The sequence below is a fragment of the Lysobacter sp. F6437 genome (genome assembly GCF_052547215.1).
This window is the reverse complement of the sequence record NZ_JBQWRB010000001.1, coordinates 288174-518859: the sequence shown is the minus strand read 5'-3', so window position 1 is coordinate 518859 and position 230686 is coordinate 288174. Positions and strand designations below refer to the sequence as shown.

General features: G+C 67.2%; 203 protein-coding genes, 3 tRNA genes, 1 other RNA gene and 2 pseudogenes (2 of these 209 only partly in view). 112 read left to right on the top strand and 97 right to left on the bottom strand.

Annotated elements, in window-relative coordinates; translation table 11 throughout:
- The 13 genes from rlmN to orn form a co-directional block, all read left to right on the top strand.
- A protein-coding gene (gene rlmN / locus ACT9F5_RS02280; protein WP_445118316.1) for a 23S rRNA (adenine(2503)-C(2))-methyltransferase RlmN crosses the window boundary here: on the top strand, window positions 1-782 show its 3' portion. Its footprint begins 472 nt before the window's first position; 782 of the gene's 1254 nt are visible here — the last part of the coding sequence; the start codon falls outside the window, past its left edge; the stop codon is at window positions 780-782.
- Window positions 783-837: 55 nt separating this feature from the next.
- Window positions 838-1617, top strand: coding sequence for a type IV pilus biogenesis/stability protein PilW (pilW, locus tag ACT9F5_RS02275; protein ID WP_445118315.1), 780 nt, complete (start codon window positions 838-840; stop codon window positions 1615-1617).
- The gene (locus ACT9F5_RS02270) at window positions 1614-2429 is read left to right on the top strand and encodes a RodZ domain-containing protein (protein WP_445118314.1); all 816 of its coding nucleotides are present in this window, start codon (window positions 1614-1616) and stop codon (window positions 2427-2429) included. Before pilW ends, ACT9F5_RS02270 begins: the two co-directional genes overlap by 4 nt.
- Window positions 2430-2556: 127 nt before the next feature.
- Window positions 2557-3186, top strand: a complete 630-nt coding sequence (locus ACT9F5_RS02265; protein WP_445118313.1) for a tetratricopeptide repeat protein — start codon at window positions 2557-2559, stop codon at window positions 3184-3186.
- On the top strand, window positions 3186-4385 hold the full coding sequence (bamB, locus tag ACT9F5_RS02260) for an outer membrane protein assembly factor BamB (protein WP_445118312.1): 1200 nt from the start codon (window positions 3186-3188) through the stop codon (window positions 4383-4385). Before ACT9F5_RS02265 ends, bamB begins: the two co-directional genes overlap by 1 nt.
- A 31-nt stretch (window positions 4386-4416) precedes the next feature.
- Entirely contained in the window at window positions 4417-5829 is a 1413-nt protein-coding gene (gene der / locus ACT9F5_RS02255) for a ribosome biogenesis GTPase Der (protein ID WP_445118311.1), read from the top strand.
- Between the two features lie 33 nt (window positions 5830-5862).
- On the top strand, window positions 5863-6993 hold the full coding sequence (gene moeB / locus ACT9F5_RS02250) for a molybdopterin-synthase adenylyltransferase MoeB (protein WP_445118310.1): 1131 nt from the start codon (window positions 5863-5865) through the stop codon (window positions 6991-6993).
- 49 nt (window positions 6994-7042) lie between these two features.
- Entirely contained in the window at window positions 7043-8065 is a 1023-nt protein-coding gene (locus ACT9F5_RS02245; RefSeq protein ID WP_445118309.1) for a DUF2272 domain-containing protein, read from the top strand.
- Window positions 8066-8109: 44 nt separating this feature from the next.
- The gene (folD, locus tag ACT9F5_RS02240; RefSeq protein WP_445118308.1) at window positions 8110-9000 is read left to right on the top strand and encodes a bifunctional methylenetetrahydrofolate dehydrogenase/methenyltetrahydrofolate cyclohydrolase FolD; all 891 of its coding nucleotides are present in this window, start codon (window positions 8110-8112) and stop codon (window positions 8998-9000) included.
- A 103-nt stretch (window positions 9001-9103) separates the two neighbouring features.
- Window positions 9104-10561, top strand: a complete 1458-nt coding sequence (guaB, locus tag ACT9F5_RS02235; protein WP_445118307.1) for an IMP dehydrogenase — start codon at window positions 9104-9106, stop codon at window positions 10559-10561.
- Between the two features lie 2 nt (window positions 10562-10563).
- Window positions 10564-12129 carry a glutamine-hydrolyzing GMP synthase gene (guaA, locus tag ACT9F5_RS02230; protein ID WP_445118306.1) on the top strand — a complete coding sequence of 522 codons (1566 nt, stop codon included), beginning with the start codon at window positions 10564-10566 and terminating at the stop codon, window positions 12127-12129.
- Window positions 12130-12141: 12 nt separating this feature from the next.
- Window positions 12142-12618 carry a tRNA adenosine(34) deaminase TadA gene (tadA, locus tag ACT9F5_RS02225; RefSeq protein WP_445118305.1) on the top strand — a complete coding sequence of 159 codons (477 nt, stop codon included), beginning with the start codon at window positions 12142-12144 and terminating at the stop codon, window positions 12616-12618.
- 40 nt (window positions 12619-12658) lie between these two features.
- Window positions 12659-13252: an oligoribonuclease gene (gene orn / locus ACT9F5_RS02220; RefSeq protein ID WP_445118304.1), complete on the top strand. Its 594-nt coding sequence runs from the start codon at window positions 12659-12661 to the stop codon at window positions 13250-13252.
- 32 nt (window positions 13253-13284) lie between these two features.
- Here the strand turns inward: orn and ACT9F5_RS02215 are convergent, their stop codons facing one another.
- Window positions 13285-14175 carry a mechanosensitive ion channel domain-containing protein gene (locus tag ACT9F5_RS02215; RefSeq protein WP_445118303.1) on the bottom strand — a complete coding sequence of 297 codons (891 nt, stop codon included), beginning with the start codon at window positions 14173-14175 and terminating at the stop codon, window positions 13285-13287.
- 116 nt (window positions 14176-14291) lie between these two features.
- A complete protein-coding gene (ppsA, locus tag ACT9F5_RS02210; RefSeq protein ID WP_445118302.1) occupies window positions 14292-16664 on the bottom strand; it encodes a phosphoenolpyruvate synthase in 2373 nt (790 codons plus the stop codon).
- A gap of 145 nt (window positions 16665-16809) precedes the next feature.
- On the opposite strand from ppsA, the gene ppsR reads away from it, so the two are divergent.
- The 4 genes from ppsR to ACT9F5_RS02190 all read left to right on the top strand — a co-directional run bounded on the left by ppsR (window position 16810) and on the right by ACT9F5_RS02190 (window position 18469).
- A complete protein-coding gene (ppsR, locus tag ACT9F5_RS02205) occupies window positions 16810-17631 on the top strand; it encodes a posphoenolpyruvate synthetase regulatory kinase/phosphorylase PpsR (protein WP_445118301.1) in 822 nt (273 codons plus the stop codon).
- Window positions 17632-17712: 81 nt separating this feature from the next.
- The gene (locus tag ACT9F5_RS02200) at window positions 17713-18207 is read left to right on the top strand and encodes a DUF1249 domain-containing protein (protein ID WP_445118300.1); all 495 of its coding nucleotides are present in this window, start codon (window positions 17713-17715) and stop codon (window positions 18205-18207) included.
- Window positions 18208-18251: 44 nt separating this feature from the next.
- Window positions 18252-18327 (top strand) — tRNA-Ala (locus ACT9F5_RS02195).
- A gap of 66 nt (window positions 18328-18393) precedes the next feature.
- Window positions 18394-18469 (top strand) — tRNA-Glu (locus tag ACT9F5_RS02190).
- A gap of 61 nt (window positions 18470-18530) precedes the next feature.
- Here the strand turns inward: ACT9F5_RS02190 and ACT9F5_RS02185 are convergent.
- The 4 genes from ACT9F5_RS02185 to ACT9F5_RS02170 form a co-directional block, all read right to left on the bottom strand.
- Window positions 18531-20006, bottom strand: coding sequence for an efflux transporter outer membrane subunit (locus tag ACT9F5_RS02185; protein ID WP_445118299.1), 1476 nt, complete (start codon window positions 20004-20006; stop codon window positions 18531-18533).
- Complete coding sequence (locus tag ACT9F5_RS02180) at window positions 19999-23166, bottom strand: multidrug efflux RND transporter permease subunit (RefSeq protein WP_445118298.1); 3168 nt, start codon at window positions 23164-23166, stop codon at window positions 19999-20001. Before ACT9F5_RS02180 ends, ACT9F5_RS02185 begins: the two co-directional genes overlap by 8 nt.
- A 150-nt stretch (window positions 23167-23316) precedes the next feature.
- The gene (locus ACT9F5_RS02175; protein WP_445119475.1) at window positions 23317-24504 is read right to left on the bottom strand and encodes an efflux RND transporter periplasmic adaptor subunit; all 1188 of its coding nucleotides are present in this window, start codon (window positions 24502-24504) and stop codon (window positions 23317-23319) included.
- 32 nt (window positions 24505-24536) lie between these two features.
- Entirely contained in the window at window positions 24537-25373 is an 837-nt protein-coding gene (locus ACT9F5_RS02170) for an SDR family NAD(P)-dependent oxidoreductase (protein ID WP_445118297.1), read from the bottom strand.
- Window positions 25374-25751: 378 nt separating this feature from the next.
- Here ACT9F5_RS02170 and ACT9F5_RS02165 point away from each other — a divergent pair, with 378 nt between their 5' ends.
- On the top strand, window positions 25752-26792 hold the full coding sequence (locus ACT9F5_RS02165; RefSeq protein ID WP_445118296.1) for a LysR substrate-binding domain-containing protein: 1041 nt from the start codon (window positions 25752-25754) through the stop codon (window positions 26790-26792).
- Window position 26793: 1 nt separating this feature from the next.
- On the opposite strand, the gene ACT9F5_RS02160 is transcribed toward ACT9F5_RS02165, so the two are convergent.
- Window positions 26794-27216, bottom strand: a complete 423-nt coding sequence (locus tag ACT9F5_RS02160) for a hypothetical protein (RefSeq protein WP_445118295.1) — start codon at window positions 27214-27216, stop codon at window positions 26794-26796.
- A gap of 114 nt (window positions 27217-27330) precedes the next feature.
- On the opposite strand from ACT9F5_RS02160, the gene ACT9F5_RS02155 reads away from it, so the two are divergent.
- The 4 genes from ACT9F5_RS02155 (at window position 27331) to ACT9F5_RS02140 (ending at window position 33054) form a co-directional block, all read left to right on the top strand.
- Window positions 27331-29181 (top strand): copper resistance system multicopper oxidase, encoded by a 1851-nt coding sequence (locus ACT9F5_RS02155; RefSeq protein ID WP_445118294.1) that lies wholly within the window; start codon window positions 27331-27333, stop codon window positions 29179-29181.
- The gene (locus tag ACT9F5_RS02150) at window positions 29178-30161 is read left to right on the top strand and encodes a copper resistance protein B (RefSeq protein ID WP_445118293.1); all 984 of its coding nucleotides are present in this window, start codon (window positions 29178-29180) and stop codon (window positions 30159-30161) included. The genes ACT9F5_RS02155 and ACT9F5_RS02150 overlap by 4 nt, the downstream gene beginning before the upstream one ends.
- A gap of 92 nt (window positions 30162-30253) precedes the next feature.
- A complete protein-coding gene (locus tag ACT9F5_RS02145; protein WP_445118292.1) occupies window positions 30254-30652 on the top strand; it encodes a MerR family transcriptional regulator in 399 nt (132 codons plus the stop codon).
- A complete protein-coding gene (locus tag ACT9F5_RS02140) occupies window positions 30649-33054 on the top strand; it encodes a heavy metal translocating P-type ATPase (RefSeq protein ID WP_445118291.1) in 2406 nt (801 codons plus the stop codon). The genes ACT9F5_RS02145 and ACT9F5_RS02140 overlap by 4 nt, the downstream gene beginning before the upstream one ends.
- Here ACT9F5_RS02140 and ACT9F5_RS02135 read toward each other — a convergent pair.
- Complete coding sequence (locus ACT9F5_RS02135) at window positions 33047-33358, bottom strand: DUF6122 family protein (protein ID WP_445119474.1); 312 nt, start codon at window positions 33356-33358, stop codon at window positions 33047-33049. The two genes, ACT9F5_RS02140 and ACT9F5_RS02135, sit on opposite strands and share 8 nt — an antisense overlap.
- 47 nt (window positions 33359-33405) lie before the next feature.
- On the opposite strand from ACT9F5_RS02135, the gene ACT9F5_RS02130 reads away from it, so the two are divergent.
- The 7 genes from ACT9F5_RS02130 to ACT9F5_RS02100 all read left to right on the top strand — a co-directional run bounded on the left by ACT9F5_RS02130 (window position 33406) and on the right by ACT9F5_RS02100 (window position 37149).
- Entirely contained in the window at window positions 33406-34104 is a 699-nt protein-coding gene (locus ACT9F5_RS02130; RefSeq protein ID WP_445118290.1) for a VC1465 family Xer recombination activation factor, read from the top strand.
- Window positions 34101-34421 carry an SEC-C metal-binding domain-containing protein gene (locus tag ACT9F5_RS02125; protein WP_445118288.1) on the top strand — a complete coding sequence of 107 codons (321 nt, stop codon included), beginning with the start codon at window positions 34101-34103 and terminating at the stop codon, window positions 34419-34421. Before ACT9F5_RS02130 ends, ACT9F5_RS02125 begins: the two co-directional genes overlap by 4 nt.
- Complete coding sequence (locus ACT9F5_RS02120; protein WP_445118287.1) at window positions 34418-34690, top strand: hypothetical protein; 273 nt, start codon at window positions 34418-34420, stop codon at window positions 34688-34690. The genes ACT9F5_RS02125 and ACT9F5_RS02120 overlap by 4 nt, the downstream gene beginning before the upstream one ends.
- Window positions 34691-34928: 238 nt before the next feature.
- Window positions 34929-35561, top strand: a complete 633-nt coding sequence (locus tag ACT9F5_RS02115) for a VC1465 family Xer recombination activation factor (protein WP_445118289.1) — start codon at window positions 34929-34931, stop codon at window positions 35559-35561.
- A complete protein-coding gene (locus tag ACT9F5_RS02110) occupies window positions 35558-35878 on the top strand; it encodes an SEC-C metal-binding domain-containing protein (RefSeq protein WP_445118288.1) in 321 nt (106 codons plus the stop codon). The genes ACT9F5_RS02115 and ACT9F5_RS02110 overlap by 4 nt, the downstream gene beginning before the upstream one ends.
- Window positions 35875-36147, top strand: coding sequence for a hypothetical protein (locus tag ACT9F5_RS02105; RefSeq protein WP_445118287.1), 273 nt, complete (start codon window positions 35875-35877; stop codon window positions 36145-36147). The genes ACT9F5_RS02110 and ACT9F5_RS02105 overlap by 4 nt, the downstream gene beginning before the upstream one ends.
- A 522-nt stretch (window positions 36148-36669) precedes the next feature.
- Window positions 36670-37149 carry a GNAT family N-acetyltransferase gene (locus tag ACT9F5_RS02100; RefSeq protein ID WP_445118286.1) on the top strand — a complete coding sequence of 160 codons (480 nt, stop codon included), beginning with the start codon at window positions 36670-36672 and terminating at the stop codon, window positions 37147-37149.
- On the opposite strand, the gene ligD is transcribed toward ACT9F5_RS02100, so the two are convergent.
- Window positions 37146-39659 (bottom strand): DNA ligase D, encoded by a 2514-nt coding sequence (gene ligD, locus ACT9F5_RS02095; protein ID WP_445118285.1) that lies wholly within the window; start codon window positions 39657-39659, stop codon window positions 37146-37148. The two genes, ACT9F5_RS02100 and ligD, sit on opposite strands and share 4 nt — an antisense overlap.
- Before the next feature lie 155 nt (window positions 39660-39814).
- Between ligD and ACT9F5_RS02090 the strand changes: the two genes are divergently transcribed.
- A complete protein-coding gene (locus tag ACT9F5_RS02090; RefSeq protein ID WP_445118284.1) occupies window positions 39815-40039 on the top strand; it encodes an HVA1 family protein in 225 nt (74 codons plus the stop codon).
- A gap of 12 nt (window positions 40040-40051) precedes the next feature.
- Window positions 40052-40621 carry an isochorismatase family protein gene (locus ACT9F5_RS02085; protein ID WP_445118283.1) on the top strand — a complete coding sequence of 190 codons (570 nt, stop codon included), beginning with the start codon at window positions 40052-40054 and terminating at the stop codon, window positions 40619-40621.
- A gap of 245 nt (window positions 40622-40866) precedes the next feature.
- Here ACT9F5_RS02085 and ACT9F5_RS02080 read toward each other — a convergent pair whose 3' ends face one another.
- Together ACT9F5_RS02080 and ACT9F5_RS02075 are read right to left on the bottom strand one after the other, a co-directional pair.
- Window positions 40867-41076: a hypothetical protein gene (locus tag ACT9F5_RS02080; RefSeq protein WP_445118282.1), complete on the bottom strand. Its 210-nt coding sequence runs from the start codon at window positions 41074-41076 to the stop codon at window positions 40867-40869.
- A gap of 41 nt (window positions 41077-41117) precedes the next feature.
- On the bottom strand, window positions 41118-41693 hold the full coding sequence (locus tag ACT9F5_RS02075) for a COG4315 family predicted lipoprotein (protein ID WP_445118281.1): 576 nt from the start codon (window positions 41691-41693) through the stop codon (window positions 41118-41120).
- A 165-nt stretch (window positions 41694-41858) separates the two neighbouring features.
- On the opposite strand from ACT9F5_RS02075, the gene ACT9F5_RS02070 reads away from it, so the two are divergent.
- The 4 genes from ACT9F5_RS02070 to ACT9F5_RS02055 all read left to right on the top strand — a co-directional run bounded on the left by ACT9F5_RS02070 (window position 41859) and on the right by ACT9F5_RS02055 (window position 48540).
- Window positions 41859-42161, top strand: coding sequence for a hypothetical protein (locus tag ACT9F5_RS02070; RefSeq protein WP_445118280.1), 303 nt, complete (start codon window positions 41859-41861; stop codon window positions 42159-42161).
- Between the two features lie 127 nt (window positions 42162-42288).
- Entirely contained in the window at window positions 42289-46677 is a 4389-nt protein-coding gene (locus tag ACT9F5_RS02065; RefSeq protein ID WP_445119473.1) for an Lhr family helicase, read from the top strand.
- A 100-nt stretch (window positions 46678-46777) separates the two neighbouring features.
- Complete coding sequence (locus ACT9F5_RS02060; protein ID WP_445118279.1) at window positions 46778-47065, top strand: hypothetical protein; 288 nt, start codon at window positions 46778-46780, stop codon at window positions 47063-47065.
- A gap of 137 nt (window positions 47066-47202) precedes the next feature.
- On the top strand, window positions 47203-48540 hold the full coding sequence (locus tag ACT9F5_RS02055; protein ID WP_445118278.1) for a M28 family peptidase: 1338 nt from the start codon (window positions 47203-47205) through the stop codon (window positions 48538-48540).
- A gap of 9 nt (window positions 48541-48549) precedes the next feature.
- Here the strand turns inward: ACT9F5_RS02055 and ACT9F5_RS02050 are convergent, their stop codons facing one another.
- From ACT9F5_RS02050 to ald, 11 genes are all read right to left on the bottom strand, one after another.
- The gene (locus ACT9F5_RS02050; RefSeq protein ID WP_445118277.1) at window positions 48550-49752 is read right to left on the bottom strand and encodes a hypothetical protein; all 1203 of its coding nucleotides are present in this window, start codon (window positions 49750-49752) and stop codon (window positions 48550-48552) included.
- Between the two features lie 142 nt (window positions 49753-49894).
- The gene (locus ACT9F5_RS02045) at window positions 49895-51277 is read right to left on the bottom strand and encodes an acetate kinase (RefSeq protein WP_445118276.1); all 1383 of its coding nucleotides are present in this window, start codon (window positions 51275-51277) and stop codon (window positions 49895-49897) included.
- 40 nt (window positions 51278-51317) lie between these two features.
- Complete coding sequence (locus ACT9F5_RS02040; RefSeq protein WP_445118275.1) at window positions 51318-51845, bottom strand: hypothetical protein; 528 nt, start codon at window positions 51843-51845, stop codon at window positions 51318-51320.
- Complete coding sequence (locus tag ACT9F5_RS02035; RefSeq protein ID WP_445118274.1) at window positions 51845-52540, bottom strand: cysteine peptidase family C39 domain-containing protein; 696 nt, start codon at window positions 52538-52540, stop codon at window positions 51845-51847. The genes ACT9F5_RS02040 and ACT9F5_RS02035 overlap by 1 nt, the downstream gene beginning before the upstream one ends.
- On the bottom strand, window positions 52540-52974 hold the full coding sequence (locus tag ACT9F5_RS02030; RefSeq protein ID WP_445118273.1) for a hypothetical protein: 435 nt from the start codon (window positions 52972-52974) through the stop codon (window positions 52540-52542). Before ACT9F5_RS02030 ends, ACT9F5_RS02035 begins: the two co-directional genes overlap by 1 nt.
- Window positions 52975-52992: 18 nt before the next feature.
- Window positions 52993-53901 carry a hypothetical protein gene (locus ACT9F5_RS02025; RefSeq protein WP_445118272.1) on the bottom strand — a complete coding sequence of 303 codons (909 nt, stop codon included), beginning with the start codon at window positions 53899-53901 and terminating at the stop codon, window positions 52993-52995.
- A gap of 363 nt (window positions 53902-54264) precedes the next feature.
- Window positions 54265-55536, bottom strand: coding sequence for an AAA family ATPase (locus tag ACT9F5_RS02020; RefSeq protein ID WP_445119472.1), 1272 nt, complete (start codon window positions 55534-55536; stop codon window positions 54265-54267).
- A gap of 189 nt (window positions 55537-55725) precedes the next feature.
- Complete coding sequence (locus ACT9F5_RS02015; RefSeq protein WP_445118271.1) at window positions 55726-56451, bottom strand: hypothetical protein; 726 nt, start codon at window positions 56449-56451, stop codon at window positions 55726-55728.
- Window positions 56452-56558: 107 nt separating this feature from the next.
- Entirely contained in the window at window positions 56559-57188 is a 630-nt protein-coding gene (lolA, locus tag ACT9F5_RS02010; RefSeq protein ID WP_445118270.1) for an outer membrane lipoprotein chaperone LolA, read from the bottom strand.
- Between the two features lie 96 nt (window positions 57189-57284).
- Complete coding sequence (locus ACT9F5_RS02005) at window positions 57285-59660, bottom strand: DNA translocase FtsK 4TM domain-containing protein (protein WP_445118269.1); 2376 nt, start codon at window positions 59658-59660, stop codon at window positions 57285-57287.
- 44 nt (window positions 59661-59704) lie between these two features.
- Entirely contained in the window at window positions 59705-60775 is a 1071-nt protein-coding gene (gene ald / locus ACT9F5_RS02000; RefSeq protein ID WP_445118268.1) for an alanine dehydrogenase, read from the bottom strand.
- 214 nt (window positions 60776-60989) lie between these two features.
- Here ald and trxB point away from each other — a divergent pair, with 214 nt between their 5' ends.
- From trxB to infA, 4 genes are all read left to right on the top strand, one after another.
- The gene (gene trxB / locus ACT9F5_RS01995) at window positions 60990-61943 is read left to right on the top strand and encodes a thioredoxin-disulfide reductase (protein WP_445118267.1); all 954 of its coding nucleotides are present in this window, start codon (window positions 60990-60992) and stop codon (window positions 61941-61943) included.
- Between the two features lie 41 nt (window positions 61944-61984).
- Window positions 61985-63178, top strand: coding sequence for a GNAT family N-acetyltransferase (locus ACT9F5_RS01990; protein WP_445118266.1), 1194 nt, complete (start codon window positions 61985-61987; stop codon window positions 63176-63178).
- On the top strand, window positions 63147-63881 hold the full coding sequence (gene aat / locus ACT9F5_RS01985) for a leucyl/phenylalanyl-tRNA--protein transferase (RefSeq protein ID WP_445118265.1): 735 nt from the start codon (window positions 63147-63149) through the stop codon (window positions 63879-63881). Before ACT9F5_RS01990 ends, aat begins: the two co-directional genes overlap by 32 nt.
- A gap of 116 nt (window positions 63882-63997) precedes the next feature.
- A complete protein-coding gene (gene infA / locus ACT9F5_RS01980) occupies window positions 63998-64216 on the top strand; it encodes a translation initiation factor IF-1 (RefSeq protein ID WP_445099743.1) in 219 nt (72 codons plus the stop codon).
- Window positions 64217-64287: 71 nt separating this feature from the next.
- On the opposite strand, the gene clpA is transcribed toward infA, so the two are convergent.
- Complete coding sequence (clpA, locus tag ACT9F5_RS01975) at window positions 64288-66567, bottom strand: ATP-dependent Clp protease ATP-binding subunit ClpA (protein WP_445118264.1); 2280 nt, start codon at window positions 66565-66567, stop codon at window positions 64288-64290.
- Window positions 66568-66706: 139 nt separating this feature from the next.
- Entirely contained in the window at window positions 66707-67027 is a 321-nt protein-coding gene (clpS, locus tag ACT9F5_RS01970; protein WP_445099745.1) for an ATP-dependent Clp protease adapter ClpS, read from the bottom strand.
- A gap of 86 nt (window positions 67028-67113) precedes the next feature.
- Here clpS and ACT9F5_RS01965 point away from each other — a divergent pair, with 86 nt between their 5' ends.
- The 5 genes from ACT9F5_RS01965 to ACT9F5_RS01945 all read left to right on the top strand — a co-directional run bounded on the left by ACT9F5_RS01965 (window position 67114) and on the right by ACT9F5_RS01945 (window position 72835).
- Window positions 67114-67593: an NUDIX domain-containing protein gene (locus ACT9F5_RS01965; RefSeq protein WP_445118263.1), complete on the top strand. Its 480-nt coding sequence runs from the start codon at window positions 67114-67116 to the stop codon at window positions 67591-67593.
- The gene (mnmA, locus tag ACT9F5_RS01960) at window positions 67590-68723 is read left to right on the top strand and encodes a tRNA 2-thiouridine(34) synthase MnmA (RefSeq protein ID WP_445118262.1); all 1134 of its coding nucleotides are present in this window, start codon (window positions 67590-67592) and stop codon (window positions 68721-68723) included. The genes ACT9F5_RS01965 and mnmA overlap by 4 nt, the downstream gene beginning before the upstream one ends.
- A 20-nt stretch (window positions 68724-68743) precedes the next feature.
- Window positions 68744-69343, top strand: coding sequence for a high frequency lysogenization protein HflD (hflD, locus tag ACT9F5_RS01955; protein ID WP_445119471.1), 600 nt, complete (start codon window positions 68744-68746; stop codon window positions 69341-69343).
- A 116-nt stretch (window positions 69344-69459) separates the two neighbouring features.
- Window positions 69460-72225, top strand: coding sequence for an aconitate hydratase AcnA (gene acnA / locus ACT9F5_RS01950; protein ID WP_445118261.1), 2766 nt, complete (start codon window positions 69460-69462; stop codon window positions 72223-72225).
- 160 nt (window positions 72226-72385) lie between these two features.
- Window positions 72386-72835 (top strand): DMT family transporter, encoded by a 450-nt coding sequence (locus tag ACT9F5_RS01945; RefSeq protein ID WP_445118260.1) that lies wholly within the window; start codon window positions 72386-72388, stop codon window positions 72833-72835.
- 25 nt (window positions 72836-72860) lie between these two features.
- On the opposite strand, the gene ACT9F5_RS01940 is transcribed toward ACT9F5_RS01945, so the two are convergent.
- Window positions 72861-73286 (bottom strand): nuclear transport factor 2 family protein, encoded by a 426-nt coding sequence (locus tag ACT9F5_RS01940; RefSeq protein ID WP_445119470.1) that lies wholly within the window; start codon window positions 73284-73286, stop codon window positions 72861-72863.
- A gap of 195 nt (window positions 73287-73481) precedes the next feature.
- Between ACT9F5_RS01940 and ACT9F5_RS01935 the strand changes: the two genes are divergently transcribed.
- Window positions 73482-75146, top strand: a complete 1665-nt coding sequence (locus ACT9F5_RS01935; RefSeq protein WP_445118259.1) for a long-chain fatty acid--CoA ligase — start codon at window positions 73482-73484, stop codon at window positions 75144-75146.
- Between the two features lie 154 nt (window positions 75147-75300).
- The gene (locus ACT9F5_RS01930; RefSeq protein WP_445118258.1) at window positions 75301-76164 is read left to right on the top strand and encodes a crotonase/enoyl-CoA hydratase family protein; all 864 of its coding nucleotides are present in this window, start codon (window positions 75301-75303) and stop codon (window positions 76162-76164) included.
- A 20-nt stretch (window positions 76165-76184) separates the two neighbouring features.
- On the opposite strand, the gene ACT9F5_RS01925 is transcribed toward ACT9F5_RS01930, so the two are convergent.
- From ACT9F5_RS01925 to hrcA, 15 genes are all read right to left on the bottom strand, one after another.
- Complete coding sequence (locus tag ACT9F5_RS01925) at window positions 76185-78371, bottom strand: ATP-binding protein (RefSeq protein ID WP_445118257.1); 2187 nt, start codon at window positions 78369-78371, stop codon at window positions 76185-76187.
- Between the two features lie 3 nt (window positions 78372-78374).
- Complete coding sequence (locus tag ACT9F5_RS01920; protein ID WP_445118256.1) at window positions 78375-79433, bottom strand: HD domain-containing phosphohydrolase; 1059 nt, start codon at window positions 79431-79433, stop codon at window positions 78375-78377.
- 93 nt (window positions 79434-79526) lie between these two features.
- Window positions 79527-81044, bottom strand: coding sequence for a lysine--tRNA ligase (lysS, locus tag ACT9F5_RS01915; RefSeq protein ID WP_445118255.1), 1518 nt, complete (start codon window positions 81042-81044; stop codon window positions 79527-79529).
- Between the two features lie 119 nt (window positions 81045-81163).
- Window positions 81164-82289, bottom strand: a protein-coding gene (gene prfB, locus ACT9F5_RS01910; protein ID WP_445118254.1) for a peptide chain release factor 2 whose coding sequence is annotated in 2 segments (ribosomal slippage) — window positions 81164-82213 and window positions 82215-82289 — 1125 coding nt in all. Because the reading frame shifts where the segments join, the coding sequence is not laid out codon by codon here.
- Between the two features lie 77 nt (window positions 82290-82366).
- On the bottom strand, window positions 82367-83203 hold the full coding sequence (locus ACT9F5_RS01905) for a CheR family methyltransferase (protein WP_445118253.1): 837 nt from the start codon (window positions 83201-83203) through the stop codon (window positions 82367-82369).
- A gap of 205 nt (window positions 83204-83408) precedes the next feature.
- A complete protein-coding gene (gene recJ, locus ACT9F5_RS01900) occupies window positions 83409-85124 on the bottom strand; it encodes a single-stranded-DNA-specific exonuclease RecJ (RefSeq protein ID WP_445118252.1) in 1716 nt (571 codons plus the stop codon).
- On the bottom strand, window positions 85121-86077 hold the full coding sequence (locus ACT9F5_RS01895; protein ID WP_445118251.1) for a phosphoglycerate mutase: 957 nt from the start codon (window positions 86075-86077) through the stop codon (window positions 85121-85123). Before ACT9F5_RS01895 ends, recJ begins: the two co-directional genes overlap by 4 nt.
- Window positions 86078-86082: 5 nt before the next feature.
- On the bottom strand, window positions 86083-86547 hold the full coding sequence (greA, locus tag ACT9F5_RS01890; RefSeq protein WP_445119469.1) for a transcription elongation factor GreA: 465 nt from the start codon (window positions 86545-86547) through the stop codon (window positions 86083-86085).
- A 218-nt stretch (window positions 86548-86765) separates the two neighbouring features.
- Window positions 86766-90017, bottom strand: coding sequence for a carbamoyl-phosphate synthase large subunit (gene carB, locus ACT9F5_RS01885; protein ID WP_445118250.1), 3252 nt, complete (start codon window positions 90015-90017; stop codon window positions 86766-86768).
- A 1-nt stretch (window position 90018) separates the two neighbouring features.
- A complete protein-coding gene (gene carA, locus ACT9F5_RS01880) occupies window positions 90019-91158 on the bottom strand; it encodes a glutamine-hydrolyzing carbamoyl-phosphate synthase small subunit (protein ID WP_445118249.1) in 1140 nt (379 codons plus the stop codon).
- Between the two features lie 178 nt (window positions 91159-91336).
- On the bottom strand, window positions 91337-92047 hold the full coding sequence (gene dapB, locus ACT9F5_RS01875; RefSeq protein ID WP_445118248.1) for a 4-hydroxy-tetrahydrodipicolinate reductase: 711 nt from the start codon (window positions 92045-92047) through the stop codon (window positions 91337-91339).
- A gap of 49 nt (window positions 92048-92096) precedes the next feature.
- Window positions 92097-93230 (bottom strand): molecular chaperone DnaJ, encoded by a 1134-nt coding sequence (gene dnaJ / locus ACT9F5_RS01870; RefSeq protein WP_445118247.1) that lies wholly within the window; start codon window positions 93228-93230, stop codon window positions 92097-92099.
- Between the two features lie 147 nt (window positions 93231-93377).
- The gene (dnaK, locus tag ACT9F5_RS01865) at window positions 93378-95297 is read right to left on the bottom strand and encodes a molecular chaperone DnaK (protein WP_445118246.1); all 1920 of its coding nucleotides are present in this window, start codon (window positions 95295-95297) and stop codon (window positions 93378-93380) included.
- A gap of 108 nt (window positions 95298-95405) precedes the next feature.
- Window positions 95406-95921 carry a nucleotide exchange factor GrpE gene (grpE, locus tag ACT9F5_RS01860; RefSeq protein WP_445118245.1) on the bottom strand — a complete coding sequence of 172 codons (516 nt, stop codon included), beginning with the start codon at window positions 95919-95921 and terminating at the stop codon, window positions 95406-95408.
- A gap of 111 nt (window positions 95922-96032) precedes the next feature.
- Window positions 96033-97151, bottom strand: a complete 1119-nt coding sequence (hrcA, locus tag ACT9F5_RS01855) for a heat-inducible transcriptional repressor HrcA (protein WP_445118244.1) — start codon at window positions 97149-97151, stop codon at window positions 96033-96035.
- 148 nt (window positions 97152-97299) lie between these two features.
- Between hrcA and recN the strand changes: the two genes are divergently transcribed.
- On the top strand, window positions 97300-98979 hold the full coding sequence (recN, locus tag ACT9F5_RS01850) for a DNA repair protein RecN (protein WP_445118243.1): 1680 nt from the start codon (window positions 97300-97302) through the stop codon (window positions 98977-98979).
- A 67-nt stretch (window positions 98980-99046) separates the two neighbouring features.
- On the opposite strand, the gene fur is transcribed toward recN, so the two are convergent.
- On the bottom strand, window positions 99047-99454 hold the full coding sequence (gene fur, locus ACT9F5_RS01845) for a ferric iron uptake transcriptional regulator (RefSeq protein WP_445118242.1): 408 nt from the start codon (window positions 99452-99454) through the stop codon (window positions 99047-99049).
- A 113-nt stretch (window positions 99455-99567) separates the two neighbouring features.
- Here fur and ACT9F5_RS01840 point away from each other — a divergent pair, with 113 nt between their 5' ends.
- Window positions 99568-99960, top strand: a complete 393-nt coding sequence (locus ACT9F5_RS01840) for an outer membrane protein assembly factor BamE domain-containing protein (protein ID WP_445118241.1) — start codon at window positions 99568-99570, stop codon at window positions 99958-99960.
- A gap of 19 nt (window positions 99961-99979) precedes the next feature.
- Here the strand turns inward: ACT9F5_RS01840 and ACT9F5_RS01835 are convergent, their stop codons facing one another.
- Both ACT9F5_RS01835 and ACT9F5_RS01830 read right to left on the bottom strand, forming a co-directional pair.
- On the bottom strand, window positions 99980-100237 hold the full coding sequence (locus tag ACT9F5_RS01835) for an RnfH family protein (protein WP_445118240.1): 258 nt from the start codon (window positions 100235-100237) through the stop codon (window positions 99980-99982).
- The gene (locus tag ACT9F5_RS01830) at window positions 100234-100665 is read right to left on the bottom strand and encodes an SRPBCC family protein (protein ID WP_445118239.1); all 432 of its coding nucleotides are present in this window, start codon (window positions 100663-100665) and stop codon (window positions 100234-100236) included. Before ACT9F5_RS01830 ends, ACT9F5_RS01835 begins: the two co-directional genes overlap by 4 nt.
- Window positions 100666-100748: 83 nt before the next feature.
- Between ACT9F5_RS01830 and smpB the strand changes: the two genes are divergently transcribed.
- Window positions 100749-101258 carry an SsrA-binding protein SmpB gene (gene smpB / locus ACT9F5_RS01825; protein WP_445118238.1) on the top strand — a complete coding sequence of 170 codons (510 nt, stop codon included), beginning with the start codon at window positions 100749-100751 and terminating at the stop codon, window positions 101256-101258.
- Between the two features lie 18 nt (window positions 101259-101276).
- Here the strand turns inward: smpB and ACT9F5_RS01820 are convergent, their stop codons facing one another.
- A complete protein-coding gene (locus ACT9F5_RS01820; RefSeq protein WP_445118237.1) occupies window positions 101277-103463 on the bottom strand; it encodes a CHASE domain-containing protein in 2187 nt (728 codons plus the stop codon).
- 129 nt (window positions 103464-103592) lie between these two features.
- Between ACT9F5_RS01820 and ssrA the strand changes: the two genes are divergently transcribed.
- The 3 genes from ssrA to ACT9F5_RS01805 all read left to right on the top strand — a co-directional run bounded on the left by ssrA (window position 103593) and on the right by ACT9F5_RS01805 (window position 104669).
- Window positions 103593-103946: a transfer-messenger RNA gene (ssrA, locus tag ACT9F5_RS01815) on the top strand.
- A 129-nt stretch (window positions 103947-104075) separates the two neighbouring features.
- On the top strand, window positions 104076-104390 hold the full coding sequence (locus ACT9F5_RS01810) for a hypothetical protein (RefSeq protein WP_445118236.1): 315 nt from the start codon (window positions 104076-104078) through the stop codon (window positions 104388-104390).
- A 78-nt stretch (window positions 104391-104468) separates the two neighbouring features.
- Window positions 104469-104669 carry a hypothetical protein gene (locus tag ACT9F5_RS01805; protein ID WP_445118235.1) on the top strand — a complete coding sequence of 67 codons (201 nt, stop codon included), beginning with the start codon at window positions 104469-104471 and terminating at the stop codon, window positions 104667-104669.
- On the opposite strand, the gene ACT9F5_RS01800 is transcribed toward ACT9F5_RS01805, so the two are convergent.
- From ACT9F5_RS01800 to ACT9F5_RS01790, 3 genes are read right to left on the bottom strand one after another with little or no spacing between them, the layout of a single operon-like run.
- The gene (locus ACT9F5_RS01800) at window positions 104666-105379 is read right to left on the bottom strand and encodes a histidine kinase dimerization/phospho-acceptor domain-containing protein (protein WP_445118234.1); all 714 of its coding nucleotides are present in this window, start codon (window positions 105377-105379) and stop codon (window positions 104666-104668) included. The two genes, ACT9F5_RS01805 and ACT9F5_RS01800, sit on opposite strands and share 4 nt — an antisense overlap.
- Window positions 105372-107111: a response regulator gene (locus ACT9F5_RS01795; protein ID WP_445118233.1), complete on the bottom strand. Its 1740-nt coding sequence runs from the start codon at window positions 107109-107111 to the stop codon at window positions 105372-105374. The genes ACT9F5_RS01800 and ACT9F5_RS01795 overlap by 8 nt, the downstream gene beginning before the upstream one ends.
- Entirely contained in the window at window positions 107096-112552 is a 5457-nt protein-coding gene (locus tag ACT9F5_RS01790; RefSeq protein ID WP_445118232.1) for a HAMP domain-containing protein, read from the bottom strand. The genes ACT9F5_RS01795 and ACT9F5_RS01790 overlap by 16 nt, the downstream gene beginning before the upstream one ends.
- A 167-nt stretch (window positions 112553-112719) precedes the next feature.
- Between ACT9F5_RS01790 and ACT9F5_RS01785 the strand changes: the two genes are divergently transcribed.
- Window positions 112720-113205, top strand: a complete 486-nt coding sequence (locus ACT9F5_RS01785) for an MgtC/SapB family protein (RefSeq protein WP_445118231.1) — start codon at window positions 112720-112722, stop codon at window positions 113203-113205.
- Window positions 113206-113285: 80 nt separating this feature from the next.
- Here ACT9F5_RS01785 and ACT9F5_RS01780 read toward each other — a convergent pair whose 3' ends face one another.
- From ACT9F5_RS01780 to ACT9F5_RS01745, 8 genes are all read right to left on the bottom strand, one after another.
- Window positions 113286-113996, bottom strand: a complete 711-nt coding sequence (locus ACT9F5_RS01780) for an OmpA family protein (protein ID WP_445118230.1) — start codon at window positions 113994-113996, stop codon at window positions 113286-113288.
- Between the two features lie 116 nt (window positions 113997-114112).
- Window positions 114113-115204 carry an alanine racemase gene (gene alr / locus ACT9F5_RS01775; protein WP_445118229.1) on the bottom strand — a complete coding sequence of 364 codons (1092 nt, stop codon included), beginning with the start codon at window positions 115202-115204 and terminating at the stop codon, window positions 114113-114115.
- 24 nt (window positions 115205-115228) lie between these two features.
- On the bottom strand, window positions 115229-115441 hold the full coding sequence (locus tag ACT9F5_RS01770) for a KTSC domain-containing protein (protein WP_445118228.1): 213 nt from the start codon (window positions 115439-115441) through the stop codon (window positions 115229-115231).
- Window positions 115442-115443: 2 nt separating this feature from the next.
- A complete protein-coding gene (locus ACT9F5_RS01765; RefSeq protein WP_445118227.1) occupies window positions 115444-116865 on the bottom strand; it encodes a replicative DNA helicase in 1422 nt (473 codons plus the stop codon).
- A 321-nt stretch (window positions 116866-117186) separates the two neighbouring features.
- On the bottom strand, window positions 117187-117639 hold the full coding sequence (rplI, locus tag ACT9F5_RS01760; protein WP_445118226.1) for a 50S ribosomal protein L9: 453 nt from the start codon (window positions 117637-117639) through the stop codon (window positions 117187-117189).
- A 70-nt stretch (window positions 117640-117709) separates the two neighbouring features.
- On the bottom strand, window positions 117710-117940 hold the full coding sequence (gene rpsR, locus ACT9F5_RS01755; protein ID WP_332617551.1) for a 30S ribosomal protein S18: 231 nt from the start codon (window positions 117938-117940) through the stop codon (window positions 117710-117712).
- 23 nt (window positions 117941-117963) lie between these two features.
- Window positions 117964-118419, bottom strand: a complete 456-nt coding sequence (rpsF, locus tag ACT9F5_RS01750; protein WP_445118225.1) for a 30S ribosomal protein S6 — start codon at window positions 118417-118419, stop codon at window positions 117964-117966.
- A 245-nt stretch (window positions 118420-118664) separates the two neighbouring features.
- Window positions 118665-119003 (bottom strand): iron-sulfur cluster assembly accessory protein, encoded by a 339-nt coding sequence (locus tag ACT9F5_RS01745; RefSeq protein WP_445118224.1) that lies wholly within the window; start codon window positions 119001-119003, stop codon window positions 118665-118667.
- Window positions 119004-119136: 133 nt separating this feature from the next.
- Between ACT9F5_RS01745 and asnS the strand changes: the two genes are divergently transcribed.
- From asnS to ACT9F5_RS01665, 16 genes are all read left to right on the top strand, one after another.
- Window positions 119137-120537 carry an asparagine--tRNA ligase gene (gene asnS, locus ACT9F5_RS01740; RefSeq protein WP_445118223.1) on the top strand — a complete coding sequence of 467 codons (1401 nt, stop codon included), beginning with the start codon at window positions 119137-119139 and terminating at the stop codon, window positions 120535-120537.
- Window positions 120538-120541: 4 nt separating this feature from the next.
- Complete coding sequence (locus ACT9F5_RS01735; protein WP_445118222.1) at window positions 120542-120844, top strand: hypothetical protein; 303 nt, start codon at window positions 120542-120544, stop codon at window positions 120842-120844.
- Entirely contained in the window at window positions 120844-121152 is a 309-nt protein-coding gene (locus tag ACT9F5_RS01730; protein WP_445118221.1) for a hypothetical protein, read from the top strand. The genes ACT9F5_RS01735 and ACT9F5_RS01730 overlap by 1 nt, the downstream gene beginning before the upstream one ends.
- A 28-nt stretch (window positions 121153-121180) precedes the next feature.
- Window positions 121181-121966 (top strand): SDR family oxidoreductase, encoded by a 786-nt coding sequence (locus tag ACT9F5_RS01725; protein ID WP_445118220.1) that lies wholly within the window; start codon window positions 121181-121183, stop codon window positions 121964-121966.
- 142 nt (window positions 121967-122108) lie between these two features.
- A complete protein-coding gene (locus tag ACT9F5_RS01720; RefSeq protein ID WP_445118219.1) occupies window positions 122109-123533 on the top strand; it encodes an aldehyde dehydrogenase family protein in 1425 nt (474 codons plus the stop codon).
- 6 nt (window positions 123534-123539) lie between these two features.
- Window positions 123540-124202: a carbonate dehydratase gene (gene can, locus ACT9F5_RS01715; RefSeq protein ID WP_445118218.1), complete on the top strand. Its 663-nt coding sequence runs from the start codon at window positions 123540-123542 to the stop codon at window positions 124200-124202.
- Between the two features lies 1 nt (window position 124203).
- Window positions 124204-124629, top strand: a complete 426-nt coding sequence (locus tag ACT9F5_RS01710) for a Rid family hydrolase (RefSeq protein ID WP_445118217.1) — start codon at window positions 124204-124206, stop codon at window positions 124627-124629.
- A gap of 3 nt (window positions 124630-124632) precedes the next feature.
- Window positions 124633-125163, top strand: a complete 531-nt coding sequence (locus tag ACT9F5_RS01705) for a 3-hydroxyanthranilate 3,4-dioxygenase (protein WP_445118216.1) — start codon at window positions 124633-124635, stop codon at window positions 125161-125163.
- Between the two features lie 22 nt (window positions 125164-125185).
- Window positions 125186-126211 carry an amidohydrolase family protein gene (locus ACT9F5_RS01700; protein WP_445118215.1) on the top strand — a complete coding sequence of 342 codons (1026 nt, stop codon included), beginning with the start codon at window positions 125186-125188 and terminating at the stop codon, window positions 126209-126211.
- Between the two features lie 34 nt (window positions 126212-126245).
- Complete coding sequence (kynU, locus tag ACT9F5_RS01695) at window positions 126246-127532, top strand: kynureninase (protein WP_445118214.1); 1287 nt, start codon at window positions 126246-126248, stop codon at window positions 127530-127532.
- Between the two features lie 14 nt (window positions 127533-127546).
- Entirely contained in the window at window positions 127547-128935 is a 1389-nt protein-coding gene (locus ACT9F5_RS01690; protein WP_445119468.1) for an FAD-dependent monooxygenase, read from the top strand.
- A 102-nt stretch (window positions 128936-129037) separates the two neighbouring features.
- Window positions 129038-130480, top strand: a complete 1443-nt coding sequence (gene sbcB / locus ACT9F5_RS01685; RefSeq protein WP_445118213.1) for an exodeoxyribonuclease I — start codon at window positions 129038-129040, stop codon at window positions 130478-130480.
- A 146-nt stretch (window positions 130481-130626) separates the two neighbouring features.
- A complete protein-coding gene (locus ACT9F5_RS01680) occupies window positions 130627-131313 on the top strand; it encodes a TIGR02453 family protein (RefSeq protein WP_445118212.1) in 687 nt (228 codons plus the stop codon).
- 163 nt (window positions 131314-131476) lie between these two features.
- A complete protein-coding gene (locus tag ACT9F5_RS01675) occupies window positions 131477-132337 on the top strand; it encodes a hypothetical protein (protein WP_445118211.1) in 861 nt (286 codons plus the stop codon).
- A gap of 8 nt (window positions 132338-132345) precedes the next feature.
- A complete protein-coding gene (locus ACT9F5_RS01670) occupies window positions 132346-133524 on the top strand; it encodes a DUF4785 domain-containing protein (protein ID WP_445118210.1) in 1179 nt (392 codons plus the stop codon).
- Window positions 133525-133634: 110 nt separating this feature from the next.
- Entirely contained in the window at window positions 133635-134192 is a 558-nt protein-coding gene (locus tag ACT9F5_RS01665; RefSeq protein WP_445118209.1) for a DUF2939 domain-containing protein, read from the top strand.
- A gap of 91 nt (window positions 134193-134283) precedes the next feature.
- On the opposite strand, the gene ACT9F5_RS01660 is transcribed toward ACT9F5_RS01665, so the two are convergent.
- The 3 genes from ACT9F5_RS01660 to ACT9F5_RS01650 all read right to left on the bottom strand — a co-directional run bounded on the left by ACT9F5_RS01660 (window position 134284) and on the right by ACT9F5_RS01650 (window position 141067).
- Entirely contained in the window at window positions 134284-135231 is a 948-nt protein-coding gene (locus ACT9F5_RS01660; RefSeq protein WP_445118208.1) for a 5'-nucleotidase, read from the bottom strand.
- Window positions 135232-135296: 65 nt separating this feature from the next.
- Window positions 135297-136070, bottom strand: coding sequence for an NAD kinase (locus ACT9F5_RS01655; RefSeq protein WP_445118207.1), 774 nt, complete (start codon window positions 136068-136070; stop codon window positions 135297-135299).
- A gap of 92 nt (window positions 136071-136162) precedes the next feature.
- Window positions 136163-141067, bottom strand: coding sequence for an NAD-glutamate dehydrogenase domain-containing protein (locus ACT9F5_RS01650; protein WP_445118206.1), 4905 nt, complete (start codon window positions 141065-141067; stop codon window positions 136163-136165).
- Here ACT9F5_RS01650 and ACT9F5_RS01645 point away from each other — a divergent pair.
- Window positions 141057-141197 (top strand): hypothetical protein, encoded by a 141-nt coding sequence (locus ACT9F5_RS01645; protein ID WP_445118205.1) that lies wholly within the window; start codon window positions 141057-141059, stop codon window positions 141195-141197. The two genes, ACT9F5_RS01650 and ACT9F5_RS01645, sit on opposite strands and share 11 nt — an antisense overlap.
- A 197-nt stretch (window positions 141198-141394) precedes the next feature.
- On the opposite strand, the gene ACT9F5_RS01640 is transcribed toward ACT9F5_RS01645, so the two are convergent.
- Window positions 141395-142579 carry an acyl-CoA dehydrogenase family protein gene (locus tag ACT9F5_RS01640; RefSeq protein WP_445119467.1) on the bottom strand — a complete coding sequence of 395 codons (1185 nt, stop codon included), beginning with the start codon at window positions 142577-142579 and terminating at the stop codon, window positions 141395-141397.
- 151 nt (window positions 142580-142730) lie between these two features.
- On the opposite strand from ACT9F5_RS01640, the gene ACT9F5_RS01635 reads away from it, so the two are divergent.
- The 3 genes from ACT9F5_RS01635 to metH are packed head-to-tail and all read left to right on the top strand — an operon-like array spanning window position 142731 to window position 147481.
- Window positions 142731-143678, top strand: a complete 948-nt coding sequence (locus tag ACT9F5_RS01635) for a metalloregulator ArsR/SmtB family transcription factor (RefSeq protein WP_445118204.1) — start codon at window positions 142731-142733, stop codon at window positions 143676-143678.
- A 24-nt stretch (window positions 143679-143702) separates the two neighbouring features.
- Complete coding sequence (locus ACT9F5_RS01630; protein WP_445118203.1) at window positions 143703-144800, top strand: homocysteine S-methyltransferase family protein; 1098 nt, start codon at window positions 143703-143705, stop codon at window positions 144798-144800.
- Window positions 144797-147481 carry a methionine synthase gene (metH, locus tag ACT9F5_RS01625; protein WP_445118202.1) on the top strand — a complete coding sequence of 895 codons (2685 nt, stop codon included), beginning with the start codon at window positions 144797-144799 and terminating at the stop codon, window positions 147479-147481. The genes ACT9F5_RS01630 and metH overlap by 4 nt, the downstream gene beginning before the upstream one ends.
- Window positions 147482-147604: 123 nt before the next feature.
- Here the strand turns inward: metH and ACT9F5_RS01620 are convergent, their stop codons facing one another.
- The 5 genes from ACT9F5_RS01620 to ACT9F5_RS01600 form a co-directional block, all read right to left on the bottom strand.
- On the bottom strand, window positions 147605-148279 hold the full coding sequence (locus ACT9F5_RS01620; RefSeq protein ID WP_445118201.1) for a DUF2058 family protein: 675 nt from the start codon (window positions 148277-148279) through the stop codon (window positions 147605-147607).
- 24 nt (window positions 148280-148303) lie between these two features.
- A complete protein-coding gene (locus ACT9F5_RS01615; protein WP_445118200.1) occupies window positions 148304-148534 on the bottom strand; it encodes a SlyX family protein in 231 nt (76 codons plus the stop codon).
- Between the two features lies 1 nt (window position 148535).
- Window positions 148536-149894, bottom strand: coding sequence for a nucleotide sugar dehydrogenase (locus ACT9F5_RS01610; protein WP_445118199.1), 1359 nt, complete (start codon window positions 149892-149894; stop codon window positions 148536-148538).
- A 28-nt stretch (window positions 149895-149922) separates the two neighbouring features.
- Window positions 149923-150726 carry an FKBP-type peptidyl-prolyl cis-trans isomerase gene (locus tag ACT9F5_RS01605; protein WP_445118198.1) on the bottom strand — a complete coding sequence of 268 codons (804 nt, stop codon included), beginning with the start codon at window positions 150724-150726 and terminating at the stop codon, window positions 149923-149925.
- Window positions 150727-150836: 110 nt separating this feature from the next.
- Window positions 150837-151778 carry an FKBP-type peptidyl-prolyl cis-trans isomerase N-terminal domain-containing protein gene (locus ACT9F5_RS01600; protein ID WP_445118197.1) on the bottom strand — a complete coding sequence of 314 codons (942 nt, stop codon included), beginning with the start codon at window positions 151776-151778 and terminating at the stop codon, window positions 150837-150839.
- Between the two features lie 188 nt (window positions 151779-151966).
- On the opposite strand from ACT9F5_RS01600, the gene ACT9F5_RS01595 reads away from it, so the two are divergent.
- The 6 genes from ACT9F5_RS01595 to ACT9F5_RS01570 all read left to right on the top strand — a co-directional run bounded on the left by ACT9F5_RS01595 (window position 151967) and on the right by ACT9F5_RS01570 (window position 156078).
- Window positions 151967-152254: a hypothetical protein gene (locus ACT9F5_RS01595; RefSeq protein WP_445118196.1), complete on the top strand. Its 288-nt coding sequence runs from the start codon at window positions 151967-151969 to the stop codon at window positions 152252-152254.
- A gap of 3 nt (window positions 152255-152257) precedes the next feature.
- The gene (locus ACT9F5_RS01590) at window positions 152258-152629 is read left to right on the top strand and encodes a GntR family transcriptional regulator (RefSeq protein WP_445100289.1); all 372 of its coding nucleotides are present in this window, start codon (window positions 152258-152260) and stop codon (window positions 152627-152629) included.
- Window positions 152629-153519: an ATP-binding cassette domain-containing protein gene (locus ACT9F5_RS01585; protein ID WP_445118195.1), complete on the top strand. Its 891-nt coding sequence runs from the start codon at window positions 152629-152631 to the stop codon at window positions 153517-153519. The genes ACT9F5_RS01590 and ACT9F5_RS01585 overlap by 1 nt, the downstream gene beginning before the upstream one ends.
- Window positions 153516-154562: a hypothetical protein gene (locus ACT9F5_RS01580; protein ID WP_445118194.1), complete on the top strand. Its 1047-nt coding sequence runs from the start codon at window positions 153516-153518 to the stop codon at window positions 154560-154562. Before ACT9F5_RS01585 ends, ACT9F5_RS01580 begins: the two co-directional genes overlap by 4 nt.
- A 91-nt stretch (window positions 154563-154653) precedes the next feature.
- Window positions 154654-155262, top strand: a complete 609-nt coding sequence (locus ACT9F5_RS01575; protein WP_445118193.1) for a DUF2884 family protein — start codon at window positions 154654-154656, stop codon at window positions 155260-155262.
- A gap of 45 nt (window positions 155263-155307) precedes the next feature.
- Window positions 155308-156078, top strand: a complete 771-nt coding sequence (locus tag ACT9F5_RS01570; protein WP_445118192.1) for a DUF4097 family beta strand repeat-containing protein — start codon at window positions 155308-155310, stop codon at window positions 156076-156078.
- Between the two features lie 5 nt (window positions 156079-156083).
- Here the strand turns inward: ACT9F5_RS01570 and ACT9F5_RS01565 are convergent, their stop codons facing one another.
- Window positions 156084-157478: an aspartate ammonia-lyase gene (locus ACT9F5_RS01565; protein WP_445118191.1), complete on the bottom strand. Its 1395-nt coding sequence runs from the start codon at window positions 157476-157478 to the stop codon at window positions 156084-156086.
- 231 nt (window positions 157479-157709) lie between these two features.
- Between ACT9F5_RS01565 and purB the strand changes: the two genes are divergently transcribed.
- The 10 genes from purB to ACT9F5_RS01515 all read left to right on the top strand — a co-directional run bounded on the left by purB (window position 157710) and on the right by ACT9F5_RS01515 (window position 170301).
- The gene (purB, locus tag ACT9F5_RS01560; protein WP_445118190.1) at window positions 157710-159086 is read left to right on the top strand and encodes an adenylosuccinate lyase; all 1377 of its coding nucleotides are present in this window, start codon (window positions 157710-157712) and stop codon (window positions 159084-159086) included.
- 15 nt (window positions 159087-159101) lie between these two features.
- Complete coding sequence (locus ACT9F5_RS01555; RefSeq protein WP_445118189.1) at window positions 159102-160346, top strand: JmjC domain-containing protein; 1245 nt, start codon at window positions 159102-159104, stop codon at window positions 160344-160346.
- Window positions 160343-161245, top strand: a complete 903-nt coding sequence (locus ACT9F5_RS01550; protein WP_445118188.1) for a GNAT family N-acetyltransferase — start codon at window positions 160343-160345, stop codon at window positions 161243-161245. Before ACT9F5_RS01555 ends, ACT9F5_RS01550 begins: the two co-directional genes overlap by 4 nt.
- 197 nt (window positions 161246-161442) lie before the next feature.
- Window positions 161443-164271, top strand: coding sequence for a 2-oxoglutarate dehydrogenase E1 component (locus tag ACT9F5_RS01545; RefSeq protein ID WP_445118187.1), 2829 nt, complete (start codon window positions 161443-161445; stop codon window positions 164269-164271).
- Window positions 164272-164347: 76 nt separating this feature from the next.
- Window positions 164348-165571 carry a dihydrolipoyllysine-residue succinyltransferase gene (sucB, locus tag ACT9F5_RS01540; protein ID WP_445118186.1) on the top strand — a complete coding sequence of 408 codons (1224 nt, stop codon included), beginning with the start codon at window positions 164348-164350 and terminating at the stop codon, window positions 165569-165571.
- Between the two features lie 59 nt (window positions 165572-165630).
- Window positions 165631-167073, top strand: coding sequence for a dihydrolipoyl dehydrogenase (lpdA, locus tag ACT9F5_RS01535; protein ID WP_445118185.1), 1443 nt, complete (start codon window positions 165631-165633; stop codon window positions 167071-167073).
- Window positions 167074-167156: 83 nt separating this feature from the next.
- A complete protein-coding gene (locus tag ACT9F5_RS01530) occupies window positions 167157-168254 on the top strand; it encodes a calcium:proton antiporter (protein ID WP_445118184.1) in 1098 nt (365 codons plus the stop codon).
- A complete protein-coding gene (locus ACT9F5_RS01525; protein WP_445118183.1) occupies window positions 168251-168844 on the top strand; it encodes a TIGR00730 family Rossman fold protein in 594 nt (197 codons plus the stop codon). The genes ACT9F5_RS01530 and ACT9F5_RS01525 overlap by 4 nt, the downstream gene beginning before the upstream one ends.
- Window positions 168841-169833 (top strand): acrylyl-CoA reductase family protein, encoded by a 993-nt coding sequence (locus tag ACT9F5_RS01520; RefSeq protein ID WP_445118182.1) that lies wholly within the window; start codon window positions 168841-168843, stop codon window positions 169831-169833. Before ACT9F5_RS01525 ends, ACT9F5_RS01520 begins: the two co-directional genes overlap by 4 nt.
- Before the next feature lie 102 nt (window positions 169834-169935).
- Window positions 169936-170301, top strand: coding sequence for a response regulator (locus tag ACT9F5_RS01515; RefSeq protein WP_332614447.1), 366 nt, complete (start codon window positions 169936-169938; stop codon window positions 170299-170301).
- 109 nt (window positions 170302-170410) lie between these two features.
- Here ACT9F5_RS01515 and ACT9F5_RS01510 read toward each other — a convergent pair whose 3' ends face one another.
- Window positions 170411-171328 carry a DnaJ C-terminal domain-containing protein gene (locus tag ACT9F5_RS01510; RefSeq protein ID WP_445118181.1) on the bottom strand — a complete coding sequence of 306 codons (918 nt, stop codon included), beginning with the start codon at window positions 171326-171328 and terminating at the stop codon, window positions 170411-170413.
- Between the two features lie 146 nt (window positions 171329-171474).
- Between ACT9F5_RS01510 and ACT9F5_RS01505 the strand changes: the two genes are divergently transcribed.
- The gene (locus tag ACT9F5_RS01505; protein WP_445118180.1) at window positions 171475-171957 is read left to right on the top strand and encodes a redoxin family protein; all 483 of its coding nucleotides are present in this window, start codon (window positions 171475-171477) and stop codon (window positions 171955-171957) included.
- 180 nt (window positions 171958-172137) lie between these two features.
- On the opposite strand, the gene gyrA is transcribed toward ACT9F5_RS01505, so the two are convergent.
- The 10 genes from gyrA to ACT9F5_RS01455 form a co-directional block, all read right to left on the bottom strand.
- A complete protein-coding gene (gene gyrA / locus ACT9F5_RS01500; RefSeq protein ID WP_445118179.1) occupies window positions 172138-174771 on the bottom strand; it encodes a DNA gyrase subunit A in 2634 nt (877 codons plus the stop codon).
- Window positions 174772-174988: 217 nt separating this feature from the next.
- Complete coding sequence (locus ACT9F5_RS01495; RefSeq protein WP_445118178.1) at window positions 174989-176446, bottom strand: hypothetical protein; 1458 nt, start codon at window positions 176444-176446, stop codon at window positions 174989-174991.
- A 2-nt stretch (window positions 176447-176448) separates the two neighbouring features.
- A complete protein-coding gene (locus ACT9F5_RS01490) occupies window positions 176449-177381 on the bottom strand; it encodes a glycosyltransferase (protein ID WP_445118177.1) in 933 nt (310 codons plus the stop codon).
- On the bottom strand, window positions 177378-178445 hold the full coding sequence (gene mtnA, locus ACT9F5_RS01485; RefSeq protein ID WP_445118176.1) for an S-methyl-5-thioribose-1-phosphate isomerase: 1068 nt from the start codon (window positions 178443-178445) through the stop codon (window positions 177378-177380). Before mtnA ends, ACT9F5_RS01490 begins: the two co-directional genes overlap by 4 nt.
- A gap of 193 nt (window positions 178446-178638) precedes the next feature.
- Window positions 178639-179634: an EF-P lysine aminoacylase EpmA gene (epmA, locus tag ACT9F5_RS01480; RefSeq protein ID WP_445118175.1), complete on the bottom strand. Its 996-nt coding sequence runs from the start codon at window positions 179632-179634 to the stop codon at window positions 178639-178641.
- A gap of 166 nt (window positions 179635-179800) precedes the next feature.
- Window positions 179801-182164: an NAD-dependent DNA ligase LigA gene (ligA, locus tag ACT9F5_RS01475; RefSeq protein WP_445118174.1), complete on the bottom strand. Its 2364-nt coding sequence runs from the start codon at window positions 182162-182164 to the stop codon at window positions 179801-179803.
- A 157-nt stretch (window positions 182165-182321) separates the two neighbouring features.
- Window positions 182322-183074 carry a cell division protein ZipA gene (zipA, locus tag ACT9F5_RS01470; protein ID WP_445118173.1) on the bottom strand — a complete coding sequence of 251 codons (753 nt, stop codon included), beginning with the start codon at window positions 183072-183074 and terminating at the stop codon, window positions 182322-182324.
- A 29-nt stretch (window positions 183075-183103) separates the two neighbouring features.
- Window positions 183104-186607: a chromosome segregation protein SMC gene (gene smc, locus ACT9F5_RS01465; protein ID WP_445118172.1), complete on the bottom strand. Its 3504-nt coding sequence runs from the start codon at window positions 186605-186607 to the stop codon at window positions 183104-183106.
- Between the two features lie 210 nt (window positions 186608-186817).
- A complete protein-coding gene (locus tag ACT9F5_RS01460; protein WP_445118171.1) occupies window positions 186818-189826 on the bottom strand; it encodes a TonB-dependent receptor domain-containing protein in 3009 nt (1002 codons plus the stop codon).
- A gap of 160 nt (window positions 189827-189986) precedes the next feature.
- Window positions 189987-190286 carry a YciI family protein gene (locus ACT9F5_RS01455; protein ID WP_445119466.1) on the bottom strand — a complete coding sequence of 100 codons (300 nt, stop codon included), beginning with the start codon at window positions 190284-190286 and terminating at the stop codon, window positions 189987-189989.
- Window positions 190287-190667: 381 nt separating this feature from the next.
- On the opposite strand from ACT9F5_RS01455, the gene ACT9F5_RS01450 reads away from it, so the two are divergent.
- From ACT9F5_RS01450 to ACT9F5_RS01440, 3 genes and pseudogenes are all read left to right on the top strand, one after another.
- Complete coding sequence (locus ACT9F5_RS01450) at window positions 190668-191672, top strand: segregation/condensation protein A (protein WP_445118170.1); 1005 nt, start codon at window positions 190668-190670, stop codon at window positions 191670-191672.
- Window positions 191673-191693: 21 nt separating this feature from the next.
- A pseudogene (gene scpB / locus ACT9F5_RS01445) lies at window positions 191694-192554 on the top strand (SMC-Scp complex subunit ScpB); the annotation flags it as partial.
- A 23-nt stretch (window positions 192555-192577) separates the two neighbouring features.
- A complete protein-coding gene (locus ACT9F5_RS01440) occupies window positions 192578-194152 on the top strand; it encodes a pseudouridine synthase (RefSeq protein WP_445118169.1) in 1575 nt (524 codons plus the stop codon).
- A gap of 38 nt (window positions 194153-194190) precedes the next feature.
- On the opposite strand, the gene yecR is transcribed toward ACT9F5_RS01440, so the two are convergent.
- Window positions 194191-194529: a YecR family lipoprotein gene (yecR, locus tag ACT9F5_RS01435; protein WP_445118168.1), complete on the bottom strand. Its 339-nt coding sequence runs from the start codon at window positions 194527-194529 to the stop codon at window positions 194191-194193.
- A 93-nt stretch (window positions 194530-194622) separates the two neighbouring features.
- Window positions 194623-196461, bottom strand: a complete 1839-nt coding sequence (locus ACT9F5_RS01430) for a 3-hydroxybutyrate oligomer hydrolase family protein (protein WP_445118167.1) — start codon at window positions 196459-196461, stop codon at window positions 194623-194625.
- 118 nt (window positions 196462-196579) lie between these two features.
- On the opposite strand from ACT9F5_RS01430, the gene ACT9F5_RS01425 reads away from it, so the two are divergent.
- Window positions 196580-197245, top strand: a complete 666-nt coding sequence (locus ACT9F5_RS01425) for a response regulator (RefSeq protein WP_445118166.1) — start codon at window positions 196580-196582, stop codon at window positions 197243-197245.
- Between the two features lie 109 nt (window positions 197246-197354).
- Here ACT9F5_RS01425 and ACT9F5_RS01420 read toward each other — a convergent pair whose 3' ends face one another.
- Together ACT9F5_RS01420 and ACT9F5_RS01415 are read right to left on the bottom strand one after the other, a co-directional pair.
- Window positions 197355-200699 (bottom strand): PAS-domain containing protein, encoded by a 3345-nt coding sequence (locus ACT9F5_RS01420; RefSeq protein ID WP_445118165.1) that lies wholly within the window; start codon window positions 200697-200699, stop codon window positions 197355-197357.
- A gap of 129 nt (window positions 200700-200828) precedes the next feature.
- A complete protein-coding gene (locus ACT9F5_RS01415) occupies window positions 200829-203069 on the bottom strand; it encodes a TonB-dependent receptor domain-containing protein (RefSeq protein WP_445118164.1) in 2241 nt (746 codons plus the stop codon).
- 187 nt (window positions 203070-203256) lie between these two features.
- On the opposite strand from ACT9F5_RS01415, the gene ACT9F5_RS01410 reads away from it, so the two are divergent.
- A complete protein-coding gene (locus tag ACT9F5_RS01410; RefSeq protein ID WP_445118163.1) occupies window positions 203257-204660 on the top strand; it encodes a GntP family permease in 1404 nt (467 codons plus the stop codon).
- 13 nt (window positions 204661-204673) lie between these two features.
- Here the strand turns inward: ACT9F5_RS01410 and ACT9F5_RS01405 are convergent, their stop codons facing one another.
- From ACT9F5_RS01405 to ACT9F5_RS01390, 4 genes are read right to left on the bottom strand one after another with little or no spacing between them, the layout of a single operon-like run.
- Entirely contained in the window at window positions 204674-205162 is a 489-nt protein-coding gene (locus ACT9F5_RS01405) for an arsinothricin resistance N-acetyltransferase ArsN1 family B (RefSeq protein ID WP_445118162.1), read from the bottom strand.
- Window positions 205159-206280 (bottom strand): ACR3 family arsenite efflux transporter, encoded by a 1122-nt coding sequence (arsB, locus tag ACT9F5_RS01400; protein WP_445118161.1) that lies wholly within the window; start codon window positions 206278-206280, stop codon window positions 205159-205161. Before arsB ends, ACT9F5_RS01405 begins: the two co-directional genes overlap by 4 nt.
- Window positions 206273-206785 (bottom strand): arsenate reductase/protein-tyrosine-phosphatase family protein, encoded by a 513-nt coding sequence (locus tag ACT9F5_RS01395; protein WP_445118160.1) that lies wholly within the window; start codon window positions 206783-206785, stop codon window positions 206273-206275. The genes arsB and ACT9F5_RS01395 overlap by 8 nt, the downstream gene beginning before the upstream one ends.
- Entirely contained in the window at window positions 206782-207114 is a 333-nt protein-coding gene (locus ACT9F5_RS01390; RefSeq protein ID WP_445118159.1) for a metalloregulator ArsR/SmtB family transcription factor, read from the bottom strand. The genes ACT9F5_RS01395 and ACT9F5_RS01390 overlap by 4 nt, the downstream gene beginning before the upstream one ends.
- A 43-nt stretch (window positions 207115-207157) precedes the next feature.
- Between ACT9F5_RS01390 and arsH the strand changes: the two genes are divergently transcribed.
- Window positions 207158-207880, top strand: coding sequence for an arsenical resistance protein ArsH (gene arsH, locus ACT9F5_RS01385; RefSeq protein WP_445119465.1), 723 nt, complete (start codon window positions 207158-207160; stop codon window positions 207878-207880).
- A 58-nt stretch (window positions 207881-207938) separates the two neighbouring features.
- On the opposite strand, the gene ACT9F5_RS01380 is transcribed toward arsH, so the two are convergent.
- From ACT9F5_RS01380 to ACT9F5_RS01360, 5 genes are all read right to left on the bottom strand, one after another.
- Window positions 207939-208550: a COG4315 family predicted lipoprotein gene (locus tag ACT9F5_RS01380; protein ID WP_445118158.1), complete on the bottom strand. Its 612-nt coding sequence runs from the start codon at window positions 208548-208550 to the stop codon at window positions 207939-207941.
- The gene (locus ACT9F5_RS01375) at window positions 208547-208885 is read right to left on the bottom strand and encodes a thioredoxin domain-containing protein (protein WP_445118157.1); all 339 of its coding nucleotides are present in this window, start codon (window positions 208883-208885) and stop codon (window positions 208547-208549) included. Before ACT9F5_RS01375 ends, ACT9F5_RS01380 begins: the two co-directional genes overlap by 4 nt.
- 126 nt (window positions 208886-209011) lie before the next feature.
- Window positions 209012-209809, bottom strand: coding sequence for an amidohydrolase (locus ACT9F5_RS01370; protein ID WP_445118156.1), 798 nt, complete (start codon window positions 209807-209809; stop codon window positions 209012-209014).
- Window positions 209810-209875: 66 nt separating this feature from the next.
- The gene (locus tag ACT9F5_RS01365; protein ID WP_445118155.1) at window positions 209876-211132 is read right to left on the bottom strand and encodes a serine hydrolase; all 1257 of its coding nucleotides are present in this window, start codon (window positions 211130-211132) and stop codon (window positions 209876-209878) included.
- Window positions 211133-211351: 219 nt separating this feature from the next.
- A complete protein-coding gene (locus ACT9F5_RS01360; RefSeq protein WP_445118154.1) occupies window positions 211352-212500 on the bottom strand; it encodes a methionine aminotransferase in 1149 nt (382 codons plus the stop codon).
- 116 nt (window positions 212501-212616) lie between these two features.
- On the opposite strand from ACT9F5_RS01360, the gene ACT9F5_RS01355 reads away from it, so the two are divergent.
- The 12 genes from ACT9F5_RS01355 (at window position 212617) to ACT9F5_RS01300 (ending at window position 221861) form a co-directional block, all read left to right on the top strand.
- The gene (locus tag ACT9F5_RS01355; protein WP_445118153.1) at window positions 212617-213114 is read left to right on the top strand and encodes a DUF3293 domain-containing protein; all 498 of its coding nucleotides are present in this window, start codon (window positions 212617-212619) and stop codon (window positions 213112-213114) included.
- A gap of 51 nt (window positions 213115-213165) precedes the next feature.
- A complete protein-coding gene (gene ccmA, locus ACT9F5_RS01350; protein WP_445118152.1) occupies window positions 213166-213825 on the top strand; it encodes a heme ABC exporter ATP-binding protein CcmA in 660 nt (219 codons plus the stop codon).
- Window positions 213826-213866: 41 nt separating this feature from the next.
- Complete coding sequence (ccmB, locus tag ACT9F5_RS01345) at window positions 213867-214511, top strand: heme exporter protein CcmB (protein WP_445119464.1); 645 nt, start codon at window positions 213867-213869, stop codon at window positions 214509-214511.
- Window positions 214512-214529: 18 nt separating this feature from the next.
- Complete coding sequence (gene ccmC, locus ACT9F5_RS01340) at window positions 214530-215288, top strand: heme ABC transporter permease CcmC (RefSeq protein ID WP_445118151.1); 759 nt, start codon at window positions 214530-214532, stop codon at window positions 215286-215288.
- Window positions 215285-215458, top strand: coding sequence for a heme exporter protein CcmD (ccmD, locus tag ACT9F5_RS01335; protein ID WP_445118150.1), 174 nt, complete (start codon window positions 215285-215287; stop codon window positions 215456-215458). The genes ccmC and ccmD overlap by 4 nt, the downstream gene beginning before the upstream one ends.
- Window positions 215455-215943: a cytochrome c maturation protein CcmE gene (gene ccmE / locus ACT9F5_RS01330; protein WP_445118149.1), complete on the top strand. Its 489-nt coding sequence runs from the start codon at window positions 215455-215457 to the stop codon at window positions 215941-215943. Before ccmD ends, ccmE begins: the two co-directional genes overlap by 4 nt.
- Before the next feature lie 75 nt (window positions 215944-216018).
- Window positions 216019-217950, top strand: coding sequence for a heme lyase CcmF/NrfE family subunit (locus ACT9F5_RS01325; protein ID WP_445118148.1), 1932 nt, complete (start codon window positions 216019-216021; stop codon window positions 217948-217950).
- A complete protein-coding gene (locus ACT9F5_RS01320; RefSeq protein WP_445118147.1) occupies window positions 217947-218513 on the top strand; it encodes a DsbE family thiol:disulfide interchange protein in 567 nt (188 codons plus the stop codon). The genes ACT9F5_RS01325 and ACT9F5_RS01320 overlap by 4 nt, the downstream gene beginning before the upstream one ends.
- A gap of 73 nt (window positions 218514-218586) precedes the next feature.
- On the top strand, window positions 218587-219012 hold the full coding sequence (locus tag ACT9F5_RS01315; protein ID WP_445119463.1) for a cytochrome c-type biogenesis protein CcmH: 426 nt from the start codon (window positions 218587-218589) through the stop codon (window positions 219010-219012).
- Window positions 219012-220016, top strand: a complete 1005-nt coding sequence (locus ACT9F5_RS01310) for a c-type cytochrome biogenesis protein CcmI/CycH (protein WP_445118146.1) — start codon at window positions 219012-219014, stop codon at window positions 220014-220016. Before ACT9F5_RS01315 ends, ACT9F5_RS01310 begins: the two co-directional genes overlap by 1 nt.
- Window positions 220017-220023: 7 nt before the next feature.
- A complete protein-coding gene (gene metX / locus ACT9F5_RS01305) occupies window positions 220024-221157 on the top strand; it encodes a homoserine O-acetyltransferase MetX (protein ID WP_445118145.1) in 1134 nt (377 codons plus the stop codon).
- A gap of 110 nt (window positions 221158-221267) precedes the next feature.
- Window positions 221268-221861 carry a cysteine dioxygenase gene (locus ACT9F5_RS01300; RefSeq protein ID WP_445118144.1) on the top strand — a complete coding sequence of 198 codons (594 nt, stop codon included), beginning with the start codon at window positions 221268-221270 and terminating at the stop codon, window positions 221859-221861.
- A 27-nt stretch (window positions 221862-221888) separates the two neighbouring features.
- Here ACT9F5_RS01300 and ACT9F5_RS01295 read toward each other — a convergent pair whose 3' ends face one another.
- Together ACT9F5_RS01295 and ACT9F5_RS01290 are read right to left on the bottom strand one after the other, a co-directional pair.
- A complete protein-coding gene (locus ACT9F5_RS01295) occupies window positions 221889-222185 on the bottom strand; it encodes a hypothetical protein (RefSeq protein ID WP_445118143.1) in 297 nt (98 codons plus the stop codon).
- Between the two features lie 162 nt (window positions 222186-222347).
- Window positions 222348-222434: transfer RNA gene (locus tag ACT9F5_RS01290), tRNA-Leu, on the bottom strand.
- Window positions 222435-222523: 89 nt separating this feature from the next.
- On the opposite strand from ACT9F5_RS01290, the gene ACT9F5_RS01285 reads away from it, so the two are divergent.
- Window positions 222524-223309, top strand: a complete 786-nt coding sequence (locus ACT9F5_RS01285; protein ID WP_445118142.1) for an NRDE family protein — start codon at window positions 222524-222526, stop codon at window positions 223307-223309.
- A gap of 172 nt (window positions 223310-223481) precedes the next feature.
- Here ACT9F5_RS01285 and ACT9F5_RS01280 read toward each other — a convergent pair whose 3' ends face one another.
- The 5 genes from ACT9F5_RS01280 to ACT9F5_RS01260 form a co-directional block, all read right to left on the bottom strand.
- Window positions 223482-223961, bottom strand: a complete 480-nt coding sequence (locus ACT9F5_RS01280) for a hypothetical protein (protein ID WP_445118141.1) — start codon at window positions 223959-223961, stop codon at window positions 223482-223484.
- A gap of 61 nt (window positions 223962-224022) precedes the next feature.
- Window positions 224023-224226, bottom strand: a complete 204-nt coding sequence (locus tag ACT9F5_RS01275) for a PspC domain-containing protein (RefSeq protein WP_445118140.1) — start codon at window positions 224224-224226, stop codon at window positions 224023-224025.
- A gap of 78 nt (window positions 224227-224304) precedes the next feature.
- A complete protein-coding gene (locus ACT9F5_RS01270; protein ID WP_445118139.1) occupies window positions 224305-225396 on the bottom strand; it encodes a class III poly(R)-hydroxyalkanoic acid synthase subunit PhaC in 1092 nt (363 codons plus the stop codon).
- A 1-nt stretch (window position 225397) separates the two neighbouring features.
- On the bottom strand, window positions 225398-226654 hold the full coding sequence (gene phaE / locus ACT9F5_RS01265) for a class III poly(R)-hydroxyalkanoic acid synthase subunit PhaE (RefSeq protein WP_445118138.1): 1257 nt from the start codon (window positions 226652-226654) through the stop codon (window positions 225398-225400).
- Between the two features lie 192 nt (window positions 226655-226846).
- The gene (locus ACT9F5_RS01260) at window positions 226847-227467 is read right to left on the bottom strand and encodes a CDP-alcohol phosphatidyltransferase family protein (protein WP_445118137.1); all 621 of its coding nucleotides are present in this window, start codon (window positions 227465-227467) and stop codon (window positions 226847-226849) included.
- A gap of 91 nt (window positions 227468-227558) precedes the next feature.
- Here ACT9F5_RS01260 and dinB point away from each other — a divergent pair, with 91 nt between their 5' ends.
- Window positions 227559-228668 carry a DNA polymerase IV gene (dinB, locus tag ACT9F5_RS01255; RefSeq protein WP_445118136.1) on the top strand — a complete coding sequence of 370 codons (1110 nt, stop codon included), beginning with the start codon at window positions 227559-227561 and terminating at the stop codon, window positions 228666-228668.
- 112 nt (window positions 228669-228780) lie between these two features.
- Here dinB and ACT9F5_RS01250 read toward each other — a convergent pair whose 3' ends face one another.
- Window positions 228781-229437, bottom strand: coding sequence for a UdgX family uracil-DNA binding protein (locus ACT9F5_RS01250; protein WP_445118135.1), 657 nt, complete (start codon window positions 229435-229437; stop codon window positions 228781-228783).
- Between the two features lie 222 nt (window positions 229438-229659).
- Here ACT9F5_RS01250 and lexA point away from each other — a divergent pair, with 222 nt between their 5' ends.
- Complete coding sequence (gene lexA / locus ACT9F5_RS01245; RefSeq protein WP_445118134.1) at window positions 229660-230349, top strand: transcriptional repressor LexA; 690 nt, start codon at window positions 229660-229662, stop codon at window positions 230347-230349.
- Window positions 230349-230686, top strand: a pseudogene (gene imuA, locus ACT9F5_RS01240) (translesion DNA synthesis-associated protein ImuA); its annotated part runs 262 nt beyond the window's last position; the annotation flags it as partial. The gene lexA and the pseudogene imuA, both read left to right, overlap by 1 nt.

The following is a 230686-nucleotide window of genomic DNA, read 5'->3' as shown; positions in this document are numbered from 1 at the left end:
GCTCGACCGCCACCCAGGGCTTCAACCGCAACCTGACCACCGCCGAGGTGATCGGCCAGGTCTGGATCGCCGCCCGCCAGCTCGGCAACCTGCCGCACCAGCAGCGCAAGCTGACCAACGTGGTGATGATGGGCATGGGCGAGCCGCTGATGAATTTCGACAACGTCGTGCGGGCCATGAGCATCATGCGCGACGACCTCGGCTACGGGCTGGCCAACAAGCGCGTGACGCTGTCGACCTCCGGCCTGGTGCCGCAGATCGACCAGCTCGGGCAGGCCAGCGACGTCTCGCTGGCGGTGTCGCTGCACGCGCCCAACGACGCGCTGCGCACCGAGCTGATCCCGCTCAACAGGAAGTACCCGATCGCCGAGCTGATGGCGGCCTGCCAGCGCTACGTCAAGCGCAAGCCGCGCTCTTCGATCACGTTCGAATACACCCTGATGAAGGGGGTCAACGACCAGCCGCAGCATGCCCGCGAACTGGCCCGCCTGATGCGCCAGTTCGATAACGCGGTGCAGATGAAGGACGCGGCCAAGGTCAACCTGATCCCGTTCAACCCGTTCCCGGGCACCCGCTTCGAACGTTCCGCCGAGACCGACATCCGCGCGTTCCAGAAGTTGTTGCAGGAGGCGCGGGTGCTGACCACCGTGCGGCGGACCCGCGGCGACGACATCGACGCGGCCTGCGGCCAGCTCAAGGGCCAGGTCGCGGACCGCACGCGCCGGCAGGCGGAATTCCGCAAGACACTCGAAGCGCAAGGGGGCAGGGATGCTGCCGCCTGAGTGCGGAATCGTTGTCCGGGGACGAGCCGGGGGGCTGCTGCTGGGATTGGCCGTGATGGCCATCGCGACGGGCTGCAATCGGCTGAGTTTCATCAAGCCCGATTACACGCGCAGCGACTTCCGCCGAACCGCGCCGGAACTGGACGTCGTCACCGACGACCGCAGCAAGGGCGCCGCGAACGCGCGCACCGCGGTCCAGCAGGGCCAGTTGGCCTATACCCGCGGTGACCTGGCGGGAGCACGGAAAGCGGCAGTGGAAGCCTTGGAGCGATCTCCGGAATTTGCCGCTGCGCATACGTTGCGCGCACTGGTTGCCGATGCCGAGGGCGAGGTCGAGGTAGCCGGGGACCACTATCGACGCGCTGTCGAACTGGCCCCGCAGGATGGCGGGGCGCTCAACAACTACGGGACCTGGCTGTGCGCCAACGGCCGTGAACAGGAGTCCCTGCAGTGGTTCGATCGCGCCCTGGCGGATCGCGGCTACCGCACCCCGGCGGCGGCGATGGCCAATGCCGGGGCCTGTGCCGTCAGGGCCGGGCAGGGCGGGTTGGCGGTAAAGTACCTGGACGCAGCGCTCGGGCTGGAGCCCCGGAACCCGGTCGCGCTGGCGGCCATGGCCGAGCATGAATTCCGTGCCGGTCGTGCATTCCATGCACGGGCGTTTTCGCAACGCCGGCTGGCGGCTGCCCCCGCAGATGCCCGTTCGCTGTTGCTTGCGTCACAAATCGAGGAAAAACTCGGCGACAAGGACGCTGCAGCCAGATACGTTCAAAGACTGAGGGCGGAGTTCCCTGATACATCGGGCTCCGGAGCAGGGGAAAACGGGAAACGATGATGCACCCGAACACAATCGCGCCCGAAGGCGTCGATAGCTTTGGCATTCGCCTCATGCAGGCGAGGCAACGCGCGGGGCTCTCCCAGGAAGAAGTCTCGGCGCGGCTGAAAATGCCGGTGCGCGTCATCCGCGCACTCGAATCCGATGACTGGGCCCGGATTGGCGCGCCGGTATTCGTGCGGGGCCAGTTGCGAAGTTATTCCCGCCTGCTGGGCATCGACCTGGACCTCGACCTGATCCGCACCGAGGTCGGGCCGGTCACTCCATCCGAACTGGTCAGCCACAGCCATACGCCGCGCTACCGCCGGATGTTCGAGCAGGTGACCCGTCGCGCGGTCTATATCGGGATCACGGCGATGATCGCGGTGCCGGTCTGGCTTGCGACCCAACCGCACCTGTCGAACGACCTGAGCGTGCAGTCTTTCGATCTGCAACGACCGGTGCCGGTTGAAGCCGACGGCACCACGCCATCCCCGGTGCGCAAGCCGGCGCAACGCAAACCGTTGATCGCGTCGATGGGCAGCATGCACGGTACGGCAGTGGATACGCCCGCCCTGTCGATCGAGTTCAACGACGAAAGCTGGGTGCAGGTCTTCGCGCCCGATGGAAGCAAGCTCGAACAGGGCCTGCTGGCCGAAGGCGAACGCCGCAGCTACGAGCAGGGCGAGGTAGGCCGGCTCGTGCTTGGCAACTCGTCCGCCGTCGAAGTCCGCCAGGACGGGGAGCCGGTCGACCTGGAGCCGTTCAGCCGCGCGAACGTGGCGCGCTTTACGCTATCCTCTGACGGCTCCCTCGCGCCGGTCGCCGACTGACCCGCGTCGCGGGTCCGCTGTTGCACGGCCGTATACCGGCCGTGCCGGCATTTCCACCGGCCCGCTCGCGGGCCAGTCCTCACCAATTGCCTCCGGCCCGCGGCCGGGGCGGGATGGCAGCTAGCGCATGGCAATCGACGATCCACTTGACGAACACGAACAAAGCGAACGCGTCCTTCTATGGCTTCGCGAGAACGGGGCCGGCCTGATTGGCGGCATCGTGCTCGGCCTTGCGGCGATCGGCGGCTGGAAATGGTGGCAGCAGCAGCAGTCCCAGCAGCAGCTCGCCAAGGCCGACCAGTACCAGGCCGCGCTCACTGCAATCGAGGCCGGTGACGGGCAGGGTGCCGCCAAGGTCGATGTGCTGGGCGAAGGCGTCTACGCCAACCTCGCTGCACTCGAGCTGGCCGCATCGCAGGTCGCCGTCCAGGACGACGCGGCCGCCATCGAGACCCTGCGCTCGATCAAGCCCGGCAACGCCGCCATCGCCGATATCGTCAACCAGCGGCTGGCCCGCCTGCTGATCGCCACCGACCAGGCCGAAGCCGCACTGGCGCTGGTCGACACGGTCGACACCCCGACCGCGCTGCAGGTCCGCGGTGACGCACATTACGCCCTGGGCCAGCCTGACAAGGCCCGCGAGGCCTACCAGCAGGCGCTGACCAGGCTCGACGTGGCTTCGCCCCAGCGCCGCGTGCTCGAACTCAAGCTCACGGAAGTCGGCGGGACCCCCACCAGCACCGAGGCACAGTCTTGATGAAGTCCGCACCGACACCCCGCGTTCCCGGCGCCACCCTGATCCGCACCGGAGCGATCGCGCTCTGCATCGCCTCGCTTGCCGGCTGCAGCACCATCAAGGGCTGGTTCGGCGGCAAGGACGACAAGAACACCGAGCCGGCCAAGCTGACCGACATCATCTCGACGGCAACGGTCAGCGAGATCTGGTCGGCCGACGCGGGCAAGGGTGAAGGCCTGCTGGGTGCGCGCCAGGGCCCGGTCGTCGCCGATGGCAGGGTCTACGCGGCCGCGGTCGAAGGCGGGGTCCACGCGTTTGACCTGCAGACCGGCCAGACGGTCTGGTCCCATGAAAGCGAGTTGCAGTTGAGCGGTGGCCCCGGCGCCGGCGATGGCCTGGTCGCGATCGGCAGCCTCGACGGTGACGTCATCGCGCTCGATGCCGCGACCGGTGCCGAGAAATGGCGCGCCAAGGTGGGCAACGAAATCATCGCGGCCCCAGCCATCGGCATGGGCATGGTGTTCGTGCGCTCCAACGACGGCCGGGTGACCGCGTTCGACGCCGCCAGCGGCGAGCGTCGCTGGTTCTGGAACCACGAGGTGCCGACCTTGTCGGTGCGTGGCAACGATGCCCCCGTGCTCGGCCCCGGCTTCCTGTTCGTCGGCAACGACGACGGCACCGTCAGCGCGCTGTCCGCCCAGGATGGCCGTCCGCTGTGGGACCAGGCGATCGCGCAGCAGGAAGGACGCACCGAGCTCGACCGCATGGCCGATGTGGACGGCTCCCCCGTTCTCGAGGACACCACCCTCTACGCCACCAGTTTCAAGGGCCAGACCATGGCCATCAACGCCCCGACCGGCCAGCCGATGTGGCTGAGCGAAAACGGCGGTCCCGGACAGGTGGCGGTCGCCCCCAGCGTGGTGGTGGTCACCGAGCCGGGCGATACCGTGTTCGGCCTGGACAAGGCCGGCGGCAGTGCGCTGTGGCAGCAGCCGGCACTGGCCCGCCGCAACCTCACCGCACCCGCCATCCATGGCAGCTACGCGGTCGTGGGCGACTACGACGGTTACCTGCACTGGCTCGACCTGGGCACCGGCGAGTTCGCCGCCCGCGCGCGTGCCGGCGGGGACGCACTGCGCGCCACCCCGGTGGTGGCGGACGGAATCCTGGTCGTGCAGGACATCGACGGCGAACTGAGCGCGTTCCGCCTCGGGCAATGAGTCCGATCCCCCCAAATTCCGGCTGAACCCCATGCTTCCGCTAGTCGCGCTCGTTGGTCGACCCAACGTAGGTAAATCAACGCTGTTCAACGCGCTCACGCGCAGCCGCGACGCCCTGGTCCACGACCAGCCCGGGGTCACCCGGGACCGCCACTACGGCGTATGCCGGCCGGAGGGCCAGCGTGCGTTCGCGGTGGTCGATACCGGCGGCATCGCCGGCGAGAGCGAGCATCTTGTCGAAGGCCTGCTCGGCGCGACCGCCCGCCAGGCACGTGCCGCGGCGGCCGAGGCCGACCTCGTGCTGTTCATCGTCGACGGCCGCGAAGGCGCGTCGGCGCTGGACGACGAGATCCTGGCCTGGCTGCGCAAGACCGCGCGGCCGACCCTGCTGGTGATCAACAAGACCGACGGCATCGACACCCAGGCCGCGCTCAACGACTTCGCCCGCTACGGCTTCAGCGAGGCCGTTGCGGTCTCATCGGCGCATCGCCAGGGCATCGACGAGCTGATCGACGAGGTCATCGGGCGGTTGCCGGACGAGGGCGCTTCGACCGAACTCGACGACGACCCCACGCGCATCCGCATCGCGTTCATCGGGCGCCCCAATGTCGGCAAGTCGACCCTGGTCAACCGGTTGCTGGGCGAGGAGCGGATGATCGCGTCCGACGTTCCCGGCACTACCCGCGACTCGGTCGCGATCGACATGGAGCGCGATGGTCGCCTGTACCGGTTGATCGACACCGCCGGCCTGCGTCGCAAGTCGCGGGTCGACGAGGCGGTCGAGAAGTTCTCGATCATCAAGACCCTGCACGCGATCGAACAATGCCAGGTCGCGGTGATCATGCTCGACGCCGGCGAAGGCGTGACCGACCAGGACGCCAGCGTCCTCGGCTACGCGCTGGACGCCGGTCGCGCGCTGGTGGTCGCGGTCAACAAGTGGGATGGGCAGAGCGATTACCAGCGACAGCAGGCCGAGGCATTGCTGTCGCGCAAGCTGGCGTTCGTCAATTGGGCCGAGGCGATACGGATCAGCGCGAAACACGGCTCCGGGCTGGGCGAACTGTTCAAGGCGATCCACCGCGCCCACGCCTCGGCGACGCACGAGTTCAGCACCAGCGAAGTCACCAAGGCGATGGAAATCGCCTACGAGACCAATCCGCCGCCGGTCGTGCGCGGTCACGTCGCGAAGTTGCGCTACGCCCATCCGGCAGCCAGCAACCCGCCGACCTTCGTGGTCCACGGCAACCGCCTGCGCACGCTCAGCGACACCTACAAACGCTATCTGGAGAACTTCTTCCGCAAGCGTTTCAAGCTGGTCGGCACCCCGATCCGCTTCGTCTTCAAGGAGGGGGCAAACCCCTACGAAGGCAAGAAGAACGTGCTCAGCGAGAAGCAGATCGCCAAGAAGCGCCGCCTGATCCGGCACGTCAAGCGCGGCAAGTAAACGCGGGTGCCGGCAACGGCGGATAATGGCCGCATGGCCATCGAAATCCTCGCCCCCGTCGACGCCCGTGAACGCCAACTCGCCGGCGCCATCCTGGTCGATGTCCGCGAATCGCACGAACGCGCCTTGGGCATGGCGGACGGCGCGATCGGGGTCGCGCGCGGCGAGCTCGAAACCGAGCCGACGACAACCTTGCCCGACCGCGATGCGGACGTCCTGCTGATCTGCGAGCTGGGCGGACGTTCGCTGAAAGCCGCCCAGGCGCTCCTCGACGCCGGTTACCGCCGGGTTGCCTCGGTCGACGGCGGGACCACGCGCTGGCGCGAACAACGGCTGCCACTCGCGCAGCCGACCGGCGACGTCGACCTCGACTTCCACGACCGCTACTCCCGCCACCTGCGACTCCCCGAAGTCGGCGAGGTCGGCCAGCGCAAGCTGCAGCGGGCGAGGGTGGCGATCGTCGGCGCCGGGGGGCTGGGCTCGCCGGCGGCGTATTACCTGGCGGCCGGCGGTGTCGGAACGTTGGTGCTCGCCGATGACGACCTGGTCGAGCGCAGCAACCTGCAACGACAGATCCTGCATACCGAGGCGCGGATCGGCGTGCCCAAGGTCGAGTCGGCCGCGACCGCGCTTTCGGCACTCAATCCGAAAATCGAGGTCCGGAACTTTCCGGAACGCATCGGCAGCGACAACGTCGAACGCCTGATTGCCGACGCCGACGTGGTGCTGGACGGTGCCGACAATTTCGCCGCGCGCTACCTGCTCAACGACGCCTGCGTGAAGCTCGGCAAGCCGCTGGTCTACGGCGCCGTGCTGCGTTTCACCGGCCAGGCCAGCGTCTTCGATGCGGGGCGCCATCGCGGTGCGGCCCCGTGCTACCGCTGCCTGTTCCCCGAACCACCGTCTGCGGAAGATGCGCCCAACTGCAGCGATGCCGGCGTGCTCGGCGTACTGCCCGGAGTGATCGGCATGTTGCAGGCGACCGAGGTGATCAAGCTGATCCTCGGCATCGGCGAGCCGCTGGCCGGCCGCCTGCTGCACTTCGACGCACTGGCGATGCGGTTCCGCGAAACCCGCGTGCAACCCGATCCCGCCTGCGTCGTCTGCGCGCCGGGCAAGCCATTTCCCGGTTACATCGACTACCAGCAGTTCTGCGCGGGCTGAGGCGCGCCAAAGGCGCGCCTGCACACCCCGGTCACGCCAGTCGCGGACGATGCGACAGGTACGCAGGACACGGGGAGGCAGGATGGCGGCTCATTGGCTGCGGCGGCTTCTGGAGATTTCGGCTCTGGTATCGATGCTGGTCCTGGCGTCGCCGATGGCGACGGCTGCCGCCTGCACCGGCGCCGATCCGTCCAGCACGACCACGCTCGGCGATCGCATTTCCGCGGTCGCCTGCCGCGAGAATTCGCTCTGGTATCGGCCCTTCATCAACCTGCAGGGCCAACTCGCGAGCACGACCGTCTCGGAAGCGGAAACCGGTCTTCTCCAGGACGGCGCCACGCCCGCCTGGAAGCGGGTCGCCGAGTACTGGCGCGGCAGCGGGCTGCTGTGGGGGATGAACTCGTTTCCCGGTGCCGCCGCATGCGCCCGTGCTTCCAATGCCGACTTCGGCTCGCCCGACTGCCGTGCCTTCCTGATCGACCGGCCCTGGTCGGCCGCGTTCGTGTCGTTCGTACTGGTGCGGGCGGGTGTGCCGGGCTTCAACCCGTCGGCGCGGCACATCGACTATGTCCGCGATGCCTACCTGCGCCCGGACAGCAGCCCCTTCCTGTTCGCCGACCCGGATGCCTCCGTGCCCACCTCCGGCGACCTGCTGTGCTACGCCCGCGGCGCGACGACGTTCGGTTTCGCGGGATTGCAGGCATGGATCGCGGCCAATCCCGACGCGGCACTCGCGATGCACTGCGAAATCGTGACCCGGGGTGACGATGCCCGGACGGCGGCCTATCTCATTGGCGGCAACGTACTGCAGAGCGTCACCCTGCGGATGCTCGCGTTGAACCGCAGCGGGCGGTTCTGGAGCCTGCCGCGCGGCAGCGACATCGGCTGCAACCCGGACAACCAGGCCGCCTGCAGCTTCAACCGGCACGACTGGGTTGTGCTGCTCAAGCTGAAACCGTCACTGCAGGCGGCGCCGGTCACGCCGATACCTGCGCAACCGGTCCATCAGGGCAAGTGTTGCATCCAGTGCGTCGTCGGCGCTGGCATACCCCGGTGTCCGGCCAGGCATTGAGCTTGCGATAATGGCGGCCAGATCGTCTCCAAGGCCACCGTTCCATGACCCATACCCCCGACACCCCGCAGCACGCTGCCCGCATCCTCGATGGCAAGCGCATCGCGGAGGATCTCCTTGACACCCTCAAGGCCCGGGTCGACGCGCGGCTGGCCCGGGGCAAGGCGCGTCCGGGGCTGGCGGTGGTGCTGGTGGGGCGGGACCCGGCCTCGGCGGTGTACGTGCGCAACAAGCGTCGCGCGGCCGAGAAGGTCGGCATCCGCGCCATCGATTTCGACCTGCCGGCCGAGACCACCGACGATGAGTTGCTGAGCCTGATCGATCGCCTCAACGCCGACCCGGACGTACACGGCATCCTGGTCCAGTTGCCGCTCCCCGACCGCCGCGACGCCTCCAGGCTGATCCACCGGATCTCGCCCGGCAAGGATGTCGACGGCTTCCACCCCGAGAACGTCGGCCACCTTGCGTTGCGCCAGTTCGGCCTGCGCCCGTGCACCCCACGCGGCATCACCACATTGCTGGCCTACACCGACCGGCCCGTGCGCGGCGCCAGTGCGACGATCGTCGGGGTTTCCAACCATGTCGGCCGGCCGATGGCACTGGAGTTGCTGATCGCCGGCTGCACCACCACCAGCTGCCACAAGTTCACCCCGCCCGAGGTGCTGGAGGCGGCCGTGCGCGGCGCGGACATCCTGGTGGTCGCGGTGGGTCGCCCGCGGCTGATTCCCGGCGAGTGGGTCAAGCCGGGCGCGGTGGTGATCGATGTCGGCATCAACCGGCTCGACGATGGCCGGCTGGTCGGTGACGTCGGTTTCGAGGCGGCCACCGAGCGGGCCAGCTGGATCACCCCGGTACCGGGCGGGGTCGGGCCGATGACCGTCGCGACCCTGATGGAGAACACGCTGGAAGCGGCCGAGGCGGCGGACCCGGCCTGAGCCCGCGCCGTCGGGGCGCTGTTCCGGTTTTCCGGCAACCGGCATCCGCTTGCGACCATCGAACGCGGTACAATGACGCGCTTCATCCTCCCCGGGCCGCCCCATGTTGCGCATCCAGGCTGAAGCGCTGACCTACGACGACGTATCGCTCGTTCCCGCGCATTCCACCGTCCTTCCCAAGGACGTCTCGCTCACCACCCGCGTCACCCGCGACCTGTCGATCCGCCTGCCACTGCTGTCGGCGGCGATGGACACCGTCAGCGAAGGACGACTGGCCATCGCTATGGCGCAGCTCGGTGGCATCAGCATCATCCACAAGAACATGAGCCTGGCGCAGCAGGCCGCGCACGTGGCGCAGGTCAAGACGTTCGAGGCCGGGGTGATCAAGTCGCCGTTCACGGTCAGCCCCGAGACCAGCATCGCCGACGTGCTTAAGCTGACCCGCGCGCGCAACATCTCCGGCGTGCCGGTGGTCGACGGCGGCCAGTTGGTCGGCATCGTCACCAGCCGCGACATGCGCTTCGAGACCAGGCACGACGATCCGGTCCGCCACATCATGACCCGCAAGGACCGGCTGGTCACGGTGAAGGAGGGCGCCAGCGACGAGGAAGTGCTCGGGCTGCTGCACAAGCACCGGATCGAGAAGGTGCTGGTGGTCAACGACGACTTCGAGCTGCGCGGCCTGATCACCGTCAAGGACATCCAGAAGAAGTCCGACAACCCCAACGCCGCCTACGACAGCAGCGAGCGGCTGCTGGTCGGCGCCGCGGTCGGCGTCGGTGGCGACACCGAGGCTCGCATCGAGGCGTTGGCCGCGGCCGGGGTCGACGTGGTCGTGGTCGACACCGCGCATGGCCACTCGCAGGGCGTGCTGGAGCGCGTGCGCTGGGTCAAGAAGAACTTCCAGCAGTTGCAGGTCATCGGCGGCAATATCGTCACCGGCGATGCCGCGCTGGCGTTGATGGACCACGGTGCGGATGCGGTCAAGGTCGGTGTCGGCCCGGGTTCGATCTGTACCACCCGCATCGTCGCCGGCGTCGGCGTGCCGCAGATCACCGCGATCGACATGGTCGCCGAGGCACTGCAGGATCGCATCCCGCTGATCGCCGATGGCGGCATCCGCTATTCCGGCGACATCGGCAAGGCGCTGGTCGCCGGCGCCTCGACGGTGATGGTCGGCGGCCTGTTCGCCGGCACCGAGGAGGCACCCGGCGAGGTCGAACTGTTCCAGGGCCGCAGCTACAAGAGCTATCGCGGCATGGGCAGCATCGGCGCGATGGAGCTGGGCTCCAAGGACCGCTACTTCCAGGATTCGTCCGACGCCGACAAGCTGGTGCCGGAAGGCATCGAAGGCCGCGTCCCGTATCGCGGCCCGCTCGGCGGCGTGGTCCACCAGTTGATGGGCGGCCTTCGCGCAACGATGGGTTATGTCGGCTGCACCACCATCGAGGACATGCGCCAGAAGCCACAGTTCGTCAAGGTGACCAGCGCCGGTTCGCGCGAGAGCCACGTCCATGACGTGCAGATCACCAAGGAACCGCCGAATTACCGGGCGGGCTGAGCATGACCGATATCCATTCCGACAAGATCCTGATCCTCGACTTCGGCGCGCAGTACACGCAGCTGATCGCCCGCCGCATCCGCGAGATCGGGGTGTATTGCGAGATCTGGGCCTGGGACCACGACCCGGCCGAGATCGCGAAGTACGGCGCGAAAGGCATCATCCTGTCGGGCGGGCCCGAATCGACCACGCTGGAAGGAGCGCCCCGCGCGCCGCAGGAAGTCTTCGACAGCGGCCTGCCGATCCTTGGCATCTGCTACGGCATGCAGACCCTGGCCGCGCAACTGGGCGGTACCACCGAGGCCGCCGACGCGCGCGAGTTCGGCCATGCAGAGGTCGAGCTGGTCGCGCATGACGCGCTGCTGGGCGGGCTCAGCGACCACGGCGGAACACCTCGCCTGAACGTCTGGATGAGCCACGGCGACCACGTCGCCACGGCGCCGCCGGGCTTCACCGTGACCGCCAGGACCGACCGCATCCCGGTCGCGGCGATGGCCAACGAGGGCAAGCGCTGGTACGGCGTGCAGTTCCATCCCGAGGTTACCCACACCCTGCAGGGCCAGACCCTGCTGCGCCGCTTCGTCACCGACATCTGCGGCTGCCAGACCCTGTGGACCGCGGCCCACATCATCGACGACCAGATCGCCCGCGTGCGCGAGCAGGTCGGCACTGATGAGGTCATCCTCGGCCTGTCCGGCGGTGTCGATTCGTCGGTCGTGGCGGCGCTGCTGCACAAGGCGATCGGCGAGCAGCTGACCTGCGTGTTCGTCGACACCGGCCTGCTGCGCTGGCAGGAAGGCGACCAGGTGATGGCGATGTTCGCCGAGCACATGGGCGTCAAGGTGATCCGCGTCGATGCGGCCGACCGCTACTTCAAGGCACTCGAGGGCGTCAGCGACCCGGAGGCCAAGCGCAAGATCATCGGCAACCTGTTCGTCGAGATCTTCGACGAGGAGGCCGGCAAGCTCGCCAATGCCAAGTGGCTGGCGCAGGGCACGATCTACCCCGACGTGATCGAGTCGGCCGGTAGCAAGACCGGCAAGGCCCATGTCATCAAGAGCCACCACAACGTCGGCGGCCTGCCCGAGCACATGAAGATGGGCCTGGTCGAACCGCTGCGCGAGCTGTTCAAGGACGAAGTGCGGCGCCTGGGCGTCGAGCTCGGCCTGCCGGCACCGATGGTCTACCGCCATCCCTTCCCCGGCCCTGGCCTGGGCGTGCGCATCCTTGGCGAGGTCAAGCGCGAGTACGCGGAGCTGCTGGCCAAGGCCGACCATATCTTCATCGACGAACTGCGCAAGGCTGATCTTTACGACAAGACCAGCCAGGCGTTCGCGGTGTTCCTGCCGGTCAAGTCGGTTGGCGTAGTTGGTGACGCGCGTGCCTACGAATGGGTGATCGCGCTGCGTGCGGTCGAGACCATCGACTTCATGACGGCGCACTGGGCGCACTTGCCGTACGAGTTCCTCGGCAAGGTGTCAAACAGGATTATCAATGAGTTACGTGGAATTTCTCGCGTTGTTTATGACATAAGCGGCAAGCCTCCCGCGACCATCGAGTGGGAGTAGGCGTTGGTCGACATGCCATCGCTTGCCGATGAGGAGTGGATGCGCCACGCGTTGGCGCTGGCCAGGCGTGCGGAGCACGAGGACGACGAGATACCGGTCGGCGCCGTACTTGTCTCGGTGGACGGCGAGGTCCTCGGCGAGGGCTGGAACCGCAACATCACCGAGCACGACCCGACCGCGCATGCCGAGATCGTTGCGATGCGCCAGGCCGGCCGCCGTATCGGCAACCACCGGCTGCTCGGCAGCACCCTGTACGTGACGCTGGAGCCTTGCGCGATGTGCGCCATGGCCATGATCCACGCCCGCGTGGCGCGGCTGGTGTTCGGCGCACCCGACCCCAAGACGGGCGCCGCCGGCAGCGTGTTCGACCTGCTCGCGGATCCGCGCCACAACCACCGGGTGGACGTGAGCGGCGGGCTGCTGGCGGAAGAGTCCGGCACTCGACTCACCAACTACTTCCGTCGCAAACGTGGCAAGCCACCCGTCTAGCTTCCGCTATCATGCAAAGACACGGAGAGGAAGGCAGGCGATGGGCGTGACAGCGGGCAACGCGAACAATGGCCATCATCGGCTGATCTGGATCGACCTGGAGATGACCGGGCTCGATACCGACAACGATTCCATCCTCGAGATCGCCACCGTCGTCACCGATCCCAATCTCGAAATCCTCGCCGAGGGACCGGAGCTGGCCATCCGTCATCCGTTGCAGCGGCTGGAGGCGATGGACGACTGGAACCGCAACCAGCATCGCAAGTCGGGCCTGTGGAACCGCGTGCTGGAGCAGGGCGTGTCGATGGAGGAGGCCGAGGAGCGCACTCTGGCGTTCCTGGCCGGCTGGGTTCCGGCCAATGCCTCGCCGATCTGTGGCAACTCGATATGCCAGGACCGGCGTTTCCTGCACCGGCAGATGCCGGCGCTGGAGAAGTACTTCCACTATCGCAACCTCGACGTCAGCACGCTCAAGGAACTGGCCCGGCGCTGGGCACCCGACGTGCTCGCCGGCGTCGGCAAGGAAGCCAGCCACACCGCCTTGAGCGACGTGCATGACTCGATCGCGGAACTGCGCCACTACCGCTACTTCATGGGCCGCCTGAGCGGCCTGCAGCCCCCCGAAGCTTCCTGAGCGAGCCTGCAGGACCGGTCCCGCGCCTCGGCTCAGTCGGATGACGCGGGCAACGCGGGCCTGGTCGGATCGATGATCCCGCCGTCGACGGCATGGTGGTACATGTGCACGTCGCGCTGCGGGTACGGGATGCTGATTCCGGCCGCGTCGAAGGCTTTCTTGATGCTTTCGTTGAGATGCACCTTCACCGCGAACCAGTCGGCGTTGCCCGTGTGGCAACGCACGCCGAGGTTGACCGCGTCCTGGGCGAGTTCGTAGACCACCACGTCGGCGGCCGGTTCGGCGAGCACCCGATCGTCCGCATTGATGATGTCCATGATGACCCTGCGCGCCTCGTCGATGTCGTCGTTGTAGCCGATGCCGATCACCAGCTCGACCCGGCGGCGAACGTCGGGCGTGGAGTTGATGATCGAGTCCGACGTCACCAGGCTGTTGGGCAGCACGATGGTCTGGTTGTCGGCGCCGCGCAGGCGGGTCTGGAAGATGCTGATCGACTCGACGGTGCCGCCTTCGCCATTGATGTTCACCACGTCGCCCACCCGGAACGGCTTCAGCGCCACCAGCATCACCCCGGAGGCGATGTTGGAAAGCGAGTCCTTCAACGCCAAGCCGATCGCCAGGCCCGCCGCACCGAGCACGGCGATCATGGAGGTCATCGGCACCCCGACCACCTGCAGTGCCGCCAGCACCAGTACCACGGTGAACACGACCGTCGCCACCTTGCGCAGGAACTGCAGCGCAGTGAAGTCGAGATCAGTGCGGCTCAGCCCGCGGTCGATGATTTTCACCAGCCAGGCGATCACATAACGCCCCACCAGAAACAGCAGCAGCGCCAAGGCGATGCGGATGCCGAGGCCAACCAGCGCCTCGGTCCATTCACCCGCGCGGGCGTAGTCGATCCAGCTCAGGCGGGGCTGCGGCATTCGGCTCTCCAGGTTCATGTTTGCTGGGGGATAAATGCGAAACCCCGCATGAGCGGGGCGTCGCGGGTTGTCATGTTGAATCCTGTCCGGTCCGACGTTATCGGGCCGTAACGATGTCAACCTGCCTTGGCTTTCGCCAGTCGCAGCCAGGTATCGACCACGGTGTCGGGATTGAGCGATACCGACTCGATGCCTTGCTCCATCAGCCACTCGGCGAGGTCCGGATGGTCGCTAGGGCCCTGTCCGCAGATGCCGACGTACTTGCCCTTGGCACGCGCGGTGCTGATCGCCATCGCCAGCAGCTTCTTGACCGCCGGGTCGCGCTCGTCGAACAGCGAGGCGACGATGCTCGAATCGCGATCCAGCCCGAGCGTGAGCTGGGTCAGGTCGTTGGAGCCGATCGAGAACCCGTCGAAGATCTCCAGGAATTCCTCGGCCAGCAGCGCGTTGGATGGGACCTCGCACATCATGATGATCTTCAGGCCGTCCTTGCCTTGCTCCAGACCGTTGGCGCGCAGCACCTCGACCACCTTGCGGCCTTCGTCCAGCGTGCGCACGAACGGGATCATCACCCAGCAGTTGGTCAGGCCCATCTGTTCACGCACCTTCAGTACCGCGCGGCACTCCAGCGCAAATGCCTCAGTGAAGCTCGGATCGACGTAGCGGCTGGCGCCACGGAAGCCGATCATCGGGTTCTCTTCATGCGGCTCGTAGGCGGCACCGCCGATCAGGTTGGCGTACTCGTTGGACTTGAAATCGCTGAGGCGCACGATCACCGGGTTCGGTGCCACCGACGCGGTGATCGTGGCGATGCCCTCGGCCAGCCGGTCGACATAGAAATCGACCGGATCGCCGTAGCCGGCAATGCGCTCGTCGATCTTCTTCTTGATCGCGGCGTCCTGGCGGTCGTACTCGAGCAATGCCTTCGGATGGATGCCGATGTGGCTGGCGATGATCATCTCCAGCCGTGCCAGGCCGACGCCCGCGTTGGGCAGCATCGCGAAGTCGAACGCGCGCTCGGGGTTGGCGACATTCATCATCACCTTGAGCGGCGCCGGCGGCATGTGCTCGAGGTCGGCGGTGTGGCGTTCGAAGGGCAGGGCACCGTCGTAGATGAAACCGGTATCGCCTTCGGCGCAGCTGATGGTGACGGTCTGGCCATCCTTGATGGTATCCAGCGCATTGCCGGTGCCGACGACAGCCGGCACGCCAAGCTCGCGCGCAATGATCGCGGCGTGGCAGGTGCGGCCACCGCGGTTGGTGACGATCGCGGCCGAGCGCTTCATCACCGGCTCCCAATCGGGGTCGGTCATGTCGGCGACCAACACGTCGCCGGGCTGCACCCGCGCCATGTCGTCGAGCGAACGCACCACGCGGGCGACGCCGCTGCCGATCTTCTGGCCGATCGAGCGGCCTTCGCAGATCACCGGGCCGCGCTCGCCGAGCTGGTAACGCTCGATCTGGGTGGCCTTGGTGCGCGACTTCACCGTCTCCGGGCGCGCCTGCACGATGAACAGTTTGCCGCTGACACCGTCCTTGGCCCACTCGATATCCATCGGGCGGCCGTAATGCTTTTCGATAACCAGCGCCTGCTTGGCCAGCTCGTGCACGTCTTCGTCGGAGATCGAGAAGGTGTTGCGCAGTTCGACCGGGGTGTCCTCGGTACGCACGCGCTCGCCGGGCTGGTCGGAATAGACCATGCGCAGCTGCTTGGCGCCGATCGAGCGGCGCAGGATCGCGTGCTTGCCCTCAAGCAGGGTAGCCTTGTTGACGTAGAACTCGTCCGGGTTGACCGCACCCTGCACGACCATCTCGCCGAGGCCGAAGCTCGAGGTGATGAACACCACGCCGCGGAAACCCGACTCGGTGTCGAGGGTGAACAGCACGCCGGAGGCGCCGACGTCGGAGCGGACCATCAGCTGCACGCCCGCCGACAGGAACACGTCCTCGTGCTTGAAACCGTGGTGCACGCGGTAGGCGATCGCGCGGTCGTTGTAGAGGCTGGCGAAGACTTCCTTGACCTTGACGACGACATCGTCCTCGCCGGTCACGTTGAGGAAGGTTTCCTGCTGGCCGGCGAACGACGCGTCGGGCAGGTCCTCGGCGGTCGCCGACGAGCGCACTGCGACCGCCACGTCACCGCCGCCATTCTCGGAGCAGAGCTGGCGGTAGGCGCTGCGGATGTCGCTGTCGAGCGCCGGCTGCAGCGGCGCATCGATCACCCACTGGCGGATCTGCGTGCCGGCCTGGGTCAACGCGCCGACATCCTCGACATCGAGGTCGGCCAGGCGGTCGAAGATCCGCTGGTGCAGGTCGTTGTGGGCGATGAAGTCCTTGAACGCCTCGGCCGTGGTGGCGTAGCCGCCGGGCACCGAAACCCCGAGGTTGGCGAGGTTGCCGATCATCTCGCCGAGCGACGAATTCTTGCCGCCCACGCGGGCCAGGTCGTCGAGGCGCAGCGCGTGCAGCCAGAGGATGTTCTCGTTCAAGACAGCCGATCTCCGTGGTTTGGGCGCGTCCAGGCACGCCAAGCGGCTATGATCGCTCCTGCGTCGGATGCATACAAGCTTGATTCGACGGGCTTTTTCCTGTTTGCGCACGTCCAGCGCGCATCTCCAACCAGCGGGGTCAGTGATGGCGGCAGCACGACCGGTTTTCTACGTTTCCGACGGCACCGGCATTACGGCCGAGACCATCGGCCACAGTCTCCTGACCCAGTTCACCGACAACCACTTCACCAGCGAGCGGATCTCCTTCGTCGACAGCATCGACCGTGCCCGCAGCGCCGCGGAACGTATCCGTACCGCCGGGGAACGCCACGGATTGAAGCCGGTGGTGATCAATTCCTGCATGGACAGCGACGTCAGCGAGGCCCTGGCCGAGAGCGGGGCGCTGATGCTCGACGTGTTCGCGCCGTTCATCGAGCCGCTGGAGCGCGAACTGGGCGAAAGCCGCCAGCGCCATGTCGGCCGTGCGCACGCGATCGTCGACTTCGACGCCTACCACCGCCGTATCAACGCGATGAACTACGCGCTGACCCACGACGACGGCGTGGCGGTCGATTACGAGGACGCGGACGTGATCCTGGTGGCGGTGTCGCGGGCAGGCAAGACCCCGACCTGCGTGTATCTGGCTTTGCATTATGGCGTGCGTGCGGCGAACTATCCGCTGACCGAAGAGGACCTCGAGCACGACCGCCTGCCAGAACGGTTGCGCCACTACCGCAACAAGCTGTTCGGGCTGAGCATCGACCCGGTCCGCCTGCAGCAGATCCGCCAGGAGCGCCGGCCGAATTCGCGTTACGCCGAGCTTGAAACCTGCCGTCGCGAGGTCGCCAAGGCCGAGGCCCTGTTCCGGGCCGAGCGCATCCCGACCCAGACCACGACCAATACCTCGATCGAGGAGATCTCGAGCAAGGTGATGTCGACGCTGGGGATCCACCGCGAGATGTTCTGAGGCGGGGAACCTCGAAAGTACGACCGCCCACCGGTCCCGTCAATGCTGCCGCGGTACAGCCACGGCGTGTAGCATCGAGCCATGAATTCGCTGGCTGCCCCCACCACCCGCATCCCCACGCTGAGCCGTTTCGGGTGGCTGATGGCGCTGTACACCGAGAACCACGAGCGGCTCGAACACATGTTCGCCCCGGCCCGGTTGGGGCAGGGCAGCTACGCGTCGAGTGTCGGCGACGGGCTCGACCTGCAGGTCGAAGTGATCGCACAGCACGCCTACACCACCGAGCTGCGTCTGACCTACGCCATGCCCGACCCGGTGACCGGCCAGCCGGACCCGTCGGCGTTCCTGCGCCAGTACCACGACGCCCGCCAGCTCGAAGCCACCCATTGCTACATCGGCCGCCGCTGGCAGGACGTGATCGGCATGTACCCCCCGCCGGCCGAGCTGGTCGGGCACCGCCTGCGCATGAACACCTTCCTCGGCAAATGGCTGCAATACCTGTCCGACCGTGGCCACGGCATGGCGACTTTGGTGCCGGATGAAAAAAAGTTCAGCAAACCTGCAAAGATCGCTTGACGATTTCGGGGCCCGTCCCTAAGCTTGTCGACTTTCCAGCCCGTGGGGCCATAGCTCAGCTGGGAGAGCGCCTGCATGGCATGCAGGAGGTCGGCGGTTCGATCCCGCCTGGCTCCACCATTTTCAAAGTGTTCTTCGATACTCGACCGAGTGAAAGCGGTCGGCCCAAGTGCGAAGTTCCACTGTGTCCCCATCGTCTAGAGGCCTAGGACACTGCCCTTTCACGGCGGCGACAGGGGTTCGAATCCCCTTGGGGACACCACTTTTTCATTGAGAAGGCCCGCCATTGGCGGGCCTTCTTTTTTGGTGTCGATCGGGTTTCTTCAGTTGGCGCTCGCTACGTCCTCCCGCAGCGGAATCCGGCTCGGCCAACCGCCGGCCATCGCCTTGTAGACAGCCACCGCGCTGGTTGCCGCCCGCGTCCGGACATCGGCCAGTGCGTCCTGCGCCTGCAGCCTGGTGCGCTCGGCATCGAGCACTTCCAGCAGGCTGGTGGCGCCGGCGTCATAGCGGACGTGGGCCAGCTCCGCGGCGCGGGCGCTGTCTTCGGCGGCCTGCTGCAGGTGCCGGTCCTCGGTGCGGGTGCGGGCGTAGCGGACCAGGGCGTTCTCGGTTTCCTCCAGCGCCAGCACCACGGTCTTCTGGTAGCTGGCGAGTTCGCCGGCGGCATCTGCGTCGGCAGCGGCGATGCGGGCGCGGACGCGGCCGATGTCGAGGAATGACCAGTCGATGCCCAATGCGATCAGGCTGGTTTCGCTGTCGCGCTCGAACAGGTTCGAGGCGTCGATCGCCTGGCTGCCGATCAGCCCGCCGAGGGTGAAGCGTGGGAACAGGTCGGCGGCGGCGACGCCGATGCGCGCGGTGCTCGCGTGCAGGCGTTGCTCGGCGGCGGCGATGTCGGGTCGACGGCGCAGCAGTTCACCCGGGGTGCCGGGATCTATCGGAGCGGGCAGGGCAGGGAGGTCCGCGGGTTGTTGCAGTCCGCCGACGAGGGCATCCGGCGTCTTGCCCGTCAGCACCGCGAGGCGGTGCATCATCACGGCGGCCTCGGCCTCCAGCGCAGGCACTCGGGCGAGGGTCGCCTGCAACTGGGCGCTGGCACGGGCGCGGTCGAATCCGGTCGCGCTGCCGGCATCGAGCCGGGCCTGGACGATGCGCAGGGTCTCGCGCTGGTTGTCGGCGTTCTCACGCGCGACGTCCAGGCGCTCCTGCAGACCGCGCAGGTCGATGTAGCTGCGTGCGACCTCGGCGACGATCGCGACCTGCAACGCGGCGAGGTCGGCCGCGGTGGCGGCGGCTTCGGCGCGTTGCGATTCGACCCCGCGGCGTACGCGACCGAACAGGTCGAGTTCCCACGCCATGTCGATGCCGGCCGAGTAGCTCTCGCCTTCGCGCTGCTCGCGCGACAGGCCGGGCGCCTGGTCGGCGCTGGCACGGCTGTCACTGCCTTCGGCGCTGGCTGTGACGGTTGGCAGGTAGTCGAAGCGCGAGCCGCGCAGCAGGGCGTTGGCGCGGTCGAAGCGGGTCAGGGCGATGCGCAGGTCGTAGTTCGCGACCAGTGCCTCGTCGACCAGCCGCGTCAGCATCGGATCGTCGAAGGCGTTCCAGAAGTCCGCATCGGGCTCGGGCTGGGGCGTGACCGCGACGGGGTTGGCCTCGTCGCGAACGAACTGCTCCGGCACCGACAGGGTGGGGCGTACGTGGTCGGGTCCGACCATGCAGGCGGCGAGGGCGATCGGCAGCAACGCGATCGCGAAGGTGCGCGAGACAGCTTGTGCCGCGGGGGTGAACTTACGCATGGGTGATCTCCTGCAGTTCGCTCTGGGCCTGCTTGCCGGCTCGTCGCGACACCAGCTTGCGCAGGGCGACGTAGAACACCGGGGTCAGGAACAGGCCGAACAGGGTGACGCCGAGCATGCCGGCGAAGACGGTGATGCCGGTGATGGAACGGACTTCCGCACCGGCGCCGGAAGAGAGGACCAGCGGGATCGTGCCGGCGATGAAGGCGATCGAGGTCATGACGATCGGGCGCAGGCGCAGCCGGCACGCTTCCAGTGCGGCTTCCACGATGCCCTTGCCCTGCATTTCCAGTTCACGTGCGAACTCGACTATCAGGATCGCGTTCTTGCACGCGAGCCCCATCAGCACCACCAGCCCGACCTGCACGAACACGTTGTTGTCGCCGGTCAGCCATACGCCCAGCAACGCGGACAGCATCACGATCGGCACGATCAGGATCACCGCCAGCGGCAGCGTCCAGCTCTCGTAGAGCGCGGCCAGCACCAGGAACGCCAGCAGCACGGCGAGCGGGAATACCACCAGTGCCGCGTTGCCCTGGGTGGACTGCTGGTAGCTCAGGTCGGTCCATTCGATCGTCATGCCCTGGGGCAGCACCTGCTGTGCCAGCTCCTCCAGCTTCTCCATCGCCTGCGCCGAAGACATCACGCGTGGATCGGCTTCGCCCATGAGGTCGGCCGCGGTGTGGCCGTTGTAGCGGATCACCGGGTCGGGACCGAAGGTCTCGCTCACCTTGACCATGCTGCCCACCGGGACCATTTCGCCCTGGACGTTGCGGGTACGCAGGTTGCCGATGTCCTCGACGCTGTCGCGGTACGAACCGTCCGCCTGCGCGATTACCTGCCAGGTGCGGCCGAACATGTTGAAGTCGTTGACGTAGGCCGAGCCCAGGTAGGTCTGCAGGGTGTCGAACAACTCGGTCAACGGCACGCCCTGCGCCTTGGCCTTGACCCGGTCGACCTCGACGTCGAGCTGCGGCACGTTGGCCTGGTAGCTGCTGTTGAGGTAGCCCAGCCCCGGCACCTGCGATCCGGCCGCCTGCATCCCCTGCACCGCGCTCTGCAGCGCGCCGTAGCCGAGATTCCCGCGGTCCTCGATGAACAGCGAATAGCCCGAACCGTTGCCAAGACCCTGGATCGGCGGCGGCATCAGCGCGAAGGCGAAGCCCTCCTGGATACCGGCGATCTTCGCGTTGAGCTCGTCGGTGATCTCCTTGGCGCTGCGGGTACGCTCGCCGAACGGTTCGAGGGTGATGAAGCTGACGCCGTAGTTGGGCGTGTTGATGAACTGCAACGGATTGAAGCCCGGGAACGCGACGTCGTTCTTCACGCCTTCGATGTCCAGCGCGAGCGCACCGATCTTCTTCAGGGCGTCGTCGGTGCGTTCGATTGAGGAGCCTTCCGGCATCTTGATGCCGGCGATGATGTAGCCCTTGTCCTGCACCGGGATGAATCCCTTCGGCACGATCTGGAACATCAGGCCCGTGACCAGCAGCAGGCCGGCATAGATCGCGAACACCGCGCCACGGCGGCCCAGCGCTCTGGATACGCCGCGCTCGTAGCGCTCGGAGCTCTTGCTGAAGAACCGGTTGAACGGACGGAAGACCCAACCGAACAGGCGGTCGATCAGCCGCGTCGGCCGGTCCTTCGGGGCGCCGTGCGGCTTGAGCAGGCGTGCAGCCAGCGCCGGCGACAGGGTCAGCGAATTGATCGCGGAAATCACCGTCGAGATCGCGATGGTCACCGCGAACTGCTTGTAGAACTCGCCGGTCACGCCGGACAGGAACGCCATCGGCACGAACACCGCGCACAGCACCAGCGCGATCGCGATGATCGGTCCGGACACTTCCCTCATCGCCAGGTGGGCGGCATGCAGCGGCGTCGCGCCTGCCTCGATGTGGCGCTCCACGTTTTCGACCACCACGATCGCGTCGTCGACCACGATGCCGATCGCCAGCACCAGCCCGAACAGGGTCAGGGTGTTGATCGAGAAGCCCAGCAGGTACAGCGCGGCGAAGGTGCCGACCACCGACACCGGCACCGCGATCAACGGGATGATCGAGGCGCGCCAGGTCTGCAGGAACAGGATCACCACCAGCACCACCAGCAGGGTGGCTTCCAGCAGCGTGGTCACCACCGACTTGATCGAATCGCGCACGAACACGGTGGTGTCGTAGATCGACTTGTACTCGATGCCCGGCGGGAAGCTCTCGGCCGCCTCGTCCATGCGACGGATGACTTCGTCGCGGATTTCCAGCGCATTGGCGCCCGGTGCCTGGAAGATGCCGATCGCGGCCGCGTTCTGACCGTCCAGGCGCGAGCGCATGCTGTAGTCGCCCGCGGCCAGTTCGATCCGGGCCACGTCGGACAGACGCACGACCGTGCCGTCGGCGCCGGTCTTGATCACCACATTACCGAACTCTTCTGCGGTCGACAGCCGGCCCTTGGCGTTGATCAGAGTGAGGAAGTCACTGCCATTGGGCATCGGCTCGGCGCCGAGCTGGCCCGCGGAGACCTGGATGTTCTGCTCGCGCACCGCGCGCACCACGTCGCCCGCCGTGAGCCCACGTGACGCGACCTTGTCCGGGTCCAGCCACAGCCGCATCGCGTAGTCGCCGCCGCCGAACGCCTGCGCGTCGCCGACGCCGGGAATGCTGGCCAGCCTGTCCTTCACGTGCAGGCGCAGGTAGTTGCGCAGGTACAGGGTGTCGTACTTGCCATCCGGCGAGGTCAAGTGGACGACCATCAGGAACACCGGCGACTGCTTCTGGGTGGTCACGCCCTGCCGGCGCACGTCCTCGGGCAGCCGCGCGAGCGCCTGGCTGACCCGGTTCTGCACGCGCACGGTCGCTTCGTCGGCGTCGACCTCGGGGCTGAAGGTCACGGTGGTCTGCAGCGAGCCGTCGGAGCTGGCGACCGACTTCATGTACATCAGGCCTTCGACGCCGCGGATGGATTCCTCCAGCGGCGTGGCGACGGTTTCGGCGATGACCTTCGGGTTGGCGCCCGGATACACCGTGCGGACCATGACGGACGGAGGCACCACCTCCGGGTATTCGCCGATCGGCAGCAGCGGGATCGAGATCAGGCCGGCGGCGAAGATCACGATCGACAGCACTGCGGCGAAGATCGGCCGGTCGATGAAGAACTTGGAGAAATCCATGGGGGAAAGTCCTGTTTCGGGGTTCTGTGGCGTCAGCCGCCCGTGGCTCCCGCGGTATGCGGGAACCTGGATGACTCATCGAGCGCCACGGTCGCTGCGTCGCCGCGTTGGCGGAGACGGCGGTTGTGGTGGATCAGGTCGACCGGTGCATCACTTCGACCCGGCCGTGGTGGCCACCCGCTCGCCCGGCTTGGCGGGGTCCGCGCCCATTGCCACGGTCTGCGGGTCGACGGGCATGCCCGGGAAGAACACCTTCTGCACGCCGTGCACGATCACCTTGTCCGTAGCTGCCAGTCCGGAGGTCACCACGCGCAGGCCTTCGGCCGTGTCGCCAAGCTTCACATCCTTGCGCACGGCCGTGTTGTCCTTGCCGAGCACGTAGACGTACTTGCGATCCTGGTCGGTCATGACCGCCTTGTCGTCGATCAGCAGCACCTCGGATTCGTTGCCGCCGGCCAGTTGCACGCGGGCGAACAGGCCGGGGGCGAACACCCGGTCCGGGTTGGGCAGTACCGCGCGCAGGCGGATCGTGCCGGTCGCGGGGTCGACCTGGTTGTTGACGAAGTCGACCGTGCCCTCGTGCGGGTAGCCGGACTCGTTGGCCAGGCCGACCCGCACCGGGTTGCTCGAATCCGCGCGGTCGCCGTTGCGGGCCAGCTCGCGGTAATGCAGCCAGGTCTGTTCGTCGCCCTCGAAGTACACGTGCACCGGGTCCAGCGAGACCACGCTGGTCAGCACCGTGGCATCGGCCTGGGCGAGGTTGCCGGCGGTGATCATCGCGCGGCCGGCGCGGCCGTCGATCGGCGAGCGTACTTCGGTGAACTGCAGGTCCAGCCGGGCACTGGCGACCGCGGCCTCGGCGGCGCGGACCGCGGCGTTGCCCTGGCTTGCGGCGGCCCGACGGGCCTCGGCTTCCTCGCGCGAGATCGCCTTGGCCTCGACCAGTGTCTGCGCCCGCGTGCTTTGCGCCTTGGCGAGCCCGGCCTCGCTGCGCGCGCGTTCGAGGTTGGCCTCGGCCTCGGCCAGCGCGGCCCTGTACGGGCGCGGGTCGATCACGAACAGCAGGTCGCCCTTGGCGACTTCCTCGCCTTCCTCGAAGGCGACCCGCTCGACGTAACCGCTGACCCGCGGGCGCAACGCGACCGACTTCACCGCCTCGATCCGGCCGGTGAACTCGTCCCAATGCTGCACGGGCTTTTCGACTACCTGGGCGACGCTGACCGCGGGCGCGGGCATTGCGCCACCCGGTGCGGCCTGGCTGCCGCACCCGGACAGACCCACGGTCAGCAGCACGGCGGCGATGGCGAAGGTGAGTTCGGGCAGGGCGCTGCGGGTGATGCGGCCGGCCTGTGATTTCTTGGTGGGGGAGGTCATGACGAAATATCCTTTTTGGAACCCGTGGAAGAAAAACGGCCCAGAAGCGCGCGGACGGCGACGAGGGAGGGGCAGCTGTCCGGTGGGGGAGGTGCGCTGTCCGGGCCAAAAGAAGTGGAGACGTCGTGGGGCGACGATGCGTGACCGGTCTGCGCCGGCGGCGCGTAACGCACCACCGGGATGTCCGGCGGCGGGCGTTCGATCAATGCGACCGCCTGCTGGCCGATCGCCAGTGCACTGGGCCAGCGGCTGCTGGCGTGTTTGCGGTTGTTGCCGGTGCAGGCCGGCATGTCGACGGTCAGCAGGTTCACCCGCACGTCCAGCGCACGGGCTTCGTCGTGCAGGACACGGGCCAGCATCCGCAGCGCGGCCGCACCGACCGAACGATGGCCGTAGCCGGCCCAGGGGTGTTCGCTGCCGGGGCCGCCGATCAGCAGGTAGTTGCCGCGACCGGCCTCGGCCAGCAGCGGCAGCAGGTGGCGGGCGGCCGCCAGGTGCGGCAGCAGGTCCTCGTCCAGCTTGCGGCGCAGGAACTCGGCGGGCTGGTCGAGCACCCGGCCTTTGCTGCCGCCACCGCACACCGAAGCGACGATGCCGGCGAACGGGCGGCGCAGATCGCGCAATCGTTCGGCGAGGGCGGCACCCTCGGCGTCGCTGGCCACCGAGCCCGGCACGGTGACGACATCGGCGTCGCCGTGTTCCCGTGCCAGTGTTGCCAGCGCATCCGTATGGCGCGCCACCGCGACCACCGGATGGCCGCGGTCGAGTGCGGCGCGCACCACGCCGCGGCCGACGCCGCCGGTGGCACCCAGGATTACCAGCGTCGCGCTCATTGTCCCGCCTTCGGGATTTTCTCTCCCGAAATTGACATGGAATACGTCATCAGCAATCGCGGAGACGAGTGCAGCGACCGGCCGCCTGCTTGCACGGGCAAGTATTTCGCAGCGTCCGTCGTGGGCAAGCGATTTGCCGCAGGGCCCGCCGTTGGCCCTTCCCAAGGCAGGTCAACGTCGAACGCGACGGCTGCACGTGCGGATTCGGCGGGAGTGATCTGGCTGTGGGAAGGGTGGTTCATCGGACGGCCTGCGGCGCTTCCTGTTCGGATGCGACACAGACTAGGGGTGACGTTGGCACTTGATTAGCCATCAGATCGGGGAATAATTGTCCCGACCGCGGGTCAATGCCGGCACGCGTCAAGAGGAGCCCCCCACATGGCCCGCGATCTCAACGACACCCTGATCTTCGTGAAGGTGATCGAGCACGGCAGCTTCATCGCCGCCGCCCGTTCGCTGCGACTGCCCAAGACCACCGTCAGCCGCAAGGTGCAGGAGCTGGAGTCCCGCCTCGGCGCGCAACTGCTGCATCGCACGACCCGAAAGCTTGGCCTGACCGAGGCCGGCAACATCTACTACGACCACTGCAGGCGCATCGCCAAGGACCTCGACGAGGCCGAGAACGCGGTCGGCCAGTTGCAGGGCGGCCCGCGCGGCTGGCTGCGCGTCACCGCACCGTACTCGCTGGGCATCGAACGCATCGCGCCGTTGCTCGGCGAGTTCCACGCCCGCCACCCGGAGGTCCGGGTGGAGATGCTGTTGAGCAACGAACCGCTGGACCTGATCGACAAGGAGATCGACGTCGCCCTGCGGGTCGGCAACCTGCCGGACTCCAACCTGGTCGCGCGGCGGCTGGCGGTGATGCGCACCCAGGTCTATGCAAGCCCCGCCTACATCGAGCGCCACGGCGAACCGCTGCATCCCGACGAGCTGCAGCATCACCGGACGCTGGGCATGCAGAAGATGCGTCGCAACGACCACTTCTTCTGGCCGTTGACCGATGGCAGCAACCTCGTCGAGTACCGGATCGACCCGATCATGGTTGCCAACGATCCCGCCGGCGTGCGTGGCGCGCTGCTCTGCGGCGAAGGGCTGATGCTGGCCAGCGACATCATGGTCAAGGCATTCGCCGAGAAGGGCTACATACGTCGGGTGCTGGCTGGCTGGACCGGTCCGGAGCTCGACCTCAGTGCGCTGTTCCCGCGTGGCCAGGTGACTTCGCCAAAGGTCCGCGCGTTCGTCGATTTCCTGGTCGAGCGGCTCAGCTTCGACTCCGACTTCATGCAGAACCTGTGCCCCAACCGCCCCTGCGACGAGGCCGCGCTTGCCGGTACACCGTCGGCCCAGCAGGCATGGGCGGCCAAGACTGCCTCAACGCGCGAGGAAGACCAGGAAGAAGAACAGGAAGTCGCCGCCTAGATCAGTGCGGCGACGCGGATTGGCCGGGGTCGGGCTGCACGCGCGGCCCGGCCATCTCGCCGTCCAGGCGGGCCTCGAACTGCTCAAGGCTCAGGCCCTGCATGCGCGCCTCCTCGTTGGCGGCGTCGCGCAAGGTGTCCGAGAATTTCAGCACGGCGGGTGTGCCGGCCCGCTCGTGCATCGCCGCGGCGCGTTTCAGCATGACCAGGATGGTGGCCGCACTGTCGGAGCCACCCACCATCTGGCCGTCCAGGCCGAGCACCCACTCGCCGTCCCGCCGGGCGATTCCGCCGAGGAGGGTGCCCTGGTGATCGCGCAATTCGGCATGGCCCTCGATCGGGGCGCTGTTGGAGATGGTCACGGTGCGTTCCCGGGATTTGCGCTTGCGGCTTGCGTCGCGCTTGGCTTTTGACTGGATCGACATGCGTGCCCCCGTTGGTCATCCACGACGGATTTCATCGACAATGGTAGTACGCGCCGCGCCGACGCGGCATGAACCAGGCAGCCTCCCGCGCCGCCGGATACTTTGGAGCATTGCATGCCATTCGACGCCTCCGGCCACGGTACCGCCGGACCCGCCAGTTCGCCACGCCGCCGGTTCGTGCAGGGGCTGGCCGCCGGTGGCGCGATCGCCGGGTTGGGACTGTGGCCGCAGCGGTCGTGGGCCGCGGGGACGGGCGCCCAGCCACAGGTGCTGTCCGGCACCCACTTCAATCTGGACATCGGCGAGACACCGATGAACTTCACAGGCCTGACCCGGCCGGCGATCACCGTCAACGGTTCGCTGCCGGCGCCGATCCTGCGCTGGCGCGAGGGTGACACGGTGACGCTCGACGTCGCCAACCGGCTGCCGGAAGGTTCGATCCATGGCCACCAGACCTCCATCCACTGGCACGGCATACTGCTGCCCGCGAACATGGATGGCGTCCCCGGCCTGAGCTTCGACGGTATCGACCGTGGCCAGGCCTACCGCTACCGGTTCCATCTCCGGCAAGGCGGCACGTACTGGTACCACAGCCATTCCGCGTTCCAGGAACAGGCCGGCCTGTACGGCGCGATCATCATCGATCCACTCGAACCCGAGCCGTTCGACTACGACCGCGACCACGTGGTGCTGCTGTCGGACTGGACCGACCTCGATCCGACCCTGTTGTTCGCGCGGCTGAAGAAGATGGCCGGCTATGACAACTACTACAAGCGCACGGTCGGCGACTTCTTCGATGATGTGAACCGACGGGGTCTGTCGGCAACGCTGAGTGATCGCAAGATGTGGGGTGAGATGCGGATGACGCCGACCGACCTGTCGGACGTCAATGCCAATACCTACACTTACCTCATGAACGGCCAGACCGGGCAGGGCAACTGGACCGGTCTGTTCCGCCCGGGCGAAAAGGTGCGGCTGCGCTTCATCAACGGCTCGTCGATGACCCATTTCGACGTGCGCATCCCCGGTTTGAAGATGACCGTGGTCGCCGCCGATGGCCAGTACGTACACCCGGTAACCGTCGACGAGTTCCGCATCGCAACCGCCGAGACCTTGGACGTGATCGTCGAACCGACGGGGCAGGATGCCTTCACCATTTTTGCGCAGGATCTCGGCCGGAGCGGCTTCGTCAGTGGCACGCTGGCAGTTCGCCAGGGCCTGCGTGCGCCGGTTCCAGCCGTGGACGCGCGCCCGATCCTGACCATGGACGACATGGGCCACGGAATGATGGGCGGGGCAGGGCACGACACGTCGGCGATGTCCGCGAGTGCGGCGCCCGCCATGGACCACAGCCAGCACGGCGCGGCGGCAATGGGCCACGCAACGATGGACCACGCCGCAATGGGCCATGCCGGAATGGATCATTCGTCCATGGCTGGAATGCAGTCGCATCCCGCCTCCGAAGCAGGCAATCCGCTCATGGATATGCAGACCATGATGCCGGCACCCAAGCTCGACGACCCCGGTATCGGCCTGCGCGACAACGGTCGCAAGGTGCTGACCTACGCCGACCTCAAAAGCACCTTTGCCGACCCCGATGGACGCGAGCCGGGACGCACCGTCGAGCTGCACCTGACCGGCCACATGGAAAAATTCGCGTGGTCGTTCAATGGCATCAAGTTCGGCGATGCCGAGCCGCTGCGGCTCAACTACGGCGAGCGCATCCGCATCGTGCTGGTCAACGACACCATGATGACCCACCCGATCCACCTGCACGGCATGTGGAGCGACCTGGAGGATGCAGACGGCAATTTCCAGGTGCGCAAGCACACCATCGACATGCCGCCGGGCACCCGCCGCAGCTATCGCGTGCGCGCCGATGCACTGGGCCGCTGGGCCTACCACTGCCACCTGCTGTACCACATGGAAGCCGGCATGTTCCGGGAAGTGCGGGTGGAAGAATGAAGCTCGCAACCATGGTTCCTACCGCATTGCATGGCCGGGTTCTTTGCCTGCCGATCGCACTCGCGCTGACCGCGGCGCCCGCGTTCGCGCAGGAGGTCGATCACGCGGCGATGGGGCATGCGCCGCCGCCCACGGAGGAGGTGGACCATGCAGCCATGGGCCACCACGAAACGCCCCCCACCGGGGAAGTTGATCACGCCGCAATGGGCCATGGCATGCCGGAACACCACGGCCACGTCATGGACACCGGACTACCCACAAACGCATCGCCGATCAATCCGATCCCATCGATTACCCAGGCCGACCGCGAGGCCGCATTTCCCGACGTTGCAGGCCATCAGGTCCACGACAACTCGGCCCACTCGTTCTGGTTGCTCGACCGGCTGGAAACCTGGGATGCGGACACCGGGACCGGGGCAGGGTGGGAGGCGATGGCTTGGGTCGGGACCGATATCGACCGTCTCTGGCTGCGCAGCGAAGGCGAGCGTGTCGATGGAACCACCGAGTCGGCCGACATCGAGGTGTTGTACGGCCGCGCGATCGCCCCGTGGTGGGACCTGGTCGCGGGCGTGCGACATGACTTCGGCGAAGGCCCGTCGAAAACCTTCGCCGCGATCGGCGTGCAGGGCTTGTCGCCGTACATGTTCGAAGTCGGTGCGACCGCGTATGTCGGCGAATCCGGACAGACCGCGGCCCGCCTCGAGGTCGAATACGAAACGCTGTTCACCAACCGCCTGATCCTGCAGTCGATGGCCGAGGCCGAGCTGCACGGCAAGGACGACGAACGCCGCGGCATCGGTTCGGGCCTGGGCACGGTCGAAGTCGGGTTACGGCTGCGCTATGAGGTGACCCGCCAGTTCGCGCCCTACATCGGCGTCGTCCACGAACGCGCCTACGGCAAGACCGCGGACTTGCGCCGGGCCGTCGGTGAAGACCCTGATGACAGCCGGATCGTGGCGGGGGTGCGCCTCTGGTTCTGAGGCGGCATCGGCCGGCGCTCGATGCTCACTCCGGCTTGACTCTGGACCAAGGTCCAGACTGCACACTGTCGCCGGACTTCAGGAGCACCGATATGCAGATCGGCCAACTTGCGCAGCGCGCCGGCGTCGCCATCGACACCGTGCGCTATTACGAACGCAACGGGATCCTGCCGGAACCCGAACGCCAGGCCTCCGGTTATCGCCGCTACGGCGAGGACGACGTGGCCCGCTTGAGCTTCGTCCGCCGCGCCAAGGCGCTGGGTTTCACCCTGGTCGAAATCCGCGACCTGCTGGCACTGTCCGGCCGCCGCGCTGATGACATGGCCGGGCTAAAGACCGCCGCGACCGAAAAGCTCGCCGATGTCGAGCACAAACTCGAGGAGCTGACCCGTATCCGCGACGGTCTGCACGCGCTGGTCGCGTCCTGTCCGGGACACGGTCCGCTGGACCGTTGCCCGATCCTCGCCGCGCTGGCGGAGGAGGGCGCATGAACACCCATGACCACAAGCACGTGCACGGACAGAAATCAGGCAGTCCGGACAAGGCCGCCCATGCCTGCTGCGCGGGCGGTGCGACGTCGGCCGCCACGACCGTCACCGATCCGGTCTGCGGCATGCAGGTCGACCCCGCGACCAGCAAGCACCAGGCGCGGCACGCGGGCGAGGACTACCACTTCTGCGCGGCGCGCTGCCGCGAGCGCTTCATCGCCGATCCGGACAAGTACCTGTCGCCGTCCGAACCCGACCCCGCGATGGCCGGCGCCACCTATATCTGCCCGATGCATCCTGAAGTAAGTCAGGTGGGCCCCGGCACCTGCCCGATCTGCGGCATGGCGCTGGAGCCGGACATGCCGAGCCTCGATGACGAGGAAAACCCGGAGTTGCGCGACTTCTCGCGGCGGTTCTGGTGGACGCTGCCGCTGACCCTTGGCGTATTCGTGCTGGCGATGTTCGGCCACTACCTGCCGGGCCTGTCGCCGACGGCACGCAGTTGGATCGAGTTCGTGTTGAGCACGCCCGTGGTGCTCTGGGCCGGCTGGCCCTTCCTGCAACGCTGCGTGGCGTCGATCCGCACCGGCAACCCCAACATGTTCACCCTGATCGGGATCGGCGTGACCGCCGCGTTCGGCTACAGCGTGGTCGCGACGGTCGCACCGGATGTGTTTCCCGAGTCGTTCCGCGAGATGGGGCGCGTCGGCGTGTACTTCGAGGCGGCGGCGGTGATCGTGTCGCTGACCTTGCTCGGGCAGTTGCTTGAACTGCGCGCGCGCAGCAGGACGGGTGCCGCGATCAAGGGCCTGCTGGGACTGGCGCCAAAGGAAGCGCGGCGCATCAACGACGACGGCAGCGAGGAGGACATCCCGCTGACCCACGTCCATGTCGGCAACCGCCTGCGCGTGCGGCCGGGCGAGAAGGTTCCGGTCGATGGCGAAGTCATCGAGGGGCGTTCCAGTGTCGACGAATCGATGCTCACCGGCGAACCGATTCCGGTCGAGAAGACCGTCGGCGCCAGCGTCATCGGCGCTACCCAGAACGGCACCGGTGCACTGGTGATCCGCGCCGGCAAGGTCGGTGCCGACACCGTGCTGTCGCAGATCGTGCAACTGGTCGCGCAGGCCCAGCGCTCGCGTGCACCGATGCAGCGGATGGCGGACAAGGTCGCGTTCTGGTTCGTGCTGGCGGTGCTTGCCTCGGCGGTCGCGACGTTCTTCGTGTGGGGCTTGTTCGGACCCGATCCGGCGTGGACGTTCGCAGTGCTCAATGCGGTGTCGGTGCTGATCATCGCCTGTCCGTGCGCGCTGGGCCTGGCTACGCCGATGTCGATCATGGTCGCCACCGGCCGCGCCGCCAACGCCGGCGTGCTGTTCCGCGATGCCGAGGCGATCGAACGCTTGCGCACCATCGACACACTCATCGTCGACAAGACCGGCACCCTGACCGAAGGACGCCCGGCGTTCCGCGAGGTTGTCGCGTTCGAGGGATTCGACGAGGAGCAGGTGCTGCAACTGGCGGCCGGCCTCGACCAGGGCAGCGAACATCCGCTGGCTGACGCGATCGTCGCCGAAGCTCGCAAGCGCAAGCTCGCCCTCGACCCGGCCGAAGACTTCGACTCGGTCACCGGCCTGGGCGTGCGCGGCAATGTCGCCGGACACCAACTCGCGCTGGGCAATACCGCGCTCATGCAGCAGGTCGACGCCGACATCGCACCGCACGCCGAAGTGGCCGAACGGTTGCGGGGGCAGGGCGCCAGCGCGATGTTCCTGGCGGTCGATGGGCGCGTCGTTGGCGTGATCGCCGTCGCCGACCCGATCAAGGAATCCGCCGCCTCGACCATCAAGGAACTGCAGGCCGCCGGCCTGCGCATTATCATGGCGACCGGCGACGGCCTGACCACGGCCCGCGCGGTGGCCGGCACGCTGGGCCTCGACGAGGTACATGGCGAAGTGCGCCCGCAGGACAAGGCCGAACTGGTGCAACGCCTCAAAGCCGAAGGCCGCCGCGTGGCCATGGCCGGCGATGGCATCAACGACGCACCGGCACTGGCCGCGGCCGATGTCGGCATCGCGATGGGTACCGGTACCGACGTCGCGATGTCCAGCGCACAGGTCACGCTGGTCAAGGGCGACCTGCGCGGCATCCGGCGTGCGCGGACGATTTCCGAGGCGACCGTCGCCAACATGAAACAGAATTTGTCGTTCGCGTTCCTCTACAACGCACTCGGCGTCCCGATTGCCGCGGGCGTGCTTTACCCGGTGTTCGGGTTGCTGCTGAGTCCGATGATCGCGGCGCTGGCAATGAGCCTGAGCTCGGTGTCGGTGGTAGGCAACGCGTTGAGGCTGGCGAAAGCACCGGTACGGGGATCGCCACCGGACACTGCGCAGGCGACTACATGAAGATGCAGTCGATGCCATCAAGCGCGATATGGATCAGCAGGCCGATCCCGAACAGACGCGTCCGTCGCGGGATGGCGAGCACGCCGTAGGCGACGATGGCCGGAGCGGTATGCAACGGATGGAAACCGATGCTGCAGCGTCCCGGCGCATAGACCGGGTCGGCCAGCAAATGATCGATGTCGATCACCCAGCCGGCCAACAGGATCAGCCACGCACGGAGCCGCCGCTGTGGATACCAGATGACCGCGACGAGCCCCGGCACAAGCACGTGCAGCAACAAGTGCACGGCGGCATGGGGCTGCAGCGAAGTCAGGGCGTCGGTCAGGGCTTGCACGGTGGGGTCGGGGGAATATGGAAGACGACATTTTCGCGGGCTGGTGCCCGTCTGTCTCTGAAGTATTTTACATAATATGCATTATGCGAAGTCCTGCGAGGATCGGAGCCAAGGGCAAGCGGCCCCGCCTCCAGCTCATCGGGCCGGGACAATTCCGGGAGCTGCGGCTCTCCTTCGGGTGGTCGGTTGAGCGTGTCGCGGAGCTGCTGAAGGTCACCGATCGAACGGTCCGCAACTGGGAGTCCGGCACGGCTCGATGCCCCTATGCGGCGTTCAAGCTGCTGCGGATCATCGGCGGCCGGAAGCTCCTGGGCGCTGCCTTCGGCGACGCCTACGTGGTCGACGACGTCCTGGTCACGACCGAGGGCCACAAGTTCGCTGCGGCGGATCTCGGCTGGTGGTCGCTGGTGGTTCGCCAGGCGCAGGCATGGCGTGAGCTGGTGGCCAAGGAGCATGGCCGCGAGGCGCTCCCGGCGACGACCTCGCTCGCCCGGCATTGCAAGGCGCCGACCGGCGTTGTAGGTTCGAAGCGTGCCCCTGCTGCGGGCTCTGGAGCCGTAAAGCACCAGAGTGATACCAGAGTGACACCACATGGGGGGACTTTTCCGCGCTCCCTGCCGTGGATAACCCCGCAAGACCGGACCTCGAGTCCGGTAGGCCCGGAGAGTAATACGGGCCAAAAGGCTGCGCAGAATCCGCGCAAGGTGGCCGCATGAACGCCCTGAATTTGCGGGTGGCCCCTGCCCTCAAGAGCGAAGCCAGCGCCTATGCCGAGAGCCTGGGGATTTCGTTCAATGCCCTGGTAGCCGTCGCGCTCCGCGACTACTTGGACGCCCGTAAAAGTCTAGGAAGCCAGCCGGCGCAGTCGGACAGTGTCGAGCAACAGCGAGCCACGCCGACCGCGCCGGCGCCTGCCAGCACTTCCGAGGCCGGCAGGAAGGTCGTGCAGCTGTCGGGCAAGGTGGGCAGGAACGAGCCCTGCCCCTGCGGCTCCGGCAAAAAGTGGAAGCAGTGCCACGGAGTTGCGGCATGAGCCCGGATCTGCGGCGGCGTGCACGCCTGGAGCGCCGACGTCGGCATTTCCGCTATGCGCTGTTGGGGGCGATCAGCTGGGCGCTTTTCCCGTTCCGACATCCGGTGATGTGGCTGTTGTGCCGGTACCTGAACATCTTCTTCGGGCTGTACTACGGCGGTCGGATCGATGCGGCGTTCCGGTTCGCTCGCCTGTGGCCATCGCAGGTGCCCGCTCTGGTCGACGCGCTTCGCAGCAACGGGCGCCCCGTCCCGGCGGTGGTGCTGTGAGCGCGGCCTGTGGGGTGCAGGGGCTTGCCCCTGCGGCTATGGCGCAGGGATGCGCCGCTCTTTCTTCAGCGGTCGGACCCGCGCCGAGGGCGGTTGCAGGCGGTGACATAACCTCTCCTGCTGACCCGCTTTTGCTTTGCCTGGCTGGGAAAGAATTTCCGGTTCGGCAGGATAATGGTAATAATCAAACGGCGACTGCCGGGGAGAAACTTTCGTGAATAAGCGAGGGGTATGCATTATGCGAAGTCCTGCGAGGATCGGAGCCAAGGGCAAGCGGCCCCGCCTCCAGCTCATCGGGCCGGGACAATTCCGGGAGCTGCGGCTCTCCTTCGGGTGGTCGGTTGAGCGTGTCGCGGAGCTGCTGAAGGTCACCGATCGAACGGTCCGCAACTGGGAGTCCGGCACGGCTCGATGCCCCTATGCGGCGTTCAAGCTGCTGCGGATCATCGGCGGCCGGAAGCTCCTGGGCGCTGCCTTCGGCGACGCCTACGTGGTCGACGACGTCCTGGTCACGACCGAGGGCCACAAGTTCGCTGCGGCGGATCTCGGCTGGTGGTCGCTGGTGGTTCGCCAGGCGCAGGCATGGCGTGAGCTGGTGGCCAAGGAGCATGGCCGCGAGGCGCTCCCGGCGACGACCTCGCTCGCCCGGCATTGCAAGGCGCCGACCGGCGTTGTAGGTTCGAAGCGTGCCCCTGCTGCGGGCTCTGGAGCCGTAAAGCACCAGAGTGATACCAGAGTGACACCACATGGGGGGACTTTTCCGCGCTCCCTGCCGTGGATAACCCCGCAAGACCGGACCTCGAGTCCGGTAGGCCCGGAGAGTAATACGGGCCAAAAGGCTGCGCAGAATCCGCGCAAGGTGGCCGCATGAACGCCCTGAATTTGCGGGTGGCCCCTGCCCTCAAGAGCGAAGCCAGCGCCTATGCCGAGAGCCTGGGGATTTCGTTCAATGCCCTGGTAGCCGTCGCGCTCCGCGACTACTTGGACGCCCGTAAAAGTCTAGGAAGCCAGCCGGCGCAGTCGGACAGTGTCGAGCAACAGCGAGCCACGCCGACCGCGCCGGCGCCTGCCAGCACTTCCGAGGCCGGCAGGAAGGTCGTGCAGCTGTCGGGCAAGGTGGGCAGGAACGAGCCCTGCCCCTGCGGCTCCGGCAAAAAGTGGAAGCAGTGCCACGGAGTTGCGGCATGAGCCCGGATCTGCGGCGGCGTGCACGCCTGGAGCGCCGACGTCGGCATTTCCGCTATGCGCTGTTGGGGGCGATCAGCTGGGCGCTTTTCCCGTTCCGACATCCGGTGATGTGGCTGTTGTGCCGGTACCTGAACATCTTCTTCGGGCTGTACTACGGCGGTCGGATCGATGCGGCGTTCCGGTTCGCTCGCCTGTGGCCATCGCAGGTGCCCGCTCTGGTCGACGCGCTTCGCAGCAACGGGCGCCCCGTCCCGGCGGTGGTGCTGTGAGCGCGGCCTGTGGGGTGCAGGGGCTTGCCCCTGCGGCTATGGCGCAGGGATGCGCCGCTCTTTCTTCAGCGGTCGGACCCGCGCCGAGGGCGGTTGCAGGCGGTGACATAACCTCTCCTGCTGACCCGCTTTTGCTTTGCCTGGCTGGGAAAGAATTTCCGGTTCGGCAGGATAATGGTAATAATCAAACGGCGACTGCCGGGGAGAAACTTTCGTGAATAAGCGAGGGGTATGCATTATGCGAAATTCACTATCAGGGCCATCTAGGAACGGATCGCACCACGCTTGTCGGATCGCTTGCTCTGGCGGCACACCGAATGTCCGCTGACTTACAGATCGCGGCAACGCTGGAAGTTGCCTTCACGGTCAACCAGTTGGTCCCACCCATTGGAGAGCCGTCGCATTCCGAGACCGGACATGCAGGCCAGGCCGTACTTCTTCGCTTTGGCGGTGCCGTAGCGTCGCTGATGGCTTGGCCGACGACCTATACTCGGCGCGCCAGTATCAGACGCGCTTTTGCCAATGAGCAAGTCCCTCGCAATCCACGAATTCAGCGACGCCCTCGCCTTCCATTTCCGGGATATCAATGCGGAATGGATCGAGGCCATGTTCCGCCTCGAAGCTACCGACCGCGACGTGCTGGACAATCCGCTCGCCCGGATCATCGAACCGGGCGGCGTCATCCTCTTCGTCGAAGCCGTCGGGCTGGGGATCGTTGGCACCTGCGCACTCCAGAAGACCGGCGCGAGCAGCTATGAGCTCACCAAGATGGGAGTACGCGAGTCAGCCCGCGGGATGAAGGTTGGAGAATTTCTGCTTGCAGCCGTGATTGAGCGCGCACTGTCGCTCGGGTCCGATCCGCTCTACCTGCTCACGAACGGCAAATGCGAAGCAGCCATTCACTTGTACGAAAAGCTTGGCTTTCGGCACGACGCAGAAATCCTGGCCCGGTACGGCAGCCGGTATGAACGCTGTGACGTGGCGATGCGCTACGGGACCTAGCCACCCGACCAGCGTGACAGGTCCTGTTTGACTCCATCGATCCCCTCCCACGGGTCCTTGCGCCGCCGCTTGAGCATCGCCGGAACGTTCTTCAGATCGTGGGCCTGGCCACTCTTGAGCGCACCCAGTTGTGACCACGACAGTGGCATCGACACCGGCGCGCCTTCGCGCGCGCGCAGCGAATACGACGCAACGCTGGTGGCGCCCCGGCTGTTGCGCAGGTAGTCGACGAATATCTTCCCGCGCCGCAATTTGAGCGTCGACACGGACAGGTAGCGGCTCGGCTCCGACTGCGCCATCGCATCGGCGAAACCATGTGCGAACGACTTGACGAGATCCCATTCGCAGCCAGGGTTGAGCGGCACCACGACGTGCAGGCCCTTGCCGCCGGTGGTGCGCAGGAACGAGGTCAGCTCGGCCTGGGCCAGCAGGTCGCGTACGTGTCGCGCGGCGCGCTTGACCTCACTCCACGGCACATCCGGGCCGGGATCGAGGTCGAACACCACCCGGTTGGCACGGTCGGGCTGTTCGGCGGTCGATCCCCAGGGATGGAATTCCAGCGCATTGAGTTGCACCAGTTCCATCACCCCTTCTGCATCGCGTACGACCAGGTAGTCGGCGTTGTTGCCGGCTTCCTCCTTCAGCTTGACCAGGTCGACGCGCGACAGCCCGGGCGTGTGGTGTTTCTGGAAGAAACACGCCTTGCCGGCGCCGTCCGGACAACGGATCACTGACAGCGGACGGTTGACGATTCCCGGCAGGAATTCGTCCATCACCTGCTCGTAGTAATCCGCCACGTCCTTCTTGGTGTAACCGCTATTCGGGAAGACCACCTTGGTCGGACTACTGATCTTCACAGCCGCAACAGGTTTGGCCGCCCTGCTCTTTCCGGTGCCGCGTTTCTGCCCATCGCGATCGCTGTCGACGAGGTCGCCAACGTCCTTGTCCAGGCGCAGCGCCTTGAGCGAGGCCTGCCGCAACACGCCCGAGCTGCCGGTGCCGCGGATGAACACCTCGACCACGAACATCGGGTCGAACCACAACGCGCCACGGACTTCGCGGGCGACCGCGTCGGACACCTCGACCGTCGGCTTGCTGCGTCCGGCCTTGCCGATGCGTTTGGTCAGGTCGCGAATCTGCTGGTCCGAGAACCCGGAGCCGATCCGGCCCGCATAGCGCCAACCATGTTTCGCATCGGGCCGCGCCAGCAGCAACGAACCGAAACCGACGCGGCTGCCCTTCCCCGGCGTGTAACCAACGACCGCGAACTCGTCGGAATCCAGCCGTTTGGTCTTGCGCCAGTCGTCGCCGCGACCCGGATGGTAGGCGTGGTCGCCGCGTTTGGAGATGATGCCTTCGAAGTGTTGCTCGTTGGCCAACTCGAAAGCCGCCTGTCCATCGGCGGGAATGTGCGAACTGAGGCCGAGGTGCGCGACCGGCGCCTCCAACAGCTCGGCCAGAAGCTCCTTGCGCTGTACCAGCGGGGCTTGGTCGATGGCCACGCCGTCGACATGCAGAAGGTCGAACACCATGTAGGTGAGCACGCCCTGCTTCTCACCCGAAAGCGTGGCCTGCAACAGGTTGAAGTCGGCGCGGGCGCCGGTGCCCGCGATCAACTCGCCGTCGAGCGCGGCACTGGTGAGCCCTAGTTGCTCGATGGCGGCGGCGATCTCGGGCACCTTGCCGGTCCACTCCAGTGCGTTGCGCGACCAGATGCGCACGTGTCCATCGACGATGGTGGTGACCAGCCGATAGCCATCCCACTTGAGTTCATGCAGCCACTGGTCACCCGCTGGTGGCTTGTCGTCGAGCTTGGCGAGCTGCGGAACGAAGGCGGCATCGGCGAGTGTTTCCTTGCGTGCACCATCGAGTTTCAGGGCGCGTTTCGCCCAGTCGATGCGGCGCCGTCGGCGGTTTGGTGCGACCTTCGCGACTTTCTTCTTGCTGGCCTTGCCCCGCCCTGCCCGCTTCGCATCGCTTTCCGGCGGCGGCGTTACGTCGACGAGCATGTCGTCGGCTTCCACGTTGCCCGCGTAGGCATCCTTGTCCTTGAACAGCAGCCATTGCGGTTGCCGCGCGGGCTTGCCCGAACGCACCAGGTGCCAAGCGCCCTTGAGTTTGTCGCCGAACAGTTCGAAGCGCAGGTGGCCCTTGACCAGTTGTTCCTCGGCGTTGTCGGCAGTCGCCCAGACGCCGCGGTCAAACAACGCCACGTGGCCGCCGCCGTAGTTGCCCTTGGGGATATCGCCCTCGAACCCGGCGTAATCCACCGGATGGTCCTCGACCTCGACAGCCATGCGCTTGACCGTCGGATCGAAGCTCGGTCCCTTCGGCACCGCCCATGACTTCAGCGCATCGCCGACCTGCAGGCGGAAGTCGTAATGGCGCCGACTGGCGTGGTGCAGTTGCACGACGAAGATGGCGCGCTCACCCGGTGGTAGCTTCTTGCCGGGTTCCGGCTCGCGGGTCTTGGCGAACTGTCGCTTGCGTCGGTACTCGGTCAGGCTCACGGGACGTCGAATTTGCCGATCACGGAATGTTGCGGTGATTAGGCCCGGACCGGCGTTATCCACGGATGATCGGGTGCGATTTCACGTGGTGTTAGCCAGGCCCATCCCACGATCAACCCGGAAGTGCTACCGCGCCGTCATCGAGGCAACCTGTCATGGCAAACACGTTCGAAGTGGGCGATCACGTCAGATGGAACTCCGAAGCCGGCCACGTCAGCGGCACCATCATCAAGGTCCACGAGCGCGACTTCGACTACAAGGGACATCGTCATCGCGCCAGCCCGGATGAGCCTCAATACGAGATCAAGAGCGACAAGACCGACCACATCGCCGCGCATCGTGGCGCGGTCTTGAAGAAGACGAAGGCCAAGGCCGACTAGCGGCCGACGACCATGCGCAGACAAGACAAGCGCACGATTCCGGGCGGCACCACGGCGCTGGTCATCGTCGACATGATCAATCCACTCGACTTCCCGGGCGGAGCGGCGATGCAGCCAGCAGCGTTGGCCGCGGCACGACGCATTGCCCGCCTCAAAGAACGGGTGAAGGCCAACGGCGGCTCCGTCGTTTATGCCAACGACAACTTCACCAAATGGCGGATGGGCTTCAGCGAGATAGTCGCGATCTGCGCCAACGACAGCCGCGGTGCCCAAATCGCCCAACTGCTCGCGCCGGAGCCGGACGATCATTTCGTGCTCAAGCCCAAGCACTCGGCATTCTTCGAGTCCCCGCTTGAAACGCTTCTAACCAAATTGCAGGCCCGTCGTCTGGTGATCACTGGCCTGGCCACCGACGGCTGCGTACTCGCCACCGCCATGGACGCGCACATGCGCGAGTACCGGATACACGTGCCCCGCGACTGCGTTGCCGCGACCAGCGAGGCACGCACCGATCGCGCACTGGAACTGATGAAGGTCGCCATGGACATCGACGTGCGCACGTCGCGCTACGTCCGCATGTAACGTGCAAAGACACCACGCCGGGAATGCTGTCGTTCGCCGTGGTGTAACCGATGGCGCGGAGCCGCCCTACCGACGATGGGCGGACTTCAGGAATTTAAGCAGTGACTGCTTCCATTGCCGTTCCCCGCGCGCGGTGGCCGCGGCACGAGCAAGGCGTCCATCGAGCCATCCTTCAAACACCACCGGGTCTATATAAGCCTTGCGACATACCGCCGGGGTATTTCGCAGTGTGGCAGCGACCTCCTTCACCACGCCGGTGGTATCGCCAGTTCGTGGATGCGTTGCCTGACGGACTCGGAGGCGACGCGCTCGCCACCTGCATCGACATAGGAAAATCCCCGGCCTGCCTTGCGACGGCGGATCCCCGGTTCGTCGTCATGGACGTAACGCAGGCCCGCCTCTTCGGCAATGGCCTGGCCTTCAGACTCCCGCGGGGAGGCCTCGTCTGTGTCCATTGCCGGTGTATCGGATTGCGCCTCGCGGTCGCTGTTTCGCGCTATTGCTGGACTGGCTCCAGTGCATCACCGCCGGGACCGATCAGGTGCCAGTGCCCCCACTGGTCCTCGACGCCATGGCCGGCGGTACGGCCTGCGCCGACGTCGGCGGCATAGCGGTACAGCGGATGCTGGTTGTAGGTCACCTGCACGGCGCCGTCCGCACGGGTGATGGTCGCCAGCATCCCACCCTGCAGCTCGGGGCCGGCGGTGGGGGCGACCTGGTCGACCAGCACCGGCGGCCACGCCTCGGTGCATGCATCGACGCAGCCACTGCCATCGGTGTCACCTTCCATGAAATACACCGCGCTGCCTGCGCTGTTGGTCAGGTACGGCCCCGGGCCGCCCGCGGTGGCGACCTGAATCTGGTTGGTGGCGACGGCGCCGGTCGTGTCGGCACCCACGCCGAGTTGCCCGGTGCCCTCCACCCGCGCCGCGGGATTGGCATCGGGCATGGCAACGGTATCGCCATCGACATCGCCCGGGGTCTGGTCGTCCGGTGGACCCGGTTCGCAGCCGGCGACAAGCGCCAGCGTGATCATCGCGCACAGGCCCAGCACAGCGTTGGGGTTTCGCATCATGGCTTCCTCGAAGGATCAACGGACCGATGGCCCATTGGTACGTGGCCGGCTGTTAATGCCGGGTCCTTGTTGCGTGCACCCGGCGTGACGTCCCGCCACTCACGCCATTTTTCGGTGCGGATTCCTAGATTCGGCTTTCCCCCACCAGACGAGGACGCCGCCATGGCGCAGTTGAACCAGCAGGAATACAACGACCATTTCCGCAACAGTTACGAGACCACGCCGTACTACCAGCAGGGTCGCAGCTGGAACGATTACGAGCCGGCCTACAAGTACGGCTACGACCAGTACGGTGCCAATTCCGGCCGTCGCTTCGAGGATGTCGAAAGTGACCTGGAACGCGGTTGGGAAACCACCAAGGCGAATTCACGGCTGGCGTGGAGCGAGGCCAAGGAAGCCGTCCGTGACGGCTGGCATCGACTTGAACGTGCAATGCCGGGCGACGCCGACCGCGACGGTCGTTGATTCCCGCCTGACGTGACGTCGAAGAAGGCCCCGCTCGGGGCCTTCTTTTTTTCTTCCTGCGCGGTGCGGCCCGCGTTCATCCGGACCACGGCAAGTCGTTGATAATACGGGGATGTCGCTGCCTGCAATGCCCCTGGACGGGTTCCATCCCGCCGTCGCCGGATGGTTCATCCGGACCTTCCCCGCCCCTACCGGGGCGCAGGAACTGGCGTGGCCGTCCATCCGCTCCGGCCGCCACACGCTTGTCGCCGCGCCGACGGGTTCTGGCAAGACCCTGACCGCATTCATGGCCGCGATCGACGGTCTGGTCCGCCAAGGCCTGCAGGCGGATGGCGAGTTGCCCGACGAGACCACCGTGGTCTACGTGTCGCCGCTGAAGGCGCTGTCCAACGACATCCATCTCAACCTCGAAGCGCCGCTGGCGGGGATACGTGCCGAACTGGCGCGCCTGGGCCTGCCCGATGTGGCGATCCGCACCGCGGTGCGCACCGGTGATACCTCGCAGGCCGAGCGCAACCGGATCTGGAAACAACCGCCGCACATCCTGGTGACCACACCGGAGTCGCTGTACGTGCTGCTTGGCTCCGCGTCCGGCCGACGCATGCTGGCGAGCACGCGCTCGGTGATCGTTGACGAAATCCATTCAGTCGCCGCATCCAAACGCGGCAGCCACCTGGCACTGACACTGGAGCGGCTGGAGGCGCTGTGCGGCCGCCGGCTGACGCGCATCGGGCTGTCGGCGACGCAGAAGCCAATCGACGAAGTCGCGCGGTTCCTGGTCGGCACGGCGGCGGTCGCCGCGGACGGCACGCCCGATTGCGAGATCGTCGACATCGGCTACACCCGTCAGCGTGACATCGCGCTGGAAGTGCCGCCGGTGCCGCTGCAGGCGGTGATGTCGAACGAACAATGGGAGCTGGTGTACACGCGCCTGGCGCAGATGGTGGAGCAGCACCGGACCACGCTGGTGTTCGTCAACACCCGGCGGATGGCCGAGCGCGCGGCGCGTCACCTGGCGGAGCGGCTGGGCAAGGACGTGGTTGCCGCGCATCACGGCAGCCTTGCCAAGGAGTTGCGGCTGGACGCCGAGCAGCGCCTCAAGCGCGGCGAACTGCGGGTGCTGGTGGCGACCGCGTCGCTGGAGCTCGGCATCGATATCGGCGACGTCGACCTGGTCTGCCAGCTTGGTTCGCCACGCTCGATTGCCGCCTTCCTGCAGCGTGTCGGTCGGTCCGGACATCATGTCGGTGGCGTGCCGAAAGGCCGGCTGTTCCCGCAGTCGCGCGACGACCTGGTCGAGTCCGCCGCCCTGCTCGACTGCGTGCGCCGGGGTGAACTCGACGCGCTGGAAATCCCGCGCGCGCCGCTGGACGTTCTTGCGCAGCAGGTCGTCGCCGAGGTCGGCGCGAACGAATGGGAGGAGGACGCGCTGTTCGATCTGGTGCGCCGCGCTTGGCCGTATGCACAGCTGCCACGCGAAGAGTTCGACGCCATCGTGCGGATGCTCGCCGACGGCTTCACCACCCGTCGCGGTCCGCGTGCCGGCTACCTGCACCGCGATGCCGTCCACCGTCGCGTGCGTGGCCGCAAGAACGCACGCATGACCGCGCTGATGTCGGGCGGGACCATTCCCGATACGGCCGACTACGCCGTGATCCTCGAACCGCAGGCGCTCCCGATCGGCAACGTCAACGAGGATTTCGCGGTCGAAAGCCTCGCCGGTGACGTGTTCCAGCTCGGCAACGCGAGCTACCGCATCCTGCGGGTGGAGGCCGGTCGTGTGCGGGTCGAGGATGCCCAGGGCGCGCCGCCGAGCATTCCGTTCTGGCTTGGCGAGGCGCCCGGCCGGACCGATGAACTGTCGGTCGGGGTCTCAAGGCTGCGGGAAGAAATCGCGGCCCGCCTGGCCGCGGTGCCGGCCGAAGGCCCGCAGGCGGAAGTTCCGATCGAAACGCGTCACCCCGCGGCGATGCAATGGTTGCTCGACGAGCTCGGGCTCGACGAGAACGCCGCGATCCAGTTGCTCGCCTACCTCGCCCATCAACACGCCGCGCTTGGCGTGCTGCCGACACGCCAGACGATCGCCATCGAGCGCTTCTTCGACGAGTCCGGCGGCACCCAGTTGGTGATCCATTCGCCGTACGGCAGCCGGCTCAACCGCGCCTGGGGCTTGGCACTGCGCAAGCGCTTCTGCCGCAAGTTCAATTTCGAGTTGCAGGCGGCTGCGACCGAGGACGCAATCGTGCTGTCGCTGTCGACCAGCCACAGCTTCCCGCTGATCGATGTGTCGCACTACCTGCATTCCAGCTCCGCGCGTGAGGTTCTAGTGCAGGCATTGCTCGACGCCCCATTGTTCACCGCACGCTGGCGCTGGAACGCCACCAATGCCCTCGCCCTGCCCCGCTTCAGTGGCGGCAAGCGGGTGGCGCCACAGCTGCAGCGCATGCGCAGCGAGGACCTGCTGGCCACGGTGTTCCCGGACCAGGTCGCCTGCGCCGAAAACCTCGTCGGCGAGCGCGAGGTCCCGGACCACCCGCTGGTCGCGCAGACGCTGCATGACTGCCTGCACGAGGCGATGGACGTCGCCGGCCTGGTGGGCTTGCTCGGACACATGGAAAACGGCGACGTCCAGGTCATCGCCCGTGACCTCACCGGCCCCTCGCCGTTCGCCGCCGAGGCACTCAACGCCAAGCCGTACGCGTTCCTCGACGATGCACCACTGGAGGAGCGCCGCACCCAGGCCGTGATGGCGCGACGTTATGCCGATGCCGAGAATGCCGACGACCTCGGCCGGCTCGATCCCGGTGCGATCGATGCCGTTCGCGCCGAGGCCTGGCCCGAAGCGCGTAATCCGGATGAAGTGCACGAGGCGTTGATGGGGCTGGGTTTCATCACCGCTGGCGAAGCGCGGAACAACGACGGCTGGCTGGCGTGGTTGGCCGGGTTGGCCGCCTCCGGCCGCGCCACGCTGGTGAGCATCGGCGAGGGGCTATGGGTCGCGGCCGAACGACTGCCGCAAGTGCAGGCACTCGCCCGCGCAAGCACGTCGCCCGTGATCCAGGTGCCGGAAGAGTTCGCGGTGATGTGGACACCCGAGGATGCGGCGGGCGAGCTGGTCCGCTCGCGCCTGACCGGCCTCGGCCCGACCACGATCGCCGACCTGGCCGCGAGCGGCGTGGCGGAGGCACCGGCCATTGAAGCCGCGTTGCTGCGCCTCGAAAGCGAGGGCTACGTCATGCGTGGCCGCTTCAGCGCTCCGGCCGGCGATGAGGAATGGTGCGAGCGGCACCTGCTGGCGCGCATCCACCGCTACACCATCGGCCGCTTGCGGCGCGAGATCGAGCCGGTGGAACCGCGGGACTTCATGCGGTTCCTGTTCGACTGGCAACGCGTGTCGAAGAGCACGCGCGTCAGTGGCCCGGAAGCGTTGGCGGGCGTGCTCGCACAACTGGAGGGTTTCGAAGCGCCCGCCGCCGCATGGGAGGGCGAATTGCTGCCGGCGCGCCTGACCGACTATTCCATTTCCTGGCTGGATGACCTGTGCACCACGGGCCGCATCACCTGGGCACGGCTGCGCGAAAGCAGCGCATCCAGCGCCGGCGGGCGTACGGGTCCGGTGCGGGCGACGCCCATCGTCCTGCTGCCACGGCGCCGGCTGGCGCTGTGGAGCTCGCTGCTCCGGGATCGCGGGCAGCCTGAAGCGCAGCCGAGTTCGCGCGCCAACCGCGTCGTCGAGTACCTCGACACCCACGGCGCATCGTTCTTCGACGACCTTGTCGAGGGCGCGCACCTGTTGCGCGTCGAACTGGAGGACGCGCTCGCCGAACTGGTCGCCCGTGGCCAACTGCATTGCGACAGTTTCGCCGGCCTGCGCGCGTTGCTGGTCCCGGCCTCGAAGCGACCTTCGGCAGTGTCGCGTCGCGGGCGGCGCGTGGCGCTGTTCGGAATCCAGGACGCCGGGCGGTGGACGCTGACCCGCCATCCGGACACCGGGCGTGCGAGCGGCAACGATCCGCAGGCGGTCGAACACGTCGCCCGCACCTTGCTGCAGCGTTATGGAGTGGTTTGCTGGCGCCTGCTGGAGCGCGAAGCCGGCTGGCTGCCCTCCTGGCGGGAGCTTCTGCGGGTCTATCACCGGCTGGAGGCGCGCGGCGAAATCCGCGGCGGCCGTTTCATCGCCGGCATTTCCGGTGAGCAGTTCGCGCTGCCGGAGGCGATCGGCGCCCTGCGCCAGGTCCGCAAACGGGCCCCCGATGGCGAATCCGTCAACCTGTCCGCATTGGATCCGCTGAACCTCGTGGGCAGCCTGCTGCCAGGGACGCGGGTGCCGCGCCAACTCGGCGGACGCGTGCTCTGGCGTGACGGCGTGCCGTTGGCCACGCTGGTGGCGGGGAAGGTGGAGTTCCTGGCTGTCGTGTCCGACGAGGAACAACGCAATGCGAGGTGCGCCCTGCTGCGCGAGCCGTATCCCGCCGCAACGATCGCGATGCCACCGGTCGACGCCGCGACCCCGTAGGCGTCGCAATCGACACTGCATCGACACGCCTCCACCCATTGTGCACAGGCGGCCCCGAGGGTGCCGCATCGCGAATCAATGGATTATGCAGGGAGGTCCCGTGAACATCAGAACCATTGCCATCCTGCCGGTGCTGCTCGTGGTGGGTGCCGGTTGCGACCGCAGGGATGCCGAACCGATCGAGCCGTCCGAAACCACGACCACGGTCGTCGACGACAGCGCTGCAACCACGCCCACATCGACCATTCCTTCCGCGACCGAGTCGTGCACCGGGCTGACCGGCGAAGCAGCGACCGATTGCCGGATGCGCACCGGCGACGACGCGCCGTCGACCATGCCGCCAGCGGATGCGGAACGGGAGAACGGCGGAGCGCCTCCGTCGGGTTGATCATGTTTGGCCGATCGCGGTTAGCTGTTGCGGGCGGCGGACCAACGTCCTTACTCTGGTTTCAACGCATTCCGGGGACGTTTGCCGTGCATCGATACCTGCTCGCCACAGCCGCCAGCCTCTGCTGTGCCTCCGCGATGGCTGCCACCATCGCGCCGCCACCCGCATCGGTTCCGCAGTTGCACGACATCGCAACCGCACCGTCCGCGGCGCGGATCGAGGCCGACATTCGCACCCTGGTGGGTTTCGGGACCCGACACACGTTGTCCGAAACGGAATCCGACACGCGTGGCATCGGCGCGGCGCGGCGCTGGATCAAGGCCGAGTTCGAACGGATCTCACGCGACTGCGGCGGTTGCCTGGAAGTGATGGTCGTCAGTGACACCGTCTCCGGCGAGGAGCGCATCCCCGACCCGGTCGAAGTGGTCAGCGTGATCGCGATCCAGCGTGGCGGCAGCGACCCGGACCGCTACGTCGTGATGAGCGGCGACATCGACTCGCGCGTCAGCGACGTCATGGATTACACCTCCGACTCGCCGGGCGCCAACGACAACGCCTCGGGCATCGCCGGCACGCTCGAAGCCGCACGGGTGCTGTCGAAGTACAGGTTCAATGGCTCCATCGTCTACGCCGCGCTTGCCGGCGAAGAACAGGGGCTGTTCGGCGGCAGGATCCTCGCCGAGTACGCCAAGGTGCACGGTTGGCGGATCGAGGCGCTGCTCAACAACGACATGATCGGCAACATCGAGGGTGTCAACGGTGTCATCGACAACACCACCGCCCGGGTGTTCTCGGAGGGAACGCGCGTCAACGAGACAGTGGAGGAAGCCCGCAAGCGCCGTTTCACCGGCGGCGAGGTCGACTCGCCGTCGCGCAACCTCGCCCGCTATATCGACCGCATGGCCGACCGGTACGTGCCGAACCTCGACGTGATGATGGTCTACCGGCTCGACCGCTTTGGCCGCGGCGGCCACCATCGGCCGTTCAACGACATCGGCGCGCCGGCGGTGCGGGTGATGGAAACCAACGAGAACTACAACCGCCAGCACCAGGACCTGCGCACCGAGGACGGCATCGTCTACGGCGACACCATCGACGGCGTCGACTTCGGTTACGGGGCCAAGCTGACCGCCCTCAACGCGGTCAGCCTGGCGGGCATGGCGTGGGCCCCTCCCCCGCCGGCGGACGTCGAGATCGAAGGCGCGGTCAGCCCCGACACCACCCTGCGCTGGATGCGTCCACCCGCGAGCCAGGCCCCCGACCTCGCTGGCTACCGCATCCACTGGCGACTCACCACCGAGCCGCAATGGAGCCGCAGCATCTACGTCGGCGACATCACCGAATACAAGCTGGAAAACGTCGTCATCGACAACTATTTCTTCGGTGTATCGGCGGTCGGGAAGAATGGCGCGGAGAGCCCGGTGGTGTTTCCGGGCGCGGCGGGGAGCTTTGGCGGGTACGCCGTCACGCCGTGACGCGGCGATCTACTCGAGCAGGCCGATTTCGCCCAATGCCGCGACAACGTCGTCGCGATGCCCTGCCCCGTCGAGCGGCCAGCCTGAAACCTTGGTGGTCAGCTCGCCATTCTTGAAGAAGTAGAACGTCGGTGTTTTCCAGTCGTCGATGGCGGGCCATTCGCGCGCATCGACCGCAAGGACCATCTCGACAGCCGGGTGCTCGCGGTTCCATTGCTGCAACAGCTCGATGTCCAAGCGGCCATCCTGCGGAGCCAACCAGTTGGCATGCTTCGCGAACACCGGGCCCAGTACTGGATCGGACTCGATGGTCTTCATCGCGTCTCGGGAATAACCGCAACCTAGATGCGCCGTCACGATAACCATCGCCGGTGCGCCGAGTTCGACAGCCTGGTGGACCAGTTGATATCGATCCTGGCTTACCCACCAAGCGGTGGGTCCTGCGTAGCTCATGGGAACGTTGTCAACAATCTTTGGTATCGCCGCAAGTTCCAATGATGGATGCGTCCGCGCCAACGCATCGGCCCGATCGAAATTTCGGGTTAATACCAGTGCTTCGTGCATCACACGATAGTGATCCTTCTGGACGAGGTTTCGCGTCTTCAACTCGGCCAGCAGACGATCCATATCGTCGAAATACTCTGGATCATTGGTTATGCCGATCACCATGTTCGCGGCACGAAACAGCAGGTCCAGGTCGGTATCGGAGACTTCGGCCAACGACAGGGGACCCGCACCGAACAGCCGCTCGTAGCCGTCGTGCATGGCCTGTTCGCGCACCGCATCGGTCAATCCGGAACCTGCATCTTCCGGCAAGCGCCGAAGCGCCCGCAGTTGGTCGAACTTCCGGCCGATCGCGGTGGGTTCCTGTGGCACTGGCCAGCGCGATGGGAGGTCGTTGCGATTCACCTCGCGCGCATCGCTCAACAATCCGGAGGATGCATGCAGATCGAACAACGCCAACACCTCACTGATTTCATCCGCCCTGAGTTCAGCCAGCAGGTCGGCGAATCCGTAACCGCCGATCCCTCTTTCAGTAAAGTGGATGTCCTCCAGGAAACGTCGTCGCCCCATCGGCGACAGGCGCGACAACGGCGATTCGGCAATCGGCGTCGCTTCGAGATATCGCTGCAAGTCAGCCCTGGACTGGATCGGCACGTAGGTTTCGTCCGACGGGTTTCCCGCCGCTGCCGTCCCCATCAACAGTGCCATCAAGGCCGTTGCCACTGCGCAACGAATGGTTCGCATTCGACGTCTCCCCAAGATTGTTGTGCCCGCATGCTGACCTGCACAGCCTGCCGCACGCAGATGGCCGCTGCAACGCACGGGTACGCGGGTTCGAACGGGCCGGAACCTAAAGCGTGATCGGCACGCGCGCCGTCAGCACGACGTCGGGCGTGTCCTCGGTGACGCCGACGCCAAGCGCGACGTTGAGGGTGTGGCGCTCGCTGAACCGGTAGGACGCGCCCAGCAGCAACGTTCCCAGCGTGATCCGCACCGCGCCGGGCGCGTCCTCGCCGTTCTGCTTGGTCCGGCCGATGATGGCGCTGTCGTAGCCGATGCTGATCGAGGCCTTTTCGTTGAGCGCCAGTCCCATGCCGAAGTTGAAACCCCAGATGTCGCCGGCCTCGACGTCGCCGATCGGCTCGGTGGCGGTCTGCGGGAACTCCGGCGGAGCACCGGTCAGCACCGTGCGGGAGACGTCGTGGCGCTCGAAGTTGTGCAGGTAGCTGACACTGCCGAAGAACACGACGGGGTCGGACGGGTAGAGCCAGGTAAGACCGGGCTGGATCGCCGTGAAGCCGCTGCCGGTCGGCAGCTCCAGCGGCAGGCCGGTGCCGGTGGCATTGGCCACGCAGCGGGTCACGCAGTCGGTGACGACCTCGAACGGGTCCTTGCCGGTGCGGCTCTTGTAGCGCAGCCATCCGACGTAGAACGGTTTGTCGGGACCGCCCTGGTTGAGCTGGTAACGCAGCGTCGCCTCGATATCACCCAGCCCGTGGCCACTGGAGTGGAACGCCTTGTCGACCGCGGTGCCGGTGAATATCTCCCGGCTGACGGTGTCGCTGCTGGCGTGGACATACGGCACCTTGGCTTCCAGTTCCATGCGGTTGCTCAGGCCCAAGCGCCCGGTCAGCACGGCGGTGCCGGTGGTGGTCTTGACCTGGCGCACGTCGATCAGCCCGATCAGGATCGCCGGGATGATGGTGTAGCCGACCAGCGCCACGCGGTTGCTCGACGAGTAGCCGTACTGCAACGTCGGCTCCAGCACGAACTTGCCGGGTGGAGTCAGCACGCCGGGCTGGTCGAAGATCTGTGCGATTTCGGGAGGCCGGAGGTCCTGTTCGGGTGCCCGGCCCACCGGCTGCTCGGGCGGGCCCTGGGGTGGCTGGTCAACCTGCGCGACGGGACGGGGGACCGGGACCGGCTGTTGAACGGGCGGTTGCGACGACGGCGTCCCGTCCTGCAGGCCGCGCCCGCGGGTCAGGCGCAGGCGCTCGTCGTTGATGGCCCGCTGCAGCCCGGCAACGCTCTGCTCCTGCGCGGCGATGTCATCGCGCAGGTGGTCCAGTTGCGTGGTCTGCAGGTCGAGCTGCCGTTGCAACTCGTCCAGCCGCGAGTCTGGCGATGCGCCCTCCCCGGCCTGCTGGGCATTGGCCTGCCCCGCGACCGCGAGCGACAGGCAGCTGGCAAATACCACCGACATCGTGGGCGCGCGTCGTGTCCGCATGTTCATCCGGCCGTTCCGTCCCTGCTGGCAATGGGAACCGCTGCGATCAAGGCGTGCCCACTGCGGACTGCAGGGCATCCTGCAATGCCGCCTGCGAGTTGAGCGCCTTGAACATCCCGAGCGTCCCGACGCCCACGTCGAGCGTGGTCAGCGTGCGGATGTCCTGGTTGTCGAGGCTGTTCTGGATCACCACGCCGTTGATCGCACCTGAAGGGACAAACGCATTCCCGTCGCCAACCTGGACGAGCATCCCCTGGCGCATCTCGGCCAACCCCTGTGCCTGCACCGGAGTCATCTTCGTGATGTCCGGGATGCTCAGCCGTGCGGTGGCGACCAGCTCGCCGTTGACGTAGACCACCCGTTCGATCCCGAACGAGATCGCCAGCCCGGACGGCAGCACGAACCCGCCGCGCATGCGTTCAAGGCGCTCCGTGCCGACCGCGATCCATTCCGGCCCCAGCGCGCTCGCGGGCGTCAGGATGTCGACGGGCTCACGGGCGGCACACGGCCAAGCCGCACCGGCCAGCACCATCGCAACGCCGATATGGGTGATCGCGGCGTGGGGGCGCGGCATCAGATATCCCCCGGGCCAAGCTTCGGGGCGATCGATTCATGCAATCCGCGCCGGCCGACACCCGACTGCACCGGCGCGGGCGGCGCGGTGCGCCAGTCACGGGCCTGGTTGAACTGCGCCACGGCACGCTGGTTGTGGACGACGAACAACACGCCGTTGTCCCAAAGCGCCTCGAAACGGGCGCGCGACATCGCCCGGGTGCCGCGTGCCGGATCGCCCAGCAGCACCCGGCCGTCGCGCAGGCCCTTCACCACCACGAAATGCCGGTAGCCGCGATCGTTGAGGAGCACGATCGCCGGCAACCCCTCCTCCAGCAGCTTGTCCAGCGGCAATTCGAAACCGTCGGCAATGAAGCCCTGCGACTCCATGTAACGCCGCATGTCGAGCAGCGAGAAACCTTCGGCCTGGATCTTGCGCTGGTCGCCGCTTCGATACATCTGTACGAACACGTCTTCCTCGGTGACCGGATAGCCGTACTGGAAGGTCAGCAGGGTCGCGGTCGCCGCCGATCCGCAACTGAAGTCGTACTGCTGCGGCACCGTGGTCTTGAATCGCGCCTCCTTGAGGCTGGTGACCTGCAGCCGGTAGCTGCCACCATGTGGCGCCTGCAGGTCCAGCGATGATGCGATCGATGCGAACGGCGTGAGCGCCATCGCCGCCCCGAGCACGACGCCGAAGATGGCCGCGCGCGACATCACGGTGTCGGCGTGAATTGCACGTTGACCACCATGCCGTTCTGGATCAGCACGTTGGAGCCGCTGTTCTGGATCACGGTATTGATGCCGGTGGCATTGCCGAATGCGCCACCGGCCAGCGTGTTGTCACCGCTGTTGATGTTCTCGGCATGGTTGCCTTCGACGACACCGTTTGAATCGACGTGGTTTTCTACGCTGTTTCCGCCGCGCAGCCGTGCGAGTCCGGCGGCATCGACCGTGGGCCCGAAGCCTTCGACGCGTTGGAAATCGTTCGATTGCAGCTCCGGTCCGGTCGCGGTCGCCATCACGGGCATTGCGAGTAAACCCGTCAACAGCAACCCGCTCGCACGACGGGGCACGACCGTATGTGGGCGCATGGTGCTCTCCTGGCTGCTTCGTGTTGCCACGCATCGATTCGCCGTGGCCGGGGCCACGGCGAATCGGAGGTACGGTTACTGGCCGACCGTCAGGTTGGCCTGCACCGTCACGCCCTGCTGGATGAGCGAGGCGAAGCCACTGTTCTGCGCAGTGACCATGATGCCCGCCGCGGCGTTGGCCGACCCGTCCATGTGGTTGGACATGTCGAAGGCGCCCGCGCTGTTGGCGACCGATCCACCGGAGCCGCCTGCGCCACCGGCTGCACCGGTTCCGGCGCCACCGGTTGCGGCACCACCGCTACCCGCGCCACCCATGCCGCCGGCGCCGCCGTTGGATGCGACCGCACCGCTGCTGCCACCCGCGGCGCTGCTGGAACCGCTCGTGCCGGATGCGGCACCGCTGGTTCCCGCGCCGCCAGTGGCGGACGAAGAACCGCTGGTTCCGTCACCTGCACGACGCTCATCGACATCGCCAGACGCCGAACCGGCGAAGCCGCCGACTGCCAGGCTGGCCGCACCCGCATCGCCACTGCTGCTGTCGCCGTCACCGCCGCGGCCGCTGTCGCCATTGGCGTTGCCGCCATCGCCGCCGCGTCCACCGTCACCGGCGCCACCGAGCGCGATACCGCCGAGGCCGGCACCGCCAGCCCCGCCGCCACCGCCATTGGCGTTGCCGGAGTTGTTGGCGACATTGCCGATGTCGCGGACGCGGATATCGGTCACCGCGCCACTGAGGACCGTCGTCGCGACGGCATTGCTGGTATTGAATGCGTCGAAGACGTTGGCTGTGGCCGAGCCGCCGTTGTTGGCGGCCGCGGTACCAAGTCCATCCGCGCGGGCGCGGCCGTCATTGTCGCGGTTGTTGCCTGTGCTCGAGTTGGAGGCGTCGATCGGGATGCTGGCGTTGACGAGGATATCGTCGCCGCCGTTGCCGTCACCGTTGGTTTGTTGCGCCCAGGCCTGGCCTGTCAGGCCAAGTGCCACGAGCGCTGCTGATGCAATCAGAGTCTTGCGAATGCGCATTGTCGTTCTCCTCAAGGATGCATGGCCCGGGTGCAAAAGGGGGAAACAGCGACACCCGACCGCAATGCAGGGAGAAGGCACGCAGGAGTGATGCCATCGACGCGCAATGACGGCGAACCCCCGCTATGGGGGGCTCGATGCAGGTGAATGGGGCTTGGCGGACTTCCACGCCGGAGCGCGTTGCGTCGGGACCGTTCCACTCCTGAAACAACCGGCCCTCTCTTGGCCCGTCGGCCGGGCTCCACAGGTACATAGCGTCGCAACGGCCACCGGTTCACCGGTGTTACACCGCGTATCAAAAACGATACAAACCTGCGGGTGGGCCTAGCCGCCGCCGGCTGCGTCGCGACGCGCCGCGCGTAGTCGATCGAGCTTTTCCTTGAGCTTGATTTCCAGCCCGCGCTCGACCGGCTGGTAGTAGACGCGCTCGCCCATCGCGTCCGGGAAGCCGGTCTGCCCGAGGGCGATCCCGCCCTCGGCATCGTGGTCGTACTGGTAGCCCTTGGCGTATCCGAGTTGCTTCATCAGCTTGGTCGGTGCATTGCGCAGGTGCAGCGGCACGTCCTGGGTTCCGTGTTCGCGGACGTCGCGCCGGGCGGCGTTGAATGCCACGTATGCGGCGTTTGATTTGGCCGTGCTGGCCAGGTAAATCGTCAGTTGTGCCAGCGCCAGTTCGCCCTCGGGGCTGCCGAGTCGATCGAAGGTATCCCAGGCCTCGATCGCCATCGCCTGCGCACGCGGGTCGGCCAGGCCGATGTCCTCGGTCGCCATCCGGGTCAGGCGACGGGCCAGGTAGCCGGGATCACAGCCGCCATCGAGCATGCGCGCCAGCCAGTACAGGGCGGCGTCGGGGTTGGAGCTGCGCACGGACTTGTGCAGCGCGGATATCTGGTCGTAGAACTGCTCGCCGCCCTTGTCGAAACGGCGGGTGCGGTCGGCCAGCACCTGGACCAGGGTCGCCTCGGTGATCCGGTTGTCCTCGCCGGTGGCAAGTTCGGCGGCGATCTCAAGCAGGGTCAGGCCACGCCGAACATCGCCATCGGCGGCACCGGCGATCTGTCGCAGCGCGTCGTCGGAAACGTCCAGCCCCTGCCCGCCCAGGCCCCGCTCCGTGTCGTCGAGCGCACGATGCAGGGCGAGCACGATGTCGTCGACCGACACGCCCTCCATCACGTGGACGCGGCAGCGCGAGAGCAAGGCGGAGTTGAGTTCGAACGACGGGTTCTCGGTGGTCGCCCCGACAAACAGGATGGTGCCGCGCTCGATGTGCGGCAGGAACGCGTCCTGCTGGGCCTTGTTGAAACGGTGCACCTCGTCGACGAACAGCACGGTGCGACGGCCCCCGGCAAATCGCTGCGCCGCCTCGGCGAGTACCACGCGCACCTCCGGCAGGCCGGACAACACCGCGGAAATCGCCTTGAACTCGGCATCGGCGTACTGCGCGAGCAACAGCGCGAGCGTGGTCTTGCCGCAGCCCGGCGGCCCCCACAGGATCATCGAATGGACATGGCCGGACTCGACCGCGCGACGCAGCGCGGACCCCGGCGCGAGCAGGCGGCGCTGGCCGACCATCTCGTCGACGTTGCGCGGGCGCATGCGTTCGGCCAGCGGGCGCAACGCCTCGTTGGCCGGGTCCGGGCCGATCAGGTCGGGGGTGTCTACGGGGGAAGTGGTACGGCGTGCCACGGCAGGCGGGTCATCGGTTCGGCGACCGGTACACGATAGCGAAAGGAAGCGCCTTGGGGTGCGGACACCGGGAAGAGCGGCGTGGCTACCCGCCCTTGGTCATCGGGCCGCTACCGCTGCATCCTCGGTGTCGGCCCAGTTCGACGTGGTGCCGAGCTCGTAATCGAGCCGCAACCACTCGCCGGTCTCGCGGTCGTAAAGCGCCTGCACCTGTGTCGGCGTCGTGCCTTCCGCCGCGAAATCCGCGGTGCCGGTCGCCTTGACCAGCGTGTAGCGCTTGCCGGCGTCGGCAGCGGTCACCCGGCTCACCACCAGTTGCACCGGCTGCTGGGCGAACTCGGCATCAAGCGCCTGGTCGGCACGCAGGCCCAGTTCCACGGCCAATGGCGCGTCCAGGGCGACTTCATGGGCATTTTCCGGGTCACCCAAGGTGATCGCCGGGTAGCTGACACTGGCGGTGCGGGTGTCATAGAGCACGTCGAACCGGAACGGGATCCAATTGGCATCACCGCCGATCTGCAGCCGCCCTTCGCCACTCACGGTGCGGTCGCGCACGCTCGCGGGCTGCACGGCCACCGCGTCGAGCTTCACCGCGACCTTGCGTTCTTCGAACTGGGTGGAGATCGCCCCGATCACCGATGCCGCGACCGCCGCATCCATGGCCTGGTCGGCCTCGATGCGTGACTCCGGCTGGCGATCCAGCGCATGGGCGTGGATCTCGATCGGCGTCCGGTCGTCCGCCACGACGGCGGTGGAAAACAGGCCGAGGCCCGCAATGACCGCGAGCACGACGGGCTGGTTGATGTGGCGTGGAATGTGGCGCATCGCGATTCCCGGTCTGGCACCGGTATCGGCGCCGCTGGGCGTAGTCTCGCGATTGCTCCGTCGACGAGCCGTGAGGCCAAGTCGTTGAAAATGAACGGTAGTCCTGTTCAGCCTTCGCCGATCACGTCGACACCCTTCGGCGGTGTGTACTTGAACGTGCCAGCCGCGAAATCCGGATTGCGCTTCCAGTTGCTGAACTCGATGCGGGTGTTCTGGCCGATGGTGTCCAACACTTCCATCTTCACCAGTTGCTCGCCGCGGAAGCCGAGCCGGGCGCTCTGGAAACTCGCCTCCTGGCCCTTCTTCGGCGTCAGGGTGAGCCACTCCAGGCCGTCGGCCTGCCCGGTTTCACGCACCAGGAACATGGTGTCGAGCTTTTCCGGTTCAATCAGTGCGGCCAGCGGGCTGCTCTGCTCCTGCACGCCCTGCGGACGCACCGTGACCTGCGCAAGATCGGGGTCGTAGATCCAGACCTTGTCGCCATCGGCGACGATCAGTTGCGGATACGGCTTGACGTACTCCCAACGGAACAAACGCGGGACCGACAACTGGACCTCGCCGCTGGATGTTTCCTTCAGTTTGCCCTGGCTGTTGTAGACCTTCTGGGTGAACTGGCCGTCGAGCCCTTCAAGCCCCTTGGTGAAGGCGTTGAGGCCGTCGCGTGCGCCGGCGAACGCGCTGCCGGCGATGCCCGCGCCCAGCAACAGTGCGGCGCTCCAGCGGATCATCTGCTTCATGAAAATGGATCTCCCGATCAGGTCTGGTCGCAGTGTGTGGGGGCGAAGCTGAATAGGTCCTCGACGTCGCAGGATCCGTTCAGTCGCCCGACCTTCTCAGTCCCGTGGTGGTGGCGGCGCCAGCACGCTGCGGTCGCCGTTGTGCTCCGGCGGGGTTACGACCCCGGCGGCCTCCATCGCTTCCACCAGTCGCGCGGCACGGTTGTAACCGATCTTGAGCCGGCGCTGCACGCCGGAGATCGACGCGCGCCGGGTCTCCGTAACCACCCGCACCGCCTCGTCATACAACGGGTCGGATTCGTCGCCGCTGCTGGCGGTCTCCGGCAGGCCGGTGGCGCCGACGACCACGCCGTCGCCCATCGTCTGCACGTCTTCCAGCACGCCTTCGATGTAGTCCGGGCGCCCGCCGATCTGCTTGAGGTGCTCGACCACGCGGTGGACCTCGTCATCCGACACGAACGCACCGTGCACGCGCTCCGGCATCGCCGTTCCCGGCGGCAGGTACAGCATGTCGCCGTTGCCGAGCAGCGCCTCGGCGCCGGACTGGTCGAGGATGGTGCGCGAGTCGATCTTGCTCGACACCTGGAACGCGATGCGGGTCGGGATGTTGGCCTTGATCAGGCCGGTGATGACGTCGACCGAGGGTCGCTGGGTCGCCAGGATCAGGTGGATGCCGGCCGCGCGCGCCTTCTGCGCCAGCCGCGCGATCAGCTCCTCCACCTTCTTGCCGACGATCATCATCATGTCGGCGAATTCGTCGATGAAGATGACGATGAACGGCAGCGGCTCCAGTTGCGGTGGCGCCTCGTCGATTTCGGGGTTGGGCTTGAACAGCGGGTCGAGCATCGGTTGCCCGGCCTCGGCCGCGTCGCGCACCTTCTTGTTGAAGCCGGCCAGGTTGCGCACCCCGACCGTCGACATCAGCTTGTAGCGCCGCTCCATCTCGGCCACGCACCAGCGCAGGCCATTGGCGGCCTCCTTCATGTCGGTCACGACCGGCGCCAGCAGGTGCGGGATGCCTTCGTAGACGCTCAACTCCAGCATCTTCGGGTCGATCATCAGCATCCGCAGTTCCTTCGCGGACGCCTTGTACAGCAGGCTCAGCACCATCGCGTTGACCGCGACCGACTTGCCCGAACCGGTGGTGCCGGCGACCAGCAGGTGCGGCATACGTGCAAGGTCGGCGACGGTTGGCCGGCCCGAGATGTCCTTGCCCAGCGCAAGCGTCAGCGGGCTGTTGGACTTGTCGTACTCCTTCGAACGCAGCAGTTCCGACAGGTAGATCATCTCGCGTTGCGTATTGGGCGTTTCCAGCCCGATCACCGACTTGCCCGGGATCACGTCGACCACGCGCACCGACTTCACCGACAGGCCGCGGGCGATGTCCTTGTCGAGCGAACTGATCTGGCTGACCTTGACGCCGGGGGCCGGCTGCACCTCGAACCGCGTGATCACCGGACCCGGATAGGCGCCGACCACCTCGGCCTCGATGCGGAAGTCCTTGAGCTTGAACTCGATCTGCCGCGACAGCGTTTCCAGCGTCTCGGCGCTGTAACCCTTGGGCTGCGGCTTGGGGTCGTCGAGCAACGCCAGTGGCGGGATGCCGGTGCCGTCGCCGACGTGGAACAGCGGGATCTGCTGCTCGCGCTTGGCCCGGTCGCTCTTCTCGACCGCGGCCGGGGCCGGCGGTTCGATCTTGACCGGTGCGCGCCTGGCGCGCAGTTCGGTGTCGACCTTGCGCACCTCCTCGCGTTCCTCGCGCAACGCCCGGGTCTGCTGCCATTCGTTCGCCTGCCGGCTGCCGCGCCGGAACAGGCGCGACAAAAGCGGCCCCAGCGAAAGCGTCCACTGACCGATCCGGTCCATCACCGCCAGCCACGAAATGCCGGTGGCCAGCGTCACCGACACCAGCAGCAACGCCAGCAGGAACAGGTTGCCGCCGACCGGGCCGAAGCCGCTGTACAGCGATCGACCGACCAGTTGGCCGAGGATGCCGCCGGCGCCGGCCGAGAAATCGATCACCGGGCCGACCCGCAGTTGCAACAGGCCGGTCGCCGACACCAGGAAGCCGACGATGCCGACCAGCCGCAGCGCCGGCCCGAGGTCGGCGTCGCCGTCACCATCGGCGTCCATCTTGAACAGCGCGATCCAGGCGATCAGCCCGAGCATTACCGGCAACAGGAACGCGACGTAGCCGGTCAGGTACAGCAGCACGTCGGCCAGCCACGCCCCGACCCGCCCGCCGACGTTGTTGAGCGGCGCGGTGATGCTGCCCGAGTGCGACCAGCCCGGATCGTTCGGTGAGAACGTCACCAGGCTGGCCAACAGGTACAACAGCAACGGCGCAATCAGGATCAACGCGATGTCGCGCATCAGCCGCTGGCGCCGCGGCGACGGCTCGCGGCGCGCGGGGTCGCGCGCCGTGGCCGGGTTGGTTTTCTTCCTGCGGGCTGCTGTGGACGCTTGCGCCACCGTGACGTTCTGCCTTAGCTAGATGCTGTTAGTACTTGAATATACTACAGCTTCATGTCCAGCAACGCCGGATGCACCAGCTTGCCGGCGTCGACGTTGATGCCGCGCTGCAGTGCCGGGTTGTCGCGCCAGTCCGCATCCGAGGCCAGCTTGTTGACCCACGGCAGGATCGCCGCGCAGATCGCCTGCGAGCTGGTCTGCGGCACCGAGCCGGGCATGTTGGTCACGCAGAAATGGGTCACGCCCTCCTCCACGTAGGTCGGCTCCTTCCAGGTGGTCGGGCGCGAGGTCCCGAAGCAGCCGCCCTGGTCGATCGAGATGTCGACCACCACGCTGCCGTCCTGCATGCCCTTGAGCATCTCGCGGGTCAGCACGCGCGGCGCCTTGGCGCCGGTGACCAGAACCGCGCCGACCACCAGGTCGGCGGTGGCGACTTCACGCGCGACCACGTCGTGGTACGGGTACAGCGTGGTCACGTTGGCGCCCAGCTGCATCATTTCGTCCATGCGGTCGGCGCGCATCTCGAACACGACCACGTTGGCGCCGCCGGCCGCGGCCAGTGCCGCCGCCGCGCCGCCGGCCTTGCCCGCACCGAACACCACCACCTTGCCGCGTTCGGTCGAAGGCAGGCCGCCGAGCAGCTTGCCCTTGCCACCTTGCGGCTGGTGCAGCAGCGTGGTGCCGACCTGGGTCGCGATCCTGCCGGCGATGACCGACATCGGCGCCAGCAGCGGCAATTCGCCGTTGGGCAGCTCGACGGTCTCGAACGCGACACCGGTCAGCCCGATCTCGAGCAGCTTGCGGGTCAGCTCCGGCTCGGCCGCCAGGTGCAGGTAACAGAACAGCAGGTGGTCCTTGCGCAGGTGCTGCAGGTCGCCGGCAATCGGCTCCTTGACCTTGACGATCAACTGGCCCTTTTCGTAGAGCGCGGCGGCGTCGGCGGCGATGTTGACGCCCAGGCGGGTGTACTCCTCATCGGAGAAGCCGCTCTTGATGCCGGCATCCTTTTCCAGCCAGACCTCGTGGCCACGCTTTACCAGGTCGCCGGCGGCAGCCGGAACGAGCGCGACACGCCCTTCGAGGGTCTTGGTTTCCCGGGGTACACCGATACGCATTGCAATCGTCTCCAAAGGGCCGGGGGTAAGCCGCGATGCGGCGCCGGCCGTGTTTTCGTGAAGTGGCGCGTGACTGGAAAATCCAATCCATTGGGGTGGATCCGACGGGTCCTTGACCGCGTCGCCATGCAACGCAGCATCCCTGGAACCTGCCTTGTTTTGCAGGGACGTCGCCGCCAAGCTATGGGACTACGCCAAGCCCTCGATTATACCCATGACCCCAAGCAAGCACGCCCGCCTCATCATCCTCGGTTCCGGCCCCGCCGGCTGGACGTCGGCGGTCTACGCCGCGCGCGCCAACCTCAAACCGCTGGTGATCACCGGCCTGCAGATGGGCGGCCAGCTGATGACCACCACAGAGGTCGACAACTGGCCCGGCGACGCGCACGGGTTGATGGGTCCGGACCTGATGGCACGCATGCAGGCGCACGCCGAACGCTTCGACACCGAGACCGTGTTCGACCACATCCACAGCGCCGACCTGTCTCAGCGGCCGTTCCGGCTCAAGGGCGACAGCGGCGAGTACACCTGCGACGCGCTGGTCATCGCGACCGGCGCCAGCGCCAAATACCTGGGCATCGAGTCGGAGCAGAAGTTCATGGGCAAGGGCGTGTCGGCCTGCGCGACCTGCGACGGCTTCTTCTACAAGGAGCAGGAGGTGGCGGTGATCGGCGGCGGCAACACCGCGGTCGAGGAGGCGCTGTACCTGTCCAACATCGCGCGCAAGGTGTACCTGGTGCACCGCCGCGACAGCCTGCGCGCGGAGAAGATCCTGCAGGACAAGCTGTTTGCCAAGGCCCAGGCCGGCAAGATCGAGCTGATCTGGGACCACACCGTCGACGAGGTGCTGGGCGACGACAGCGGCGTCAACGGCATGCGCCTGCGTTCGACCAAGGACGACAGCACCCGCGAAATCCCGGTCAACGGCTTCTTCGTGGCGATCGGCCACACCCCGAACACCTCGCTGTTCGAGGGCCAGCTGGAGATGAAGGGCGGTTACCTGCAGATCCAGTCGGGCCTCGGTGGCAACGCGACCCAGACCTCGGTGCGCGGCGTGTTCGCCGCCGGCGACGTGGCCGACCAGGTCTACCGCCAGGCGATCACCTCGGCCGGTTTCGGGTGCATGGCGGCGCTGGATGCGGAGAAATTCCTCGACCAGGGTGAGTAGCCCCGCCGGCGGACTGCGTTGACTTGCTGGACCACGATGCGATGGCAGCCTTCCAAACCCGCATCGTCGCCAACCTCCACGATATCCCCGCCGACCAGTGGGATGCGCTGCACGACGGCCGCAATCCCTTCGTCGCGCATTCGTTCCTGGCCGGCCTGGAACGGCACGGCTGCGTGCGTTCGGACTGGGGCTGGACGCCGCGGCACCTGACCTTGTGGCAGGGCGACCAACTGGTCGCCGCCGCGCCCGGCTACCTGAAGGACAACTCCCACGGCGAGTTCGTGTTCGACCACGCTTGGGCACACGCCTATGCTCAGCACGGGCTCGACTACTTCCCGAAGTGGTTGTGCGCGGTGCCCTACTCGCCCGTGCCCGGGCCGCGCCTGCTCGCACGCGATCCGGCGCATCGCATACAACTGCTGGATGCGATGGCCCGGCTTGCGGCGCTCGAGGATGTCTCGTCGGCCCACGTCAATTTCCATCGCGATGACGAAGCTACGGCCTTCACCGGGGACTGGCTTGCGCGGATCGATGTCCAGTATCACTGGCGCAACGATTCCGGCTGGCGCGGCTTCGACGATTACCTTGCGGCTTTCGACCACAAGCACCGCAAGAACATCCGCCAAGAGCGCGCCAGGGTTGCCCGCGCCGGCATCAGGTTCCGCGTGGTCGACGGCGCCGATGCCAGCGACGCCGACCTGGCCATCGCCCATCGCTTCTACCTGCAGACCTTCGCCGAGTACGGCAACCACCCGGCGCTGACCCTGCCCTTCCTGCAGCACCTGCGGGACATGATGCCGCGCTCGCTTGTGCTGTTTCTGGCGGAACGCGTGGTTGCCGACGGCGTGAGCCAGCCGATCGCGGGTGCGATCTGCCTGCGTGGTGGAGACACCCTGTATGGCCGCTACTGGGGCAGCAGCGAGACCGTCCCGGGCCTCCACTTCGAGACCTGCTACTACCAGGGCATCGAGTACTGCCTGCGCGAAGGTTTGACCCGCTTCGAGCCCGGCGCGCAGGGTGAGCACAAACTCGCGCGCGGATTCCTCCCGAACCTGGTCCACAGCCGCCACTGGATCGCGCACGACGCCTTCCGCGACGCCCTGCGCGACTGGTGCGCACAGGAAGCCGCATCGGTTCGCCGCTACGCGGCCACGCTCGCCGCGCATTCGCCATTCAAGCGCGTTGGCGGCGATCATGACGGCCATGCCGATCCGACTGCCGCAGCTTCCGACTGATCCGAACGCGCCCTTCCCGGATCCGCGCACGGCATTGCGCGACCCCGACGGGCTACTTGCAATGGGCGGTGACCTCTCGGCGGCGCGGCTTCTGAATGCCTATGCCCACGGCATTTTCCCCTGGTACTCAGAGGGACAGCCGTTGTTGTGGTGGTCGCCCGATCCGCGCATGGTGTTCCGAACCGATTCGGTCCGACTGTCGAGCCGGTTCCGGCGTTCGCTGCGCCGCTGTGACTGGAGGGTTACTGCCGACACAGCGTTCGCAGAGGTGGTCGATGCCTGCGCGCGGCACCCCCGGCCGGGCCAGCCCGGCACATGGATCACCGACGCCATGCGCAATGCCTATAGAGAACTGCATCGGCTCGGCCACGCCCATTCGATCGAGGTCCGCAACGGCGAGGAACTGGTCGGTGGCCTGTATGGCGTTGCAATCGGCCGGATGTTCTTCGGCGAAAGCATGGTCAGCCCCGCGTCCGGGGGCTCCAAGGTCGCGCTGGCTGCGTTGGTCCGGCGGCTGCATGCGTGGGGCTGGCCACTGCTGGATGCGCAGGTCGAGAGTCCCCACCTGCTCGGACTGGGTGCGGAGTCCTGGCCGCGCCAACGATTCCTCGATGCCGTGGCTCACCTCGCCGCCCAGCCCGGACCGGCGGGCCAGTGGACATCGCAATTTGGCGAAATGCCGGCCAACGAACTCGCGGGCTGAGCACGACGGTCTGAACGCTCCTGCCCCGGCCTTTTGCGTGCAAGCCGCCCGCGTGACAGAATACCCGGCTTAGCGGCCGCATCTTGCGCCGCCTACAGGGAAACAACAGGAAACACATGGCAAAAGACGACGTGATCGAATTCGAGGGCTCGGTGGCGGAAACCCTTCCGAACACCATGTTCCGCGTGCGCCTCGAAAACGGGCACGAGATCATCGCCCACATCTCCGGCCGGATGCGCAAGAACTACATCCGCATCCTGACCGGCGACAAGGTCAAGGTGGAGATGACGCCGTATGACTTGACCAAGGGACGCATCACTTACCGCATGAAGTAGTTTCGGCAAGTTATTGATTAAAAAAGGCGACCATCAGGTCGCCTTTTTATTTTCCACGCGGGGCCAACTGGTCATTCCACCGTGGCGGGCAACAGCTTCTCCGGCTCGGCATGGGCTTCGATAACCAACTCGCCGTCCCTGACCTCGATGCTGACCCGCCCGCCGCCGACCAGCTTGCCGAACAGCAGCTCGTCGGCCAGCGGGCGCTTGATCCTGTCCTGGATCACCCGGGCCATGGGCCGTGCGCCCATCAACGGGTCGAAGCCATGCTGGGCCAGCCACTCACGCGCATCCGGGGTCGCGCCTAGCACCACGTTCTTTTCGTGCAACTGCGCCTCCAGCTCGATCAGGAACTTGTCGACCACGCGCAGGATGTGGTCGAAGCCGAGCGCATCGAATTGCACCACCGCATCCAGCCGGTTGCGGAATTCGGGGGTGAAGCCCTTGCGGATCACTTCCATCGCATCAGTGCTGTGGTCCTGCTTGGTGAAACCGATCGACCGCCGTGCCGCCTGCGCCGCGCCGGCGTTGGTGGTCATCACAACGATCACGTTCCTGAAATTCGCCTCGCGACCGTTGGTGTCGGTCAGGGTGCCGCGGTCCATGACCTGCAACAGGATGTTGAAGATGTCCGGATGCGCCTTCTCGACCTCGTCCAGCAGCAGCACGCAATGCGGGGTCTTGACGATCTTCTCGGTCAGCAGGCCACCCTGGTCGAAGCCGACGTAGCCCGGGGGCGCACCGATCAGCCGCGACACGGAGTGCGGCTCCATGTACTCGGACATGTCGAAGCGCACCAGCTCGATGCCGAGTTGCAGCGCAAGCTGCCTGGTCACCTCGGTCTTGCCAACGCCGGTCGGACCGGCGAACAGGAAGTTGCCGATCGGCTTGTCGGGGTTGCCCAGGCCCGAGCGTGACAGCTTGATCGCCGAGGTCAGCATGTCGATCGCCGGATCCTGGCCGAAGATCACCATCTTCAGGTTGCGCTCGAGGTTGCGGAGCACGTCCTTGTCCGTCGCCGAGACCTGCTTGGCCGGGATCCGCGCCATCTTTGCGACGATCGTCTCGATCTCCTCGACGTCGATCGCCGACTTGCGGGTCTCCAGCGGCAGCAACCGCTGCCGGGCACCGGCCTCGTCGATCACGTCGATCGCCTTGTCCGGCAGCAGGCGGTCGCCGATGTGCTTCACCGACAGGTCGACCGCGGCCTGCAGCGCATCGTCGGCATAGGTCACGCCGTGGTGCGCTTCGTACTTCGGCTTCAGCCCCTGCAGGATTTCAAACGCCTCGCCGACGGTCGGCTCCACGATGTCGATCTTCTGGAAGCGCCGGGCCAGCGCCCGGTCCTTCTCGAAGATGCCGCGGTACTCCTGGAACGTGGTCGAACCGATGCAACGCAGATCACCGGAGGCCAGTGCGGGCTTGATCAGGTTGCTCGCGTCCATCGTGCCGCCCGAGGCGGAACCGGCGCCGATGATGGTGTGGATCTCGTCGATGAACAGCACCGCGCCGGGCACCTTCTTCATCTGCGACAGCACGCCCTTGAGACGCTTCTCGAAGTCGCCGCGGTACTTGGTGCCAGCGACCAGCGCGCCCAGGTCGAGCGCGTAGATGGTCGCGTCCTCCAGCACCTCGGGCACCTCGCCATCGACGATCCGCTTGGCCAGGCCTTCGGCGATCGCGGTCTTGCCGACGCCGGCCTCGCCAACGTACAGCGGGTTGTTCTTGCGCCGGCGGCACAGCACCTGGATCGTGCGCTCGACCTCGTCGCCCCGCCCGACCAGCGGATCGATCTTGCCGTCGCGCGCGAGCTGGTTGAGGTCGACCGCGAACTCCGCGAGCGGGTCGGCCTTGCCGTCGCCTTCACCGTCGACGGAATGCACCTCGCCCTCGAGCGGATGGCCGTCGGCCTCCTCGCCATGCTTGGCGATGCCGTGCGACAGGAAATTGACCACGTCCAGCCGGGCAACGTCCTGCTGGTTGAGGTAATAGACCGCGTGCGAATCCTTCTCGCCGAAGATCGCGACCAGCACGTTGGCGCCGGTGACCTCCTTCTTGCCGGAGGACTGCACGTGGTAGACCGCGCGCTGCAGCACCCGCTGGAAACCCAGGGTCGGCTGGGTGTCGCGGTCGACCTCGTCGGGCAACACCGACACCGAGGTCGCGATGGCCTGTTCCAGGTCGCCACGCAGGCGCGGGAAGTCGGCGCCGCAGGCCTTGAGCACGGCCTCGGCGGAGGGGTTGTCGAGCAGTGCGAGCAGCAGGTGTTCGACCGTCATGTACTCGTTGCGCGCCTCGCGGGCGCGCTTGTAGCACTGGCCGATGCTGAACTCGAGATCCTTGCTGAACATGGGGCGGTTGCCTCCAAAAAAGCTACTGCGATCCTAGATGGGGGTGTGCGCGAGCTTTTCCATGTCATCCGCGGCTGCCTGGCTGTTCCTCGGGGGCGACTGGTTTCCCTCAATTCAGAAAACGCGGCGCCCGGTGGCTTCAGGCCTTTTCCATGGTGCACAACAACGGGTGCTGGTTGAGCCTGGAAAACTCGTTGACCTGGGCTACCTTCGATTCGGCCACTTCACGCGTGAACACCCCGCAAACGCCGCGGCCGCGGGTGTGCACGTGGAGCATGATCTGGGTCGCGTTCTCGGCGGTCATCGGGAAGAACCGCATCAGCACCTCGACCACGAAATCCATCGGGGTGTAGTCGTCGTTGAGCAGCATCACCGAATACAGCGGCGGTCGGGCCACCTCCGGCTTGCCGGTTTCCACCATGGCGCCGTGCTGGTGGTCGTGGTCGGTCTGTCTGGGCATGGGCCGATTATAAAGCCGCCGCCGTTGGACGCCCATGCGGCACGACGGGCAGAATGACCACAACGTGTTCCCCCTCTGGATGTTCCTTGAGCTACCGCGAAGGCCGTTTCTGGCAACCGGACGTGACCGTCGCCACGGTGGTGGTGCGCGATGGCCGCCTGCTGATGGTCGAAGAGACCGCCGGCGGCCGACTGGTGCTGAACCAGCCGGCCGGACACCTGGAGCCCGACGAGAGCCTGCTCGAAGCCGCCCTGCGAGAAACCCGCGAGGAAACCGGCTGGGACGTCCGCCTGACCGCTTTCGTGGGCGCCTACCAGTGGAAGGCGCCGCCCCACGCGGATGGCAGCGACGGGCGCCATTACCTGCGCTTCGCGTTTGCCGCCGAACCGGTCAGCCATGACCCGGCCCGTCCGCTGGACACCGGCATCGTGCAGGCGCTGTGGCTGAGCCCGGCCGAATTGCAGGGACAGCAGGCACGGCACCGCAGTCCGCTGGTATGGCAGGTCGTCGCCGACTACCTGGCCGGCCGCCGCCATCCGCTGGACCTGATGCAGCAACTGGCATGACCGATGGTCCCGCCCTGCCCGCCCGGACCATCGTCGGCATGTCCGGCGGAGTCGATTCGTCGGTTGCCGCGCTGCTGCTGCGCGATGCCGGCGAGCCGGTCGCCGGTTTGTTCATGCAGAACTGGGCCGACGACGGGAGCGGGGACTGCCGTGCCGAAGACGACCGTCGCGACGCGGTGGCGGTATCGGGACGGCTCGGAATCCCGATCCATTTCCGCGACTTCTCCGGGGAGTACTGGAACGGCGTGTTCGAGCATTTCCTCGCCGAGTACGCCGCCGGCCGCACGCCCAACCCGGACGTGCTGTGCAACCGCGAGATCAAGTTCAGGCACTTCCTCGACGCCGCCCACGACCTGGGGGCGGAGTTCATCGCCACAGGTCATTACGCCCGCGTCGCGAGCGACGGCGGCCGGCATCGCCTGCTGCGTGCCGTCGATCGCGACAAGGACCAGAGCTACTTCCTGCACCAGCTCGGCCAGGCGCAGTTGGCCGCGACCCGTTTCCCGCTGGGCGAACTGGCCAAACCCGACGTACGCCGGATCGCCCGCGAGGCCGGCCTGCCAACCGCCGCCAAGAAGGATTCGACCGGGATCTGCTTCATCGGCGAGCGCGACTTCCGCGCGTTCCTCGGCCGCTACCTGCCCGCGCGCGAGGGCGAGGTGCGCACGCCCGCGGGCCAGCGCATCGGCGCCCATTCCGGCGTGTTCTACTACACGATCGGTCAACGCGAAGGCCTCAACATTGGCGGCGTCCGCGGCTTCGAACCGGCGCCGTGGTACGTGGTTGGCAAGGACGTGGCCGCCAACGTGCTTTACGTCGACCAGGGCCACGACAACCCTTGGCTGCAATCGCGCACGCTCCGGTCGGAGACCGCGCACTGGATCGCCGGATCCCCGCCCGCCGGGCAATTCACATGCACCGCGCAGACCCGCTACCGCCAGGCTGACGAAGCCTGCGAGGTCACGGTCAACGACGCCGGCACGCTGGAAGTCCGCTTCGACCGCCCCCAACGTGCAGTGACCCCCGGACAGTCCGTGGTGCTGTACGACAACGACACCTGCCTCGGCGGCGCCGTCATTGCCACCACCGATGCCCCGCTCGAACAACGCCTGAAGGCCCAGACCACATGAGTGACCGCCCCACCCATCCGATGTCCGAGCGCGTACTGGCGCTGGCCGGCCTGGCCCAGGCCCTGGCCCAGGTGCGCCGCATCGCCGATACCGGCCAGGCCAACGAGAGCGTGCTCGCGACCTCGCTGGACTCGATCTTCCGGATCGATGCAGACACCGCGGCGACGGTCTATGGCGGCAGGGAAAACCTGCGACCCGGCCTGATGCTGCTGCGTGACTATTTCGGCGGCCAGCCGCGTGACGAGCAGTTGCCGCGCCTCGCGCTGGCGGTGATGCAACTGGAGCGCCGCTTCGTGCAGGACGACGACATGGCCCACAAAGTGCAACGTGGCATCCAGGCCCAGTCCGATGCCGCCAGGCAGAACGGCAGCACCCATCCGGACGTGCTCGCCGCGCTCGGCAGCCTGTATGCCGAAACCCTCAGCCACCTGCGCCCGCGGGTGCTGGTCCAAGGCAACCCGCATTACCTCGGACAGCCCGCGGTCGTGGCCGAGGTGCGCGCGGTACTGCTGGCAGCGGTGCGCTCGGCAGTGCTGTGGCGCCAGCTCGGTGGCAGCCTTTGGGATTTCCTGTTGCGACGCCGCGACATGGCCGCCGCGGTCGAGTCGCAGCTGCGCTGATACCGCTCGTCGCGGCAAATTAATGGGGTTTGCGGCATAATCACGGGGCTCGGAAGCGGTGTTTTTCCACCTGCTCCGCGTCATCCTCCCCTGCTGCATTAGCCACGGAGCTCCCAATGGCCGACTCCTTCGCCACCCGCGCGCAACTCGACGTCAATGGCAAGTCCTACACCTACTTCAGCCTGCCCACGCTGGGCAAGCGCTTCGACCTGGGCAAGTTGCCCTACTCGATGAAGATCCTGCTGGAAAACCTGCTGCGCCACGAGGATGGCGGCATCACGGTCGGCAAGGACCACATCGAAGCGGTCGCGCAGTGGGATGCCAAGGCCGAGCCGGATACCGAAATCGCCTTCATGCCGGCGCGCGTGGTGCTTCAGGACTTCACCGGCGTGCCCTGCGTGGTCGACCTGGCCGCGATGCGCGACGCCGTCAGCAAGCTCGGCGGCAATGCCAACCAGATCAATCCGCTGATCCCGTCGGAACTGGTCATCGACCACTCCGTGCAGGTTGATGTCTTCGGCCGCCCCGATGCGCTGGACATCAACGGCAAGATCGAGTTCGAGCGCAACATGGAACGCTACAGCTTCCTGCGCTGGGGCCAGACCGCGCTCGAAGACTTCAAGGTGGTGCCGCCCAACACCGGCATCGTCCACCAAGTGAACCTGGAGAACCTCGCCCGCGTCGTCATGGAGCGCGAAGTCGACGGTCAGTTGCTGGCCTTCCCGGACACCGTGTTCGGTACCGACAGCCACACCACCATGATCAACGGCATCGGCGTGCTCGGCTGGGGCGTCGGCGGCATCGAGGCCGAGGCCGCGATGCTGGGCCAACCGTCGTCGATGCTGATCCCGCAGGTGGTCGGCTTCAAGCTGTCCGGCAAGCTGCCCGAGGGCGCCACCGCGACCGACCTGGTGCTGACCGTCACCGAGATGCTGCGCAAGCACGGCGTGGTCGGCAAGTTCGTCGAGTTCTTCGGCGACGGCCTGCAGCACCTGCCGCTGGCCGACCGCGCGACCATCGCCAACATGGCGCCCGAGTACGGCGCGACCTGCGGCATCTTCCCGGTCGACGCCGAGGCGGTGCGCTACCTGCGCCTGTCCGGCCGCAGCGACGAGCAGGTCGCGCTGGTCGAGGCCTACGCCAGGGCGCAGGGCATGTGGCACGAGCCGGGCCAGGCCGAGGCCTCCTATTCGGCGACGCTGGAGCTCGACATGGGCACCGTCATGCCGTCGCTGGCCGGCCCCAAGCGCCCGCAGGACCGCGTGCTGCTGTCCGACATGCAGGCCAACTTCCGCAATAACGTCGGTCCGCTGGTCGCCCACCGCGACCCGACCGACCGCCAGATCCAGCGCTTCGAGAAGGAAGGCGGTGGCCAGGAACAGGCCGATCGGCTGGCGGCTCCGCCGGTCTGCTCGCGCATCAACATCAAGGACCAGGACGTCGAGCTGCGAGACGGTTCGGTGGTGATTGCCGCGATCACCTCCTGCACCAACACCTCCAACCCGGCGGTGATGCTCGGCGCCGGCCTGCTGGCGCGCAACGCCGCCGCCAGGGGCCTGACCTCGGCGCCGTGGGTCAAGCCGTCGCTCGGCCCCGGCTCGCGCGTGGTCACCGACTACCTCGAAAAGGCCGGCGTGCTGACCGACCTGGAGAAGCTCGGCTTCTACGTCGTCGGCTATGGCTGCACCACCTGTATCGGCAACTCCGGCCCGCTACCGGAAGCGGTGTCGAAGGGCATCGCCGAGAACGACCTGGCGGTCGCGTCGGTGCTGTCGGGCAACCGCAACTTCGAGGGCCGCGTGCACTCCGAAGTGAAGATGAACTACCTCGCCTCGCCGCCGCTGGTGGTCGCCTACGCGATCGCCGGCACCGTCGACATCGACCTGACCACCGAGCCGCTGGGCAAGGACACCGACGGCAACGACGTCTACCTGCGCGACATCTGGCCGAGCAACAAGGAGATCGGCGACATGATCGCCGCGACCGTCGGCCCGGAGCTGTTTGCGCAGAACTACGCCGACGTGTTCAAGGGCGATACCCGCTGGAACCAGATCGCCTCGCCGACCGGCGAGTCGTTCGCCTGGGACGAGGCCTCGACCTACATCAAGAACCCGCCGTACTTCGAAGGCATGACCATGGACGTCGGCAGCATCGATGACATCCACGGTGCGCGCGTGATGGGTCTGTTCGGCGACTCGATCACCACCGACCACATCTCGCCGGCCGGCAACATCAAGAAGGACTCGCCGGCGGGCCAGTTCCTGCAGTCGCGCGGCGTGCAGCCGGCCGACTTCAACAGCTACGGTTCGCGCCGCGGCAACGACGACGTGATGGTCCGCGGCACCTTTGCCAACATCCGTATCAAGAACCTGATGATGGGTGGCGAGGAAGGCGGCTACACCCTGCACTTCGGCAAGGACGGCGGCGCCGGCGAGCGCATGTCGATCTACGACGCGGCGATGAAGTACAAGGCCGAAGGCACTCCGCTGGTGGTGTTCGCCGGCAAGGAATACGGTACCGGTTCATCGCGCGACTGGGCGGCCAAGGGCACGATCCTGCTGGGCGTGAAGGCGGTCGTGGCGGAGAGCTTCGAGCGCATCCACCGTTCGAACCTGGTCGGCATGGGCGTGCTGCCGCTGCAGTTCCTCGACGGCGAGAGCGTCAAGACCCACGGCCTGGACGGGTCCGAGACCATCGAGGTGACCGGCCTGGAGGATGGCAAGTCGAAGCGCGCCACCGTGGTGGCCCGCAAGGCGGATGGCAGCGAGACGACTTTCCAGGTCAAGGTGCTGCTGTTGACCCCGAAGGAAGTCGAGTATTTCCGCCACGGCGGCATCCTGCACTACGTGCTGCGCCAGCTGGCGGCCAAGAAGGCCGCCTGACTCCGCGCGGCGACGCCGGTTGCCGGCGGTCGCCCAACGGAATGGCGGACGGAAACGGAACGGGCGGCTTCGGTCGCCCGTTTTTCTTTGCAACGTCCCGATCGCCAGCGTCGTGTCAGACTCGCGCGACGCATCCAACCGCGTGCCATCGGTCGCCGTCATGAAATACCTGATATTCCTGCTGGTCGTTGCGGTCGGCGCGGTGTTGCCGCTGCAGGCGCTGGTCAATGCGCGCCTCGGCCAGGTCACCGCAGGCGCGGTGTTCGCCGCGACGGTTTCATTCCTGGTCGGCACCGCCAGCCTGGTCGTGCTGCTGGTGGCAATGCGCCCCGCGTGGCCCAGCGTCGACCAACTGGCACGCTTGCCGGCGTGGGCATGGACGGGCGGCCTCATCGGCGCGGCCTATGTCGCCATCGCCACGCTTACCGTTCCACGGCTCGGCGCCTCGGCGCTCATCTCGTTGACCGTCCTGGGCCAGCTGACGGGTGCGGTGCTGCTTGACCACTTCGGTGTCCTGCATGCACCGCAGCCGGCCAGTCCGATGCGCATCGCCGGGGTCCTGTTGATCCTGGGTGGCGTCCTGCTCGTGGTCCAGCCGTGGAAGCAGTAGCACAGGGCGCTCCGATCCCGCTGCCCTAAAGTCGCGGCGTCCAGCGTGCACTGGTCAGGTGCCAGTCGCCCTCCTCCAGTCGCCAGCCCGTTTCCACGTCGTATAGCCGCGCAGCGTCCGGCAGCGCCCGGCCGGAGCCCCCGGTCAATACCGCCGTGAAGTGAACCGTCGCGTGGTCCTGTTTCACCGACACATCAACGGGGCCGAGGGTCACTCCGACATCGCGATGACGCAGGAACGCCACTGCTGCCAACCGCCTGGCGCCGTCGCGGTCCATTCCGTCGGGCCCGACAAAATCATCGGCCAGATGGTCCGCCACAGCCGACGCGTCGCGCTGTTCCACCGCACCCCGCAGTGCCTGCATCGTTTCCCGCAACGCCTGTTCCGGCGGCGTCCTTGCACAGCCAGCCAGCAGGCACGCAGCCGCCAACACCAACGCCCATCGCACCATGCAGTTCAATGCCGGGCCTCCCCCGTCCGCAATCACGTGCCCATCGTGGCACACGCCTCGCAGTACGCGCTCCGCCTTGCCAGTCCCTGCCCCCTATGCTCCAATCGTTTGGACACCGTACGGCTGCGGATCGGACAGCAGGTCACGGCCAGCGGTGCTGCACCAGGTCGGAAAATCAAAACAAAGGGGATCGCGATGAGTGTCGAACGTCCGTGGCTTGATCAGTATCCGGCCGGGGTCCCCGCGCAAATCGACGTCGACGAGTTTCCGTCGGTCGTCGCGGTGCTGGAAACCGCGATCGACAAGTACCGCGACCGTCCGGCGTTCGCGAGCCTCGGCAAGACCCTGACCTACGGCGAGATCGACACCCTCAGCAAGCAGTTCGCCGCCTACCTGCTGGGCGAGTTGGGCCTGAAGAAGGGTGACCGCGTCGCGATCATGATGCCCAACTGCCTGCAGTACCCGATCGCCACGTTCGGGATCCTCCGGGCCGGTTTGACCGTGGTCAACACCAACCCGATGTACACCGCGCGCGAACTCCGCCACCAGCTGGTCGACTCGGGTGCGGTCGCGGTGCTGGTGCTCGACAACTTCGGCGACACCGTCCAGCAGGTCCTTGCCGATAGCCAGGTCCGCAAGGTGATCACCACCGGCCTGGGCGACATGCTCGCCTTCCCGAAGGGCGCGGTCGTCAATTTCGTGCTCAGGCATGTCAAGAAGATGGTGCCCGACTACTCCATCCCCGGCGCGGTCCGGTTCGAGGACACCCTTGCGCTCGGGCGGAAGCACACGCTGCCGCAGATCGACGCGCGACCGGACGACATCGCGTTCCTGCAGTACACCGGCGGCACCACTGGCGTCGCCAAGGGCGCGATGCTGACCCACCGCAACCTGGTCGCGAACATGCAGCAGGCCGCGGCATGGGTCGGCACCAACGTGAAGCTCGGCGAGGAAGTGATCATCACCGCGCTGCCGCTGTACCACATCTTCGCGTTGACGGCGAACGGTCTGGTCTTCATGAAGTTCGGCGGCCTCAACCACATGATCACCAACCCGCGCGACATGCCGGGCTTCATCAAGGAACTCAAGAACACCCGTTTCACCGCGATCACCGGCGTCAATACGCTGTTCAACGGCCTGCTCAACACGCCCGGTTTCGAGGACATCGACTTCTCCGGCCTGCACCTCACCCTCGGCGGCGGCATGGCGGTCCAGCGCGCCGTCGCCGAACGCTGGAAAAAGGCCACCGGCTGCACCCTGGTCGAGGCCTACGGCCTGACCGAGACGTCGCCCGCGGCCTGCATCAATCCGATGGACTTGGCCGAGTACAACGGCTCGATCGGCCTGCCGATCCCGTCCACCGATGCCTGCCTGAAGGACGAGGATGGCAACGACGTCCCGCTTGGCGAGGTCGGCGAGCTGTGCATCCGCGGCCCGCAGGTCATGAAGGGCTACTGGCAGCGTCCGCAGGAAACCGCCGAGGTCCTGGATGCCAACGGCTGGCTGCACACCGGCGACATGGCGAAGATGGACGAGCAGGGCTTCTTCTACATCGTCGACCGCAAGAAAGACATGATCCTGGTCTCGGGTTTCAACGTGTACCCCAACGAGATCGAGGACGTGGTCGCGATGATGCCGGGCGTGCTCGAGGTCGCCGCGGTGGGCGTGCCGGACGAGAAATCCGGCGAGGCGGTCAAGGTCGTGATCGTCAAGAAGGATCCGTCGTTGACTGCGGAGCAGGTCTTGCAGCACGCGCGCGCCAACCTGACCGGCTACAAGCGGCCACACCACGTGGAATTCCGCGACGAGTTGCCCAAGACCAATGTCGGCAAGATCCTGCGACGCGAATTGCGCGACTGAGTCCTCGGGGGTTCAAAAAGGCGTTGCCCGGAAGCCCCTCCCGCGAGGGGCTTTCCTGTTGGTACACGGTTCAGGTGTAGCATCGAAAACGTGGGCTTCATCACGCCGCTCGCGCCCACCCTGCATGCGGGCGGCCACCTCCGAGGACCGCACCATGAGTTTGATCGAGAAGCTTCACCGCATCCGTCCCTACCCGACATTACGCATCGAGTCCGATGCCGGCGGTGAAGCGCACTGGCTGTACATGCACGCCGACAACGACCGGCCGTGCTTCCGCACCGAACTGATGCACGACATGTGGAGTTACCTGTCGTCGATCACCCTCCGCGATAGCCAGCGTGCCACCGGCAAGCTGCGGCACGTGGTACTCGCGTCCGATGCCTCCGCGTTCAATCTGGGCGGGGACCTTGCCCTGTTCTCCCGGCTGATCAGGGATGGCAACCGCGAGCGCCTGCTCGACTATGCCCGGCGTTGCGTCGAGGGAGTGCACCATTTCCACACCGGCCTGGGCGGGGACGTCCGTACCATTGCACTTGTACAGGGAGACGCCCTCGGTGGCGGGCTGGAGCTCGCCCTGTCCTGCCACACGATCGTCGCCGAGGAAGGCGTCGACATGGGCTTGCCGGAAGTGTTGTTCGGGCTGTTCCCGGGCATGGGGGCGTACTCGTTCCTGTGCAAGCGGGTGTCGCCGCAACTGGCGGAGAGGATCATCCTCGAAGGCCGCATCTACAGCAGCGACGAACTGCACCGGCTTGGGGTGGTCGACATCCTGGTGCCAAAGGGACAGGGCGCGACCGCCGTGCAGGACCTGATTCGCCGCCAGCAACGCGCGCCGCATGCCCACCTGGCGCTCAATGCGGTTCGCGGAATCTCGCAGCCGGTCGGCTACGACGAGCTGATGGGGATCACCGAAGTCTGGGTGGATACCGCGCTGGCGCTGGACGAGCGATCACTGCGCACGATGGACCGGATCGTCAAGGCGCAGGCGCGACGCTCGATGGCAGAGGCCGCCGGTTGACGGGGCTGCCAACGGTGCGTTCAGGGGGAGCGCTCGCCACGTGCATTCTTCGCACGATCGCGTGCGTCGAGCGCCATCCTGCCCTGGGCCAGGCCATCGCCGAGGTTGCCCAGGCGCCTGCGCCATTCGTTGGCCAGTTGCCAGTCGGCCAGGCCCATGACCTCGCTGCTCGCGGACGCGAGCTTGACCAGCCCCAGGTTGCTGGCCACGCCCTTCAGCGCGTGCGCCTGGTCGCGCAGCAGGTCCCAGCCGCCCGATTCACCGGCTTCCGCGAGCGCCGAGATGCACGCTTCGGCATCGCCCAGGCATTGGGTGATGAACTCGCGCTCGAAGTTGTCCCCCATGCCAAGGGCGGCAAGTTCGTCGAGAACGCCCGCATCGAACACGCCCTCGACCCGCACCGGGGCAATGGCGGGCGCACGGGACGCGGCGGGCTCGACGATGCGGACATTCAGTGCGATCTCGGCCAGGGTGTCCAGCATCCGCTTGATCGAGACCGGCTTGGCCATGAATGCACGGGCACCAGCCTGCTCGCAGGCCTGGATTGATTCCGGGGTCACGTCGGCACTGAGCATCAATACCGGCGTGCGCCGTCCGCCGCCGGCTTCCATCACGCGCAACTGCCTCAGCAGGTCCAGCCCGCTGAGCCGCGGCATGTGCAGGTCGGCGATCACGACGTCGTAGTCGGACACGTCCAGCGCAGCCAGCACGCCCTCCCCGTCGTCGACGCAGGTCACGCGATGGCCGGCCTTCTGCAGCAGCCTCTGCAACACCATCCGGTTGGCAGCGTGGTCGTCGGCGACCAGGACCTGCAGGCTCCTCACCCGCGCGCGATGCCGGAGGAATGGATCGGAGAAGGCGATGACATTCTCGGGGCTTTCGGTGGCCGGGTCGGCCGGTGCGGTACCGCCCGACGCACCGGTACCGGAGGCGACCGGCGCCGCTGCCACCCGGTCGAAGGGCACTTCCACCCAGAAGCGGCTGCCGCGCTGCTCGGTGCTCTCGAATCCGATGCTGCCACCCATGGCTTCGGCCAGACCCTTGGCGATGGTGGTGCCCAGCCCGGTGCCGCCGTAGCGGCGCCCCAGGCTCGCATCGGCCTGCTCGAACGCCTCGAACAGGCGGTTGCGGATCGCCATCGGCACGCCGATGCCGGTATCGGTGACGGTGAACCGTAACCTGACGCGATGGCTGTCCTGTTCGATCAATGCGACATCGAACCGGACCGAGCCGTGGTCGGTGAACTTGATCGCGTTGCCGGCCATGTTGACCAGGACCTGGCGCAGGTGGACGTCATCGCCACACACGGCATCGGGCACTTCGGGGGCCACGGTCGCGACGTAACGCAGCTGCTTGCTGCGCGCCTGCGGTTGCAGGATCAGGCCGATGCCCTCGACCAGTTCGCGCACGTCGAACGCGATGAACTTCAGCTTGACCTTGCCCGCCTCGATCGCGGAGATGTCCAGCACGTCCTCCACCAGCGACAGCAGGCTGCGGGTCGAGGCCTGGATCGTATCGAGGCATTCGCGCTGCTCGCTGTCGAGCTCGGTGGTCGAGAGCAACTCGGACATGCCGGCCAGGCCGTTGAGCGGCGTGCGGAACTCGTGGCTCATGTTGGCCAGGAACCGGCTCTTGGCCTCGCTCGCGCGACGCGCCTCGCGGGTGGCACGGGTCAGGTCGCGCAACAGCCCGGACAGGTAAAGCGGTATGGCGACCAGCCCCAGCAGCAGCCCGATGCCCAGGCTCCTGTTGGCCAGCCACCAGTAGTCGTTGCCCACGACCACCGCGCCGAAGCCCACGAACGCGGCGACCACGGCTCCGACGAGGTACCGGTTGCCGTAACGCAGGCCATTGCCCACGGTCACCCACATCAGGATCACGTAGACCCAGCCCAGCGGTTCGCCCATGCGGATCATCGCGACCGTCATCAGGCCGTAGTCCGCGAGCATCCCGATGCAGCGACGCAGGTGCGAGGCCCGGGGATCGGCGATGATCCAGCCGATCAGCGCGACGCCGACCACCAGGCCGGTGAACACCAGTCCCAGCACGTCCGAATAGGCCGCTGCGTCCAATGTCCCGCCGGCACCGCGGACCAGCAGGTAGGCCAGCACGACCAGCAACACGGCGATCCGGATCAACGCCTGGCCGTGCTCGCTGTCGCCGCGCTGCGACAGTCGTTGCCTCATCCATGACAGGGATCGTGTCATCACCTACTCCGTGCCCGGCCGGGCGGCTGCTCCTGCATAACGACCGCAAACCTCTTCCAACTGCGCCCGGTTGCGGATAAGCACGTCGACGCAGGCGGGGTCGAACAGGCGACCGCGCTGCGCGTAAAGGTACGCGAGCGCCGCGTCGACGGTCCACGCGGGCTTGTATGGCCGGACCGAGATCAGCGCATCGAAGACATCGGCCACCGCCACGATCCGCGCTTCCAGCGGGATCTCCTCGCCCACCAGTCCATTGGGATAGCCGCTGCCATCGAAACGTTCATGGTGGCGCAAGGCGATGATGGCGCCGGCCTGGATGAACCGGTTGCGGCTGCCGCTGAGCAGTTCGTGGCCGATGCGCGGATGGCGACGCATGACCGCCGTTTCCGCCTCGTCCAGGGGGCCCGGCTTCAGCAGCACCGCGTCGGGGATCGCGATCTTGCCGATGTCGTGCAACGGGGCGGCGAGCTCGATCGTCCGGACTTCTTCCTCGGGCAGGCCGAGGTGCTCGGCGATCATGCCGGCCAGGTGCGCCATGCGTTCCAGGTAGACGCTGGTGCCGGTGTCGCGGTACTCGATCGCGCGCGCCAGCCGCGACAGGGTCTCGCGCTCGCGTTCCTCCAGCTCGTGCATGTTCGACAGCAGGCGCTGCTCCAGCGAGAGCGCACGCTGCTTGACCCCTTCGGACTGCTGCCGCAGTTGCAGCAGGTTGCGGCACCGGGCACGCAACTCGCGCGGCCGTACCGGCTTGACCAGGAAATCGATCACCCCGGCGTCGAGCGCCGCTTGCCGTATCGGCTCGTCGCCGACCACGGTCACCAGGACGATCGGTATGTCGCTGTGCAACGGCACGCGCCGGAAGCGGCGGGCGAACTCCAGCCCGTCCATGCCCGGCATGCGGTAGTCCAGCAACAGCAGGTCCGGCAGGTTCGACTGGCACCAGCCCAACGCGGCATCCGGCTCGCCGAAGTCGTGCACCGCCAGGTCCGGACCGATGTCCTCGATGATATGCCGCAGCATCGTGCGGGCGGAGGTCTGGTCATCGACGATGACAACGTTCACAACGGCCTGCCCATGGGTGTCCCCCCGGTCACTGACCGTCCCAGAATACGCCCAGCGCTCCCGTTCCGACAGCACGCCCACAGCGCGCCCGGCTCAGCCGCCGTGCTCGGGCCGCATGTAGGGGAACAGCAAAACATCGCGGATCGATGACGAGCCGGTCAGCAGCATCACCAGCCGGTCGATGCCGACGCCGAGGCCGCCGGTCGGCGGCAGGCCGATCTCGAGGGCGCGGATGTAGTCGGCATCGAAATGCATCGCCTCGTCGTCGCCACCCTCCTTCGCGTCGACCTGGGCCTTGAAGCGCGCGGCCTGGTCTTCGGGGTCGTTGAGTTCGGAGAAGCCGTTGGCCAGTTCCTTGCCGCCGACGAACAGCTCGAAGCGGTCGGTCATGCCGGGGTCGCTGTCGTTGGCGCGGGCCAGCGGGCTGACCTCGACCGGGTGCTCGGTGATGAAGGTCGGCTGCACCAGGGTGTGCTCGACGGTTTTCTCGAAGATCTCCAGCAGCAGCTTGCCCCAGCCCTGCGAGGACTTGGTCGGGACGCCGAGGCGGACGCAATGGGCGCGCATCTTCTCGACATCGCGCAGGTCGTCGCGGCTGATCTCGGGGTTGTGCTCGAGCACCGCATCGCTCATCGACCAGCGCCGGAACGCCGGGCCAAGGTCGATCGACTGGCCGTCCCATTCGACCGTCGTGGTGCCGAGGACCGAGGTGGCGACATCGCGGATCACTCCTTCGGTCAGGTCCATCACCTCGCTGTAGGTGGCATAGGCCTCGTACAACTCGAGCATGGTGAATTCGGGGTTGTGCCGGGTCGACACGCCCTCGTTGCGGAAGTTGCGGTTGATCTCGTAGACCCGCTCCAGCCCGCCGACCACCAGCCGCTTCAGGTACAGCTCCGGGGCGACGCGCAGGTACAGGTCGAGGTCGAGCGCGTTGTGGTGGGTGGCGAACGGCTTGGCCACGGCGCCGCCGGGGATGTAATGCATCATCGGCGTCTCGACCTCGAGGAAGCGCCGGCTGTCGAGCCACTCGCGCATCGCGCGGATGATCTTCGACCGCTTGACGAACACCTCGCGCGCCTCGGGCGAGACGATCAGGTCGACGTAGCGCTGGCGGTAACGTTGTTCGACGTCGGCCAGGCCGTGGAACTTGTCCGGCAGCGGGCGCAGCGACTTGGTCAGCAACCGCAGCGCGTCGACCTTGACCGACAGTTCGCCGGTGCGGGTGCGCGTCAGCACGCCTTCGGCCCCGACGATGTCGCCAACGTCCCAGCCCTTGAACGCGGTGTAGGTGTCGCCCAGCGCGGTGGCCTGCAGGAACAGTTGCAGGCGACCGGACTCGTCCTGGATCTGCACGAAGCTGGCCTTGCCCATGACCCGCTTGAGCAGCAGGCGGCCGGCGACGGTGACGCGGTGGCCCTTGGCTTCCAACGCTTCGGCGGTCCATTGTTCCGCGTCGGCGTATTCGGCCTGCAGGTCACCGGCGTAGTCGGCGCGGCGGAAGTCGTTCGGGAACGCCACGCCCTGCCCGCGCAACGCCGCCAGTTTGGCGCGGCGCTCGGCGATCAGCTTGTTTTCGTCGGGCGGCGTCGGGGTCGCGTTCTCGGTCATGGTCGTATCGGTCAGGAAATGTGGGCTTTTGTAGGAGCGGCTTCAGCCGCGATCCGGGGTCGGCGTGGGCGAACGATTTTCAGATCGCGGCTGAAGCCGCTCCTACATACATACGAAGGTCAGGTCGCATCGGCGCGTTTGGCGCCGGCTTCCAGGCCGGATTTGAGACTCGCCTCGACGAACTCGTCCAGGTCCCCATCCAGCACCTTTTGCGTATCGCTACGCTCCACCCCGGTGCGCAAATCCTTGATCCGCGACTGGTCCAGCACGTAGTTGCGGATCTGGCTGCCCCAGCCGATGTCGGACTTGGTCGCCTCGACCGCGTCGCGCTCGGCGTTGCGCTTCTGTATCTCGAGTTCGTAAAGCTTCGCGGCCAGCATCTTCATCGCGGTGTCGCGGTTCTGGTGCTGGCTGCGCCCGGTCTGGCAGGCGACCACGGTGTTGGTCGGGATGTGGGTGATGCGCACCGCCGACTCGGTCTTGTTGACGTGCTGGCCACCGGCGCCCGAGCTGCGGTACACGTCGGTGCGCAGGTCCGCCGGGTTGATGTCGATCTCGATGTTGTCGTCGACTTCCGGCGACACGAACACCGAGGTGAAGCTGGTGTGCCGGCGGTTGTCGGAGTCGAACGGCGACTTGCGCACCAGCCGGTGTACGCCGGTCTCGGTCTTCAGCCAGCCGTAGGCGAAGTCGCCCTCGACCCGCATCGTCGCCGACTTGATCCCGGCCACGTCGCCGCCGCTGACCTCCATCAGTTCGGCCTTCCAGCCGCGCGACTCGGCCCAGCGCAGGTACATGCGCAGCAGGATCTCGGCCCAGTCCTGCGCCTCGGTGCCACCGGCGCCGGCCTGGATGTCGACGAACGCTGGGGCGCTGTCCATCTGGCCGGAGAACATGCGCTGGAACTCGAGCTTCTCGACTTCCCTGGTGGTGGCGTCGACGTCCTCGACCACGGCCTGCGCGGTCGACTCGTCATCCTCCATCTCGGCGAGTTCGAGCAGTTCCTCTGCACTGACCAGGCCATCGGTCAGGCTGCTGATGCCGAGCACTTTTTCCAGCGAGGCACGCTCGCGACCCAGTGCCTGGGCGCGGTCGGCATCGTTCCACACGTCGGGGCTTTCCAGCTCCCGGTTTACTTCTTCCAGACGTTCGACCTTGGCATCGAAGTCAAAGGTACCCCCTCAGCGCATCCAGCCGACCCTTGAGGTCGGCGATGCGCTGGCGGACGGGATTAAGCTCGATCATGTCCGTGGTTCTGCTGCGGAGTTGACCGGCGATTCTAGCAGCTGGCGCGGCCGCGCCACGAGGGATCGGGATATGCCCTAGAGGATCTCCAGCCACGGCACGACCGCGCTGGATGCCGGGTAGAAGATCGTCGAGTACCGCAGTACCCAGTCGGGCCGGGTGCGATCGAGTGGCTCGTGGCTCCAGCGGGTCCACGGCCAGTCGGCCTTGGTCGGATCGGCGACGTGGACCTCCTCGATCCGGTCCTCCACCGGCTGCAGGCCCAGTGAACGCACCACCCTCGTTTTCAGGTCAAGGTCGACACCGTCCACGATCAGGTAACCGCTGGGCTGGGCGAGCCGGGCGACGTTGCGCAGGCATGCCTCCGCAAGGTCGTCCTCCATCGGGCCGAGGAAGTTGCGGGCAATCACCACGTCCTGTCGCCCCAGCAATTCCAGCAGGGCCGGATCGGTGGCGTCGCAGGCGAGCCAGCTGACTCCGTCCCGCAACCAGTCCTTCACCCGCACCGCGCCGCCGGGCGCCGGATCGACGAGTCCGTCGAGCGCCACCAGTTCCCTGGCCAGGTCCGCACTGCCGGTGACGTTGTAGAGCCCGCCTTCCAGCAGTGATCCGCCCGGGCGATAGACACCACGGCGGGCGATCTCGACAACGTGTTCGGAAATATCGACGCCATGGGCGACGAGGTGCAGGTCCGGACGCGCCGTGCGTATCACCCACAGGGCGGAGTAGAGCTCGGCCCCGGTACTGCAGCCGATGGAGGCGATCCGGACGGTTGCGTCGCGCTCGACCTTGGACAGCAGGTCGCGCAGCAGCTCCAGTTGCGGGATGTTGCGCATGAACCAGGTCATGTGGGACTGGTCGCGTTCGGTGTCACGCACGTAATGGTTGTAGAGGAAGGTGCCGAACCTGCGCATCGGGCGCGTGTCCAGCACCGACTTCGGCAATCGTCTCCAGACGATTCGAATCGGACGCACAAATGGCCTGCAGATCATCGCGAACAAACTGTTCATTTATCGATCCCTGGTTCCATCGCCCACTCCGCAGGCAGTGGCCGCGGGAAATGCGACCCCTAACTGACCTACGAATCACGGGGCCGGTACCGGCCACCGGCCCTGCGTCTCAGGGTGTCTCGCGATGGACGATGACCAGTTGCACGGCATCGCCGCCGCGGTAGTCGTCGGGTTCCAGCCGATAGGCGATGCGCACGCGGGACGGGGGCTCGTGCCCGTCCCAGCCACCAAAATGAATGGCGTTCAGGCGCAACCCGGCGTGGTCCAGTTGCAGTTTCAGGTGGCGCTCGCCGACCACGCGCCAGCCGGCGACGTTGAACTCGCCATCGAACTGCGGTTCCGGGAAACCCTGCCCCCAGGGGCCACCGTTGCGCAGCGCCTCGGCATGCAGGCGGGTGAACTCGCCCCGGCCAAGCTCACCGTCGCTGAGGACCTCGAGGCGCAACAGGTCGGCGGCCAGGGAGCTGGCAACGTACTGGCGGAAGGCTTGCTCGAACGCAGGCAGCGCCCCGGTGGGCAATGACAGTCCCGCGGCCATCGCGTGGCCACCAAACCGGCCAATCAGCCCCGGATGGCGTGCATTGACCGCGGCCAGCGCATCGCGGATGTGGAAACCCGGGATCGACCGCGCCGAACCCCGCAACAGGTCGCTACCCGGTTCCGCCGGGGCGAACGCGATGACCGGCCGGTGCAGGCGTTCCTTCAGCTTCGAGGCCACCAGGCCGATCACGCCCGGGTGCCAGCCGGCGTCGTGCAGGCACACCGCCAGCGGCGCGCTTGCCGCGTCCAGGGTGACCGCGGCGAATGCCGCCTCGGCCTCTTCGGTCATCTGCTGCTGCATTGCCCGCCGTTCCAGGTTGATCCTGTTCAGCGTGTTGGCGATCTCCCGGGCCTGGGCCGGGTCGTCGGTCAGCAGGCACTCGATGCCGAGCGCCATGTCTTCCAGCCGCCCGGCTGCGTTGAGCCGCGGCGCCACCGCGAAGCCGATGTCAGCGGCGGAAAGAAGGGCCGGATCGCGCTGGGCGACTTCGATCAATGCGCGCAGGCCGACGCAGCCCTGCCCCGCCCGCAGCCGGCGCAACCCGGCCGACACCAGTGCCCGGTTGTTGGCGTCCAGCGGCACGAGGTCGGCGACGGTGCCGACCGCGACCAGGTCGAGCAGGCTCGACAGGTCCGGACCGTTGCCTTCGAACGCGCCGCTGTCGCGCAGGCGACGTCGCAGGGCCAGCAGGACGTAGAACATCACTCCGACCCCGGCCAGTACCTTGCTCGGGAACGCGTCGCCGGGCTGGTTCGGATCGACGATGGCGTCGGCCGATGGCAGCGTCTCGCCCGCTAGGTGGTGATCGGTCACCAGCACCTGCCATCCACGTGCCTTCGCCGCGGCGATGCCGGCGTTGCAGGCGATGCCGTGGTCGACCGTGACCAGCAGGTCGGGCTGCAGGGTGGCAAGTTCCTCGACCAGCGCTGGCGAGAGGCCGTAGCCATGGACCATGCGGTTCGGCACCGCATGCGATACCCGGCGGGCGCCGAGCATCCGCAATCCACGCACGCCGACCGCGCAGGCGGTGGCGCCGTCGCAATCGAAGTCCCCGACCACCACGACATGGCGGCCGGCTGCGATCGCGTCGGCAAGCAATCCGGTCGCGGCGTCGAGGCCGAGCAGGCTGTCCGGTGGCAACAGGTTGGCCAACCGGGGCTGGGCATGATCGATCGAGCACGCGCCGCGGGCACCGTAGATACGCTGCAGCAGCGGCGGGATGTGGTCGGGCCACGGACCCGAGCTGGTCGCAGGGCGGCGGCGGAGGATCGTGGCAGGGGTCATTCCGGCGCGTCGCCCGCCGGCGACTGTTCGACGAAGGACTGTATTGGCCGGCGCCAGAGCCGCCAGCGTTGCCCGCGCTCGAGCCGGAACCGTCGTCCGTCGCCGAACTCAAGCGTGCCGGCATCGAGCTCGTGCGACCGGAGGTCGGCCAGGAGCGGCGACAGCCAGTCGCGGTCGAGCAAGGCCAGGTCGCGAACGTGGCGCAGGTCGAACAACCGATGCCCCTCGCCCGTCCGCCAGCGTTCGGGCAGGGCCGCGGCCGTGGCGCCGGCAGCTTCGGCGAATGCCTGCATCGCGTCGTCGCCGCCGAGCATTTCGTTGAAGTTGCTTCGTACATGATCCGGCAGTCGCCCCGCGCCCCAGAACCACAGGGAGTTGACCGGCGTCCGGCCGGCGGCCACGCGTGCCGCGTTGTGCGGGTGGTTGTGCAGCACCACCTGCGCCTCGCTCAGCAGGGCGCGCCAGCGGCGACCCTGGCTGCCATCGGGCAGGTAATCGAACAGGTCGGCACCAAGCGCGCGCGCCGGACCGGCCAGCACGGGCAACTCCGCGCCTTCCGGCAAGCGAAGGTACCAGCGCGTGGGCACCGGGGCGTCGATGGGAAAACCGGCATCGCCAAACAGCGGTTTGAGCGAGGGCAGCAAGGCGTCGGCGTCGCTGACCGTCAGTCCGAGGGCATCGCCATGCGCCAGCAGGCGGGCGCCGTTGATGTCGGGGCGGATGTGGACCGGGTCGGCGCGCAACCAGGCACTGCCGGCGGCATCACCGGCATCGCGCTGGCGGGTCACCGCGGCGACCGGCCAGCCGCGCGGCAGGATGTCGAAGGCACGTGCTACCGGATCGCCCTCGACGTTGTCCTGGTGGGCCCGGCCCAGCCATCGCGCGGTGGATTGCGACAGGCGCTGCCCGCCGAAGCGGGCACGCGGCGGCAGCAGCAACGTGGCCGTGCCCACGGGTTTCAGCCGACGTAGCGGACGGCGATGATGTCGTATTCGCGGGTGCCGCCCGGCGCGTCGATGCTAACGCTGTCGCCCTCGTGCTTGCCGATCAGCGCGCGCGCGACCGGCGAGGAGATCGCGATCAGGCCCTGCTTGATGTCGGCCTCGAGGTCGCCAACGATCTGGTAGGTACGTTCCTCGTCGGTGTCGCTGTCGGCCAGCTCGACGGTGGCGCCGAAGACGACGCGCGAGCCGGCGTTGAGCGAGGCGATGTCGATGACCTGCGCGTGCGACAGCTCGGCTTCGAGCAGCTTGATGCGGCCCTCGATGAAGCTCTGCTGCTCGCGGGCGGCGTGGTACTCGGCGTTCTCCTTGAGGTCGCCGTGGGCACGGGCCTCGGCGATCGCGTGGATCACGGCCGGACGCTTGGTCGACTTGAGCTCGTCGAGCTCGGCGCGCAGTCGCTGCGCGCCCTTGCTGGTGATGGGTGCTTGCATGGTGGAATCCTGGTACCGGCGGGTGGGCCGGCGGTCGTTCTGGAATGGTGGTACCTGCCCCGATTGTGACCGGAGCGGCGGGATAATCAACCGGGTTGGCGGAGCTCCTGTAGGAGCGGCTTTAGCCGCGATCGGGGAGTCGGTCTCTCGTCCGATTTCCGATCGCGGCTAAAGCCGCTCCTACAAAAACGGCGCTGCTCCGCTCGCTACGCGGCGCCGCCGACCTCGGCGTGCAGCTCCTGCAACGACCACACCGGACCGGTGCCGCGGAACTCCAGCGACTGCACCAGCGCCCGCGCGCCGGCCACCGTGGTCGAGTAGGTGACCCGCTGCTGCAGCGCCTCGCGGCGGATCGAGAACGAGTCGGAAATCGCCTGCCGGCCCTCGGTGGTATTGATGATGTAGGCGATCTCGCCGTTCTTGATCAGGTCGACGATATGCGGACGGCCCTCGGTGACCTTGTTGATCGCCTCGCACTCCAGCCCCTGTTCGCGCAGGAACGCGGCGGTGCCGTGGGTGGCGACCAGCGAGTAGCCGCGACGCACGAGGTCCTGCGCGACCGACACGACCCGCTGCTTGTCCGGGTCGCGTACTGAGACGAAGACCTTGCCACCATTGGGCACGCTCTTGATGCCACCGGCTTCCTGCGCCCGCGCCATCGCGGCGCCGAACGTGCGGCCGACGCCCATGACCTCGCCGGTCGAGCGCATCTCCGGTCCGAGGATCGGGTCGACACCCTGGAACTTGGCGAACGGGAAGATCGCTTCCTTGACCGAGTAGTAGTCGGGAATGATTTCCTTGGTCGCGGCCTGCTCGGCCAGCGTCTTGCCGGCCATGCAGCGCGCCGCGATCTTGGCCAGCGGCATGCCGGTGGCCTTGGACACGAACGGCACCGTGCGCGAGGCACGCGGGTTCACTTCCAGCAGGTAGATGGTGTCCTCGCCCGCCTCGCTGGTCTGGATGGCGAACTGGGTGTTCATCAATCCGACCACGTCGAGCGCCTTGGCCAGCGCAACGACCTGTTCGCGCAGGCGGGCCTGGGTGTCGGCGGACAACGAGTACGGCGGCAGCGAGCACGACGAGTCGCCCGAATGCACGCCGGCTTCCTCGATGTGCTCCATCACGCCGCCGATCAGCACGTTGCCGTCCTTGTCGGCGATCACGTCGATGTCGACCTCGACCGCGTTGTCGAGGAAGCGGTCGAGCAGCACCGGCGACTTCTCCGACACCTTCACCGCGTCGCGGATGTAGCGCGACAGGTCGGCGTCGGAATGCACGACTTCCATCGCGCGGCCACCGAGCACGTAGCTCGGGCGCACCACCAGCGGATAACCAACCTCGCGCGCGAGCGCGATCGACTCGTCGGCGTTGCGGGCGATGCGGTTCGGCGGCTGCTTCAGGCCAAGTTTCTCGACCAGTTGCTGGAAGCGCTCGCGGTCCTCGGCAAGGTCGATGCTGTCGGGGCTGGTGCCGATGATCGGCACGCCGGCGGCCTCCAGGTCCTGCGCCAACTTCAGCGGGGTCTGGCCGCCGTACTGCACGATCACGCCCTTGGGCTTCTCGAGGTCGCAGATCTCCAGCACGTCCTCGAGCGTCAGCGGCTCGAAGTACAGGCGGTCGGAAGTGTCGTAATCGGTCGACACGGTTTCCGGATTGCAGTTGACCATGATGGTCTCGAAGCCGTCCTCGCGCAGCGCCAGCGCGGCGTGGACGCAGCAGTAGTCGAACTCGATGCCCTGCCCGATCCGGTTCGGCCCGCCGCCGAGCACGATGATCTTGTCGCGGTCGCTCGGGTTGGCCTCGCACTCGTCCTCGTAGGTCGAGTACATGTAGGCGGTGGTGGTGGCGAACTCGGCCGCGCAGGAGTCGACCCGCTTGTACACCGGGCGCACGCCGAAGGCGCGACGCAGGGTGCGCACCGCATGCTCGTCGGTGCCGGTCAGCTGCGCGAGGCGCGCGTCGGAGAAGCCCAGGCGTTTGAGTTCACGCATGCGCCCCGCGTCGAGCGCGGACAGGCCGGCCTCGGTGATGTCCTTCTCAGCGGCGATGATCTCCTCGATCTGGTCGAGGAACCACGGATCGACGAACGACAGCGCGTGCACGTCCTCCACGCTCATGCCGGCGCGGAAGGCGTCACCGATATGGAAGATGCGCTCCGGACCCGGCTCCTTGAGCTCGCGCCGCAACTTGGTGAGGTCGTCTTCACTGGACAGGTCCAGGCCGGTCGGGTCGAGACCGACCTTGCCGGTCTCCAGCCCGCGCAACGCTTTCTGCAACGATTCCTGGAAGGTGCGGCCCATCGCCATCACCTCGCCGACCGACTTCATCTGGGTGGTCAGGCGCGAATCGGCGGCCGGGAACTTCTCGAACGCGAAGCGCGGGATCTTGGTGACCACGTAATCAATCGACGGCTCGAACGACGCCGGGGTCTCGCCGCCGGTGATCTCGTTGCGCAACTCGTCAAGCGTGTAGCCGACCGCCAGCTTGGCGGCGACCTTGGCGATCGGGAAGCCGGTCGCCTTCGACGCCAGCGCCGAGGAACGCGACACCCGCGGGTTCATCTCGATCACCACCACGCGGCCGTTCTGCGCATTGATGCCGAACTGCACGTTGGAGCCGCCGGTGTCGACGCCGATCTTGCGCAGCACCGCGATGCTCGCGTCGCGCAGACGCTGGTATTCCTTGTCGGTCAGGGTCTGCGCCGGGGCGACGGTGATCGAGTCGCCGGTGTGCACGCCCATCGCGTCGAAGTTCTCGATCGAGCAGACGATGATGCAGTTGTCCGCGGTGTCGCGGACCACTTCCATCTCGAACTCCTTCCAGCCCAGCACCGATTCCTCGACCAGTACCTCGTTGGTCGGCGAGAGCTCGAGGCCGCGTTTGACGATCTCCTCGAACTCCTCCTTGTTGTAAGCGATGCCGCCGCCGCTGCCTCCGAGGGTGAAGCTGGGGCGGATGATGGTCGGGTAGCCGACGGTCGCCTGGATCTCGACCGCCTGCTCGAAGGTTTTGGCAACCGCGGCCTTCGGGCACTCCAGCCCGATCTCGGCCATCGCCACGCGGAACAGCTCGCGGTCCTCGGCCATGCGGATCGCGTCGCGCGAGGCGCCGATCAGCTCGACGTCGTACTTCTCCAGCACGCCGTTGTCGGCGAGGTCGAGCGCACAGTTGAGACCGGTCTGGCCGCCCATGGTCGGCAGCAGCGCGTCGGGGCGTTCCTTGGCAATGATCTTCTCGACCGTCTGCCAGTTGATCGGCTCGATGTAGACCGCGTCGGCCATGTCCGGGTCGGTCATGATCGTCGCCGGGTTGCTGTTGACCAGCACCACCCGGTAGCCCTCGTCGCGCAGCGCCTTGCACGCCTGGGCGCCGGAATAGTCGAACTCGCAGGCCTGGCCGATCACGATCGGGCCGGCGCCGATGATCAGGACGGTCTTGATGTCGGTACGCTTGGGCATGTCAGTGCGCCTCGGCTTTCTTGTCATTCATGGAGGCGACGAACCTGTCGAACAGCGGCGCCACGTCGTGCGGGCCGGGACTGGCCTCGGGGTGGCCCTGGAAGCTGAAGGCCGGCGCATCGGTCAACGCGATGCCCTGGTTGGAGCCGTCGAACAGCGAACGGTGGGTGACGCGCACGTTGGCCGGCAGCGTCGCTTCGTCCACCGCAAAGCCGTGGTTCTGGCTGGTGATCATCACCCGGCCGGTATCGAGGTCCTGCACCGGGTGGTTGGCGCCGTGGTGGCCGTACTTCATCTTCAGGGTCTTCGCGCCGACCGCGAGGCCGAGCAGCTGGTGACCGAGGCAGATGCCGTAGGTCGGGATCTTCTGGTCGACAAATTCGCGGATCGCGGCGATCGCGTAATCGCACGGCGCCGGGTCGCCCGGACCGTTGGACAGGAACACGCCGTCCGGCTTCAAGGCGAATACCTCGGCCGCGGTGGTCTGCGCCGGCACCAGGGTCACTTTGCAGCCACGCTCGGCGAGCATCCGCAGGATGTTGTGCTTGACTCCGAAGTCGTAGGCAACGACGTGGTGCCGGGGTTCGGCGCGGACGAACTCGCCACTGTCGAGATCGAGCTGGCCGTCGACCCACTGCAGCGGCTCGCGGATGCAGACTTCCTTGGCCAGGTCCATGTCCTTGAGGCCGGCGAACTTGCGCGCCGCTTCCAGCGCCTTGTCGGCATCGAGGCCGTCGCCAGCCATGATCGCACCGGACTGGGCACCGGTTTCGCGCAGCAGCCGGGTCAGCTTGCGGGTGTCGATGTCGGCGATCGCGACCACGCCGCGTTGGGCCAGCCACTCCGGCAGCGAGACTTCGCTGCGCCAGTTGCTCGGCCGGCGCGGAACGTTGCGCACGATCAGGCCGGCGGCCCACGCCCGGGTCGACTCATCGTCGTTGTCGGTGCAGCCGGTGTTGCCGACATGCGGATAGGTCAGGGTGACCAGCTGGCGCGCGTAGGACGGGTCGGTCAGGATTTCCTGGTAACCGGTCATCGCGGTGTTGAACACCACTTCGCCGACGGAAAGGCCGGGCGCGCCTACGGAAATGCCCTCGAAGATGGTGCCGTCTTCGAGCGCAAGGATTGCGGGTTGGTTCACGGGGATCGCCTTGATTGCCAGGGAATCCTGACTCCACCAGGCGCAGCGCAAACCGGAATGCAGGTTGCAGCAAAGCGCGGACACGGTGCAGGACCGGTCCGAAAATGGAGTTCAGGCGAACGGGAATTCTAGCGATGAAGTCGCTTCGACGCCAGCAGCTTTGTTCAGCTGGGCGGTCCTACAGGAGATCGCGAAGCGCGTAGCGCCCAGGGTCCCGGCCAGCCAGCCGCGCGGCCGCATGCAGCGCCCCGCGTGCGAACACGTCCCGGTTGGTCGCCCGATGGACCAGTTCGACCCGTTCACCCAGCCCGGTGAACTGCACCAGGTGCTCGCCGACGATGTCGCCCGCCCGGATCGCGGCATGATGCGGCGTCGCCCCGCCCTGCTCCGCGCAGGCAGCCAGCACCAGCGCGGTCCCGGAAGGCGCGTCCTTCTTGTGCACGTGATGGGATTCGACGATGTCGCAGTCCCAGCCTTGCAGCGTGAGGGCCGCGCGCTCGACGAGGTCGCACAGCACCGCAACACCGAGGCTGAAGTTGGCTGACCACAGCACCGGGATACTCGTAGAGGTATCCGACATCGCTTCGCGCTGCCCCGGTTCCAGCCCGGTCGTGCCCGACACCAGCGCGGCGCCGCGTTCGGCGCATAACGCGAGGATCGCGTCGAAACCCGCCGGCAGGCTGAAATCGATCGCCACATCGAACTCCGGAACCCCATGGAGCTCGGCCACCGAGAACTGCGGCACGCCATCCACCACCCGCTGCGGCGGCTTGCTGCGCGATACCGCGGCGACCAGTTGGACGTCGTCGCGTTCGCCCGACAGCCGCGACAGGGCCTGGCCCATGCGGCCGGAGGCACCGTGGATGAGGATGCGGGTGGGCGGGTTCATCGATGCAGGCTAGCCGGCCCGGCTGGGGCCGACAAGCGCTGGCTGGGCGTCAGGAGGTCATCCGGTCCCAGAAGCCCTTGACCCCGTCAAGGAAGGTCGACGAACGCGGCGAATGCTTGCGCGCGTTCTCGCCGGTAAAGGTCGCCTCCAGCTTGGTCAGCAGCTCCCGCTGCTCGCTGGTCAGGTTGACCGGGGTCTCGACCACGGCGCGGCAATACAGGTCGCCGGTGCGGCGGCTGCGAACCGACTGCACACCCTTGTCGCGCAACCGGAATACCTTGCCGGTCTGGGTCTCGGCGGGGATCCGCAGTTCGACCTCGCCGCCCAGGGTCGGCACCCGGATGGTGTCGCCCAGCGCGGCCTGGCCGAGGCGGATCGGCACGTCGCAATGCAGGTCGTCGCCGTCGCGCTGGAAGATCTCGTGCTCGCGCACGCGCACGTCGACGTAGAGGTCCCCGGGGGGCGAGCCCGCCGGCCCCGCTTCGCCTTCGCCCGCCAACCGGATGCGGTCGCCGTTGTCGACGCCGGCCGGAATCTTGACCGACAACGTCTTGGTCTTCTCGATCCGGCCCTGGCCGTGGCAGTCGCCACAGGGGTTGGCAATCGTCTGGCCGCGGCCGCCGCAATGCGGGCAGCCCTGCTGCATCGAGAAGATGCCGCGCTGGAAGCGCACCTGGCCGCGACCGTTGCAGGTCTGGCAGGTTTCCAGCTTGCCGTCGGCCGAGCCGCTGCCGTCGCAGCTTTCGCATTCGTCCAGCGTGGGAATCTCGACCTGCTTCTCGATGCCGCGGACGGCCTCTTCCAGCGACAGCTCCATCACGTAGCCGATGTCGGCGCCGCGACGCGGACCACGGCCACCCCCAGCGCCACCCCCGAAGATGTTGCCGAAGATGTCACCGAAGATATCGCCCATGTCGGCGTAGCCACCCGGCCCGCCCGCACCACCACCCATGCCGTGCTCGAAGGCGGCGTGGCCGTGCTGGTCGTACATCCGTCGACGGTTGGCGTCGGCCAGTACTTCGTAGGCCTCCTTGCACTCCTTGAACGAGGCCTCGGCGGCATGGTCGCCCGGGTTGCGGTCCGGGTGATACTTCATCGCACAGCGGCGGTAGGCCTTCTTCAGGTCATCGGCACCGGCGTCGCGGGCCACGCCCAGGACTTCGTAGTAATCGCGCTTGCTCATCTTCCACTGCTTCCCTGCCCCACCGGATTACCGGGTCGGGGACTGGTGGTCGTGCAACAACGGGCCCGGAGTCGCGTGGCGACCCGGGCCCTCAAGACGTCCACGCCCGAAGGCGTGGACCTGGTTCGAACGGAGGACCTGGACGCCCTACTTCTTCTCGTCGTCCTTGACCTCGGTGAACTCGGCATCGACCACGTCGTCGGCGGCCTGGCCCGCACCGGCGTCACCGGCGGCATCAGCACCCGGCTGCTGCGACTGCACCGCCGCCATCAACGCCTGCACGGCTTCTTCCAGCGCCTTGCTCTTGGCCTCGATCTGCGATTTCTCGTCGCCCTTCATCGCGGTCTCGAGTTCGGCAATCGCGCTCTCGGCCGCACCAATCGCTTCGCCCGGCAGCTTCTCGCCGTTCTCCTTGATGGTGGTGCGGGTCATGTGGATCAGGCCGTCGGCCTGGTTGCGTGCCTGTACCAGCTCGTGGAACTTCTGGTCTTCCTCGCGGTTGGCTTCGGCGTCGGCGACCATCTTCTGGATCTCCTCGTCCGACAGGCCCGAGCCGGCCTTGATCTCGACCTTCTGCTCCTTGCCGGTCTTCTTGTCCTTGGCGGTCACGTGGACGATGCCATTGGCGTCGATGTCGAACGACACCTCCACCTGCGGCATGCCGCGCGGCGCGGCCTCGATACCGGACAGGTCGAAGCGGGCCAGCGACTTGTTGTAGCGGGCCTGCTCGCGCTCACCCTGCAGCACGTGCACGGTGACCGCGGACTGGTTGTCCTCGGCGGTCGAGAAGGTCTGCGAGGCCTTGGTCGGCACCGTGGTGTTCTTCTCGATGATCTTGGTGAACACGCCGCCCAGGGTCTCGATGCCAAGACTCAGCGGGGTCACGTCGAGCAGCAGCACGTCCTTGACGTCACCGGCGAGCACGCCGCCCTGGATCGCCGCACCGACCGCGACCGCTTCATCGGGGTTCACGTCCTTGCGCGGCTCCTTGCCGAAGAACTCCGCTACCGCTTCGCCAACCTTCGGCATGCGGGTCTGGCCGCCGACCAGGATCACCTCGGCGATGTCGCTGGCGCGCAGGCCGGCGTCGTTCAGCGCGGTGCGGCAGGGGCCGATGGTCTTCTTGACCAGGTCGTCGACCAGCGACTCCAGCTTGGCGCGGGTCAGCTTGATGTTGAGGTGCTTCGGGCCGCTCGCATCGGCGGTCACGTACGGCAGGTTGACCTCGGTCTGCTGCGCGGACGACAGCTCGATCTTGGCGCGCTCGGCGGCATCCTTGAGGCGCTGCAGGGCCAGGTGGTCCTTGCGCAGGTCGATGCCCTGGTCCTTGTTGAACTCGTCGACGAGGTAATCGATGACGCGCTTGTCGAAGTCCTCGCCACCGAGGAAGGTGTCGCCGTTGGTGGCCAGCACCTCGACCTGCATCTCGCCGTCGACCGAGGCGATCTCGATGATCGACACGTCGAAGGTGCCGCCGCCGAGGTCGTACACCGCGACCTTGCGGTCGCCGCCCTTCTTGTCCATGCCGTAGGCCAGCGCGGCCGCGGTCGGCTCGTTGATGATGCGCTTGACGTCGAGCCCGGCGATCTTGCCGGCGTCCTTGGTGGCCTGGCGCTGGCTGTCGTTGAAGTACGCCGGCACGGTGATGACCGCCTCGGTGACGGTCTCGCCCAGGTAGGCCTCGGCGGTCTTCTTCATCTTGCTCAGCACTTCGGCCGAGATCTGCTGCGGCGCCATCTTCTTGCCGTCGGCAGTCGCGACCCAGGCGTCGCCATTCTCATGCGCGACGATGCTGTACGGGACCAGGTCGAGGTCCTTCTGCACCTCGGCGTCGGTGAACTTGCGGCCGATCAGGCGCTTCACCGCGTAGAAGGTGTTCTTCGGATTGGTGACCGCCTGGCGCTTGGCCGAGGCGCCGACGAGGATCTCGCCGTCCTTGGTGTAGGCGACGATGGACGGCGTGGTGCGATCGCCCTCGGCGTTCTCGATGACCTTCGCCTTGCCGCCTTCCATGATCGCCACGCACGAATTGGTCGTGCCCAGGTCGATACCGATGATCTTGCCCATGGTGTTGCTCCCTCTTGAATCCGGATGTTTTGGAGCGGTCTTTGCCGCCGATGAACGCTATCTGGGGTCGCCGTGCTTCAGTTCAAGAACCGCCACCGGCCGCACGATTCAGTCGTGGTTGCTGACCACGACAAGCGCCGGGCGCAGCAACCGCTCGTTCAGCAACCAGCCCTTCTGGTAGACCTGCACGACGTGGCCCGGCGGATGGTCGGCGCTGTCGATGGTGCTCATCGCCTGGTGGTGGTCGGGGTTGAACGGCTGCCCGGCCGGGTTGACTTCGACCAGGCCGTTGTCGGCGGTGACCTTCAGCAACTGCTTGAGGGTCAACTCGATGCCCTGGCGCAGCGCGACCGCATCGTCGCCTGCCGCCGCGAGGCCGGCTTCCAGGCTGTCGATCACCGGCAGCAGTTCGGCCAGCAGGCGCTCATTGGCGAACTTGCGCGCCATGTCGCGCTCGCGCTCCAGCCGCTTGCGCTGGTTTTCGAGGTCCGCGCGGTCACGCAGGGTGTCTTCGCGCAACTGGGCGAGTTCGGCCTGGACGGCCTCAAGTTCGGCGGCGAGGGGGGATTGCTCGTTCTCGGCGGCGGCCTGTTCGGCTGCTTCCTTCATGGGTTCGGTGGTCATGCTCAACCTGGGTCCTGGTGCACACGGTTCCGTCTGGCCGTGGGCGCGATGGGTGACAGGGACGAGCAATTGGGGTCGACCCGGTGCAATTCAAGCGTCGCGGGAGCCTGCCTAGCGCCGGGTTTCGCGTCCGAATGCATCGCCGAGCGCGTCCGCCGCGGCCTGCACCACCGGGATCACCCGCCCATAGGCCATGCGGGTCGGACCGATCACGCCGAGCACCCCGAGGACCTGACCACCGGCGACGTACGGCGCGGTGACCAGCGACACGCCCTCCAACGGCGCCAGCCCGGTTTCCTCGCCGATGAATATCCGCACGCCCGGGGCCTGCACCGTACGCTCGAGCAACTGGAGGATCTCGCGCTTGCGGGCGAACGCCTCGAACAGCTCGCGCAACCGGTCCACGTCCGACAACTCCTGCACACCCATCAACCGTGTCTGCCCGGCCAGCACCATGTCGTCGTTTCCCGGCACCAGGACCTGTTCGGCCAGCTCGACGGAACGCGACAGAAGCCGCTCCATCTCGGTCCGGTCCGACCTCAGTTCGCTCAATAGAGTCGCCCGGATGTCGGCCAGCGAGCGTCCCGCGAAATGGTGGTTGAGGTAGTTGGCGATCTGCTCCAGCTCGGACGATTCGTAGGCATGGCGGGTATGGATGATCCGGTTCTGGACCTCGTTGTCGGAGAACACCAGGATCGCCAACACCCGTTGGGCATCGATGGACACGAAGTCGACCCGGCGGAACGCGAACTGCTCGCGCCGCGGCACGCTGACCACGCCGACGAAATGACTCATCGCCGAGAGCAGCTCCGAGGCGCTTCCGAGCAATGCCTGGGTGCCGAAGCCCGCCGGCAGCTCGTCGCGCAGCCGCGCCAGTTCGGCATCCGGGAGTGGCCGGACCTGCAACAGCGAGTCGACGAACAGGCGGTAACCGCGGGCGGTCGGGATCCGCCCTGCCGAGGTGTGGGGCGCGGACAGCAAACCGGCCTCCTCCAGATCGGCAAGGATGTTGCGGATGGTCGCCGGGCTCACGTCCAGCCCCGACTGTCGCGCCAGCACCTGCGAACCGACCGGCTCGCCACTGCGGATGTAACCCGCGATCAGGGTGCGAAGCAGTTGGCGTGAGCGCGCGTCGAGCCCGGCGGGGCCAGCCGCGTCGCCACGGGTCCCGGGCTCCCCCGTGGGGCGCGGGTTCCAGCTGTTGTGCGGTTCGGCGGGCTTGGAACTCATCACCACCGGGTATAAGCCCGTCGGCCCGGTGGCGCAACCCGACGGCGCGGCCGGCGGGTTCGCGGTCGTGGCGACGCAGCCGGCGAGACGCGATCATGCGAGCCTCCCCCTGCCGTCGCCGTCCCGTCCCCTTTACACTCGCCGCCGCATGCTCGCGCATCTCTCACTCAAACAATTCGCCGTGGTCAGCGAGGCCGAGCTCGGTTTCGGACCCGGCCTGACCGTCATCTCCGGCGAAACCGGTGCCGGCAAGTCGTTGCTGGTCGACGCGCTGGGGCTGCTCTCCGGCTTGCGCGCCGACAGCGGCGTGGTCCGCCATGGCGCCGACCGCGCCGAGGTGGTCGGCGAATTCACCCTGCAGGACGTGCCGGCCGCTGGCGACTGGCTGCGCGACAACGAACTGGACGAAGGCGCTGGCGACGATGGCGCCTGCCTGGTCCGTCGCGTGGTGCGGGCCGATGGCGGTTCGCGCGCCTGGGTCAATGGACGTCCGGTCACGGTCGGGCAGTTGACTGAACTCGCCGGCCTGCTGGTCGAGATCCACGGCCAGCATGAACACCAGGCACTGTTGTCGAGGCCCAGCCAGTTGACCCTGCTGGATGCCTACGGTCGTACCGACGCCGAACGCGATGCCGTGGCTGCTGCGGCTGCCCGCTGGAGTGCACTGCTCGGCGAGCGCGAATCGCTCTCGGCCAAGGGCGACGTCAGCGAACGTATCGACTGGCTGGAGCACCAGCACGCCGAGCTGGAACGGGAAACCCTGGAACCCGACTCGATCGCTCAACTGCGGGCCGACCATCGCCGGCAAGCCCACGCCTCCGACCTCATCGGCGCCTGCGAGACCGCGTTCGCCCGCCTCGGCGGCGAGGACGCTCCGTCGCTGACCCATGAGTTGCAGCAGGTGCGCGGCGAACTGCAAGGCGTCGCCGAACACGAACCACGCCTCAACGAAGTCGACGGCATGCTCGACGCCGCCGCGATCCAGCTCGACGAAGCGCTGGCGATGCTCGATCGCGTGCGCGGCGACCTCGACATGGACCCGTCCGCCTTCGACACCCTCGAGCAGCGACTCGGCCGCCTGCACGACCTCGCACGCAAGCACCGCGTCACGCCGGAAGAGTTGTTCGGGCATCGCGACGCCCTTGCCGCCGAGCTGGAGCAACTGCGCGGCGCCGGGGTCCGGTTGCAGCGACTGGATGCCGAAATCGAGTCCGCCAGCGCCGACTGGCGCAAGGCAGCCGACACCTTGGGCAGCAAACGACGCAAAGCCGCCAAATCACTGGCAGCAGCCACCACCGGCCTGATCGCCGAACTGGGCATGGGCGGTGGACGTTTCGATATCGCGATCGAGCCGATCGAAGGCGACAAGCCCGACCCGCACGGCGGAGAACGCGTGGAGTTCCTCGTCGCCGCCAACCCCGGCCAGCCGGCGCGGGCCTTGCGCAAGGTTGCCTCGGGTGGCGAGTTGTCGCGCATCTCTCTGGCGATCGAGGTCGCTGCGCTGGGGCTGGATACGGTCCCGACGATGGTGTTCGACGAGGTCGACTCGGGCATCGGCGGCGGCGTGGCCGAAATCGTCGGCCAGAAGCTGCGCGCGCTCGGCGCCACCCGCCAGGTGCTGTGCGTCACCCACCTGCCGCAGGTCGCGGCCCAGGGTCATGCGCACTACCGTGTCAGCAAGGCCGCGAGCGAGGGCGTGACCCAGAGCCAGGTCCGGTTGCTGGATGGTCCGCAACGGCAGGAGGAGCTGGCGCGGATGCTCGGCGGCGTCGAACTGACCCGCGAGGCGCGGGCGGCGGCAAAGCGGTTGTTGAGCGACGTGAACTGAGTGCGAGAACCGGTGGATGGGTGCCGTCGCGCGCTGCGGCGCGCTTATCCACGCCGTGACAGATACGTTATCGCGACACCTTCTTGCGCACGTACAGCACCAGCGAGTGTTCCTCGATCTCGTAGCCGTGCGCGGCGGCGATTTTCGCCTGCAGTTCCTCGATCTCGGCGCTCTCGAACTCGACGATCTTGCCGGTGTCGATATCGACCATGTGGTCGTGGTGCTGCCCACGGTCGAGCTCGTAGACCGACTGGCCGGACTCGAAGTTGTGCTTGAGTACCAGCCCGGCCGCCTCGAACTGGGTCAGCACGCGGTAGACAGTCGCCAGGCCGATGTCTTCCCCGTGGTCCAGCAGCAGCCGGTAGATATCCTCGGCGGTCATGTGCCGGGGCTTGGCCTTTTCCAGCAACTCGAGGATCCGCGTGCGCGGATGGGTCACTTTCAGGCCTGCCTTGCGAAGGTCGTGCGATTCCATTGGAGCTCCTGACGCCGGATGAACACGGCATGCGGCGGGGCCGCGCGATCGTGCCTTCGAGTGTATCATCGGCCTGTTATCCGACCGCCATGAAACCGATGCCAAAGCACCCGATGCGTACGCTCCTGCTCGCCCTTTCCGTCGCCGGAACCACTGCCGGCCTGGCCGGTTGCGGCATCGTCTACCGCCAGCCGATCTTCCAGGGCAACCTGCTGGAGTCGACGGCCGTCGAGCAGTTGCAGGTCGGCATGAGCAAGCAGCAGGTGCTGGGCCTGATCGGCACGCCGTCGATCCAGGATCCGTTCCACCACGATCGCTGGGACTACACCTCGACCCAACGCACCGACCGGCTGGCGCATACCGAAATCAAGACCTTCACCCTGTGGTTCGAGAACGATGCGCTGACCCGATGGGAGGGCGAGTACTTCCCGGAGCAGGATGAGCAACTCGCCAAGTCCGCGCGCAAGCAGTTCGGCCCGAACCTGGCGAAGGACAAGGACAAGTAGCGGCCCGCCAAGCCGCCGGTCAGCGTCCGCGGCTCGCGGCGCGACGCCGCCGCGCTTCCTTCGGATCGGCCAGCAGCGGTCGCAACAGTTCGACCCGGTCGCCGTCGCGCAGCATGGTCGATCCATCCGCGACGACGCCGAACACGGCGTAGTCGCTTCCCGGCGTTCCAGCCCAGCCGGCCGCCCGCAGTGCGTCGGCCACGCAGGCACCCTCGTCCAGTTCCAGCACCATCGTCTCGAAGCGCCGTGGCCAGGCCCGGATCAACTCGACCTTCATTCACCACCGCGGTCCGCGACCCGGATGAAATCATCGACCATCCGGTCCGCCAGGCCCTGGAAGCCGATCGCCATCGCCGGGGCCAGCAACTTCACCTTCGGCTCGAAATTCAGCGTCAGGGTGACCTTGCAGGCCGACTCGTCGAGCGCGTGGAACTCCCAGCGCCCCGACAGGCTGCGGAACGGGCCGTCGACCAGCTTGAGGTCGATGTGGTGCGGCGCCGACATGGTGTTCTCGGTGGTGAACCAGGTACGCAGCGCGCCCAGTCCTAGGTCGAGCCGCGCGACCATCCTGCCGGGCGACGACTCCAGCACCTTGGCGGCATCGCACCACTCGAACCGGCGCGGATAGGCGGGTACATCGCTGACCAGCGCGAACATGCGCGCGGCAGAGTGTTCGACGAGGGCGGTACGGCGGATGCTCGGCATCGGGAGGCACGGGTTCCTATCGGGGTGTCCCGGTCGAAGCCACCGGTCGCCGGGCGGCCCCGCAATCAGGGACAATAGGCGCGATGACGAAGAACAAGAACAACAAGACTGGCAAGGATAAGGGAAAGGGCGCCGGCGGCACCATCGCGCTCAACAAGCGCGCGCGCCACGATTACGCGCTGGAGGAACGCTTCGAGGCCGGGCTTTCACTGCAGGGCTGGGAGCTGAAGTCGATCCGTGCCGGCCGCGCCAACATCGGCGAAAGCTACGCGGTGGTCCGTGGCGGGGAGATGTTCCTGTTCGGCGCGCAGATGACCCCGCTGATCTCGGCGTCGACACACGTCGTCACCGAGGAGCGCCGCACCCGCAAGCTGCTGATGCATCGTCGCGAGATCGACAATCTGATCGGTCGCATCGAGCGTGATGGCTACACCGTGGTGCCGACTTCACTGTACTGGAAGGGCAACAAGGTCAAGATCGAGCTTGCACTGGCCAAGGGCAAGCAGAGCCACGACAAGCGCCAGGCCAACAAGGACCGGGACTGGGCCCGCGACAAGCAGCGCATCCTGCGCGCCCACAACAAGAACGCCTGACGTCAGGGATCCCGCCGGTCAGTGCTCGGCACGTTCGCCGGGCAAGGTGAAGTAGAACGTCGCACCCTCGCCCTCCCGGCCTTCGGCGCGGATCGTGCCGCCGTGGCGCTCGACAATGCGCTTGACCGACGCCAGCCCGATACCGTGGCCGGCGAACTGCTCCTGGTCGTGCAGTCGCTGGAACGGCCGGAACAGTTTGTCGACGTATTGCTGGTCGAACCCGGCGCCGTTGTCACTGACGAAGAACTCGCCCGCCCGCGTCCCGAACTCGATCCTGCCGTCGTCGCGGCCAAGGGTGAACTTCCACGCGTTCCCCAACAGGTTGACCAGCAGGTTGCGCAGCAGGGTCGCGTCGCCGTCGACCGACAACCCTGGAGCGATCTCGACCCGGACATCGCGCCCGGGATCCGCCTCGCGCAGTTCCTGGACGACCTCGCCCGCCATCCGGCCGAGGTCGACGTGCTCGCGCTTGACCGCGCCACGGCTCAGCCGCGACATCTTCAGCAGCGCGTCGATCAGTTCACCCATCCGGCTGGCGGCGTTGCGCACCCGGCCCAGGTAGCCCTGCCCCGCTTCGTCGAGGGTTTCGGAATAGCGTTCCGCGAGTATCCGGCTGAACCCGTCGATCGCCCGCAAGGGCGCGCGCAGGTCGTGGGAGATGCTGTACGCGAACGCCTCCAGCTCCTGGTTCGCCTGGCTCAACTCGCGCGTACGCATCGCAACGCGTGCCTCGAGCGTCCGGTTCAGCGCGTGCACCCTGGCCTGGGCGCGCAAACGCTCGGTCACGTCCTCGACCTGTACCAGGCCGACGATGTCCTGTCCCACGTTCCCAGGCAGCGGCGCGTAGGTCAGTTGGGCATGTCGTGGCTCACCGCCGGCGCGGTGCAGGCGCCGGGTGGTCCGATGGACGCCCGCAGCGTCGGTACTGGCTCCCGCCTGCGCCGTCTGCGCACTGAGCTCATCGTCCTCGAACAACGCGTCGAAACGCACCCCCACCAGCGACTCCGGTGACCGACCGACAATCGTCCCCATCGACGGATTGGCCTCGACGATCGCGCCCTGGCTGTCGAGCAGGGCCTTGCCGATCGCGGAGTACGTCATCGCGACCCGGAAGCGCTGCTCGCTGCGCCGGAACTCCTCGGTCAGGCGCAATGCGATGCCGTGGGCCCGCGACTCCGTGCGGGCCAGCATCCAGGCAACCGCATACATCAGCAGCGACGAGAACAGGCCCAGCGCCAAGGTGTTCTGGAGGCTCTGCAGGCGCGGGACCGCCTCGGCCAGCGGCGGCGAATCGAATTCCATCCGCCAGCGCCGTCCGTAGTTGTCGAACTCGACGGCGTGCGTGAACGCCGGCGGCTGCTGTGCCTGCCCGGAAGCCGAAGCGAACAGCAACTGCGACGTTCCGCCGGTCACGTCATGGATACGGAACCGCATCCCACCGCCGTCGCCGAGCACCGCGGCGACGAACCGGTCGACGCGGAATGGCACGTAGACCCAGCCCAGCATCGCCTCGCGGCGCGCGTCCGTCGTCGCCGGGCGATCAGCGCCGCGATACACCGGGAGATACAGCAACAGGCTCGTCGCCTGTTCCGCGCCATCCTGGATGAGATGGACCGGTCCCGACAGCGATGCGCGGCCACTATCCAGCGCAGCCTGCATCGACGCGTGGCGGACCGTTTCGGAATACATGTCGAAGCCGATCGCCGAGAGGTTCTCGCGCGACCTGGGTTCCAGGTAGAGGATCGGGCCGTAGTAGTCGCGCTCTCCATCCGGGCGCACGTCAAGCAGACCCCAGCCGGCCTGGCGCCATTCGACCTGGAGATCATCCAGCCGGCCCTGGCTGACATAGCCGGCAAACCCCAGGCCGACCATCCCCGGGAAGCGCCGGGACAACTCCATCCCGTCGGCGTAGCCGTACCACTGATGGGGGGTCGGCCGATTGACCGATGCGAACAACGCCGCGCCACCACCGGCAACCAACTCGTAGCTGACCACCTGCTGCTTGAGCTGCTCGGCAAACTCCTGGGTGCTGCCGATGAACTCCACGTTCGCGGCGCGCATCTCGCGGTCGTAGGCCACGCGCCATAGCGCGAATACCGACGCCAGCGACACCAGCAGCACCACCAGCGCCCACAGGTGTCCGCGTATAGGACGCAGCCACCTGGACAGGGAGGGCTTGCTCGGTTCGCCGGAGGGATCGTCCATGGCGGAAAGCATACAAGCCCGCGCTGCATCCGCGGCGTCACTGAACCGGCACCGGACGCGCCGCGCCGGGCACCTTGTACACGGCCGTTCCGACCCTATACTTGTGGGGTCAGCAATCTTGTAGTCCCCGGGGGTGCACTGGCTTCGACGGGGGTCGCGAAATCGCTTGGCGCATGCCGAGGGGGTAGCTTTCCTCGTAAATCCAGCTGCAAAACTCTAGTTGCCAACGACGACAACTACGCACTGGCCGCTTAAGGCCTAAGCCCCGAAATCGCTTGTGTCCGTGCTCGCGACGTAGGGTCATCATCACGGAATCGCCGGGAGTGGCTGCCTGCCAGCACCCGGTTAACCCATAGCAGGCTGGCCCCCGGATGCGCTTCGCGCACCGTGCTGTCCGGGAGCGAGATCCAACGGTGAGCTAAGCATGTAGTGCCGGGGATGGAGTGCCTTCGGACGGGGGTTCAATTCCCCCCACCTCCACCATTTGCAACAACGACGGGCCGCCCGCAAGCGGCCCGTCGTTGTTTGGCGCGCGCGGCCGCCGACGCGGTTGCGGATGCAGGCGATCGGAGCCAATATCGTCTGGCAGGGGGCCGTACAAGAGGCAATCAGATGTCCGGCCATGCCGATATCGCCATTACCCGCGGCTTCGTCGATTTCGACGGCGAGCTGGCGTTCTGGCGCGAGCAGTTCAGTCGCTATCCGTTCTTCCGGCCCGGCCTGGAATTTGCCGACTATGCACCGGCGTTCAAGCTCGGGATCAACATGTTCCTGCACGGTCGCGGCCGTGGCTTCGATGAACAGAGCGCGCAGGTGATCAAGGCCTACGATCGCACGCGCGGGGAGAGTCGACTGGACTGGCACGAGGCCTGTGCCGCAGCCGTCGCGGCTTGGCGGAGGATGAGGGAAACCGCCGTTGCAGCCTGAATTTCCGTGCACATCACGTGGCGTTGGCGGTGAATCCGTATCTTGATGGCGCCGGGCGTTTCAGCCCTTGGAGTTGCCATGAACACGACCAGTCAGAATCAGGGTGGACAGGACAGGAAGGATCCGCCGATCGACGGCGACGCGGACCAGCGCGAGGATTCCCACAAGAAACAGGAGCGCAAGGAACACGAGAGCGACAACCAGGATGAGGCGCTGGAGGAAACCTTCCCCGCCAGCGACCCGGTGTCTCCGTTCATTCCTTCCAAGACACCGGATTAGTCTTCCGCCGCTGCGGCCCGTAACGGCAAAAGCACCCGGACCATCGCCAAACCATTCCGGGTTTCCCGGGCCCGCATGTCGCCTCCGTGGGCCTGGGCGATGGCCTTTGCGATCATCAGTCGCAACCCCAGCCCTTCATCGAACGGCTCGGCCTCGGCCCCAGTGAACAGGGATTCGCGCTCACCGGGGCTCCACGGCGAACCGTCCGCAGCTATGTCGATCCGGACACCCTGCTCCGCCAGCTCCGCGGTCATGACGACTTCGCCATGGCGCGAATGCATGAACCCAACCAGTGCCACAAGCATCTGCACGAGTCGCTGCGCATCACCGTCGAGCGTGCGCTCGTCGAGTTCCGCAGCCACATCCAGCCGGACATCGGCCTTGGACGACGTAACCGCCAGCTCCACGAGCATCGACGGCACGATGGCTTCTCGGCGGCTGACCAGGCGCGACTGGCGCGCGCGGGCCCAGTCCGAGACTTCCTGCACCATCGAGCTGAGGCGCGTGGTCTGGCGATCGATGATGGCGAGCAGCTCATCGCGCCGGTCGGGCTCCAGGTCGGGACGACGCAGCAGGTAGGCGGCAGTCTGGAGTGGCGACAGCGGTCCACGCAGGTCATGGGCGAGCCGGTCCAGCAGGATGGCGGTTGGATCCGCATCCCCCGCTGCCTCGGTAGATACGGAACCTCGATGGGCGCGAGCATCAGCCATTGGACGGCTCCGCCGTGCGCTGACCGTGAACAGGAGCTCCGCACAGACGCTGGATCGCCTCGAGCGCCGGCGGTTTGACGAGATGCTCATCAAAACCGGCAGCGTGCGTGCGGCGACGATCCTCGGGCTGGCCCCAGCCGGTCACCGCGATGATCTGGACGTTTTCCATCCCCGGCAACTCGCGCAGCCGGGGTGCGAGTTCGTAACCACTCAATCCCGGCATGCCCACGTCGAGGAAGACGATCTCGGGATGGAACACTTCGACATCGGAAAGCACCGCATGCGGGTCGTACAGGCGCCTGACGTCATGCCCGAGCATTTCGATCATCATCGCCAGGGTATCGGCTGCGTCGCGGTTGTCGTCGACCACCAGCACGCGTCGCCGGGTGGTTTTGCCAACCGCCACTGGAACCGCGGCGACAGGTTCCCGAGCTTCGGAGGGGCGCTGCAGGGGCAATACGACGGTGAACGTAGCGCCGCTCCCCAGACCCTCGCTGCTGACCGATACCTGTCCTCCATGCATTTCCGCCAATCGCCGCACCAGGGTCAGGCCGATACCGAGGCCGCCGTGGGTCCGGTCGATCGAGGTTTCCACCTGCGAGAACATCTCGAAGATGCGGTTGACCTGGTCGGCCTCGAGCCCGATGCCGGTATCGCGCACCTGGACCTCGACCTGGGCGTCCCGCGCGCTCGCGCGCAGTTCAATGCGGCCGTGCGTGTCGGAATACTTGGCTGCGTTGTTCAGCAGGTTGGCAAAGACCTGCGACAGTCGCGCCTGGTCCGCGACCAGTTGCAAAGGGCCATCGGGCAGATCGACCACGAGTTCGTGTTCACCCTGCTCGATTACTGGCCGGGCGATCTCGATGGCCGAGTCGACAATCTCCCGCAATGACGTGGGGTGCTTGCGCAGGGTCAACTTGGCCTGACTGATCCGGGCGATGTCCAGCAGGTCGTCGATCAATCTCACCAGCAAAGTCAGCTGGCGCTCCATCAAGGACTGCAGACCGTCGTCGGCGGGACCGGACAGGCGGCGGATGCCGAGCGCATTCTGCAGGGGTGCCAATGGATTGCGAAGTTCGTGGGCCAGCGTGGCGAGGAATTCATCCTTGCGCCTGTCGGCTTCGCGCAGGAGTTGCTCGACACGGTTGCGCTCGGCTATTTCGTCCTGCAAGGCAACGTTCTGGGCCCCGAGCGCGGCGTTGGCGTTACGCAACGACTCGTTCAGCACCGCAAGCTCCCTGGCCTGCTCGGCGTGCAGGGCCTGGTTGGCGGCTGCGAGCTTGGCGTTGGTGGCTTCCAGCTCGCGACGCTTGCGGTGCAACTCAGCCAGCACCACGACCTTGGTCCGCAATATCTCCGGAATGACCGGCACCATCACGTAGTCGACCGCGCCCAGCTTGTAGCCACGCAGCCGATCCATGTCGGTGACGTTGACCGCGGTGACGAAGATGATCGGCGTCTTCTCGAACCGCGGATGCTGGTGGATCATGCTCGCGGTCTCGAAGCCGTCCATGCCGGGCATGTTGACGTCGAGCAGGATCACCGCGTAGTCGTCGCTCATCAGGCGCCGCAGCGCTTCGACACCGGAATTGGCCTCGACCAGTTCCTCGCCCAGCGGTTCGAGGATCGCCCGGTAGGTCAGCAGCCGGCCCGGCTGGTCATCGACCAGCAGGATCTTGACCGGTGCCTCGACCGCACCGGGCTGGCTCGCGATGTTCAGCGGTGCAACCACTGGCGCAGCACTCCAAGCAACTGGTCGGTGACTACCGGCTTGGCGAGGTAGTCGGATGCGCCGGCCTCCAGGCATTTTTCGCGATCGCCCTTCATTGCCTTGGCGGTGACCGCGACGATCGGCAGGGCACGCGATTCGGGTCGCTCACGAATCGCCCGCATGGTCTGGTAGCCGTCCATGCCGGGCATCATGATGTCCATCAGCACCAGCGCGATCTCCTCGTCGGCGGCGACCTTCTCGATCGCTTCCTGGCCGGTGCCGGCGGTCACCACGTCCATGCCGTGGCGCTCCAGCACGCTGGACATGGCGAAGATGTTACGGACGTCGTCATCGACTACCAGCACGCGCTTGTCGCGCAGCGCATCGTCGGACTCGTGCAGGCTCTGGACCATGCGCTGCTTGGCCGCCGGCAGGTCCGCGATCACCCGGTGCAGGAACAGCGCGGTTTCATCCAGCAGCCGCTCGGGCGATTCCACGCCCTTGATCACCACGCTCTTGGCCGCCTTCCTGAGGCGCCGGTCATCCTCGGCGGTGAGATCCTTGCCGGTGAACACCACCACCGGCACGTCGCACAGCGCCGGTTCGGCCTGGATCCTGTCCAGCAGCTCGAAGCCGGTCATGTCGGGCAGGCGCAGGTCGAGGACGACACAGTCGTACCGCTGCGACTGCATCGACTCCAGTGCCTCTGCGCCGGTGCCGACGGTCTCGATGGCGACATCGTCATGGCGGATCAGCTCCTCGATGCTCATTCGCTCGGCCGCGTCGTCCTCGACCACCAGGAGCCGTTTGACCCGCGGCAAGGTGTACTCCTTGATCCGCTGCAGCGCGGCGCCGATGGTCTCGGTGGTGGCGGGCTTGGCGAGGTAGGAGAACGCCCCGCGCTCGATGCTCTGGTGGCGCTCTTCCTCGATGGTGACGATCTGCACCGGGATGTGTCGGGTCGCCGAGTCCTGCTTGAGCCGTGCCAGCACGGTCCAGCCGAGCATGTCGGGCAGGAAGATGTCGAGCGAGATCGCGCTGGGCCGGTAGTCGTGGACGAGCCGCAATGCATCGCTGCCACTGCCTGCAACCAGTACACGGAAACCCTGCGTCCGCGCCAGGTCCCGCAGCACGGTTGCATAACGCGCGTCATCCTCGACCAGCAGCAACACCGGCTCGCCTTCGACCAGAACGTCGCGGTCGTCGTCGATCGTTTCGCCCACTTCCTGTTGCAGTTCTTCTTCGGTCTGCGGCAGCACCTGCTGCGCGCGGTGGTGCGCGACCGCGGCGCGTGCTTCGTGCGCCCCGTCGGCCCCCGCGTACGACAGCGGCAGGTACAGCGTGAAGGTACTGCCCTCGCCCACCTCGCTACGCAGGCGCAGTTCGCCGCCGAGCAGGCCGGCGATCTCGCGGCTGATCGCGAGTCCCAGGCCGGTACCACCGTACTGCCGCGAGGTGCCCGCATCGGCCTGCTGGAATGCCTCGAACACGATGCGCTGTTTGTCCGAAGAAATGCCGATACCGGTATCGGTGACATCGAACGCGACCACCGTCGGCGCGGCATCCAGCACCGCATGGCCGGATGACCAGCCGCCTTCCGCCGCGCGGCCGACCAGTCGTACGCTGCCCTCGGCGGTGAACTTGAAGGCGTTCGACAGCAGGTTCTTGAGGATCTGCTGCAGGCGCTTGGGGTCGGTATCGAGCGCGCGGCCGAGTTCCGGCGAAAACTCGACCGAGAATTCCAGCTTGCGCCGCTCGGCCTCGTGCCGGAACGCGCGTTCCATGTTCTCGCGCAGGTGGCGGAAGCTGATCTCTTCGTTGTCAACGGTCACCGTGCCGGACTCGATCTTGGACAGGTCCAGGATGTCGCTGATCAGGTGCAGCAGGTCGGTGCCGGCCGCGTGGATCGTGGTCGCAAACTCGACCTGGCGCGGGGTCAGGTTGGTCTCGACGTTCTCCGCCAGTTGCTGGCCCAGGATCAGGATCGAGTTGAGCGGCGTACGCAGCTCGTGTGACATGTTGGCAAGGAACTCGGACTTGTAACGCGAGGTCAACGCCAGCTCCGCGGCCTTTTCCTCCAGTGCGCGACGGGCGTGCTCGATCTGCAGGTTCTTGCCTTCCACCTCGTTCTTCTGCTCGGCCAGGAGCGCGGCCTTCAAGGCGATGTCCTCGTTGGTCTGACGCAGGGTCTTCTGCTGTGATTGCAGCTCACCGGCCAGTTGCTGCGACTGCGCCAGCAGACGCTCGGTCCGCATCGTCGCCTCGATGGTGTTGAGCACGATGCCGATGCTGCGCGACAGCTGGTCCAGGAACGCGCGGTGCGAGACGGTGAACTCCGACAGCGAGGCGAGCTCGATTACCGCCTTGACCTGGTCCTCGAACAGCACCGGCAGCACGATCACGTTGCGCGGCACCAGGTCCAGCAAACCGGTGCGTATCTGCACGGTGCCCGGCTCGACATCGTCGATCACGATCATCCGGGCCTGCGCGGCGCACTGGCCAATCAGGCCTTCACCGAACTCGATGGTGGTCCGCGCCTCGGCAGAGCCGCTGCTTGCATAACCGGCGAGTTGCCGTAGCACCCGCTTGCCGCCGGACTCGTCGTCGTCGACCACGTACATCAGGCCCTTGTGGGCGCTGACCAGCGGAGCGAGTTCCGAGAGCAGCATGTTGCCCAGTGTGATCAGGTCACGCTGGCCCTGCATCATGCCGCTGAAGGTGGCCATGTTGGTCTTCAGCCAGTCCTGCTCGCGACCGCTTTCGGTCGTCGCGCGAAGGGTGCCGATCATGGCATTGATGTTGTTCTTGAGGTCGGCCAGTTCGCCGCTCACGTCGACCTGGATCGAGCGGGTCAGGTCTCCCTGCGTAACCGCGGTGGCGACTTCCGCAATCGCGCGGACCTGGGTGGTCAGGTTGGCGGCGAGCTGGTTGACGTTGCCGGTCAGGTTCTCCCAGATGCCGGCCGTGCCCGGCACCTTGGCCTGGCCACCGAGGCGGCCCTCGACGCCGACCTCGCGCGCCACCGTGGTCACCTGGTCGGCGAAGATCGCCAGGGTGTCCGTCATGGAATTGATCGTATCGGCCAGTTCGGCGATCTCGCCCTTGGCTTCCACCGTCAGCTTCTTGCTGAGGTCGCCGGTCGCGACCGCGGTCACCACCTGCGCGATGCCGCGCACCTGGGTGGTGAGGTTGGTCGCCATCGAGTTGACGTTGTCGGTGAGGTTGGCCCAGGTGCCGGCAACGCCGGGCACGGTCGCCTGCCCGCCCAGCTTGCCCTCGGTGCCGACCTCGCGCGCGACGCGGGTCACCTCGGCGGCGAAGCTGTTGAGCTGGTCCACCATCGTGTTGAGGGTGTCCTTGAGCTGCAGGATCTCGCCCTGCGCATCCACGCCGATCTTGCGCGACAGATCGCCCTTGGCCACCGAGGTCGCGACCTCGGCGATGTTGCGCACCTGGCTGGTCAGGTTGGACGCCATCGAGTTGACGTTGTCGGTCAGGTCCTTCCACGTACCGGCGACGCCCGGCACGCGCGCCTGGCCACCGAGCTTGCCCTCGGTACCGACCTCGCGTGCCACGCGGGTCACCTCTGCGGCGAAGGAGTTGAGCTGGTCGACCATCGTGTTGATGGTGTCCTTGAGCTCGAGCATCTCGCCCTTCACGTCGACCGCGATCTTGCGCGACAGGTCGCCCTTCGCCACCGCCGTGGTGACCTCGGCGATGTTGCGCACCTGGCTGGTCAGGTTGGACGCCATCGCGTTGACGTTGTCGGTCAGGTCCGCCCAGGTGCCGGCGACGCCGGGCACGGTGGCCTGGCCACCGAGCTTGCCCTCGGTGCCGACCTCGCGGGCCACGCGGGTCACCTCGGCTGCGAAGCTGTTGAGCTGGTCGACCATCGTGTTGATGGTGTCCTTGAGCTGCAGGATCTCGCCCTGCGCGGTCACCGCGATCTTGCGCGACAGGTCGCCCTTCGCGACCGCGGTGGTGACTTCGGCGATGTTGCGCACCTGGCTGGTCAGGTTGGACGCCATCGCATTGACCGAGTCGGTCAGGTCGGCCCAAGTGCCATCGACACCGGGCACGGTGGCCTGGCCGCCGAGCTTGCCCTCGGTACCTACCTCGCGCGCCACGCGGGTCACTTCGGCAGCGAAGCCGTTGAGCTGGTCCACCATCGTGTTGAGGGTGTCCTTCAGCTCCAGCATTTCGCCCTTCACGTCGACCGTGATCTTGCGCGACAGGTCGCCCTTGGCCACCGCGGTGGTCACCTCGGCGATGTTGCGCACCTGCAGGGTCAGGTTGGACGCCATCGAGTTGACGTGGTCGGTCAGGTCCTTCCAGGTGCCGGCGACGTCGGGCACCTGGGCCTGGCCACCGAGCTTGCCTTCGGTGCCGACCTCGCGCGCCACGCGCGTCACTTCGGCGGCGAAGCCGTTGAGCTGGTCGACCATCGTGTTGATGGTGTTCTTGAGCGCCAGGATCTCGCCCTGCGCATCGACGCCGATCTTGCGCGACAGGTCGCCCTTGGCCACCGCCGTGGTCACCTCGGCGATGTTGCGCACCTGGCTGGTCAGGTTGGACGCCATCGCGTTGACCGAGTCCGTCAGGTCCTTCCACGTGCCGGCGACACCGGGCACCACGGCCTGGCCGCCGAGCTTGCCCTCGGTGCCGACTTCGCGCGCCACGCGCGTGACCTCCGATGCGAAGCTGCGCAGCTGGTCGACCATCGTGTTGATGGCCTCCTTCAGCTGCGCCATCTCGCCGCGCACGTCGGCGGTGATCTTGCGCGACAGGTCGCCGTCGGCAACGGCAATCGTCACCTCGGAGATGTTGCGGACCTGCGTGGTCAGGTTGGACGCCAGTTCGTTGACCGAGTCGGTCAGCTCCTTCCAGACGCCCGACACGCCCTTGACCTTGGCCTGTCCGCCCAGGCGGCCGGCGGTGCCGACCTCGAGTGCCACGCGGGTGACCTCCGCACTGAACTCGCTCATCTGCTCGATCATGCGGTTGACGATCTTCGCCGAGCGCAGGAACTCGCCCTTCAATGGCCGACCATCGGCTTCCAGCGGCACCGTGTGGGTCAGGTCGCCCTTGGCCACGCCCGCCATCGCCGCGGTCATCGTCTCGACCGGACGCACCAGGTCGTCGATCAACCCGTTCACCGATTGCTGCATGCCCAGCCAGGCACCGTCATGGCCGGTCGCGGCCAGGCGCTTGCCGGTCTGCCCGTCGCGTCCAACGGCATTGCCGACGCGGTCGAGTTCCTCGGCCATGTGCCGGTTGCGCGCGACGATCGCGTTGAAGCAATCGGCGATCTTGCCCTGCGTGCCTTCCCAGTGCACCGGAAGCTGCACGGAAAAATCGCCGTCGCGAACGGCGCACAGCGCTTCGAGCAGGCGTCGGGTTGCGTCGTCGCCAGGAATTGTTTCGTCTTCGGCACGCACCGCGCGCCTGGAATCATTGCCCACGCTTTCTGCTCCCCCCGAGCCCGACAAAAGCGGAATTGTTTCGTGAAATTTTTCTGAAACTATCGTAACCGGCGTGACGACGCTTTCACGAACACGACTGCGACGGCCATCCCACGGCGCTGACGATGCGTTTACGCGCTGTCCACGATGCTGGGCTGATGGAATGGATGAACTGGTCGGCGCAATTGGAGGCGGTGCTCGCGACGGGCGTCGCGATGGTTCTTGGCGGACTGGTCGGCGTGGAGCGCGAACTCAAGGACAGGCCCGCCGGCTTCCGGACCCACATGCTGGTCGCCGGCGCGGCGGCGTTGCTGGTGGGGGTCGGACGGCTGACGCTGGATGATCCGGCGCTGTTCGACATGAGCTCGTCCTCGCTGCGGATCGATCCGCTGCGCCTGGTCGAGGCGGTCATCGCAGGCGTCGCGTTCATTGGCGCCGGCACGATCTTCGGCAGCCGGGGCCACGTGGCCGGGATCACGACGGCGGCATCGCTGCTGATGGTCGCGGTGATCGGCATCGCGACGGGGTTCCACTACTACGTCGTCGCCGGCGCGGCCACCGCGCTCACGCTTTTGGTGCTTGCGGTGCTGGCCCTGCTGGATCGGCGCAAGCCGCGCGGCGACAGGCACCCCGGCTCCGGTAACGAAGACTGAGCATCGTCGACGGTGGCCGCCACAAAGCAGGACGGGCCCTCGCGGAGCCCGTTCTGTTCAACCATATGCCGCGGATGCCATCAGGAGCGGATCGGCACCAGCGTGATCTCGACGCGGCGGTTCTGCGCACGCCCGGAATCGGTGTCGTTGCTGGCGATCGGACGGCTCTCGCCGGCACCAGTGATGATGAAGCGGTCGCGCATCAGGCCCCTCGACATCAGGTAGTCGCCCACCGCGTCCGCGCGGCGCACGGACAGGGCCTGGTTATAGGCGTCGGTGCCCTTGCTGTCGGTATGGCCAGCGACCTCGACGATGGTCTGGTTGTACTCGCTCAGGGTCGCGGCGACGTCGTCGAGCACCGGGTAGAACTGCGGCTGCAGCGCCGAGCTGTCGAAGCCGAAGGTGATGTTGTCCGGCATGTTCAACGTGATGTTGTCGCCCTGGCGCACGACATCGACGCCGGTACCGGCCATGCGGTCGCGCAGCGCGCGTTCCTGGCGGTCCTGGTAGTTGCCGATCGCGCCGCCGGCAAGGCCGCCGACACCCGCACCGACCAGCGCGCGCTGGCGACGCTCGGTGGCGTCGTCGCCACTCAGCAGGCCGGCGACCGCGCCGACGGCCGCGCCAATCAGCGCGCCGCGCTTGGTGCGATCGTTGCTGGGGTCCGGCTGCTGCCCGTAGGGATCCTGCGAGCCGTAACCACCCTGGTTGTACCCGCCGGTGCTCATGCAACCGGCCATCATGGCGCTCATCACGGCCGCGGCGAGTGCGAGCTTGGTCTGGTTCTTCATGTTTGTCCCTTTTTGGCTGTGGGCCTGAATAGCGGATCCAAGCTAATCACGCGGACGTGTGAAAGAGGTGATGGACGCAAACGCCTGTTCAGCTTCGGGCAGGCAATCGCGCCGGCTCAGCGTTCGAGGAAGCGTACGCGACGGGTGATCGAACACGTCAGCTCATACCCGATCGTGCCGGCGGCGGCGGCGATCGTCTCGACCGGCAGTTCCGGCCCCCACAGGATCACCGGGTCCCCGACCTGCGCGTCGGGAATGCTCCGCAGGTCGATCGTCATCAGGTCCATCGATACCCGGCCGATCACCGCGGTGCGCTGGCCGTTGACCAGGATCGGCGTGCCCGCCGGGGCTGCGCGCGGATAGCCGTCGCCATAGCCGATCGCGGCCACGCCGACCGGCATGTCCTCCGGCGTCTCCCAGGTAGCGCCATAGCCGATTCGCTCGCCCTTGCGGATGCGGTTGACCGCGATCAGGCGGGTCGCGAAGGTCATTGCCGGACGCAGGCCGAAGTCCGCACCGGTCCTGCCCTCGACCACCGACATGCCGTACAGCGCGCCGCCGGCACGTACCCAGTCGGCATGGGCGTCGGGCCAACCGAGGATCGCGGCCGAATTGGCCAGCGACCGCGCGCACGGCAGGTCGGCACACACCTCGTTGAAGATGCGGATCTGCTCGCGGGTCTGGTGTCCCCCGGCGGGGCTGTCGATGAATTCGTCGGAGCTTGCGAAATGGTTGAGCAGGCGCACCTCGCCGACCACGCCCGCCAGCGCGGACAGGCGCGCATGCACTTCGCGGACGTCCTCCGGCGCGAAGCCCAGCCGGTGCATGCCGGTATCGACCTTGAGCCAGCAACGCAGCGGCTCTCCCGCTTCGGTCTGTTCGAGCATCTGCAACTGGCTGGGATGATGGACGACCGTGTCGACATGCAGCATGCGCAGGCGCGGGATGTCGGCGGCCTCGTTGAATCCCGACAGCAGCAGGATCGGCTGGGAGATGCCGGTCGCGCGCAGGCGTTCGGCGTCGGACAGCGCGGCGACCCCGAACGCATCGGCGCCACCGAGCGCGCGAGCGACCCGCTCCAGTCCGTGGCCGTAGCCATCGGCCTTGACCACCGCCATGACGCGACTGTTGGGTGCACGCGCGCGGACCTGCCCGAGGTTGTGGCGCAGGGCATCGGTGTGGATGACGGCGGAAGTCGGACGGGCCATGGACGGGATTTTGGTTGGGATTCGCTAGTCGAGATGCTCGTAGTCGAAGCGGTCACGCACGTGCTGGCTGAAGTACTCGCCGTGCGATTGCGCCTCCATCAGACCGGCGTGGACAGACGCCGGCACATCGAAATACCGGTACAACTCGCCACTCTGGAACTCGATTTCAAGCACTTGGCGCTTTCCGTCGTAGCCGACGCTGCGCAGGGCTTCCGACTCGACGCGCCGGCGTCGCATCGCTATTCGAAGCTGCCCACGGAATCGTGCGACAGGTTGTCAAACCGGGTGTACTCGCCGAAGAACTTCAGCTTCACCGAGCCGGTCGGCCCATTACGCTGCTTGCCGATGATGATCTCGGCCAGGCCCTTGTCGGGTGAATTTTCCTTGTTGTAGTAGTCGTCGCGGTAGATGAAGACGATGACGTCGGCATCCTGCTCGATCGCGCCGGATTCGCGCAGGTCGGCCATCACCGGACGCTTGTCGGCGCGGGTTTCCAGCGAGCGGTTGAGCTGCGACAGCGCGATCACCGGGACGTTGAGCTCCTTGGCCAGGTGCTTGAGCGAGCGCGAGATCTCGGAGATCTCGGTGGCGCGGTTTTCCTGGTTGCCCGGGACCGCCATCAACTGCAGGTAGTCGACCACGATCAGGCCCAGGTCGTGCTCGCGCTTGAGCCGACGCGCCTTGGCACGCAAGGCGTCCGGCGACAGGCCCGGGGTGTCGTCGATGAAGATCTTGGCTTCCTTGAGCATCCGGATCGCACTGGTCACGCGGCTCCAGTCCTCGTCCTCCAGCTGGCCGCTGCGCAGGCGCTGGGCGTTGACCCGGCCGTTGGACGAGATCAGGCGCAGGGCGAGCTGGCTGGCCGACATTTCCATCGAGAACACCGCCACCGCCTTCTTGCTCTTGATCGCGGCGTACTCGGCCATGTTGAGCGCCAGCGTGGTCTTGCCCATCGCCGGACGCGCGGCAAGGATCAGCAGGTCGGTCGGCTGCAGGCCGGCGGTCATCTCGTCGAAGTCGGTGTAGCCGGTCGGCAGGCCGGTGATGCTGCCGCCGGCGGCGTAGCGCGTCTGCAACACGTCGAACGCTTCCGACAGCGCGGTGTTGATCGCGGTGAAGTCGGTACGGCCCTTGGCGCCGGCCTCGGCGATCGCGAACACCTGCTGCTCGGCGGTCGACAGGATCTCGCTGCTGTCGCGGCCGTCGGGCTGGAAGCCGTCGTTGACGATGTTGGTGCCCACCTCGATCAGCTGCCGCAGCACCGCCTTGTCGCGCACGATCTCGGCGTAGGCCTTGATGTTGGCCGCCGACGGCGTGGTGCTGGCCAGCTCGATCAGGTAGGCGCCGCCGGCGACCTGTTCGGCCTGGCCCATCGACTCGAACCATTCGCCGAGGGTGACCGCGTCGAACGGCTTGTTCTTCTCGGCCAGCTCGCGGATCGCGCGGAAGATCAGCTGGTGGTCGCGACGGTAGAAGTCGCGCTCGGTGAGGCTGTCGGCAACGGTGTCGTAGGCGTCGGGCGCCAGCATGAGGCCACCGAGCACGGCCTGCTCGGCCTCGACCGATTGCGGCGGGACGCGCAGCTGGTCGATGCGCTGGTCGGCGCGGGTCTCGAAGCGTGAATCGCGGTGCTCGCCACGGAAGCCGGGTCGTGCGCTCATCAAAATTTCCCTGGAAGGGCCGCCGCGACGAAGCGCACGTGGGCCGAGCAACCATCCTAGGGCCAGACGCGCGGGATCGTTGCAGATAAGTCTGTGGATATCGGGTGGATAGCCTGAGGACCTATGCGTTGTCGCACGATGCGGTCGCATCCACTGCGACGGTACATTTCCTTTCGTAGGAGCGGCTTCCGCCGCGACCTGCAATCGTTTGCCCGCGCCGACTCCCGATCGCGGCTGAAGCCGCTCCTACAAGAGCCGCACCTGCAGAAACACGAAAGGCGCCTTTCGGCGCCCTTCGCGTGGTCCAGCGGTCGCTGGAACTCAGACCACTTCGCCCTCGACGATCACCTTGACGGTGCTCTCGATGTCGGCGTGCAGGTGGACGACGACGTCGTACTCGCCGGTGCGGCGGATCGCGCCCTCGCCCATGATCACCTCGGACTTTTCGACCGGGTAACCGGCCTTGGTCAGCTCCTCGGCGATGTCACGGGTGGTGATCGAGCCGTACAGCTTGCCTTCGGTGGCGGCATTGGCGCGGATCGTAATCGACACGTCGGCCAGCTTGGCCTGGCGGGCTTCGGCTTCGTCCAGGGTGGCCTTGGCCTTGGCTTCGTACTCGGCGCGGCGCGCCTCGAACTCGGCCAGGTTGGCGGCGGTCGCCGGCGTGGCCTTGCCCTGCGGGACCAGGAAGTTGCGGCCGTAGCCCGGCTTGACGTCGACCTTGTCGCCGAGCTTGCCGAGGTTCTGCACGTTCTGCAGGAGGATCAGTTGCATGGTGTTGCTCCGTATTCGTTAGCGGGGCCAGGCCCCGCAACAATGGCTGTCCGAATGACCGGGAGGTCGATCAGGCGTTGTGGTTGTCGGTGTACGGGATCAGCGCGAGGAAACGCGCACGCTTGACCGCGGTCGCCAGCTGGCGTTGGTACTTGGCCTTGGTCCCGGTCACGCGGCTCGGTACGATCTTGCCGGTCTCGGTGAGGTTCTGGCGCAGGGTGTTGAGATCCTTGTAATCGATCTCCTTGACGCCCTCGGCGGTGAACTTGCAGAACTTGCGGCGGCGAAAGAACTTGGACATGGGTGTGCTCCTGGAATGCGCGGTCAGGCGGCTTCGGTGTCGTCGGCGGCGGGCTTGGCGTCGGCGTCATCGGCCTTGGCTTCGCTGCGGTCGTCGTCGCGACGCGGACGGTCGCCGCGATCACCACGGTCGCCACGATCGGGCTTGTCGCCCTTCTCGTCCTTGAACTTCATGATCAGCGACTGCTCGGTGTCGGCCTCGTCGCGGCGCATGACCAGGTGGCGCAGCACGGCGTCGTTGAAGCGGAAACCGTCGACCAGCTCGTTGAGCACGGCCTGGCTGCACTCGATGTTGAGCAGCACGTAATGGGCCTTGACCAGGTTCTCGATCGGGTACGCCAGCTGGCGGCGGCCCCAGTCCTCGAGGCGGTGGATCTTGCCCTCGCCCGCCTCGATCGAGCCCTTGTAGCGCTCGATCATGGCCGGGACCTGCTCGCTCTGGTCCGGGTGGACCAGGAACACGACTTCGTAATGACGCATGGTGTTGTCCTTGTGGATATCGGCCTGGCGGCCGGGTCAGCCCCCCGTCCACCCGGATGGGTGCGGTGGGGCAAGGTTCCTTCGGTCGAGCCGGAGGAAGCCGGCGATTATCGCAGGTTCGGGGGCGTCGAGGCAATGGACCTGTAGGAGCGGCTTCAGCCGCGATCGGATGCCGGGTCGCTCGCGCCGACTCCAGATCGCGGCTGAAGCCGCTCCTACAGTCGAACCGGTGATCCGGGTGCGGCTTACGCCAGGTCGGCGTCGGTGGTGAAGCTTTCGCCGCAGCCGCATTCGGCGTTGGCGTTCGGGTTACGGAACAGGAACTGCTCGCCCAGGCGTTGTTTGACCAGGTCGATCTGGGTGCCGTCGACCTGCGGCAGGCTCAGCATGTCGACGTAGATGCGCACGCCGTCCTGCTCGAACACGGTGTCGCCGGCGCGTTCTTCGGTGGTCAGGTCGGCCACGTGTTGCCAGCCGGAGCAACCGGTCTTCGTCACGCCGAAACGCAGCCCGATCGCGTCGGGACTCTCGGCGAGGAAGCGCTGCACGCGGGCGAGCGCGGCGGGGGTCAGGCTGATGCTCATGAAAACTCCATCGAAGCTGCCATTATAGGTGTTTCCAGCGGCACGCCCGGTGCGATTGCGATCGCGCGGAACGGGCCGCCCCGGTAAACTCCGGCCCTCCCCATATCGGCCCGAACAGGCAAGGATTCAAGGCATGACGGTGGTCAGCGTCGAACATGCGCTCGCAGGCAAGTTACCCGCCGGTGGCGAAGTCACGGTCCGCGGCTGGGTGCGCACCCGGCGCGACTCCAAGGCCGGGCTGAGCTTCGTCAATGTCAGTGATGGTTCCTGCTTCGCGCCGATCCAGGTGGTCGCACCCAATACCCTGCCCAACTACGAGGACGAGATCCGTCGCCTGACCGCGGGCTGCTCGGTGATCGCCACCGGCGAGCTGGTCGCCTCGCAGGGCCAGGGCCAGGGCTTCGAAATCCAGGCCAGCAGGATCGAGGTCGTCGGCTGGGTCGATGACCCGGAGACCTACCCGATCCAGCCCAAGGCGCATTCGCTGGAGTTCCTGCGCGAGGTCGCGCACCTGCGCCCGCGCACCAACCTGTTCGGCGCCGTCACGCGGATCCGCCACTGCCTGTCGCAGGCGGTGCACCGGTTCTTCCACGAACAGGGCTACTACTGGATCAGCACCCCGATCGTCACCACCAGCGATGCCGAGGGTGCCGGCCAGATGTTCCGGGTCTCGACCCTGGACCTCGCCAACCTGCCGCGCGGCAAGGACGGTGCGGTCGACTTCAGCCGCGACTTCTTCGGCAAGGAAACCTTCCTGACCGTGTCCGGCCAGCTCAACGTCGAGGCTTATTGCCTGGCGCTCAGCAAGGTCTATACCTTCGGCCCGACCTTCCGCGCCGAGAACTCCAACACCACCCGCCACCTCGCCGAGTTCTGGATGGTCGAGCCGGAGATCGCGTTCGCCGACCTGCTGGAGACCGCGAGCGTCGCCGAGGATTTCCTCAAGTACCTGTTCCGCGCGGTGCTCGACGAACGCGCCGACGACATGGCGTTCATCGACGAGCGCGTGCAGAAGGGTGCGACGGCGCGGCTGGAGGCGTTCATCAACGCACCGTTCGAACGGATCGACTACACCGACGCCATCGGCCTGCTGCAGAAGTCTGGGCACAAGTTCGACTTCCCGGTCGAATGGGGCCTGGACCTGCAGACCGAGCACGAGCGCTGGTTGACCGAGCAGCACGTCGGCCGCCCGGTGGTGGTCACCAACTATCCCGAGCACATCAAGGCGTTCTACATGCGCCTCAACGACGACGGCAAGACGGTCGCGGCGATGGACGTGCTGGCGCCGGGCATCGGCGAGATCATCGGCGGTGCGCAGCGCGAGGAGCGCCTCGACGTGCTCGACGCACGCATGGCGCAGTTCGGCCTCGATCCCGAACACTACAGCTGGTACCGCGATTTCCGTCGTTACGGCACCGTGCCGCATTCCGGCTTCGGGCTCGGCTTCGAGCGGTTGGTGGTCTACGTCTGCGGCCTGAGCAACATCCGCGACGCGATCCCCTACCCGCGCGCGCCCGGCAACGCGGAATTCTGAAGCCGTGATCCTGTTCCTCGCCCTGCTGTTCCTCGCGCTCGCCATCGCCGGCGCGACCGCCTTCGTGATCTTCTGGCCGCTGATGCTGGTCCACGTGCGCGACCGCCACCCGGACCTGCAGTCGGATCTCGGTTCCAATGCGTTCGCCCGACCGTCGGCCTGGTACTGGCTCCTGCGTGGCGGCTACCGGGCGATGGGTGATCGCAACCTCGATGGCCTGGCCACGCCTGCACGGATATCGCTGTGGGTGATCATCAGTGGCCTGGTTGGCGCCGGGCTGCTCTACCTCCTGTCACTGGTGACCTGATGGATACGAACGACAACACCCAGTGGTGGCTCGCCACCCTCGGCCGAACCGTCATCTGGGCGCGTTTGCGGGTCCTCGACGCCGGTACCGCCGAAGTGTTCGACAGCGATGGCAACACCCTGCCCTACGACAGCGAGGACAGCGCCCGCGCCGCGCTGATGGATGCCGAGTTCACCGCCATCGACGGCATGGACGAGGACGACGCCGACGCACGCGGCTTCACGCTGCAGGAACTGACGCCACCCCAGGCCGACGATGACGCGAAGTTGCGCGCACTGATGGTGCAGAAACTCCCGACCCGGCACTGACCGCCTCCCCCGTCCGCAGGAGACCGACATGGACCTCAACCTCACCGGCCGCCATGCACTGGTCTGCGGCGCCTCCGAAGGCATCGGCCGCGCCACCGCGCACGAACTTGCCCTGCTGGGCGCCGACGTGACCGTGCTGGCACGCCGCGAAGCGGTGTTGCGTACGGTCTCCGATGAGCTGCCCTGCAACGACGGCCAGCGCCACGGCTGGATTGCCGCCGACGTCGCCGATACCGATGGATTGCGCGCGAAGGTCGAATCGCTCGCCTCCACGCGGCCCGTGCATATCCTGGTCAACAACACCGGCGGCCCGCCCGGCGGCCCCGCACATGGCGCAGACATCGCCGCGTTCCTGGACGCCTTCAACAAGCACCTGGTCGCCAACCACGTCCTGCTGCAGGCGGTCCTGCCGGGCATGCAGACCGACCACTGGGGGCGCGTGGTGAACGTGGTCTCGACCTCGGTGCGCGAGCCGATCGCCAACCTCGGCGTGTCCAATACCACCCGTGGTGCGGTTGCCAGCTGGGCCAAGACACTGTCACGCGAACTGGCCGTCGACGGGATCACCGTCAATAACGTGTTGCCGGGTTTCACCGAGACCGGGCGCATCGAGCAGATCCTGCGTGACCGTTCGAAGGCCACCGGCCAGACCGAGCAACAGGTCGCCGACGGCATGCGCAAGACCGTGCCGGCCGGCCGTTTCGCCAGGCCCGATGAAGTCGCCGCCGCCATCGCGTTCCTGTGCTCGCCGGCCGCGGCCTACATCAACGGCGTGAGCCTCGCGGTCGACGGCGGTCGGATGCAGTCGATCTGATCGACCGCCAGCACACTTGCAGGAGCGGCTTCAGCCGCGATCTGGAGTCGGCGCGGGCGAACGGTTCCAGATCGCGGCTGAAGCCGCTCTTACAGCCCAAGGAAGTCCAGTCGGACAAAATGCGTTGCGCTAAGCTTGCCGGATGCGCCTGACCCACTGGATCAATGGCAAGCCCCACGAAGCGCCCGCGGGCCGCTGGCTCGACGTCTTCGACCCCGCCACCGGTCGCGCGTTTGCCGAAGTGGCCGACGGCAACGCCACCGATGCGGAAGACGCGGTCACGGCCGCGCAGGCTGCATTCCCCGGCTGGTCCGCACTCCGCAACAGCGAGCGCGCCCGCTGGCTGGAAAAACTCGCCGACGCCCTCGAAGCACGGCTCGACGACTTCGCCCACGCCGAGTCACGCGATGGCGGCAAACCCATCAAACTCGCCCGCGAAGTCGAGATCCCGCGCGCCATCAGCAACCTGCGCTTCTTCGCCCACGCCGCGACCCAGTTCGCCAGCGAATCCCACCACGGCGAAGCCGGCCTCAACTACACCCTGCGCCAGCCGCTCGGCGTGGTCGCCACGATCTCGCCGTGGAACCTGCCGCTGTACCTGCTGACCTGGAAGATCGCCCCCGCGCTGGCTGCCGGCAACACCGTGGTCGCCAAGCCGTCGGAGGTCACCCCGGTCACCGCGACGATGCTGGCCGAGCTGGCGGCGGAGATTGGTTTTCCGGCCGGCGTCCTCAATCTCGTCCACGGCCGCGGCCCCGAGGTCGGCGAACCGTTGGTGGCCCATCCGCAGGTCAAGGCGGTTTCATTTACCGGGAGCACCGCGGTCGGCCGCCGGATCGCCGGGCTGACCGCGCCGCTGCTGAAAAAGCTTTCGCTGGAACTCGGCGGCAAGAACCCGACGTTGGTGTTCGCCGACAGCGACTGGCGCGACCACCTCGACACCCTCGCCCGCTCGGCGTTCCAGAACTCCGGCCAGATCTGCCTGTGCGGCTCGCGCATGCTGGTCGAGCGCAGCATCTACAGCGAGCTCCGCGATGCCCTCGTCGAACGGGCGCTGGCGTTGCGCGTCGGCGACCCGATCGACGAGGACAACCAGCTCGGCCCGTTGGTGTCGAAGGCGCATTTCGACAAGGTCGTGGCAGCGCTGCAGCGCGCCCGGGATGAAGGCGGCCACGTGCTGTGCGGTGGCAACGTGCTGGAGCGCCCGGGCTGGTTCATCGCCCCGACCGTCATCGAAAACCTCGGCCCCGACTGCGCGAGCAACCGCGAAGAAATATTCGGCCCGGTCGTCACCCTGCAACCGTTCGACAACGACGGCCACGCCCTCGCCCTCGCCAATGCCGGCGACTACGGCCTCGCCGCGTCGGTCTGGACCCGCGACCTCAACCGCGCCCACCGCATGGCCGCCGAACTACGCGCCGGCATGGTCTGGATAAACACCTGGCTGCAACGCGACCTGCGCACGCCGTTCGGCGGCGCGGGCAACTCCGGCCTCGGTCGCGAAGGCGGCGTTGAAGCGATGCGATTCTTCACCGACGCCAAGAACGTCGGCCTCCACCTTGGATAAACCTGCATGAATTCACTGAAAGAACTGCTGCACAAGAACCGCGAATGGGCCGACCGCGTCAGCGCCGAGGATCCCGGTTTCTTCGAGCGCCTGTCGCGCCAGCAGGCGCCGGAATTCCTCTGGATCGGCTGCTCCGACTCGCGGGTGCCGGCCAACCAGATCATCGACGTCTCGCCGGGCGAGGTGTTCGTCCACCGCAACATCGCCAACGTCGTCGTCACCACCGACCTCAACTGCCTGTCGGTGATCCAGTTCGCGGTCGATGTACTCAAGGTCAAGCACATCCTGGTGGTCGGTCATTACGGCTGCGGTGGCGTGCACGCGGCGCTGCACGACAAGCGCCTTGGCCTGTCGGACAACTGGGTGCGCCACGTCGCCGATGTCGCCGAGAAGCACGCCGACAGCCTCCGCAAGTTCGACGACGACGAACTGAAGCACGACCGACTGTGCGAGTTGAACGTGCTCGAACAGGTGGTCAACGTCTGCCACACCACCATCGTCCGAGACGCTTGGAGCCGTGGCCAGTCGCTGGCGGTGCATGGCTGGGTCTACACCCTGCGCGATGGCCGCGTACACGACCTGCGGGTCGACGTGACCGAGGCCGAGCGCCTGCCGTCCGTATACGCCGACGCACTCGCACGTATCCAGGTCGACCGCGAGGACCGCTGACATGACCGACGCGATCCGCGCCTCCACCGCCCCCCGGCCCGTTGGCCAGTACCCGCACGCGCGCCGCATCGGCAACCAGTTGTTCCTGTCCGGCATCGGCCCGCGCGACCCGGCCACCAACGCGATCGTCGGTAACGTCCAGGACGCCGACGATCGCCTGATCGGCTACGACATCGAGGCCCAGACCCGCGTCGTGTTCGCCAACGTGCGATCGGTGCTGGAAGCCAGCGGCGCACGCTGGGAGGACCTGGTCGACGTGACCGTCTACCTGACCGACATGGCCGCCGACTTCGCCCGCTACAACGCGGTGTGGGCCGAGTATTTCCCCGACATCGATACCGCGCCGTGCCGCACCACCGTCGGCATCAGCGCCCTGCCGACGCCGATCGCGATCGAACTCAAGTGCGTTGCCGTTGTGAAGGAGTGACCGATGCTGCCCAATCCACTCAACCTGCAGGCCTGGATCGAGGAACACCGGCACCTGCTGAAGCCGCCGGTCGGCAACAAGGTCGTCTACGACGGCGACTTCATCGTGATGGTGGTCGGCGGCCCCAACGTGCGTACCGATTACCACTGGGATGAAGGCCCCGAATGGTTCTACCAGGTCGAGGGCGAGATGGTCCTGCGCATCCAGGAGGACGGTGCGGTCCGCGACATCCCGATCCGCGCCGGCGAGATCTTCCTGCTGCCACCGCGCGTGCCGCACTCGCCGCAGCGCATGCCCGGCTCGATCGGGCTGGTGATCGAGCGCAAGCGCCTGCCGCACGAGGACGACGGCCTGATGTGGTTCTGCGAGCGCTGCAACCACAAGCTGTATGAGGAGTATTTCCACCTGCAGGACATCGAGCAGGACTTCCCACCGGTGTTCGACCGCTTCTACGCCTCGCGCGACCACCGCAGCTGCAAGTCATGCGGCCACCTCAACCCGGCGCCCGACAAATACGTCATGCCCGACACCTGACGCCTGCGGATAGACTGGCCCGATGCTCAAGATCGACACCCACGCCCACTACCTGCCGCGCGACTGGCCCGACCTGGCGCGCAAGTACGGTGAACTGCGCTTCCCGGTGATCCACCACACCGAGGACGGCCGCCACCGCATCTACAAGGACGGCAAGTTCTTCCGCGAGATCTGGTCCAAGACCTGGGATCCGCAGGAGCGCATCGACGACTACGCCAAGTTCGGGGTGCAGGTGCAGGTGTTGAGCACGGTGCCGGTGATGTTCTGCTACTGGGCGCGGCCGCACCACGCGCTGGAGCTGCACCAGGCACTCAACGACCACATGGCGCAGACCTGCCGCGACTACCCGCGCCACTACGCCGGCATCGGCACGGTGCCGCTGCAGTCGCCGCGGCTGGCGACGCAGGAGCTGGAGCGCTGCATGGACCAGCTCGGCCTGCAGGGCGTGCAGATCGGCAGCCACGTCGGCCTGCCGTCGGGGGAGAACTGGAACCTCGACGCGCCCGAACTGTTCGAGTTCTTCCAGGCCGCCAGCGAGCTGGGTGCGGCGATCCTGGTGCATCCGTGGGACATGATGGGCACCGACACCATGCCCAAGTACTGGCTGCCGTGGCTGGTCGGCATGCCGGCCGAGCAATCGCGCGCGGCCTGCAGCCTGGTGTTTGGCGGCGTGCTGGAGCGGCTGCCGAAACTGAAAATCTGCCTCGCCCACGGCGGCGGCAGCTTCCCGTACACCATCGGTCGCATCGAGCACGGCTTCAACATGCGTCCGGACCTGGTCGCCACCGACAACCCGCGCAACCCGCGCGAGTACCTGGACCGCCTGTATTTCGACTCCTGGGTCGCCGACGATGCCGCGTTGCGCTACCTGCTCGACACCTGCGGCGTCGACCGGGTGATGCTCGGCACCGACTACCCGTTCCCGCTCGGTGAGCAGGAGCCCGGCGCCGGCATCGCTTCGCTGCAGGTCGATGAAGCCGCGAAGGCACGGCTCTACCACGGCACCGCGCTGGAATGGCTCGGGCTGCCAAAGACGCGCTTCGCGTGAACTGCACCGCGTCATCAACGACGACAGAGAATCCATGACCGATCCGTATTCGCTCGACCTCGACCTCGCCCGTTCGCGTGACGCCGCTGATCCGCTGCCGACCCTGCGCGCCGAGTTCCACGTGCCGCGACATGGCGATGGCGAGCAGGCCTACTTCGTCGGCAACTCGCTGGGCCTGCAGCCGCGCGGTGCCCGCGCCCAGGTCGAGGACGTGCTCGACAAGTGGTCGATGGAAGCGGTCGAAGGCCATTTCCGCGGCAACTCGCAATGGATGAGCTACCACCACCTGATGAGCGAGTCGCTGGCCCGGCTGGTCGGTGCGCAACCGCAGGAGGTGGTGGCGATGAATTCGCTGACGGCCAACCTGCACCTGATGATGGTCAGCTTCTACAGGCCGACCGCGCAGCGCCCGGCAATCCTGATTGAGGCCGGCTCGTTCCCGTCGGACCGGTACGCGATGACGTCGCAGATCGCCTTCCACGGCTTCGACCCGGCCACCGACCTGATCGAGCTCGCACCCGACCTCCCGGGCGGCCTGTTTTCGATGGAGTCGATCGAACGCGCGATCGCGGAGCACGGCCCGCGCCTGGCGCTGGTGTTGTGGCCCGGCGTGCAATACCGCACCGGCCAGGCCTTCGACCTCGCAGAAATCACCCGGCTGGCGCACGCCGCCGGCGCACTGTGCGGCCTCGACCTCGCCCACGCGGTCGGCAACACCGAACTGGCGCTACACGACGGCGGCGCCGACTTCGCGGTCTGGTGCCACTACAAGTACCTCAACAGCGGCCCGGGCGCGGTCGCCGGCTGCTTCGTACACGAGCGCCATGCCAACAACGGCGATCTGCCGCGCTTCGCCGGCTGGTGGGGCCACGACGCCGCCACCCGCTTCCAGATGGGCCCCGAGTTCGTCCCGACTCCCGGCGCCGAAGGCTGGCAACTCAGCAACCCGCCGATCCTCGGCTTGGCCCCGCTGCGTGCCTCACTCGACCTGTTCGACCGCGTCGGCATGCCGGCCCTGCGGGCCAAGTCGCTGCGCCTGACCGGCTATCTGGAAGCGCTGATCGATCGCCACCTGGGCGATACCCTCGAAGTGCTGACGCCGAAAACACCGGAACAGCGCGGCTGCCAGCTGTCGATCCGGGTCCGCGGCGGCCACGAGCAGGGCCGCGCCTTGTTCGGCTACCTGTCCGACAACGGCGTGCTTGGCGACTGGCGCGAGCCCGACGTCATCCGCATCTCGCCCGCGCCGCTCTACAACACCCACGAGGACGTGTGGCGATTCGCGCACGCCGTCGAGGCGTGGCAACGCAACCGAAGCTGAAGGCGACCCCGACCTTGACGCCCGATCCCCAAAAGCACCTCACCATCATCGGCGCCGGCCTCGCCGGCACCCTGCTCGCCGCCCTGCTGGCCCGGCGCGGCTGGGATGTCGACGTCTACGAGAAGCGCGGAGACCTGCGTGAAGTGGGGTTCGAACGCGGTCGCTCGATCAACCTCGCGCTGGCCGAGCGCGGCCGCCGCGCGCTCAGTGCCGCCGGCGCCGATGAAGCGGTGATGAGGCAGACGGTGATGATGCGCGGCCGCATGGTCCATTTCGTCGATGGCCACGTGGCATTGCAGCGCTATGGCCGCGATGACAGCGAGGTGATCTGGTCGGTCCATCGCGGCGAACTGAACCACGTCCTGCTTGACATCGCCGAGGCGGCAGGCGCCCGGATCCACTTCCACCACCAGCTGGACCGGGTCGATTTCGACACCCGCATCGCGCACTTCGATGGTCGCGACGGCAGTCATGCGATCCCGTTCCAGGCCTTGATCGGCGCCGACGGCGCGGGGTCGTCGCTGCGCACGGCGATGGACGAGGTAGCGGAGCTCGGCGACCGCACCGACTTCCTCGATCATTCCTACAAGGAACTGGAAATCCCGCCGGCGGCCGATGGCAGCTTCCGGATGGAGCCCAACGCACTGCACATCTGGCCGCGAGGCCGCTACATGTGCATCGCCCTGCCGAACGACGAATCGACGTTCACGGTCACGTTGTTCCTGCCAAACGCGGGTGATGACAGCCTTGGCGAGCCGAGTTTCGAAAGCATCCGCAACGGCGCGGACGCACGGGAATTCTTCGAGCGGGACTTCGACGACGCCTCCGCGTTGATCCCCGACCTCGAACGCGACTTCGACCGGAACCCGACCGGCGTGCTTGGCACCCTGTACCTCGACCAGTGGCACCTGGACGACCGCGCGGTGCTGGTTGGCGACGCCGCCCACGCGATGGTACCGTTCCACGGCCAGGGCATGAACTGCGCGTTCGAGGACTGCGTGGCGCTGGCCGAGCACCTCGACAGGACTCCTGACCGCGCCGCCGCCTTCGCCGCGTTCCAGGCCGAGCGCCTGCCCAACGCCCGCGCGATCCAGCACATGGCGCTGGAAAACTATCTGGAAATGCGCGACCGCGTCGACGACGACGATTACCTGCTGCAGCGCGAGCTGGAGCGCAAGCTCGCCGAGCGCCATCCGGACCGCTTCGTCCCGCGCTACGCCATGGTTACCTTCCGCCACCTGCCCTACGCCGTCGCCCTGCAGCGCGGCAACCTGCAGCGCGAACTGCTGGTCGAACTGACCCGCGGCCACGACAGCCTCGACACGCTGGATTGGGATGCAGTGGATGCCGCCATCACCGCACGCCTTCCGCCGCTGCCTCCCGAATCCACCACGCCCTTGTAGGAGCGGCTTCAGCCGCGATCGGAAGTCGGTGCGAACAACCATGCATCAGATCGCGGCTGAAGCCGCTCCTACAACAACCCAGGCCGCCCGAAGGATCGCCCCGTGCCCGCCAGCTTCCTGTTCTACGACCTCGAAACCTTCGGCACCGACCCGCGCAGCAGCCGCATCGCCCAGTTCGCCGCGATCCGTACCGACGCCGACCTCAACCCGGTCGACGACCCGATCAGCGTCTTCGTGCAGCCGGCCGACGACCTGCTGCCGTCCCCGGGCGCGACCCTGGTCACCGGCATCACCCCGCAGCACGCGCAGCGCGAGGGCATGACCGAGGCCGCCGCGTTCGCGCTGATCTTCGAGGAAATGTCGCGACCGGAAACCTGCAGCCTCGGCTACAACTCGCTGCGCTTCGACGACGAGTTCGTCCGCTACGGCTTCTTCCGCAACTTCTTCGACGCTTACGAGCGCGAGTGGCGCGGCGGCAACTCGCGCTGGGACCTGCTCGATGTGCTGCGCTTCGCTCACGCCCTGCGTCCGGACGGACTGGTCTGGCCGAAACGCGAGGACGGCTCGCCGTCGTTCAAGCTCGAACACCTGGCCGAAGCCAACGACGTGCGCGAAGGCGATGCCCACGAAGCGCTGTCGGACGTGCGCGCCTTGATCGGACTGGCCCGCAAGCTCAAGACCGCGCAGCCGAAGCTGTGGGATTACACCCTGCGCCTGCGCGACAAGCGCCACGCCGCCAGTTTGCTCGACACCGTGGCGATGACCCCGGTGCTGAATGTCTCGCAGCGCTTCCCGGCGAGCCGGCTGTGTGCTGCGCCGGTGATCCCGCTCGCACGACACCCGCACATCGACAACCGCGTGATCGTGTTCGACCTGACCCAGGACCCACGGGCCCTGCTCGACCTCGACGCCGAGACCATCGCCGCGCGCCTCTACGTGCGCGCCGCCGACCTCGCCGAGGGCGAGGAGCGCGTCGCGCTGAAGGAAATCCACCTCAACCGCAGTCCGGCACTGTCGGCCTGGGATCACCTGCGCCGCGAGGACTTCGAACGGCTCGGAATCGACCCGGTGCAGGCCGAAGCCAATGCCGCCCGCCTGCGCGCCGCCGGACCGGCGCTGGTCGAGAAGGTCCGCCAGGTGTTTTCCCGCGAGCGCGAACACCGCGAGGTCGACGTCGATGCCAGCCTCTACGACAGCTTCATCGGTGACGGCGACAAGCGCCTGTTCCCGAGCGTGCGCAGCACCGCGCCCGAGGCGCTGGGCGCGGCCACGTTCGGCTTCCGCGACAAGCGCCTGCCGGAACTGCTGTTCCGCTACCGCGCGCGCAACTGGCCCGGCACGTTGTCGGCCAGCGAGCGGGCGCGCTGGAACGACTACCGTCGCGAGCGGCTGCGTGGCGACGGCGGGATGGCGGAATACGGATTCGCGCGCTTCGATGCCGAGCTGGCGGAGTTGCGGGCGGCACATGCGGAGATCCCGAGCCACCTCGCACTACTGGAAGACCTGGAATCCTGGCGCCGGGACATTGAACGCACCCTGGCCTGACGAGCGGTTCTCCCACGGGCTCTTCTTGCGGTTGTAGGAGCGGCTTTAGCCGCGATCTGGAGTCGTTCGCCGCGCCGATTTCAGATCGCGGCTAAAGCCGCTCCTACAGAACGCTACCTGCGTCGGGTGGCGCTACGATAAGCGCCATGCCCACCTACTTCAGCGCCGCCAGCTTCAAGTTCCTGCGCAGCCTGGCGCGCAACAACAACCGCGACTGGTTCCACGCCCACAAGGCGGATTACGAGGCCCACGTGCGCGGCCCGTTCCAGCGGTTGCTGATCGACCTGCAACCCATCGTCGCCGAGCTCAGCCCGCATTTCCGGGCGGACCCCAAGGCCATGGGCGGTTCGCTGTTCCGTATCCACCGCGACACCCGCTTCGCCAACGACAAGTCGCCTTACAAGTCGTGGCAGGGCGCGCGCGTGTTCCATGCACGCCGTCGCGAGATCGAGGCGCCGTCATTCTACCTGCACCTGCAGGGCGGCAACTGCTTCGTCGGCGCCGGCCTGTGGCACCCGGGTCCGGACACCGTGCGGCGCGTACGGCACTTCATCCTCGACAACCCAGCCAGCTGGAAATCCGCCGCCCACGGCCAACGCCTGCGCCGCCGCTTCGATCTTGATGACAGCGAGATGCTGGTGCGGATGCCGAGCGGCTTCCCGTCGGAGTTCGAGTTCGCCGACGACCTGCGACGCAAGAATTTCGTCGCCCTTCGCCCGCTCGACGATGCCGTGGTGACCGGTCCCGGCCTGCTGAAAACGCTGCGCACCGACCTCGCCACCCTCGCCCCCTTCGTCGATTACCTCTGCGCCGCGCTCGACCTGGAGTTCTAGGCGCACCTCCACCGCATTGGCGCGGTGCGTCATGACACCGCCATACAGCGGCGTATGCTCGGTCCCCGGTACGCCTGCGCATGGATGGGCAGGCTGATCGGCGTGCAAAAGGGGCCGGGATGCCGGGGGGCTGCACGTCTGGGGTTCCAAGGAGGAGAAGACCGTGCAGAAACTCGCCTGCTGCGTGCTGCTGGCCATCGCGCCGTGCATCGCATCCGCTGAAACCACCGGGGTCGCGTTCGTCCACGGCACCGGTCACCAGACCGACGCCTACAACGATTACTGGCAACCGGCGATGGTCAATTCGGTGCGCCAGGGCCTGGCCGACCCGGCCAACTACATCGTGGTCAATTGCGACTTCACCCGCTACATGTGGGACAACGCCGCCGCCGGCTGCCTGGCCGGACAACTGAGCGGGTTCATCAATAGTCGCGGCATCGACCGGCTGATCGTACTGACCCACTCCAACGGCGGCAACGTGATGCGCTGGATCCTGTCGAACCCGACCTGGGACAGCCGCTATCCCGGCATCATCAGCAAGCTGGCGCGGGTCAATGCACTGGCGCCGTCGTCGGCCGGCACGCCGCTGGCGGATGCGGTGATGAACGGCAACGCCTTCGAGCAGTCGGTGGGCTGGTTGCTGGGCTACGAGTCCGATGCCGTGCGCCAGCAACAGTTGAGCTGGATGGCGTTCTACAACCAGAACTACCTGTATGGGACCAGCGGGCGGCCATCGTTGCCCAAGCTGTTCCGCAGCGTGGTCGGCACCGACGTCGAGTCGGCGATCTGGGACGGCGACAGCTATTGCGCCGGCTACGCCGAGAACGTCGGGCTGGAGGCGACCCAATGGTGGCTCGATTCGTGTTCCGACGGCTTCCTGGAATGTTCCAGCCAGTCGGCGGCCGGCAGCGTCTGGTTCACCGACAAGAGCCGGATGCGCGGTAGTGAACCGCTCAGCCACAACCAGAGCCGGCGCGCCTGTTTCGGGCTCGACGTCATCCTGCGCAACGACCTGAACTCATGAGGCCCGCCATGAAAACCATCTTCAGCCTGTTGCTGTTGTCGGCGAGCCTGGGCGCCACCGCGCTCGCTGCCGAAGTCCCGTTGCTGCCGGCAGGCGACACCGACCAGGTCGCAACCCGGGTCGTATCGCGCCCCGCTCCCGTGACGCCCGTCGAACACTCGCCGGTGCGGTTCTCCTGGGCACTCGACCCCACCGACGACCTGCGCCAACCCGAGCCGTTCGTGGTCGAGAGCCGCGAGTACTGGCAGACCGTGGATGCGGCCGAATTGCAGCGTGGCGTGGAAGTCTCCACCAGCGCACCCGGGGCAATCATCCGCGTCAGCCCGGCGCATGCGGGCGCCGCAGTCGATGTCGATGCACTGCGGGTGACCCGCGGCGGCCGAACCGTCGCACTGGCTCGTCGAAATGATGGCGCACAGCTACGGGCCGCGGGCATGCAGGTCAACGAGCGTGCCGCCGCCGTGCAACTCGCCGACGCCGCCCCGGCGGGTCGCTACCGGTTGCAGATGCCGAAGGCCAGCGGGCAGTACGTGGTCCACGTCTACGAGCCGCGCAGCACGGTGCGCCTGTTCGCCGCACTTGCGCGCGACCGCGTCCTCGCCGGTGGCGCCAGCACCATCGTGGTGAACCTGTCCGATGGCGACCGGCGCCTGCAGGGACTGAAGGCCGGCGGACTGCTGGTCGCGCCCTCGGGCGAAAGCTGGCCGATCCGCCTGCGTCCCGGCAGGGACGGCCTGTTGCGCGGCAAGGTGCCGGTCCCGACTGAGGTCGATCACGAACAGGGTCTGTGGGAAGTGCAGGTGTTCGCCGGCAACGGCGACGTGCAACGCGACGCACGCACTGCGCTGGCAGTCGCGCAGCCCACCGCCAGGCTGGTCGGCGACTACAGCTTCGATGCGGCGCAATTGCAGTTCGCATTGCCGATGACGGTCGGCTCGCCGGGGCGCTACGAGGTTCGCGGCACGCTGTACGCGACCGCACCGGGCGGCGCGCTGCAGCCGGTCTCGATTGCCCACAGCGCGGACTGGCTCACGCCGGGCCGGGACCGCCTGCTGCTTGGCTTCGACCGCGGCAACCTTCCTGCCGGTTACGGCGCGCCGTTCGAGTTGCGGGACCTGGAACTCAACGACCAGTCGCGGATGGCGCCCATCGAGCGCCGGGCCCGGGCGGCACGGGTGAGCCGCTAGCAGCGCGGAAGTGCATCCGGCGACGCCTGTCGTTGCCGGATGCACGCCCGCCTGTGTCGCGTTTTGGCGATACCGCAGTAAGGTGGGAGCCTTCCCGTCGGATCAGTCCCATGAAGAAGTGGATCGCCCTGCCCGTCCTCGTCGCGGTGTTGCTGCTGGGCTACCTCGCCGCCGGCCCGTTCATCGCCTACAACGCGATCCGCGAGGCCGTGCAGGCGCAGGACACCGCGGAACTGGCGGAGCACGTGGACTTCCCGGAACTGCGCCGCAACCTCAAGCTGCAGGTCGATGACTACGTGGTGCGCAAGGCGGGGGCCGACGTGCAGTCGAGCCTGCTTGGCGCGTTCGCGGTGCGGATTGCCAGCGGAATCGCCGGCGGCATGGTCGACACGATGGTGACGCCGGTCGGCATTGGTGCGTTGATGGAAGGCCGCTCGGTCTGGCACCGCGCCAGCGGCGGCGGCATCACCGACAACACCTACGAGACTGCGCCGACGCCGGACCGTTTGCAGGAAGCCGACTACGGCTTCGAATCGCTGTCGCGCTTCACCGCCACGGTCCAGAGCGAGGATGGGCAGCCGTTGACGTTCGTGCTGAGCCGGCAGGGGTTGGAATGGAAGTTGACGGATATCCGCCTGCCGCTGGGCAGCGACGCCGAATCCCTGTAGGAGCGGCTTTAGCCGCGATCGGGAATCGGTGCTGGCTGACGGTTTCTGATCGCGGCTAAAGCCGCTCCTACGGAACACGGAATCGCGTGGCTCAACGCGAGGGCTTTCCTTCCGGAGCCACCGGATTCGCCACGCCGTGCGGCACATGCCCGGCAGTCACCAGCCCACGTGCCGACTCGATGTTGTGCTCGGAATCGTCGAAGAAGATATCGGCGCCGAATGCTTCCAGGAACGGTCCCTTCGAGCGCCCGCCAAGGAACAGTGCCTCGTCCAGGCGGATTCCCCACTCGCGCAGGGTGCGGATCACGCGCTCGTGCGCCGGCACCGAGCGCGCAGTGACCAGCGCGGTACGGATCGGCGCGTCCTCGCCAGTGGGGAACGCCGCCTGCAACCGGTGCAATGCATCGAGGAAGCCGCGGAACGGGCCACCTGACAGTGGTTCACCGGCATGGCTGCGTTCGTGTTCCGAGAATGCCGCCAGTCCGCCTTCGCGTGACACCCGTTCGCTTTCGTCGCCGAAGATCACCGCGTCACCGTCGAACGCGATGCGCAACTGGTCGGGCCGGTGGTGTGGCGCGCGCGGCGACAACAGCGCACCGGGCAACAACGTCGCCGCGGCGACGCCGGCGGCCAGTGCGCTGCGCACGTCCTCGCCATGGGTCGACAGGAACAGGTCGGCACCGAATGGCCGGATGTAGGGAAACGGCGGCGCGCCGTTGCTGAAGGCCGCGCGCTTGATCGCCAGGCCATGGTGGGCGATCGAGTTGAAGATGCGCAGTCCGGTATCCGCCGAGTTGCGCGAAATCAGGATGACCTCGACCCGCGGCGCCTCCGGCGGCGCGCCGTCGTTGAGTCCAAGCAGCTTGCGCACAAGCGGGAACGCAATGCCCGGTTGCAGCAGCTCGTCCTCGTGGCTGCGCTGGAATGCGGCGTAGGCATCCAGCCCCTCGCGCTCGAACAGTGCGTGGCTGTCCTCCAGGTCGAACAGGGTGCGCGAGGAGATCGCGACGATCAGCGGGTCGGCTTGGCTGTCTGGCATGCACCCATTTTGCCCGGTTACGGTCGCATCGACTGCGACGGCGAAAAGCCCGGCTTCCGAAGGCTTCAGCCGGTTGTGAACTGCTCGGCCAGCATCCGTTCCTCGAGGTTGTGCTCGGGATCGAACAGCAACGTCACCGTGCGGTCGTGCGACTCGCGGACCATGACCTCGACCACGTCGCGGACCTCGTGCGAGTCGGCCGTGGCGCTGACCGGACGCTTGTAGGGATCGAGCACGCGGAAGCGGATCTCGGTTTCCGCCTTGAGCACGGCCCCACGCCAGCGTCGCGGACGGAACGCGGCGATCGGGGTGAGCGCGATGACGTTGGCACCCAGCGGCAGGATCGGCCCATGTGCCGAGAAATTGTAGGCGGTGCTGCCGGCCGGGGTGGCGACAAGAACGCCATCGCAGATCAACTCGTCGAGCCGGCTCTGGCCGCTGAGCTCGATCGACAGGTGCGCGGCCTGGCGGGTCTGCCGCAACAGCGACACCTCGTTGTAGGCCAGCGAACCGACAGTCGCGCCGGACTCGGTCTGCGCGACCATCTCCAGCGGACGCAGCACGGCCGGCTCGGCCGCGTGGATGCGCTCCAGCAGGCCGTCGGAGGCCAGGTGGTTCATCAGGAAACCGATGGTGCCGAGCTTCATCCCGTAGACGGGAACACCCAAGCCGCCATGTCGATGCAGGGTCTGCAGCATGAAGCCATCGCCACCGAGTGCGACCAGCACGTCGGCCTCTTCGGGGGCGTGGTCCTCATGGCGCGTTCGCAACTCCGCGAGCGCCGCCTGTGCCTCGTCGGCGGAACTGGCGAGGAAAGCGATGCGGGGCGTCGCGGTCATCGTCTGCGCTGTCATGACCGGCAGGATAACGCAGGCCGACGGACAGGATGGGCGGCGGCGCTTGGCCGCCGCCCACGTTGTGACGCCTGCGGTCAGGCCTCGGCGGCCGCCGCGACCTGGGCCAGGCGGCGTACCGCCACCGACACCGTCGGATAGTCCAGGGTCTTCTGGTTCAGCAGGTCGGCCAGCATCGCCAGGGTGAAGCGCAACGTCGGCTCATCGCGCTGCAACCAGCGCTCGACCTTCTCCGCGGCCGGCTTCTTGCCGCCCGTGGCAAGGATCTGCCCGACCAGGGCGCGATGCTGCGCACCCAACTCGTCGCGCAGGGCGCCACGGGCGAGCGCCTGCCAACGGCCGTCGACCGGCAGTGCCTCGATCTGGTCGTACAGCCACGGCATGTTCAGCGCGGCACCAAGGCCGAAGTAGGCCCGGGCAACCTCGACCGGCGACAGCTTGCGGGCGTGGCCGATCTCGACGATGTCGCAGGCGAACTCCAGCATCGGCAACGCAGCGAGCTGCTCCGACAACGCGTTGGGCATGCCCTTGGCCTTCCAGTCCGCAAGGCTGGCGTTGAACTCCTCGCGGCGGACCTCGGACATCGTGCCCGGCAGCGCCTCGCGCACGGTCTTCAGGCCGTCGCCATAGCGCGCCATAGCGGCGGTGATCTCCGGCATCGCACCCGGCCGCGACAGCAGCCAACGCGACATCGAACGCATCAGCTGCCAGATCGCCTGCAGCGCATCGATCTGCACCGACTCGGCGACCTTGCCGTCGAGCGCGTCGATCTGCGCCCACAGGCCGCGTGCATCAAGCGCCTCGCGCGCAATGGTATAGGCCTCGGCGACCTCGGCCGCGCTGCGACCGGTGTCCTCCTGCATGCGCAGGGTGAACGTCGCACCCATGCGGTTCACCATCGAGTTGGTCACCGCGGTGGCTATGATCTCGCGCTTCAGGCGATGGTTCTCCATCACCTTGGCGTACTTGGCCTGCAGCGGCTGCGGGAAGTAGCGCACCAGTTCCTTCGACAGGTACGGATCTTCCGGCACGTCGGAGTCGACCAGTTGCTGGAACAGCACCAGCTTGCTGTACGACAGCAGGACCGCCAGTTCCGGCCGGGTCAGGCCCTGTCCACGCGCCTTGCGCTCGGCGATTTCCGCATCGCTGGGCAGGTACTCGATCTGGCGATCGAGCAGGCCCTGCGACTCCAGCGTACGGATGAAGTGCTGCTTGGAACCCAGCCGCGGGATCGACATGCGCTCCATCAGGCTGATCGCCTGGTTCTGCCGGTAGTTGTCGGTCAGCACCAGCGATGCGACTTCGTCGGTCATCGACGCCAGCAGCTTGTTGCGCGCCGGCACGGTCAGCTTCTTCCCCTGGACCAGCAGGTTGAGCAGGATCTTGATGTTGACTTCGTGGTCGGAAGTATCCACGCCCGCGGAGTTGTCGATGAAGTCGGTGTTGAGCAGCACGTCGTGCTGGGCCGCCTCGATCCGCCCGAGCTGGGTCATGCCGAGGTTGCCGCCCTCGCCCACGACCTTGCAGCGCAGGTCACGGCCGTCCACGCGCAATGCGTTGTTGGCACGGTCGCCGACATCCGCGTTGCTCTCGCTGCTGCCCTTGATGTAGGTGCCGATGCCGCCGTTCCACAGCAGGTCGACCGGCGCCTTGAGGATCGCACTCATCAGTTCGGTCGGGCTGAGCGCAGCCACGCCCGTGTCGATGCCAAGCGCTTCGCGGACCTGCGGCGACAACGGGATCGACTTTGCCGAGCGCGGGAACACGCCGCCGCCCTTGCTGATCAGCGACGTGTCGTAGTCCTCCCAGCTCGAGCGCGGGACCTTGAACATGCGTTGGCGTTCCTTGAACGTCACCGCGGCGTCCGGGTCCGGGTCGAGGAAGATGTGGCGGTGGTCGAACGCGGCAACCAGGCGGATGTGCCTGCTCAGCAGCATGCCGTTGCCGAACACGTCGCCGGACATGTCACCGATGCCGACCGCGGTGAAGTCCTGCTTCTGGCTGTTGCGACCCATGGCCAGGAAGTGGCGCTTGACCGACTCCCACGCGCCACGGGCGGTGATGCCCATGCCCTTGTGGTCGTAGCCGACCGAGCCGCCCGATGCGAACGCGTCGTCGAGCCAGTAACCGTGCTCGCGGGCGATGCCGTTGGCGATGTCGGAGAACGACGCAGTGCCCTTGTCGGCCGCGACCACCAGGTATGGATCGTCCTGGTCGTGGCGAACCACGTTGGCCGGGTGCACGACCTTGTCGTCGACCAGGTTGTCGGTGATGTCGAGCAGGCCGTTGATGAACATCCTGTAGCAGGCGACGCCCTCGGCGTGGATCGCGTCACGGCTTTCCGGTGTAGTGCCGCCGGCCGGCGGCTTCTTGCTGATGAACCCGCCCTTGGAACCGACCGGCACGATCACGGTGTTCTTGACCATCTGCGCCTTGACCAGGCCCAGCACCTCGGTGCGGAAATCCTCGCGACGGTCCGACCAGCGCAGGCCGCCACGGGCGACCGGCCCGAAGCGCAGGTGGATGCCTTCCACGCGCGGGCCGTAGACGAAGATCTCGCGATACGGACGCGGCTTCGGCAGGTCCGGCACCTCGGCCGAATCGAACTTGTAGCTGACGTAGCCCTTGCCCTCGTCGCCGTCGGCGTCCTGGTAGTAGCTGGTGCGCAGCGTCGCTTCGATCACGCCGATGAAGCTGCGCAGGATGCGGTCCTCGTCGAGGCTGGACACGCGGTCGAGCAGGCTCTTGAGGGTGTTGCGGGCCACGGTGACCTGCACGTCGCGGTTGCCGCTGCGCGCGGCCACGACCGGCTTCAACGCGGCCAGCAAGGCCTCGTCGCCAGCGCAGATGCGCGCGAACTGGCGGGTCAGGCGTTCCATCCCCGCCTTGATCTCCGCCTTGTCTTCCTTGCCGGTGGTGGGGTCGAAACGCGCCTCGAACAGTTCCACCAGCAGGCGCGCGAGCACCGGGTAACGGATGAAGGTGTCCTCGACATAGGCCTGCGAGAACGGCACGCCAACCTGCTGCAGGTACTTGCTGTAGGCGCGCAGCATCGCGACCTGGCGCCACGACATGCCCGCGGCCAGCACCAGCTGGTTGAACCGGTCGTTCTCGGCGTCGCCACGCCAGATCCGCGCGAATGCCTCGACGAAGTTCTCGTCGATGTCGGCGATGTCCACTTCGGCGCTGGCGATCTCGACCTCGAAGTCCTGGATGTACATCAGGTTGCTATGGGCATAGAGCCGGTACGGATGCTCGGAGATCACCCTCAGGCCCATGTTTTCCATCGTCGGCAACGCATCCGACAACGGGATGTCGTCGTTCTGGCGATAGAACTTGAAGCGCAGCCCGCCCACGCCCGGGCGCGTGCGGTACAGGCTCAGGCGCAGGTCGTCCGGGCCCTTGAGCGCGGCGAGGTGCTCGACGTCATCGGCCGCGATCGACACCGAAACGTCCTCGATGTAACCGGCCGGCAACGCGCGGCCATAGCCATTGGCCAGCTCGAGGCCTCGCTGCTCGCCATGGCGCTCGACCAGCAGTTCACGCAGGTCGTCGCGCCAGTTGCGAACGATCTCGGCCAGCTCGGCCTCGATCGCGGCGTTGTCGACCTGGATCGCTTCGCCGGACTTCGGCCGCACCAGCAGGTGCAACTGGGCCAGCGGCGACTCGCCGAGCACCACCGTGGTGTCGATATGTTCACCGTGCAGCACGCGCTTGAGCATCGCCTCGATGCGCAGGCGCACGTCGGTGTTGAAGCGGTCGCGCGGGATGTAGACCAGGCCGGAGAAGAACCGGCCGTAGCGGTCGCGGCGCAGGAACAGCTTGCTGCGCACGCGCTCCTGCAGGCCGAGGATGCCGGTGCTGGTGCGCAGCAGCTCCTCGCCGGTCGACTGGAACAACTCGTCGCGCGGCAGGGTTTCGAGGATGTGGCGCAAGGCCTTGCCGCTGTGGCTGTCGTCGGCCAGGCCGGACTGCTTCATCACGTAGTTGTGGCGCTCGCGCACCAGCGGGATGTCCCAGGGGCGGCGGTTGTAGGCGCTGGAGGTGTACAGGCCGAGGAAGCGGTCCTCGCGCACGGGCTTGCCCTTGGCGTCGAAGCTGAGCACGCCGATGTAGTCCATGTAGCCGGGGCGGTGGACGGTGGCGCGGGCGTTGGTCTTGGTCAGGATCAGGGCATCGACCGAGCCCGACTGCGGCATGTAATGCGCCGCAAGCGAGGTCAGCGGACGCGGCTTGCGGGTGTCCTGCCCGCGCAGCAGGCCAAGGCCGGAGCCCTTGACCGCGCACAGCACTTCCTGTCCGTCCTTGCGGATCACCTCGTACTGGCGGTAACCGAGGAAGGTGAAGTGGTTGTCGGCGGCCCAGCGCAGGAACTCCTGCGCCTCCTTGCGTCCTTCCTCGCTGACCGGCAGCTTGCGCCCACCGAGTTCGTCGGCGGTCTCGAGCATCTTGTTGCGCATGTCGGACCAGTCGCGAACCATCGCCCGGACATCGCCGAGCACCGTCAGCACGGCCTTCTCGACCTTCGGCATGGCATCGGTCGACAGCCGGTCGATCTCCAGGTGCATAAGCGATTCGGGTTCGCCCTCGCCGACCTTGACCAGCTTGCCCGACTTGTCGCGCTTGAACGGCACCACCGGGTGGCCGAGCACGTGCACGCCGATGTCCTGCTCCGCAAGCGCCATGGTCACCGAGTCGACCAGGAACGGCATGTCGTCGTTGGCGATCTGCAGCACGGTGTGCGGCGACTCCCAACCGTGGGTCTTCAACGACGGATTGAACAGCCGCACCCGTGCGGTTCCCGGCTTGCGGCTGCGGGAGAAATCAAAGAAATCGCAGGCCAGCGCGGCCCAGCCCTCGGGCGAATGCTTGGACACCTCGTCCTCGCCCATGCGCTTGTAGAACGCCGTGGCGAATGCCTCCGCTTCAACCTGGCGCGCCTTGGGCAGGCGCTTGCCGATCGCGTCGAGAATGGGCTTCAACGAAACGGTGTCGCTGTTTTCGGCCTTGCCGCGGGCCGACTTTTTCGCCGGTGCCTTGCGGCTCGCAGGCCTGGCGGAGGCGGCTTTCCCGGTGGCGGATGCGGGGGCTTTCGATTTGGTGCTCATGTGAACGTGTCGTCCAATGCAGTGAGGCCCGCGCTTGCGCACGGGCCATGGTCAGGGATCAGTACAGATGGCAAGGCATGCGCACGACGACGGAGCCCGCGGGGGCGTCCACGTCGTGCACAACGATCGGGATGTCGCGGCGATCGCAGCCGCGCTGCGCATGGCAGGCCGCGGTGAACCGGCAACTCGTGGAATGCATGTTCAGCGCAACCCGGTCTCGTGGCGGGCGATCACCAGCCGCTGGATCTCACTGGTGCCCTCGTAGATCTCGGTGATCTTGGCATCGCGGAAATAGCGCTCGATAGGCATTTCCTTGGAGTAGCCCATGCCGCCATGGATCTGCAGCGCCTGGTGGGTGATCCACATCGCCGCCTCGGACGAGGTCAGCTTGGCGATCGCCGCCTCGTTGCTGAAGCGCGCACCGCCCTTCTCGTGCTCGCCCTTCTGCCACGCCGCGCGCAGGGTCAGCAGCAGCGAGGCGTCGATCTTGCACTTCATGTCGGCGATCTTGGCCTGGGTCATCTGGAACGCGCCGATCGGCTGGCCGAAGGCCTTGCGCTCGCGCACGTACTCCAGGGTCGCCTCGTAGGCCGCGCGGGCGATGCCGATGGCCTGGCTGGCGATGCCGATGCGGCCGGCGTCGAGCACGCTCATCGCGATCTTGAAGCCGTGGCCCTCCTCGCCCAGCACGTCTTCGGGCCTGGCGACGTAGTCGGTGAACTCGATCTCGCAGGTGGCCGAGGCGCGGATGCCGAGCTTGGGCTCGGTCTTGCCGCGGTGGAAACCTTCGCGCTCGCCATCGACCAGGAACGCGGTGATGCCGCGCGCGCCCTTGTCGGCGTCGGTCATCGCGAACAGCACGAAGTACTTGGCGACCGGGCCGGAGGTGATCCAGCTCTTCTTGCCGTTGATCTTGTAGCTGCCATCGGCCTGCTTGACCGCCTTGCAGCGCATCGCTGTGGCGTCGGAACCGGATTGCGGTTCGGTCAGCGCGAACGCGCCGATTTCCTTGCCTTCGGCGATTGCACGCACGTAGGTCTGCTTCTGTTCCTCGGTACCGAATTTCAGGATGCCGTTGCAGAACAGCGAATTGTTGACCGACACGATGGTCGAATGGGCGGCGTCGGCGGCGGCGATCTCGACCATCGCCAGCACGTAGGAGATCGGGTCCATCCCGGCACCGCCGTACTCGGCCGGCACCTCGATGCCCATCAGGCCGTTCTCGCCAAGGGTGCGGATGTTTTCGAGCGGAAACTCACCGGTCCGGTCGTGGTGCTCGGCGCTCGGCGCGATCTTCTCCTGCGCGATGCGGCGCGCCACGTCCTGGATCATCAACTGTTCTTCGGTGAAGCGAAAATCCACGTCGGCACCTCGGTTTGGTCGAATTGGGGCAGCAATCCGGCAATTGTATCCCCGCGCGCCGCGTAACCGAACCCGTCGACCCGTTCGCCGACTCCCGCCCGGCTTGACCCTGCCGTCGGCGGGGAACAAACTTATCGCTGTATCGCGATAAGCGCATGAATGACGTGGTGGACACATGGATCTGGAAGGCTGGTCGGCACGACTCAAGGTGTTCGCGGATGCGACCCGGGTGCGACTGCTCGCATTGATCGAGCGCGAAGAACTGACCGTCGCCGAGCTGTCGGCCATCACCCGCCTCGCGCAGCCACGCGTGTCGACCCATCTGGCGAGGTTGAAGGACGCCGGGCTGGTTCGCGATCGCCGCGCGGGCGTGTCGGCGTACTACCGTTTCGAGGAGACCGCGCTCGACAACGCCCAGCGCGCCTTGTGGAAGACGCTGCGCGAGGGCAGCGACGATCCGTTGCTGAGGCAGGACGCCGAGCGCGTGCCCGCGGTGCTGGCGATGCGCGCGGCCGACCAGAACTGGGCCGATTCGGTCGCCGGCGACATGGAGCGGCACTACTCGCCCGGTCGCACCTGGGAAGCGATGGCGCGATCGGCGCTGCCACTGCTGGAACCCGGCGACGTGCTCGACATCGCGTCCGGCGACGGCGTGCTCGCCGAGTTGCTGGCTCCGCACTCCCATCGTTATGTCTGCCTGGACTCCAGCACCAAGGTCGTGCTCGCGGCATCCGAGCGCCTGCGCAAGCTGGAGAACGTCGAGGTGCAGGAAGGCGACATGCATGCCCTGCCCTTCGACGACGCGCATTTCGACCTCGTCGCACTGATGCATGCATTGACCTATGCCGACGAACCGGCCAGGGCCGTCGCCGAGGCGGCACGGGTCCTGCGCCCGGGCGGTCGGTTACTGCTGACCAGCCTGGCGCGCCACGAACACCGCTCCGTCGTCGAGTCGTACGGCCACGTCAACCTCGGTTTCAGCGAGAAGGAGCTGCAGAAGTTCGCCAGCAAGGCCGGCTTGTCGATCACCAGTTGCGAAACCGTGACGCGCGAACGCCGGCCGCCGCATTTCGAGGTGATCGCACTGATTGCCCGCAAGAAGCCCGCACGCGGCCGGGCCTGAGAACCACACGCCGAGGATCTGCCGATGTCCACCCTGCCCTGGCTCAACCCCGAGCGCGCCGAAGGACTGCAACGTGCGCTGCGCGAACGCATCCTGGTGATCGACGGAGCGATGGGCACGATGATCCAGCAGCACGCGCTGGAAGAAGCCGATTACCGCGGCGAGCGTTTCGCCGAAGGGTTCGACGGCCTGCTTGAGTCCAGCGACCACACTCATGGTCCAGGATGCGGTTGCGCCCACGACCAGCGCGGCAACAACGACCTGCTGAGCCTGACCCGGCCGGACATCATCGAAGCGATCCACGCCGACTACCTCGCCGCGGGCGCCGACCTGGTCGAAACCAACACCTTCAACTCGACCACGCTGTCGCTGTCGGACTATGGCTTGCAACACCTCGCGCGCGAACTCAACGAGACCGGAGCCCGGATCGCCCGCGCCGCCTGCGACGCCGCCGAGGCGAAGACCCCGGACCAACCGCGGTTCGTGATCGGCGTGCTCGGCCCGACCAGCCGTACCGCGTCGCTGAGTCCCGACGTCAACCGTCCCGGCTTCCGCGCGGTCGACTTCGACGACTTGCGCATCGCCTATCGCGAGGCCGCCGATGGCCTGGTCGACGGTGGCGCCGACGTGCTGATGGTCGAAACGGTGTTCGACACGCTCAATGCCAAGGCCGCGCTGTTCGCGATCGCCGAGGCGTTCGATGCCCGTGGGGCGCGGCTGCCGGTAATGGTGTCGGGGACGATCACCGACGCTTCCGGCCGCACCCTGTCGGGCCAGACCGCCGAAGCCTTCTGGTATTCGCTGCGCCACGCCCAGCCGCTCGCGATCGGGCTCAATTGCGCGCTCGGCGCGAAGGACCTGCGGCCGCATGTCGACGTGCTCTCGCAAATCGCCGACACCCACGTCAGCACCCACCCGAACGCCGGCCTGCCGAATGCATTCGGCGGCTATGACGAAACCCCGGAGGACATGGCGACGATGCTGCGGGAGTTCGCCGAGTCGGGGCTGCTGAATCTCGTCGGTGGCTGCTGCGGCACCACCCCGGCGCATATCGCCGCTATCGCCGAAGCCGTGCGTGGCCTCGCCCCACGCGAAGTACCGCGACTGGCCGACGCCGCATGAGCATCGCCCGCCAGACCCGCCTCAGCGGCCTCGAGCCGCTGACGATCACCCCCGAATCCAACTTCATCAACGTGGGCGAGCGCACCAACGTCACCGGCAGCGCGCAGTTCCGCAAGCTGATCAAGGACGACCGCTATGACGAGGCCGTCTCGGTCGCGCGGCAACAGGTCGAGAGCGGCGCGCAGGTACTCGACGTCAACATGGACGAAGGCCTGCTCGACTCTGAACAGGCGATGGTCACCTACCTCAACCTGATTGCCGCCGAGCCCGACATCGCCCGCATCCCGGTGATGGTCGACAGCTCCAGGTGGACGGTCATCGAGGCCGGGCTGAAGTGCCTGCAGGGCAAGGGCATCGTCAACTCGATCTCGATGAAGGAAGGCGAAGGCGAGTTCCTGCGCCAGGCCCGGCTGGTGCGCCGCTACGGCGCCGCCGTGGTGGTGATGGCGTTCGACGAGGACGGCCAGGCCAACACCGTGCAGCGCAAGGTCGATATCTGCGCGCGCGCGTTCAAGCTGCTGACCGAACAGGTCGGCTTCCCGCCCGAGGACATCATCTTCGACCCGAACGTGTTCGCGATCGCCACCGGCATCGAGGAGCACAACGACTACGGCGTGGCGTTCATCGAGGCCGCGCGCGAGATCCGCCGTCGCTTCCCGCTGAGCCACATTTCCGGCGGCGTCTCCAACGTCAGCTTCTCGTTCCGTGGCAATGAAACGGTACGGCAGGCGATCCACACGGTGTTCCTGTACCACGCGATCCGCGCCGGCATGGACATGGGCATCGTCAACGCCGGCGCGCTGCCGCTGTACGACGACCTCGACGCCGAATTGCGCACTGCCGTCGAGGACGTGGTGCTCAACCGCAATCCCGAGGCCACCGAGACCCTGCTGACCCTCGCCGAGCGCTACCGCGGCAAGAAGGGCGAGAAGAAGGTCGAGGACCTCGCCTGGCGCCAGCAGCCGGTGCGCGCGCGCATCAGCCATTCGCTGGTGCACGGCATCGACCAGTACGTCATCGAGGACACCGAGGAGGCCCGCGCCGAGGCCGCACGCCCGCTCGACGTGATTGAAGGCCCGCTGATGGACGGCATGAACGTGGTCGGCGACCTGTTCGGCGCCGGCAAGATGTTCCTGCCGCAGGTGGTCAAGTCGGCACGCGTGATGAAGAAGGCGGTCGCCCACCTGCTGCCCTTCATCGAGGCCGAGAAACTGCGCACCGGCGACACCGGCAAGTCCAACGGCAAGATCGTCATGGCGACGGTCAAGGGCGACGTCCACGACATCGGCAAGAACATCGTCGGCGTGGTGCTGGCCTGCAACAACTTCGAGGTGATCGACCTCGGGGTGATGGTGCCGGCGCAGAAGATCCTCGACACCGCCAAGGCCGAGAACGCCGACTTGATCGGTCTGTCGGGCCTGATCACGCCGTCGCTGGAGGAGATGAGCCACGTGGCCCGCGAGATGCAGCGGCAGGACTTCACCATCCCGCTGCTGATCGGCGGCGCGACCACCTCGCGCGCGCACACCGCGCTGAAGATCGACCCGCATTACAAACCCGGCACGGTGTGGGTGAAGGACGCTTCGCGCGCGGTCGGCGTCGCCCAGTCGCTGATCAGCCTCGAAACCCGCGCACCGTTCATCGCCGCCAATGCCTCCGACTACGCCGACATCCGCGAGCGCCATCGCAACCGGGATGGCGGCAAACGGCTGGTGTCGTTGGCCAGGGCCCGCGCCCAGCGCTTCGACGGCGACTGGGACAACTACGATCCCCCGACACCGAAACAGCCAGGGCTGCAGGCATTCGACGACTATCCACTGGACGAGTTGGTTCCCCTGATCGACTGGACCCCGTTCTTCCAGGCTTGGGAGTTGCACGGCCGCTACCCGGCGATCCTCACCGACGAGGTGGTCGGCAGCCAGGCCAGCGAACTGTTCCGCGACGCGCAGGCGATGCTCAAGCGGATCATCGATGAGAAATGGCTGACCGCGAAGGCGGTGTTCGGGCTGTGGCCGGCCAACAGTGTCGGGGACGACGTGGTCGCCGACATCGATGGCACCCCGACCACGATCCACTTCCTGCGGCAGCAGGCCGACAAGCCGCCGGAGCGGCCCGACTTCTGCCTGGCCGATTTCATCGCCCCGCGCGACAGCGGCAAGCCGGACTGGATCGGCGCGTTCGCGGTCACCGCCGGCCTCGGCATCGAGCCGCACGTCGCGCGCTTCCAGGCCGACCACGACGACTACAACGCGATCCTGCTCAAGGCCCTCGCCGACCGCCTCGCCGAAACCCTCGCCGAGCGCATCCACCAGCGCGTGCGCACCGAGTTCTGGGGCTATGCGGCCGACGAGTCACTGGATGCGGAGGCGCTGATCGACGAGAAGTACCGTGGCATCCGCCCGGCACCGGGCTACCCGGCCTGCCCCGAGCACAGCGAGAAGGCGACGATCTTCAGGCTGCTCGACCCGGCCAGCAACGCCGGCATGCAACTGACCGAGAACTTCGCGATGACCCCGGCCGCGGCGGTCTCGGGCTTCTACTTCAGCCACCCGCGCAGCCAGTACTTCGTGGTCGGCCGGGTGTCGAAGGAACAGGCCGCCGACTACGCCAGACGCAAGGGCGTCGACCTCGCGCAGGCCGAGCGCTGGCTGGCCTCGAACCTGGACTACGACCCGGAATAGTTTCGTCTGGCCGGGCTCCTGTAGAAGCGGCTTCAGCCGCGATCGAATAATCGTTCGCCCGCACCGATTCCAGATCGCGGCTGAAGCCGCTCCTACAAAGCCCGCGAAGTCAGGTCCGCTGCCCTACCAGACCAGGTCGTCGGGCACCTGGTACTTCGGGTCGGCGTACGAGTCGCCCTCGACCGGCGCTTCCGGGTCCACCTTCAGCGCCACCGCCGGAGCAAACACCTGCTCGGCCTGGGCCAGCAGTTCGGCCGTGACCAGCAGATAACGGCCATCCATCTGCAGCACGCCCAACTCGCCCGCATTGAGCGCCTTCAGCTGCTCGGCGGTCACATGGATGCGCTTGATCTTGCCGCCGTACGGGAAGTGCCGGGCGATGTCGGCATTGGCCACGTTGAGGCCCTTGTCCTTGACCAGTTCAGCCAGGCGCGCGCGCGCCTCGCGACGCTGCCGTGCTTCCGCCTGCCTGGCCTGCTCCGCGCGGATGCGTTCGTCCTTCTCGCGCTGCGAGCGGATCGCGTAGGCCTTGGCGAGGTCGATGTCTTCCCGCGAATTCGGCTTGTCCCGCCCCGGCCGGGAGGCGCCGCGGTCCGGGGCCCCTTTGGTCTGGCCGGGTCGCGATTGGCCGGACTGCGGCTTTCCGCGCCCACCACGCCGATCCTGCGGTGCGGCGCCCGGCCGGCCACCACGTTTCGCGCCATCGGCACGTTTGGGCTCGGGTGCCGGCGGTTTGAAGCCAAGCCCGAGAAGCTGGTTGCGAAGTGTGTCGTTGCTCATGTTGGTCGTCGCGGCCATCGCGCAGGCGCGGGCCGGTAAAGGTCAGTAATGGGGCGGAGGCGGCTCCGCCGACGGATCGGCGGACAGCGGGTTGGCCGACATCGCGCCACGCAGTTGCTTCAACTCCTCCAGCGCACGGTGCAGCAGGAGGCTGTTGCGCGCCTCCTCGTCCCGGGCCGCGGCAAGCGCGTCGCTGAGTTCGCCGATCGTGTGCTCCTGGAACGACAGCCGCGTTTCCAGGTCGACCAGGCGGCCTTCGATGTCATTGCTCATTTCAACTCCCGTACCCGCCAGGGCGCGACCGGACCGAACGCCCCCGGCCTATGCCGTAGTACGCGATGTTGGCGGCCTCGACTTCAGCAGGATGATAAAGGTTGCGGCCGTCGAAAATCGCGCGGTCGGCCAACGCGGCACGCAATTGTGCGAAATCGGGGCTGCGGAACTGCTTCCATTCGGTGGCCACCACCAGTGCGTCGGCGCCGTCCAGGGCATCCTGGCTCGACGCGCAATGGACCAGGTCGGCACGTTCGCCATAGATGCGACGGGCCTCGGTGCCGGCCTCGGGATCGTAGGCGCGCACCCTGGCACCCGCGGACCACAATTGCTCGAGCAGGCGCCGGCTGGGGGCCTCGCGCATGTCATCGGTATCGGGCTTGAACGCCAGGCCCCACAAGGCGAATGTCTTGCCGGCGACGTTTCCGTCGTAGTGGCGTTCGATCAACTGCCAAAGGTGGCCCTTCTGGTGCTCGTTCACCGCTTGGACCGCTTCCAGCAGCCGGGCATCGAGACCGGCGTGCCGGGCAGTGCGGGACAACGCATGGACGTCCTTCGGGAAACACGAGCCACCATAGCCGGCGCCGGCATAGATGAAGTGCCAGCCGATGCGAGGATCCGAGCCGATGCCCTGGCGAACCATCTCTATGTCCGCACCCACCTGCTCGGCAATGTTCGCCATTTCGTTCATGAAACTGATCCTGGTCGCCAACATCGCGTTGGCGGCGTACTTGGTCAGTTCGGCCGATCGCGTATCCATCACCACGACCCGGTCGCGGTTGCGGACGAAGGGCGAGTACAGGCGCCGCAAGGTCTCGACCGCCGCGGCGTTTTCGGAGCCGATGATGATGCGATCGGGGCGCATGCAGTCGCTGACCGCGTCGCCCTCCTTCAGGAATTCCGGATTGGCGACGACCTCGAACGCGACCTCGATCTTGCGCGCGGCGAGGCTGGAGGCAATGGCTTCGCGCACCCGGTCCGCGGTCCCTACCGGCACGGTCGATTTATCGACCACCACCATCGGCTTTTCCAGGTGCCTGCCGATCGTCGCGGCGACTTCGAGCACGTACTGCAGGTCGGCGCTGCCGTCCTCGCCTGGCGGCGTGCCGACCGCGATGAAAACCACGTCGGCATGACCGATGGCCTCTGCCGCGTCGCAACTGAAACGCAGGCGCCCGGCGGCGTGGTTGGCTTGCACCATGGGCGCCAGGCCCGGCTCGAAGATCGGCACGACCCCGCGATTGAGGCCATCGACCTTGTCCGCGTCGATGTCGACGCAGACAACGTCATTGCCGACTTCGGCCAGGCAGGTGCCCGTGACCAGCCCGACATAACCGGTACCGAAGATGCTGACGCGCATGCCTTGTCCCTACGCGCCGCGTGGCGCTTTACCTGGCCGGCGGCTGGACGATGTCCTGCAGTTCGACCTCGAACACCAGCACCGCGTTGGGCCCGATGGGGCCGCCCGGGGTGCCCTTCTCGCCGTAGCCGAGTTCGCTCGGGATCCAGAACCGGTACTTGCTGCCCACCGGCATCAGCGCGATCCCTTCCTGCCAGCCCGGCACGACCTGCTGCAGCGAAAATACCGCCGGTTCATTGCGTTCATATGAACTGTCGAAGGTCTCGCCATCCAGCAGGGTGCCCTTGTAGTGCACGCGCACGACCGAGTCGGCCGACGGCTTCGCGCCCTCGCCTTCGGTGATCACCTGGTACTGCAGGCCGGATTCGGTGGTCTTGACGCCTTCCTTCTTGGCGTTCCCGGCCAGGAACTTCGCGCCCTCTTCCTTGTTCTTCTTCGCGGTGGCCATCATCTCGGCGATGCGTTCGGCCTGGATCCGCTGGGCGAACTTCTCGCGCACCTGGGTGGCCTGCTCCTCGGTCATCAGCGGCTTGTCATCGGACAGGCCAGTCGCGATCGCCTTGGACAGGGTGTCGACGTCGATCTCGTCCTTGACCTCCTCCAGCGAGCGGGCCATGTCCAGGCCGATCATGTAGCTGACCTGCTCCTTCTCGTTGGCCAGGCCCTCGATCTTGATGGCGCCGTCAGTTGCGGCCTCAGCGGTGGCATCGGTCTTGTCGGTGTCGGCCTTGTCGTCCGCGCCCGGCTGACAGGCGGCAACGGCCAGGGACAGAGCTGCAACCACCAGCAGCGAGGTGGTTCGGGAGACGTGCTTGATCAGGTCGGATTTCATCGGGAACTGGACTCCTGGGTAGGGGCGCGCCCGACATTGGCCGAGCGCAAGCGGCCCACTTTGTTGGCGGCAGCCTGAACGGCGCCGTATCGACGCCGCGATTGAAGGTGTTACTCGATGATCGCCTGCAACTCGACGTCGAAGACCAGCGTCGCGTTCGGGCCGATCTCGCCACCGCCGCCGCCCTTGGCGCCGTAACCCAACTCGCCCGGGATCCAGAACCGGTACTTGGCGCCGACCGGCATCATCGTCAGGCCTTCGGTCCAGCCGGCAATGACCTGGTCGAGCCCGAATTCGGCCGGCTGGCCGCGCTCATAGGAACTGTCGAACACGGTGCCATCGAGCAACGTGCCTTCATAGTTCACACGCACCCGGTCGTTCGGCCGCGGACGAGCGCCGGAGCCTTGGCGCAGCACCCGGTACTGCAGGCCCGATGGCGTGGTGAACACGCCCTTCTCCTGCCGGTTCGCGGCCAGGAATGCCGCGCCCTCGGCCTTGTTGGTGGCCGCCTGGGCCTGCATGCGGGACTGGAACTGATTGCGCATCTTCTGCCCGAATGCTTCCCGGGTACTGCCCAGCTCGGCTTCGCTCATCAGCAGTTCGCCGCCCGTGAATGTCGCGCGGACCCCCTGCATCAATACCGCCAGGTCCAGCTCGGCCTTCATCGGCTCCAATGAGCGGCCCACGTCGGAACCAACCAGGTAGCCCACCTGCTGCTTGTCGACCTCCGGGATTTCCGCACCCGCGGGGGCCTGGCCGGCGCGCGAGGCGATGCGCATCATCAGCCCGCGACCGACGGACTGGACCTGGCTTTCCTTGATCAGCGGTTCGCCGCCGTCGAGGGCGTTGCGGACCGCACGCTCGAAGGCCGCGAGGTCGATGTCCGGGGCCGCCGGGGCGATCGAGCGGGCGACGTCATGGCCAACCATGTAGCTGACCCGGGCGCGCTCGTTGCCAAGGGCCGCCTCCTGGGCCATGGCGGGAAATGCCACCGCCGCCATCAGCACGGTGGTGGTCAAGATCACGGCAACGCCGCGCACGAAAGCCTTCATCCGGAACCGCTCCTTTCGGGGCGCCATGGGCCATGGCGCAATCCCTCCATTGTCGCGACCGGACACGCCGACGGCAATCGCGCCTGTGGCCGCCTGTGTCTTTGGTTGGGTTGGAAGGGACTTGACCGCATGTGTTTTGGTGTTATAGTTCCATACAACACCGGTTAACCAACGAGCAGGACGTTCAGATGAACCGCAAGCTCCACAACACGCTTTCCGCCCTCACGGCCAGCGGCGCCTTGCTGGTAGTGAGCCTGATCGTTGCCGCACCGGTGCCCGGCCACGCCGACGCCCGTGCCGCGGCCTCCCTCGCGGTGGAACTCGATGCCGCAGGGACGCTGGCACAGGCGCTCGAAACCGCCGCGCAGACCCTGGAATCCGGCGGCGCCGATGAATCGCGCCCCGCCGGGGCAAGTACGCCCAACCGCAGGCAGACCCTGGTCATGCCGTTCTTCTCCTTCCTACCGCGGGGTTAACCCATGTCCGCTATCCAGTGGAGCGATGGCGCTCCCATCTACCGCCAGCTGAAGGAGCGCGTCGTGGCAATGATGCTCGACGGCGTCCTCAAGCCCGGTGATGCCCTGCCCTCCGTCCGGCAGGTCGCCGCCGAGTACCAGCTCAACCCAATCACCGTCTCGCGCGCCTACCAGGAGTTGGCGGACGAGGCACTCGTCGAAAAACGCAGGGGCCTTGGCATGTACGTGACCGAAGAAGCCGCAAAGAAACTGCTGGTCAATGAGCGCGAACGCTTCCTCACCGAGGAATGGCCGCTGGTGCTGGAACGCATCCTTCGCCTTGGCCTGACCGCCGAGGATCTGCTGGCCGCCGGTCCGGCCAAGGCGGGTGCCTGATGAACGCCGACCTCCAGATCCGTACCCCGACCGACTCCGTGGTCAGCGCGCGCAACCTGCGCAAGGCCTACAAGAACAAGGTCGCGCTCGACGACACCGCCTTCGATATCCCGAAGGGACGCATCGTCGGCCTGATCGGTCCCAACGGCGCCGGCAAGACCACCGCGTTGAAAGCGATGCTCGGCCTGATCCCGTTCGAAGGCCGGATGAGCGTCCTCGGCCGCGACCCGCGCACCGAGCGCGACGAACTGATGCGCGATGTCTGCTTCATCGCCGATGTCGCCGTGCTGCCGCGCTGGATCCGGGTGTCCGAAGCGATCGAGTTCGTCGCCGGCGTCCACCCGCGCTTCGATCGCGCGCGCTGCGAGCGCTTCCTCAAGGGCACCCAGCTCGAACCGAAGATGCGCGTGCGCGAGCTGTCCAAGGGCATGATCGTGCAGTTGCACCTGGCCCTGGTGATGGCGATCGACGCCCGGCTGCTGGTGCTCGACGAGCCGACCCTCGGCCTCGACATCCTCTACCGCAAGCAGTTCTACCAGCGCCTGCTGGAGGACTACTTCGACGAGGAGAAGACCATCCTGATCACCACCCACCAGGTCGAGGAAGTCGAACACATACTCACCGACGTGATGTTCATCCGCGACGGCAAGGTCGTGCTCGACAGCGAGATGGACGCGGTCGGCGAGCGCTTCACCGAAGTGATGGTCAACGCCGACCAGGCCGAAGCCGCCCGCGCACTGAAACCACTGGACGAACGCGCCCTGCCGTTCGGCAAGACCGTGATGCTGTTCGACGGCGTGCCGCGCGACCAGCTCGGCGGCCTCGGCGAGACCCGCACCCCGGGCCTGGCCGACCTGTTCGTCGCCACCATGAAGGGGACCTACGCATGAACGCCCTCGACACCACCCTGCCCGCTGCCCCGCGCGCAGCTGCACCGGTCCATCCCACCCACAAGTTCCGCCTGCTGCTGCGGCGCGAGTTGTGGGAGCACAAGGGCGGCTTCCTCTGGGCGCCGCTGATCGCCGGCGGCATCCACCTGCTGCTGAGCCTGATGGGCATCATCTTCGGCGAGGTCATGCTCAACCGCGTTCCCGACGACGCCGAGATCAACGTCGCCGGCGGCAGTTTCCAGGTCAACGGGCTCGACCTCGGAATGCTGACCGACAAGATGAGCCCGGACAACCTGCGCGAAATGGGCCAGGCCCTCGACGTTGCCCTGTACATGGCCGGTACCTGGCCGTTGGTGGTGCTGGCATTCGTGGCCTTCTTCTACTGCCTGGGCTGCCTGTACGACGACCGCAAGGACCGCAGCGTGCTGTTCTGGAAGTCCCTGCCGGTGTCCGACAGCGAGACGGTGTTGTCCAAGGTCGCCAGCGCGACACTGGTCGCCCCGGTCATCGCGGTGCTTGCCGCACTGGCCACCATGGTCGGCTCGCTGGCGATCTGGAGCGTGGTGGTGATGTTCCACGGCGGCAATCCCGCCACCCTGCTGTGGGGGCCGGCGAGCCCGCTGTCCATCCTCGGCACGATGATCGCCTACGTCCCGCTATACGCACTCTGGGCGCTGCCCACGGTCGGCTGGCTGATGCTGTGCTCGGCCTGGGCCAGGAGCAAGCCGTTCCTGTGGGCGATCATGATCCCGCTGTTCGCCGGCATCTTCGTCAGCTGGTTCGACCTGATGCAGCTGTTCGACCTCGACTCCAGCTGGTTCTGGCGCCACGTCGTCGCCCGCGGCCTGCTCAGCCTGGTACCGGGCTCGTGGATGGGCGATGTCCCGATGGACGGCTTTTCGCCCGACTCGCTGACCAGCTTCCTCAGCGTGCGCTCGATGTACAGCGTGTTCGCAACCCCGCAGATGTGGGTCGGTGCCATCGCCGGCGCCGCGATGATCTTCGGTGCGATCCGCCTGCGCCGCTGGCGCGACGAAGGCTGAGGACGGATGCATCCTGGCGCCGGTTCGCGGCCAGGACACCCGCCCGACCGCCCCGCCCCACACCGCAATCATCCGCATATCGAGACCTGCCATGGACAACAAATTCCTTCCGACCCTGCTGCTCCTCGCATGCACCCCCTGGCTGGGCGCCTGCGGCCAGGACGAGCCGGCGCAGCCCGCCACCGGTGTATTCGCCGAAGTCAGTTCCGAGATCCGCAAGGAAATGGACGGTGTTTCACGGGAAGTGCGCGAGGCGATGGCCACCGAGAACATCGACATCGCCGACGACGGCGAGGCGCCCGCCGAGATCACCCCACAGGGCGACCTGCTGATCGACGGTCGCAATGTCGAGCTCACCGCCGGGCAGCGCGCACTGGTGCTGGAGTACCGGGGCCAGATCGCCTACATGGCCGAAACCGGTGCCGCCATCGGCATGCAGGGCGCGAGCCTGGCCACCGATGCAATCGGCCAGGCGTTCGCCAGCGTGCTCTCCGGTGATACCGAAAAGATGGAGGCCGAGATCGAGGCCAAGGCTGAGAAGATCGCACAGCAGGCGGTTGTCGAACTGTGCGGCCGGATGCCCGCCATGATGCAGACCCAGCAGCAGTTGGCCGCGTCGCTACCGGAGTTCGCTCCCTACGCCGACATCACCCAGGCCGACATCGACGACTGCCACGACGGCCACTACAGCACTCAATGAAACCCGCCGGGGCTTCATGGCCCGGCTGATAGCAAAGGAGAGGACATGCGCAAGATCCTGCTTGGCTGCGCGCTGATGCTGCCGCTGGCGGCGTTCGCCCAACAGAAGTGCGAGTACACCCGATCGTTCGAACTGAGCCCCGACCTGACTGGCATCGAGACGGTCGTGTTCGAGGTTCGCGGCTTCGACCTCGACGTCAAGGCCACGCCTGGTGCGTCGGCGGATATGCAGGGCAAGGCCTGCGCATCCAGCGCGAAGAAGCTGGAGCAGTTGCAGGTCCGGCACGAGCGCCGCGGCGACCGGCTGGTGGTGTCGATGGAACGGAACAAGGACGGCTGGGACTTCAACCTGTTCGGCGACAACTACAACTACATGCAGCTGGCGGCCACCCTGCCCGATGACATCGCGGTACAGGTCGATGCCGGCTCGGGCGATGCCAACATCGACGGCGTGGCCACGCTCGACCTGGTGGTCGGTTCCGGCGACGCCGATGTGCGTCGTGTACCGGGTCCGGTGAGCGTGGTGATCGGCTCGGGCGATGCCGAGCTGGTCGGCATCGGGCCGCTGGAAGTCGGCTCGGTGGGCTCCGGCGACCTGGACGCGCGCGACGTCGCCGGCGATGTCAGCATCGGCAGCATCGGCTCCGGTGACGTGGACCTGGCCGGAGTGGAGGGCAGCGTCCAGGTCGGCACGATGGGCTCGGGTGATCTGGATATCGATACCGTCAGTGGCGATCTGCTTGTGCGCAGCATCGGCAGCGGCGAAGTCAACCACCACCGTGTGTCCGGCACCCTCGACCTGCCTGACGAAAACTGATCCCGCTACTTGTGGATCCCGCCGCGCGTCAGTGCCGCGGGGTCCAGCAACCGGCGCAGCTCCTTCTCGCCGAGGCCGGTCGCCTCCACCGCCACGTCCAGCACCGGACGCTTTTCGCGATACGCCTGCTTGGCAATCGCCGCGGCCTTCTCGTAACCGATCACCGGGTTCAGCGCGGTGACCAGGATCGGGTTGCGTGCCAGCGCCTCGTCGATGCGGTCGCGCCGCACTTGCAGGCCAGCGACGGTGTCGTCGGCCAGCAGCCGCATCACGTTGGCCAGCAGGCCGATCGAGTCGAGCAGGTTGGCGGCGATCAGCGGCAACATCACGTTGAGCTGGAAGTTTCCGCTTTGCCCGGCCACGGTGATGGCCGCGTGGTGACCGATCACTTGCGCGCAGACCATGCAGGTCGCCTCCGGGATCACCGGGTTGACCTTGCCCGGCATGATCGAGCTGCCCGGTTGCAGCGCAGGCAATTCGACTTCCCCCAACCCGGCCAATGGCCCCGAGTTCATCCAGCGCAGGTCGTTGGCGATCTTCATCAGCGCCACCGCCAGCGCGTTGAGCTGGCCCGACAGCTCGACCGCATCGTCCTGCGAAGCCAGGCCCTCGAACTTGTTGTCGGCCGACTCGAACTTCGTCCCCGACAGCTTCGACAGCGCCCGTGCCATCGCGTTGCCGAAACGTGGGTCGGCATTGATCCCGGTGCCGATCGCGGTGCCGCCGATCGGCAGCCGCCGCATGCGCCTCAGGCTGTCGTCGATCCGCGCCTGCGCGGACTGCAGTTGCGCCGACCAGGCGCCGAACTCCTGGGCGAACGTCAGCGGCATCGCGTCCATCAGGTGGGTGCGGCCGGTCTTGGTGACCTTGCGAAGCGCCCGACCGCGGCGGTCGATCGCCTGGCGCAGGTGCTTGAGTGCGGGCAGCAGGTCCTCGACCGTGGCCAGTTGCGCCGACACCCGCAACGCAGTCGGGATCACGTCGTTGGAACTCTGGCCGAGGTTGACGTCGTCGTTGGGGTGGACGCCGGCCTTGCTGCGTATCGCGGACGAGGCCAGCGTGGCGATGACCTCGTTGGCGTTCATGTTGCTGGAGGTGCCCGAGCCGGTCTGGAACACGTCGATCGGTAACTGGGCGTCGTGTTCGCCGGCGGCCACCGCCAGCGCCGCCTTGCGGATGGCCGCGGCGCGGTTCTTCGGCAGCAATCCGAAGCCGCCATTGACCTCCGCTGCCGCGGCCTTGACCAGCCCCAGCGCACGGATGAACCCGCGCGGCATGGGCCGGCCGGAGATCGGGAAATTCTGCACCGCGCGCTGGGTCTGAGCGCCCCACAGCGCGTCGGCGGGCACCTGCAGCTCGCCCATGCTGTCGTGCTCGGTGCGGTAGTCGTGGCTGGCCATGGCGTCCTCCGTCGGTTGCCGGCGAGCATACGCCGGGCCGGATGATCTCCGGGTTCTGTCCCGCTTTGTGTAGGAGCGGCTTCAGCCGCGATCGGAAAATCGTTCGCCCGCGCCGACTCCGGATCGCGGCTGAAGCCGCTCCTACACGAGCTCCCACGACTCGCGACCAGTCGTCGTCCGGTTATTGGCCCCGCGCTAGAATGTGCGACTGCCTTCCCACGTCCCGACGCCATGCCCGCCAACGCCGAATCCCAACTCCTCGCCCTGTCCCCGCTCGATGGCCGCTATGCCGGCAAGGTCGATCCGCTGCGGCCGATCTTCTCCGAGTTCGGCCTCATCAAGGCGCGGGTAAAGGTCGAGGTCGAGTGGCTGCTGGCGCTGGCCAGCGAGCCGGGCATCGGCGAGCTCAAGCCGTTCTCGGACGCCGCCACCGCGCGCCTGCGCCAGTTGGCCGACGGCCTGTCGGTCGAGGACGCGGCGCAGGTCAAGCAGATCGAGCGCACCACCAACCACGACGTCAAGGCGGTCGAGTACCTGATCAAGGAGCGGCTGAAGGACGACGACGAGCTGGGGCCGGCGCTGGAGTTCGTGCATTTCGCCTGCACCTCCGAGGACATCAACAACCTCAGCTACGCGCTGATGTTGAACGAGGCGCGGCAGACCGTGTTGCTGCCGAAGCTCGACCAGCTGATCGAGAAGCTGCGGGCGATGGCGCACGAGCATGCCGCGCTGCCGATGCTGTCGCGCACCCACGGCCAGACCGCGTCGCCGACCACCGTCGGCAAGGAACTGGCCAATGTCATCGCCCGCCTGCGTCGCCAGCGCGAAACCCTCGCCGCGGCGACGATGCCGGGCAAGATCAACGGTGCGGTCGGCAACTACAACGCCCACGTCGCCGCCTATCCGGAGATCGACTGGCCGGCATTCTCGCAACGCTTCGTGCAGTCGCTCGGCCTCGAATGGCAGCCCTACACCACCCAGATCGAGCCGCACGACGGCATCGCCGAGATCTGCGACGTCCAGCGCCGCATCGATACCATCGCGATCGACCTGTGCCGTGACATCTGGGGCTACATCTCGCTGGGCTACTTCAAACAGTCGGTCAAGGCCGGCGAAGTCGGCAGCTCGGCGATGCCGCACAAGGTCAACCCGATCGACTTCGAGAATGCCGAGGGCAACTTCGGCATCGCCAACGCGCTGCTGGAGCACTTCGCCGCCAAGCTGCCGATCAGCCGCTGGCAGCGCGACCTGACCGACTCCACCGTGCTGCGTGCGCTCGGCACCGCCTTCGGCCACGCCCTGATCGGCTTTGACGCACTGCTGCGCGGCCTGGGCAAGGTCTCGGCCAACCCCGAACGCCTCGCCGCCGACCTCGACGGCTCGTGGGAGGTACTGGCCGAGGCGGTGCAGACGGTGATGCGCCGCCATGGCCTGCCGCAACCGTACGAGCAGCTGAAGGCACTGACCCGCGGCCACGGCATCGACAGGCAGGCGATGCGCGAGTTCATCGCCGGCCTGGAATTGCCCGCCGAGGCGCGCCAGCGGCTGCTGGACATGACCCCGGGCAGCTACACCGGCCACGCGGAACAGCTCGCCCGCGATATCTGAGCCAGCGACGACGCCATGAGCCGCCAGCGTAGAAAGACCGCCGCGCCGCCGATCGAGATCGACGCCGCCAGCCTGCCGCCACTGGGCATGCCACCGGCCGAGTTCCTGCGCGACTACTGGCAGAAGCGTCCGCTGCTGATCCGCAACGCGTTCCCGCATTTCGCCGCGCCGGATTTCATCGCGCCGATCTCGCCGGAGGACCTCGCTGGCCTGGCCTGCGAGGACACCGCGCTGTCGCGGATCGTCGCCCACGAGCGTGAGCACGATCGCTGGCTGCTGCGCCACGGCCCTTTCCCGGAAGAAATGTTCCCGGGCATGCCCGACCACGACTGGACCCTGCTGGTGCAGGACGTCGACAAATGGGATGCCGATGTCGCCGCGCTGATCGACGCCTTCGACTTCCTGCCGCGCTGGCGGATCGACGACATCATGGTGTCGTTCGCCGCACCGGGCGGCTCGGTCGGTGCCCACGTCGACCAGTACGACGTGTTCCTGCTGCAGGCGCAGGGACACCGGCGCTGGCAGATCGACGATTCGAAAAACCCGCCACTGGATTTCCGCAACGACGTCGACCTCAGGCTGCTGCAACGCTTCAACCCGAGCCACGACTGGGTGCTCGGTCCCGGCGACATGCTGTACCTGCCGCCAGGCGTGCCCCACCACGGCGTCGCCGAGGACGCCTGCCTGACCTACTCGGTCGGCATGCGCGCACCGTCGGCGGCGGAACTGCTCGGCGACTTCGTCGATACCCTCGCCGCCGAAGCCGACGACTCGTTGCGCTACAACGACCCCGACCTGCAGCCGCCCGCCGACCCCGCCGAGATCGACGCCACCTCGATGGCTCGCGTGGTCGAGGCGCTGAACCTGTTGCGGATGAACGACCCGGAACGGTTGGGAGACTGGTTCGGTCGTTTCATCACCGTCTATCGCAGCGCCGGCCAGGTCATGCCGGCGGCGACCGCGCCGGGCGAGGCGCCACGGTCGCGGATCGAGATCGAGTGGGACCTGCAGCACGGCGCCAGCCTGTGGCGCCACCCCTACTCGCGGATGGCGTGGCGCAAGGCCGGGCGCGGCGCACGGCTGTACGTCAACGGACAGGAGCATGTGCTGCCGACACGTGACGCCAGGCGCGTCGCCAATGCGTCCGTGCTCGATGGCGCGGACTATGCCGCGCTGTCGGAAGCCGGCCGCGACGGCGTGTTCGAACTGTTGCAGGCCGGGCACTACCGGCTCGACACGGGTGACGGGGAAGAGGAATGAGTGCGCCCGCCTTCACCGTCGAAGGCCTCGCATACGAGGCTGGCCTGCCCGACTTGCGCCACGTGCGCGAAACGGTGTTCGTGCAGGAACAGGGGGTGCCGCTGGCACTGGAATGGGACGAACTCGACCCGCTCTGCCACCACGTCCTCGCCCGCGACGGCCGCGGCGAGGCGATCGGCACCGGGCGCCTGACTCCGAAGCACACGATCGGCCGGATGGCGGTGTTGCCCGCTTGGCGCGGCCGCGGCGTCGGCGATGCACTGCTCCGCGCATTGCTCGAACAGGCACGCGGACTGGGCTGGCACGAGCTGTCGTTGCATGCACAGGCCAGCGCGATCGACTTCTATGCCCGCCACGGCTTCCTGCCGTTCGGGGAACGCTTCGAGGAGGCGGGCATCGACCACCAGTCGATGCGCCTGTTGCTCGATGCGGTCAACCCGGTCGAAACCCGCGAGGCGGCGATCGCCGCGTTGCTCGGAGTGATCGCCGGCGCCCGTCGCCGGTTGGACATCTACAGTCGCGAACTCGACCCGGGCCTGCTGGATGTTCCCGAAGTCGTAGCCGCCCTGCGTCGCCTGGCCACGGGCGGCGGCGAGATCCGTGTGTTGCTGCAGGACCCGGCCGAACCGCAACGCGCACTGGCACCGCTGATCGGCCTGGGCCAGCGCCTGCCTAGCGCGTTCGCGTTCCGCGCCATCGAGGAGCCGACCGACCGCTCCTACCCGTCCGCCTACGTCGCCAACGACCTGCGCGGTTACTACTTCCGCCCGCTCGGTCATCGTTTCGATGGCGAAACCCGGCTTGACGCGCCCGGTCGCGCGCGCCAGTTGCGGGCCGTATTCGACCCTGTCTGGCAGCGCGCCCGGCCCTGCACGGAGTACCGGGCACTGGGCCTGTAGGTGGCATTCGGCAAAGTATATGAACTGCGGCGAACCCGGTTTCATCGATATTTCCGCGACAGTGTGTTTTCCCCACGGATTTACTGGCCGGCAGGCCATACGGGCGGGCTATAATTCGATTTCTTGAGCGCCTGAATAGCCGCCAGTCGGCCCAGTTGGGGTGCCCCGCCCTTCCATTTGAGTGCCCGTTGACCATTGTGGACAGTCTCCTGAAGCAGTTCTCCCAGTCCTCGCAGCTCGGCGCCAACGCCGCCTACATCGAAGACTTGTACGAGCAGTATCTGGTCGCCCCCGACAGTGTCGGATCCACGTGGAAGGCATATTTCGACGGCTTCAAGGGCCGCGAAGCCGGCGACGTCCCGCATTCGGCGGTCATCGGGACCATCGCCAGCGCCAGCAAGCGCGCGGGCCAGGCGCCCGTGGCCGCCATGGGTGTCGGCGACGAGCGCGAACGCGGGGTCGGCAAGCTGATCACCGCCTACCGGTCGCGCGGCCACCTCGGTGCCGACCTGGATCCGCTGGGCCTGCTTGAAAGCCCGCCCGCACCCGACCTCGACCTCGGTTTCCACGGCCTGTCCGGCAACGACCTCGCCAACGAGTTCAGCACCGGCGGCGTCGCTGGCCATGACCGCATGAAGCTCGGCGACCTGCTCGCCCTGCTCAAGGCCACCTACACCGGCCCGATCGGCGCCGAGTTCATGCATATCTCCGACGCCGGCCAGCGTCGCTGGCTGTACGAGCGGCTGGAAAAGGCCGGCGGCGATTACGGCCGCACCAGCGAGGACAAGCAGCGCATCCTCGAGCGGCTGAGCGCGGCCGACGGTCTGGAGCGTTACCTCGGCACCAAGTACGTCGGCCAGAAGCGCTTTTCGCTGGAAGGCGGCGATTCGCTGATCCCGCTGCTCGACACCACCATCCGCCGTGCCGGCGAGCAGGGTGTCAAGGATGTCGTGATCGGCATGGCCCACCGCGGCCGGCTCAACGTGCTGGTCAACATCCTCGGCAAGCCGCCGCGCAAGCTGTTCGACGAATTCGAGGGCAAGTTCGAACACGTCCAGCACGACTTCGCCCACACCGGCGACGTCAAGTACCACCTCGGCTTCTCCGCCGATGTCGCCACCCCGGGCGGCCCGGTGCACCTCGCGCTGGCATTCAACCCGTCACACCTGGAGATCGTCGATCCGGTGGTCGCCGGCAGCGTGCGTTCGCGCCAGGACCGTCGCGGCGAAGCCGGCCGTGGCCAGGTACTGCCGATCCTGATGCACGGCGATGCCGCGTTCGCCGGCCAGGGCGTGGTGATGGAACTGCTGCAGATGTCGCAGGCCCGCGGTTTCGCGGTCGGCGGCACCGTGCACATCGTCATCAACAACCAGGTCGGCTTCACCACCAGCGAACGCCAGGACGCCCGCTCGACCCTGTACTGCACCGACGTGGCCAAGATGGTCGGCGCGCCGATCCTGCACGTGAACGGCGACAACCCGGAAGCCGTGGCGTTCTGTGCCGAGATGGCGATCGACTTCCGCAACCAGTTCGGCCGCGACGTGGTCATCGACCTGGTCTGCTACCGCCGCCACGGCCACAACGAGGCCGACGAGCCGGCGGCGACCCAGCCGCTGATGTACCAGGTGATCCGCAAGCACAAGACCCCGCGTGCGCTGTACGCCGAGCAACTGGTCGCCGAAGGCGCGATCAGTGACGAGGACGCGCAGGCCGTGGTCGATGCCTACCGCGACAAGCTCGACCAGGGCGTGGTCACCACCGAACTGGTGGAGGTCAAGCCCGACGAGTTCACCATCGACTGGTCGAAGTACCTCAAGGGCACGCTGGCCGACAAGGTCGACACCACCTTCGACCGCGCCAGCCTCGACCAGTTGGCGATCGCAATCAACGCGATCCCGGACGAGGTCAAGCTGCACGCGCGCGTCGGCAAGATCTACCAAGACCGCCGCAAGATGGCGGCTGGCGAACAGGCCGGCGACTGGGGCTTCGCCGAGAACCTGGCCTACGCCACCCTGCTCAGCGAAGGCTACAAGCTGCGCCTGGTCGGCCAGGACAGCGGCCGCGGCACGTTCTTCCACCGCCACGCGATCCTGCACGACCAGGCCACCGACGATTACTACCTGCCGCTGCGGCAACTGGTGAAGAACCCGATCGATGTCACCATCATCGACTCGCTGCTCAGCGAGGAAGCGGTGATGGGCTTCGAATACGGCTACTCCACCGCCGACCCGCAGGTGCTCGACATCTGGGAAGCTCAGTTCGGCGACTTCGCCAACGGCGCCCAGGTGGTGATCGACCAGTTCCTGTCCTCGGGCGAGGCGAAGTGGGGCCGTCTGTGCGGGCTGGTGCTGTTGCTGCCGCACGGTTACGAAGGCCAGGGCCCGGAACACAGCTCCGCGCGCCTCGAACGCTTCCTGCAACTGTGCGCGCTCGACAACATGATGGTCTGCGTGCCGACCACGCCGGCGCAGGCGTACCACATGATCCGCCGGCAGATGCGCATGGCGACCCGCACGCCATTGGTGGTGATGACGCCGAAATCGTTGCTGCGCCACAAACTCGCGGTGTCGAGCCTCGACGAACTGGCCAGCGGCACCTTCCAGCACCTGATCCCGGATGCCGAGGCCGATCCGAAGAAGGTCAAGCGAGTGGTCGCGTGCTCGGGCAAGGTCTATTACGACCTGCTCGAGGATGCCCGCAAGCGGGGGGCCGGGGATGTCGCGATCGTCCGCGTCGAGCAGTTGTACCCGTTCCCGCGCGAGGCGCTGGCGGCGGAGCTCAAGCGCTACCCTTCGGCCAAGGACATCGTCTGGTGCCAGGAAGAGCCGCAGAACCAGGGCGCGTGGTACCAGATCCGCCACCACCTGACCGCGTGCCTGCAGGGCAAGCAGGCCCTGCATTACGCAGGCCGTGCACGCTCGCCGTCGCCGGCCGCGGGCCACTTCGCCGACCACGTCGCCGAGCAGACCAAGCTGGTCGCCGACGCCCTGGTCAACCCGCTGCAGGGCGAGATCTGCCCGGAGTGACCCGGCCCAGCTTGCCCTCCCCGATCAAACCACCCCTTTCGCGCTCTCAATTCATGCAATCCAGGATGCCAACCCCATGAGCACCGAGATCAAAGTTCCGGTCCTGCCCGAGTCCGTCTCCGACGCCACCATCGCCACCTGGCACAAGAAGCCGGGCGACGCGGTCAGCCGCGACGAGAACCTGGTCGACCTCGAAACCGACAAGGTGGTGCTCGAAGTGCCGTCGCCGGTCGATGGCGTGCTCAAGGAGATCAAGTTCGATTCCGGTGCGACCGTGACCAGCGAGCAGGTGCTGGCGATCGTGGAAGCCGGCGCGGCCGCGTCGATCGACAAGGCCGACGCCAAGGACAGCGGCGCCAAAAAGGAAGAGGCCAAGAAGCAGGAAGCCGACACCCGCCCGGTACAGCCCAAGGCCGAAGCCGCCAAGCCGGCGTCGAAGTCGGCTGACAAGGCCGACCTGCCGCCGGGCGCACGCTTCACCGCGGCGAAGGAAGGCATCGACCCGTCGCAGGTCGAAGGCACCGGCCGCCGCGGCGCGGTGACCAAGGAAGACCTGCTGAACTACGCCAAGAACGCCGGCGTCGGCAAGGCCAGCGGCAACCGTGCCGAGGAGCGCGTGCCGATGACCCGCATGCGCTCGCGCATCGCCGAGCGCCTGATGCAGTCGAAGAACTCGACCGCGATGCTGACCTCCTCCAACGAGGTCAACATGAAGGCCGTCATGGACATGCGCAAGTCGCAGGGCGAGGCGTTCAAGAACGCCTATGGCATCAAGCTCGGCTTCATGAGCTTCTTCGTCAAGGCCGCCGCCAACGCCCTGCAGCGCTACCCGCTGGTCAATGCCTCGGTCGACGGCAATGACATCATCTACCACGGCTATTCCGACATTTCGATCGCCGTGTCGACTGACAAGGGCCTGGTCACGCCGGTGCTGCGCAACGCCGAATCGATGGGCTTCGCCGAGGTCGAGCAGGCCATCGACGGCTACGCCAAGGCCGCACGCGAAGGCGGGCTGAAGCTCGAGGACCTGCAGGGCGGCACCTTCACCATCACCAACGGCGGCACCTTCGGCTCGCTGTTCTCGACGCCGATCATCAACCCGCCGCAGTCGGCCATCCTCGGCATGCACGCCATCAAGGAACGTGCGATCGTCGAGAACGGCCAGGTCATCGCCGCGCCGATGATGTACATCGCGCTGAGCTACGACCACCGCATCATCGACGGCAAGGACGCGGTGCTGTTCCTGGTCGACATCAAGAACCAGCTCGAGAACCCGCACCGCATGCTGCTGGGCATGTAATTGCCCGCCGAAGCCCCGCCCTGCGCGGGGCTTTCCGCAACGAGACAAGGATCATTGCAATGAGCGAACAGCAGAATTTCGACGTCGTCGTTATCGGTGCCGGCCCGGCCGGCTACCACGCGGCGATCCGCGCCGCCCAGTTGGGCCTGAAGACCGCGTGCATCGATGCCGCGCTCGGCAAGGACGGCAAGCCGGCCCTCGGCGGCACCTGCCTGCGCGTGGGCTGCATCCCGTCCAAGGCGCTGCTCGACTCCTCGCGCCAGTTCTGGAACATGGGCCACCTGTTCGGCGACCACGGCATCAGCTTCAAGGATGCGCAGATGGACGTCGGCCAGATGGTCGGCCGCAAGGACAAGATCGTGAAGCAGTTCACCGGCGGCATCGCGATGCTGTTCAAGGCGAACAAGGTCACGCCGTTCTACGGTTTCGGCACGCTGCACAAGGGCAACGTGGTCAAGGTCAAGCAGCACGACGGTTCGGAAGTCGAGCTCAAGGGCACCAACGTCATCATCGCCGCCGGTTCGGATTCGATCGAGCTGCCGTTCGCGAAGTTCGACGGTGACACCATCGTCGACAACGCCGGCGGGCTGGACTTCGAGTCGGTGCCCAAGCGCCTGGGCGTGATCGGCGCCGGCGTGATCGGGCTGGAGCTGGGCAGCGTGTGGAAGCGTCTGGGCGCCGAGGTCACGATCCTCGAAGCCCTGCCCGACTTCCTCGCCGCGGCCGATGCCGAGGTCGCCAAGACCGCCGCCCGCGAGTTCAAGAAGCAGGGCCTGGACATCAAGCTTGGGGCCAAGGTCTCCAAGGCGGAGGTCAAAGGCAAGGGCAAGTCGAAGGAAGTGCACCTGTCCTACACCGACGCCAAGGGCGAGCAGTCGATCGTGGTGGACAAGCTGCTGGTCGCGGTCGGCCGCCGCGCCGCGACCCGCAACCTGCTGGCCGACGATACCGGCGTGAAGCTCAACGAACGCGGCATGGTCGAGGTCGACGAGCACTGCCACACCGGCGTCGATGGCGTCTGGGCAGTCGGCGACTGCGTGCGCGGCCCGATGCTGGCGCACAAGGGCTTCGAGGAAGGCATCGCGGTGGCCGAGCTGATCGCCGGCCTGCCCGGCCACGTCAACCTCGACACCATCCCGTGGGTGATCTATACCGAGCCGGAAATCGCCTGGGTCGGCAAGACCGAGCAGCAGCTCAAGGACGAAGGCACGCCGTACAAGACCGGCAGCTTCCCGTTCGCGGCGATCGGTCGCGCGGTGGCGATGGGCGAGCCGGCCGGCTTCGTCAAGGTCATCGCCCACGAGGAAACCGATCGCGTACTCGGCATGCACCTGGTCGGCGTCGGCGTCTCCGAGCTGGTCCATGAGGGCGTGCTGACGATGGAGTTCAACGGCTCGGCCGACGACCTCGCCCGCATCTGCCACGCGCATCCGACCCTGTCGGAGGCCATCCACGACGCCGCGATGGCGGTCAGCAAGCGCGCGATCCACAAGGCCAACTGATCGGTGCGGCCGCCGCTGCCCCGATCCCTCCGCCGCGCGCCGGCCCATCCGGCCCGCGGCTGGCCACTGCCGATCGTGACCGCATGAACGGCGACGCGTTCGACCACAACCCACGCTGGACCGTCGCGCTGCCGCTGGTGGGCGCCGCGATCCTCGCGCTGTCGTTCGCCATGCCGGAGTTGCCCGGCCTGGTGTTGTTGCTGGCGGCCGGCCTGGCTTGCAGCGTCACCGCCGCAGTCCACCACGCCGAAGTGATCGCGCACCGTGTCGGCGAGCCCTTCGGCACGATCGTACTGGCGCTCGCGGTCACGGTGATCGAGGTCGCCCTGATCGTCGCGATGATGCTGTCGGGTGGCGAGTCCAGCAGCGCGCTGGCACGCGACACCGTATATGCGGCGGTGATGATCATCCTCAACGGCATCATCGGCATCAGCCTGCTCGCCGGTGCGCGCCGTCATTTCGAGCAGGGCTACCACGTGCAGGGCGTGACGGCCGGGCTCGCCACGCTCATCGCGATCGTGGTGTTCTCGCTGATCCTGCCGAACTACGCGACCAGTTCGGCCGGCCCGCTGTACACCAACAGCCAGCTGGTCTTCATTTCCCTCGCGATCCTGGTGCTGTTTGGCGGATTCACCTTCGTCCAGACGGTGCGTCACCGCGACTACTTCCTGCCCGCCGCCGACGCGGACGACGATGGTGCCGATGAGCATGTCGAGCCGCCCACCGTCCGCGAGACGTTCGCCAGCCTGGCACTGCTGCTGCTCGCACTGGTGGTGGTGGTGCTGAGCGCGAAGAAGATCTCGCCCTCGATCGAATCGCTGCTCGCCTCGGCCGGCGCCCCGGCGGCCACCGTCGGCATCCTGATCGCGGCGGTCGTGCTGTTGCCCGAGGGCATCGCCGCGGTCCGCGCCGCGATCCACAACCGCCTGCAGACCAGCCTCAACCTCGCGATCGGCTCGGCCATCGCCAGCATCGGCCTGACCGTCCCCACCGTCGCGTTGCTGTCGCTGGTGATGGGCTGGCCGCTGGTGCTGGGCCTCGACGGCAAGGCGACGGTGCTGCTGTTGCTGACCCTGTTCGTGGCGTCGCTGTCGCTGCGTACCGGGCGCACCAACGTCCTGCTCGGGCTGGTCCACCTGGTGCTGTTCGCCGCCTATCTGTTCCTGAGTTTCGTGCCATGAAGGCGGTCTGCGTCTACTGCGGTTCCAATACCGGCTCCCGTCCGGCCTACGCCGAGCGCGCCGCGGAGCTGGGCGCGCGGCTGGCCCGCGATGGCATCGCCGTCGTATTCGGCGGTGGCAACGTCGGCCTGATGGGCGTGGTTGCCGACGCGGCGCTGGCGGCCGGCGGCGAGGTCATCGGCGTGATCCCGGAGCAACTGGTCGGCTGGGAAGTCGCGCATACCGGGCTGACCCGGCTTGAAGTCGTCGCCAACATGCACGAGCGCAAGGCGCGTATGTTCGACCTGTCGGGCGGTTTCATCGCCCTGCCCGGCGGCTTCGGCACGCTCGACGAGATGTTCGAAATGCTGACCTGGCGCCAGTTGGGGATCGGCGACAGGCCCTGCGCGTTCCTCGACATCGACGGCTTCTACGAGCCGCTGGTGGCGATGATGGATCGCATGGTCACCGAGCGCTTCCTGCACGCCGACCAGCGCCGCGATCTCTGGCATGGTGACGATATCGAGGCGATGCTTGACTGGATGAGGTCCTACCAGCCCGCCCACGCCGACAAATGGCTTGACGAAAAACGCCGGAGCGAACTGCGATGACGATACCCGCCCTCTTCGATGCCTTCCGTATCCACGACGACGACGGCGGCTATCGCAGCGGGATCGAGCAGGTGTCGCTGGACGAGCTCGCGTCCGGCGAAGTCGTCATCAAGACCGCGTTCTCGTCGATCAACTTCAAGGACGCGCTTGCCGGCACCGGCGAAGGCAAGATCCTGCGCCGGTTCCCATTGGTCGGCGGCATCGACGTCGCCGGCCACGTAGTCGCCTCCACCGACCCGAAGTTCCGTGAAGGCGACGCGGTGCTGGTCACCGGGTGTGGCCTCAGCGAAACCCGCGATGGTGGCTACAGCGAATACGCGCGCCTCGAAGCAAAGTGGGTCATACCTCTTCCGGCCGGACTTGGCTTGCGCGAAAGCATGATCCTCGGCACCGCCGGCTTCACCGCCGCACTGGCGCTGTACCGGATGTTCGACAACCGGCAGGTTCCGGAGCTCGGCCCTCTGGCGGTCACCGGTGCGACCGGCGGGGTCGGCTCGCTGGCGGTCGATATTTTCAGCCGGGCCGGCTTCGAAGTCGCCGCCATCAGCGGCAAGGCCGACCAGCACGATTACCTGCGATCGATCGGCGCCAGCCAGGTGCTCGGCCGCGATGCGCTCGCCACCACCCGCCCGATGGAGTCGGCGCGTTTCGGCGGTGGCCTGGACAACGTGGGCGGCCCGATGCTGTCGAGCCTGCTCGCCCAGACTTCGCCCTACGGCAATGTCGCAAGCGCCGGACTGGCCGCGTCGCATGATCTCGACGCAACCGTCATGCCCTTCATCATCCGTGGCGTATCGCTGCTGGGCGTGGCGTCCGCCGGCACCGCCCGCGAGATCCGCGAGACGGTCTGGCAGCACCTCGCCAGCGACTGGAAACCGGCGCACCTGGACATCATCTGCACACGTGAAGTGCCGCTGGCACGGCTGCCGGAGGTGTTCCCGACGATGCTCGGCGGCGGTTCGCTCGGCCGGACCCTGGTGACGTTCTGACCCTTTCGTCGCGCGGCCGGTTTGCGGCAGCGCGCGGCACGGCTACAATCGACGCGCAGCTGGATGGTCGGCTGGACCAGACGCACTTCCCGGGGAAAACACATGGCGCGCATCCTGATCGTCGACGACTCGCCGTCACAACTGATGGGCATCCGTCGCATCGTCGAGAAACTCGGCCATGAAGCCGTCACTGCCGAGGATGGCGCCGCCGGCGTCGAAGCCGCCAAGCGCGAGCTGCCCGACCTGGTGCTGATGGACGTGGTGATGCCGAACCTCAACGGTTTCCAGGCCACCCGCTCGATCTGCCGCGGCGACACCACCAAGCACATCCCGGTCGTGCTGGTTACCACCAAGGACCAGGAAACCGATCGCGTCTGGGGCATGCGCCAGGGCGCCAAGGCGTACATGACCAAACCGTTCGACGAGAACGAACTGGCCGAGGTCATCGGCCAGTTGCTGCCGGGCTGAGCCAACGAGCTTTTTCGTAGGAGCGGCTTCAGCCGCGATCTGGAATCGTTTGCCCGCGCCGGCCTCAGATCGCGGCTGAAGCCGCTCCTACAACAGCCCGAACCAGGGGTTAGGCCCGGCGCCAGCCATCCCCGAACGCATCGCGCATCGCCTCGTAGGCGTTGCGCTGCGCATCGTCCTGCGGACTCGGCGCCAGCACTTCCAGCTCGACGATCTGGTCGCCGTCCGCGGGCTTGCCGGGCAGGCCGCGACCACGCAGCCGCAGCTTGCGCCCGGCTTCCGAATTCGCCGGGATCTTCAATTCGACCGCGCCCCCCAGGGTCGGTACGCTGACCGTGGCACCCAGTGCGGCCTCCCACGGTGCCACCGGCAGCATGTGGATCACGTTCCGGCCGTCGACTTCGAACCGGGGATGCGCCGCGTACTCGACCTCCAGCAACAGGTTGCCGCCACTGTTGCCGAGCCCGGCGAGGCGGATCACCTGGCCTTCGCGCACGCCCTTGGGCACGCGCACGTCCAGGGTCTTGCCGTTGAGGCTGATGCGCACGCTGTCGCCGGCGTAGATGGTCTCCAGCGGCACCGCCAGCTTGGCCCGGGTATCGGCCTGGCCACGCGGGCCAGGGCGGGCGCCCGGGTGGCCGCCGAAGCCGCCCGCCCCCGCCCCGCCACGGCCACGACCGAACATGCTCTCGAAGAAGTCGCTGAATCCGCCCCCGGCCCCGCCGCCGGCGAAGATCTCCTCGAAATCGACCCCGCCGTGGCCGGCACCGAACCCGCCCGGGGGCGGCTGCACGTCGTCGCCGGGCCGGTAGCCGCGCGCGCGCAACTGGTCGTAGGCGGCGCGCTTGTCGGGATCGCGCAACGCTTCGTAGGCTTCGTTGACCGCCTTGAAGCGCTCCTCGGCGCCGTCTTCCTTGCTGACGTCGGGATGGTACTTGCGCGCCAGCCGGCGATACGCCGTCTTGATCTCGGCATCGCCGGCGCTCGGCTCGACGCCGAGGATTTCGTAATAGTCCTTGAACTGCATCGATCACTCCAGAGACGCGGACCCGACGGGCCTGCGCGAAGGTTGGTGCACCGGGTGCACGCGTCGTTGCAAGGGTATCAAGCCGGTGCGTTGACGCATTGTTTAGGGCATACCGAATAGACTGCCGCGCTACACAGGAGAACCCCATGAGCATCCAGGTCGGCGACCGCCTTCCCGAAATACCGCTGCAGCGCATCCAGAACGGCGGGGTCGAGACCGTCGACACCAACACGTTGTTCAGCGAAAACAACGTGGTGATCTTCGCGGTGCCGGGGGCATTCACGCCCACCTGCTCCGAACGCCACCTGCCGGGCTTCGTCGAGCACTTCGAGGCGTTCCGTGCGAAAGGCATCGAGGTGGCCTGCATGTCGGTCAACGACCCGTTCGTGATGCAGGCCTGGGGCGAAAGCCAGGACGTTCCGGACGGGCTGATGATGCTTGCCGACGGCAACGCCGAGTTCACCCGGGCGCTTGGACTGGAACTCGATGCCAGCGGCTACGGCATGGGCACGCGGGCCAAGCGGTTTGCGCTGTACGCCGAGCAGGGCGTGGTCAAGCAGTTGCATGTCGAGGCACCGGGCGAATACCGGGTGTCGTCGGCGGAGCACGTGCTGTCGCAGTTGGCTTGACCTTCCCACGAATCCGGACTCCCCTGTAGGAGCGACTTCAGCCGCGATCTGAAGCCGCCGCGGGCGAACGATTCCAGATCGCGGCTGAAGCCGCTCCTACGACCGCAGGAAATCCAGCCGGACAAAAACAGGACGCCGCCTCGAGGGCGGCGTCCTGTTTTATGCCTGTAACGGCTCGGGCTACTCCCGCGGGTCTACCATCGCGTCGGTTGAGGCCGCCGTATCCACCGGCATCGCGGCATCGACCACGACATCACCCTCCACCGGGTCGGAATCCGCGTCGTCATCCAGCGACGCATCCAACCGCTCGATCGCCTGCAGCTTCTCGTCCGTAGCCAATCGGATCAGGGTCACGCCCTGGGTATTGCGGCTGACCTGCGAGATCTCCGCCGCGCGGGTGCGCACCAGGGTGCCGCCATCGGAGATCAGCAGCACCTCGTGGTGTTCGCTGAGCTGGATCGCGCCGACCAGTTGGCCGTTGCGCTCGCTGGTCTTGATCGCCAGCACGCCCTGGGTGCCGCGGCCCTTGCGCGGGTAGTCGGCTTCCGGGGTGCGCTTGCCGTAACCGCGCTCGCTGGCGGTGAGGATGTCGCCCTCGCCCTCGACCACGATCAGGCTGACCACCTGGCCGCCCTCGCCCAGGCGCATGCCGCGCACGCCGGTGGCGGTCCGGCCCATCGGCCGCACGGTGTCGCCGGCGAAACGCACCGCCTTGCCTTCGTTGGAGAACAGCATGATGTCGCGGGTGCCGTCCGACAGCGCGACGCCGATCAGCGCATCGCCCTCGTCCAAGTTGATTGCGATCTTGCCGCGCTGCAGCTGGTAGGCGTACTCGGTCAGTGGGGTCTTCTTGACCGTGCCGTTGCGGGTCGCGAAGAACACGAAATGGTCGTTGTCGTACTCGCGCACCGGCAAGACGGCCTGCACCTGCTCGCCCTCCTCCAGCCGTACCCAGTTGATGATCGGACGGCCGCGCGCATTCGGGCCGGCGTCGGGCAACTGGTGCACCGGCAGCCAGAACACGCGACCGGCGCTGGTGAAGGTCAGCAGGGTGTCGTGGGTGTTGACCAGCCACAGGCGGTCGATGAAATCCTCGTCCTTGGTCGAGGCCGCGTTGCGACCGCGGCCACCACGCTTCTGCGCGCGGTAGCTGCTGACCGGCTGGCGCTTGGCGTATCCGGCATGCGACAGGGTCACGACCACGTCTTCCGGCGCGATCAGGTCGAGGATGTCGAGGTCTTCCTCGCTCTGGCGGATCTCGCTGCGGCGCTCGTCGCCGAACTCGGCCTTGACGTTCGCAAGCTCGGTGCGGATGACGTCGAGCAGCACGTTCGGATCCTCGAGGATCTCGATCAGGCCGCGGATGGTGTCCAGCAGCAGCTTGTATTCCTCGGTCAGCTTCTCCTGCTCCAGCCCGGTCAGGCGGTGCAGGCGCATCTCGAGGATCTGCTGGGCCTGGGTCTCGGTCAACTGGTAACGCCCATCGATCAGGCCCACGCCCTTCGGCAGGTCTTCGGGGCGCGAGGCCTCGGCGCCGGCAGCACCGAGCAGCGCACCGACCAGACCCGGCTCCCAGGTCTTGGCCAGCATTCGTTCGCGCGCTTCGACCGGGTTCGCCGAGGTCTTGATCAGCTCGATCATCTCGTCGATGTTGGCCAGTGCGACGGTCAGGCCTTCGAGGATATGCGCGCGGGCGCGGGCCTTGCGCAGGTCGAAGATGGTGCGGCGGGTGACCACCTCGCGGCGGTGGCGGACGAACGCTTCCAGCACCTGCTTGAGATTCAGCAACTGTGGCCGGCCCTCGACGATCGCCACCATGTTGATGCCGAACACCGAACCCATCTGGGTCTGCTGGTAGAGGTTGTTGAGCACCACGTCGGCGGAGTCGCCGCGCTTGACCTCGATGTAGATGCGCATGCCGTCCTTGTCGGACTCGTCGCGCAGTTCGCTGATGCCCTCGATCTTCTTCTCTTTCACCAGCTCGGCGATCTTCTCGATCAGCCGCGCCTTGTTGACCTGGTACGGGATCTCGGTGACCGCGATCGCCTCGCGGCCGTTGTCGGCCACCTCGATCTCGGCGCGTGCGCGCATCCGCACGCGGCCACGGCCGGTGCGGTAGGCATTGATGATCCCGGAAGTGCCGTTGATGATGCCGGCGGTCGGGAAGTCGGGGCCGGGGATGTATTCCATCAGCCCGTCGATGTCGATCTCGGGGTTGTCGATCAACGCGATGGTGGCGTCGATCACCTCGCCCAGGTTGTGCGGCGGGATGTTGGTCGCCATGCCGACCGCGATGCCGGCCGAGCCGTTGACCAGCAGGTTCGGCACCCGCGTCGGCATGACCGTGGGCTCGAGTTCCTTCTCGTCGTAGTTGGGCTGGAAGTCGACGGTTTCCTTGTCGATGTCGGCCATCAGCTCGTGGGTGAGCTTGGACATGCGCGCTTCGGTGTAACGCATCGCCGCGGCGGAGTCGCCATCGACCGAGCCGAAGTTGCCCTGTCCGTCGACCAGCAGGTAGCGCAGCGAGAACGGCTGCGCCATGCGCACCAGCGTGTCGTAGACCGACTGGTCGCCGTGCGGGTGGTACTTGCCGATGACGTCACCGACGATACGGGCCGACTTGTAGTACGGCTTGTTGGCGTGGGCGCCAAGCTCGTTCATCGCGTACAGCACGCGCCGGTGGACCGGCTTGAGTCCGTCCCGAACGTCCGGGAGCGCGCGGCCGACGATCACGCTCATGGCGTAATCGAGGTAGCTGCGACGCATCTCGTCTTCGAGGTTTACCGGGATGATTTCCTTGGCGAGTTCGGCCATCGGGTTTCCGTCTTGGGCAAGGTCGATGCTGCTCCCGCAAGCGACCGGAAAGCCGCGTGGCGGCTGGGTTCCGGAGCGATTTCGGGGCAGATGAAAAAGACGTGAAATGATAGCACGGAACGGGGGTTCACTGCGCCCCGATTTCCACGCATAAACAACAACTTACCTGCTATTCCGCTGCCCCTGCGGGGAACACGCGCACCTGCCACGTGATTCGTCAATCGTCAGCCTGTCGAAAAGGTTCCCGCGCTTCGATTCGACGCCTGAAGACTTCGGCCAGCACGGCCACGTTCGCGAGCACGAAGAACGGCAATGGATGGATATAGCGAAACGACACGATGTGCGCAAACAACAGATGGCTGGCCACCAGGCCAAGTGACACGAGCCCCAGCAGGAGGTACATCCTGCGTTCGCGTCGCCGCCATCCCACTGCCAAGGTCGACAGTGCCAGTGGAGCGAGTACGAACAGGCAGAACGTCAGCCACGGCCCCGAAGCAGCGAACAGGTCGCGGGCAGGCGTATGCAATCTGGAGATGCCCCGGGCATCCCAGCCCATCTCGCGCTTGATCAAACCGAGGTCGGCTTCGCTCGGGGGAATCACTCCGAGGTCATCAAGCATCCTCCAGCGCACGCGGCCCGGGGCGAAATAGCCGCCGAGGGTCGCAATGTTGATGCGCACCAGTTCCAGGGGTGCATCGAGCATGGCGCGCCTGGTAATGACCCTGGCAACCTGTTCCGGCTCAGCACTCCGCTTCACCAGGAGCGGCCACAATCCATCCTCCTTCCATATGTGATGGCCACGCTGCCAGTGGTCATCCAACGGCCTGCGGACATCATCGAGGATGCTTCCCGATACGTCCGTCCCTTCGAAATGTTCGGCGCGGATAAGCGGCGCGACCAGGCCGATCCGCATCATTCCGCTCATGGCCAGGTAACCCGGGCCGGTTCCACTGAAATGGCCGTAAGCCTGTACATACGCGAAATGCGAGGCCAGCAGCAGCACCAACGCGGCGCCGGCGGCACGCAACTCGATCCCCAGCGGACGCCTCGCCCGGTCGAGCAGCGGCAACATCGCGACCACGAACGCCGTGCCCAGGACCACGGGAAGGAAGCTGAGTCGCAGGTTGATGCATCCCAACCCCAGCAACACACCCAGGGCATACCAGCGGATTTTCATTGTCCGCAGGTAGACCACGAACAGCAGCAATCCCACGACGAATGCGAGCAGGCCGGCGGTTTCCGCCATCACCATGCGCTCGAGAAAAACCTGGGCCGGCTCGGTAGCCAACAGGACTGCCACCAGCAGTGCGATCCAGCGCCTGACGCCCAGGCAGATCGTGAGCAGGCCAAACAGGGCTATCGCCGTGGCCGCAGACCAGAGGGACTGCAGGACGACGATCAGCCCGGGGCTGTCGAATGGCAGGACGGTGAATCGCAATATCCAGCCGTAGACAAAGGAGCGGCCTCCAGTGAACGAAAAATTGAAGGCCGTCCCGAGGTAGGTCATCGAGTCGCCCATATACAGCCGCAACGTCGAATCGGCCACCAGCCACGCCAGCTTTACCGCGAGTACGGCGGCGACCACCCATGCGAAATCCATCCCGCGACGGTGAACGTCCCCGATGCCCGCCGCGGCACCTGCCTTCCGGCGCGCCGATTCGTCGACTGCGTCCATCACTACCTGTCCCCGGGCGCGGCCAGTGCGACATAGGCGAGCATTTTTGCTTCGCGCCGGCCCCGGGTGACCATGTCCAGGACGATCCCGACGGTCGCGGACAAAGCTGCGAACAGCATCAGGCCGGTCGCCAGCACTGCGGTGGGAAGCCTCGGCACCTCACCGGTATGCAACCACGTGAGCACCAGGGGCACCGCCAGGACCACGGCTGCGACGGCAAACAAACCGCCCGCAACCCCGTAGAACGCGAGCGGGCGTTCCGCGTTGAACAGGCGGACCATCGTACGGAGAATCCGAAACCCGTCGCCCCAGGTGTTGAGCTTGCTGAAAGAGCCGTCGGGACGATCCTTGTACGGCGTGACCACCTCGCCCACCGTCATGTGGAGCTCCAGCGCATGTACCGTCAGCTCGGTTTCGATCTCGAAGCCCGCGGACAACACAGGGAAGCTCTTGACGAACCGTCGTGAGAACGCGCGGTAACCCGACAACACGTCACGGCAGGGTCGGCCGAACAGCCAGGCGAGGAATCCGGTCAACAGGCGATTGCCGACCACGTGACCCGCGCGGTAGGCCGCCTCGACGGTGGCCTCGCGCACGGCGACCGCCATGTCATGGCCCTGCTCCCATACCATGCCGACCAGCTGCCCTGCGCTGTCGGCATGGTAGGTGTCGTCGCCATCAACGAGCACGTAGACGTCGGCCTCGACATCGGCGAACAGTCGACGCACCACGTGACCCTTGCCCTGCAAGCTCACGGCCCGCACCCGTGCTCCTGCCTCGCGCGCACGATCCGCGGTGCCGTCGACGGAATTGTTGTCGAACACGTGGACGGTCGCATTCGGCAGCACCCGCCGGAAGTCGGCCACGACCTTCGCAATCGTGGTCGCTTCGTTGTAGCAGGGCACCAGTATCGCAACCCGTGGTGCCGACATCATTGGACGCCACCCGGAAAGAATCGCCGCAGCGCAACTTCGTCCGGGTTCTCGATCACGCCGCGTTCGGTCACGATCGCATCGATCAGTTCATGCGGGGTGATATCGAACACCGGATTCCAGGCACCGATGTCGGCCGCCGCGGTGCGCGTGCCGCCGATGCCGAACAGCTCGCCCGGGTCGCGCTCCTCGATGTGGATCAGGTCGCCGGAAGCCGTGTCCATGTCGACCGTCGAGGACGGCGCGGCCACCATGAACTTCACGCCGTGGTGGCGCGCGGCGATCGCCAACTGGTAGGTCCCGATCTTGTTGGCGACGTCGCCGTTGGCGCAGATGCGGTCGGCACCGACCACCACCCATTGCACCCTGCCGGACTTCATCAGGTGCGAGGCGGCGGCATCCGCGATCAGGGTCGGGGCGATGCCGTCCTGCTGCAGTTCCCACACGGTCAGGCGCGCGCCCTGCAACCAAGGCCGGGTCTCGCCGGCGAACACCTCGTCGATGCGGCCCTGGGCGACGCCGGCGCGGATCACGCCGAGCGCGGTGCCGAAACCCGCGGTGGCGAGCGAGCCGGTATTGCAGTGGGTCAGGACGTTGCTGCCGGGCTCCATCAGGGCCGCTCCGAGCGCACCCATGCGACGGTTGGCGGCGAGGTCCTCGATGGCAATGGCCTCGGCTTCACGTGCGAGGACTTCGCGCCAGTCGGCGCCTGCGACAGCAAGCACGCGACGCATCCGCGCGAGCGCCCAGGCCAGGTTGACCGCGGTCGGGCGAGCGGCATTGAGATGGGCAATCGCCGGATCGAGCAGGATCGCGGCTTCCGCGCCATCGGACGCTTCGATGTCGCGCGCGGCGAGCACCAGCCCCCAGGCGGCGGCGATGCCGATTGCCGGTGCACCGCGCACGGTCAGGGCCTGGATCGCCTCGGCGACGGCTTCGCTGGTGTCGCAACGGACGTATTCGACTTCGAATGGCAGCTTGCGCTGGTCGAGCAGTTCAAGTGCGTCGCCGGCCCAGCGGATCGGACGGATGCGGTCGTAACGGTCGAAATCGATGGTGTCGGTCATGCACCGATTCTAGTCGAACCGACGCTGTCAGCCCGGCGCTTCTTGTTCCACAGGGAGGGAACGCCATGCCGTTGTAGGAGCGGCTTCAGCCGCGATCGGATGCCTGATCGCTCGCGCCGACTCCAGATCGCGGCTAAAGCCGCTCCTACAACAACCGAAGGAATTCCGGTCGGGCCGAGACTCGGGAGCTGCTTCAGGCGCGGAAGAAATCGAAGGCGAGGACGTCGGCGATCCGGTCGGTCCCGAGCATCGCCATCATCAGCCGGTCGACGCCGAGGGCGACGCCGGCGCAATCGGGCAAGCCGGCTTGCAGGCCCGCCAGCAAGTGTTCATCACGCGGCGGCAGCATGTCGCCACCGGCACCCTCCCCGCGTTGCTCACGCCGCTGCAGGTCGCGATCGAACCGGGCGCCCTGCTCCACCGCGTCGGCCAGTTCGTGGTAGCCGTTGGCGAGTTCCAGCGGACCAAGATAAAGCTCGAATCGCTCGGCGACCTGTACGCCATCGGTGTCAGTGCGCAGGCGTGCCAGCGCGGCCTGGGTCGCCGGCCAGTCGTGGATCGCGAGCATCCGGTCGTCGGCGAACTCCGGCTGCAGCCGATGGGTCATCAGCAGGTCGAGCCAGTCGTCGCGGGTCAGGCCGGCGGGGTCGATGATGATGTCGCCGAGTGCATTGCGCAGTTGCTCGTCGCTGGCGGTCATCGGATCGATGCCGAGTTGCTCGTGATAGAGATCGCGATAGGCGATCTCGACCAGCGAGGCTTCGCGCCCGACCAGTGCCAATGCGGCGTTGACCAGCGTCGCGGTTTCACCGACCAGTCGTCGGTGGTCCCAGCCGACCCGGTACCACTCGAGCATGGTGAACTCGGGGTTGTGGCGGCCGCCGGCTTCGCCGTCGCGGAACACCCGGCCCAGCTCGTAGCAATCACCGAAGCCGGCGGCGAGCAGGCGCTTGAGCGGGTATTCGGGCGAGGTGCGCAGCCAGCGGGTGCGCGGGGCGCCGTCGGTGCGGCCACTGAACTCAAGCGAGAACGAGGCGATGTTCGGCTCGGTATTGCCGGCGACCGACATCACCGGCGTCTCGACCTCGGTGACGGCGCGCCCGGCGAAGAAGCTGCGGATGCGTGTGTTGAGCGCGGCACGCAGGCGCAGCGCGTCGAAGCTTGCGGTGGGGCGCCAGCATGGACTCATGCCTGGCTCGCCTGGATGCCGCGCTTGGGTGTCCGGGCTCTTGTAGGAGCGGCTTTAGCCGCGATCGGAAATCGTGTCGGTCGACGATTCCAGATCGCGGCTAAAGCCGCTCCTACAACGGCAGGGAGTCGCCGAGGAACAGCTGCCATGGGACGTCCGGCGGGCATCATTCGTGGCACTCCAGGAACGCCAGAAGCTTCGCCTCGTCCCAGACTTCGATGCCCAGCTCGGCGGCCTTGGCGAGCTTGGAGCCAGCGGCCTCGCCGGCGACAACGAAGCTGGTCTTCTTCGACACGCTACCGGCGGACTTTGCGCCCAGCGCCTCCAGCCGGTCCTTCGCCTCGTCGCGGGTCATCGCCGACAAGGTGCCGGTGAGGACGACGGTCTGGCCGTCGAGCGGACCGGCCGGCGCGGTGTCGGCAGCGGGAACGATCGCATCGAGTCGCACCAGTGCCTCGCCCGATGCGGCCAGCAAGGCGGCGTTGTCAGCGTCCTCCAGCCAGTTGGCGAATGCCGCCGCGGTCTCGGCCGGCAGGCCGGCGGTAACCAGATTGTGCTGCGGTGCGTCGCGCAAACCGGTGCTCGCGTCGGCCTGGCCGGCCACGGCCGGGAACGCCGTCGCCAACTGCTCGGCACGGATCGGAGTGATCTTCGGGATTTCGAGGTCGACCAGCAGTTGCGCCAGCCCGAGGCTCTCGCGCAGCTTCGGCGAAGGTGGATGCGCGTCGGTAATCGTCACGCCCCGCGCGAGCAGGTCGTCGATCACCATCTGGTTGCCGGGCTGGTCGAGGAAGTGGCCGATCGCGCGGGCGACTTCGCCGCCGATGTCGGGCACGCGCTTGAACATGGGCCATGGCAGGCGGCGGATCAGCTCGAGGTCGCCGAACCACAGCGCGAGCGCCTTGGCCGTGCTCTCGCCAACGTGCTGGATACCGAGCGCGTACAGGAAGCGCTCCAGCGTGGTGTCGCGGCTGCGGTCGATCGCCTCGACCAGGTTCTCGGCCCAGCGGGTGGCGACCTTGCCCGCCTTCACTGTTTCCGGTGTGGTGCCGTCGCGCTCGTCGGCGCGCTGCTTCATCTGCAGCAGGTCGTCGAGGGTGAGCCGGTACAGGTCGGCGACCGATTGCACGTAGTCGAGATCCGACAGCGCGGCGATGAAGCGCTCGCCCAAGCCGTCGATATCCATCGCCCGGCGCGAGGCGAAATGGCCGATCGCCTCCTTGCGTTGCGAGGCGCAGGTCAGCTCGCCCGAGCAGCGCCAGACCACCGCGCCCTCCTCTCGCACGATCTCGGAACCGCAGACCGGGCAGTTCTCCGGCATCTGCCAGGCAGGCGTGCCGGGGCGGCGTTGCTCGGGCAGCACGCGCACGACCTCGGGAATGACGTCGCCCGCGCGGCGCACGATCACGGTGTCGCCGACGCGCACGTCGAGCCGTGCGACCTGGTCCGCGTTGTGCAATGTCGCGCGGGTTACGGTAACGCCGCCGACGTGGACCGGCTGCATCAGCACCCACGGCGTGACCGCGCCGGTGCGGCCGACGTTGACTTCGATCGACTCGACCACGGTTGTCTGTTCCTGCGCCGGGAACTTGTGCGCAAGCGCCCAGCGCGGTGCGCGCGAGACGAAGCCCATCTCGGCCTGCGCGTCGTAGTCGTCGAGCTTGTAGACCACGCCGTCGATGTCGAACGGCAGGCCGTCGCGGCGCTCGCCGATGCGGCCGTAATAGCCCAGCAGTCCCTGCAGCCCCTCGACCACGTCGCTTTCGGTGCTGACCGGCAGACCCCATTGGCGCAACTGCTTCAGTGTTTCGGAATGGCTGTCGGGCAATTCACCGCCTTCGACTTTGCCGATCGCGTAGGCATAGAACGCCAGCGGCCGCTGCGCGGTGATGCGCGGATCGAGCTGGCGCAACGAGCCTGCCGCGCCATTGCGCGGGTTGGCCAGAACCTTTCCACCTTCGGCCAGCGCGCGCTCGTTGTAGCGCTTGAAACCGGCCAGTGGCATGTACACCTCACCGCGCACCTCCAGCACTTCGGGCCAGCCCTTTCCACGCAGCTGCAACGGAATTGCGTTGACCGTTCGCAGGTTGGCGGTGACATCCTCGCCAGTGGCGCCGTCACCGCGGGTCGCGCCCTGGATGAAGCGGCCGTTCTCGTAGCGCAGGCTGATCGCGAGGCCGTCGAGCTTTGGCTCGGCCGAGAACACCAGCGCTTCGTCGCCGAGCTTCTGTTCGATCCGGCGGACGAAGTCGGCGACCTCGTCATCGGTGAAGGCGTTGCCCAGCGACAGCATCGGGATCGCGTGGCGGACCGGCGCGAATGCTCCCGACGGCGCGGCGCCGACGCGCTGGGTCGGCGAGTCGGGACTGGCGAGCTCGGGGTGCGCGGCTTCCAGCGCCTCGAGTTCGCGCAGCAGGCGGTCGTACTCGACATCCGGGATCTCGGCGTCGTCGAGCACGTGGTAGCGGTAGTTGGCGTCGTCGAGTTGGCGGCGCAGTTCGGTGATGCGGGTGGCTGGGTTGGCGGTCACGGTGGTCTCGCCGCTTGACGCGGATGGAGGCCGGCCATTTTTTACACGGCCGTTGTCCGGGTTTGTGTAGGAGCGGCTTCAGCCGCGATCGGGAGTCGGCGCGGACGAACGGTTTCCGATCGCGGCTGAAGCCGCTCCTACAAAGGCAGGGAGGTCGCTACCAGCGCGTCGGTTTGCTCAAAGGGGGCGCTTCGCGCTGGCGGTCGTAGGCGCGCAGGTCTTCGCGGATCTGGCCGATGCGCTGGCGGCCGAGCACTTCGCGCTGCTCGTCCAGCACCAGGCCACCCAGCAGCTCGGCCATGCGCTCGGCAGTCGGCAGCATGGTCTCCCATGCGTCCAGCGCCGCCACCGGGGCCGGCAGGGTCAGGAAAAACGCAATGGCCGGGGTTTCCAGCGACTGGATGTCGGCCATGTCGAAGTTGCCCGGCTTCATGATGTTGGCGACGCTGAACACCGGGCCGCGCTCGGGATGGTGCTCGACCAGCCGGTGGAACACGCCCATGTAGCCATAGACCAGGCCGGCCTTCTCGGCCGCGACGACGATGTCGGGCCCATGCAGTTTCTCGCCGGCTCGCGCGGCCAGGTAGACGGTCACGATCTTGTCGAACTCGTCGCTGACGCGGCGGCCCAGTTCGCTGTTTGCACTCGCCGTGGCGGGGTCCTGCGTGCGGTCGAACAGTTCCAGTTCGGCCTGGGCGGTAGCATCGCCAGGAGCATCGGTATCGACACCCAGCTCGCCTTCGAGCTGCTCCCCGAGCGTCGGTTCCCGGCGCTCGCCGTGGGCCGCGCCATCACGTGCGACGCGCTTGCCCTGCCCCGGCTTGCGCGGGCGGCCGAAGAACACGATCGCGGCGATCAGGACCAGTCCGGCAATCAGGATTCCGATCCGCAGCAGGGTCACGTCGGACATGTTTACTCCTTATGAACTAGGCGGATGGATCAGGCCGCGCCGACGAGGCGGGTCGCCTCGGCCAAGTCGACCGAAACCAGGCGGCTGACGCCCGGCTCGCGCATGGTCACGCCCGACAACTGCTGCGCCACTTCCATGGTCGCCTTGTTGTGGGTCACGAACAGGAACTGTACCTGTTCGCTCATCTCGCTGACCATCGCCGCGAGGCGGCCGACGTTGGCTTCGTCCAGCGGCGCGTCGACCTCGTCGAGCAGGCAGAACGGCGCCGGGTTGAGCTGGAAGATCGCGAACACCAGCGCCACCGCGGTCATCGCCTTCTCACCACCCGACAGCAGCGAGATGTTGGACACGCGCTTGCCGGGCGGGCGCGCCATGATCGCCACGCCGGTGTCGAGCAGGTCGTCGCCGGTCAGCTCCAGATACGCGTGGCCGCCGCCGAACAGCCGCGGGTACAGTTGCTGCACGCCGGAGTTGACCCGGTCGAAGGTGTCCTTGAAGCGGCCGCGGGTCTCGCGGTCGATCTTGCGGATCGCGTCCTCGAGGGTCTCCAGCGCGCTGGTCAGGTCGACGTTCTGGGCATCGAGGTATTCGGCGCGTTGCGCGGCCTCGGCGTGTTCGGCGATCGCGGCGAGGTTGACCGGCTCCAGCCGGCGCAGCCTGGCGTCGAGCTCGTTGACGGTGCGCTCCCACGCCTGTGGCTGCATGTCGTCGGTCAGGGTGTTGACCACGTCCTCGAGCACGAAACCGGCCTCGACCACGGCTTCGGACAAGGTTTCGGCTTTGAGCACCAGCGCCTGCTGGTCGAGCCGGCGCTGGCCGATCGCCTCGCGCTGCTGCAGGGCCTGCTCGTCGCGCTGCTGGCGGGTCTGCTCGAAGCGGCGCAGGTCGTTGTCGATGCCGTCGAGCTCGGTGCGCGCGGCGGTGAGTTTCTGTTCGGACTGGACGCGTTGCTCGAGCGCGACCTGGCGTTGCTCCTCCAGTTGCACCACCGGGGCGTCGCCGTCGGCGAGTTGCGCGGCGAACTCGCCGAGGCGGGTGTCGAGCTGGCCGCGCTGGCCGCCCATGCGGTCGAGCGCCTGGGTCAGCGAGGCGATCTGGGCGCGCTGTGACTCCAGCGTCAGCGCCAGCGAGTGGGCGGTGTCGCGCGACTCGCGGGCCATGCTGCGGGCCTGGTCGCGGGCCTCGGTCAGGCGGCGGCGTTCGGCGTCGAGTTCCTGCCGGGTGTCCTCCAGCTCGGTCATCCGCATGACCGCCTCTTCCTGGCGGCTGCGGGCCTCGCGGCCCTGCTTGCGGGCGCCGTCGAGCGTTTCCGACAGCTGCGCCAGTTCGGCCTCGATCTTCTCGATCCGCCCACGCGCCGAATCCAGCCGGCCCTGCTGGCTCTGCAACTGGCCGGCCAGCTCGGAGACGCTGCGGTGGGTCATGTACAGCGTGCGCTGGGCGTCCTCGCGCTGCTGCTCTGCGGCGAGCAGGCGGTCGCGCATCTGGGTCAGGCCGGACTCGAGTTCCTGCTCGCGCGACTGCAAGGTCTCGATCTGCTCGCGCAGCGTGTTGATCTCGCGCTCGCGCAGCAACGCGCCCTGCTTGGCCGCGCCGGAACGCAGCACCCGCATCCAGCCGGCGCCGAGACGCTCGCCGTTGCGGGTGATGACCGACTCGCCATCACCGAGCCCGGGCAGCAGCGCACGCGCGGCCTGCAGGTCGTCGGCGGCATGCAGCTTGGACAGGATGCGGCGGATGGCCAGCGGGCCGCGGACCTTCGAGGCCAGCGAGGTCGGGGCGAAATCGACCGGATCGTTCTGCGCCGCGACCAGCGCCAGCCGGCCGTCGCCGAGCTCGCCGATCGCATCGACCAGGGTTTCCGGCGCCTCCACCAGCACGCCCTCGATCAACTGGCCGAGCGCGCTTTCGACCGCGTTCTCCCAGCCCTCGTCGACCGTCAATGTCTCGCCGACCCGCGTCGCCGAATCCAGCCCGCGCGCCCTCAGCCAGTCCAGCGCGGCGCCCTGCTCCTGCCCGAGCGCGGCGTGCTGCAGGGTCTCCAGCGACGACAGCCGGCCGCGCACGGCCTGTGCCTGCTTGCGGACCTCGGCCAGTTCCGACTGCATGCCGCGCTGCTGTTCCTGCAGGCCGCCGACTTCGGATTTACGTGTTTCCAGCGTTTCGGTGAGGCTGTCGAGCGAGAGCTTGCGGGTTTCGTGTTCTTCCTCGAGGCCGGCAAAGGCGTCGGCCAGCGCGGTCAGGTCGAGCCCGGTGCGTTCGCCGGTCAGTGCCTCGCGGCGCCGGTCGGCGTCCAACGCTTGGCGGTCGAGATGCTCGATCCTGGTGCGCTCTACATCGGCGGCGCGGGCCGCCTCGGACTGCGCGCGGCTGTGTTCGTCCCAGCGCTGCTGCCAAGTGGCCAGCGCCGATTCGGCGTCGCGCAGGGCGTCCTGGCGGGCCTCGTCCTCGGCCTGCAACTGCTCCAGCCGCGGCTCGTCGTTCTCGATCGCGGCGGTCAGCACGTCCAGCCGCGACTGGTCGGAACCGATGTGCTGGGCGATCTCGGCCAGCGCCGCCTCGGCCTCGTCGCGGGCCTTCTGCAGGCGGGTCGACATCTCGCGCTGGTGCTGGATCTGCTGCTCGATCCGGGCCAGCGCGCCTCCGACCTCATAGCTTTCGCCCTGCGCCTTGTTGAGCGCTTCGGCGGCTTCCTCGCGGCGCACGCGGCCGGTCTCGATCTCGCGCTCGGCCTCGCGCTGCTCGGCGATCAGCTGCTGCAGCCGGGTTTCCTGCTGCGCCAGCTTCTCGCGCTGGGACTGCAGCTTCTGGTCGAGCGCACGGTGCTCCAGCGCCTTCCACTCGGCATCCTTGACCCGGCGATCGGCCTGGATGGCCTGGTACTGCTCGGCCTGGCGGGCCTGGCGCTTCAAATGTTCAAGCTGCTTGCCGACCTCTTCGCGCAGGTCGCCGAGGCGGTCGAGGTTCTCGCGGGTGTGGCGGATGCGGGTCTCGGTTTCCTTGCGGCGCTCCTTGTACTTGGAGATGCCGGCGGCCTCTTCGAGATACACCCGCAGGTCCTCGGGCCGGGCCTCGATGATCTGGCTGATCATGCCCTGCTCGATGATCGAATAGCTGCGCGGCCCCAGGCCGGTGCCGAGGAACAGATCGGTGATATCGCGGCGCCGGCACTTGCTGCCGTTGAGGTAGTACTGGCTGGCGCCGTCGCGGCTGACCAGGCGCTTGACCGAAATCTCGTCGAACGCGCCGTACTCGCCGGTGATGGTGTGGTCGGCGTTGTCGAAGATCAGCTCGACCGTCGCCTGCGACACCGGCTTGCGCGCCGAGGAGCCGGCGAAGATCACGTCGGTCAGCGAATCGCCGCGCAGGCGGCTGGCGGAGCTTTCGCCCATCACCCAGCGCACCGCGTCGATGATGTTGGACTTGCCGCAGCCGTTGGGCCCGACCACGCCGGTCATGTTGCTCGGCAGGTGCAGGGTGGTCGGGTCGACGAAGGATTTGAAGCCGGACAGCTTGATCGTGGACAGACGCATGCGTCGCGAGAGCCTCTGGGACGCCGGTAGGGCGACGCCGTGGATTTCGAAAAAAGATCAGGTTATGCGCGTATCCATATGATTTTGAACAATATGGACCGCGCGAACGCGGATCGGACCTGATCGAGTATAGCGGCCCCTGCGCCGACGCCGCACGGGGCTGGGCGCGCCTGTGGATTCGCTGCCGCACGCCCCCGTGCGACCTGCCCGTTACCAGTCGAAGCCCATCGACAGCTTGAAGGTACGCGTGGGCAGCAGGATCCCGTCGCCGTTGCGGGTGCCCCAATCCGCGCGACCGGCGCCCGGGCCACCGCGATCGTTCTGGAAGTCCGTCCAGTTGCGCCAGTCGAAGGCATTGATCAGGTCGAACCGCACCCAGGGCGAAAGGTCGGTGCCGGTGTCCCAGCGCTTCTGCAGCGCGATGTCGAACTGCTTGAACCCCGTGTGCGGGGTGTACGGATCGAAGAAGCAATGGTCATTGCTCACGGCGGCGAAGCAGTTGACCGCATCCCGGACCGGCGCCGTGGCCAGGGTCAGCTTGCCCGACGCGGTGATGCCCCATGGCGCGTCGTAGATGCCCGTGGTCACCAGGCGATGGCGGGAGATGCCGACCGAAGCCAGCATCGGCTGCCCGTCCAGCCCCGGGTAGTCGAACAGGTAGTGCTCGTCCGAGTTGGCCGCGTTGAGGCGGTTCTCGCTGGCGTCGCTGTAGGTGTAGGCCACGGTCACGCCCCAGCCAGAGTCCTGCGTGTACGGCTTCTCCAGCGACAGCAGCAGGCTGTCGAGTTCGGTCTCGATGCCGTTGCGTGCGATCAGCAGGGTGCCGTAGCCGGGGATGGCCTCGCCCCAGGGCTGGTTGCCCCAGGTCGCGCCGGGATTGGCCGGGTCGCGGAAGCTGCCATCGGCGAAGCGGTTGCCCAGCGCGAAGTAGATGCCGTCGTAGCTGCGGATATGCGCCAGCGTGACCGAGGTATGCCAATCCACCTGGCCCAGCGCGACGACGTTGCGCATGCCGAGGCTGAACTGGTCCGAGTAAGGCGTCTTGAGGTCGTTGTCGATCAGGTTGACCTCGGCGCCGAGGTTCGGATTTGCGGCCGCCAGTTCCTCCAGCCGTGCCGGGTCGAGGTAGCCAGGGTCCCACGCCACGCAGTTGCCCTCGCCCACCGTGCACGGGTGCTCGGCCGTATTGAAGCGGTACTGGTAGCTGGGGAAGGTGTGCTTGGACTGCTCCAGCGCGAGGTAGTCGAACAGGTTGCGGTCGTAGGCGCGGCCCGCTCCACCGAAGATCACATGCCGGCCGTCGGCGTTCAGGTCATACGAGAAGCCCAGCCGCGGCTGCCAGGCGTCCTTGAACGCCTTGCGGTTGTTGCCGGTCGATATGAAATCCTCGATGTCGTAATCGGTGTCGGCGATGTTGCCCCAGCCGCGCAAGGCGGTGGCGATGCCTTCGTCGGTCACGTAGTCGAGGAAGCCGGGCGTCTCCTCGTAATCCCAGCGCACGCCAAGGTTCAGGGTCAGGCGCTCGTTGACCTCCCAGTCGTCCTGGATGTAGATGCCGAACTGCTTGTTGCCGGACGTGACACGGCGGTCCGCGGTGAGCGTGCTGGCGTTGAAGTCGACCTGGTACGGCACGGTCGGGTCGCCGGCGATGTCGTAGCGGAACTGCGGGTTGTACGGCTGCTGCTCGAACGCCTCGACGTCGATCTGCTTGTACTTGATGCCGACCTTGATCGTGTGCCCGCTCCAGCCGTACCAGGTGAAGTCGTTCTGCAGGCCCAAGCCTTCCTGGCCCTTGTCCTGGTAGTCGGCGCCACCACCGGCGGCGAGGATCTGCCGTTCCTGCGGGTTGCCCTCCCCGTCCAGCGGCCAGGTGTAGAGCAGGTAGCCCGGCGCGATCACCTTCGAGCGCGGGTTCCAGTAGCTCTCCTCCCAGGTCAGGTGCGCATCATTGAGCCAGTCGGTGGCGTTGACCTGCCAACGCAGGTCGAGCCGGGTCTCCTGGTTGTTGTCGGCTTTGGCCCGGCTCGCGGTATTGATCCCGCTGTCGAGCAGCAGACCGGTTTCCTCGCGGCGCTTCGCGGTCAATTCCAGCAACTGGGAGTCACTGGCCTGCCAACTCAGCTTGCCGAAATAGAGATCCTCGTTGAACCGCGCCTGGTTGCTGCCTACCAGCGGGCGCAGGTGCTCCGGCAACTGGTCGACGGTGAAATCCTCGCCGATGCGCACCTCGCGCGGCTGCGAGAAATCCTTGGCCTCGTAGGTCAGGAAAAAGTGCAGGCGGTCACGGACGATCGGACCACCGAAGGAAATACCGTACTGCTCCTCCATCGACGGCACCTTGGCCCCGTCCGCCTCCTCGCGCGGGGTCGGCTCGCGCCACTGGTCGGACGTGCGGTCCCAGAAGAAGCTGCCGCCAAACTCGTTGGTGCCCGAGCGGGTCACCGCGGTTACCGCGGCGCTGCTGATCTGGTCGTACTCGGCCTTGTAGTTGGAGGTGATGACCTTGTACTCGCCGATCGCCAGCTGCGGGAACGGGTTGCCGCGGCTGCTGTTCTGCCCGCTCAGGCCGCCCTTGGTCACGTAGTTCTTCTGGCCGACACCGTCGATGAACACGTTGACGCCGTTGGATGACTGCGCGCCGCTGCGCAGGCTGCTGTAGCCACTCTCGCCGCCGCTGACGAACTGCATGCCGGGCACCGTGTCGGCGAAAGCCAGGAAGTTGCGCGAGGCCTGCGGCAACGCCTCGATCTGTTTCTGGGTGACGTAGGTCGCGACTTCCGAGGTCCGGGTTTCCACCAGCGCGGTGGCATTGACCTCCACCGTCTCCAACTGGGTGTCCACCTCACCGGTTGAGGTTTCGTCCAGGCCACCGGTGGCGAGGTCGAGGGTGGCGACCTGGCCGACCTGCACGGTCACGACCTGCGAATCGGTGCGCCCATCCGCCACCATCTCGACCCGGTACTCGCCCGGCGGCAGCCCTGCCAGCGAATAACCGCCATCGGTGTCCGCGTTGACGCTGCGGGTCAGGCCGGTGGCCACGTTGGTGGCGGTGACCCGGGCGTTGGCGGCCGGGGCGGCGTCCAGGGTGACCTCGCCGCGGATCGTGGCTGCGGTGCTTTGGGCCAGCGCGAGCGGCGCGGCAGCGGCGGCCAGGCATCCGGTCAGGGCGACCACAAGCAGTCGACGGGCGGGACGGGCAAACGACGGAACGTGCGGCATGGGGCTCTCGCTGGCTTGGCGGGTACAAGCGCCATGCCGGCGTGAAGACGGGACTCGATGCACACCGGCATGGCGGCCGCGGATTGTCGCTATCCGCCCGTAAGAGCCTGTGACGGCCAGGTGAATCGGCAGCCGATTCAGTCCGTGTGCCGCGGAATACTTATGGCAGTACGGGCTTGAACGGGCGCACCTCGGTGCGGCCGTAGACACCGGCAGCGGTATACGGATCTTCGTCGGCCCAGGCCCGGGCGGCTTCGAGCGACTCGAATTCGGCCACCACCACGCTGCCGCTGAAACCCGCGGGGCCGGGATCCTGGGCGTCGATCGCCGGACATGGTCCGGCCAGCAGCAACCGTCCGGCTTCGGCCAGCGCGGTCAGGCGTGCAAGGTGTTCCGGGCGCGCCGCCCTGCGCTGGTCCAACACGTCCTCGCCGTCATATCCCTCGATCACGTACCACATGTACACGTCTCCCCTGCCTGGTCGGCTCATGCCCCGGCCGGGGCTGGGCGGATTGTAGCGGCCACGCAGCCCGTGAATCCCGGCCACAACCCCGCTGGACAGCCGTTTCGCCAGCCCGTACCCTACATGTCATATCGAGGCCGGAAGCAGCGGCCCGTCGCGACCCGGCCCACGCCATCGCGATGTCCGTGCCCCCAACACGGTCTGCTGCCCACCACGGCCCGCACTCGACGAATCCATGCCATCCGCCGCCACGTCCCCGACGCGGCGCGCTTGCCCGAACCGTACGAGCGCAAACCGGTCCGCTGTCCTCGCCGGACGCATGCCACGCACCAACCGAGTTCCACTGTTTGCGCCACGGTCCGGAGGGGCCGGCCCCGCATGATCAATGACCCCGCGCCCGACGCGACCGACGACAACGTGTCGGCCGACAACGTGGCCGAGCAAAACCAGACTCCCCCGGCAGCGGCCGGCCCCGAAGCGGCGGACGCAAACCCGGCGCCGGCCCGGCCGCAGCAGGCGGAAATGGCGCTGGCGATGGTCCACGGCCAGCCGGTGCTGCAGATCCCGCAGGACCTGTACATCCCGCCGGACGCGCTGGAGGTCATTCTCGACGCGTTCGAAGGCCCGCTGGACCTGCTGCTGTACCTGATCCGCCGGCAGAATCTCGAGATCCTCGACATCCCGGTGGCCGAGATCACCCGCCAGTACGTTGACTACATCCAGGCGATGCACGAGATGCGCTTCGAGCTCGCCGCCGAATACCTGGTGATGGCCGCGATCCTCGCCGAGATCAAGTCGCGCATGCTGCTGCCGCGCGCGGTCAACGAGGAAGGCGAAGAGGAAGACCCGCGCGCCGAGCTGGTGCGCCGGCTGCAGGAGTACGAGCGCTTCCAGAAGGCCGCCGAGGACATCGACGCCCTGCCCCGGCAGGATCGCGACACCAGCCCGGCACAGGCATTCGTGCCGGACCGGGCCTCGATCAAGCTGCCGCCGGAAGTCGACCTGCGCGAGATGCTGCTGGCCCTGCACGACGTGTTCAAGCGCGCCGAGCTGTACACCCAGCATGCGATCAAGCGCGATGCCCTCAGCGTCCGCCAGCGCATGGGCGAGCTGCTGTCGCGGCTGGAGGACGGCGCGTTCCACCGTTTCGAGAGCCTGTTCGAACCGCGCGAAGGCAAGCAGGGCGTGGTGGTCACTTTCCTCGGCCTGCTGACCCTGGCCAAGGAGCAGTTGATCGAGATCGTGCAGGAACAACCCAAGGACAGCGCCGGCAGCGAAACCCCGCTGGCGCCGATCTACGTCAAGTCGCTCGCGCTCAACACCGACCCGTCGGAACTCAAGCTCAGCAGCGAGTTCGACGACGCCGCCAACGACGACGCCTGAGTCGCCAACAGAACGAACTGCATGGACCAGACCCTGATCACCCGCATCATCGAGGCCGCCCTGCTCGCGGCCAACCAGCCGCTGACGCTGGCGCAGCTCAACGGGCTGTTCCCCGACGACGAGCCGGCGCCGGCCGGCAGCGTCGGACAGGCGCTGGAGACGCTGCAGGCCGATTGCGCCGAACGCGGTGTCGAGCTGGTCGAACTGGCCTCGGGCTTCCGTTACCAGGTCAAGGCCGACGTCCACCGCTGGGTCGCGCGACTGTGGACCGAGCGCCAGACCCGCTACACCCGGGCGACGCTGGAGACGCTGGCGCTGATCGCCTACCGCCAGCCGATCACCCGCGGCGAGATCGAGCAGGTCCGCGGCGTCGCGGTCAGTAGCAACATCATCCGGGCGCTGGAAGAGCGCGAGTGGATCCGCGTGGTCGGCCACCGCGACGTGCCCGGCAAGCCGGCGCTGTTCGGCACCACCAAGGTGTTCCTCGACTACTTCGGGTTGAAGCGGCTGGACGAGCTGCCGCCGTTGTCGGAGTTGAAGGACATCGGCGAGCTGGAACCGCAGTTCCAGTTCGATGGCGAGGACGGCGAGAAGGACGCGCCGAAGACCATCGAGGCCGGCGGCATCGGCAGCGATGGAGAAAGCGACAGCGACGCTGCAGGTGCGGCCAACGATGGTGAAGACGCCACGGTGTCGCCGGCCGACGAAGCCGATGTCGACACTTCCATCGACGCCGGTGACTTCGGTGACGCCATCGAGCCCGAAACCCAAACCGACGCCGCGCCGGACCCTCGCGCGGACGAAGCGGACGAATCCGCACCCCAAACCCACGACGCCGAATCCTCGACCGTGGACGAGCAACCCCAGGATGACGACGCCGAACTGGCCTCGTCGGAGCAATTGAAATGACTGAAGAAACACGCAACAAGCTGTCCCTCAAGCGCGGCAGCGACGCCGGCAACGGTGCCCCGCGGCTGGAGGAACGACTCCACAAGGTATTGGCGCAGGCCGGGCTCGGCTCGCGCCGCGCACTCGAACAGCGCATCGCCGACGGCCTGGTCAAGGTCAACGGCGCGGTCGCACAGGTCGGCCAGAGCATCGGCAGCGGCGACAAGGTCGAACTCGACGGCCGCCAGTTCGTCGCCAGCGCGCTGGTCGAGCCCTCGCGCGTGCTGATGTACAACAAGCCCGAAGGCGAAGTGACCACCCGCGAGGACCCCGAGGGCCGGCCGACCATCTTCGAGGCCCTGCCCGCGCTCAAGGGCGCGCGCTGGATCGCGATCGGCCGCCTCGACATCAACACCACCGGCCTGCTGCTGCTGACCACCGATGGCGAGCTGGCCAATGCGCTGATGCACCCGTCGTTCGAGGTCGAGCGCGAGTACGTCTGCCGCGTGCGCGCCCCGGAAGGCCAGGACCGCGTGCCCGACAACATCCCCGACCGGCTCAAGCGCGGCGTCGCCCTCGACGACGGCCCGGCCAGGTTCGACGATATCGAGCGCATCGGCGGCACCGACTCGCATGACTGGTTCCGCGTGGTGGTCAAGGAAGGCCGCAACCGCGAAGTGCGGCGCCTGTGGGAATCGCAGGGCTGCCAGGTCAGCCGGCTCAAGCGCATCAGTTACGGCGATGTCTCGCTGCCGCGCGAACTGCTGCGCGGGCAGTCGCAGGAGCTGGAAGGCGACAAGGTCGAGAAGCTGCGCGCCGACCTCGGCCTGGAGGACGGTGCCCCCTCGGCGCTGACCCTGCAGCCGGTGATCGGCCAGCGCAAGGCCAGCAAGTCGACGATCAACCTCAGTGGCCGTGGCAGCAGTCCCGGTTACGTGGGCGGCCACGTCACCACCGCCGATGAAGGTCGCGAACTGCGCCGCTTCGACAATGTCCGCGAGGACCGCGGCGGCCGTGGTCGCGGTGGCCCGAAGCGCCACGGCGGCCTGACCGTCAGTGGCGAGGCCGCGGCCAAGCAGTCGCAGAAGCCGTTCAAGCAACGCAAGGACAAGGGGGCCCGTGCCCTGCCCGACGGCAACCCGGCCGCGTTCCGTACCTGGTACGTGCCCGACGGCGTCGAAACCGGCCCGAGCGGGCATCGCAACGCCGATGGTCGTGGTCCGAAGAAGCCGTATGGCAAGCCCGGTGGACGCTCCGGTGGCGGCGCACGCCCGGGAGGCGGTGGTGGCGGATACCAGGGTCGCAGCGAGCGCGGTCCGGGTGGTGGTGGCCAAGGCCAGGGACAGAGCCAACGCGCTCCGCGTCCCTACGGCCACCCCGGCAACGCCCCGACCTTCCCGTCGGACCACGCCAATCCCGGCGGCTTCAACCCGTACGGCGACAAGTCGCGCAGTGCGCGACCGTCCGGTAAGCCCGGCGGTCGCCCGGGCGGCCCGCGTCCGGGCGGCAACAAGCCCGGCGGTCCGCGCCAGGGACCGCCGCGCGGCGGCAAGCCCGGTGGCGGCAATCGCGGGCCGCGCAACGGCGGCTGACTTCAGACCGTAAAAAAGGCGCCTTTCGGCGCCTCTTTTTATTTCTTCAGCGTGCCGTTGAAAGCCACTGGATGATCGTCCTTCGCAGAACGACACTCGAATGTCACAACCCTCCGCGTGGTATCGCATTGCGCGCTGGCAGCGGAACTGCAGGTCATCGCGCGATCATCCAGTTCGATGGCGCGAGCGTAGCCCTTGGACTCGCATGTCCGCAGCGCTGTCTGTCGCGCCTTCGCATCGTTGCCCCGTACGCCGGATTGCGATACCAACTCCAACCGATCCGACTGACTGGCATCCAGCACTGCCCAATCGCTGGTAGTGGTGGCACAGCTGGCCAGCAGGATCGTCGGTATCAAAAAGCCCGCATGCATCTTCATCGTCATTTCCTCCGCTGAAATCGATGGGGTCGGCTGAACCTAGCACAGTTCCAGCCGCGCAGCAGGACCATCAGGCATGGCCCCGCACCAGTTTCAACGTGGGATGGCGAGGTCGGCAGCCTCCAATGGAGCGTCCGATTTGCCGCGCGGGGTGGTTTCGATCACGGCGTCGGCCGGCAATGGCGTGCCGTCGTGCAGGTGCTCCCAGGTCCGGTCCAGCGCTTCGTAGACATACGGCAGCAGCGGCAGGTACTGCGCACCGTAAACCGGCAAGCCCAGGAAGGCGTCGAAATGCTGGGCGTTGCGGACCTGCCAGTAGCGAACGTCGCGCTCCGCCGCCTGCGCGGCGGCCACGTACGGCGTGCTGCTGAAGGCCGGCGGGATCAAACCGTCGTCGAGGCCGTGGACCACCATGATCGGCAGGCCTTCGCGCGGCAGGCCGGCGCGGATTTCCTCGATACCGGCACGGACGCGGTCGGCATTGGCACCCTCGCCAATCCACAGTGCCCGCAGGCATTGCAGCTGCGCCAGCGGCGCGGTTGCATCCGTCGTCGGCGCGATGATGCCGACGCCCGCGCCCGGCGGAATGCCGCCGCCGTCGGCCGTCCAGGCGGCGCGTTCGGCTGCGGTTGCCGGTCGTGGCGTACCGTCCTTCTCCTGCGCCGCGAACGAGTAGCCACAGGGATGTTCGTCCACGCCATGGCGGCCGTAGGCGGAAGCGTAGGTCACCGCCACCGCGCGCCACAAGTCAAAGGCGACGCTGATCGAGCCGGCGCGCATTGCGGCGTCGGTCCAGCCATTCGCGCGCAACGTGTCGTAGGCGGATTTCTGCTGTTGCTCCAGCGTCGAACCGGAGACCAGCCCGGCCTCGGCCAATGCCGCGCAATGCGCCGCCGCGGTCGGCATCGGCGGGATGCCCAGTGCGGGCAGCGCGCACGGCATCAGCAGCGCCGCCTCGGTCATGTAGTCGTACAGCGGCCGCGCTCCGGCGACCTGCACATTGGGTTCGCCGGCGACGACCGCATCGAGCCAGTCGCCTTCGAGTTCCGCCGCGCGCAGCACCGCGCCGCCGCCGTTGGAGACGCCAACCGCGATCACCGTGGTGTTGTCGAATGCGAATGGCGCTGCATCCGGGAAGGCCTGGTCGAGCGATTGCAGCGCGAACTCCGCAGCCTGCTTCACGTGGCGTCCCCAGTCGGCCTCGGGGTTGTCGCGCGAGTGCGCGTGCTTGACCGCGATGCCACTGCCGGTCCCCGGTTCCGGCACGAACGCCAGCGGCTGGTCCGCCGACGGCGCGCCGATGGTGCCGTCGAGGCGCACGCCCAGCCCCGCATCGAGGTCGAAGTAGTCGTTGCCGTTGCCCTTGTCGGTGTAGGCCACGGCGCAGCCCTTCGGCAGCGCCCACGGCCCCGCGACGGCAATCGCGCCGAGCACACCACGTGAGCCGGACGCCGGCGCCACCACGATGCAGCGCGCCTGCTGGTCGAAATTGTCCGGCACCTGTACCAGCACGCGGTGTGGCTGGCTGGCGCCCGGGACTTGCGCGAGCGCCTGGAACTCGCGCCCCGGCACCGCCGCAACGTTGCCGTACAACTCGCCATAGCCACCGCCTGGCGCGAGGTCGGCGATGCCGCGCCAGTTGCTCCAGACCGCACGGCGACGCAATTCGGCCGGCGTCGGCGCAGCGGGATCGGCGAACCCCGGCGGGGTCATCGCACGCAGGCCGTCGAGTCCAAGGCCGGCGGTCAGCAGATCATCCTGTCCCCGGTGCTCGGTGACGGCGATGGCTGAAACCAGGTTCGATCCGGACGTCGGGGCCATGTCGTCTGCGGAAGTGGCGTGGGGAACGGAAGTCGCGCAGCCGGCCAGCAGGACGACGGCGCCGACCACCGGGCGAATCGGCGCGGAGAGATTGAGCAAGGGCATCTTCATGCCGCAACCCTAGCAAGCCGCCACGACCGCGCCATCGTACCTTCGTACCACGCCGGCCGTGGCGGCGCTTGCTAGTCTGGGCGCCAGTCCGCACACCACCGCCGATGCCCGCCCCGCAATGCCCGCGCTACTGATCGCCGATGACCATCCGCTGTTCCGGGCCGCCCTGCGTGGCGCGGCGGCCGACGCCGTGGCCGGGCTGGTGGTGCATGAGGCGGAGTCGCTCGACGGCGTGCTGGCGGTGCTGGAATCGGAACCCGACATCGACCTGGTCCTGTTGGACCTGCACATGCCCGGCAACCACGGCCTGGCCGGGCTCGCCGCGATCCGCGCGCAGTACCCGGGCGTGGCGGTGGTGGTGGTGTCGGCCAATGACGACCCGCGGGTGGTGCGGCGTGCGCTCGACCACGGCGCCGCCGGTTACCTGCCCAAGAGCTCCGGGCTGGACGAACTGCGCGATGCGATCCGCGCGGTGCTGGCATGCGAGCAATGGCTGCCGCCACCGTTGCGCGCCGCGGTTGCGCGCACGCAAAGTTCGAGCAGTGATGCCGACCTTGCGGCGCGGCTGGCGAGCCTGTCGCCGCAGCAGTTCCGGGTGTTGACCTTCGTGGCGGAGGGGCTGCTGAACAAGCAGATCGCCGACCGGCTGGAGGTGCAGGAGCGCACCGTGAAGGCGCATCTGTCGGCGATCTTCGAACGGCTCGGCGTGCGCAACCGGACCCAGGCCGGGGTGGTGCTGCGGGAGCTGGAGCTGAGTGATCCGTCGCGGCGGATCGAGGGCTGATCGCCCCGGTCATTTATCCGACTGGACCCGGGCGTTTGTAGGAGCGGCTTCAGCCGCGATCGTGAAATCGTCCGCCCGTACCGACTCCAGATCGCGGCTGAAGCCGCTCCTACAGTGGCCCCGCGGTGGCGCGGATTTCGGTCGCGGCGATCAGGCGGTCGAGGACGGACTTCAACGCGAGCGGCTTGAGCGGCTTGGCCAGCAGCGAGTAGCCGGCTTCCAGCACCGCGCGTCGCACGGCGTGGGTTCCGTCGGCGCTGAGCACGAGGGTCGGTCGAGGGCCGTATCGCTGACCAAGGTCGGCTGCCAGCGCGACGCCGGTATCGCCGTCGTCGAGGTGGTAGTCGAACAACCACAGTGATGCCGGCCGCGCCGTCATCTCCCGTTCGGCGCCGGCACGATCGACCGCGGTCGCCACTTCGCAGCCCCACCCGCGCAGCACGCCGGCGAGGGCATCCAGCGCCTGCGGATCATTGTCGACCAGCAGCACGCGCAGGCCGATGAGTCCACGCGGGGCACGTGGCGCTGCAGCCAGCATGGGCGCACGTACCTGCCCCACCCGCACCGCGAACACCGTCCCGCGCCCCGGCGTGCTGCGCAGGTCCAGCGGCACGTGCAGCAACTGGGCGATGCGGTCGGCGATCGACAGGCCGAGCCCCAGGCCCTGCCCCGGCGCATCGTCGCCGCGACGGAACTCGTCGAAGATGGCCCGTTGCATGTCGGCCTCGATGCCCGGCCCGGTGTCGTGGACCTCGATCCGCAGGCCATCGCCGTCGCGCCGCACCCCGAGCAGCACGCCACCGGCCGCGGTGTAGCGCACGGCGTTGGCAAGGAAGTTCTGCAGCACCCGACGCAACAATTGCGGGTCGCTGTGCACCCACGCCGCGGTGCCGACGAAACGGAATACCAGCCCGCGCGCCGCCGCGATCGCGCCGAACTCCGACGCCAGTGGCTCGAGTACCTCGGCCAGGGGGAAGTCGCGCGGCTGCGGCACCAGCCCGCCGCCCTCCAGCCGCGACATGTCGAGCAACCCGGTCAGCAGGTCGCCGGTGGAATCCAGCGCGCCGCCGATCTGCGCCAGCACGCCGCGCTGGGCCGGCTCGCACAACTGGCCCGACAACGCATCGGTGAATAGCTGCGCGGCATGCAACGGCTGCATCAGGTCGTGGCCGATCGCGGCGAGGAAGCGGCTCTTGCCGTCGTTGGCGCGCTCGGCCTCGCGGGTGGCGACCTCGAGCTCGCGGGTCCGCTCGACCACGCGTTGCTCGAGGGTTTCGTTGGCCTGCAGCAGCCCGGCCTCGGCGCGGCGAAACGCGGTGACGTCGGTATAGGTTGCAACGAAACCGCCGCCCGGCATCGGGTTGCCACGGATCTCGACGATGCTGCCGTCCGGCATCACCCGCTCGGTCAGGTGCGGTGTACCGGCGCGCATGAACGCGAGCCGCCGCTGCAGCGCGCGTTCCAGGTCGCCGCGCGGCGGCAGCTGCTGCAAGGCCCAGCGCGACAGGTCGGCGATCGGGCGGCCAACCTGCAGCAGCTCGCCGGGAAAACCGAACAGTTCGGCGTAGCGGCGGTTCCACGCCACCAGCCGGAGTTCGGCATCGACCACGCTGATGCCCTGGCTCATGTTCTGCAGCGCCGCCTCGAGCACGCGCTGGTTGAAGCGCAGGTCGGCCGAGGCTTCGCCCACGATCGCCGCAACGGTATCGAGGTCGCCGGCCTCGCGCCGTGCCGCGTCGAGCAGCACCCGCGCCGACGCCGACCCCAGCACCGCCGCCAGTTCGCGCTCGACGCCCGCCTCGACCTGCGTGGGCACCGCGCCCATATCGGCGACGCCGCGCAGCAACTCCGCCACCCGCTCGCGCGGCAGGAACCGCATGCCGGCGTCGCGCAGGCTCTTCGCGTCCAGTCCGCGATAGGCGCGTCGGGGCATATCGCGGCGCCACACCGCTGCCAGCACCGTCGCCAGCGTGCCGAGGGACAGGCTGGCGCCGACCGCACGCCCCAGCCGACTCCAGCCGGTCAGGCCGAACAAGCCATCCGGCGCCAACCAGCCCAGCCCGAGCGGACCGCCATCCACCCAGCCCGGCGTATCGCCGCCCAGTTCGAACACGGTCGGCAACAACAACACCCATGCCCATGCGGCGAACCCGACCACGATCCCGATGACCGCCGCACGTGGCGGCGTCTGCGGTCGCCACACCGCGAACCCCAGCGCCGGCGCCAGCGTCGCCAGCGCCGAGAACGACACCGCACCGACATCGGCCAGCGCCTCGCTGCCCGCCACCAGCCGGCTGTAGGCCCACGCCAGCAGCATGATCACCACGATGCCGGCGCGGCGCAGCGCCAGCACGCTGCCGCGCAGGTCGCTGCCGTCGTTGCGCGACCACGCGCCGCGCAGCAGGCCGGGCGCGAACCAGTGGTTGCCAATCATCAGGCTCAACGTCAGCGTGCTGACCACGACCATGCCGGTCGCCGCGCTGAGCCCGCCGAGGAACGCGAACAACGCCAGCCCGTCCTGCCCCAGCGACAAGGGCAACGCCAGCACGTAGAGGTCAGATGGCACCGTGTCGCCGAGCAGCGCCGCGCCGGCGGTCGCCAATGGCAGCACCGGCAACGCGATCAGCACCAGGTACAACGGGAACTGCCAGCGCGCGGTGCGCACGTCGCGCTCGTCGCGGCACTCGACCACGCCGATGTGGAACTGGTGCGGCAGGATGAACATCGCCAGCGCACCCAGCAGCACCAGTGGCATGAAACCGCCGACCGACGCCACGGGCGGGGCCTCCGCGATCACCTCAGGCAGGCGATCCAGTCCAAACCAGACGAACGCCCCGATCGCCAGCATCGCGGTCAGCTTGAACACCGACTCCACCGCCATCGCCAGCACCAGCCCGCGGTTGTGCTCGGTCGCGCTGGCCCGGCGGGTGCCAAACAGCATCGCGAACAGCGCCATTGCCAGCGCCACGTACAGTGCGCTGTCCTGCCACGCCGGCGCCACGGTGCCGCCGTCGCGCGTGGTCAGCATCGCGAAGCTCATCGCCACCGCCTTCAGCTGCAGCGCGATGTACGGGATCAGGCCAAGCGCGGCGACCAGCGTCACCGTCGCTGCCAGCCATGCGTCCTTGCCAAGGCGGGTCGCGATCAGGTCGGCGATCGAGGTCGCGTTGGTCTCGCGCGCCAGCCGCACCAGCTTGATCATGAAGCCGACCGCGAGCGCGTAAAGCAGGATCGCGCCAAGGAAGGTCGGCGGCAACGGCCAGCCGTAGCGCGCGGCCTGGGTGACGGTGCCGTAGAAGGTCCACGAGGTGCAGTGCACCGCCAGCGACAGCGCGTAGACATGGCGCCAGTGGCGCGACCACAGCGCCGGCCGGCGCTCGGCGTACAGCGCGACGCCGAACATCAGCCCCAGCCAGGCCAGGCTGGCGAGGGAGACGGTGGTGAAGTTCAGCATGGCGCGAGAATACCCCGGCCCCGGGCCCACTCCCCGGAACCGTCTCCTTCGCAAGCAAAAACGGCAACGACGGGCCGAAGCCCGCCGTCACCGCCCGACCGGGGGTCCCCGGTTGTCCCGGACCTGCCGTCAGAAGTCGTAGCGCACGCTCAACGAGTACTGACGCGGCGGGCCGTAGAAGCCGGTCATCACCCCAAGCGCGGTGTTGAGGTTGTAGCCGGTGGTCCGGTACTCCTCGTCGGCCAGGTTGGTGCCCTGCAGCTTGACCGACCATGGCCCGCCGCTCTTCCAGGTGACGCCCGCGTTGACCAGTCCGTAACCGTCCTGGGTGATCGGCAGCGCGCCGGTGCGGACGATCTCGGTGGTCGCCACCACGTCGCTCTGGTAGCTGTAGCCAACGCGGGTCGACAGATTGCCGCCGCTGGCCAGGTCGGTGCGGTACTCGAGGTTGAGCGCCCCGGAGAACTCCGGCGCGTTGGTGAACTCCTGCTCGTCGGCGATGTTGGCGCCGGCGTACAGGAACTCGTCGTACTTCGCGTCCAGCCACGCCAGGTTGCCGGAGACCAGCCAGTTGCGGGTCGGCAGCCACTGGTACTCGGCCTCCACGCCATTGACGGTGCCCGAGCCGGCGTTGGTGAAGTCGCCGAAGAACGCGTCTTCGGTGCCATCACCGTTGCTGTCGAACGCGGTGAACACCGACAGCTGGATGTCCTCGTACTTGTTGTGGAACGCCGCCAGGTTGAGGAACAGGGTCTGGTCGAGGAAACCCATCTTGCTACCGATCTCGAAGCTGTCGACCACCTCGTCGTCGAACGGTTCGGCCGAGCGCGGCACCGCGGTGGCCTGCGCGCGGATGTTGAAACCGCCGGACTTGAAGCCGCGCGACGCCGAACCGTAGACCATGATGTCCGGGGTCACCTGGTAGTCCAGCGAGACCTTCGGCGAGGTGTTCTTGAAGTTGATGGTCTTGTCGAACTCGGCGACCGTCGCGGTCGGCACGCTGTAGGTGTCGTCGGTGTAGCCGCGGTTGAGCACCACCGCGTTCTTGTCCTCGTCGGTGTAGCGCGCGCCGACGTTGAGCGCCCACTGGGTGCCCAGGTCGAAGGTCCAGTCGGCGTACAGCGCGACGCTCTCGGTGTAGACCGTGCCCTGGGTGTCGCCGAACAGCAGGTTGAAGAAGTTGTTGAGCACCTGGCCGCCGGCTTCGCCGTCGAATGCGTACAGGCCCATCACGCCACGGGCGCGGCCGCCGGCATCGAAGTTGGCCTGCAACTCGTGGCTGACCTGCTCGTCGCTGTAGAACGCCTTCACGTCGGCGATCTTGGCCGGCAGGGTGTCGAAGTCGATGTTGGTCTCGGTGTCGGACTCGCGCTTGGCCAGCACGTACTTGAAGGCCCAGTCGTCGTTGGCACGCCAGTTCACCGTCGCCGAGGCGCCGGCGATCATGGTGTCGTTGATGTTGGGCATGCCGTTGCGCACGTCGTAGCGGCTGTCCATCGGGTCGAAGCCCGGCACGAACCGGTTGGGCGCCAGCATCTTCGCCCCGCGCACGCCGGACTGGTCGTCCATCCAGTCGAATGCGAACTGGATGTCGAGGTCCTCGCTGACATAGGCGCCGAGGTTGGCGCGCAACGCGAGGATCTCCTTGTCGCTGACTTCCTGGTCGGTCAACGTGTTCTGGCCGAAGCCGTCGCGGTTGAGGCTGGCCACTGCCAGGCGTGCACGCAATGCTTCGCTGCCTCCGATCGGGCCACCGACGGCCGCCTTGACGTCGAGTTGGTTGTAGTTGCCCACGGTGACCTCGGCGAAGCCGCCGAAGTCCTTCGGCAGGCCACGCGAGATGTACTTGATCGCGCCGCCGATGGTGTTCTTGCCGTACAGAGTGCCCTGCGGGCCGCGCAGCACCTCGATGCGCTGGACGTCGAACACGTCGAGTAGCGCGCCCTGCGGACGGGCGATGTAGACGTCGTCCATGTAGATGCCGACACCCGGGTCCACGCCCCACAGCGGATCGGACTGGCCGACGCCGCGGATGTAGGCGGTGATGGTGCTGCTGGAGCCGCGCGCGGCGTAGATGGTCAGGTTCGGCACCTGCGCGTCGAGGCCGCCGAGGTCCTCGACTGCGAGCCGGTCCAGCGCATCGGCGGTGAAGGCGGTGACCGCGACCGGCACGTCCTGGATGGTTTCCTCACGCTTGCGCGCGGTCACCGTGACCGCGCCCAGGTTGGTCGCCTCGGCCTGCTGCGCGGGTGCTTTCGCGGGCGTGGCGGCATCCTGCGCCCATGCCGCCGGCGCAAGCAGCGCGCAGGCAATGGCGACGGTCAGGCCGCTCCGACTCAAAGTGTTTCGACTCTTGGCGTTGCGACCCATCAGAACCTCTCCCCAGATAACCGGATGCGTGCTCACCGGCGCGGGGCCGGTCGGCGGAGAATGCCGCCATGACGGCAAGACTAGGAGCCGACGCCGGCCGGGACAGCTGTACCTTCGGACAATGCCCCCGCGGCGGCCACGCGCCGACACTCCAACATCACTGAAGTGGCTGGGGGTGTGCGGGCGTATGGATTTCCTGATCGTGCTGGGCGCGCTGGCGTTCCTGATGTTCGTGGCCTATCGCGGTTACAGCGTGATCCTGTTCGCGCCGGTGGCGGCGCTCGGCGCGGTGCTGCTGACCGACCCGTCGCTGGTCGCGCCGATGTTCACCGGCCTGTTCATGGACAAGATGGTCGGGTTCCTGAAGCTGTACTTCCCGGTGTTCCTGCTCGGCGCGATCTTCGGCAAGGTGATCGAGCTGTCGGGCTTCTCCAAGGCGATCGTCGCCGCGACCATCAAGCTGTTCGGTGCCAGCCGCGCGATGCTGTCGATCGTGATGGTCTGCGCGGTGCTGACCTACGGCGGGGTGTCGCTGTTCGTGGTGGTGTTCGCGGTGTACCCGTTCGCCGCGGAACTCTTCCGCCAGAGTGACATCCCCAAGCGGTTGATCCCGGGCACGATCGCGCTGGGCGCGTTCACCTTCACCATGGATGCCCTGCCCGGCACGCCGCAGATCCAGAACATCATCCCGACCACGTTCTTCGGCACCAACACCTGGGCCGCGCCATGGCTCGGCACCATCGGCGGCGTCTTCATCCTTGCCGTCGGCCTGGCCTACCTAGACTGGCGCCGCCGCGTCGCGCTCAAGGCCGGCGAGGGTTACGGCGACCCGGCGACGCTGGTCAACGAGCCGGTCGCGTTCACCGGCGGCCGCCTCGCCAACCCGTTCATCGCGATCCTGCCGCTGGTGCTGGTCGGCGTCGCCAACAAGCTGTTCACCGTGTGGATCCCGCGCATCTACGGCGAGTCGCATTCGTTCGACCCGGCGGTGATCGGCGATGCCGCCCCGATCGTGCAGCAGGTCTCGTCGATCACCGCGATCTGGGCGGTCGAGGGCGCGCTGCTGGTCGGCATCTTCAGCGTCATCGCGTTCGCCTGGAAGCCGGTGATGACCAGCTTCGCCAATGGCACCAAGGACGCGATCGGCGGCGCGCTGCTGGCGGGCATGAACACCGCCTCCGAATATGGATTTGGCGCCGTGATCGCCGCCCTGCCCGGCTTCCTCGTGGTCGCCAACGCGCTCGGCGCGATCCCCGACCCCCTGGTCAACGAAGCCGTCACCGTCACCGCGCTCGCCGGCATCACCGGTTCGGCGTCAGGCGGCATGGGCATCGCGCTGGCAGCGATGGCCGACACCTTCATCGCCAACGCCAACGCCGCCGGCATCCCGATGGAAGTCTTGCACCGGGTCGCGGCGATGGCCTCCGGCGGCATGGACACCCTGCCCCACAACGGCGCGGTCATCACCCTGCTGGCGGTGACCGGCCTGACCCACCGGCAGGCTTACAAGGACATCTTCGCGATCACGATCATCAAGACGCTGGCGGTTATGGTGATCATCGGGGTGTTCTACGCGACCGGGATCGTGTGATCGGGCGCGAGGGTCAAAATGTGAGTTGCCAGTAACCCACGTCGACCCAGCGGCCGAGTTTGAAGCCGACCTCGTCGAACTGCCCGACCTTGCGGAAACCGAGCCTCTCGTGCAGCGCGATGCTGGCCGCGTTCGGCAACGCGATACCGCCGATCGCGACGTGCATGCCGATGGCGCGCAACTCGGCGAGGAGCCGTTCGTAGAGCTGTCGACCCAATCCCCGCCCGTGCGCCGCCGCGTCCAGGTATACCGTGGTCTCCACCGCGAAACGGTAGGCGCAGCGGCCTTTCCATTTGCTGGCGTAGGCGTGGCCCAGCACGGTGCCGGTCTCGTCTTCCGCCACCAGCCACGGCAGGCCGGCGGACTGGACCTCGGCGATGCGCGCGGCCACGTCCATTTCTGACACCGCGGTCTCCTCGAAGGTGATCGTGGTATCGCGCACGTAGTGGTTGTAGATGCGGGCGAGCGCCACGGCGTCGTTCGGGGTTGCATCGCGAATCACGGTTCGCTCCTCATTGGGGACGCACGTTCCTTCGGAAGTCCGGTCCGCGCACCTGCTTCATACCAGCCCTTGCTGGCGTTGACGATCCGCACCACGGACAACATCACCGGCACCTCGATCAGCACACCGACCACGGTCGCCAGCGTCGCACCGGAGTGCGCACCGAACAGGCTGACCGCCGCGGCCACCGCCAGTTCGAAGAAGTTGCTGGCACCGATCAGCGCCGACGGCCCGGCCACGCAGTGGGCGACACCAAAGCGGCGGTTGAGCAGGTAGGCCAGCCCGGAGTTGAAGTAGACCTGGATCAGGATCGGCACCGCCAGCAGCGCGATCACCAGCGGCTGGTCGATGATCTGCCGGCCCTGGAAGCCGAACAGCAGCACCAGCGTCAGCAGCAGCGCGGCCAGCGACACCGGTCCCAGCCGCGCCAGCCAGCGTTCCAGCAAGGCCGGCCCGCCGCGGGCGATGATCCACCGGCGCGCGACCACCGCAATGACCACCGGTACCACGATGTACAGCCCGACCGACAGCGCCAGCGTGTCCCACGGGACGGTGATCGCCGATATCCCGAGCAGCAGCGCCACCAGCGGCGCGAACGCAACCACCATGATCGCGTCGTTGATCGCGACCTGGCTGAGAGTGAAGTTCGGCTCGCCGTCGCACAGGTTGCTCCACACGAACACCATGGCCGTGCACGGCGCCGCCGCCAGCAGGATCAGGCCGGCGATGTAGGAATCCACCTGCCCGGCCGGCAGCCACGGCGCGAACACGTGGCGCAGGAACAGCCACGCCAGCAGCGCCATCGAGAACGGCTTGACCGCCCAGTTGATGAACAGCGTCACGCCGATGCCCTTCCAGTGCCGGCGGACCTGCCCCATCGCGGCGAAGTCGATCTTCAGCAGCATCGGAATGATCATCAGCCAGATCAGCGCGGCGACCGGCAGGTTGACCTTCGCCACCTCCATCGCGCCGAGGGCGGCGAACGTGCCCGGCAGGAAGTGGCCGAGCGCGGTGCCGACCACGATGCACAGCGCCACCCACAGCGTCAGGTAGCGCTCGAAGAAGCCGATGCCGGGCCGCGATGGCGCCGGCACGTCGCAGACGGCCACCTCAGACATGTTCGCCATCCTCCGACTCGATGAAGCCGATGCGGTCCAGCGCCTGCTTCAGCGCCTCGCGGTCGCTCCACGTGTCCGGCGCGAGGGTCAGCAACGCCATCAGCCGCTTGCGGATCACCGCATGGGCTTCGGCAAACGCCGCGCGTTTGTCGTCGTCGCTGCCCCCTACCGCCGCCGGGTCCTGCAACCCCCAGTGGGTACGCACGAAATCACCGAAGAACACCGGGCAGGTTTCCGCCGCGGCGCTGTCGCAGACAGTTACCACCACGTCGATCGACGGTGCGCCGTCGCCGGAGAACTCGTCCCAGGACTTGCTGCGCAGGCCGGAGGTCGCGATGCCCTCGGCCGCCAGTTGCGCCAGCGCGAACGGATTGACCTTGCCGGTGGGCTGGCTGCCGGCACTGAAGGCCTCGAAGCGCCCGCCACCCCAGGCGCGCAGGGTCGCCTCGGCCAGCACGCTGCGGGCGGAATTGCCGGTACACAGGAACAGCACTCGATGACTCATGCAGGTTTTCCCTTCGTGGTCGGAGATACGCAGTCGGCCGAGGACGACCCCGCGCAGCAGTTGTGGGTGAGGAAACCGATCAACGCGTTCATCGCCCCGAAATCGGCGCGGTAGCAGACGTATCGCCCCTGCGACTCGCCATGCACCAGCCCCGCCGCAGACAGTTCCTTGAGGTGGAACGACAACGTCGCCGGCGGCACCGCCAGCGCCTCGGCGATGTCGCCGGCCATGCGTCCGGCCGGCCCGGCCTCCACCAGCAGGCGGAACACCGACAGCCGGGTGTTGTGCCCCAGCGCGGTCAGGGCGTGTATTGCGTCATTCATTTCCATTTTTATAGAATAATCAAATCAAATGACCGCAAGCAAGCCCGCCATGACCTTCGACGACCTCCCCAACGTCAGCCCCGATGCCATCGACTTCCCTGACCTCGACAAGCTCGGCCTGCCCGTCGAGGCCGACCACGCCCCGCGCATCCTGATCCTGTACGGCTCGCTGCGGCCGCAGTCCTACAGCCGCAAGCTGGCGCTGGAGGCCGAGCGCATCCTGCGCCGCTTCGGCGCCGAGACCCGCGTGTTCGACCCGCACGAACTGCCGCTGCTCGACAGCGTCGGCAAGGACCACCCCAAGGTCCGCGAGCTGCGCGAACTGTCGCAGTGGTCCGAGGGCCAGGTCTGGGTCAGCCCCGAGCGCCATGGCGCGGTCACCGGCGTGTTCAAGAACCAGATCGACTGGCTGCCGCTGGAAGACGGCAGCGTGCGCCCGACCCAGGGCCGCACCCTCGCGGTGATGCAGGTCTGCGGCGGCTCGCAGTCGTTCAACGTGGTCAACAGCCTGCGCCTGCTCGGCCGCTGGATGCGGATGGTGACGATCCCCAACCAGTCGTCGGTGGCCAAGGCCTGGCAGGAGTTCGACGACGCCGGCCGGATGAAGCCCTCGCCGTTCTACGACCGCGTGGTCGACGTGATGGAGGAACTGGTGAAGTTCACCCTGATGGTGCGCGGCCGCAGCGATTACCTGGTGGATCGCTACAGCGAGCGCAAGGGTGCGGTCGCGGCACGCGCATTGACGAGGCAGGCCGCCGTCACCGGGACGTGAACTGATTGCCAACGATGGTGATGAAGCGTTCTACGCGACCGGCATCGTCTGAGCGGCTTCAGTCGGCAACTTCCGGCATATTGGAGACGTCAGGAGCATTACCGTCCCTTGGCAGCGCGCCCACCGGCTCACCGACGGGTTGGCCTTGCGGTGTCAGCAGGCTCCAGTGGCCCCAGTCGTCGCGGAGATCATGGCCGGCGGTATCACCCCGCGCCGCGTCACCCGCGTAGTGGTACAGCGGGTGGCCGTTGTAGCTCATCTGCGCGGTGCCGTCGGCCCGGGTGACCACGCCGGCGAGCACCGGGGCCAGCCCCTCGCCCAAGTCCGGCTCACCGGTGGGCGCGTAGACCGGCGCCCATTGCGTGAGGCAGTCGCCCGTGCAACCGCTGCCATCGGTATCGCCGGCCAGCATGTAGACCGCGCGGCGGTCGCTGTCGGCCACGAATGGCTCCGGCCCACCCACCGACATGACCTGCAGGCTGTCGGAGGTCATCGTGCGCTGGGTCACCAGCGCGCCGCTGTCGGAGGTGGTGGACGGCGTTTCGGCGCCTTCGGTGAGCATCGGCGGCCGGTCGGAATCGCCACCGCAAGCCTGCATCAGCGGAATGGCCAGCAGACAGAGTGCAAGCGCCGGCAGCGCGGATCGGTTGGTTCGGGGCAGCGGCTTCACAGGCTTTCCTCCGGGTCGATCATGGCAAGGGCATCATCGACAGCTTGCTGTGCGGTCGGCCGCACAAGCCGGGTGACCTCCTCGCCGTTGCGCAGGAGCACCAGCGTCGGCCACAGCTTGACGCGGTAGGACCGCCCGAGGCGTCGGCCGGGGCCGTCCTCGACCTTGAAATGGCGCACGTTGGCGTGACTGGCAAAAGCGCCGGCAATCAACGGTTGGGCGGCGGTGCAATGGCCGCACCAGTTGGTCCCGAACTCGACTACCGTCGCGCCCGGCAATGCGTCGACGTCTTCCCTTGCGGGCGCGTCGGCGGTGTACTCGCGTTGCATGGCCAAGGTGCGCTCCTTTACTCGTCCCGGTTCGGGCAAAAGCCTAGCGCCGCCCCCATGCACGATGCGCGAAAGCCGCCCATCGTTCCGATCCAGAACGGAAAAGGCGCCATGAGCGCCTTTCCCGATGGATCAGGAAATCCGGAACGCATCCCCGTCGAGCATCGCCGGGAACTTCTGGCGGTGTCGCGCCAACTCGGAACCCAGCAGCGTGTTGGTCACGACGACTTCCTCGTCGGTGCATTCGGTGACCGGATGACCAAGGAAATCGATCACTGCGCTGTCGCCGCTGTAGTGGATGCCGTTGCCGTCGGTGCCCACGCGATTGAGGCCGGCGACGTAGCACAGGTTCTCGATCGCCCTTGCGCGCAGCAGGGTCTTCCACGGATAGGCGCGGGCGGCCGGCCAATTGGCGACGTACAACGCGAGGTCGTAATCGAGGTCACCGGGGCGCTCGACATCGAAGCGGTTGCGCGAGTACACCGGGAAGCGCAGGTCGTAGCAGACCAGCGGGCAGATCCGCCAGCCCTTCCAGTCGACGGTCAGTCGCTCGCGGCCGGCGGCGTAGCGCTCGTGCTCATGCGCGTAGCGGAACAGGTGGCGCTTGTCGTACTGCTGGACGCTGCCGTCGGGGGTGACGAACAGCATGCGGTTGTAGACAGCCTCACCGTCGCGGACCTGCACGCTGCCGGTAACTGCCGCATCGAGCCTGGCGGCCTGCTCGCGCATCCAGCCGACGGTCGGGCCGTCCATGGTTTCGGCGTTGTCGATCGCGTCGTTGCTGAAGCCGCTGGTGAAAGTCTCCGGCAGCAGCACGAGGTCGGTGGTGCCGTGCAGCGGGGCGATCAATTCACCGTAGTACTCGCGGTTTCCGGCCGGGTCATGCCAGAGGGTCTCGCCTTGCACGAGGGAGATGCGGAGGTTGTTCATGGGATGGTTTTTCATGCGGTTTGGCCCACTGTAAACCAGCCTCCCATGCACGGTGTCCGGGGCAACTCAGGGCGCGCCGGCAGCCGGCGCGGACGCCAGGTCGCCCATCGCGACTGCCAACTCGACCACGCGCTCGGTGAAGTCGCCGTAGCCGTCGGTTTCAGGCTGGGGCTCGTCGCCTGCAGGCGCCCCGACCTGGCGCACCGCGACCAGGCCGGCCGCAGGAACAACCACGATGTACTGGCCCAGGTAGCCCTGCGCTTCATAGGCGGCGACGGGGCCGCGTTCGATCTTGAACAACCGGTAGGGGCCGATCCTGTGCTTGCCGATCAGTTCGTCGCGGACCCTCGACACATCCTCGCCCAATCGTTCGGACAGACCTGCCATCAGCGCATCCGGCCCATCGAACCGCGTGCCTGCCAGCGCCCGCCCGAGCGTCTGCACCAGATCCTCCGAGACACCCTCCCCGCGCAGCATCGCGAGGCTGTCCGGGTCGAAACTGAAATGCATCCAGGCCGGGCGCAGCCACCAGAGCAATCCGCTCGACGGATCCAGCGTCTGCCCCGGGGACAGCATCGTGTCGATGTACGCCGCAGGTACCAGTTGCTTGCCGTGCCAGTTTCCGCGCTGGAGAACCAGTTGGCCGATCTTTGCCGCATCGGCGGCGGTCAGTGGCAGGCCGGCCATCGCGTAAGGATTGCCGACTTCGTCCTTGTCCCAGGGGCCAGGCACCACACCGAGTTCGGCGAACAGGCCGTCGCGGAAAAACACATCCATCGGCTTGCCGGATGCTTCCGCGATGATGCCGGCAAGCAGGTTGGTCGCCTTGTTGTTGTAGGCGAATCCCTCGCCCGGCGCGTGCTCGAGTTCCGCGGCGAGCGCCAACTGGATCGCATCGGGCGCGGGATAGATTTCGGCCGGCGCCATCGCCACGTTCTGCAGGCCCGAGGTGTGGTTGAGCAGCATGCGCACAGTGATGTCGCGCTTTTGCCCCTGCTTCCATTCGGGATAGAAGTTGGCCACCGGCTGGTCCAGCGACTTGACCCGTCCCTGCCCGATCAGCTGGCCGATACCGAGCGCGACCACCGATTTTGTCGCCGACATCAGCTCGATCGGCCCCGGGGGCGTGCCGCCACGGTAATAGTGGCCGACTTCCTTGCCGTCCTTGAGAACCAGCACCGCGTCGCTGTGGCTGTCGCGACCACCGTCCAGGATGCGTTGAAGTGCCGCCCTGGCAGGAGGCGTGAGGTCGGTCGCAAGCGCGGGCAGTGCGCAGGCGATGCCGAGGAGTGCGATGACGAGCGTGGCGAGGCGATGCTGCATCGGGATGGTTCCGTGCTGATGTGCCGAAGCACGGTAGCGACCGCCTGCTCTCGGGGCATGTGCCGGTCGGGATCGAACTTATGGCACGTGTCGACGTGGCTATCGGGCATGGAGCAGGTGGTGCGTGCCCTTGTAGGAGCGGCTTCAGCCGCGATCGGCCAGTCGACAGCGCGTCCGGCTCCACATCGCGGCTGAAGCCGCTCCTACGGATAGCGGGAGCTACAGCTTCCGCAGGCGCTCGATCGCCTTGTCCAGCGTCGCCTCGCTCTTGGCGAAACACAGGCGGGCCAGGCGCTGGCCTTCGGGCGGGCTGCCATAGAACGGCGACAGCGGGATCGCGACGACGCCGTGCTCGATCGTCAGCCAGCGGCAGAACGCGGCGTCGTCAAGGTTGCTCACGCCGGAGTAGTCGACCAGCTGGAAATAGCCGCCCGGCACCGGCAACGGCTTGAGCTTCGTCGTCAGCAACTGCCCGCGGAAGCGGTCGCGCTTGTCCTGGTAGAACGCGCCAAGTTGCTCGTAGTGCCCAGGCTCGGCCTCGATCATCTCGGCGAACGCGAACTGCGCCGGGGTGAACGTGCAGAAGGTGTTGTACTGGTGGACCTTGCGGAACTCGGCGCTCAGCGCCGGCGGCGCGATGCAGTAGCCGACCTTCCAGCCGGTGCAGTGGTAGGTCTTGCCGAAACTTGAAATAACGAAGGCGCGCTCACGCAACTCCGGGTAGCGCAGCGCCGATTCATGGCGGGCGCCGTCGAACACGATGTGCTCGTAGACCTCGTCCGACAGCAGGATGATATCGGTGCCGCGCAGCAAGCCGGTCAGCTGCTCGATGTCATCGGCCATGAACATCGCACCCGACGGGTTGTGCGGCGTGTTGGTCATCAACATCCGGGTTTTCGGCGTGATCGCCTTGCGCACCAACTCCCAGTCGGGCGCGAAGGTGCGCGGGTCGAGCGGCACGTGCACGGCGATGCCGCCGGCCAGCTCGATCGCCGGCTCGTAGCAGTCGTAGCAGGGGTCGAGCACGATGACTTCGTCGCCCGGGCGGACCACGGCATGCACGGCGTCGAAGATCGCCTCGCTGGCGCCGGAGGTGACGGTGATTTCGGCATCGACGTCGGGCCGGTGGCCGTAGCAGCGCTCGGTCTTGGCGGCGATGGCCTGCCGCAGCGGGGCGACGCCGTGCATCGGCGAGTACTGGTTGTGGCCCTGCTTCATCGCGCCCGCCAGCGCATCGACCAGCCGTGCGGGCACGTCGAAATCGGGAAAGCCCTGCCCCAGGTTGACCGCGCCGTGCTCGGCGGCCAACTGCGACATCACGGCGAAGATGGTGGTGCCGACCTTCGGCAACTTGGTCTCGGGGGTCATGGCGTGTCGGGGCATCGTGTGGGTTGTCGAGTGTACGAAATCGGCCCACTGCGATCCGCCGGCCCAGCTCCATCGGCAAAGTTGCATCGTCGCGGGCACCGGCCGACACTGCCGCCATGCGTGAACTCCAGGTCGTCGATGCATCGGAACTGGCCGCTGCCTATGCCGCCGCGCATTACGCGGTGGTGCTCGACGGCGATACGGTGCCTTTGCGGGTCGGCCATCCAGCCAGTGACCTGGAGGCTTACTGCCCGGCGCAGCGCTACGTCTTCATCACCGCCTGGAACCCGGCCTCGGAGCCACATTCCGACACCGCCAACGAGACCGCGGACGCGCTGCTGGTCGCCCAGCTCGACGCCATCGGCGTGCAGCGCCACGCCGCGTGGAGTGAATGCCCGGATGGCGAATGGCGCGAACCGGGCTGGTTGCTGGCCGACATCGATGGCCCGACCACCGAGTTGCTGGCGCATGAATTCGGCCAGGCAGCGGTGCTGGACTGGCGACACGGCCAGCCGGTGCGCCTGCGGATGCTGCTGGAGCGCCCGGACACACGGGCTTTGCCGGAAGCCATCGCCGCGTTCACCGATTGGGTGGATGACGTCGTCGCAGCGTAAAATGGGAGTTTCGTGGTCCCCTGGACCGCGGCTCTCCACCGCCTGGCCACCATGACCCCACCCGATCGCCCCGCCCCGCCGCTGCTGCAAGCCCGCGGCCTGCGCTTCGCACGCAACGACGAGCCGGTCTTCGGCCCACTCGACTTCAGCGTCGATGCCGGCGAGGCGCTGCTGGTGCAGGGCGACAACGGGGCCGGCAAGACCACACTGCTGCGGGTACTGGCCGGACTGCTGCGCGCCGACGGTGGCGAGGTGGATATCGACGGCGAGCGTGCGCGCGCCGCGCGCCGTGCACGGGCGATCGCCTACCTTGGCCATCTGCCGGGCCTGAAGGCGGACCTGAGCGCCATGGAGAACCTGAACTTCCTGTGCGGGCTGCAGGGGCGTCGCCGCGCCCAGCTGGCCGGGCACGCAATGACAATCGTCGGCCTGTCCGGCTACGAGGATGCGTTGGCGCGGCAGTTGTCGGCCGGCCAGAAGAAGCGGCTGTCGCTGGCCCGGTTGTGGCTGTCACCGGCGCCGTTGTGGCTGCTCGACGAGCCCTACGCCAACCTCGACCTCGCCGGAATCGAGCTGGTCAACCGGATGGTGCAGGCGCACCTGCGCTCCGGCGGTGCGGCATTGGTGACGACCCACGGCGCCTACGCCGCGCCACCGGTCCGGACACGGCTGTTGGTGATGCAGCGTCCGGGCCTGGAAGCAGCCGCGTGAGCGCCGCCGTGCCGACCCTGGCCGGTGCCGCCCGGGCCCTGATGCTGCGTGACCTCCGCCTGCTCTGGCGCCGCCGTGGTGATGCGCTGCAACCGGCCCTGTTCGCGGTGCTGGTGGTCACCCTGTTCGCGCTGGCGCTGGGTGGCGAGGCCGAGGCACTGGCCGGCGTCGCCAGCGCGGTGCTGTGGCTGGCGGTGCTGCTGTCGGGCCTGCTGGCGCTGGACACCCTGTTCCGCGGCGATGCCGAAGACGGCTCGCTGGAGCAGTGGATGCTGGCGCCGGTGCCGCTGGGCTGGCTGGTCGCTGTGCGCACGTTCATGCACTGGGCCACGACCGCGCTGCCGCTGCTGGTCGCCACGCCGTTCCTGGCCGAGCTGATGCACCTGCCACGCGCGCAATTGCCGGTGCTGGTGGCCTCGCTGGCGCTGGGCACGCCGCTGCTGAGCCTGCTGGGCGCGGTGGTGGCGGCGCTGACGGTCGGGATGAGGCGCTCCGGTATACTTGTCGCCTTGCTCGCGCTGCCCTTGTACGTGCCGGTCCTGGTGTTCGGTGCAGGCAGCGTGGCTGCCTCGGCGCAGGGCCTGGACGCCCTTCCCCCCTTGCTGCTGCTGGCCGCTGGACTGGTGCTGGCACTGGTTCTGGCCCCGCTGGCCGCGGCCGCCGCGATCCGCATCGCGCTGAACTGAGCGCGCTCGACCGACTCCATGAATCCAATCGTCCGCTGGTTCCACAAACTCGGTTCGCCCCCCTACTTCGATCGCTTCGCCGCGCGCTGGGCGCCGTGGGCCTATCTGTTCGGCCTGCTGACGATGGCGTGGGGGCTGTACGGCGCGTTGTTCGTGGTGCCGGCCGATTACCAGCAGGGCGACAGCTTCCGCATCCTCTACATCCACGTGCCGAGTGCCTGGATGAGCCTGGCGGTATTCGGGCTGATGGCGTTCTACGCCGCGATCGCGCTGGTCTGGCGGATCAAGCTGTGCGAGATCCTGGCGATGGCCTGCGCGCCGATCGGCGCCGGTTTCACCCTGATCACGCTGGTGACCGGCGCGATCTGGGGCAAGCCGATGTGGGGCACCTGGTGGGACTGGGACCCGCGGCTGACCACCGAACTGATCCTGCTGTTCCTCTATCTCGGGGTGATCGGCCTCTACAACGCGATCGACGACCGCCGCGCCGCCGCACGCGCCGCCGGGCTGCTGGCGATCGTCGGCGTCGTGCTGCTGCCGGTGATCCGCTATTCGGTGGTGTGGTGGAACTCGCTGCACCAGGGCCAGACCATCCGCCTGTTCGGCGAATCTTCGATGGCCCCGAGCATGCTGCCGCCGCTGCTGTGGATGGTGGTCGGCACCCACCTGTGGTTCATCGGTGCGCTGCTGATGCGCGCGCGCGCCGACAACCTGCGTCGCGAGTCCGGCAAGGCCTGGGTCGCCGAACTGGCGGCACCCGACGGGAAGCGCCGATGAGCTACCAGAACTACGTCATCGCGGCCTATGCCGTGTTCGCGATCGTGCTGGGCTGGGACTACGTCGCCACCCGCCTGCAGATCCGTCGCGAGCTGGCCAACGCGCGCCGCCGCGCCGCGCGACAGGCCGACCGCTCCACCCCGAAATCCCCCGACGAGTTGACCCGATGAACCCGATCCGCCGACGCCGCCTGCTCTGGGTGGTCGCCCTCGTGGTCGCCGCAGCGATCGCCGCGACCCTGGTCGCGATGGCGCTGCAACGCAACGTTGCCTACCTGTACACGCCCAACGAGGTGATCAGTGGCGAGGCCGGCGCGGAGGTTAAGTCCGGCCAGGCCCGGTTCCGGCTTGGCGGGATGGTCGCCGAGGGTTCGATCGAACGCGTCGACGGCACCCTGGAGTCGCACTTCACCGTCACCGACGGCGACGCGCTGATGCCGGTCACCTATACCGGCATCCTGCCCGACCTGTTCCGCGAGAAGCAGGCGGTGATCGCCACCGGCCGCATGGACGGCGACCGCTTCGTCGCCGAGGAAGTGCTGGCCAAGCACGACGAGACCTACATGCCGAAGGAAGTCGCCGACAAGATGGGCATGGCGCACCAGAAGCATGACGTCGAGGCGCCGGCGACTGATGGCGCGGGGGCGGCGAATTGATCGGTATCGTCGCGGCTGATCGCGAGAGCGCCCTCATTCCAACCTTCTCCCGCAAGCGTGAGAAGGAGCCAAGCCATGCTGCCTGAACTTGGTCAAATCGCGCTGGTCCTCGCGCTGCTGCTTGCGGCGCTGCAGGCGGCCTTGCCGCTGGCCGGCGCACAGCGCGGCATCGCTCCGTGGATGGCAGTCGCCCGGCCCGCCGCCTACGCCCAGTTGCTGCTGGTCGGCCTGGCCTTTGCGATCCTCACCTACGGCTTCGTCAGCCAGGATTTCTCGCAGCGCTATGTCGCCGAGAACTCCAACTCGCTGCTGCCGATGGTCTACCGCTACACCGCGGTGTGGGGCGCGCACGAGGGCTCGCTGCTGCTGTGGGCGCTGGTGCTGGCGCTGTGGACGGCGGCGGTCGCGCGGTTCTCGCGGGCGTTGCCGATGACCGTGATCGCCCGCGTGCTCGGGGTGATGGGCGTGGTCAGCCTCGGCTTCCTGGCGTTCCTGATCTTCACCAGCAACCCGTTCGAACGGCTGCTGCCCGCGGTGGTCGAGGGTCGCGACCTCAACCCGCTGCTGCAGGACCCGGGGATGATCATCCATCCGCCGATGCTGTACTTCGGTTACGTCGGGTTCTCGGTGCCATTTGCATTTGCGATCGCCGCCCTGCTCGACGGCAAGGTCGACGCGCGCTGGCTGCGCTGGACCCGGCCGTGGACCAACGTGGCCTGGGCGTTCCTGACGGTCGGCATCGCGCTGGGTTCGTGGTGGGCGTACTACGAACTGGGCTGGGGCGGCTGGTGGTTCTGGGACCCGGTCGAGAACGCCAGCTTCATGCCGTGGCTGGCCGGTTTGGCGCTGCTGCATTCGCAGGCGGTCACCGAGAAGCGCGGCAGCTTCCGCGGCTGGACCCTGCTGCTGGCGATCGCGACATTCTCGCTGTCGCTGCTGGGCACGTTCCTGGTGCGCTCGGGCGTACTGACCAGTGTGCACGCATTCGCCGCCGACCCGACCCGGGGGCTGTTCATCCTGATCTTCCTCGGCATCATCATCGGCGGCTCGCTGGTGCTGTACGCGTTGCGCGCGCCGGACGAGGACGATGGCAAGTCGTTCGAGCCGGTCTCGCGCGAGACGCTGCTGCTGGCCAACAACCTGCTGCTGACGACCGCCTGCGCGATGGTGCTGCTCGGCACGTTGTATCCATTACTGGCCGACGCGCTGGAGCTGGGCAAGATCTCGGTCGGTCCGCCGTACTTCGCGTTGCTGTTCACTCTGCTGATGGCGCCGCTGGTGTTGCTGCTGCCGTTCGGGCCGGTGACGCGCTGGCAGCGCGAGCAGGTCTCGAAGCCGCTGGCGATGCTGCTGCCGTGGGCCGGGCTGGCGTTGGCGGCCGGCGTGCTGGCGTTCTTCTTCGCCCCACAAGGTCCCTGGAAGGTCGCGGCCGGCGTGGTCGGTGCAGTCTGGGTCGGCGCCGGCACGTTGCGCTTCGTGTGGTCGCGGCTGCGCAGCCCGGGCGGTCGCCTGACCGCCGAGATGCTCGGCATGACCCTCGCCCACTTCGGCGTCGCGGTGTTCCTGGTCGGCGCGATGCTGGTCGAGGGGCTCAATGTGCAGCGCGAGGTCGCGGTCAAGCCCGGGCAGACCATCGAGGTGGGGGACTATGCGTTCCGTTTCGATGGCGTCCAGCAACGCCAGGGACCGAACTACCGCGCCGACTACGGCACCGTGCAGGTGTTTGCCGACGGCGCGCCGCTGGTGCTGATGCATCCGGAAAAACGCGCCTACGCCAGCGGCGGCCAGGTACTGACCGAGGCGGCGATCAAGCGTGGCGTCACCCGTGACCTGTACGTCGCGCTCGGCGAGCCGCTGGGCGGTGACGCATGGGCATTGCGCGTGCACATCAAGCCGTTTGTGCGCTGGATCTGGGCGGGCGCGCTGCTGATGATGCTCGGCGGCCTGGTGACCGCCACCGACCGGCGATTCCGCCGCATCGACACGACCAAGGGGCCTGCGACATGAGCACCAACAAGTCACCGATGATGCGCTGGCTGCCGCTGGTCGCGTTCGCCCTGCTCGCGCTTCTGTTGCTGGCCGGGGTGATCCTGAGCCGCGATGGCAACCGCGAGGCACTGCCGTCGCCATTGATCGGCAAGCCGGCGCCGGCATTCGAGTTGCCCGTGCTGCATGAAGCCGGCCGGCTGGTGACCTCGCAGGACCTGGCCGGCGAGCCCTACCTGCTCAACGTCTGGGGCAGTTGGTGCCCGGAATGCCGGGTCGAGCATCCGATCCTGACGAAGTTCGCCGAGTCCAAGCGCGTGCGCGTGATCGGCTACAACCTCAAGGACGAGCACGCCGACGCGTTGAAATGGCTGGAGCAGTTCGGCAACCCTTACTGGCTGGTGCTGACCGACTACACCGGCGAGACCGCGATCGACTGGGGTATCTACGGCGCGCCGGAAACCTTCCTGGTCGACGCCGACGGCATCATCCGCTGGAAGCACGTCGGGCCGATGAGCGAGGCGACGATTCGCGACGAATTATTGCCGGCGCTGGCCGAGGTGGAGGCACGCAATGAATCATGAGCCGCGTCGTGAAGCCACCATTCCCGGACAGGTTACCGGCTTCCTGAAGCACCTCGCATTCGGTGTGGCACTGATGCTGGCGCTGGTCGTGCCGACCCTTGTCCTGGCCCAGGCGGGCGACGCCATCACGCCACCGCAGTTCACCGACACCGCCGAGGCCAAGCGCTTCCACGCGCTGACCGAGGAACTGCGCTGCGTGAAGTGCCAGAACCAGTCACTGGCCGATTCCAACGCGGCGATCGCCCAGGACCTGCGGCTGGAAGTGCTCGACCTGATGCGCCAGGGCAAGACCGACGCCGAGGTCAAGCACTACCTGGTCGCGCGCTACGGCGAGTTCGTGCTGTACCGCCCGCGCGTGGAGCCGACCACCTGGCTGTTGTGGTTCGGTCCCGCAGTGCTGCTGCTGGCCGGCGGCTTCGTCGTCGCCGGGATCGTGCGCAAGCGCAGTGCCAAGCTACCCGTCGCAGGCAGCGCCCGCGACGAAGACCAGGAGTGGTGATGACCGCGTTCGTGATGGCCAGCGCGCTGCTGGTCCTGCTGGTTCTCGTATTCGTGCTGCGGCCGCTGTGGCGCGCGCGACCGGCGGCCGGCATCGGCGTACTTGTCGCCCTGGCGGTCACCACGGGGCTGGTCTATGCGCTGGTCGGCACGCCGCGCGCGCTTGATCCGGCCCAGCGCAAGACGCCGGAAACGCTGTCCGAAGCAATCACCCAGCTGCGCACGGAGCTGGAACGCGACCCCAACCAGGTCGAAGGCTGGCGCCTGCTCGCCCGCGCCTACGACGCCGAGGGGCAACTACCCGAAGCGCGCGACGCCTACGCCCGCGCCGTGCAACTGGCGCCGGACGAACCCGCGCTTCTGGCCGAAGCCGCCGAAGCCCGCGCCAAGGCCGCCGACGGCCGCCGGTTCGATACCGAAGCCATCTCGATGCTGCAACACGCGCTGCAGATCGAACCCATGCACCAACGCGCCCGCTGGTTCCTCGGTATCGCCCAGCGCCAAGGCGGGCAAGCGGCCGAAGCGGTGGCGACGTGGGAGCCGCTGCTGGCCGCCGTCGATGCGAAGACCGCGACGAGCCTGCGCGAGCAGATCAACCTCGCCCGCGCCGAAGCCGGGATGGAACCGCTGCCCGCCGCCGTCGAGCCCGACGCCAATGCCGCCCGCATCACCGTCAGCGTCTCGCTGGACCCGGCACTGGCGATGCAGTACCCGGACGACGCGGTGGTGTTCGTGATTGCCCGCCAGCCCGATGGTCCACCTATGCCGGTCGCAGCCGAGAAGTTGCGCGCCACCGGCTTCCCGCTGGCCGTCACCCTCGATGACCGCGACAGTCCGATGCCGACGTTGAAGCTGTCGCAGGTCGAACAGGTCGAAGTCATCGCGCGCATCTCCGCCAGCGGCGACGCGACTGCGCGGCCGGGCGACTTCGAGTCCGCCCCGGTGCGGGTCGCACCCGGACCGGACGCAGCGGCAGCGCTGATGATCGACCACGTCATCGAATAGGATTTCCATGACCGAGTTCATCCCACCCGGCACCCGCTACATCGACCTGCCCTCGCCGTTCCCGATGAAACGCGGCGGTGAATTGCATGGCGCCCGGATCGCCTACGAGACCTGGGGCACACTCAATCCCGCTCGCGACAATGCCGTCCTGATCGTCACCGGCCTGTCGCCCGACGCCCACGCCGCCGCCAACGATGCCAACCCCGCACCGGGCTGGTGGGAAGCCATGGTCGGTCCCGGCAAGGCGATCGACAGCGATCGCTGGTTCGTGGTCTGCGTCAACTCGCTCGGCAGTTGCAAGGGCTCGACCGGGCCGGCCTCGATCAACCCCGACACCGGCGACCTGTACCGACTCGATTTCCCGGAACTGTCGATCGAGGACGGTGCCGACGCCGCGGCCCACGTGGTGCGCGAACTGGGCATCGAACAACTCGCCTGCGTGATCGGCAACTCGATGGGCGGGATGACGGCGCTGGCGTTGCTGGTGAAGCATCCCGGCATCGCCCGAAGCCACGTCAACATTTCCGGCGCGGCCAAGGCGCTGCCGTTCTCGATCGCGATCCGCTCGCTGCAGCGCGAGGCGATCCGGCTCGACCCGAACTGGAACAACGGCGGCTACGAAGACGCCAGCTACCCCGAGTCCGGCATGCGGATGGCGCGCAAGATGGGCGTCATCACCTACCGCTCGGCGCTGGAATGGGACGGCCGCTTCGGCCGCGTGCGGCTGGACTCCGACCGCGCCGACGACGAGCCGTTCGGACTGGAGTTCGAAGTCGAAAGTTATCTGGAAGCCCACGCCCGCCGCTTCGTCCGCAACTTCGACCCCAACTGCTACCTCTACCTCAGCCGCTCGATGGACTGGTTCGACCTCGGCGACTATTGCGCGCAGCGCTCCGGCGACGGCGAGGGCAACACCCGGGCCGGCCTGGCCTCGATCCGGATCGACAAGGCGCTGGCGATCGGCGCCGCGACCGACATCCTGTTCCCGTTGCAGCAACAGCGCGAAATCGCCGACGGCCTGCGCGCAGGCGGCGCCGATGCGCGCTTCCTGCCACTGGATTCACCGCAGGGCCACGACGCCTTCCTGGTCGATTTCGACCGTTTCGGCCCGGCTGTCCGAAGCTTCCTCGACACCCTGTAGGAGCGGCTTCAGCCGCGATCGGGAACCGGTCGCCCGTGCCGACTCCCGATCGCGGCTGAAGCCGCTCCTACGAAAGCAGCTCGCCAGCCATCCGGGTAGAATCCACTCCCATGAACGCCCAAGCCCTGCCCGACATCGCCTTCCCCGGCCACGACAAGCTCGTGGACGCGATCGACACTGCCGTCAGCAGCGGCGACGAGCACGCCATCACCGCGGCCCTGCGCAACACCCTGTGCTGCATGATCCGCGACCGCGACGTGCAGCTACCCGGATGCGTATTCGAGCCGATCGAGGACCACTACGCCCGCCGCGAGATCTACCGCAGCCCGCAGCATGGCTACAGCGTCGTCGCGATGACGTGGGGCCCCGGCCAGGGCACCCCGGTGCACGACCATTGCGGCTTGTGGTGCGTCGAGGGCGTCTGGGACGGCGAGCTCGAGATCACCCAATACGAACTACTGGAAACCGACGGCGATCGCACGCGTTTCCGCGCCGCCGGCGGCATGGTTGCCGGCCCCGGCAGCGCCGGCAGCCTGATTCCCCCGCACGAGTACCACTCCATCCGCAACACCAACAACGACGAAGTCGCCGTGTCGGTGCACATCTACAAGGCGCCGATGGAAGCCTGCTCGATGTTCGTCCCGCAGGATGGAGAGTGGTTCGTCCGCGCCGCCAAGGCATTGGCGACCGATGAGGCGCACTAGGCGCCATCGAACGACGGATCCCCGCGCCTAGAAAATTACGCTGACGACAGGCTCACCGCTGTCGGCCACCGTGCAGTCGATCCTTGCAGCATCGCGCTGCCGGCGAAGGTGGTCGCTCACCCAATCGATGTGCACCACGTGCCGCCGTTCCCGGATGCACGCCAGCGATACCGCCGCCAGCAATTCCTGCTGCCGTGCCACCGAAGCGGCAACCTGCTGCGGCGACCGGACCACGGTCAGCCCGACCCGGAACGAGGACGTGGCCGAATCAGCCCACGCCACCGGCGCGATGGCCACGCAACACATCAGCAGCAGGATTCGCACGATGGACCGTCTTATCTGAAGGATTCGCGGTGCGCCCGGGACAACGACGCGCTCCGCCTGCCCATCGATAACCCGAACGACATCGATTTGACGTGAAAGTATTCACAGTTCGACACCCAAACCAAAAGGCCCGCGCTTTCGCGCAGGCCTTGAGGATGTCAATGGTGCCGAAGGTGGGACTCGAACCCACACGCTTTTAAGGGCGGCGGATTTTGAATCCGCTGCGTCTACCGATTCCGCCACTTCGGCCGGCCGCGCAGTATAGCCGAGGGCGGCGGAGACGCTCCAGCAATTTATTCGTCCTGCCGCCATCGCCAGCGTGCCGCTACGATGCCGGCATGTGCCTGATTGCAGTCGCCTGGCGTTGCCACCCCCGTTACGAGTTGGCGTTGATCGCCAACCGTGACGAACTGCATGCACGGCCTGCCACGGCGGCCGGACCGGACCCGGCCGCGCCCGACCTCTACGGTGGCCGCGACTTGCAACAGGGCGGAAGCTGGCTGATGGTGTCGCGGCGTCGTCGGCTGGCGGCGGTGACCAATGTCCGCGTGGGTCTGGCTGGCGACCCGATGCCGCGTTCGCGCGGAGCACTGGTGCGTGGCTTTGCCGATTCCACCATCCCGGCCAATGACTGGCTGGACGCATTGCAACCCGATGCCGCCGGGTACGCACCGTTCAATCTGCTGGCGTGGGACGGGGATGAGCTGGTGTTTGCAGGCAACCATCCCGGCTACGCGCGCCATCCAGTCGAGCCGGGGTTGCACGCCATGTCCAACGGCGCGTTCGATGCACCGTGGCCGAAGAGCGCCCATGCGACCCGGGCGCTTCTGGGCTGGCTGGAGTCCACTCCGCCCGACGAGGGAACGACCTCCGACGTGGCGCCGCTGCTGGCGGCGTTGGCGGACGATTCGCTGGCCCCGGATGCAGCCCTGCCAGATACCGGGGTCGGGCTGGAGCTGGAGCGGATGCTTTCGCCGCCGTTCGTGCGCAACGCGCGTTACGGCACGCGCTGCAGCAGCGTGGTGCTGGTCGACGATGCCGGCATCCGGTTCGTGGAGCGCAGGTTCGGACCGGATGGACGCGCGACAGGCGAAAGCGACACGGCGCTCGCGTCTATCCCTTGAAGCGCGGCTAATAAGAAGGCCCAGTCATTCGGACTTTCATCCGAAGTGGCTGAGCCTTCCGTGCCGGAGCTGTTGCGTCGGGCCGAAGCCCTTCGCTTTTTCTCCGGTAACGTGGACTCTACGCGCGGCCTTGTTAGATGGCCGTCAAACCGATGGAAAGAAACCGGTGGTCTCACGCACGGCGTGGCAATAGCGGTGCCGGCCAAGGCCACCAACCGCGCCCGGTCATGGCATAGCGGTCGGCGGCACGTTCGAAACGGTTGCGGACGCTGACCCCACCGCAGAGCAGGTAGACCGGCAGGAACAGCGGGCCGAGCGCCATGTACTGGTAGACGTGCGCGCGCTCGTGGTCGGCCAGGACCACGGGCGCGTCGTCGCAGAGGCCGGCACGGTGGGCATAGGTGTGGCAGTTGCCATCGAGGGTGGACCCGGTGTGCAGGATCACGTTGCCGAGGGTCAATGCGCCGCCCGGTCCCCACGGCCAGCCATGGAAGACCAGTGCCAGGTCGCGCGCCCGCCAGTGCACATGGGCACCGAACATCATGCCGGCCAGCCCGGCCAGCAGGCCGACGAAGGTATTGGGAAAGGTCCACAACGCGCCGAGCAGCAGCAACACGGGTTGACGCCCGGACACGTCGCCGGGCGAACTCATCGTGACGAGTTCATCGTGGCTGGCTCATCGTGGCAAGGTCGTCGTGCCAGGGAGAACAGGCTCAGCCGCCCTCGTCGGGCATCAGCAACCACAGGATCAGGTAGACCAGGATCCCCGGAAAGGCGGCTGAAGCGATCGAAACCAGCACGAAGATCACCCGCACCAGCGTCGAATTCCAGCCGAACCGGCGGGCGATGCCGCCCATGACGCCGGCCAGCATGCGATCGTGCCGGGAGCGGACGAAGGGACGTGAAGTGTGTTCCATGCAGCTCGGATTTCTGGGAGGGTGCAGTCAGTCTAGCCGGGCGGTGTGACGGCGGCGTCGCGCGTTCACGCCGCGCAACTATCGCGAGCGCTGCGCCAGCCAGTCGTGGATCGCCTGCGGCACCTCGCGCTGGGCGCGGCCGGAGACGTAGATGCCGATGTGGCCGCCGCGGAACGACAGTTCGCTGTAGTCGGTACTGCCGACCAGCCCGCCGAGTGCTTTCGACGATGCCGGCGGCACCAGGTGGTCGGCCTGCGCGAACACGTTTAGCACCGGCATGTCGACGTAACCGAGGTCGACCGCGCGGCCACCGATGTCGATGCCGCCATTGACGAAGCCGTTGCCCTGGTAGAACTGCTTGGCGAACTGGCGGAACGCCTCGCCGGCCTGGTCCGGCGAATCGAAGATCCACTTCTCCATGCGCAGGAAATCCTCCAGCGCGGCCTTGTCGTCGAGGATGTCGACCAGTCCGACGTACTTCTGCACGAACAGCCGCCACGGCTTCAACGTGAGGTAGGTGAAGTTCATGATGTCGGCTGGCACGTTGCCGAGGGTGTCGACGAAGGCATCGACGTCGACCCCGCGCACCCAGTTGGCCAGCATGTTGTCGTCGGTGTGGAAGTCGACCGGCGTGACCATCGTCACCAGGTTGCGCACCTTGCCCGGGTTGAGCGCGCTGTAGCACAGCGAGAACGCGCCGCCCTGGCAGATGCCGAGCAGGTTGACCGCGTCGAGCCGGTGGCTGGCGCGCAGGTGGTCGACCGCGCCGCCGAGGTAGCGCTGGATGTAGTCCTCCAGCTCCAGGTAACGGTCGGACCGGTCCGGGTAGCCCCAATCGAGGATGTAGACGTCCTCGCCGCGTTCGAGCAGGCCACGCACGATCGACTTGTCGGCCTGCAGGTCGACCATGTAGGGCCGGTTGACCAGTGCGTAGGCGATCAGCAGCGGGACTTTCGCGGTGGGAGCCTTGTCACCGCGGAAGCGATACAGCACCACCTTGCCGTCGCGCCAGACTTCTTCCTTGGCGGTCGCGCCGTAGTCGACGTCGTCGACCTCGCGCAGGGTGTCGAGGCCGGCACGCAGCTTGTCCTGCGCGCGCAACGCTTCCTGCGCCAGCGTGTCGGGGCTGAAGTTGAGCGGGCCGGTGTTGAACGTGTCCTGCTTGTCCATGTCAGCGTGCCTTTGAAGCCGGCTTGCTTACCGAAGCGCGGCTGGCGGTTTTTTTTGCGGGGGCCTTTTTCGCGGCCGCAGGTTTTTTGGTCGCGACTTTCTTCACCGCAGGTTTCCTGGCAGCGGTTTTACGCGCCGGAGCTTTCCCCGCCCCCGCCGGTTTCCGGGTGGAGTCACTCGCAGCAGGTCGCCCCGCCGTATCGCCAGCCGACGCCATCCCCGCCAGTTGGTCGCGCAACCTTCGCAGCTCGCGCTCCAACTGCACGATCTTGCGATGGGCGGCATCGACCTCGGTCCGGGTCGGCATGCCGAGCGCTTCGCCCGCCTGTTCGACCTGCCCCTGCACCGCCGCGCGCAGACGCATCTGCGAGTTCACCAGCGCGCCATAGGCATCGCGGAAACGCGGCGACAGGGCGATGTCGGCATAGGCTTCTTCGGCGGCGTCGATCCACAGGTCGAACAGGGCGCGCGCCGACTCCAGTTGCTTGCCCGGCTCGCTGCGCTCGGTCAGCTTCTGCTCGAAACGCGTGAACGCATCCTGCGCGGCCTCGGCCATCAGCGTCTGGTAGGCCTGGCCCTGCTGCTGGTAGTCCGTCTGCGCCTGCGCGAGGCGTTGCACGCGCTCCTGGTGTTCGCGGGTGAACCCGAACGCGGGCATTCCCGACCAGGCCTGGCCGTCGCGCTGCAGTTTCTCGATGAACGGCGCGGCCTGTTCGAACCACTGTTCAAAGCCTTGCTGGCCGGGTCCCTGCATGCCGCGCAGGACCTCGGCGAACGGATTGCCGAAATCCCCGCCCAGCGCACGCTTCCACGCGCTGGCGATGTCGGCGGCACCGGCGTCCTGGCCGGCGAACTGCGCCGCCAGTTGCTGCATCTGGGCGTACCAGCCGCGAGCCTGGGCATTGAAGCGGTCGATGGTGGCGTCGGCCTGGTTGCCGAGTCCGTTGCCGAGTCCGTTGCCGACCCCGTGACCGGGCCCAGCGCCAAACCCGCCGCCCAGGCCGGCATTGCCCTGGGCCAGCTTCGACCACCATGCGACGGCCTCGTTCCAGCCCGGCATCGTCGCCCCCGCACCGTGGGCGCCCGCGCTTCCGGGAAGACCCATGCCCGGGAAACCCGAGCCGGAAAAACTCGCACCCGGGAATCCGTTCGATGCCGGCGCCGCATCCGCCCCGGCACGCAGCATCTCACCCCAGCGACTCCAATACTGCCGCGCCAGCGCCTCGAAATCCTCGCCACCGAAACCCTGATTGGCCATCTCATCCTCCAAGCGTTGCCGCGATCATAGCAACGCGGATGTTGCAGGCCGATGCGTCCCTGGCGAGCTCGTCGCGGGCTTTTGTAGGAGCGGCTTTAGCCGCGATCGGAAATCGTTCGCCCGTGCCGATTCCTGATCACGGCTAAAGCCGCTCCTACAGAGATCTCCACGCAGATACGCGGCCCGCGGGGCCTACGGCTTGGGGATGTGGAGCGTCTTGCTCACCATCAGCGTGCCCGACAGCGCGAACATCAGCACCAGCGGATGGAACTGCCACGGTCCCAGTTGGACCATGCCCAGCCACAGGTCGGCGCCGATCGCGCCCTGCCCGGCCGCGATCCACAGCACCACCACCAGCGCCAGGCTGGTCGGGATCGGCGTGCCCTCGAAATGCTTGACCTTGCCTTCGTCGCCCGAGAGCTGCTCGGCGGTGACGTTGTAACGCGCCAGCCGGCTGACCCCGCAACCGACGAAATAGCTCAGCACAACCCAGTCCCAGCCGCCCTGCAGGCCGCAGGCGTAGCCCAGCGCGGCAGGGGCGACGCCGAACGAGATCACGTCGGCCAGCGAATCCAGCTCACGCCCCAGCGTCGACGCCGACTTGCGCCAGCGCGCCACCCGGCCATCGACCGCATCGAAGATGAAGGCGGCCGGGATCAGCGCCATGCCGATCATCAGGTCGCGCACCCCACCCTCCTGCAGGAAGCGCATCGCAGCGAAGATCGCACCCGTGCCGCAAAAGGCGTTGGCGAGGGTGACCCAGTCCGCGAGATGGAATTCGCGGAGCATCGAGAAATGGCGGCGTTGCGTCATGTGGTGCTCCGATGGAGTGCGCATCTGCCAGCCTGCCAAAGGCGGCGTGACGGCGGCAAGTGCGGGTGCAGGATGACAGAATGACCGGGCCATGACCGCCCCGTCCTGCCCCGTGCCACCCCGCAAGATCCTGCACGTCGACATGGACGCGTTCTATGCGTCGGTCGAGCAGCGCGACGACCCGTCGCTGCGCGGCAAGCCGGTGGTGGTCGCGTGGCGTGGCGCACGCTCGGTGGTGTGCGCGGCCAGCTACGAGGCGCGCCGGTTCGGGGTGCGTTCGGCGATGCCGGCGGTGCGGGCCGAACGGTTGTGCCCGCCGGCGATATTCGTGCCGCCGGATTTCGTGCGCTACAAGGCGGTGTCGCGGCAGGTGCGCGAAATCTTCGCCCGCCACACCGAGTTGATCGAACCGCTGTCGCTGGACGAGGCTTACCTCGACGTCACCGCCCTCGCCTCCGGCCTGCCCTCGGCCACCGCGACCGCCGAGGCGATCCGCGCCGCGATCCGTGAGGAAACCGCGCTGACGGCCTCGGCCGGGGTGGCGCCGAACAAGTTCATCGCCAAGATCGCCTCGGACTGGAACAAGCCCGACGGCATCTGCGTGGTGCGGCCGCGGCAGGTCGAAACGTTCCTGCTGCCGTTGCCGGTCGGCCGTCTGCCCGGCGTCGGCAAGGTCATGCAGGGCAAGCTGGCCGAGCTGGGCGTCGCCACCGTCGGCCAGTTGCGCGCGCTGCCAGCGGCCGAACTGGAACTGCGTTTCGGCCGCTGGGGCCGGCGCCTGCATGAGTTGTCATTAGGTATCGACAACAACCCGGTGCGCCCGGAACGCCCGACCGTGCAGATATCTTCCGAGGACACCTTCGAACACGACCTGCGGCTCGACGAGCTGGAAACCCAGATCCGCCGCCTCGCCGAAAAGACCTGGACCGGCTACCAGCGCGAGCGCGCGCAACACCACGGCCGGCTTGCCCGCACGGTGGTGCTAAAGCTCAAGACCTCCGACTTCCGCATCCTCACCCGCAGCCTGACCCCGGCGGTACGACCAGCGACGCTGGAAGCCCTGGCCGACATCGCCTGCGAACTGCGCGCACGGGTGGAGTTGCCGACGGCGACGCGCTACCGGCTGGTCGGCGTGGGGTTGTCCGGATTCGTCGATGAGGACGACGTGCGCGCGCAGTCGGACCTGTTCGAACCGGCTTGAGGTCAGGCTCTTCGTAGGAGCGGCTTCAGCCGCGATCTGGAGTCGGCGCGGGCGCACGATTGTCCGATCGCGGCTGGAGCCGCTCCTACAGAAGTGCAAGGGACCTGGCACGCTACGCCAGCGCCTTGGTCGCCATCGCCACCTTCCCAAGATCCGCTACCAGCTCCGCATAGCCCTGCTCTCGACGGGCCCCCGGCATCCGCAGCACCGCCGACGGATGCCAACTGGCGATGCCCTGCACGTCCCCGGGCAAGTCCCGCCATTGCCCACGCTCGCGAGTGACCCGGAAGCTGTTTCCGAACACGGTGTGCGCGGCCATCGCGCCGAGGACTACCACGACCTTCGGTCGCACCTGCAACAGTTCCGCCGCCAGCCACATCCGGCACGCCTCCTGCTCGGCCGCGTTGGCGCGCTTGTGCAGGCGCGCCTTGCCGCGCATCTCGAACTTGAAATGCTTGACGGTGTTGGTCAGGTACAACGCCTCGCGATCGAGGCCCGCATCGCCCAGCGCGCGGTCGAGCAATTGGCCGGCCGGACCAACGAACGGAGCACCGTCCAGGTCCTCCTGGTTGCCGGGCTGCTCGCCGACCAGCATCGCCACCGCATCGGCCGGCCCCTGGCCGAACACGGTCTGGGTGGCCGGCCGCCACAAGGGACACGCCCGGCAGTCGCGTGCCTTGCGCTGCAGGGTGCGCAGCTTGCCGGTGGGGATTTCGTCGACCGGCTTGGCGAGTGGCAACGAAGTTAGATCGGGAGCGGAACGCGGCATCGGGTCATCGTCAACTCGGGAATCCGATGCTGCCGCAAACGCAGTGAAGGATCCGCTTCACCCCATGCTTTTGTAGGAGCGGCTTCGTCCGAATGATTGAGACGGAAGCAGGTGATGCTGTCCACGCGAGCCAAAGCTCGAATTATTGTCAAGTTTTTGCCGCAACCCATTGAATAAAAAACCTTCAGGTTAGTCCGCCCGATTATTACTAGAATTAGTACCATGCACCTCAATGACACCCAGCGCCGCCTGCTCGACTTCCTCCGCGGGCACATCGACCGGCACGGCTACCCGCCGTCGCAGATGGAGATCGCGCGCGCGTTCGGCTTCCGCCAGAACCGCTCCGCGCGCTATCACCTGGAAGCGCTGGAACAGGCGGGCCTGATCGAGTTGTCGGCCGGCCGCGCGCGCGGCATCCGGCTCACGTCCCCGCGCCGCGCCTCGCAAGCATCGACATCGATGTCGATGTCGACGTCGCACCCCTTCGCGATGCCGACCACCGACGCCATGCCGATGCCCCCCACCGAACTGCTGCAGGTGCCGCTGCTCGGACGCGTCGCGGCGGGCGCGCCGATCGGCTCGGACCCGGAGGTCCGGCGCGGGATCACCTTCGACCGATCGCTGTTCCGCCTGCGCCCGGATTACCTGCTGGAAGTCGAGGGCGAATCGATGCTGCTCGACGGCATCCTCCCCGGCGACCTGATCGGCGTGCACCGCGTCGAACAGGCGCGCAGCGGCCAGACAGTGGTCGCCCGGGTCGAAGGCGAGTTAACGGTCAAGCGGCTCGACACCGGCAAGACCCACCTGCGTCTGCTGCCGCGTAACCCGGCGTATGCCCCGATCGAGATCGACGCCAGCATCACCGACTTCGCCATCGAAGGCCTGTTCGCCGGACTGGTGAGGCCAAGCTGATGGGCGCCGTCGTCGCCCTCGATGCCTTGCTGGAATCGCGCCGCATCTGGCGCGGCCAACCAGCCCCGCGCGCCCCTTCCACGCAACCCACCGGTTTCGATCTGCTGGACGAAGCCCTGCCCGACGGCGGCTGGCCCGAGACCGCCCTGACCGAACTGCTGCTGCCCGCCGACGGCGTCGGCGAACTGCGCCTGCTGTGGCCGACCCTCGCCCGCCTGTCGCGCACCGACGGCATGATCGCCCTGGTCGCCCCGCCCTACCTCCCGTTCGCACAAGCCTGGGCGAACGCCGGCGTGCAACTCAATCGCCTGCAGGTGATCCGCACCGATCCACGCAA

Bases quoted from the DNA above. Each gene is read 5' to 3' on its own strand.
- ccmA (WP_445118152.1), top strand. From the start codon at position 213,166: ATGACCCCACCCGATCGCCCCGCCCCGCCGCTGCTGCAAGCCCGCGGC.
- ACT9F5_RS01410 (WP_445118163.1), top strand. From the start codon at position 203,257: ATGGATTTCCTGATCGTGCTGGGCGCGCTGGCGTTCCTGATGTTCGTG.
- ACT9F5_RS01610 (WP_445118199.1), bottom strand. From the start codon at position 149,894: ATGCGCGTCAGCATCTTCGGTACCGGTTATGTCGGGCTGGTCACGGGC.
- ACT9F5_RS01320 (WP_445118147.1), top strand. From the start codon at position 217,947: ATGAGCACCAACAAGTCACCGATGATGCGCTGGCTGCCGCTGGTCGCG.
- clpS (WP_445099745.1), bottom strand. From the start codon at position 67,027: ATGCCCAGACAGACCGACCACGACCACCAGCACGGCGCCATGGTGGAA.
- smpB (WP_445118238.1), top strand. From the start codon at position 100,749: ATGACGAAGAACAAGAACAACAAGACTGGCAAGGATAAGGGAAAGGGC.
- ACT9F5_RS02270 (WP_445118314.1), top strand. From the start codon at position 1,614: ATGATGCACCCGAACACAATCGCGCCCGAAGGCGTCGATAGCTTTGGC.
- ACT9F5_RS01565 (WP_445118191.1), bottom strand. From the start codon at position 157,478: ATGGCCAGCCACGACTACCGCACCGAGCACGACAGCATGGGCGAGCTG.
- tadA (WP_445118305.1), top strand. From the start codon at position 12,142: ATGCCATCGCTTGCCGATGAGGAGTGGATGCGCCACGCGTTGGCGCTG.
- ACT9F5_RS01530 (WP_445118184.1), top strand. From the start codon at position 167,157: ATGAACGGCGACGCGTTCGACCACAACCCACGCTGGACCGTCGCGCTG.
- ACT9F5_RS01630 (WP_445118203.1), top strand. From the start codon at position 143,703: ATGTCCACCCTGCCCTGGCTCAACCCCGAGCGCGCCGAAGGACTGCAA.
- ACT9F5_RS01830 (WP_445118239.1), bottom strand. From the start codon at position 100,665: ATGCCGAGCATCCGCCGTACCGCCCTCGTCGAACACTCTGCCGCGCGC.
- yecR (WP_445118168.1), bottom strand. From the start codon at position 194,529: ATGAAGATGCATGCGGGCTTTTTGATACCGACGATCCTGCTGGCCAGC.
- ACT9F5_RS02170 (WP_445118297.1), bottom strand. From the start codon at position 25,373: ATGAGCGCGACGCTGGTAATCCTGGGTGCCACCGGCGGCGTCGGCCGC.
- guaB (WP_445118307.1), top strand. From the start codon at position 9,104: ATGTTGCGCATCCAGGCTGAAGCGCTGACCTACGACGACGTATCGCTC.
- ACT9F5_RS01430 (WP_445118167.1), bottom strand. From the start codon at position 196,461: ATGAAGATGCCCTTGCTCAATCTCTCCGCGCCGATTCGCCCGGTGGTC.
- dnaK (WP_445118246.1), bottom strand. From the start codon at position 95,297: ATGGGCAAGATCATCGGTATCGACCTGGGCACGACCAATTCGTGCGTG.
- ACT9F5_RS01280 (WP_445118141.1), bottom strand. From the start codon at position 223,961: ATGAGTTCGCCCGGCGACGTGTCCGGGCGTCAACCCGTGTTGCTGCTG.
- ACT9F5_RS02185 (WP_445118299.1), bottom strand. From the start codon at position 20,006: ATGCGTAAGTTCACCCCCGCGGCACAAGCTGTCTCGCGCACCTTCGCG.
- trxB (WP_445118267.1), top strand. From the start codon at position 60,990: ATGACCCCAAGCAAGCACGCCCGCCTCATCATCCTCGGTTCCGGCCCC.
- ACT9F5_RS01310 (WP_445118146.1), top strand. From the start codon at position 219,012: ATGACCGCGTTCGTGATGGCCAGCGCGCTGCTGGTCCTGCTGGTTCTC.
- ACT9F5_RS01945 (WP_445118260.1), top strand. From the start codon at position 72,386: ATGAAATACCTGATATTCCTGCTGGTCGTTGCGGTCGGCGCGGTGTTG.
- ACT9F5_RS01705 (WP_445118216.1), top strand. From the start codon at position 124,633: ATGCTGCCCAATCCACTCAACCTGCAGGCCTGGATCGAGGAACACCGG.
- ACT9F5_RS02015 (WP_445118271.1), bottom strand. From the start codon at position 56,451: ATGCGCCACATTCCACGCCACATCAACCAGCCCGTCGTGCTCGCGGTC.
- ACT9F5_RS01270 (WP_445118139.1), bottom strand. From the start codon at position 225,396: ATGGACAAGCAGGACACGTTCAACACCGGCCCGCTCAACTTCAGCCCC.
- ACT9F5_RS02050 (WP_445118277.1), bottom strand. From the start codon at position 49,752: ATGGCACTGTTGATGGGGACGGCAGCGGCGGGAAACCCGTCGGACGAA.
- ACT9F5_RS01440 (WP_445118169.1), top strand. From the start codon at position 192,578: ATGACTGAAGAAACACGCAACAAGCTGTCCCTCAAGCGCGGCAGCGAC.
- ACT9F5_RS02130 (WP_445118290.1), top strand. From the start codon at position 33,406: ATGGAAGACGACATTTTCGCGGGCTGGTGCCCGTCTGTCTCTGAAGTA.
- folD (WP_445118308.1), top strand. From the start codon at position 8,110: ATGACCCATACCCCCGACACCCCGCAGCACGCTGCCCGCATCCTCGAT.
- dapB (WP_445118248.1), bottom strand. From the start codon at position 92,047: ATGAACCCGCCCACCCGCATCCTCATCCACGGTGCCTCCGGCCGCATG.
- ACT9F5_RS01510 (WP_445118181.1), bottom strand. From the start codon at position 171,328: ATGCAGTTCAAGGACTATTACGAAATCCTCGGCGTCGAGCCGAGCGCC.
- ACT9F5_RS02055 (WP_445118278.1), top strand. From the start codon at position 47,203: ATGGCTGCCACCATCGCGCCGCCACCCGCATCGGTTCCGCAGTTGCAC.
- ACT9F5_RS01645 (WP_445118205.1), top strand. From the start codon at position 141,057: ATGGGCTTCAACGAAACGGTGTCGCTGTTTTCGGCCTTGCCGCGGGCC.
- rpsF (WP_445118225.1), bottom strand. From the start codon at position 118,419: ATGCGTCATTACGAAGTCGTGTTCCTGGTCCACCCGGACCAGAGCGAG.
- ACT9F5_RS01605 (WP_445118198.1), bottom strand. From the start codon at position 150,726: ATGAAATCCGACCTGATCAAGCACGTCTCCCGAACCACCTCGCTGCTG.
- sucB (WP_445118186.1), top strand. From the start codon at position 164,348: ATGAGCACCGAGATCAAAGTTCCGGTCCTGCCCGAGTCCGTCTCCGAC.
- ACT9F5_RS01810 (WP_445118236.1), top strand. From the start codon at position 104,076: ATGTCCGGCCATGCCGATATCGCCATTACCCGCGGCTTCGTCGATTTC.
- ACT9F5_RS02140 (WP_445118291.1), top strand. From the start codon at position 30,649: ATGAACACCCATGACCACAAGCACGTGCACGGACAGAAATCAGGCAGT.
- ACT9F5_RS01725 (WP_445118220.1), top strand. From the start codon at position 121,181: ATGGACCTCAACCTCACCGGCCGCCATGCACTGGTCTGCGGCGCCTCC.
- ACT9F5_RS02070 (WP_445118280.1), top strand. From the start codon at position 41,859: ATGGCGCAGTTGAACCAGCAGGAATACAACGACCATTTCCGCAACAGT.
- ACT9F5_RS02105 (WP_445118287.1), top strand. From the start codon at position 35,875: ATGAGCCCGGATCTGCGGCGGCGTGCACGCCTGGAGCGCCGACGTCGG.
- ACT9F5_RS02165 (WP_445118296.1), top strand. From the start codon at position 25,752: ATGGCCCGCGATCTCAACGACACCCTGATCTTCGTGAAGGTGATCGAG.
- ACT9F5_RS01455 (WP_445119466.1), bottom strand. From the start codon at position 190,286: ATGTGGTACGTGATCGAGGGATATGACGGCGAGGACGTGTTGGACCAG.
- ACT9F5_RS01450 (WP_445118170.1), top strand. From the start codon at position 190,668: ATGATCAATGACCCCGCGCCCGACGCGACCGACGACAACGTGTCGGCC.
- ACT9F5_RS01420 (WP_445118165.1), bottom strand. From the start codon at position 200,699: ATGCTGAACTTCACCACCGTCTCCCTCGCCAGCCTGGCCTGGCTGGGG.
- ACT9F5_RS01355 (WP_445118153.1), top strand. From the start codon at position 212,617: ATGCGTGAACTCCAGGTCGTCGATGCATCGGAACTGGCCGCTGCCTAT.
- ACT9F5_RS02075 (WP_445118281.1), bottom strand. From the start codon at position 41,693: ATGCGAAACCCCAACGCTGTGCTGGGCCTGTGCGCGATGATCACGCTG.
- ACT9F5_RS02200 (WP_445118300.1), top strand. From the start codon at position 17,713: ATGAATTCGCTGGCTGCCCCCACCACCCGCATCCCCACGCTGAGCCGT.
- ACT9F5_RS01425 (WP_445118166.1), top strand. From the start codon at position 196,580: ATGCCCGCGCTACTGATCGCCGATGACCATCCGCTGTTCCGGGCCGCC.
- ACT9F5_RS01505 (WP_445118180.1), top strand. From the start codon at position 171,475: ATGAGCATCCAGGTCGGCGACCGCCTTCCCGAAATACCGCTGCAGCGC.
- ppsR (WP_445118301.1), top strand. From the start codon at position 16,810: ATGGCGGCAGCACGACCGGTTTTCTACGTTTCCGACGGCACCGGCATT.
- alr (WP_445118229.1), bottom strand. From the start codon at position 115,204: ATGGCCCGTCCGACTTCCGCCGTCATCCACACCGATGCCCTGCGCCAC.
- ACT9F5_RS02145 (WP_445118292.1), top strand. From the start codon at position 30,254: ATGCAGATCGGCCAACTTGCGCAGCGCGCCGGCGTCGCCATCGACACC.
- ACT9F5_RS02120 (WP_445118287.1), top strand. From the start codon at position 34,418: ATGAGCCCGGATCTGCGGCGGCGTGCACGCCTGGAGCGCCGACGTCGG.
- ACT9F5_RS01615 (WP_445118200.1), bottom strand. From the start codon at position 148,534: ATGAGCAATGACATCGAAGGCCGCCTGGTCGACCTGGAAACGCGGCTG.
- arsH (WP_445119465.1), top strand. From the start codon at position 207,158: ATGACCTTCGACGACCTCCCCAACGTCAGCCCCGATGCCATCGACTTC.
- ACT9F5_RS01275 (WP_445118140.1), bottom strand. From the start codon at position 224,226: ATGGAACACACTTCACGTCCCTTCGTCCGCTCCCGGCACGATCGCATG.
- ACT9F5_RS01595 (WP_445118196.1), top strand. From the start codon at position 151,967: ATGAACCGCAAGCTCCACAACACGCTTTCCGCCCTCACGGCCAGCGGC.
- ACT9F5_RS01665 (WP_445118209.1), top strand. From the start codon at position 133,635: ATGAAGAAGTGGATCGCCCTGCCCGTCCTCGTCGCGGTGTTGCTGCTG.
- epmA (WP_445118175.1), bottom strand. From the start codon at position 179,634: ATGAGTCCATGCTGGCGCCCCACCGCAAGCTTCGACGCGCTGCGCCTG.
- ACT9F5_RS01660 (WP_445118208.1), bottom strand. From the start codon at position 135,231: ATGCCAGACAGCCAAGCCGACCCGCTGATCGTCGCGATCTCCTCGCGC.
- ACT9F5_RS01520 (WP_445118182.1), top strand. From the start codon at position 168,841: ATGACGATACCCGCCCTCTTCGATGCCTTCCGTATCCACGACGACGAC.
- ACT9F5_RS01835 (WP_445118240.1), bottom strand. From the start codon at position 100,237: ATGAAGGTCGAGTTGATCCGGGCCTGGCCACGGCGCTTCGAGACGATG.
- ccmC (WP_445118151.1), top strand. From the start codon at position 214,530: ATGAATCCAATCGTCCGCTGGTTCCACAAACTCGGTTCGCCCCCCTAC.
- ACT9F5_RS02180 (WP_445118298.1), bottom strand. From the start codon at position 23,166: ATGGATTTCTCCAAGTTCTTCATCGACCGGCCGATCTTCGCCGCAGTG.
- ACT9F5_RS01585 (WP_445118195.1), top strand. From the start codon at position 152,629: ATGAACGCCGACCTCCAGATCCGTACCCCGACCGACTCCGTGGTCAGC.
- ACT9F5_RS02265 (WP_445118313.1), top strand. From the start codon at position 2,557: ATGGCAATCGACGATCCACTTGACGAACACGAACAAAGCGAACGCGTC.
- fur (WP_445118242.1), bottom strand. From the start codon at position 99,454: ATGGAATCGCACGACCTTCGCAAGGCAGGCCTGAAAGTGACCCATCCG.
- lexA (WP_445118134.1), top strand. From the start codon at position 229,660: ATGCACCTCAATGACACCCAGCGCCGCCTGCTCGACTTCCTCCGCGGG.
- ACT9F5_RS01905 (WP_445118253.1), bottom strand. From the start codon at position 83,203: ATGCGCAGGTTCGGCACCTTCCTCTACAACCATTACGTGCGTGACACC.
- acnA (WP_445118261.1), top strand. From the start codon at position 69,460: ATGGCCGACTCCTTCGCCACCCGCGCGCAACTCGACGTCAATGGCAAG.
- ACT9F5_RS02065 (WP_445119473.1), top strand. From the start codon at position 42,289: ATGCCCCTGGACGGGTTCCATCCCGCCGTCGCCGGATGGTTCATCCGG.
- grpE (WP_445118245.1), bottom strand. From the start codon at position 95,921: ATGACCACCGAACCCATGAAGGAAGCAGCCGAACAGGCCGCCGCCGAG.
- ACT9F5_RS02155 (WP_445118294.1), top strand. From the start codon at position 27,331: ATGCCATTCGACGCCTCCGGCCACGGTACCGCCGGACCCGCCAGTTCG.
- ACT9F5_RS01460 (WP_445118171.1), bottom strand. From the start codon at position 189,826: ATGCCGCACGTTCCGTCGTTTGCCCGTCCCGCCCGTCGACTGCTTGTG.
- ACT9F5_RS01655 (WP_445118207.1), bottom strand. From the start codon at position 136,070: ATGACCGCGACGCCCCGCATCGCTTTCCTCGCCAGTTCCGCCGACGAG.
- zipA (WP_445118173.1), bottom strand. From the start codon at position 183,074: ATGTCCGACGTGACCCTGCTGCGGATCGGAATCCTGATTGCCGGACTG.
- ACT9F5_RS01600 (WP_445118197.1), bottom strand. From the start codon at position 151,778: ATGAAGGCTTTCGTGCGCGGCGTTGCCGTGATCTTGACCACCACCGTG.
- ACT9F5_RS02040 (WP_445118275.1), bottom strand. From the start codon at position 51,845: ATGCCGCGCCCCCACGCCGCGATCACCCATATCGGCGTTGCGATGGTG.
- ACT9F5_RS01620 (WP_445118201.1), bottom strand. From the start codon at position 148,279: ATGGCCGCGACGACCAACATGAGCAACGACACACTTCGCAACCAGCTT.
- ACT9F5_RS02150 (WP_445118293.1), top strand. From the start codon at position 29,178: ATGAAGCTCGCAACCATGGTTCCTACCGCATTGCATGGCCGGGTTCTT.
- hflD (WP_445119471.1), top strand. From the start codon at position 68,744: ATGTCCGAGCGCGTACTGGCGCTGGCCGGCCTGGCCCAGGCCCTGGCC.
- lpdA (WP_445118185.1), top strand. From the start codon at position 165,631: ATGAGCGAACAGCAGAATTTCGACGTCGTCGTTATCGGTGCCGGCCCG.
- carB (WP_445118250.1), bottom strand. From the start codon at position 90,017: ATGCCCAAGCGTACCGACATCAAGACCGTCCTGATCATCGGCGCCGGC.
- ccmB (WP_445119464.1), top strand. From the start codon at position 213,867: ATGCTGCGTGACCTCCGCCTGCTCTGGCGCCGCCGTGGTGATGCGCTG.
- rplI (WP_445118226.1), bottom strand. From the start codon at position 117,639: ATGCAACTGATCCTCCTGCAGAACGTGCAGAACCTCGGCAAGCTCGGC.
- mtnA (WP_445118176.1), bottom strand. From the start codon at position 178,445: ATGACCGACACCATCGATTTCGACCGTTACGACCGCATCCGTCCGATC.
- kynU (WP_445118214.1), top strand. From the start codon at position 126,246: ATGACCGATCCGTATTCGCTCGACCTCGACCTCGCCCGTTCGCGTGAC.
- ACT9F5_RS01315 (WP_445119463.1), top strand. From the start codon at position 218,587: ATGCTGGCGCTGGTCGTGCCGACCCTTGTCCTGGCCCAGGCGGGCGAC.
- ACT9F5_RS01390 (WP_445118159.1), bottom strand. From the start codon at position 207,114: ATGGAAATGAATGACGCAATACACGCCCTGACCGCGCTGGGGCACAAC.
- purB (WP_445118190.1), top strand. From the start codon at position 157,710: ATGCCCGCCAACGCCGAATCCCAACTCCTCGCCCTGTCCCCGCTCGAT.
- ACT9F5_RS01495 (WP_445118178.1), bottom strand. From the start codon at position 176,446: ATGGACGCAGTCGACGAATCGGCGCGCCGGAAGGCAGGTGCCGCGGCG.
- ACT9F5_RS01700 (WP_445118215.1), top strand. From the start codon at position 125,186: ATGCTCAAGATCGACACCCACGCCCACTACCTGCCGCGCGACTGGCCC.
- ACT9F5_RS01325 (WP_445118148.1), top strand. From the start codon at position 216,019: ATGCTGCCTGAACTTGGTCAAATCGCGCTGGTCCTCGCGCTGCTGCTT.
- rpsR (WP_332617551.1), bottom strand. From the start codon at position 117,940: ATGTCCAAGTTCTTTCGCCGCCGCAAGTTCTGCAAGTTCACCGCCGAG.
- ACT9F5_RS01780 (WP_445118230.1), bottom strand. From the start codon at position 113,996: ATGAAGAACCAGACCAAGCTCGCACTCGCCGCGGCCGTGATGAGCGCC.
- ACT9F5_RS01250 (WP_445118135.1), bottom strand. From the start codon at position 229,437: ATGCCGCGTTCCGCTCCCGATCTAACTTCGTTGCCACTCGCCAAGCCG.
- dinB (WP_445118136.1), top strand. From the start codon at position 227,559: ATGACCGCCCCGTCCTGCCCCGTGCCACCCCGCAAGATCCTGCACGTC.
- ACT9F5_RS02020 (WP_445119472.1), bottom strand. From the start codon at position 55,536: ATGCGCCCGCGCAACGTCGACGAGATGGTCGGCCAGCGCCGCCTGCTC.
- ACT9F5_RS01720 (WP_445118219.1), top strand. From the start codon at position 122,109: ATGCGCCTGACCCACTGGATCAATGGCAAGCCCCACGAAGCGCCCGCG.
- ACT9F5_RS01765 (WP_445118227.1), bottom strand. From the start codon at position 116,865: ATGAGCGCACGACCCGGCTTCCGTGGCGAGCACCGCGATTCACGCTTC.
- ACT9F5_RS01805 (WP_445118235.1), top strand. From the start codon at position 104,469: ATGAACACGACCAGTCAGAATCAGGGTGGACAGGACAGGAAGGATCCG.
- guaA (WP_445118306.1), top strand. From the start codon at position 10,564: ATGACCGATATCCATTCCGACAAGATCCTGATCCTCGACTTCGGCGCG.
- ACT9F5_RS02035 (WP_445118274.1), bottom strand. From the start codon at position 52,540: ATGTCGCGCGCGGCCATCTTCGGCGTCGTGCTCGGGGCGGCGATGGCG.
- ccmD (WP_445118150.1), top strand. From the start codon at position 215,285: ATGAGCTACCAGAACTACGTCATCGCGGCCTATGCCGTGTTCGCGATC.
- lolA (WP_445118270.1), bottom strand. From the start codon at position 57,188: ATGAAGCAGATGATCCGCTGGAGCGCCGCACTGTTGCTGGGCGCGGGC.
- ACT9F5_RS01365 (WP_445118155.1), bottom strand. From the start codon at position 211,132: ATGCAGCATCGCCTCGCCACGCTCGTCATCGCACTCCTCGGCATCGCC.
- ACT9F5_RS02125 (WP_445118288.1), top strand. From the start codon at position 34,101: ATGAACGCCCTGAATTTGCGGGTGGCCCCTGCCCTCAAGAGCGAAGCC.
- ACT9F5_RS02115 (WP_445118289.1), top strand. From the start codon at position 34,929: ATGCGAAGTCCTGCGAGGATCGGAGCCAAGGGCAAGCGGCCCCGCCTC.
- ACT9F5_RS01770 (WP_445118228.1), bottom strand. From the start codon at position 115,441: ATGCGACGCCGGCGCGTCGAGTCGGAAGCCCTGCGCAGCGTCGGCTAC.
- ACT9F5_RS01635 (WP_445118204.1), top strand. From the start codon at position 142,731: ATGGATCTGGAAGGCTGGTCGGCACGACTCAAGGTGTTCGCGGATGCG.
- ACT9F5_RS02100 (WP_445118286.1), top strand. From the start codon at position 36,670: ATGAGCAAGTCCCTCGCAATCCACGAATTCAGCGACGCCCTCGCCTTC.
- ACT9F5_RS02245 (WP_445118309.1), top strand. From the start codon at position 7,043: ATGCGACAGGTACGCAGGACACGGGGAGGCAGGATGGCGGCTCATTGG.
- ACT9F5_RS01935 (WP_445118259.1), top strand. From the start codon at position 73,482: ATGAGTGTCGAACGTCCGTGGCTTGATCAGTATCCGGCCGGGGTCCCC.
- asnS (WP_445118223.1), top strand. From the start codon at position 119,137: ATGACGGTGGTCAGCGTCGAACATGCGCTCGCAGGCAAGTTACCCGCC.
- hrcA (WP_445118244.1), bottom strand. From the start codon at position 97,151: ATGAGTTCCAAGCCCGCCGAACCGCACAACAGCTGGAACCCGCGCCCC.
- ACT9F5_RS01785 (WP_445118231.1), top strand. From the start codon at position 112,720: ATGAACTGGTCGGCGCAATTGGAGGCGGTGCTCGCGACGGGCGTCGCG.
- ACT9F5_RS01800 (WP_445118234.1), bottom strand. From the start codon at position 105,379: ATGGCTGATGCTCGCGCCCATCGAGGTTCCGTATCTACCGAGGCAGCG.
- der (WP_445118311.1), top strand. From the start codon at position 4,417: ATGCTTCCGCTAGTCGCGCTCGTTGGTCGACCCAACGTAGGTAAATCA.
- ACT9F5_RS02045 (WP_445118276.1), bottom strand. From the start codon at position 51,277: ATGAACATGCGGACACGACGCGCGCCCACGATGTCGGTGGTATTTGCC.
- infA (WP_445099743.1), top strand. From the start codon at position 63,998: ATGGCAAAAGACGACGTGATCGAATTCGAGGGCTCGGTGGCGGAAACC.
- dnaJ (WP_445118247.1), bottom strand. From the start codon at position 93,230: ATGAGCAAGCGCGATTACTACGAAGTCCTGGGCGTGGCCCGCGACGCC.
- ACT9F5_RS02085 (WP_445118283.1), top strand. From the start codon at position 40,052: ATGCGCAGACAAGACAAGCGCACGATTCCGGGCGGCACCACGGCGCTG.
- aat (WP_445118265.1), top strand. From the start codon at position 63,147: ATGCCGATCCGACTGCCGCAGCTTCCGACTGATCCGAACGCGCCCTTC.
- bamB (WP_445118312.1), top strand. From the start codon at position 3,186: ATGAAGTCCGCACCGACACCCCGCGTTCCCGGCGCCACCCTGATCCGC.
- lysS (WP_445118255.1), bottom strand. From the start codon at position 81,044: ATGACCGAGAACGCGACCCCGACGCCGCCCGACGAAAACAAGCTGATC.
- ACT9F5_RS01575 (WP_445118193.1), top strand. From the start codon at position 154,654: ATGGACAACAAATTCCTTCCGACCCTGCTGCTCCTCGCATGCACCCCC.
- moeB (WP_445118310.1), top strand. From the start codon at position 5,863: ATGGCCATCGAAATCCTCGCCCCCGTCGACGCCCGTGAACGCCAACTC.
- ACT9F5_RS01925 (WP_445118257.1), bottom strand. From the start codon at position 78,371: ATGACACGATCCCTGTCATGGATGAGGCAACGACTGTCGCAGCGCGGC.
- ACT9F5_RS01300 (WP_445118144.1), top strand. From the start codon at position 221,268: ATGAACGCCCAAGCCCTGCCCGACATCGCCTTCCCCGGCCACGACAAG.
- ACT9F5_RS01745 (WP_445118224.1), bottom strand. From the start codon at position 119,003: ATGAGCATCAGCCTGACCCCCGCCGCGCTCGCCCGCGTGCAGCGCTTC.
- ACT9F5_RS02110 (WP_445118288.1), top strand. From the start codon at position 35,558: ATGAACGCCCTGAATTTGCGGGTGGCCCCTGCCCTCAAGAGCGAAGCC.
- ACT9F5_RS01370 (WP_445118156.1), bottom strand. From the start codon at position 209,809: ATGAACAACCTCCGCATCTCCCTCGTGCAAGGCGAGACCCTCTGGCAT.
- ACT9F5_RS01490 (WP_445118177.1), bottom strand. From the start codon at position 177,381: ATGATGTCGGCACCACGGGTTGCGATACTGGTGCCCTGCTACAACGAA.
- gyrA (WP_445118179.1), bottom strand. From the start codon at position 174,771: ATGGCCGAACTCGCCAAGGAAATCATCCCGGTAAACCTCGAAGACGAG.
- ACT9F5_RS01525 (WP_445118183.1), top strand. From the start codon at position 168,251: ATGAAGGCGGTCTGCGTCTACTGCGGTTCCAATACCGGCTCCCGTCCG.
- ACT9F5_RS01990 (WP_445118266.1), top strand. From the start codon at position 61,985: ATGGCAGCCTTCCAAACCCGCATCGTCGCCAACCTCCACGATATCCCC.
- ald (WP_445118268.1), bottom strand. From the start codon at position 60,775: ATGCGTATCGGTGTACCCCGGGAAACCAAGACCCTCGAAGGGCGTGTC.
- orn (WP_445118304.1), top strand. From the start codon at position 12,659: ATGGGCGTGACAGCGGGCAACGCGAACAATGGCCATCATCGGCTGATC.
- ACT9F5_RS01580 (WP_445118194.1), top strand. From the start codon at position 153,516: ATGAACGCCCTCGACACCACCCTGCCCGCTGCCCCGCGCGCAGCTGCA.
- ACT9F5_RS02080 (WP_445118282.1), bottom strand. From the start codon at position 41,076: ATGGACACAGACGAGGCCTCCCCGCGGGAGTCTGAAGGCCAGGCCATT.
- smc (WP_445118172.1), bottom strand. From the start codon at position 186,607: ATGCGTCTGTCCACGATCAAGCTGTCCGGCTTCAAATCCTTCGTCGAC.
- can (WP_445118218.1), top strand. From the start codon at position 123,540: ATGAATTCACTGAAAGAACTGCTGCACAAGAACCGCGAATGGGCCGAC.
- recN (WP_445118243.1), top strand. From the start codon at position 97,300: ATGCTCGCGCATCTCTCACTCAAACAATTCGCCGTGGTCAGCGAGGCC.
- arsB (WP_445118161.1), bottom strand. From the start codon at position 206,280: ATGTCTGAGGTGGCCGTCTGCGACGTGCCGGCGCCATCGCGGCCCGGC.
- phaE (WP_445118138.1), bottom strand. From the start codon at position 226,654: ATGGCCAATCAGGGTTTCGGTGGCGAGGATTTCGAGGCGCTGGCGCGG.
- clpA (WP_445118264.1), bottom strand. From the start codon at position 66,567: ATGTTCAGCAAGGATCTCGAGTTCAGCATCGGCCAGTGCTACAAGCGC.
- ACT9F5_RS01570 (WP_445118192.1), top strand. From the start codon at position 155,308: ATGCGCAAGATCCTGCTTGGCTGCGCGCTGATGCTGCCGCTGGCGGCG.
- pilW (WP_445118315.1), top strand. From the start codon at position 838: ATGGCCATCGCGACGGGCTGCAATCGGCTGAGTTTCATCAAGCCCGAT.
- ACT9F5_RS01260 (WP_445118137.1), bottom strand. From the start codon at position 227,467: ATGACGCAACGCCGCCATTTCTCGATGCTCCGCGAATTCCATCTCGCG.
- ACT9F5_RS01730 (WP_445118221.1), top strand. From the start codon at position 120,844: ATGGATACGAACGACAACACCCAGTGGTGGCTCGCCACCCTCGGCCGA.
- ACT9F5_RS02215 (WP_445118303.1), bottom strand. From the start codon at position 14,175: ATGCCGCAGCCCCGCCTGAGCTGGATCGACTACGCCCGCGCGGGTGAA.
- ACT9F5_RS01820 (WP_445118237.1), bottom strand. From the start codon at position 103,463: ATGGACGATCCCTCCGGCGAACCGAGCAAGCCCTCCCTGTCCAGGTGG.
- ACT9F5_RS01515 (WP_332614447.1), top strand. From the start codon at position 169,936: ATGGCGCGCATCCTGATCGTCGACGACTCGCCGTCACAACTGATGGGC.
- ACT9F5_RS01670 (WP_445118210.1), top strand. From the start codon at position 132,346: ATGAAAACCATCTTCAGCCTGTTGCTGTTGTCGGCGAGCCTGGGCGCC.
- ACT9F5_RS01285 (WP_445118142.1), top strand. From the start codon at position 222,524: ATGTGCCTGATTGCAGTCGCCTGGCGTTGCCACCCCCGTTACGAGTTG.
- ACT9F5_RS01710 (WP_445118217.1), top strand. From the start codon at position 124,204: ATGACCGACGCGATCCGCGCCTCCACCGCCCCCCGGCCCGTTGGCCAG.
- ACT9F5_RS02160 (WP_445118295.1), bottom strand. From the start codon at position 27,216: ATGTCGATCCAGTCAAAAGCCAAGCGCGACGCAAGCCGCAAGCGCAAA.
- ACT9F5_RS01360 (WP_445118154.1), bottom strand. From the start codon at position 212,500: ATGACCCCCGAGACCAAGTTGCCGAAGGTCGGCACCACCATCTTCGCC.
- ACT9F5_RS01940 (WP_445119470.1), bottom strand. From the start codon at position 73,286: ATGGTGCGATGGGCGTTGGTGTTGGCGGCTGCGTGCCTGCTGGCTGGC.
- mnmA (WP_445118262.1), top strand. From the start codon at position 67,590: ATGACCGATGGTCCCGCCCTGCCCGCCCGGACCATCGTCGGCATGTCC.
- metH (WP_445118202.1), top strand. From the start codon at position 144,797: ATGAGCATCGCCCGCCAGACCCGCCTCAGCGGCCTCGAGCCGCTGACG.
- ACT9F5_RS01555 (WP_445118189.1), top strand. From the start codon at position 159,102: ATGAGCCGCCAGCGTAGAAAGACCGCCGCGCCGCCGATCGAGATCGAC.
- ACT9F5_RS01930 (WP_445118258.1), top strand. From the start codon at position 75,301: ATGAGTTTGATCGAGAAGCTTCACCGCATCCGTCCCTACCCGACATTA.
- ACT9F5_RS01590 (WP_445100289.1), top strand. From the start codon at position 152,258: ATGTCCGCTATCCAGTGGAGCGATGGCGCTCCCATCTACCGCCAGCTG.
- ACT9F5_RS01415 (WP_445118164.1), bottom strand. From the start codon at position 203,069: ATGGGTCGCAACGCCAAGAGTCGAAACACTTTGAGTCGGAGCGGCCTG.
- ACT9F5_RS01680 (WP_445118212.1), top strand. From the start codon at position 130,627: ATGCCCACCTACTTCAGCGCCGCCAGCTTCAAGTTCCTGCGCAGCCTG.
- ccmE (WP_445118149.1), top strand. From the start codon at position 215,455: ATGAACCCGATCCGCCGACGCCGCCTGCTCTGGGTGGTCGCCCTCGTG.
- ACT9F5_RS01395 (WP_445118160.1), bottom strand. From the start codon at position 206,785: ATGAGTCATCGAGTGCTGTTCCTGTGTACCGGCAATTCCGCCCGCAGC.
- ACT9F5_RS01550 (WP_445118188.1), top strand. From the start codon at position 160,343: ATGAGTGCGCCCGCCTTCACCGTCGAAGGCCTCGCATACGAGGCTGGC.
- recJ (WP_445118252.1), bottom strand. From the start codon at position 85,124: ATGACCCCTGCCACGATCCTCCGCCGCCGCCCTGCGACCAGCTCGGGT.
- ACT9F5_RS02090 (WP_445118284.1), top strand. From the start codon at position 39,815: ATGGCAAACACGTTCGAAGTGGGCGATCACGTCAGATGGAACTCCGAA.
- ACT9F5_RS01840 (WP_445118241.1), top strand. From the start codon at position 99,568: ATGCGTACGCTCCTGCTCGCCCTTTCCGTCGCCGGAACCACTGCCGGC.
- metX (WP_445118145.1), top strand. From the start codon at position 220,024: ATGACCGAGTTCATCCCACCCGGCACCCGCTACATCGACCTGCCCTCG.